Origin of the sequence: Brevibacillus ruminantium (genome assembly GCF_023746555.1) — a bacterium.
Classification (GTDB): domain Bacteria; phylum Bacillota; class Bacilli; order Brevibacillales; family Brevibacillaceae; genus Brevibacillus; species Brevibacillus ruminantium.
The window spans coordinates 3,649,139-3,879,824 of record NZ_CP098755.1 but is presented as its reverse complement, the minus strand read 5'-3'; the positions used below and the strand labels follow the sequence as shown (position 1 = coordinate 3,879,824).

212 protein-coding genes, 1 pseudogene, 2 riboswitches and 3 other annotated features (1 of these 218 only partly in view) are annotated in these 230,686 nt (G+C 51.6%); of the genes and pseudogenes, 173 read left to right on the top strand and 40 right to left on the bottom strand.

Annotated features, from left to right (window positions below; genetic code table 11):
- Both NDK47_RS19270 and NDK47_RS19265 read left to right on the top strand, forming a co-directional pair.
- Positions 1–607, top strand: partial view of a GerAB/ArcD/ProY family transporter gene (locus tag NDK47_RS19270; protein WP_251871396.1) — the 3' portion only. It extends 557 nt beyond the left edge of the window; only the last 607 of its 1,164 coding nucleotides appear in the window; its start codon lies off the left edge, out of view; its stop codon occupies positions 605–607.
- On the top strand, positions 600–1,760 hold the full coding sequence (locus tag NDK47_RS19265; protein WP_251871395.1) for a Ger(x)C family spore germination protein: 1,161 nt from the start codon (positions 600–602) through the stop codon (positions 1,758–1,760). The genes NDK47_RS19270 and NDK47_RS19265 overlap by 8 nt, the downstream gene beginning before the upstream one ends.
- A gap of 43 nt (positions 1,761–1,803) precedes the next feature.
- Here NDK47_RS19265 and sspI read toward each other — a convergent pair whose 3' ends face one another.
- A complete protein-coding gene (sspI, locus tag NDK47_RS19260) occupies positions 1,804–2,040 on the bottom strand; it encodes a small acid-soluble spore protein SspI (protein WP_251871394.1) in 237 nt (78 codons plus the stop codon).
- Positions 2,041–2,218: 178 nt separating this feature from the next.
- On the opposite strand from sspI, the gene NDK47_RS19255 reads away from it, so the two are divergent.
- Together NDK47_RS19255 and rlmB are read left to right on the top strand one after the other, a co-directional pair.
- Positions 2,219–2,872, top strand: coding sequence for a potassium channel family protein (locus NDK47_RS19255; RefSeq protein WP_251871393.1), 654 nt, complete (start codon positions 2,219–2,221; stop codon positions 2,870–2,872).
- The gene (gene rlmB / locus NDK47_RS19250; RefSeq protein WP_251871392.1) at positions 2,872–3,696 is read left to right on the top strand and encodes a 23S rRNA (guanosine(2251)-2'-O)-methyltransferase RlmB; all 825 of its coding nucleotides are present in this window, start codon (positions 2,872–2,874) and stop codon (positions 3,694–3,696) included. Before NDK47_RS19255 ends, rlmB begins: the two co-directional genes overlap by 1 nt.
- Here rlmB and NDK47_RS19245 read toward each other — a convergent pair.
- The gene (locus NDK47_RS19245) at positions 3,689–4,417 is read right to left on the bottom strand and encodes a DUF2225 domain-containing protein (RefSeq protein WP_251871391.1); all 729 of its coding nucleotides are present in this window, start codon (positions 4,415–4,417) and stop codon (positions 3,689–3,691) included. The genes rlmB and NDK47_RS19245 overlap by 8 nt on opposite strands.
- Positions 4,418–4,536: 119 nt before the next feature.
- Positions 4,537–4,780: a binding site (T-box leader), on the top strand.
- A 50-nt stretch (positions 4,781–4,830) separates the two neighbouring features.
- On the opposite strand from NDK47_RS19245, the gene pheS reads away from it, so the two are divergent.
- The 5 genes from pheS (at position 4,831) to larB (ending at position 10,370) form a co-directional block, all read left to right on the top strand.
- Positions 4,831–5,865, top strand: a complete 1,035-nt coding sequence (gene pheS, locus NDK47_RS19240; protein ID WP_251871390.1) for a phenylalanine--tRNA ligase subunit alpha — start codon at positions 4,831–4,833, stop codon at positions 5,863–5,865.
- Between the two features lie 20 nt (positions 5,866–5,885).
- On the top strand, positions 5,886–8,309 hold the full coding sequence (pheT, locus tag NDK47_RS19235; protein ID WP_251871389.1) for a phenylalanine--tRNA ligase subunit beta: 2,424 nt from the start codon (positions 5,886–5,888) through the stop codon (positions 8,307–8,309).
- A 106-nt stretch (positions 8,310–8,415) separates the two neighbouring features.
- The gene (gene zapA / locus NDK47_RS19230; RefSeq protein ID WP_251871388.1) at positions 8,416–8,682 is read left to right on the top strand and encodes a cell division protein ZapA; all 267 of its coding nucleotides are present in this window, start codon (positions 8,416–8,418) and stop codon (positions 8,680–8,682) included.
- A gap of 82 nt (positions 8,683–8,764) precedes the next feature.
- Entirely contained in the window at positions 8,765–9,628 is an 864-nt protein-coding gene (larE, locus tag NDK47_RS19225) for an ATP-dependent sacrificial sulfur transferase LarE (protein WP_251871387.1), read from the top strand.
- A complete protein-coding gene (larB, locus tag NDK47_RS19220; protein ID WP_251871386.1) occupies positions 9,621–10,370 on the top strand; it encodes a nickel pincer cofactor biosynthesis protein LarB in 750 nt (249 codons plus the stop codon). Before larE ends, larB begins: the two co-directional genes overlap by 8 nt.
- A 50-nt stretch (positions 10,371–10,420) precedes the next feature.
- Here larB and NDK47_RS19215 read toward each other — a convergent pair whose 3' ends face one another.
- A complete protein-coding gene (locus NDK47_RS19215; RefSeq protein WP_251871385.1) occupies positions 10,421–10,795 on the bottom strand; it encodes a phage holin family protein in 375 nt (124 codons plus the stop codon).
- 158 nt (positions 10,796–10,953) lie between these two features.
- Between NDK47_RS19215 and NDK47_RS19210 the strand changes: the two genes are divergently transcribed.
- The 3 genes from NDK47_RS19210 (at position 10,954) to NDK47_RS19200 (ending at position 15,271) form a co-directional block, all read left to right on the top strand.
- The gene (locus NDK47_RS19210; protein ID WP_251871384.1) at positions 10,954–13,311 is read left to right on the top strand and encodes an endonuclease MutS2; all 2,358 of its coding nucleotides are present in this window, start codon (positions 10,954–10,956) and stop codon (positions 13,309–13,311) included.
- Positions 13,312–13,334: 23 nt separating this feature from the next.
- Entirely contained in the window at positions 13,335–13,745 is a 411-nt protein-coding gene (locus NDK47_RS19205; protein WP_251871383.1) for a DUF350 domain-containing protein, read from the top strand.
- A 227-nt stretch (positions 13,746–13,972) separates the two neighbouring features.
- Positions 13,973–15,271: a nucleotide sugar dehydrogenase gene (locus NDK47_RS19200; protein ID WP_251871382.1), complete on the top strand. Its 1,299-nt coding sequence runs from the start codon at positions 13,973–13,975 to the stop codon at positions 15,269–15,271.
- A gap of 49 nt (positions 15,272–15,320) precedes the next feature.
- Here NDK47_RS19200 and NDK47_RS19195 read toward each other — a convergent pair whose 3' ends face one another.
- The 4 genes from NDK47_RS19195 to NDK47_RS19180 form a co-directional block, all read right to left on the bottom strand.
- Positions 15,321–15,734, bottom strand: a complete 414-nt coding sequence (locus tag NDK47_RS19195; protein WP_251871381.1) for a VOC family protein — start codon at positions 15,732–15,734, stop codon at positions 15,321–15,323.
- Positions 15,735–16,135: 401 nt separating this feature from the next.
- Entirely contained in the window at positions 16,136–16,357 is a 222-nt protein-coding gene (locus tag NDK47_RS19190) for a hypothetical protein (RefSeq protein ID WP_251871380.1), read from the bottom strand.
- A gap of 185 nt (positions 16,358–16,542) precedes the next feature.
- The gene (locus NDK47_RS19185; RefSeq protein ID WP_251871379.1) at positions 16,543–17,370 is read right to left on the bottom strand and encodes a M55 family metallopeptidase; all 828 of its coding nucleotides are present in this window, start codon (positions 17,368–17,370) and stop codon (positions 16,543–16,545) included.
- A gap of 172 nt (positions 17,371–17,542) precedes the next feature.
- Positions 17,543–18,679, bottom strand: a complete 1,137-nt coding sequence (locus NDK47_RS19180) for a glycosyltransferase (RefSeq protein ID WP_251871378.1) — start codon at positions 18,677–18,679, stop codon at positions 17,543–17,545.
- Positions 18,680–18,817: 138 nt separating this feature from the next.
- Between NDK47_RS19180 and NDK47_RS19175 the strand changes: the two genes are divergently transcribed.
- Together NDK47_RS19175 and NDK47_RS19170 are read left to right on the top strand one after the other, a co-directional pair.
- A complete protein-coding gene (locus tag NDK47_RS19175) occupies positions 18,818–20,170 on the top strand; it encodes a glycosyltransferase family 4 protein (protein WP_251871377.1) in 1,353 nt (450 codons plus the stop codon).
- Positions 20,171–20,183: 13 nt separating this feature from the next.
- The gene (locus tag NDK47_RS19170) at positions 20,184–21,332 is read left to right on the top strand and encodes an MFS transporter (RefSeq protein WP_251871376.1); all 1,149 of its coding nucleotides are present in this window, start codon (positions 20,184–20,186) and stop codon (positions 21,330–21,332) included.
- Positions 21,333–21,409: 77 nt separating this feature from the next.
- Here the strand turns inward: NDK47_RS19170 and NDK47_RS19165 are convergent, their stop codons facing one another.
- Genes NDK47_RS19165 through NDK47_RS19155 form a run of 3 tightly spaced genes read right to left on the bottom strand, consistent with a single transcriptional unit; the run spans position 21,410 to position 25,127 of the window.
- Positions 21,410–22,228 (bottom strand): hypothetical protein, encoded by an 819-nt coding sequence (locus NDK47_RS19165; RefSeq protein WP_251871375.1) that lies wholly within the window; start codon positions 22,226–22,228, stop codon positions 21,410–21,412.
- The gene (locus NDK47_RS19160) at positions 22,221–23,852 is read right to left on the bottom strand and encodes a hypothetical protein (protein ID WP_251871374.1); all 1,632 of its coding nucleotides are present in this window, start codon (positions 23,850–23,852) and stop codon (positions 22,221–22,223) included. Before NDK47_RS19160 ends, NDK47_RS19165 begins: the two co-directional genes overlap by 8 nt.
- A 9-nt stretch (positions 23,853–23,861) precedes the next feature.
- Positions 23,862–25,127 carry an O-antigen ligase family protein gene (locus NDK47_RS19155; RefSeq protein ID WP_251871373.1) on the bottom strand — a complete coding sequence of 422 codons (1,266 nt, stop codon included), beginning with the start codon at positions 25,125–25,127 and terminating at the stop codon, positions 23,862–23,864.
- A gap of 169 nt (positions 25,128–25,296) precedes the next feature.
- Between NDK47_RS19155 and murJ the strand changes: the two genes are divergently transcribed.
- Positions 25,297–26,859 carry a murein biosynthesis integral membrane protein MurJ gene (gene murJ / locus NDK47_RS19150; protein WP_251871372.1) on the top strand — a complete coding sequence of 521 codons (1,563 nt, stop codon included), beginning with the start codon at positions 25,297–25,299 and terminating at the stop codon, positions 26,857–26,859.
- On the opposite strand, the gene NDK47_RS19145 is transcribed toward murJ, so the two are convergent.
- Positions 26,834–28,213 (bottom strand): phenylacetate--CoA ligase family protein, encoded by a 1,380-nt coding sequence (locus NDK47_RS19145; RefSeq protein WP_251871371.1) that lies wholly within the window; start codon positions 28,211–28,213, stop codon positions 26,834–26,836. The two genes, murJ and NDK47_RS19145, sit on opposite strands and share 26 nt — an antisense overlap.
- A 153-nt stretch (positions 28,214–28,366) precedes the next feature.
- Between NDK47_RS19145 and NDK47_RS19140 the strand changes: the two genes are divergently transcribed.
- The gene (locus NDK47_RS19140) at positions 28,367–29,992 is read left to right on the top strand and encodes a putative polysaccharide biosynthesis protein (protein WP_407653317.1); all 1,626 of its coding nucleotides are present in this window, start codon (positions 28,367–28,369) and stop codon (positions 29,990–29,992) included.
- Positions 29,993–30,057: 65 nt separating this feature from the next.
- Here NDK47_RS19140 and NDK47_RS19135 read toward each other — a convergent pair whose 3' ends face one another.
- Together NDK47_RS19135 and csaB are read right to left on the bottom strand one after the other, a co-directional pair.
- Complete coding sequence (locus NDK47_RS19135) at positions 30,058–30,915, bottom strand: class I SAM-dependent methyltransferase (protein WP_251871369.1); 858 nt, start codon at positions 30,913–30,915, stop codon at positions 30,058–30,060.
- 70 nt (positions 30,916–30,985) lie between these two features.
- The gene (gene csaB, locus NDK47_RS19130) at positions 30,986–32,089 is read right to left on the bottom strand and encodes a polysaccharide pyruvyl transferase CsaB (RefSeq protein WP_251871368.1); all 1,104 of its coding nucleotides are present in this window, start codon (positions 32,087–32,089) and stop codon (positions 30,986–30,988) included.
- Between the two features lie 315 nt (positions 32,090–32,404).
- On the opposite strand from csaB, the gene NDK47_RS19125 reads away from it, so the two are divergent.
- The 8 genes from NDK47_RS19125 (at position 32,405) to NDK47_RS19090 (ending at position 41,085) form a co-directional block, all read left to right on the top strand.
- Positions 32,405–33,325: a 50S ribosomal protein L11 methyltransferase gene (locus NDK47_RS19125; RefSeq protein ID WP_251871367.1), complete on the top strand. Its 921-nt coding sequence runs from the start codon at positions 32,405–32,407 to the stop codon at positions 33,323–33,325.
- Positions 33,326–33,427: 102 nt separating this feature from the next.
- Positions 33,428–34,603 carry a thiolase family protein gene (locus NDK47_RS19120; protein ID WP_251871366.1) on the top strand — a complete coding sequence of 392 codons (1,176 nt, stop codon included), beginning with the start codon at positions 33,428–33,430 and terminating at the stop codon, positions 34,601–34,603.
- Between the two features lie 141 nt (positions 34,604–34,744).
- The gene (locus NDK47_RS19115) at positions 34,745–35,737 is read left to right on the top strand and encodes an LCP family protein (RefSeq protein WP_251871365.1); all 993 of its coding nucleotides are present in this window, start codon (positions 34,745–34,747) and stop codon (positions 35,735–35,737) included.
- A gap of 197 nt (positions 35,738–35,934) precedes the next feature.
- On the top strand, positions 35,935–37,635 hold the full coding sequence (locus tag NDK47_RS19110; RefSeq protein ID WP_251871364.1) for an AMP-binding protein: 1,701 nt from the start codon (positions 35,935–35,937) through the stop codon (positions 37,633–37,635).
- A gap of 181 nt (positions 37,636–37,816) precedes the next feature.
- Positions 37,817–38,404, top strand: coding sequence for a fatty acid metabolism transcriptional regulator FadR (locus NDK47_RS19105; protein ID WP_251871363.1), 588 nt, complete (start codon positions 37,817–37,819; stop codon positions 38,402–38,404).
- Positions 38,405–38,521: 117 nt separating this feature from the next.
- Positions 38,522–39,295 carry an enoyl-CoA hydratase gene (locus NDK47_RS19100; RefSeq protein WP_251871362.1) on the top strand — a complete coding sequence of 258 codons (774 nt, stop codon included), beginning with the start codon at positions 38,522–38,524 and terminating at the stop codon, positions 39,293–39,295.
- Positions 39,296–39,337: 42 nt separating this feature from the next.
- Positions 39,338–40,105, top strand: a complete 768-nt coding sequence (locus NDK47_RS19095) for an electron transfer flavoprotein subunit beta/FixA family protein (RefSeq protein ID WP_251871361.1) — start codon at positions 39,338–39,340, stop codon at positions 40,103–40,105.
- 20 nt (positions 40,106–40,125) lie between these two features.
- Positions 40,126–41,085: an electron transfer flavoprotein subunit alpha/FixB family protein gene (locus NDK47_RS19090; protein WP_251871360.1), complete on the top strand. Its 960-nt coding sequence runs from the start codon at positions 40,126–40,128 to the stop codon at positions 41,083–41,085.
- 565 nt (positions 41,086–41,650) lie between these two features.
- Here the strand turns inward: NDK47_RS19090 and NDK47_RS19085 are convergent.
- Positions 41,651–42,841: an ISL3 family transposase gene (locus NDK47_RS19085; protein WP_172920624.1), complete on the bottom strand. Its 1,191-nt coding sequence runs from the start codon at positions 42,839–42,841 to the stop codon at positions 41,651–41,653.
- A 200-nt stretch (positions 42,842–43,041) separates the two neighbouring features.
- On the opposite strand from NDK47_RS19085, the gene NDK47_RS19080 reads away from it, so the two are divergent.
- From NDK47_RS19080 to NDK47_RS19060, 5 genes are all read left to right on the top strand, one after another.
- Positions 43,042–43,701, top strand: coding sequence for a hypothetical protein (locus tag NDK47_RS19080; RefSeq protein ID WP_251871359.1), 660 nt, complete (start codon positions 43,042–43,044; stop codon positions 43,699–43,701).
- A gap of 642 nt (positions 43,702–44,343) precedes the next feature.
- Positions 44,344–44,661, top strand: coding sequence for a thioredoxin (trxA, locus tag NDK47_RS19075; RefSeq protein ID WP_003387752.1), 318 nt, complete (start codon positions 44,344–44,346; stop codon positions 44,659–44,661).
- Positions 44,662–45,037: 376 nt separating this feature from the next.
- Entirely contained in the window at positions 45,038–45,292 is a 255-nt protein-coding gene (locus tag NDK47_RS19070) for a DUF2164 domain-containing protein (protein ID WP_322112067.1), read from the top strand.
- A 124-nt stretch (positions 45,293–45,416) separates the two neighbouring features.
- Positions 45,417–47,198 (top strand): excinuclease ABC subunit UvrC, encoded by a 1,782-nt coding sequence (gene uvrC / locus NDK47_RS19065; RefSeq protein ID WP_251871357.1) that lies wholly within the window; start codon positions 45,417–45,419, stop codon positions 47,196–47,198.
- Positions 47,199–47,283: 85 nt separating this feature from the next.
- Positions 47,284–47,473: riboswitch (Lysine riboswitch) on the top strand.
- 243 nt (positions 47,474–47,716) lie between these two features.
- Complete coding sequence (locus NDK47_RS19060; RefSeq protein WP_251871356.1) at positions 47,717–48,958, top strand: aspartate kinase; 1,242 nt, start codon at positions 47,717–47,719, stop codon at positions 48,956–48,958.
- 109 nt (positions 48,959–49,067) lie between these two features.
- On the opposite strand, the gene NDK47_RS19055 is transcribed toward NDK47_RS19060, so the two are convergent.
- Positions 49,068–49,511, bottom strand: a complete 444-nt coding sequence (locus NDK47_RS19055; protein ID WP_251871355.1) for a DUF2507 domain-containing protein — start codon at positions 49,509–49,511, stop codon at positions 49,068–49,070.
- A 409-nt stretch (positions 49,512–49,920) separates the two neighbouring features.
- Between NDK47_RS19055 and NDK47_RS19050 the strand changes: the two genes are divergently transcribed.
- The 9 genes from NDK47_RS19050 (at position 49,921) to NDK47_RS19005 (ending at position 60,538) form a co-directional block, all read left to right on the top strand.
- Complete coding sequence (locus NDK47_RS19050; RefSeq protein ID WP_251871354.1) at positions 49,921–50,532, top strand: succinate dehydrogenase cytochrome b558 subunit; 612 nt, start codon at positions 49,921–49,923, stop codon at positions 50,530–50,532.
- Positions 50,533–50,550: 18 nt separating this feature from the next.
- On the top strand, positions 50,551–52,311 hold the full coding sequence (gene sdhA, locus NDK47_RS19045) for a succinate dehydrogenase flavoprotein subunit (protein WP_251871353.1): 1,761 nt from the start codon (positions 50,551–50,553) through the stop codon (positions 52,309–52,311).
- Positions 52,312–52,329: 18 nt separating this feature from the next.
- Positions 52,330–53,079, top strand: a complete 750-nt coding sequence (gene sdhB / locus NDK47_RS19040; RefSeq protein ID WP_251871352.1) for a succinate dehydrogenase iron-sulfur subunit — start codon at positions 52,330–52,332, stop codon at positions 53,077–53,079.
- Positions 53,080–53,327: 248 nt separating this feature from the next.
- Complete coding sequence (locus NDK47_RS27690) at positions 53,328–57,077, top strand: S8 family serine peptidase (protein ID WP_305883344.1); 3,750 nt, start codon at positions 53,328–53,330, stop codon at positions 57,075–57,077.
- A gap of 52 nt (positions 57,078–57,129) precedes the next feature.
- Entirely contained in the window at positions 57,130–57,513 is a 384-nt protein-coding gene (locus NDK47_RS19025) for a hypothetical protein (protein WP_251871351.1), read from the top strand.
- A gap of 87 nt (positions 57,514–57,600) precedes the next feature.
- Complete coding sequence (locus tag NDK47_RS19020; protein WP_251871350.1) at positions 57,601–58,059, top strand: chemotaxis protein CheX; 459 nt, start codon at positions 57,601–57,603, stop codon at positions 58,057–58,059.
- A gap of 257 nt (positions 58,060–58,316) precedes the next feature.
- Positions 58,317–59,180: an ABC transporter permease subunit gene (locus tag NDK47_RS19015; protein WP_251871349.1), complete on the top strand. Its 864-nt coding sequence runs from the start codon at positions 58,317–58,319 to the stop codon at positions 59,178–59,180.
- A 36-nt stretch (positions 59,181–59,216) separates the two neighbouring features.
- Positions 59,217–60,140 (top strand): ABC transporter permease, encoded by a 924-nt coding sequence (locus tag NDK47_RS19010; protein ID WP_251871348.1) that lies wholly within the window; start codon positions 59,217–59,219, stop codon positions 60,138–60,140.
- A gap of 176 nt (positions 60,141–60,316) precedes the next feature.
- Complete coding sequence (locus NDK47_RS19005) at positions 60,317–60,538, top strand: helix-turn-helix domain-containing protein (RefSeq protein WP_003387736.1); 222 nt, start codon at positions 60,317–60,319, stop codon at positions 60,536–60,538.
- 61 nt (positions 60,539–60,599) lie between these two features.
- Here NDK47_RS19005 and NDK47_RS19000 read toward each other — a convergent pair whose 3' ends face one another.
- From NDK47_RS19000 to NDK47_RS18960, 9 genes are all read right to left on the bottom strand, one after another.
- Positions 60,600–61,127, bottom strand: coding sequence for a hypothetical protein (locus NDK47_RS19000; RefSeq protein ID WP_251871347.1), 528 nt, complete (start codon positions 61,125–61,127; stop codon positions 60,600–60,602).
- A 266-nt stretch (positions 61,128–61,393) separates the two neighbouring features.
- The gene (locus tag NDK47_RS18995) at positions 61,394–61,561 is read right to left on the bottom strand and encodes a hypothetical protein (RefSeq protein ID WP_251871346.1); all 168 of its coding nucleotides are present in this window, start codon (positions 61,559–61,561) and stop codon (positions 61,394–61,396) included.
- A gap of 129 nt (positions 61,562–61,690) precedes the next feature.
- Positions 61,691–62,701, bottom strand: a complete 1,011-nt coding sequence (locus NDK47_RS18990) for a histidinol phosphate phosphatase domain-containing protein (RefSeq protein ID WP_251871345.1) — start codon at positions 62,699–62,701, stop codon at positions 61,691–61,693.
- Positions 62,702–62,722: 21 nt separating this feature from the next.
- Positions 62,723–63,496, bottom strand: a complete 774-nt coding sequence (locus NDK47_RS18985; protein WP_251871344.1) for a DeoR/GlpR family DNA-binding transcription regulator — start codon at positions 63,494–63,496, stop codon at positions 62,723–62,725.
- Positions 63,480–64,499 carry an ABC transporter ATP-binding protein gene (locus tag NDK47_RS18980; RefSeq protein ID WP_251871343.1) on the bottom strand — a complete coding sequence of 340 codons (1,020 nt, stop codon included), beginning with the start codon at positions 64,497–64,499 and terminating at the stop codon, positions 63,480–63,482. The genes NDK47_RS18985 and NDK47_RS18980 overlap by 17 nt, the downstream gene beginning before the upstream one ends.
- On the bottom strand, positions 64,499–65,287 hold the full coding sequence (locus tag NDK47_RS18975; protein WP_251871342.1) for an ABC transporter permease: 789 nt from the start codon (positions 65,285–65,287) through the stop codon (positions 64,499–64,501). The genes NDK47_RS18980 and NDK47_RS18975 overlap by 1 nt, the downstream gene beginning before the upstream one ends.
- Positions 65,284–66,129, bottom strand: a complete 846-nt coding sequence (locus tag NDK47_RS18970; RefSeq protein ID WP_251871341.1) for an ABC transporter permease — start codon at positions 66,127–66,129, stop codon at positions 65,284–65,286. The genes NDK47_RS18975 and NDK47_RS18970 overlap by 4 nt, the downstream gene beginning before the upstream one ends.
- A gap of 41 nt (positions 66,130–66,170) precedes the next feature.
- Positions 66,171–67,004: an alkaline phosphatase family protein gene (locus NDK47_RS18965; RefSeq protein WP_251871340.1), complete on the bottom strand. Its 834-nt coding sequence runs from the start codon at positions 67,002–67,004 to the stop codon at positions 66,171–66,173.
- Entirely contained in the window at positions 66,994–68,091 is a 1,098-nt protein-coding gene (locus NDK47_RS18960) for an ABC transporter substrate-binding protein (protein WP_251871339.1), read from the bottom strand. The genes NDK47_RS18965 and NDK47_RS18960 overlap by 11 nt, the downstream gene beginning before the upstream one ends.
- A gap of 244 nt (positions 68,092–68,335) precedes the next feature.
- Here NDK47_RS18960 and cysK point away from each other — a divergent pair, with 244 nt between their 5' ends.
- The 23 genes and pseudogenes from cysK (at position 68,336) to NDK47_RS18850 (ending at position 89,010) form a co-directional block, all read left to right on the top strand.
- Positions 68,336–69,250, top strand: coding sequence for a cysteine synthase A (gene cysK / locus NDK47_RS18955; protein ID WP_251871338.1), 915 nt, complete (start codon positions 68,336–68,338; stop codon positions 69,248–69,250).
- 237 nt (positions 69,251–69,487) lie between these two features.
- A complete protein-coding gene (locus NDK47_RS18950; protein WP_251871337.1) occupies positions 69,488–71,434 on the top strand; it encodes a BglG family transcription antiterminator in 1,947 nt (648 codons plus the stop codon).
- A complete protein-coding gene (locus NDK47_RS18945; RefSeq protein ID WP_251871336.1) occupies positions 71,424–72,578 on the top strand; it encodes an amidohydrolase/deacetylase family metallohydrolase in 1,155 nt (384 codons plus the stop codon). The genes NDK47_RS18950 and NDK47_RS18945 overlap by 11 nt, the downstream gene beginning before the upstream one ends.
- A complete protein-coding gene (locus tag NDK47_RS18940) occupies positions 72,569–72,934 on the top strand; it encodes a hypothetical protein (RefSeq protein ID WP_251871335.1) in 366 nt (121 codons plus the stop codon). The genes NDK47_RS18945 and NDK47_RS18940 overlap by 10 nt, the downstream gene beginning before the upstream one ends.
- Positions 72,935–72,974: 40 nt before the next feature.
- A complete protein-coding gene (locus NDK47_RS18935; RefSeq protein ID WP_251871334.1) occupies positions 72,975–73,337 on the top strand; it encodes a glycine-rich SFCGS family protein in 363 nt (120 codons plus the stop codon).
- A 3-nt stretch (positions 73,338–73,340) separates the two neighbouring features.
- Positions 73,341–73,679 (top strand): DUF4312 family protein, encoded by a 339-nt coding sequence (locus tag NDK47_RS18930; protein ID WP_251871333.1) that lies wholly within the window; start codon positions 73,341–73,343, stop codon positions 73,677–73,679.
- A 25-nt stretch (positions 73,680–73,704) separates the two neighbouring features.
- Positions 73,705–74,493: a DUF4311 domain-containing protein gene (locus NDK47_RS18925; protein WP_251871332.1), complete on the top strand. Its 789-nt coding sequence runs from the start codon at positions 73,705–73,707 to the stop codon at positions 74,491–74,493.
- Complete coding sequence (locus tag NDK47_RS18920) at positions 74,493–75,143, top strand: DUF4310 family protein (protein ID WP_251871331.1); 651 nt, start codon at positions 74,493–74,495, stop codon at positions 75,141–75,143. Before NDK47_RS18925 ends, NDK47_RS18920 begins: the two co-directional genes overlap by 1 nt.
- A gap of 43 nt (positions 75,144–75,186) precedes the next feature.
- Positions 75,187–76,308 carry a DgaE family pyridoxal phosphate-dependent ammonia lyase gene (locus NDK47_RS18915; protein WP_251871330.1) on the top strand — a complete coding sequence of 374 codons (1,122 nt, stop codon included), beginning with the start codon at positions 75,187–75,189 and terminating at the stop codon, positions 76,306–76,308.
- A pseudogene (locus NDK47_RS18910) lies at positions 76,305–77,029 on the top strand (KDGP aldolase). Before NDK47_RS18915 ends, NDK47_RS18910 begins: the two are co-directional and overlap by 4 nt.
- A gap of 33 nt (positions 77,030–77,062) precedes the next feature.
- Entirely contained in the window at positions 77,063–77,323 is a 261-nt protein-coding gene (locus NDK47_RS18905) for an HPr family phosphocarrier protein (RefSeq protein WP_251871329.1), read from the top strand.
- Positions 77,324–77,325: 2 nt separating this feature from the next.
- Entirely contained in the window at positions 77,326–79,074 is a 1,749-nt protein-coding gene (gene ptsP, locus NDK47_RS18900; protein WP_251871328.1) for a phosphoenolpyruvate--protein phosphotransferase, read from the top strand.
- A gap of 242 nt (positions 79,075–79,316) precedes the next feature.
- Complete coding sequence (locus NDK47_RS18895; protein ID WP_251871327.1) at positions 79,317–79,982, top strand: TetR/AcrR family transcriptional regulator; 666 nt, start codon at positions 79,317–79,319, stop codon at positions 79,980–79,982.
- Positions 79,957–81,564, top strand: a complete 1,608-nt coding sequence (locus tag NDK47_RS18890) for an AMP-binding protein (RefSeq protein WP_251871326.1) — start codon at positions 79,957–79,959, stop codon at positions 81,562–81,564. Before NDK47_RS18895 ends, NDK47_RS18890 begins: the two co-directional genes overlap by 26 nt.
- Entirely contained in the window at positions 81,524–81,940 is a 417-nt protein-coding gene (locus tag NDK47_RS18885; protein ID WP_251871325.1) for a MaoC family dehydratase, read from the top strand. The genes NDK47_RS18890 and NDK47_RS18885 overlap by 41 nt, the downstream gene beginning before the upstream one ends.
- Positions 81,937–82,959, top strand: a complete 1,023-nt coding sequence (locus tag NDK47_RS18880) for a 3-oxoacyl-ACP synthase (protein WP_251871324.1) — start codon at positions 81,937–81,939, stop codon at positions 82,957–82,959. Before NDK47_RS18885 ends, NDK47_RS18880 begins: the two co-directional genes overlap by 4 nt.
- A 29-nt stretch (positions 82,960–82,988) precedes the next feature.
- Positions 82,989–84,251, top strand: a complete 1,263-nt coding sequence (locus NDK47_RS18875) for a substrate-binding domain-containing protein (protein ID WP_251871323.1) — start codon at positions 82,989–82,991, stop codon at positions 84,249–84,251.
- A gap of 39 nt (positions 84,252–84,290) precedes the next feature.
- Positions 84,291–85,055, top strand: a complete 765-nt coding sequence (locus tag NDK47_RS18870) for an ABC transporter ATP-binding protein (RefSeq protein ID WP_251871322.1) — start codon at positions 84,291–84,293, stop codon at positions 85,053–85,055.
- Positions 85,039–85,746, top strand: coding sequence for an ABC transporter ATP-binding protein (locus tag NDK47_RS18865; protein ID WP_251871321.1), 708 nt, complete (start codon positions 85,039–85,041; stop codon positions 85,744–85,746). The genes NDK47_RS18870 and NDK47_RS18865 overlap by 17 nt, the downstream gene beginning before the upstream one ends.
- Positions 85,747–85,767: 21 nt before the next feature.
- Positions 85,768–86,631, top strand: a complete 864-nt coding sequence (locus NDK47_RS18860; protein ID WP_251871320.1) for a branched-chain amino acid ABC transporter permease — start codon at positions 85,768–85,770, stop codon at positions 86,629–86,631.
- The gene (locus tag NDK47_RS18855; RefSeq protein WP_251871319.1) at positions 86,631–87,614 is read left to right on the top strand and encodes a branched-chain amino acid ABC transporter permease; all 984 of its coding nucleotides are present in this window, start codon (positions 86,631–86,633) and stop codon (positions 87,612–87,614) included. Before NDK47_RS18860 ends, NDK47_RS18855 begins: the two co-directional genes overlap by 1 nt.
- Positions 87,615–87,809: 195 nt before the next feature.
- Complete coding sequence (locus tag NDK47_RS27730) at positions 87,810–88,127, top strand: FAD-dependent oxidoreductase (protein WP_322112066.1); 318 nt, start codon at positions 87,810–87,812, stop codon at positions 88,125–88,127.
- Positions 88,081–89,010, top strand: coding sequence for an FAD-dependent monooxygenase (locus NDK47_RS18850; protein ID WP_322112065.1), 930 nt, complete (start codon positions 88,081–88,083; stop codon positions 89,008–89,010). Before NDK47_RS27730 ends, NDK47_RS18850 begins: the two co-directional genes overlap by 47 nt.
- 62 nt (positions 89,011–89,072) lie before the next feature.
- On the opposite strand, the gene NDK47_RS18845 is transcribed toward NDK47_RS18850, so the two are convergent.
- Positions 89,073–90,257, bottom strand: a complete 1,185-nt coding sequence (locus NDK47_RS18845) for a M20 metallopeptidase family protein (protein ID WP_251871318.1) — start codon at positions 90,255–90,257, stop codon at positions 89,073–89,075.
- Between the two features lie 254 nt (positions 90,258–90,511).
- Here NDK47_RS18845 and NDK47_RS18840 point away from each other — a divergent pair, with 254 nt between their 5' ends.
- Entirely contained in the window at positions 90,512–92,170 is a 1,659-nt protein-coding gene (locus tag NDK47_RS18840) for a M20/M25/M40 family metallo-hydrolase (RefSeq protein WP_251871317.1), read from the top strand.
- Between the two features lie 30 nt (positions 92,171–92,200).
- The gene (locus NDK47_RS18835; RefSeq protein ID WP_251871316.1) at positions 92,201–93,607 is read left to right on the top strand and encodes a sensor histidine kinase; all 1,407 of its coding nucleotides are present in this window, start codon (positions 92,201–92,203) and stop codon (positions 93,605–93,607) included.
- 175 nt (positions 93,608–93,782) lie between these two features.
- Here NDK47_RS18835 and NDK47_RS18830 read toward each other — a convergent pair whose 3' ends face one another.
- On the bottom strand, positions 93,783–94,958 hold the full coding sequence (locus tag NDK47_RS18830; RefSeq protein ID WP_251871315.1) for an MFS transporter: 1,176 nt from the start codon (positions 94,956–94,958) through the stop codon (positions 93,783–93,785).
- A gap of 92 nt (positions 94,959–95,050) precedes the next feature.
- Positions 95,051–95,809 carry a TrmB family transcriptional regulator gene (locus tag NDK47_RS18825; RefSeq protein ID WP_251871314.1) on the bottom strand — a complete coding sequence of 253 codons (759 nt, stop codon included), beginning with the start codon at positions 95,807–95,809 and terminating at the stop codon, positions 95,051–95,053.
- Between the two features lie 249 nt (positions 95,810–96,058).
- Between NDK47_RS18825 and NDK47_RS18820 the strand changes: the two genes are divergently transcribed.
- Both NDK47_RS18820 and NDK47_RS18815 read left to right on the top strand, forming a co-directional pair.
- The gene (locus NDK47_RS18820) at positions 96,059–96,610 is read left to right on the top strand and encodes a bifunctional transcriptional activator/DNA repair enzyme AdaA (RefSeq protein ID WP_251871313.1); all 552 of its coding nucleotides are present in this window, start codon (positions 96,059–96,061) and stop codon (positions 96,608–96,610) included.
- Positions 96,611–96,614: 4 nt separating this feature from the next.
- Positions 96,615–97,220, top strand: a complete 606-nt coding sequence (locus NDK47_RS18815; RefSeq protein WP_251871312.1) for a methylated-DNA--[protein]-cysteine S-methyltransferase — start codon at positions 96,615–96,617, stop codon at positions 97,218–97,220.
- 193 nt (positions 97,221–97,413) lie between these two features.
- Here NDK47_RS18815 and NDK47_RS18810 read toward each other — a convergent pair whose 3' ends face one another.
- Positions 97,414–98,766: an alanine/glycine:cation symporter family protein gene (locus tag NDK47_RS18810; RefSeq protein ID WP_251871311.1), complete on the bottom strand. Its 1,353-nt coding sequence runs from the start codon at positions 98,764–98,766 to the stop codon at positions 97,414–97,416.
- Between the two features lie 169 nt (positions 98,767–98,935).
- A riboswitch (glycine riboswitch) is annotated at positions 98,936–99,045 on the bottom strand.
- A gap of 322 nt (positions 99,046–99,367) precedes the next feature.
- Here NDK47_RS18810 and NDK47_RS18805 point away from each other — a divergent pair.
- From NDK47_RS18805 to NDK47_RS18745, 13 genes are all read left to right on the top strand, one after another.
- On the top strand, positions 99,368–100,198 hold the full coding sequence (locus NDK47_RS18805) for an electron transfer flavoprotein subunit beta/FixA family protein (protein WP_251871310.1): 831 nt from the start codon (positions 99,368–99,370) through the stop codon (positions 100,196–100,198).
- Positions 100,195–101,226: an electron transfer flavoprotein subunit alpha/FixB family protein gene (locus tag NDK47_RS18800; protein ID WP_251871309.1), complete on the top strand. Its 1,032-nt coding sequence runs from the start codon at positions 100,195–100,197 to the stop codon at positions 101,224–101,226. Before NDK47_RS18805 ends, NDK47_RS18800 begins: the two co-directional genes overlap by 4 nt.
- On the top strand, positions 101,210–102,505 hold the full coding sequence (locus NDK47_RS18795; RefSeq protein ID WP_251871308.1) for an FAD-dependent oxidoreductase: 1,296 nt from the start codon (positions 101,210–101,212) through the stop codon (positions 102,503–102,505). Before NDK47_RS18800 ends, NDK47_RS18795 begins: the two co-directional genes overlap by 17 nt.
- Positions 102,487–102,813 (top strand): ferredoxin family protein, encoded by a 327-nt coding sequence (locus NDK47_RS18790; protein WP_251871307.1) that lies wholly within the window; start codon positions 102,487–102,489, stop codon positions 102,811–102,813. Before NDK47_RS18795 ends, NDK47_RS18790 begins: the two co-directional genes overlap by 19 nt.
- Positions 102,814–102,826: 13 nt before the next feature.
- Complete coding sequence (locus NDK47_RS18785) at positions 102,827–102,970, top strand: hypothetical protein (RefSeq protein WP_251871306.1); 144 nt, start codon at positions 102,827–102,829, stop codon at positions 102,968–102,970.
- 300 nt (positions 102,971–103,270) lie between these two features.
- The gene (locus NDK47_RS18780) at positions 103,271–104,296 is read left to right on the top strand and encodes an asparaginase (RefSeq protein WP_251871305.1); all 1,026 of its coding nucleotides are present in this window, start codon (positions 103,271–103,273) and stop codon (positions 104,294–104,296) included.
- Between the two features lie 156 nt (positions 104,297–104,452).
- Positions 104,453–106,111 (top strand): peptide ABC transporter substrate-binding protein, encoded by a 1,659-nt coding sequence (locus tag NDK47_RS18775; protein ID WP_251871304.1) that lies wholly within the window; start codon positions 104,453–104,455, stop codon positions 106,109–106,111.
- Positions 106,112–106,266: 155 nt separating this feature from the next.
- On the top strand, positions 106,267–108,348 hold the full coding sequence (locus tag NDK47_RS18770; RefSeq protein ID WP_251871303.1) for a sigma 54-interacting transcriptional regulator: 2,082 nt from the start codon (positions 106,267–106,269) through the stop codon (positions 108,346–108,348).
- Positions 108,345–109,778: a dipeptidase PepV gene (gene pepV, locus NDK47_RS18765; protein ID WP_251871302.1), complete on the top strand. Its 1,434-nt coding sequence runs from the start codon at positions 108,345–108,347 to the stop codon at positions 109,776–109,778. The genes NDK47_RS18770 and pepV overlap by 4 nt, the downstream gene beginning before the upstream one ends.
- A gap of 18 nt (positions 109,779–109,796) precedes the next feature.
- Entirely contained in the window at positions 109,797–110,729 is a 933-nt protein-coding gene (locus tag NDK47_RS18760; RefSeq protein WP_251871301.1) for an ABC transporter permease, read from the top strand.
- Between the two features lie 9 nt (positions 110,730–110,738).
- Entirely contained in the window at positions 110,739–111,677 is a 939-nt protein-coding gene (locus NDK47_RS18755; protein ID WP_407653453.1) for an ABC transporter permease, read from the top strand.
- A 20-nt stretch (positions 111,678–111,697) separates the two neighbouring features.
- Positions 111,698–112,720: an ABC transporter ATP-binding protein gene (locus NDK47_RS18750; RefSeq protein ID WP_251871299.1), complete on the top strand. Its 1,023-nt coding sequence runs from the start codon at positions 111,698–111,700 to the stop codon at positions 112,718–112,720.
- Entirely contained in the window at positions 112,717–113,664 is a 948-nt protein-coding gene (locus NDK47_RS18745; RefSeq protein ID WP_251871298.1) for an ABC transporter ATP-binding protein, read from the top strand. The genes NDK47_RS18750 and NDK47_RS18745 overlap by 4 nt, the downstream gene beginning before the upstream one ends.
- Here the strand turns inward: NDK47_RS18745 and NDK47_RS18740 are convergent.
- Both NDK47_RS18740 and NDK47_RS18735 read right to left on the bottom strand, forming a co-directional pair.
- Entirely contained in the window at positions 113,655–114,038 is a 384-nt protein-coding gene (locus tag NDK47_RS18740; RefSeq protein ID WP_251871297.1) for a DUF3899 domain-containing protein, read from the bottom strand. The genes NDK47_RS18745 and NDK47_RS18740 overlap by 10 nt on opposite strands.
- A gap of 199 nt (positions 114,039–114,237) precedes the next feature.
- Complete coding sequence (locus NDK47_RS18735; protein ID WP_251871296.1) at positions 114,238–115,203, bottom strand: superoxide dismutase; 966 nt, start codon at positions 115,201–115,203, stop codon at positions 114,238–114,240.
- A 200-nt stretch (positions 115,204–115,403) separates the two neighbouring features.
- On the opposite strand from NDK47_RS18735, the gene racE reads away from it, so the two are divergent.
- From racE to NDK47_RS18675, 12 genes are all read left to right on the top strand, one after another.
- Entirely contained in the window at positions 115,404–116,219 is an 816-nt protein-coding gene (racE, locus tag NDK47_RS18730) for a glutamate racemase (RefSeq protein ID WP_251871295.1), read from the top strand.
- A gap of 135 nt (positions 116,220–116,354) precedes the next feature.
- The gene (locus NDK47_RS18725) at positions 116,355–117,413 is read left to right on the top strand and encodes a GerMN domain-containing protein (RefSeq protein WP_251871294.1); all 1,059 of its coding nucleotides are present in this window, start codon (positions 116,355–116,357) and stop codon (positions 117,411–117,413) included.
- Between the two features lie 151 nt (positions 117,414–117,564).
- On the top strand, positions 117,565–118,338 hold the full coding sequence (gene rph / locus NDK47_RS18720) for a ribonuclease PH (protein ID WP_251871293.1): 774 nt from the start codon (positions 117,565–117,567) through the stop codon (positions 118,336–118,338).
- A complete protein-coding gene (locus NDK47_RS18715; protein WP_251871292.1) occupies positions 118,331–118,933 on the top strand; it encodes an XTP/dITP diphosphatase in 603 nt (200 codons plus the stop codon). The genes rph and NDK47_RS18715 overlap by 8 nt, the downstream gene beginning before the upstream one ends.
- A 28-nt stretch (positions 118,934–118,961) precedes the next feature.
- A complete protein-coding gene (locus tag NDK47_RS18710) occupies positions 118,962–119,486 on the top strand; it encodes a metallophosphoesterase family protein (protein WP_251871291.1) in 525 nt (174 codons plus the stop codon).
- Positions 119,487–119,619: 133 nt separating this feature from the next.
- On the top strand, positions 119,620–120,912 hold the full coding sequence (tig, locus tag NDK47_RS18705) for a trigger factor (RefSeq protein ID WP_251871290.1): 1,293 nt from the start codon (positions 119,620–119,622) through the stop codon (positions 120,910–120,912).
- Between the two features lie 224 nt (positions 120,913–121,136).
- Positions 121,137–121,718 carry an ATP-dependent Clp endopeptidase proteolytic subunit ClpP gene (gene clpP, locus NDK47_RS18700; RefSeq protein ID WP_251871289.1) on the top strand — a complete coding sequence of 194 codons (582 nt, stop codon included), beginning with the start codon at positions 121,137–121,139 and terminating at the stop codon, positions 121,716–121,718.
- Positions 121,719–121,740: 22 nt separating this feature from the next.
- Entirely contained in the window at positions 121,741–123,006 is a 1,266-nt protein-coding gene (clpX, locus tag NDK47_RS18695; protein ID WP_251871288.1) for an ATP-dependent protease ATP-binding subunit ClpX, read from the top strand.
- 228 nt (positions 123,007–123,234) lie between these two features.
- On the top strand, positions 123,235–124,932 hold the full coding sequence (gene lonB, locus NDK47_RS18690) for an ATP-dependent protease LonB (RefSeq protein WP_251871287.1): 1,698 nt from the start codon (positions 123,235–123,237) through the stop codon (positions 124,930–124,932).
- Positions 124,933–125,177: 245 nt separating this feature from the next.
- Positions 125,178–127,514 carry an endopeptidase La gene (gene lon / locus NDK47_RS18685; RefSeq protein WP_251871286.1) on the top strand — a complete coding sequence of 779 codons (2,337 nt, stop codon included), beginning with the start codon at positions 125,178–125,180 and terminating at the stop codon, positions 127,512–127,514.
- Entirely contained in the window at positions 127,514–128,182 is a 669-nt protein-coding gene (gene yihA / locus NDK47_RS18680) for a ribosome biogenesis GTP-binding protein YihA/YsxC (protein ID WP_251871285.1), read from the top strand. The genes lon and yihA overlap by 1 nt, the downstream gene beginning before the upstream one ends.
- Before the next feature lie 36 nt (positions 128,183–128,218).
- The gene (locus tag NDK47_RS18675; protein WP_251871284.1) at positions 128,219–129,571 is read left to right on the top strand and encodes a protein O-GlcNAcase; all 1,353 of its coding nucleotides are present in this window, start codon (positions 128,219–128,221) and stop codon (positions 129,569–129,571) included.
- 67 nt (positions 129,572–129,638) lie between these two features.
- Here NDK47_RS18675 and NDK47_RS18670 read toward each other — a convergent pair whose 3' ends face one another.
- On the bottom strand, positions 129,639–130,577 hold the full coding sequence (locus NDK47_RS18670) for a DMT family transporter (protein ID WP_305883343.1): 939 nt from the start codon (positions 130,575–130,577) through the stop codon (positions 129,639–129,641).
- A 62-nt stretch (positions 130,578–130,639) separates the two neighbouring features.
- Here NDK47_RS18670 and NDK47_RS18665 point away from each other — a divergent pair, with 62 nt between their 5' ends.
- From NDK47_RS18665 to hemL, 8 genes are all read left to right on the top strand, one after another.
- Positions 130,640–130,798: a hypothetical protein gene (locus NDK47_RS18665; RefSeq protein WP_251871283.1), complete on the top strand. Its 159-nt coding sequence runs from the start codon at positions 130,640–130,642 to the stop codon at positions 130,796–130,798.
- Between the two features lie 10 nt (positions 130,799–130,808).
- Positions 130,809–132,428 carry a methyl-accepting chemotaxis protein gene (locus tag NDK47_RS18660; protein ID WP_251871282.1) on the top strand — a complete coding sequence of 540 codons (1,620 nt, stop codon included), beginning with the start codon at positions 130,809–130,811 and terminating at the stop codon, positions 132,426–132,428.
- Positions 132,429–132,586: 158 nt separating this feature from the next.
- Entirely contained in the window at positions 132,587–133,948 is a 1,362-nt protein-coding gene (gene hemA, locus NDK47_RS18655; protein WP_251871281.1) for a glutamyl-tRNA reductase, read from the top strand.
- 30 nt (positions 133,949–133,978) lie between these two features.
- Positions 133,979–134,797: a cytochrome C assembly family protein gene (locus tag NDK47_RS18650; RefSeq protein ID WP_251871280.1), complete on the top strand. Its 819-nt coding sequence runs from the start codon at positions 133,979–133,981 to the stop codon at positions 134,795–134,797.
- A gap of 29 nt (positions 134,798–134,826) precedes the next feature.
- Positions 134,827–135,771: a hydroxymethylbilane synthase gene (hemC, locus tag NDK47_RS18645; RefSeq protein WP_251871279.1), complete on the top strand. Its 945-nt coding sequence runs from the start codon at positions 134,827–134,829 to the stop codon at positions 135,769–135,771.
- Positions 135,768–136,589 (top strand): uroporphyrinogen-III synthase, encoded by an 822-nt coding sequence (locus NDK47_RS18640; RefSeq protein WP_251871278.1) that lies wholly within the window; start codon positions 135,768–135,770, stop codon positions 136,587–136,589. The genes hemC and NDK47_RS18640 overlap by 4 nt, the downstream gene beginning before the upstream one ends.
- Complete coding sequence (gene hemB / locus NDK47_RS18635; RefSeq protein WP_251871277.1) at positions 136,573–137,547, top strand: porphobilinogen synthase; 975 nt, start codon at positions 136,573–136,575, stop codon at positions 137,545–137,547. Before NDK47_RS18640 ends, hemB begins: the two co-directional genes overlap by 17 nt.
- A gap of 7 nt (positions 137,548–137,554) precedes the next feature.
- Positions 137,555–138,838 (top strand): glutamate-1-semialdehyde 2,1-aminomutase, encoded by a 1,284-nt coding sequence (gene hemL, locus NDK47_RS18630; RefSeq protein ID WP_251871276.1) that lies wholly within the window; start codon positions 137,555–137,557, stop codon positions 138,836–138,838.
- A gap of 157 nt (positions 138,839–138,995) precedes the next feature.
- Here hemL and NDK47_RS18625 read toward each other — a convergent pair whose 3' ends face one another.
- Positions 138,996–139,916 (bottom strand): DMT family transporter, encoded by a 921-nt coding sequence (locus NDK47_RS18625; protein ID WP_251871275.1) that lies wholly within the window; start codon positions 139,914–139,916, stop codon positions 138,996–138,998.
- A 109-nt stretch (positions 139,917–140,025) separates the two neighbouring features.
- Between NDK47_RS18625 and NDK47_RS18620 the strand changes: the two genes are divergently transcribed.
- On the top strand, positions 140,026–141,462 hold the full coding sequence (locus NDK47_RS18620; RefSeq protein WP_251876242.1) for an aminotransferase-like domain-containing protein: 1,437 nt from the start codon (positions 140,026–140,028) through the stop codon (positions 141,460–141,462).
- A gap of 67 nt (positions 141,463–141,529) precedes the next feature.
- On the opposite strand, the gene NDK47_RS18615 is transcribed toward NDK47_RS18620, so the two are convergent.
- A complete protein-coding gene (locus NDK47_RS18615; RefSeq protein ID WP_251871274.1) occupies positions 141,530–142,411 on the bottom strand; it encodes a hypothetical protein in 882 nt (293 codons plus the stop codon).
- Positions 142,412–142,693: 282 nt separating this feature from the next.
- On the opposite strand from NDK47_RS18615, the gene NDK47_RS18610 reads away from it, so the two are divergent.
- From NDK47_RS18610 to NDK47_RS18560, 11 genes are all read left to right on the top strand, one after another.
- Complete coding sequence (locus NDK47_RS18610; RefSeq protein WP_251871273.1) at positions 142,694–143,482, top strand: alpha/beta fold hydrolase; 789 nt, start codon at positions 142,694–142,696, stop codon at positions 143,480–143,482.
- Positions 143,483–143,571: 89 nt separating this feature from the next.
- Positions 143,572–145,449, top strand: a complete 1,878-nt coding sequence (locus NDK47_RS18605) for a bifunctional metallophosphatase/5'-nucleotidase (RefSeq protein ID WP_251871272.1) — start codon at positions 143,572–143,574, stop codon at positions 145,447–145,449.
- Between the two features lie 161 nt (positions 145,450–145,610).
- Entirely contained in the window at positions 145,611–145,931 is a 321-nt protein-coding gene (locus tag NDK47_RS18600) for a PadR family transcriptional regulator (RefSeq protein ID WP_251871271.1), read from the top strand.
- Positions 145,928–146,479 (top strand): HAAS signaling domain-containing protein, encoded by a 552-nt coding sequence (locus NDK47_RS18595; RefSeq protein ID WP_251871270.1) that lies wholly within the window; start codon positions 145,928–145,930, stop codon positions 146,477–146,479. Before NDK47_RS18600 ends, NDK47_RS18595 begins: the two co-directional genes overlap by 4 nt.
- A gap of 1 nt (position 146,480) precedes the next feature.
- Positions 146,481–147,338 carry a DUF4097 family beta strand repeat-containing protein gene (locus tag NDK47_RS18590; RefSeq protein ID WP_251871269.1) on the top strand — a complete coding sequence of 286 codons (858 nt, stop codon included), beginning with the start codon at positions 146,481–146,483 and terminating at the stop codon, positions 147,336–147,338.
- 136 nt (positions 147,339–147,474) lie between these two features.
- Positions 147,475–148,512: a uroporphyrinogen decarboxylase gene (gene hemE / locus NDK47_RS18585; RefSeq protein WP_251871268.1), complete on the top strand. Its 1,038-nt coding sequence runs from the start codon at positions 147,475–147,477 to the stop codon at positions 148,510–148,512.
- Between the two features lie 15 nt (positions 148,513–148,527).
- The gene (hemH, locus tag NDK47_RS18580) at positions 148,528–149,469 is read left to right on the top strand and encodes a ferrochelatase (RefSeq protein ID WP_251871267.1); all 942 of its coding nucleotides are present in this window, start codon (positions 148,528–148,530) and stop codon (positions 149,467–149,469) included.
- Positions 149,470–149,471: 2 nt separating this feature from the next.
- Entirely contained in the window at positions 149,472–150,896 is a 1,425-nt protein-coding gene (gene hemY / locus NDK47_RS18575; RefSeq protein ID WP_251871266.1) for a protoporphyrinogen oxidase, read from the top strand.
- 209 nt (positions 150,897–151,105) lie between these two features.
- On the top strand, positions 151,106–153,067 hold the full coding sequence (locus tag NDK47_RS18570; protein ID WP_251871265.1) for a LysM peptidoglycan-binding domain-containing protein: 1,962 nt from the start codon (positions 151,106–151,108) through the stop codon (positions 153,065–153,067).
- 12 nt (positions 153,068–153,079) lie between these two features.
- Entirely contained in the window at positions 153,080–154,069 is a 990-nt protein-coding gene (locus tag NDK47_RS18565; protein WP_251871264.1) for a phosphotransferase, read from the top strand.
- Complete coding sequence (locus tag NDK47_RS18560; RefSeq protein ID WP_251871263.1) at positions 154,066–155,064, top strand: protein kinase family protein; 999 nt, start codon at positions 154,066–154,068, stop codon at positions 155,062–155,064. The genes NDK47_RS18565 and NDK47_RS18560 overlap by 4 nt, the downstream gene beginning before the upstream one ends.
- A gap of 53 nt (positions 155,065–155,117) precedes the next feature.
- Here the strand turns inward: NDK47_RS18560 and NDK47_RS18555 are convergent, their stop codons facing one another.
- The gene (locus tag NDK47_RS18555; RefSeq protein ID WP_251871262.1) at positions 155,118–155,297 is read right to left on the bottom strand and encodes a hypothetical protein; all 180 of its coding nucleotides are present in this window, start codon (positions 155,295–155,297) and stop codon (positions 155,118–155,120) included.
- A 181-nt stretch (positions 155,298–155,478) separates the two neighbouring features.
- Between NDK47_RS18555 and NDK47_RS18550 the strand changes: the two genes are divergently transcribed.
- From NDK47_RS18550 to NDK47_RS18450, 21 genes are all read left to right on the top strand, one after another.
- Entirely contained in the window at positions 155,479–157,596 is a 2,118-nt protein-coding gene (locus NDK47_RS18550) for a SpoIIE family protein phosphatase (protein WP_251871261.1), read from the top strand.
- Positions 157,583–158,812 carry an ATP-binding protein gene (locus NDK47_RS18545; protein ID WP_251871260.1) on the top strand — a complete coding sequence of 410 codons (1,230 nt, stop codon included), beginning with the start codon at positions 157,583–157,585 and terminating at the stop codon, positions 158,810–158,812. Before NDK47_RS18550 ends, NDK47_RS18545 begins: the two co-directional genes overlap by 14 nt.
- 92 nt (positions 158,813–158,904) lie before the next feature.
- Positions 158,905–159,216 (top strand): STAS domain-containing protein, encoded by a 312-nt coding sequence (locus NDK47_RS18540; RefSeq protein ID WP_251871259.1) that lies wholly within the window; start codon positions 158,905–158,907, stop codon positions 159,214–159,216.
- A gap of 70 nt (positions 159,217–159,286) precedes the next feature.
- Positions 159,287–159,531 (top strand) — a binding site (T-box leader).
- 38 nt (positions 159,532–159,569) lie between these two features.
- Positions 159,570–162,245 (top strand): valine--tRNA ligase, encoded by a 2,676-nt coding sequence (locus NDK47_RS18535; protein ID WP_251871258.1) that lies wholly within the window; start codon positions 159,570–159,572, stop codon positions 162,243–162,245.
- A 42-nt stretch (positions 162,246–162,287) separates the two neighbouring features.
- The gene (locus NDK47_RS18530) at positions 162,288–163,658 is read left to right on the top strand and encodes a bifunctional folylpolyglutamate synthase/dihydrofolate synthase (RefSeq protein ID WP_251871257.1); all 1,371 of its coding nucleotides are present in this window, start codon (positions 162,288–162,290) and stop codon (positions 163,656–163,658) included.
- 1 nt (position 163,659) lies between these two features.
- The gene (gene murC / locus NDK47_RS18525; RefSeq protein ID WP_251871256.1) at positions 163,660–165,042 is read left to right on the top strand and encodes a UDP-N-acetylmuramate--L-alanine ligase; all 1,383 of its coding nucleotides are present in this window, start codon (positions 163,660–163,662) and stop codon (positions 165,040–165,042) included.
- 195 nt (positions 165,043–165,237) lie between these two features.
- Positions 165,238–166,236, top strand: coding sequence for a ketoacyl-ACP synthase III (locus NDK47_RS18520; protein WP_305883342.1), 999 nt, complete (start codon positions 165,238–165,240; stop codon positions 166,234–166,236).
- 81 nt (positions 166,237–166,317) lie between these two features.
- Positions 166,318–167,532, top strand: a complete 1,215-nt coding sequence (locus NDK47_RS18515; RefSeq protein WP_251871255.1) for a hypothetical protein — start codon at positions 166,318–166,320, stop codon at positions 167,530–167,532.
- Positions 167,533–167,694: 162 nt separating this feature from the next.
- The gene (locus NDK47_RS18510) at positions 167,695–167,937 is read left to right on the top strand and encodes a DUF4321 domain-containing protein (RefSeq protein ID WP_251871254.1); all 243 of its coding nucleotides are present in this window, start codon (positions 167,695–167,697) and stop codon (positions 167,935–167,937) included.
- Between the two features lie 10 nt (positions 167,938–167,947).
- Positions 167,948–168,532, top strand: a complete 585-nt coding sequence (locus NDK47_RS18505) for a Maf family protein (protein WP_251871253.1) — start codon at positions 167,948–167,950, stop codon at positions 168,530–168,532.
- Between the two features lie 104 nt (positions 168,533–168,636).
- The gene (gene radC / locus NDK47_RS18500) at positions 168,637–169,335 is read left to right on the top strand and encodes a RadC family protein (protein WP_251871252.1); all 699 of its coding nucleotides are present in this window, start codon (positions 168,637–168,639) and stop codon (positions 169,333–169,335) included.
- A gap of 68 nt (positions 169,336–169,403) precedes the next feature.
- On the top strand, positions 169,404–170,447 hold the full coding sequence (locus tag NDK47_RS18495; protein ID WP_251871251.1) for a rod shape-determining protein: 1,044 nt from the start codon (positions 169,404–169,406) through the stop codon (positions 170,445–170,447).
- Between the two features lie 14 nt (positions 170,448–170,461).
- Positions 170,462–171,394, top strand: a complete 933-nt coding sequence (mreC, locus tag NDK47_RS18490; protein ID WP_251871250.1) for a rod shape-determining protein MreC — start codon at positions 170,462–170,464, stop codon at positions 171,392–171,394.
- Complete coding sequence (mreD, locus tag NDK47_RS18485; RefSeq protein ID WP_251871249.1) at positions 171,394–171,918, top strand: rod shape-determining protein MreD; 525 nt, start codon at positions 171,394–171,396, stop codon at positions 171,916–171,918. The genes mreC and mreD overlap by 1 nt, the downstream gene beginning before the upstream one ends.
- A gap of 42 nt (positions 171,919–171,960) precedes the next feature.
- Positions 171,961–174,468: a peptidoglycan D,D-transpeptidase FtsI family protein gene (locus NDK47_RS18480; protein WP_251871248.1), complete on the top strand. Its 2,508-nt coding sequence runs from the start codon at positions 171,961–171,963 to the stop codon at positions 174,466–174,468.
- Positions 174,469–174,537: 69 nt separating this feature from the next.
- Complete coding sequence (gene minC / locus NDK47_RS18475; RefSeq protein ID WP_251876238.1) at positions 174,538–175,245, top strand: septum site-determining protein MinC; 708 nt, start codon at positions 174,538–174,540, stop codon at positions 175,243–175,245.
- Between the two features lie 48 nt (positions 175,246–175,293).
- On the top strand, positions 175,294–176,088 hold the full coding sequence (minD, locus tag NDK47_RS18470; RefSeq protein ID WP_251871247.1) for a septum site-determining protein MinD: 795 nt from the start codon (positions 175,294–175,296) through the stop codon (positions 176,086–176,088).
- Positions 176,089–176,208: 120 nt separating this feature from the next.
- The gene (gene rodA, locus NDK47_RS18465) at positions 176,209–177,339 is read left to right on the top strand and encodes a rod shape-determining protein RodA (RefSeq protein WP_251871246.1); all 1,131 of its coding nucleotides are present in this window, start codon (positions 176,209–176,211) and stop codon (positions 177,337–177,339) included.
- Between the two features lie 262 nt (positions 177,340–177,601).
- Positions 177,602–177,802, top strand: coding sequence for a cold-shock protein (locus NDK47_RS18460; protein ID WP_251871245.1), 201 nt, complete (start codon positions 177,602–177,604; stop codon positions 177,800–177,802).
- A 140-nt stretch (positions 177,803–177,942) separates the two neighbouring features.
- A complete protein-coding gene (locus tag NDK47_RS18455) occupies positions 177,943–178,722 on the top strand; it encodes a M23 family metallopeptidase (RefSeq protein ID WP_251871244.1) in 780 nt (259 codons plus the stop codon).
- Positions 178,715–179,557, top strand: a complete 843-nt coding sequence (locus tag NDK47_RS18450; RefSeq protein ID WP_251871243.1) for a M50 family metallopeptidase — start codon at positions 178,715–178,717, stop codon at positions 179,555–179,557. Before NDK47_RS18455 ends, NDK47_RS18450 begins: the two co-directional genes overlap by 8 nt.
- Here NDK47_RS18450 and NDK47_RS18445 read toward each other — a convergent pair.
- Complete coding sequence (locus NDK47_RS18445) at positions 179,554–179,973, bottom strand: GNAT family N-acetyltransferase (protein ID WP_322112064.1); 420 nt, start codon at positions 179,971–179,973, stop codon at positions 179,554–179,556. The two genes, NDK47_RS18450 and NDK47_RS18445, sit on opposite strands and share 4 nt — an antisense overlap.
- 411 nt (positions 179,974–180,384) lie before the next feature.
- On the opposite strand from NDK47_RS18445, the gene NDK47_RS18440 reads away from it, so the two are divergent.
- From NDK47_RS18440 to NDK47_RS18370, 15 genes are all read left to right on the top strand, one after another.
- Complete coding sequence (locus NDK47_RS18440) at positions 180,385–181,887, top strand: Rne/Rng family ribonuclease (RefSeq protein WP_251871242.1); 1,503 nt, start codon at positions 180,385–180,387, stop codon at positions 181,885–181,887.
- A 52-nt stretch (positions 181,888–181,939) separates the two neighbouring features.
- Positions 181,940–182,016, top strand: a sequence feature (ribosomal protein L21 leader region).
- 10 nt (positions 182,017–182,026) lie between these two features.
- Entirely contained in the window at positions 182,027–182,338 is a 312-nt protein-coding gene (rplU, locus tag NDK47_RS18435) for a 50S ribosomal protein L21 (RefSeq protein ID WP_251871241.1), read from the top strand.
- Between the two features lie 15 nt (positions 182,339–182,353).
- Entirely contained in the window at positions 182,354–182,707 is a 354-nt protein-coding gene (locus tag NDK47_RS18430; protein WP_251871240.1) for a ribosomal-processing cysteine protease Prp, read from the top strand.
- 5 nt (positions 182,708–182,712) lie between these two features.
- A complete protein-coding gene (rpmA, locus tag NDK47_RS18425) occupies positions 182,713–183,006 on the top strand; it encodes a 50S ribosomal protein L27 (protein WP_305883393.1) in 294 nt (97 codons plus the stop codon).
- Between the two features lie 107 nt (positions 183,007–183,113).
- Positions 183,114–183,701 (top strand): Spo0B domain-containing protein, encoded by a 588-nt coding sequence (locus NDK47_RS18420; protein ID WP_251871239.1) that lies wholly within the window; start codon positions 183,114–183,116, stop codon positions 183,699–183,701.
- Positions 183,702–183,711: 10 nt separating this feature from the next.
- Positions 183,712–184,989, top strand: a complete 1,278-nt coding sequence (obgE, locus tag NDK47_RS18415) for a GTPase ObgE (RefSeq protein ID WP_251871238.1) — start codon at positions 183,712–183,714, stop codon at positions 184,987–184,989.
- 8 nt (positions 184,990–184,997) lie between these two features.
- Positions 184,998–185,654 (top strand): PilZ domain-containing protein, encoded by a 657-nt coding sequence (locus tag NDK47_RS18410; protein ID WP_251871237.1) that lies wholly within the window; start codon positions 184,998–185,000, stop codon positions 185,652–185,654.
- 462 nt (positions 185,655–186,116) lie between these two features.
- Entirely contained in the window at positions 186,117–186,560 is a 444-nt protein-coding gene (locus NDK47_RS18405; protein WP_251871236.1) for an ACT domain-containing protein, read from the top strand.
- A gap of 24 nt (positions 186,561–186,584) precedes the next feature.
- Positions 186,585–187,883, top strand: a complete 1,299-nt coding sequence (locus tag NDK47_RS18400; RefSeq protein ID WP_251871235.1) for a homoserine dehydrogenase — start codon at positions 186,585–186,587, stop codon at positions 187,881–187,883.
- A gap of 3 nt (positions 187,884–187,886) precedes the next feature.
- Positions 187,887–188,984 carry a threonine synthase gene (gene thrC / locus NDK47_RS18395; protein ID WP_251871234.1) on the top strand — a complete coding sequence of 366 codons (1,098 nt, stop codon included), beginning with the start codon at positions 187,887–187,889 and terminating at the stop codon, positions 188,982–188,984.
- On the top strand, positions 188,984–189,919 hold the full coding sequence (thrB, locus tag NDK47_RS18390; protein WP_251871233.1) for a homoserine kinase: 936 nt from the start codon (positions 188,984–188,986) through the stop codon (positions 189,917–189,919). The genes thrC and thrB overlap by 1 nt, the downstream gene beginning before the upstream one ends.
- Positions 189,920–189,939: 20 nt before the next feature.
- Positions 189,940–190,800 carry a prephenate dehydratase gene (gene pheA, locus NDK47_RS18385; protein ID WP_251871232.1) on the top strand — a complete coding sequence of 287 codons (861 nt, stop codon included), beginning with the start codon at positions 189,940–189,942 and terminating at the stop codon, positions 190,798–190,800.
- 265 nt (positions 190,801–191,065) lie between these two features.
- Positions 191,066–192,688: a SafA/ExsA family spore coat assembly protein gene (gene safA / locus NDK47_RS18380; protein ID WP_251871231.1), complete on the top strand. Its 1,623-nt coding sequence runs from the start codon at positions 191,066–191,068 to the stop codon at positions 192,686–192,688.
- 10 nt (positions 192,689–192,698) lie between these two features.
- Positions 192,699–193,727 carry a phosphotransferase gene (locus NDK47_RS18375; RefSeq protein ID WP_251876235.1) on the top strand — a complete coding sequence of 343 codons (1,029 nt, stop codon included), beginning with the start codon at positions 192,699–192,701 and terminating at the stop codon, positions 193,725–193,727.
- Positions 193,728–193,883: 156 nt separating this feature from the next.
- Positions 193,884–195,232 (top strand): IS3 family transposase gene (locus tag NDK47_RS18370; RefSeq protein WP_251870391.1). Its coding sequence is split into 2 segments (ribosomal slippage): positions 193,884–194,328 and positions 194,328–195,232, totalling 1,350 coding nucleotides; the frame shifts between segments, so codons are not numbered across the junction.
- 76 nt (positions 195,233–195,308) lie between these two features.
- Here NDK47_RS18370 and NDK47_RS18365 read toward each other — a convergent pair.
- Positions 195,309–197,294 carry a bifunctional 2',3'-cyclic-nucleotide 2'-phosphodiesterase/3'-nucleotidase gene (locus NDK47_RS18365; protein WP_251871230.1) on the bottom strand — a complete coding sequence of 662 codons (1,986 nt, stop codon included), beginning with the start codon at positions 197,292–197,294 and terminating at the stop codon, positions 195,309–195,311.
- Positions 197,295–197,482: 188 nt separating this feature from the next.
- Between NDK47_RS18365 and NDK47_RS18360 the strand changes: the two genes are divergently transcribed.
- Complete coding sequence (locus NDK47_RS18360; protein WP_251871229.1) at positions 197,483–198,085, top strand: BofC C-terminal domain-containing protein; 603 nt, start codon at positions 197,483–197,485, stop codon at positions 198,083–198,085.
- Positions 198,086–198,133: 48 nt separating this feature from the next.
- On the opposite strand, the gene NDK47_RS18355 is transcribed toward NDK47_RS18360, so the two are convergent.
- Positions 198,134–199,267, bottom strand: a complete 1,134-nt coding sequence (locus NDK47_RS18355) for a hypothetical protein (protein WP_251871228.1) — start codon at positions 199,265–199,267, stop codon at positions 198,134–198,136.
- Positions 199,268–199,437: 170 nt separating this feature from the next.
- Here NDK47_RS18355 and NDK47_RS18350 point away from each other — a divergent pair, with 170 nt between their 5' ends.
- The 12 genes from NDK47_RS18350 to yajC all read left to right on the top strand — a co-directional run bounded on the left by NDK47_RS18350 (position 199,438) and on the right by yajC (position 210,451).
- The gene (locus NDK47_RS18350) at positions 199,438–199,629 is read left to right on the top strand and encodes a hypothetical protein (protein ID WP_251871227.1); all 192 of its coding nucleotides are present in this window, start codon (positions 199,438–199,440) and stop codon (positions 199,627–199,629) included.
- A gap of 600 nt (positions 199,630–200,229) precedes the next feature.
- A complete protein-coding gene (gene ltrA, locus NDK47_RS18345; RefSeq protein WP_251871226.1) occupies positions 200,230–201,486 on the top strand; it encodes a group II intron reverse transcriptase/maturase in 1,257 nt (418 codons plus the stop codon).
- Between the two features lie 165 nt (positions 201,487–201,651).
- Complete coding sequence (gene ruvC / locus NDK47_RS18340) at positions 201,652–202,152, top strand: crossover junction endodeoxyribonuclease RuvC (RefSeq protein WP_251871225.1); 501 nt, start codon at positions 201,652–201,654, stop codon at positions 202,150–202,152.
- On the top strand, positions 202,149–202,766 hold the full coding sequence (gene ruvA, locus NDK47_RS18335) for a Holliday junction branch migration protein RuvA (RefSeq protein ID WP_251871224.1): 618 nt from the start codon (positions 202,149–202,151) through the stop codon (positions 202,764–202,766). Before ruvC ends, ruvA begins: the two co-directional genes overlap by 4 nt.
- A 4-nt stretch (positions 202,767–202,770) precedes the next feature.
- On the top strand, positions 202,771–203,772 hold the full coding sequence (ruvB, locus tag NDK47_RS18330; RefSeq protein ID WP_251871223.1) for a Holliday junction branch migration DNA helicase RuvB: 1,002 nt from the start codon (positions 202,771–202,773) through the stop codon (positions 203,770–203,772).
- Entirely contained in the window at positions 203,769–203,987 is a 219-nt protein-coding gene (locus NDK47_RS18325) for a DUF2905 domain-containing protein (RefSeq protein ID WP_251871222.1), read from the top strand. The genes ruvB and NDK47_RS18325 overlap by 4 nt, the downstream gene beginning before the upstream one ends.
- A 130-nt stretch (positions 203,988–204,117) precedes the next feature.
- Positions 204,118–205,395 carry a helix-turn-helix domain-containing protein gene (locus tag NDK47_RS18320; protein WP_251871221.1) on the top strand — a complete coding sequence of 426 codons (1,278 nt, stop codon included), beginning with the start codon at positions 204,118–204,120 and terminating at the stop codon, positions 205,393–205,395.
- Positions 205,392–205,538: a hypothetical protein gene (locus tag NDK47_RS18315; protein ID WP_251871220.1), complete on the top strand. Its 147-nt coding sequence runs from the start codon at positions 205,392–205,394 to the stop codon at positions 205,536–205,538. The genes NDK47_RS18320 and NDK47_RS18315 overlap by 4 nt, the downstream gene beginning before the upstream one ends.
- 211 nt (positions 205,539–205,749) lie before the next feature.
- Positions 205,750–207,834 carry a SpoIID/LytB domain-containing protein gene (locus NDK47_RS18310; protein ID WP_251871219.1) on the top strand — a complete coding sequence of 695 codons (2,085 nt, stop codon included), beginning with the start codon at positions 205,750–205,752 and terminating at the stop codon, positions 207,832–207,834.
- Between the two features lie 46 nt (positions 207,835–207,880).
- Complete coding sequence (queA, locus tag NDK47_RS18305; RefSeq protein ID WP_251871218.1) at positions 207,881–208,909, top strand: tRNA preQ1(34) S-adenosylmethionine ribosyltransferase-isomerase QueA; 1,029 nt, start codon at positions 207,881–207,883, stop codon at positions 208,907–208,909.
- A gap of 85 nt (positions 208,910–208,994) precedes the next feature.
- Complete coding sequence (tgt, locus tag NDK47_RS18300) at positions 208,995–210,125, top strand: tRNA guanosine(34) transglycosylase Tgt (RefSeq protein WP_251871217.1); 1,131 nt, start codon at positions 208,995–208,997, stop codon at positions 210,123–210,125.
- 11 nt (positions 210,126–210,136) lie between these two features.
- Positions 210,137–210,451 carry a preprotein translocase subunit YajC gene (yajC, locus tag NDK47_RS18295; protein WP_251871216.1) on the top strand — a complete coding sequence of 105 codons (315 nt, stop codon included), beginning with the start codon at positions 210,137–210,139 and terminating at the stop codon, positions 210,449–210,451.
- A gap of 104 nt (positions 210,452–210,555) precedes the next feature.
- Here yajC and NDK47_RS18290 read toward each other — a convergent pair whose 3' ends face one another.
- Positions 210,556–210,930, bottom strand: a complete 375-nt coding sequence (locus NDK47_RS18290; RefSeq protein WP_251871214.1) for a TIGR04086 family membrane protein — start codon at positions 210,928–210,930, stop codon at positions 210,556–210,558.
- A gap of 130 nt (positions 210,931–211,060) precedes the next feature.
- Here NDK47_RS18290 and corA point away from each other — a divergent pair, with 130 nt between their 5' ends.
- Together corA and NDK47_RS18280 are read left to right on the top strand one after the other, a co-directional pair.
- Positions 211,061–212,038 (top strand): magnesium/cobalt transporter CorA, encoded by a 978-nt coding sequence (gene corA, locus NDK47_RS18285; protein WP_251871213.1) that lies wholly within the window; start codon positions 211,061–211,063, stop codon positions 212,036–212,038.
- A gap of 93 nt (positions 212,039–212,131) precedes the next feature.
- Complete coding sequence (locus tag NDK47_RS18280; RefSeq protein ID WP_251871211.1) at positions 212,132–212,848, top strand: DUF421 domain-containing protein; 717 nt, start codon at positions 212,132–212,134, stop codon at positions 212,846–212,848.
- An 8-nt stretch (positions 212,849–212,856) separates the two neighbouring features.
- Here NDK47_RS18280 and spoVB read toward each other — a convergent pair whose 3' ends face one another.
- Positions 212,857–214,437 (bottom strand): stage V sporulation protein B, encoded by a 1,581-nt coding sequence (spoVB, locus tag NDK47_RS18275; RefSeq protein WP_251871209.1) that lies wholly within the window; start codon positions 214,435–214,437, stop codon positions 212,857–212,859.
- A gap of 183 nt (positions 214,438–214,620) precedes the next feature.
- On the opposite strand from spoVB, the gene NDK47_RS18270 reads away from it, so the two are divergent.
- From NDK47_RS18270 to NDK47_RS18225, 10 genes are all read left to right on the top strand, one after another.
- The gene (locus tag NDK47_RS18270) at positions 214,621–214,857 is read left to right on the top strand and encodes a post-transcriptional regulator (RefSeq protein WP_251871207.1); all 237 of its coding nucleotides are present in this window, start codon (positions 214,621–214,623) and stop codon (positions 214,855–214,857) included.
- A 209-nt stretch (positions 214,858–215,066) separates the two neighbouring features.
- Positions 215,067–216,305, top strand: coding sequence for a protein translocase subunit SecD (secD, locus tag NDK47_RS18265; protein ID WP_251871205.1), 1,239 nt, complete (start codon positions 215,067–215,069; stop codon positions 216,303–216,305).
- Positions 216,295–217,233, top strand: a complete 939-nt coding sequence (gene secF, locus NDK47_RS18260) for a protein translocase subunit SecF (RefSeq protein WP_251871204.1) — start codon at positions 216,295–216,297, stop codon at positions 217,231–217,233. The genes secD and secF overlap by 11 nt, the downstream gene beginning before the upstream one ends.
- 74 nt (positions 217,234–217,307) lie before the next feature.
- Positions 217,308–218,228: a cation diffusion facilitator family transporter gene (locus NDK47_RS18255; RefSeq protein ID WP_251871202.1), complete on the top strand. Its 921-nt coding sequence runs from the start codon at positions 217,308–217,310 to the stop codon at positions 218,226–218,228.
- 67 nt (positions 218,229–218,295) lie between these two features.
- Positions 218,296–220,656: a single-stranded-DNA-specific exonuclease RecJ gene (recJ, locus tag NDK47_RS18250; RefSeq protein WP_251871201.1), complete on the top strand. Its 2,361-nt coding sequence runs from the start codon at positions 218,296–218,298 to the stop codon at positions 220,654–220,656.
- A gap of 13 nt (positions 220,657–220,669) precedes the next feature.
- Positions 220,670–221,182 carry an adenine phosphoribosyltransferase gene (locus tag NDK47_RS18245; protein WP_251871199.1) on the top strand — a complete coding sequence of 171 codons (513 nt, stop codon included), beginning with the start codon at positions 220,670–220,672 and terminating at the stop codon, positions 221,180–221,182.
- A 243-nt stretch (positions 221,183–221,425) separates the two neighbouring features.
- Complete coding sequence (locus NDK47_RS18240) at positions 221,426–223,600, top strand: RelA/SpoT family protein (RefSeq protein ID WP_251871197.1); 2,175 nt, start codon at positions 221,426–221,428, stop codon at positions 223,598–223,600.
- A 52-nt stretch (positions 223,601–223,652) separates the two neighbouring features.
- Entirely contained in the window at positions 223,653–224,090 is a 438-nt protein-coding gene (dtd, locus tag NDK47_RS18235) for a D-aminoacyl-tRNA deacylase (protein ID WP_251871196.1), read from the top strand.
- Between the two features lie 399 nt (positions 224,091–224,489).
- Complete coding sequence (locus NDK47_RS18230; protein ID WP_251871194.1) at positions 224,490–225,356, top strand: MurR/RpiR family transcriptional regulator; 867 nt, start codon at positions 224,490–224,492, stop codon at positions 225,354–225,356.
- An 84-nt stretch (positions 225,357–225,440) separates the two neighbouring features.
- Positions 225,441–226,442 carry a dipeptidase gene (locus NDK47_RS18225; RefSeq protein ID WP_251871192.1) on the top strand — a complete coding sequence of 334 codons (1,002 nt, stop codon included), beginning with the start codon at positions 225,441–225,443 and terminating at the stop codon, positions 226,440–226,442.
- Positions 226,443–226,505: 63 nt separating this feature from the next.
- On the opposite strand, the gene NDK47_RS18220 is transcribed toward NDK47_RS18225, so the two are convergent.
- A complete protein-coding gene (locus tag NDK47_RS18220) occupies positions 226,506–228,404 on the bottom strand; it encodes an N-acetylmuramoyl-L-alanine amidase family protein (RefSeq protein WP_251871191.1) in 1,899 nt (632 codons plus the stop codon).
- 230 nt (positions 228,405–228,634) lie between these two features.
- On the opposite strand from NDK47_RS18220, the gene NDK47_RS18215 reads away from it, so the two are divergent.
- Together NDK47_RS18215 and NDK47_RS18210 are read left to right on the top strand one after the other, a co-directional pair.
- The gene (locus tag NDK47_RS18215; protein ID WP_251871189.1) at positions 228,635–228,808 is read left to right on the top strand and encodes a hypothetical protein; all 174 of its coding nucleotides are present in this window, start codon (positions 228,635–228,637) and stop codon (positions 228,806–228,808) included.
- A 110-nt stretch (positions 228,809–228,918) separates the two neighbouring features.
- Positions 228,919–230,442: a coproporphyrinogen III oxidase gene (locus NDK47_RS18210; RefSeq protein ID WP_251871187.1), complete on the top strand. Its 1,524-nt coding sequence runs from the start codon at positions 228,919–228,921 to the stop codon at positions 230,440–230,442.
- The last annotated feature ends 244 nt before the right edge of the window (positions 230,443–230,686 follow it).

The following is a 230,686-nucleotide window of genomic DNA, read 5'->3' as shown; positions in this document are numbered from 1 at the left end:
GATGCCACTGATAAGAGTACCAATGCATACGCTGCTTAAGGGCTCGTTCGAAGCCAATTTTTCCTATCAGGGTTATGAGATTATGCTCATCTTTTTTGCTTTTGCCCATGAAAACACGAGTAAAATCCGGTCGGGGATCTATGGGATCGGCATCGCTGTCTTTGTCTACCTGTTAATTGTGGTAGCGGGAATCGCCGTCTTTGGATACGAAGAGCTGCAGCGTGTAACCTGGCCCACACTAGAATTGGTCAAGACGACACAGGTGCCCGGACTGATCCTGGAGAGGCTCGAGTCTGCTTTTCTGGCTGTTTGGGTGGCTGCGGTTTTTACCACGGTGGCCAACGGGTATTACGCCATGATCTACAGTTTGCGCCAGTTGTTTCACAGAGGGATCAGGTTCCAGAGAATCCTGGCGATTGTTCTGATGATCCCCCTGTTCTTCCTTGTACTTCGGCCCCAAAATATTATCGAAATATTTAAAGTTACAACTGTCGTTGGATATACGACAGTATGGGTGTCTTTTTTTTCTCCGTTGATACATTTAGTGGTGCTGTTCTTTCAAGACCGGAGAAATAAGCTCAACAAGGAGGGGACGGCTGGTGGGTAAGGTCTGGTCCCGCATCTGTTGTCTGCTTCTTTGTCTGCTGTTGCTAGCTGGTTGCTGGGATCGACGTGAGCTGGAGGAAAGAATATCGGTCGTCGGCATTGCCATTGATTTTGCCAAGGGAAACGAGGATTTGTACAAGATCACGATCCAGGTTCCGATCCCGTTAAAGATTGCCGGCAGCACGGGCAAGGGAGGAGGGGGCAGTGCAGATGCTGTACGGATCATGAGCGTGACAGGACGAACCATTAAAGAGGCGACCAACAATATCCAGCAACGGCTGAATCAGCGGATATTCTTTGGACATACGAGGGTACTGGCGATAAGTGAAAGTGTCGCGAGGAGAGGAACAAAGGAAATTATTGACAGCTTTCGGCGGGACCCGCAGATTCGCCGACTATTGTGGCCGATTGTAGTGAAGGGTGAGGCGGCGGCACTGCTCGAAATCAAGCCGAGGCTGGTGCAGATCCCGGTCGTCTACATCATGGAGATGATTGAGAACGGCAGACGAATCGGCCTGATACCCAATCAGACGATGGGTGATTTCTATATCCAGACGACCAGTGATGCCATGGAAGCGATGCTGAATTATGTAGAAGTGAAGGATGATGAAGCGAGCTGGAAGGGAGTGGCGATCTTTCGGGGATACAAAATGGTGGGGAATCTAAACGAGATCCAGACCTGGTCACTGCTGCAGCTGCGGGATCGAAAACGCGGGGGAGACGTCGTGATTCGGCTTCCCGGAACAAAGCATGGCTACGTGACCTTTCGTCCGCATTTCGTCAGAACCAAACTGGATATGCAGGGAGGCCTTCTCGGCGAAACAGATAAGTATCGTGGTCATGCCGCCTCCTATCATTGTGTCGTACAGGGAGACATTATCGAGATGACGTCAAAACCCGATGTCCCCAAGGAAAAAATGATCGCGATGCTGCAGGACTTGATTAAAAAGGAAATGGAAAACCGTGCGAAAAAATTGTTTCATCAGTTACAGGATGAGCATAATAGCGATGTCCTTAAACTAGGTCTCGCTCTCCATGCCCATCATTATTTCGATTACTGGGTAGAACACAAGTGGCTGGAGGACTTTAAAGACTTTCCGATAAAAGCTACATATACGATCAAGCTGCGCCGGTTGGGCATGGAAATGTACTGAAAGCGAAAGGGAGAGACCCGAGGTCCCTCCCTTTTGAGCATGCTTACACGGGGCGGTCTGTTTGCGCAGGAAGATGCTCTGCAATAGTTTGCACCATTTCTTTCCGGCTGGAGGCATCGCTGTTTTGCCATAGCACTTCAAAAAGGACACCTAGCCCGGGAAGCGTTTTTTCCTGACCGCTTGTGATCGCATCCTTGATGGTGTCTTCCACGGCACCGGCGTCAGAGCCCTGCATCTTGTACATGATCGCCTGGCGGAGGTTCAGCGCAGCAATGTTCATGACGGGAGATCACCTCGTTTTTCATATGGATTGCACCCCTAGTATTCGTCTTTCCAGGCTGGCTCATACCTGTTTTTGAAGCCAGCCCATGATGTGTTATAATGCTTGGTATTCATCAGTCTGTCATGCAGGAAATTTGGTCAATTTTAAGCGGCCCAAAAAAGAAGGAGTGGAAGAGATGTCCAAGCAGTTTGCCATTATCGGCATGGGCAGGTTTGGTTCCAGTGTCGCCCGGACTTTGTACGAAATGGATTACGAGGTCATGGGAATCGATGAGGACGAAGAGCGAATCAATGAAAATATCCAGTTTGTCACACATGCGGTTGCGGCTGATTCAACCGATGAACGGGCACTGAGAGAGATTGGTATCCGCAATTTCGACGTCGTTGTCGTTGCGATTGGCGCCGATATCCAGGCGAGTATTTTGACTGTCTTGATCCTAAAGGAGATGGGTGTAAAAAAGATCGTCGCCAAAGCTCAAAACGAGCGGCATGGACAGGTTCTCTATAAAGTCGGCGCCGATCGTGTCGTATTCCCTGAGCGGGATATGGGGGTTCGTGTGGCTCACAATCTGATTTCGGCCAATGTCCTTGACTTTATCGAGCTGGCGGAAGATTACAGTGTGGCAGAGGTCGTGGCTTCTTCGAAAATGCTCGGCAAAAACCTGCGTCAACTGGACCTGCGGGCTCGCTATGAGGTGAACGTCATTGCGATCAAGAGCGGGGATAAATTTAACATCGCCCCCAGCCCGGATGAGGTCATCCAGAGCGGGGATGTACTCGTTGTGATTGGCAACAACAAGCATCTAAAAACGTTTGAGGAGCAGGATTAATGCGTCATGAGCTGATTACCTCCGTCCAAAATCCGCTGGTCAAGCGCTTGCACCAGCTCTTGGACCGCAAAGGCAGGGAGGAGCAAAATCGCTTTTTGGTAGAAGGTGCGCATTTGGTGGAGGAAGCGCTAAACAGCGGGGCCGGGGTAGTTACGGTGCTGTATGATGAACAGCGCGAAATCGATCCGGCCTGTCTGCGCGCTATCGAAAAGCGGCAAACGGAAATCGAAGTGGTGGCGGTATCTGCTGCTGTGCTGGCCAAGCTGACAGAAACCAAAAATCCGCAGGGAATTGTTGCGGAAGTGAAAAAAAATACACGCGATTGGCAAGAATGGATGGAAAGCGCGGCGAACCGGGATTATATGCTTCTTTTGCTCGATGAAATCCAGGACCCGGGCAATCTCGGCACGATTCTGCGAACGGCGGAAGCTGCTGGCGTGGATGGTGTTGTTCTCGGGGCAGGCAGCGTGGATTTGTACAACGGAAAAGTAATCCGGTCGACAATGGGCGCCTTGTTTCGCCTGGCTGTTTTTGTACGGCCGCTTCCCGAGGCGATTCAGAAAGTACGTCAGCAGGGGGGCCGCATCCTGGTCTCCTCGCTCAAAGAAAACAGCCTCGCTTATCACGAGGCTGCATATGGCGGAAAAGTGGCACTGGTGATCGGCAACGAAGGACGAGGAGTCTCCACGCAGGTCGCTGATCTTGCCGACAGTTATGTACATATTCCGTTGTATGGTCGGGCAGAATCATTAAACGCGGCAGTCGCAGCCGGTATCCTCGTTTACGAAGCCCAGCGACACCGCACCTTCCCTCCAGCTAACTGATCATGGCCACTTGCGGCTGCTTTTTCTTTTCCTTATATTCTTCGCGCGCCTGGGCCCATTGATCTTGCGCCATTTGTAAAATGCCGGTTTCAATGGTGCGGTTTCTGAATTCCAAAGCGTGGGAGAAGTACTGGATCGCTTTGTCGTATTGCTCGATCCGGCGCATCAAATCGCCGATCAGATACAAAATGCGAACTTCTGACATTTCCTTCTCGCCGCGGGTATAATCGGAATGGATATAGGACTGTTCATATTCATGGACCGCAATTTGAAGAAAGCGTCTTTCCTCGGCGGCATTGGCAGTGAATCTGTAAAGCCAGGCCAGGCGCAGATAGAGTCCCGCTTTGACGGAATGGACCTGGTCGGTCAGCTCTGCTGCGTAAATCGCCAGCTTGTAAGCTGCTACGGCTGCTGGCAGGCTGCGAATCCCGCCCAGTTCTTTTGGGGTCCATTTTGCGGAAATCAGTTCACTTACCAGCTTTTTTTGTCCGGGAGCCAATCGCTCATCAAACAGATCCGTAAAGGCAAAACCGCAGGATGGGCAAACATTGACTGTATACAAAATCGGGTTAAGTGCCTGCTCCTTGAAGTAGGTGCAAAAATCACTGTCCCGCTTCAACATGGAAAGTGATCCGCTGCGTACCCGCTTGCTTGAAAAGGCGGCTTGACAGTGAGGACAACTTAGATTTTTGTCATAGAGAGCTGTAATTTGTTCGATCATGCCAAAAGTCCCCTTTCAAAGAGGGTGTTTCGTAGGAGAAATTCCGAACCATATACAACATTTGTAGAATTGAAAGTTCCCTCTGGTTGCGCTATAATTTTCCTACAACTTCATTATAACGGAAAGCGATGACAGAGACTAGTACGCAGGACCTATGGATTTACAGGGAGGAGATGCCGCTGACTGAAAGCATCCCAAGCCAAGTCTGCCGAATTCACTCTGGAGCTGTTCCCTGAACCGTTTCTGAACTAGGAACATAGTAGGGGGAAACCGGGGCAACCCGTTATCATGATCGAGTGAAGCAAAGCTTTTTTCGGCTCTGCTTAACAAGGGTGGTACCGCGAGTAATGACTCGTCCCTTAGGGGGCGGGTTTTTTCTTTTTTTCAAAAACATGTAGAAGGAGCGATCAAACGTGCAAACGCGGTTACAGGAAATGAAGCAATCCGCCTTGGCCCAGCTCGGCCAGGTCGCGGAGGCAGCGCAGCTGCAAGAGCTGCGTGTGAAATATCTAGGAAAAAAAGGAGAGCTGACAGAGCTGCTGCGTGGCATGGGCAGTCTCATCCCGGAAGAAAGGCCAGTGGTAGGGCAACTGGTCAATGAAGTACGAACTGCACTAGAGGACGCCTTCGCAAACAAACAAGCCTCCCTGGAGGAAGCGGCGCTCACGGCCAAGCTGACGTCCCAATCCATTGACGTGACCTTGCCGGGCCGCCCTGTGCAGGCAGGAACGATGCACCCTCTCTCCCGCATCATTGAGGAGATCGAGGATATTTTCATCGGGCTGGGCTTTGATATCGCTGAAGGGCCAGAGGTAGAGCTGGATCATTTCAACTTTGAAATGCTCAATCTGCCCAAGGATCACCCGGCTCGCGACATGCAGGATTCTTTTTACATCACCGAGGAAATCTTGATGCGTACCCATACGTCACCCGTACAGGCGCGCACCATGCTGAAAAAAGAAGGCAAAGCGCCGGTGAAAATCATCTGTCCGGGAAAAGTGTATCGCCGCGATGATGACGATGCGACTCACTCCCACCAGTTCACGCAGATCGAGGGACTTGTCGTAGACAAAGGCATTCGCATGAGCGATCTCAAAGGGACGCTGCTTACTTTCGCCCGTCAGATGTTCGGAGCCAATCAGCAGGTCCGCCTACGTCCGAGCTTCTTCCCTTTCACGGAGCCGAGTGCAGAGGTTGACCTGCAGTGCTTCAAATGCGGCGGAGAAGGCTGCCGCGTCTGCAAACAGACAGGCTGGATCGAAATTCTCGGGTCGGGCATGGTGCACCCGCGCGTACTGCAAATGGCTGGCTACGATCCGCAGGAGGTCAGCGGCTTTGCCTTTGGTATGGGCGTAGAGCGAATCGCCATGCTGAAATACGGCGTAGAAGACATTCGCCATTTCTATACAAATGATGTCCGGTTCTTGAACCAATTTAACCGATCCTAGAAAGGAGAGTCGTATCAGAGATGAAGGTATCATATCAATGGTTGTCGGAATACGTGGATTTACACGATATCACCCCCCACGAGCTGGCGGAAAAGCTGACCCGCAGCGGGATTGAGGTAGATGCGGTGGAATCCCGCAACGCTGGTGTTTCCAAAGTCGTGGTCGGCTATGTAAAGGAAAAAAGCAAGCATCCTGATGCAGACCGGCTCAATGTGTGCATCGTCGATGCAGGGCAGGGAGAAGACTTGCAAATCGTCTGCGGAGCAGCCAACGTTGACCGGGGACAAAAGGTGCCGGTAGCCTTGGTCGGAGCAAAATTGCCAGGCGACCTCCAGATCAAGCGCTCCAAACTGCGCGGAGTGGAGTCGCAAGGGATGATCTGCTCGGCGAAGGAACTGGGACTCAACGACAAGCTGCTGGCCAAAGATCAGCAAGAAGGCATCATGGTGCTGCCGGAGGATGCAGAGGTAGGCATGGACGCGGTTTCTTACCTGGGCATGGATGACCATGTGCTGGAGCTGGGACTTACTCCAAACCGCTCCGATTGCCTCAGCATGCTGGGTGTCGCATATGAGGTCGCGGCGATTCTCGGCCGGGATGTCATTTTCCCGGAGATTGCAATCGTGGAAAACGGCGGGCAAAATCCGGTTCAGGTGGAGATCGAGGCAAAAGACGAATGCTATCGATACGAGGGGCGTCATTTTACGGATGCCAAAATCACCAGCTCGCCGCAGTGGATGAAAAACCGCCTGATGGCTGCCGGTGTTCGTCCGATCAACAACGTGGTGGACGTGACCAACTATGTCATGCTGGAATACGGACAGCCGTTGCACGCCTTTGACGCAAACATGGTCAAAGACCGCTCTATCGTGGTAAGGCTGGCAGAAGAAGGCGAGAAGCTGGTCACGCTGGACGATCAAGAGCGCTTGCTGGACAGCCAGACTCTGCTGATTGCCGATCGGCAAAAAGGCCTGGCAATCGCCGGTGTCATGGGCGGTGCCAACTCCGAAATTACACCGGAGACCAAGGAGATTATCCTGGAGGCAGCCTGGTTCACGCCACAGACTGTTCGGAGCACGTCCAAGAAGCTCGGTATGCGCACAGAAGGATGCGTACGTTGGGAAAAAGGTGTCGACCAGGCGCGCGTGGTGGAAGCTGGCGAGCGGGCAGCTTACCTGATTCAGCAGCTTTCCGGAGCCAAGGTTTCCAAGGGGATTGCAGAAGCCGTGGTTCAAGAGCCGACACCAGCAGTAGTGACGATCACGCTGGAAAAAATCAACCAACATTTGGGTACCTCCCTGACAGCTGATGAGGTAACGCCGATTTTCCAACGTCTCCAGTTCGCATATGAACAAAACGGCAATCAATGGGTAGTGACCGTGCCGACTCGCCGTGGAGATATCACATTGCCGGAAGATCTGGTCGAAGAGGTAGCTCGTCTTCACGGCTACGACAATATCCCGACCACTCTTCCAGAGGGAATGACAACGCAAGGACAATTGACGCATGATCAAAAGATTCGCCGAACTATTCGCCATCACCTCATTGGCGCGGGGCTGAATGAAGCGATTTCGTATGCGCTGGTCCATCCGGAAAAAGCAGAAGAGGTGGCCGGCTTGCATCGTACAACGGTCAAGCCGATCGCACTGGCCATGCCGATGAGCGAAGAGCACAGCGTTCTGCGCACCAGTCTGATTCCGAGTCTGCTGGCAACCGTCTCTTACAACAAGAACCGGCAAAACCATAATGTCGCCATCTTCGAGCTGGGAAGAGTCTTCCTGAGTGAGGAAGCCAACCTGTCCCAACTCCCTGAGGAGCGCCTTTACCTGGCGGGTGCATTGACTGGGCAATGGTTCAAAACCAACTGGATGGCGCAGTCGCAAGTCGTTGACTTTTATTTGGTAAAGGGTCTGATTGAATCCCTGCTTACCCGTCTCGGCATTGCGGGAGCAGAGTACCGGGCAGTCTCCACACTGGCGGGCATGCACCCGGGCCGTACCGCCGAAATCTGGGTGGGTGACAAACATCTGGGCTATCTGGGGCAGGTCCATCCGGCTACCGAAAAAGCATACGATCTGTCGGAAACCTACGTCTTCCAGTTTGATGCAGAAGAGTTGATCCGTGCAGCCGCTCCGGTTGGCCATTACCACCCGCTTCCGAAGCATCCTGCCGTGACCCGCGACCTGGCACTCGTAGCAAACCGCGACCTGCCAGCCCATACACTGGAAGCTGTGATACGCAAAGCAGCGGGTGACCTGCTGGAATCCCTGACGCTGTTCGATGTGTATACAGGCGACCGGATTGCTTCCGACAAAAAGAGCATGGCCTTCTCCCTCGTTTTCCGTCACCCCGAGCGGACCTTGCAGGACGAAGAGGTGCAGGAGCTGACACAGGCTGTCGTAGAGGCGCTGAAGAACGAAGCGGGCGCCGAGCTCAGAATGTAAGCAGAACTTGACGAAACCTGACATTTTCAGTAACCTAAATTGGGATGCATTGGTACGGAAAATAGGTACGGAAGTCTCACAGTAGGGTTTGAAGGAGGAAGCCTTCGTGCAGGGTGACGGGAAGAATCGGTTGACGGTTGACATATACGGGCAGCAGTATCGCTTGAGTGGAAAGGCAAGCGTGAACCACATTCGCATGGTGGCCGGGTTCGTTGATGATAAAATGAATGAGATTGGAACAGGCAACCATCGTCTGGATACGGCCAAAATCGCTGTACTTGCCGCAGTTAACATCGCAGACGAATACTTCCGGTTGCGAACCGAGTACGAAGCGTTGCTGAAGATGCTTCAGGAAGATGCAAACGAAACCTGATCGGTAGTGAAAAGAGGGGCTCTGGCCTCTCTTTTCCCTATTGTCAGCCGCCGTGCAAACAGGCCGGAGAGGAGAGCGACTGATGAACAAAGAAGCGCTGGTTGAGGCAGCAAAAAAGCTGTCTCTGACAGAAAAGAATGAAAAACTAGGCACGATTCTTCAAGAAATGGGCAGCGCCTTGGTTGCCTTTTCAGGAGGTGTGGACAGCACCTTTTTGCTTGCACGCGCCGTCGAGGTGTTGGGGGATTCGGCGATTGCGGTGACGGCCGCTTCGGAGACATTTCCGACCAGGGAATTCGAAGCCGCCAAGCAACTCGCCAAGCAGTTAGGTGCCAGATTTGTCACGACGGAGGTTCGTGAACTGGAAAATCCGAATTTTGTTTCGAATCCGGTCAACCGCTGCTTCTACTGCAAAGACGGCTTGTATGAACACTTAGGTGAGTTGGCTTTGCAAAATGAATGGAATGCAGTGATTTGTGATGGCGCCAATATGGATGATTTGGGGGATTACCGCCCAGGCCGCGTAGCCGCTGTTCAACGCGGTGTACGCAGTCCGCTTCAGGAGGCTGGATTTTACAAGGATGAGATCAGGCAACTGTCCAAAGAAATGGGGCTTTCGACCTGGAACAAACCTTCCTTTGCCTGCCTTTCCTCGCGAGTACCCTACGGCTCCACGATCACCTTGGAAAAGATCGACCAGATCGATCGGGCAGAGGGCTATCTGATGAGCCTGGGCTTTCATCAGGTGCGTGTCCGGCATCATGATACCATTGCGCGGATTGAAATCAGTCCGAATGAGTTTGAACTATTGCTCCAGCATCGTGACCAGATTGACCGCACGCTGCGGGAGATTGGATTTAAATATGTGACGCTTGACCTCTTTGGTTACCAAACGGGCAGTATGAACGCAGTACTGCAGACGGATGTGAAACAGACACATGGATAATCTGAAAACGATTCTTCAAGATCTCCAGGCGGGCAAACTTGATCTTGACCAGGCTGCCGAACTGATTCAGGGAAGTAGTCGGTTGGACTACGCTACACTTGATCTGGATCGAAAGCGCAGGACCGGTTTTCCAGAGGTTGTATACGGAGCAGGGAAAAGCGCGGAACAGTTAGTGGGCATATTTTCCAGGCTGCGAGAGCATCAGGAGCTGGTACTGGCCACGCGGGTCAGCGAAGAACAGGCGGAAGCGGTACAAAGCTGCTGGGCGGATGTACAGTATGTCAAAGAGGCACGGATGCTGATCAGCGCAAAAACACCCTTGGAACCAGTACGTGAAGGCTATGTGGCGGTTGTCGCCGCAGGAACTTCAGATTGGCCGGTGGCGCAGGAGGCTGCCTGGACTGTCCGCTGCTTTGGCAGCGAGGCCAGAGTGATTGCGGATGTAGGCGTGGCAGGAATCCATCGACTGTTTCAGCGTTTGGATGAGATACGGGGAGCCTCCGTCATCATCTGTATCGCAGGTATGGAAGGAGCGTTGGCCAGTGTATTGGCTGGTCTGGTGGATAAGCCTGTGATTGCGGTTCCTACCAGCGTGGGATATGGAGCCAATTTAGGCGGAATAGCCGCCCTTCTGACTATGCTCAACTCATGCGCGAATGGTGTATCCGTAGTCAATATCGACAATGGCTTTGGTGCCGGGTATTTGGCTGGAATGATCCACAGACAGAGTGCATCTTCATAAAGAAAACAAGAGCCAACCGATCTGGTTGGCTCTTGATCTATCCGCTTGATTTAAGTTTCTTGCCTTTTGCCGGCATCTCCGTCACGCAAATCCATGTGCGTTTTGATCGGGATAAACAGGTCGATAATCCCGATGACCAATGAGGCAAGCAGTGCTCCCAGAATCGTCACGTAAAATCCGGAGACGATGAATTGGGTGAGATAAATCACTACTGCGCTGACAAGAAAACCAACAATTCCGCGGTTAAATGGAGAGATGCGATCACCGAAGAACGCTTCCACGACCCACCCTAGCAGTGCAATCACCACTGCCGCAAATAGTGCGGTCCAGAAGCTGTTTACAGAAAAACCGGGCACCAAGAAACCGACGAACATCAGTACGACAGCAGCAACCACAAAACGGATAACGTGGCGCAATATCGTCATGTGTATGATCCTCCTTTGCAGATGTTGATTCCTTATCATTTTGGCTTTTTTTTAGGAGAACTATGCTGAGGGAAAGGCGTTAAATTATTCATGTGCCCATCCCCGTGATATAATAGTTGGTAATTGCTTGTTTCAGGGCAGAAAAAGGAGGCACATTCGTGGAACAGCGGGTTTTAAAAACCTTGGAATACGAGAAAATCATCGCGTTGCTGATGGATAAAGCGACGTCCATATACGGAAAAGAATTAGCCGAAAACCTGGTCCCGTTTTTGCGGCTTGAGGAAGTGAAAGCTGCTCAGCAGGCCACTCAGGAGGCAGTGACGGCTCTCCGCTTAAAGGGGAGTGTTCCGCTCGGGGGCATCAGGGACATTCGCGGAGCCATTCAAAGGGCTCGTTTAAATGCCATGCTCGCTCCCATGGAATTGCTGGATATCGCCGGTACAGTAGGGGCGGGACGCCGTCTTCGCCAGTTCTTGCTCGATCTTTGTGAAGACGAGGCTTTGCCCATGCTGCAGTTTCAGGCAGAGCGCATCGAGGGGCTGCGTGACCTGGAGACAGAAATCCGCCGATGTGTCGATGAGAATGGCGAGATTGTCGACGGGGCCAGCCAGGAATTGCGCCTGGTCAGACAGGAAATCCGTCAGCTGGAGGCGCGGGTCAGAGAAAAGCTGGACCAGATGACGCGTTCATCCTCCTATCAAAAAATGTTGATGGAAAATATTGTCACGATTCGCGGAGATCGCTTTGTGATTCCCGTCAAGCAAGAGTACCGCCACGTTTTTGGAGGAATCGTTCACGATCAGTCTGCCTCGGGTGCGACCTTGTTTATCGAGCCAGAGGCGGTAGTGGCGATGAACAACAAGCTCCGCGAGCTTCGTCTGCGCGAGGAAAGAGAAGTGGAGCGTATTCTTTACGTCCTCACTGAGCTGGTCGCAGTGTCCATCGATCCGTTGAAAGAAAATATCGAAGCGCTTGCCGAACTGGATTTCATGTTTGCCAAAGCTCAGCTTTCCGGTGCCATGAAAGCGGTTTGTCCGCGCGTCAATGACGAAGGCTACATGCGGCTGCGAAAAGCTCGCCATCCGTTGATTCCCATGCAAACCGTCGTTCCGGTTGACGTAGAGCTGGGAGGCGCATACAGTGCAATTGTCGTCACGGGACCAAATACAGGGGGGAAAACCGTATCCCTGAAAACAGTAGGTCTCCTCTCTTTGATGGCGATGGCGGGTTTGCAGATTCCGGCAGAGGAAGAGAGTGAGGTTACGGTCTTCTCCTCTATTTTTGCCGATATTGGGGATGAACAATCGATTGAGCAGAGCCTGTCAACGTTTTCCAGTCATATGACCAATATTATCCACATCCTCGCGTCCATGGATGACCGCAGTCTTGTCCTGTTTGATGAATTGGGGGCAGGAACTGACCCGACTGAGGGCGCCGCGCTGGCCATGTCAATTATTGATCATGTGATTCGCAGCGGAGCGAGACTGATTGCGACAACACACTACAGCGAGCTGAAGGCATACGCTTATGACCGATCCGGTGTCATAAATGCCAGTGTCGAATTTGATGTGGAAACACTGCGCCCGACGTATCGTTTGCTGATCGGTGTCCCAGGACGGTCCAACGCGTTTGCCATTGCCAAACGGCTGGGACTCCCGGAAGCAATTATTGAGGACGCCAGAAGCTCGATCAGCGAGGAAGACAATCAGGTGGAAAGCATGATTGCTTCTTTGGAGCGCAACCGAAAAACAGCGGAAGCGGAACGCAAGACGGCTGAGGATTTGCGTCGTGAAGCAGAGCGTCTGCGTGAGCAGCTGGAAGAGGAACGGGCACGTTTTGCCCAGGAGAAAAATAAACTTTTGGAAGAAGCCGAAGAAGAGGCGCGCATTGCTGTCCAACTAGCCAAAGAAGAGGCTGAAGCGGTGATCCGCGAGCTTCGGAGCATGATGAAAGAAGGCGTGGAGATCAAAGAACATCGTTTAATCGATGCTAAAAAGCGCCTGGGCAATGCCGTCATGGAGCTGGAGAAGGAAAAGGTGAAAAAGCCGGCAAAAGCGGTGAGAGCCACCCAGATCAAGGCGGGAGACGAGGTAATGGTCAACAGCTTCGGCCAGAAGGGTACTGTTCTGGAGAAGGTTGGCGGCGACGAGTTCCTGGTCCAGATCGGGATTATGAAAATGAAAGTAAAGCGGGATGACATGAATGTGCTTAGCTCCTTTAAGGCGCCGCAACAGAATGTAGAATATACAGCTGTCAAACGGAGCCGGAGCACGGTAAAAATGGAGCTGGATTTGCGCGGCTACAATGTGGAAGACGGAATTCGCGAGATTGACCAGTATTTGGACGAAGCATTGCTTGCCGGTTTTCATTCGGTGTCGATTATCCACGGTCATGGCACGGGGATGCTGCGCAAAGGTGTGCATGAGTATTTGCGTCAGCATCGCAGCGTTAAATCGTTTCGCCTTGGTGGACAGGGCGAAGGGGGCGTAGGTGCCACCATCGTCGAGCTGAGATAAGTCTTGTTGGACGGGGGTACAGAATGGAGCATTTGCTGCACAATCCTTATTTTGGGACATTTGCTTATTATACGGTAACCGGTTTGGCCATGATTGTCTTTCTCTCCGTATTTGAACTGGTTACAAAATATCATGTGTGGCAGGAATTAAAGCGAGGCAATCTCGCCGTCGCCATGGCGACCGGCGGCAAGCTGTTCGGGATCGCCAATATCTTTAGTTATTCCATCCAGCACCATGATTCCATCGGTCAGGCACTGGCCTGGGGAACATTTGGGTTTTTCCTCTTGCTCGGCAGTTATTTCATCTTTGAATTTATGACACCCAGCTTCCGGGTTGATGAGGAGATCGGCAACGATAACCGGGCGATCGGTCTGATCTCCATGGTGCTCTCCATCGGATTTTCATTTGTCATCGGCGCCAGCCTTACGCGGTAGCGCGGGGCTGGGGCTCCGTTTTCTTGCCGTTGAAGCATTTTCAATTGGGGAGTATAATTAGAGCTTGGTAGCATGTATCGAGCAGGAAATGAGGAGGCGTGGCCTTGGAGACGTTGTACAAGGTCCTCATCGTTTTATGTGTAGTCTTTATCGCGGCGGGGATATATTATCTGTCGTAGGGGCTACGGATTGACTCATAAACAGAGACGTGAAAGAGGAGATACAAAATGACTCAGCCAATACGCGTTGCTGTTGTCGGTTTAGGGTTTGTCGGATTGCCACTCGCACTGACCTATGCCCTGAAAGGGGCCCACGTGGTTGGAGTGGACGTCATGCCCCATGTCGTCGATGAAATCAACAAAGGGCATTCTCACCATCTGGAATCCTATCAAGGCAAGACTCTCGCGGAGATTCTGCGTGAGCAAATCGACGCAGGCCGGTTCCGGGCGACCACTTCGTATGAAGAGGCAGCAGCAGAGGTTTCGCATTACATCGTAACCGTCGGACTGCCTGTCTTCAACGGCGATCCCGATCTCGGTCCTTTGAAAAGCTGTGCGGAGACACTGGGGAAAGTGCTGAAAAAAGGCGATACCGTCATGATTCGCAGCACTGTTGTCCCGGGTACGACAGAAGAAGTGATTCAGCCGATTTTGGAAGAAGCAAGCGGTCTTCGGGCGGGCACAGATTTTTATCTCACCTACTGTTCGGAGCGCATTGCAGAGGGACGAGCGTTTGAGGAGTTTATTCACATGCCGCTGGTCCTCGGTGGAATCAACGAGGAGAGCGCGAACCACGGAAAAAATCTGCTTTCCTTTATCAGTGAAACAGAGATCACCATTTCCGACATTCGAGTGATTGAAGCGGCGAAGGTGATTGAAAATATCCAGCGCGACGTCAATATCGCGATGGTGCAGGAATTTGCCCGCTTTGCTGAATCCTTTGGCATTGACACCTTTGAAATGATCCGGATTGCGAATACACATAAACGTGTAAACCTTTTGACACCGGGACCGGGTGTAGGCGGTTTCTGTCTGCCCAACGCCCTGTATTACCTGCAGCCAAAAGCGAGGGAACTGGGTGTTCCGCTCCCACTGCTGCAGATGGCCCGTACCACAAATGACAGCGTGCCTTCTGTTCTGGTCAACATGCTGGAAAAAGCATTGCAGGAAAAAGGAAAATCGCTGGCTGGCAGCCGTGTCACTATTTTCGGTCTGGCGATGAAGGATTACTCCAATGATGATCGAGTCAGTCCTGTCCAAGATCTGATCCGGGTGCTGCAAACCAAGGGTGTAGAGGTTCGTTCCTATGATCCGGCGGTGCCAACCCACTACGACCACAAAGCGGCTACGCTGGAAGATGCGGTCAAGGGAGCAGATGCTGTCATGCTGACAGCCGTTCAAAAGGAATTTGAAGAGCTGGATTGGACAAGCGTCATCAATCAAATGAGTCCGGAACCAATCCTCTTTGATGCCAAAAACCGCATCCCGCGTTCGCTGGATGAGAAGGTTTCCGTCGTGCGCATCTAACAAGAACAGGCCCCACCGGTTGAAAAATGCCGGCAGGGCCTGTTTGTTTTTATTGATCGGTTACCCTTTGATCCATGTACATAAACTCCCAAAGATGACCGTCGATATCTTGAAAACTCCATGCGTACATAAATCCGTGATCCATCGGGTCATTGGAGGCAAGTCCGCCTGCCGCTAACGCCTTATTGACGATCTCGTCCACTTTCTCTTTGCTTTCAGCGGATAAGGCCAAAATCACTTCTGTGCCTTTCGTTGCATCGACCATTTCTTTTTTGGTAAATGTCTTGAAGAAATCTTCCACCAGCAGCATGACAAAAATGTCTTCACTGACGACCATACAGGCTGCGTTGTCATCAGTAAATTGCGGGTTAAAAGTAAAGCCAATCGCTGAAAAAAAGTCCATGGATCTTTTCAGATCCTTCACAGGCAGGTTGACAAAAATTTTCTCTGCTTGCAGTCCCATTTTCCATCACCTCATCATTAGCATGTCGTGCTATTAACCGATTCTATACCTTTCACAAGCGTCAGATGCTAGTGTATGAAAGACTCCCTTCATGTCTGGTTTTCTGAATAATTGCTATTCTAGCACATGGTGAAGGCAATGATTTCTTACAGATTGCGAATTTGGTGCTTACTTGCCTAAACATGCGAAAGAGGTTCGAAAAGAGGCTCCACCGGTGGTGGAAGAAGCGCACCCCTTATAATGGACATTGGAAAACCCACTGGGCTTCCGATTACATTGTAGGGAGGTGTATTTTTTAGCGATTAAAGGGTAAAAGTTCAAGGTCTTACACAAATGATGTGAAAAAGAGGCAGTTCTGTTTCATATAAGGCGAAGTGAACTTGCCGTCATAAATTATCTACTCAGCGGTTATTTTCCTTGCCAAAGATGGCCATTGGTACGCCCAACACGAAAAAAGCAATTCCCAAATACAAAGGCAATTTACCAACATCCTCTATTGATGATTCAAAAGAAAAATAACGCCAATTTGGCCCTAAACTGAGAATGGCGACCGTAATATATTGTGCAACTACGAGAAAGGCACCAATAAAACAAAAACAAATTCCTGTTGTAATTCTCCCCATTGTAAATCCCTCCCTTTTTTTATATTGTAATTTTACCATAAATATAATAATATTGTATGTAATTTCCAAAATATAAGCCTAATCAAATAAACCTCCAGTTCTATTAAGGTTTTCCCTAGAACTGGAGGTTTATTTTTTGCCACAGAAAAGGAAGCGTTAGTCTTCATACTTTCGAAAAGATAAACTTAGAAAAACACCGCGTTGTGAGCAAGGTTGATCATGGCCCGCATCGTTTTGTACAGATCGTGCTGATCAACAGGATTGTAGCGGACGATGCCTGTTTCCGTTTCGTAGCGTGTTCCCGGCACGTTGGCAGCCATTTCCGCTTGTCCGGCATGAGAAAATTCGATGGCGAGCTCCAGCGGCTGTGAAAAGGTGAGCGGTTTGATATCAGCCAAACGGGAAAGCGCGTGCTTCGTCTGATGCTTTAATTCGGCGGTAGCCTGCTCTCTTGACAGGCAAATGGCAGAGGTGCGGGAAACGGCCGTTTTGACGATGGCTGTACTGATTTCGGGAATGAGCGCACGCGCTTCTTCCGCGATCAGATTATCACCGGAGACGAGGCAAACAGGCACGCCATACAAGCCGGCATAGGCTGCATTGAAGCCAAACTCGCCCACGACTTGTCCGTTGATGTACATGTTGCGAACCACGCCGGACATCGTATGGCTGAGAACTCCGGGAACGCCTTGGCGCGTGTGGTAGCCGATGAAAAAAGCAGCGTCAAAGCTTTCGTCCAGCCCCTGCATCATGGAGTAATCACGGGGGGAACCGGCGAGCAGCTTGGCTTTGGGATGGAGGGACTCCCAGAGAATATTGTTCATGGTGTTGTGGCTGTCGGCGACGACGATCTCTGTTGCGCCCATTTCCAAAGCAGCTTCGATGACGGCGTTGGCATCTTCCGTCATGAACACTCGTCCCCGTCCATAGTTCATGCCGGTATCGGGATTGATGTACGTGGGATCGACGATGCCGGAGATTCCTTCCATATCGACAGAAAGAAATAATTTCATGGGATACCTACCATCCTTTCATTTCTGATAATTGGCAATCATTCCTTTTAATCAAACCAGATTGTTTCGATGCAGGCAACAGAAAAATCAAGAGAGACGCCAGACATGAAAAAAGCACAGGGGGCAGTGGAACCCGCTGTGCTTGCTGCAAAATTTTATGGGGACGATGCTCCTAAGAGAGAAGCTGCCGATACAGGCGCATCGTCTCTTTTGTCATGTGTTGAATCGTAAAGGTTTGTTCCACCAGCGCAAGAGCGTTTTGAGTCAGGCTCTCACGCAGCTCCGGTCGATCCAGCATTTCTTTCATGGCCTTTGTCAAACCGGCTGGATCTCCCGGCTGCACGGCCAGACCCGTCTGGTGATCATTCACAAATTCTTTTACGCCGCCGACATGGCTGGCTACGACAGGAACCTCAGAAGCCATGGCTTCGATGATCGTATACCCCAGACCTTCGTACAGCGAGGAGTGAACAAAAGCATCACAGGCATGCAGGCAGGCCGGTATATCTTGCCGGAAGCCTCCGAACGAGACTTTCTCCTGCAGCCCCAGCTCTCGTACCTTTTCCTCCAGAATCGGCCGCTCCGGTCCATCTCCAACCATCACCAGATGCGGAGCAGGTCCGTCATATTCACGAAGGAGTCCCGCAAAGGCTTCCACCAACAGAGGCAGCCCTTTGACTGGCACAAATCTGGCTACGGTTCCAAACAGAAAGGCATCCTCGGGAACGCCCCATTCTTTGCGCAGACGCGTGCGGTCCGCCTCTCGCAAATGCGTTTGCCTGTACGGAGTAAGGTCCGTTCCGTTGTAAATAATGCTGATGTCATTCTGTGGCACGCCATTCTGCTGCAAAAGCTCGGCAATGGCCCCGCTGATCGCGATATAATGCCGATTCCACCTGCGGGTGCTTCGTTCCATAAAGGAAACGATGGCGTAGGCCAGGGGATGAGCATAGTCGTAGCGCAGGTAGCTGTGAACGGTTGTCAGCAGTCTGGCCTGGCTCCCTCTGGCGGCCAGTCGGGAAAAGAAATTGGCTTTTACCCCGTGTGTATGTATAAGATGCGGTCCAAAAGAACGAAATACCCCTCGCAATGCCTGCAGCAGCCGCAGGTCAAAACGCCCAAAACGATTGAGTGCGATGACAGGAACGCCCGCTTTTCGCAACTCGCTTGCAAACAGAGAGTCATAAAAGCAAACGACCGTCGTCTCCACTTCGTCTTTTGGGAGAGAGGTTACCAAATTTAGGATATGTTGTTCCGCGCCGCCGAACTCTCCTCCGCCGATAACATGGAGGATGTGTATTTTGTCCATGACACTCCACCCGAACCTTCGTAAGAAAAAAAGCAAAACCATTCTCACTATAGCAGATGGCTGGTATATTCGCAATAAGACGGGACTTATGGTATCTTGGTGAAGGAGAAAAACACGATATATAAGGAAGGTCACCTGATGAAAACACGCAACGTGCTACTCATATGCTATTACTTTCCGCCCATCGGCGGGGGAGGGGTTCCCCGTGCTTTGAAAATGGCGAAATATCTTGGCGATTTTGGCTGGAACGTTCATGTATTGACTGTAGATCCGGTTTATCACGCGACGCTAGACCCTACCTTGCTGGCGCAGTTGCCAGAGGGTGTTGCCATTCATCGGGCAAAAGAACGCCAACTGATACCGCGCAGAGGGAAAGCGGCTGCGGGGGAAGCTGCCGCAGCACCACAGACTGCGCCCCAAACGAGTTTCAAAAGCCGAATAAAGCAGCAGGTCATTGGCCTGTTGAAAAAAGTAAAACCGTACATCCTGATACCGGATGATCAGATTCTGTGGCTTCCCCAGGCGCTCAAGGTTGGACGAGAGATCATGCACCAGGAAAAAATCGACGTGATCTTCTCCACCTCCGGGCCGGTTACCAATCACTTGATTGCCCAGCGCCTGGCCAAGGAATTCGGCTGCAAGTGGGTCGCTGATTTCCGCGATCCCTGGACGCAAAATATGCATACCTCCGGGATCGGCTGGCGGGAGAGGCTGGAAGAGCGCATGGAAATGCGGGTCATGGCCGATGCCGATGCGATCACCACGGTAACGGCCACTTTTGCGGAAAATTTCCGTCAGAAGCATGGTGAGCGGATTCGCCGCATGGAACTCATCTACAACGGATTCGACCAGGAAGACTTCATCGGCCTGACACCGGCGTATACGGCACCAGACAAATTTCACGCTGTCTACGCGGGCATTCTCTACCAGAAACGGAATCCACGTCTGTTGCTTCAGGCCATTCACGAGCTGATTGATGAGCAAAAGGTAAACCGCGAAGATCTTTTGCTCAGCTTTGCCGGTGTATTTGATTATCCAGGCTACACCGAGAATCAAGACTGCGTGGAAGCGCTGGGGCTTGGGGATATCGTCCGGGTGCTTGGCAACCTCCCGCACAAGCAGGCGCTCAGTCTGATGAAGGGCGCTGATGCCTTGCTCCTGATCGGCGATGTTTCCCCGGACGCGGGAGCTTATATTCCAGGCAAGCTCTACGAGTATATGGGGATTGGCAAGCCCATCCTTTCACTGAATAAGCCAGGGGAGGCTACCGGGATTATCGAAACCTTCCGTTTGGGCCAAGTCGCTGATCCAGAGGACAAGGAAGCGATGAAGCGGGCCTATTTGCAACTGTACCGGGAGTGGAAAGAGCAAGGAGCCACAGGGAACACAGATCGCGGTGACGAGTTCGCAGAACGGGTCAAGCCTTACGAAAGGCGGGAACAAGCCCGTCAATTGGCTGAATTGATGAACGAACTGACCATGCAAGCGTGAGAGAGGGAAATCGATGATGGCGATTCAGGCACTGCGAGCCTATAACTTTTTTTATTTTTCACTGCTCTCCGTATTTATCTCGTTTCTACCTGTGTATCTGTCCTCACAGGGCGTGACACCGGCCGACATCGGGATGCTGGTGGGGCTGGGCTCGTTTATCGGAATTTTGTCCCAACCGTTTTGGGGAATGATCAGCGACAGACGCAAGACGATTAAAAAGGTGCTCCTGTTTACACTGGGATTTTCGCTGCTCGTAGGCTTCATCCTGTTTCAATCGAGCGAGCTGGGGATGTTGTTTTTGCTCGTCGGGGGAATGTATTTCTTCATGCTGCCGACAGACCCGCTGACCGAAAGTTTAAACTATCGGGTGGCAGAGCAGCACGGCGTACACTTTGGATCGGTCAGGACCTTTGGCGCGATCGGGTATGCTTCGGCTTCTCTGGTGATTGGCTTTTCGGTTGATCAGATCGGGATGGATCGGCTGTATCTGGTCTATGCAGGGTACGGCGTCCTTGCCTTTCTATTGTGCACGGTGATACCGGATGCCCCTGTTAGTGGAAAACGGCTCTCCCTGGACGATCTCCGCCGCTTTCTGGCGTATCCGGCCACGCTTCGCTTTTTCCTGCTGATTCTGCTGGCTGCGATTCCCCACAGGACCAATGACAGCTTTCTCGGCGTGTACGTACAAAGTCTTGGCGGGACTACCGGGATGATCGGACTCGCCTGGTTTGTGGCGGCGATTAGCGAGGTAGCTTTCTTTGCGTGGCTTCCGCGTTTGCTTCGCAGCGGCAGCGAAATCAAGATGATCACCTTGGCATCGGTGATTTACGCGGTTCGTTTTTTTCTCTGCGCGGCCGTTTCAGACCCGCTGCTTGTCGTAATTTTGCAGCTCATGCAAGGAGTCACCTTCGTCATCTTTTACACAGCCAGCATCCAGCATTTGTACAGCATCATCCCCGAGGAATGGAAGGCCACGGGACAAACAGTACTGGCCGTCATTTTTTTCGGAATTTCCGGGATCATCGGTTCCTTTGCGGGCGGTTGGGTCTTTGAGCAGTGGGGGGGAGCTGCCCTGTACCAGGTGATGGCGGTTTGTTCCCTGGTTGCCTGTCTTTACAGTACCCTGCTTTGGAGGAAGGAAAAGAAAGCGGCTGGCATTTGAAAACAGAGAGACTGTTTCCGAGGTAGCGCATACTACCTGGGAAACAGTCTCTTTTTGCGTGCCACGAGATTTTCTTTTTAGTACAACAGGTATTTTTCCACTTCTTCCGGGTTTTTGATATGGATGCCCGGATCGTCGTACTTGTACATCTGGAATTGGACTTGCTGGTCCATGGTGCCGCCTCCCGGCATGGGCAGGATGATCCAGGTTTCGTACTGATGAATCAGACGATCGTCCTTGCCGATCCAGAAAGTTGTTTTAATGGTGGAATCCTTCAGCAGGTATTCGATGTCAGACCGCTCTGCCAGTTGCTGCTTCAGCGGCTCAAACAGCGGACTGCTGCTTTTCGCCAGCCAGTCGGTGCCGGTCATCTTCAACTGGAACGGAACACAGACCGTGCCGTATACTTTGTCATCCTTGAGCTGGACGGCTTGATCCATAAAAGGCAGCCAATCCTCAAAGCCGGCCCATACGTCAAAATCCAGCGGTGTTTCCCGCGCTGTCATCCAGGCATCCTTGACGCGGACATAACGCTTGTCACCGATTCGGTAGTACTGGTAATCCTGCCGGGCAATTCTGGCATCGACATTGTACCCGTCCGGATTGCGAACGGCGCCGTCGAACATGCTGGTTGTGGTACGGTTGAGAATGTAGTTTTTAACAAATCCCTTGTACCAGAACTGCTGGGCATGTTCATCGGTTTTTGCATTTTCCAGAGCGGTGCGCAACCACTCGGCCGCGGATTCCGTCTGCTGGGGCGCAGTCATGTCAGTGGATGTGCCGTAATTCGTGCTGGCAAATGCTTTTGGCCCAGACTCATACGTACCGCACCCGCTCAACAGAGAGGCGCCAAGCAGAGCAGACAGGGCGAAAAGTACAGTAGCTCGTTTACGCATGGCGAACCCTCCTTACGATCCCGTATCCAATCAATCCGACGAACAGCAGGCTGACAAGAGGTACGACCGGCACGTTATGACGCTTGAAGATGAGGACCCGGTGCTGATCGTAGACGGTGGCAATAATTTCATTGGTTTGGTCACCGTCGATGTCCCCCACCTGAACATTGAGCAGCGGCATGTAGATTCGCCAGTTTTGCTTCAGGCCATCTGATGTGTACGTGTATCCGGTTAGATAACGGGTTTCATTCATGCTAACCCAGCTTTTTGCTTTGGCCACTATCTCTGGTTGAGCTTCGCTCCCGACAGCAGCGAAATTGGAGAAACGGAAGCTCTTGTCTCCTTCTTCACTTGACCAGAGAACGTCCCATGTCCCGTCTGGCTTGGCTTTGAGGATGTAGGACGGAGTGTTGGCGATCAACAGCTCATCTGCTCCGTCGTTGTCCAGATCAGCCGGTATAAATTCAGCAGTCGCCAACGACATCTCTTTGCGAGTCAACGTATAGGCTTCGACAGTCGAGCCATCCGGTTCAACGGCGAGAACACTCAGATGTTCACCCATGATCATCAGGCCTTCCCGCCCATCCGGCAGATTCATCGTGGTGAGAATTTTCGTGGCTTTGGTCGTAGCGGCAAAAGGTCTGCCTTCATACGTTCCGGTCAAAAGGCCCTCATGGATGCTGAGATCCTTGTATTTGCTTCCCAAAGTCATGCGTACATCCATGCTTCCTTTATTTTCCGCCAGCGTATCTCCGATGTGCTGCAAATCCAGCAGAAGTGCCCGATACGGCGCTGTGCCCATTTGCAGCATGCCTTCCGCATAGGATTGGCGCTGTACATTCGGTACAAGCTGGTTGTCTTTCATCGTGTAGTACGGGAAACCAGGGAAATCGGTCGGCAGCTGTTCCTTGACCGTCGCCAATTTCTCGGCGGGAATCTGGTCATTTGGGATGCGAACCAGCTTTCCATTCTGCCATTTCATGACGTACAGCGAAATGGGTTCGGCTTGCAGATGGAGCAGCTTGTCGGCCAAGGCTTTCTTTTCTTCCTCGGTTTCCGGTTTTGTCAATTCTTCACTCGGGAGAGGAAGCTCCTCAGAATTGCCGTAAGTGATGATTTCCTGCTGGCCGTCGCCATCCACGTCGTAGAGCGCGATCGGGAAATAGTCAACCCAGGTGCCGTTGTAAAGTCGGTCAGACTCATACTTTACGGTGAAGTGGCTGAGGGCGTACAGATTATCCCGGTAAAAAGTCGTGTTCATCACGACAGCAACCAACACCAGCGCACAGACGGCCATCCAGCTGAGACGTCCGTACCATTTCGCCAAAAGCGCGATCACGATGATGGCCACTGCACCGCCAATGATGACAGCGACGATCGATTTCACGTCAAGCTGACTCAATGCCCGGTCCAGAAGTAAAAAGCCGAGTGAAAAGACAATGATCTGTCGCCGCTCCCTCGGGTGGGGCAGATAATAACAAAGGGCGAGCAGCAACAAAAAGATCACCAGCGCGATCCAGGAAAAATCAAGAAACGCAGGCTTTACCAGTAATTGGTAAATGAGGAACAAGGCGATGGCGTACAAGGCCCAGTTCACAAAAGGTAAGAATCGATTCTGTTTCATGGGCTTGGTTCACCCCCTTTTTTCATTTGTTAGATCGGCGTAAAGGGCTGCGAAAATGCCGCCGAACAGCCAAAACTGGAGCGACATGAACGGAACTTCAAAGATGTTTTCCGCGACGTTGTGAAGTGCCACAGCGATCATCCCGCCCAGGAGCCCGAGCGTGAGGAAAAATTCGGGCTTGCCAGTCAGAGAGCGGGCCACTTTAACCCCATAGCGGAAGGTCATCAGGATCAAACCGATGAACATACTAAGCCCAATCAGCCCCAGCTCGGCGAGACTTTTGAACAAATAGCTGTCCGTATAAATCGTTCCGAAGCGGCGGGAGGCTACGGCTCCTCCGTGATGACCCAGACCGACTCCAAACAGAGGCTCTACTCTCATGCGATCATAGGCCGTCAGCCAGCGCTGGAGACGCCCGGCTTTACTGCTTGCTTCCATGTAATCGGCCGTAAACAGCGTGAAGATCCGGTTTTTAATGGTTCCGACAATTGGAACGGTATCAGGCACGAGAAAATAGAGACCGAGCACTCCGATAATTCCGGCGAGGACCAGGTAGCCCGCCCAGCGCTTCTTCCAAAGATAGAAGCAGGCAAACAAGGCTGCGGCCAAAGCGAACCATGCCCCGCGCGATCCGGTCAAGAGCAAGGCCAAAAGCGTCGTCAAGGCGACGAGTATCCAAAGCAGCCGCTCTTTTTTGTTGCTCGTATACAGAGCGAGGCCCACCGACACAGGAGCAACCAGGGCCATGTAGCTGCCGAGTACGTTGGGACTGGTAACGAACGAAAACGCCCGGGTCGTTGTCGCTTCTCCCTCTTGTACCCAGCCCATCGGGGTTTCCACTCCCAACACGACCTGGGCCACACCGTACAAACCGGTGATGAACCCGACGAGTGAAAGCATCTTCAAAAGGTTAGCCAGCTGCTTATGGTCAGCCAGCAGATAGAAGCCGATGAAGAAGGCACTCATGTACTGATAGACGGAACGAAAGCCTTCAAAACTGGCAGCCCAGTTCGTCATGTCGATAACCATCAGCCCGATTCCATAGACGATAAACGCCAGAAACGGATGCTTGATGGAGGGCAGCTTGCGTGCGGTCTGGAGATAGGCGAAGAACGTAAACAACAGGAGGACCACAAGCAAAGCTTTATCCCATAGAGATGGCAAAACAGGTATCGGCAAGAACTTTCGCAAGACGTAATCGATAATTGGAAAGGCAATCAGTATAGACAGCCACGTGCTAGACCGGCTTCCCCACTTCAACACAGTCTCTCTCATTTGAATTTGAATCCTCCTAGATTGGATTAACTCATACATTATAATGAATTAGCGCTCGTTGTCGCAAGGGATGGGGAAAGTAGTTGGTAGGATCAAAAGAAATGCGTTATGATAACAGGTGTATTTTTAATAGGAAGTACTTGCTCGAAAGAGATGGGAGATTCGATGTATGAGCTTACTAAAAACAGCCTCGATGATCGTCGTGCTGACGCTCGTCGGAAGGCTTCTGGGCTTCTTTCGCACGATTTATTTGTCAAATATTTACGGAACCAACGGGGTGACAGACGCCTTTAATACGGCTGCTCAAATTCCCCTTACCCTATACCTGATCGTTCCGGGGGCGATCAATGCCGTGCTGATCCCCACGATGCGGGGGATGCTGGAAAAAAATGAACAGACAGGTCCGCTTTATCAGCGAATGTTTACCATTGTCCTGGTGATTTTTACAATCATCGCTGCACTTGGCATCGTCTTTGCCAGACCGATCGCAATGCTGCTGGGAGCAAAGGATGAAGTGGTCGCTTTTGGGCCGGGCGAGTTGGGGAATGTTCTGGATCTGACGACGGAAATGCTGCGCTTGATGTGGCCTTCCGTGGTCTTTATCGGGCTGGCTGGCTTGTGGTCCAGTGTCAGCAATGCCAATCAACACTTTTTCACACCGACACTCTCCACCGTCGCCAATGGAGCCGTTGTCATCGTCAGTATGTATCTGCTGGTGCCGGTCTATGGGTCAACGGGTCTCGCGATTGCGACCACCCTCGGATATCTGGCAGCGATTGTCCCGATGATGTTCACCATGAAACAGTTTGACTACCAGCATCGATTGGCCTTTCACTGGCGGGAGGATCAGGCTTTGCGGGAGATGGGAGAGCGGGTCGTGCCGATCCTGATCGGGGCTGTTGTAGCTCAGGCTACCTCGCTCTTGGAGAAAAGCTTCGCCAATGGCTTGGGCGAGGGAAAAGTAACAGCGCTGGCCAATGCCAATCAGCTTGTGCAAATGCCGATGGCGATCTTTGTGGGCGCCTTTACGCTGCCGCTGTTTCCGCTGCTTGCCAGTTTCGTGAAGCGGGGAGAGATGGATCGTATGAAGGAGACGCTGCAAAAAGGCCTCTCCTATCTGCTGATTTTACTATTGCCCGTCACAGTGGGCTTCATCGTGTACGCAGAGCCGATTATCAGGCTGGTATTTGAGCGGGGAGCTTTTGATGAGCATTCCGTCATGCTGACGGCCTGGGCGCTTCCTTTCTACGGCTTGGCGCTATACGGTCTGGCTGCCCGCGATTTGATCACGAGGGCCTTCTATGCACTGGAAAATACCCGGACCCCCGTAATCGTTGGCGCTTTCGGGGTCATCGTCTATGCCGCGGCTAATCTCCTGTTGATTCCGGTCTTTGATCATGGGGGAATTGCGCTGGGTGCGGCGATTTCCGCAGGCAGTCAGGCACTGCTGCTGTTTATCCTGCTGTGGCGAAATGTCGGCTCGCTGATCCAACGCAGCTTTTTGCTGACCACAGCGAAAACCCTGCTTGGCTGCGCGGTCATGGCAGCAGCGTTGATTGTCGTTGACCCATGGCTTTCCGCCCTTCCGCTTTGGCTCTACGTGCTTGTGGGAGTGGGCGGCGCTGCCATCGTCTACTTCGCGGTTTTGGCTGTTTTCAAAGAGCAGCTGGTATCAGAATTACTGGTGAGAGTCCTGAAAAGACGCTCTACTCCTGCGGACAGCTCCCCGTAAGCGGACATTCGCGGATGGCATATCGGGTTTTTCCAGAGGCTGTCGGCGGGATTTGCTCCACGTAGTGCACTGCAATGCTCACGTCGCCGCCCAAAGCCGAGCGAATGCCGGCAAGGACCGTAAGCTCATCCTCCGGTTGAAACTTCTCGTCATGCTTGACCAGACGGAGTGTCAAACGGTCTGGAGCGTGCTGGACGAGTTGAAACGTCCGGAAGCCGTCCAGGCTGCGAATGATGTGATTGATAAAATGCCCGTGAACGAAGGTGCCGTTCGTAGAGACGAACATGTCGTCCACGCGCCCGTCAATTTCTTTGAGCACAGGGTAGTTGATCCCGCAAGAGCAGTTTTCCGCAGAGAGGGCAAGCATGTCTCCCAGCTGATACCGCAGTCGGGGCATGACCCGGTTGTACAGGTCCGTGACGAGCAGGGCGCCAGCTTCTCCGATGGGGACTTGTTTTCCCGATACTGGATCTACTACTTCGAGAAAGCAATTTTCACTAAACGCATGCATGCGTCCCGCCGGGCACTGATAGGCGATGATGCCGCCGTCTCTGGCTCCGTATTCATTGACGACCGGAGCTCCAAATGCTTCCGTGATTACTTTGCGCTGATGTTCGTGCAATGTTTCTGCGGTTGAGATGACGGCTTTCAGAGGTATATCGAGGGAGAGGCCTTTTTGCAGCATCAACTCCGCAAAAAGAGCAAACGCCGAGGCATAGCCGTACAGATACGCCGGACGAAAGCGGCGAATTGTGCGCAAATGCTCGGCGATCCGTTTCTCTTCCAGCTCGTAGGCAGAGATGATCAACCTGTTTTTCAACCATCTTTCTTTCAACTGATAGCGCAAAGCCTCTCTTTGGTTCAGCTCGATGGGGGAGCCCCAGATCATGACGGAAGGGTCGCCGATCTGAATACCATACCAGGACAAGCCCAGCCAGCGAGCAGCTTCATAGCGCTCAACCGTTGGCCGGTCGAGAAAAAAACGTGTGGGCTCACCCGTCGACCCGCCGGTCCGATTGGCAATCAGCTCGGCGGGATTGGCTCCCGCACTCAGATAGCGGTCGGCTGACTCGCGAAAATGACGTTTGTCGAGCAGGGGCATGCGCTGCATAAATTGTTCAGGCTCCTCTGCGGTCGTCCTCCATTCATCGGCGAATTCGGTATAGGCGGGGACGTTTTGCACAGCGTGATCCAAGAGCTGTTTTAACTTGGCAGATTGACGTTTTTGCAAGTCAGCCGGTGACAAATATTGGGCTTCGAGAAGTTGTTGGATATACGTTCTTGTTTGATTCTGTTTAAAACGCTCCATCAGTGGCCATTGTACGTTGCGTATGAGGGAAGCGGTCAGGGGCATAGAAGCTCCTCCTTTTGCCGTTTTCCTCATTATTCCAGCCAAAATGGGCCCCTATACCTGTTTGCCAGTAGGCTCGATTGATAGTAGGATAGAGAGTGGATTTACGCATGTTTTTGAGACTTTTTACCACGTTTGTACAAGGAGCTTCTCATGGTGAAAAATAGTTTTCTCGCAGGCGCCTTTATCCTGGCGTTTGCAGGGATTTTATCAAAAGTGATCGGCATGTTTTACCGCATCCCGCTGCAGGAGATCGTGGGAGATAATGGACTGGGCCTGTACCAGGAGGTCTATCCGCTCTATCTGACCTTTTTGATCCTGGCTACTGCGGGTGTTCCGGTTGCCCTTTCACGCGTGATCGCAGAAGCATTGGCCGAGGGCAAACAAGGTACGGTCAGTCAAATTCTCGCCCGCAGCATGGTGCTGATGGGGGGAATCGGGCTTGTCCTGTTTGCGCTCCTCTATGCGAGCTCTCCGCTGATTGCCAAGCTGATGGGAAATCCACATCTAATCGAGCCGATTCGCGCGATTTCACTGTCGCTCTTGTTTGTTCCGCTGATTGCGGTGATTCGCGGATTTTTTTACGGACACCAAAAAATGTTGTATGTCGGGTTGTCCCAGATTGTTGAGCAATCTCTTCGTGTAGCCTTTATCCTGGTCGCCTCGCTGTATCTCGTTTCGCTTGGTGAGGATACGGATACCGTCATTACGGGCGTTAATTTCGGGACGATGATCAGCACGATGCTCAGCCTGGGCTTCCTCGCATTTTTACTCTGGCTGCACAGACGAAAGCAGCCCATTACACTCGGCAGCGAGTGGAAGAGGCTGGACTGGTGGTACGATCGGCAGTTCTTCCTTTCGATGTGGCGCATCGCCTGGCCGATTTGCATAAGTGCGCTGGTCATCCCGATCTTCAGCCTGGTCGACTCCTTTTTGGCGATCAATATTTTTCGCTATGTATGGCAAGTAGACGGGCTGACGGCAGATACCTGGTTTGGCATTTACAGCAGGGGAGGTCCTTTGCTGCAGTTAGCCAGTCTGTTCGGTTCGTCGATCGCCCTCTCGATCGTTCCGGCGATTGCAGAGGCAAAACGACAGGGGGATGAAGAGCGCGTCCAGACGCTGACAAAGCTGTCGATGCGCTTTGCCTGGCTGATCGGTTTGCCGGCGGGTCTGGGGCTTACGGCGGTGGCAGAAGGAGCAAACCTGGCCTTGTATGGAGATATCGAGGGGACGCGGGCCATGGCGATCCTTGGCGTCAGTGCGATTCCGCTTTCGCTCTTGCTGGCGACAAATGGTATCCTGCAAGGATTGGGGAAAGAAAAATGGCCGGCTTTGAACCTCTTGTGGGGGGTTTTGATCAAGATCGCCAGTACGCTGTTGTTTACCTCTCTGATGGGGATTGAAGGCCTGGCTGTCTCCTGGCTGGTTGCGACCACTATCGTGTGCTTGCTAAACCTGCGTCTGATCAGGCGACTGGTTCGCGTCGAGATCAATTGGAAATTCGACACACTGTACCCGCTCTTGGTGTCCAATCTGATGCTGCTGCTGGCATGGGGCACGACAGAGGCAGTGGGGTACCTGCTTCACTGGAAAGCACGCATGCTGGGGGCAGCCGAAACTGTGGCGGGTGTCGGTGTAGGGCTGATCGTCTACCTGGGACTCTTCCTTATCATTCCGCTGATTCACGACAAGGAATTGGAATGGCTTCCTGGTGGCGGCAAGCTGCGGTTGCTGATGAATGCGCTGCGGAAAAAACAATCTTCGTCGGACCCGCGCTAAACAAAAAGAAAGGCTCCTATTCCAATGGGAATGGGGGCCTTTCTTTCTTTCGGCGATCTTCTTGATCAGTTCGTTTCATGCTTTTGATAGACACACACAACCATTTTCACGAAAAATTCCCGGAAGATCGGCAGCTTGGCCAGCCCGGCCGTCACTTCCCGGAGCGGCACTTCTCTCTGGTAGACAGCCGGATGTGCGACACCTTCCTGAATGCGGCGGAAACGTTTAATCGTCATTTGATTGATGTAGGCGATCGTATCGCTGCCATCCGGTTTTTTGCCAAAACGGAAGGAAATCCGGTCCTTCCCGTCTGGCAGGTCGCGGACCAGCTCTTTATACGCGTCGATCAAGGCCTGCTCAGAGAAAAACGCGTGAACCCAGGGAATCCCGATCGCATCGGAGAGATGGGCGCCATACGGGTGATAGTAAGGCGGAAAATTGATGTAGAGATGACCGCCGGGCTTGAGGACACGGAAGCACTCTTCTAACGTGAGCTCTGGTCTGTCCACATGCTCCATGGCATCGTTCATGATGATCGTGTCAAAGGTGTTCTCGGCAAAGGGAAGCTCTGCCGAGTCTGCCGTCATGAAACGAACGCGATCAGCCAGCCCTTTTTCCCGGGCAAAGGCATTGCCTTCCTCAGCGTAGTGAGGCACGATGTCGATCCCGATCATCTCTTTTGGGCCAAACGTGCCGTAGTAGCAGGTCTTTCCGCCACCGCCGCAGCCGATATCCAGTACGGTCTTGTCGCGGAACATCTGCTCCTGGGTATGGTAGTCGAGAAAGAACTGAATCGTTTGCTCCCCTTTTTGAAACTGCCATTCGGTGTAGCTCATTTGTCCGTCGTTGGCCAGGTTGAACGGATGAACAGGCAGCGGAAACATTTTATTGACGCGGAGCAACAGCTGCGAGGATAGGGACATCAGAAATTCCTCCTTTCAAATCACACGGAAAAAGAGCCCTGCGAAGACGATTGATCCCTGCAGGGCCCGCTTATTTCTTTTGACGCAGTGCCTGTAGCACCAGCTCGCTGCTTTTGGCAGCTTCACGGGAGAGGATCTCAGAGTGTTCCCGGATGATCGCTTTTTCCCGGTCAAGCTGTGAGATGCGTTCCTCCAGCAAAGAGAGCAGCTCGGCATCCTGCAATTGGGTAATATGTCCGGCACACGGCATGCCGGCCCGCTCGACAAAGCGATCAATTTTCGGGTCGTAGGAGATGCCGGTAAACGGTGTCTGCAGCATACAAGCCAAGATTAACGAATGGAGACGCATCCCGACGACGTAGTCACACTGCTTCAGCACGGACATGATATCGTGAAAGGTGACCGCTTCATCCAAAAGCTTTGCACCCGGTCTGTTCATCATGCCGATGATCTCTCGCGAAGGAGCGAGATCGCTGGGATAATGCATCGGCAAAAACAGGACGTTCCACCCCTTGTCCAGAAACAGGTCGGAAGCGCGGGCGATCACCTCTTTAAAGGCTTGCTCCTGTTTCCAATCACGGACGGAAATGGCGACGAGCGGTTTGCTTAAATCCGCAAACAACGCCTGCAGCAGCTCGCGTCCCCGATCACTGGATATATCGTCAGGGGAGATGGTCATGGCCGGATCGGCGGTAACATAGATCGGAGCTTTGGTTACGCCGCAGGCCTGAAAATCATCACCCGACTCATAGTCCCTGACAGTGATGACATCGACGCGATTGACGACCTGTTTGATCAGTCTGCGGCTGATCGGTTTCAGTATGGGGCCAAATCCCTGTGCGTAAAAAACCACAGGCTTGCCAAGCATTTTGGCAATGGAGACGATGCCCAGGTAGTAGAGAACGCTGCGCGGACTGGTGACGTCCTGCATCAAGGTTCCACCGCCCATGACCAGCATGTCGCTTTTCATCAGCTCACGCAAGATAACGGGGAGGCTCCAGCGATTATACGCCGGAATACCAAACAGGGAGGTTGTCCGTTCGGGTTGGTTGGACAACACGGCCAGTGACATATTCGGTTGTTCCCGCCTGAGCGCGCTGATAATGCCGTACAGGACTACATCGTCTCCGGCGTTATTAAAACCGTAATACCCGGAGATGAGTATACGCGACATGGAGTGAACCTTCTTTCTATATCAAACGTACAGGAAAAACACATTCTCAAGTATAATCGAGTAAACAAGGGTAAGTAAAGCTACCTAGAACAGATAGAGAAAGCCTGCTGCAAACATGCCGATGCCCAGTACGATCAGGGCGATCATTACGACCAGCATGGCCTTGTTTTTGCGGCGCCGATAGAAAAATTCATCAAACATGTGATACCCCCTGCGTGGAAATGAGTCCATTATTGTATCATATCATTAAACGACCGTTTCTGCTATTTATAGAGAGGGACGGAAAACGAGAGAAAAAGGAGTAGGCTTCTAGGGATGGAACTGACTTGGTTGAAGTACACATTGCTGGTAGACAGAAAAATAGAAGACCTTTTCGTAGGAGAATTGCTGGACAGCCCCTATACGCTAGGCTGGGTAGAGCCGCAGATTGAAATCCTGACGACGGAAAACGGCTACGACTATGCGGAAAACACAGAGGGGCCGGTCATTGTATACCTGTTTGAAAAGATTGAGGATAGCGAGGAGGAACATGTGGCGAGACTTCATTCGTATATCAGTCATTGGGCGGATGCCGTCTCCGTGAACCAGGTAGAACGAGTGGCAGAAGAGCATGATTCCTGGCAGGAAGAGTTTCGCGAGGTCCGCATCGGGGAGTGGTGGATTGCCCCGTCCTGGACGACAACCGAGGAAGTGCTGGCTGCCCAGAACGTTCTATGGATTGATCCAGGCGCTGCATTTGGCACCGGCTATCACGGCACGACGCAAGATATCCTGAAGCTGCTGCAGGAGCGCTCCCCAGCGGGCAAACGCGTAATGGACATCGGTGCAGGTTCGGGTATTCTCTCGCTTTTCTGTGTAAAGAGCGGTGCGGCAAAGCCGGTCTGGGCCGTCGACATCAATCCGCAGAGTGATTACCAAATCCGGGTGAACGGAGCCAATAATCACGTGGATGAGCAGGATGTCGAGATTTTGATTGGCGATGCAGCCGAGCCGTCGCTTCAGGCCGAGCTTCCGGAACAGGTGGATTTGATCCTGGTGAATATCGGCGGAGACGAAGACGTGGAGATGCTGCCGGTTGTAGAAGAACGGCTCGTTCAGGGGGGACAAGTGATCCTCTCGGGAATCGTGACCTGGAATCGAGATCATGTGGTAGATGCCTATCAGCAAGCAGGCTTTTCGTTGATCACCGAAAGAGCAAGTGAGGAATGGGTCACGATTTTAATGGAAAAAGCATAGGGAAGAGGCGTCCGTTTTTTGGAAACGAACTTGCGCATTTGTAACTCATCTGTGTCAAAATAGGGAGAAAGAAGATATTTTTTCCAGAGGAGGAGAAAGCGGATGGAGCAGGTAGTGATTGTATCCGCCGGGCGTACACCAATCGGTACGTTTGGTGGCGCGTTAAAAGATGTAAGCGCTCGCAAGCTGGCTGAGACGGTCATCAAGGGTGTGATCAACCAGACAAACCTCGATCCGGCGCAAGTAAACGAAGTCATTCTGGGGAATTGCATTCAGCGATCGGATGAACCCAATATTGCCCGTGTTGCCGCTCTGGACGCCGGTCTGGAGAAAGAGGTGACAGGGTTTACCGTCCAGCGCCAATGCGCATCCGGGATGCAGGCAATCGCGAGTGGAGCGTCGCAAATCATGCTGGGAGAAAGCGACGTGGTGATCGCGGGCGGCGTGGAGAGCATGAGCAACGCTCCATACGTCCTGAAGCATGCCCGTTGGGGAAAGCGGCTCACACACGGAGAGATGACCGATTCCATGTGGGAGCTGTTGACCGACCCGCATCACGGCATCCTGATGGGGGAGACAGCGGAGCGGCTCGTCGACCGCTACGGCATCACCCGCGAAGAGCAGGATCAGATCGCCCTGCGCAGCCAGCAAAATGCGATCCAAGCAATAGACGATGGCCGTTTCCAGGAAGAGATCATCTCTGTACCCGTGAAAAAACGGGGTGAAACCGTGTACGTGGATACCGATGAGCATCCGCGGCGGGGAGTGACTTTGGAGAGCCTTGCGAAATTAAAACCGGGTTTCCGGGAGCAGGGGACGGTCACTGCCGGTAATGCCTCGGGTTTAAATGACGGAGCATCTGCGGTCATTTTGATGAGCGAGCGAAAGGCGCGCGAAGCCGGTTTCACACCGCTAGGGCGCATCATCTCATATGCGTGGGCGGGAGTAGAGCCTGACATGATGGGGTACGGACCGGTGCCGGCTGTGAAAAAAGCGCTGGCGCGTGCAGGATTGACTTTGGCCGACATGGATTTGATCGAGGTAAACGAGGCCTTTGCAGCTCAATACGCCGTCGTGGAAAAGCTGCTGGAATTGCCCCGGGAGATCACCAATGTAAACGGAAGCGGGATAGCCCTCGGTCACCCGGTCGGCTCCACCGGCTGCCGGATCGTCGTAACACTGCTCCATGAAATGAAGCGGAGGCAATCGCGGTATGGTCTGGCAGCACTCTGCGTCGGCGGAGGAATGGGCATGGCGATGATCGTGGAAAGAAGCTGAGCGAAAAAAGAGAAAAGTGGTTTAAAAGTAGCGTCCCCTGTTAAAAATGAGAGCTAGACCCCATCTACGTGCAGCAGAGATGGGGTTTTTTCGTACACGACATCTGTCGTGGCCTGTTTACTTCAAAGGGGGAACGCATTTATGAATCTCTTTTCCTGGTTCCGCAAGCGTGGCAAGCGGGTGATCTGGTACGGACTGATGGGAGTGGCCCTCTCACTTTTGGTGTCCATCGGTTATGGCATCTATCAGTACAAGCAAATGACGAGTGAATGGTATGCACCGCTTGAAGCAAAGCCGGGCGTCACCGTTGAGAGGCCCGCATCAGCCGCAGCCCCTCTGGAGCTGATTGCCGGCACGAAACCACTGAAGCCATTTGTGCTGCTCGTTCTGGGAATCGACAGCCGGGACGGGGAAAGAGCCCGATCGGACACGATCATGCTGGCTTCCATCCATCCGGAAAAGCAGCGTGTCTATTTATTATCGATCCCGCGCGATACTTACCTGGAGATCCCCGGCAAAGGGCATGACAAGCTGAATCACGCCATGGCGCACGGCGGTCCCAAGCTGGTGAAGCAATCGCTACAGAGCTACCTGGATGTTCGCATCGACCGCTATGTCACAATTGATTTTGATGGATTCCGGAAGGTCGTGGACACGCTTGGCGGAGTGCCGATCGAAGTAAAAAAGAAAATGAAATATACGGACCCGACTGACGATACCCATATCGACCTGAACCCGGGGCTGCAGACGTTGAACGGTGCCCAGGCACTCGACTATGCACGCTATCGGAAAAGCGACCTCGGCAAGGAGGACAGTGACTACGAACGAATCAACCGCCAGCAAGAAATCGTGAAAGCATTGGCAGAGAAAGGTACCTCGGCGGAGGCATTTGCCAAGGCCTTTACCCTGATGGAAATTTTAGGCGAGCATGTGAAAACCGATCTGACCGACAGGGAAATTGCTTCCTTGCTGCTTTCTTACAGCGATCCGACGCCCAATACCATCCTCTCCGATACGCTTACCGGGGCAGACGAGCGAATCTGGCATCATAACGTGCTCGGCTGGTATCACCTCGTTTCCAAGCAAGAACGGCAAAGAGCGAAACAGAGCCTCTTGTCGGAGTTGGCTCCCTGATAAGGAAACGGAGAGCGGGAGATGTATCGTCGCATGAAGCGAAGGTACATCTTTTTTATTTACAACGATAATATGGACAAGTTTTGTAATTTTTGTTGGAAAATTGATTATCTTTCGAATAGAATGGAGATGGAAGAGGTTATGAATGTGGATCGTACGGGAGAGGTAAGGTCAATATGGGATTGGAGGGATTGCCCATGTCTATTGCCAAGCCTTGGATTGCCAGTTACCCGCCCGAAACCGCACCGTCACTGGAATACCCCCGTGTTCCTTTGACTCATTTTCTGGAAGAAGCGGCGGCAGAGTTTCCCGAGCGCCATGCGCTTTATTTTATGGGAAAACGATTGACCTACCGTGAGCTACTGACCATGTCGTACCAGTTTGCCAACGCCCTGATCAAACGGGGTGTGAAAAAAGGAGACCGGGTCGCGATCATGCTGCCCAATTGCCCCCAGGCAGTCATTTCCTATTACGGCGCTCTGTTCGCCGGGGCTACTGTCGTCATGACCAACCCGCTTTATACGGAGCGGGAGCTGATTCACCAGTTGCATGATTCCGGTGCTGAAACGATCATTGCTTTGGACCTGTTGTACAAGCGCGTCACAAGTGTCAAGCATTCTACTCCGTTAAAACGTCTGATTATTACGAGTATTGGTGATTTTCTCCCGTTGCTCAAAAGCTGGATCTATCCCTTCGTCCAAAGAAGACAAGGCCAAAATCCGCAAGTCGTCTATGGAGGCGAAGTGGAGGCCTTTCTTTCCGTTTTAAAAGAAAGCGCTGCCAAGCCTGTGGTCCCTGATGTAGACCCGGAAAATGATCTGGCTCTGCTGCAGTATACCGGAGGCACGACCGGAGTGGCCAAGGGCGTCATGCTCACCCACAAAAACCTGATCGCCAATGCAATCCAGTGCCGTGCCGTGCTGTACAAATGCGAGCGGGGCAAGGAACGGATTTTGGGAGTGCTTCCGCTGTTTCACGTATACGGCATGACGACGGTCATGAATCAGGGGATATCGATTGCAGCCGAATTGGTTTTGGTTCCCAAATTCAATGTGAAAGAGATTCTGAGCCTGATAGACAAAACCAAACCGACGTTGTTTCCCGGCGCGCCGACGATGTATATCGGCTTGATCAATCATCCCGATCTGGGGAGGTACGATTTGAAGTCGATAGAAGCATGTGTCAGCGGTTCTGCGCCGTTGCCGGTTGAGGTACAGAACCGGTTTGAAGAGCTGACGGGAGGAAAGCTGGTGGAAGGCTACGGGTTGACCGAGGCATCCCCTGTCACCCATTCCAATCCGGTCTGGGGCAAACGGGTAAACGGCAGCATTGGCCTGCCCTGGCCCGATACGGATTGCCGGGTAGTCGATCCCGCCACGGGTGAAGCGCTTCCGCAAGGCGAGATTGGCGAACTGGCTGTCAAAGGTCCGCAGGTGATGCGCGGCTACTGGAACCGGCCGGAAGAGACGGCGGCGGTTCTCCAGGACGGCTGGCTGCTCACAGGTGATATGGCGTATATGGATGAGCAGGGATATTTCTACATTGTGGACCGGAAGAAAGATATGATTATTGCCGGCGGTTTTAATATCTATCCCCGCGAAGTAGAGGAAGTGCTGTTCGAGCATCCGGCCATACAGGAAGCGGCGGTGATCGGCGTTCCCGATCCTTACCGGGGGGAAACGGTAAAGGCGTATGTCGTCTTCAAGCCGGGACAGCAGATCGGTGACAGCGAACTCGACGAGCATTGCCGGAAACGGCTGGCCGCCTATAAAATTCCGAGGTTTTACGAAGTGCGTGAAGAACTTCCCAAAACCATGGTGGGCAAAGTGCTCCGCCGCCAGCTCCAAGAGGAGGAAAAGGCGCGGCATCATAGGGAAGAACAAGAGAAAACGAGCTGAAACAGCGACGAGGCCCATCTATTTCCAGGGCCTCTTTTTTGCGGGGAAAGGTCCCCCTTTACGCTTGCTGCAAAGTGAAACGGCAGGGATTGACAGGACAGAGGAACTGTCTTACACTGAATATGAATGAATAGTCATTCATTTCAGTTTTCAAGACTTGCAGATCAACGTGGAGGGAATCATGGCGAAAAAAACGGGGGAAAAGTATCAAGCCATTATTGATGCGGCAGTTCGCGTCATCGCTCGACAGGGCTATCACAGCGCCCAGGTATCCAGAATTGCAAAAGAGGCGAAGGTAGCGGACGGCACCATCTACCTCTACTTTGAGAACAAGGACGACATCCTCATCTCGCTTTTCAACGAGAAGATGGGTGCTTTTATTGAGGAAGGCCGAGGACGCCTGGAACAGGCAGAATCCATCGAACAAAAATTGTACATCCTTGTTCACACTCATCTGGGCCAATTGTCTCGCGATCCCGAGCTGGCCAAGGTGACGCAGATTGAATTGCGTCAATCCAATCCTGAAATCAGTGAAGGCATCGGTACGGTCATGAAACAGTACTTCAACCTGATTGAGGAATTGGTCAAGGAAGGTATCGAAAAGGGCGTATTTCGTCCCGATATCGATGTACGCTTGGCGCGAAAAATGATTTTTGGCACGCTGGATGAAGTGACGACGTCCTGGGTCATGAAAGAGTGCAAATACGACCTGCTCTCTCATGTTGATCCCATTCATAACCTCTTCCAATTTGGTATGAAGGGCAAATGAGAAAAGAAAACGCTTTTTTTGAAAGAGTCCGTTTGTTACAATGGGAAGAGCAAGACTGAGCGTTCGCTCAGAAAAATGAGTAACCCTTCCGTTGGGAAAAGGTAGAGGGGGAGAAGCATGTATTCTCATTGGACTATTCATAGGGAAGACCGGGTCGCGGTGGTGAGCGTGAACCGACCTCCGGCCAACGCTTTGAGCCAGGAGACCTTAAAGGAACTGAACGCACTTTTGGATGAACTGGAGAGCGACGCTGTAGTCAAAGCGATTGTTCTCACCGGAGAAGGGCGCTTTTTCATCGCGGGCGCTGACATCAAGGAGTTTACAGAGCTGCAGCCTTCCGATGCCGAAGCGATGGCCCGCAGCGGGCAACAGACATTTGACCGTCTGGAGACTTTTCCCAAGCCGATTATTGCGGCCATCAATGGAGCTTGCTTGGGCGGAGGCTTGGAGCTTGCATTGGCCTGCCACATTCGGTTGGTTGCACCCGAGGCGAAGCTGGGTTTGCCTGAGCTGAATCTTGGGCTGATCCCTGGATATGGCGGCACACAGAGGCTGCCCCGGCTGGTGGGACGCGGACGCGCTACGAAAATGATCCTGACCTCGGAGATGATCGGAGGAGAGGAAGCGCAGCGCATCGGTCTCGCGGAGGCTGTATATCCTCTCGACCAGCTCCTGGAAAAGGCAAAAGAACTGGCTGCCGTGATCGCCGAAAAGGGTGCCGTTTCCTTGCGTCTGGCCCTGAATGCGATCCATACGGGCGTAACTGAAGGGCAAACCGCTGGCCTTCTTGAAGAAGCGAAGCTGTTCGGTCAGTCATTTGACACGGAAGACATGAAAGAAGGGGTTACCGCTTTTTTGGAAAAACGGAAGCCGCAATTCTCGGACCGCTAAGACGGACCCATGGCTGAATCGTCACTATGAGGAGGTATTCTTGTGAATATTCTGGTTGTCATGAAGTCAACATTTGATACAGAAGAAAAGATCGTCATCCAGGATGGAAAGATTCAGGATGACGGAGTGGAATTTATCATCAACCCCTATGACGAATATGCGATTGAAGAAGCCATCAAGCTGAAGGAAGAGCACGGCGGTGAGGTAACCGTAGTCTCCATCGGCGCAGATCGCGTTGAAAAGGAACTGCGCACCGCGCTTGCGATGGGTGCTGACAAAGCCGTTCTGGTGGATGACGAGTCGCTATTTGGCGATGAATTCACAACGGCCAAGGTGTTGGCCGCCGTCGCAAACAAGGTGGGCTACGACATCATTCTGGGCGGACAGATGGCTGTCGATTCCGGTGCAGGACAAGGCGGTCCTCGTCTGGCTGAAGAGCTGGGAATCAACCACGTATCAACAGCAGTAAAGCTGGAGGTAAACGGGACTTCTGTCCGTGTCGAGCGCGACGTGGAGGGAGACATGGAGGTTGTGGAAACCAGCCTGCCTGTCCTGATTACCGCGCAGCAGGGATTGAACGAACCGCGCTATCCTTCCTTGCCGGGTATCATGAAAGCGAAGAAAAAGCCGCTGGATCGTTATGCTGCAGATGATCTCGGGCTGTCTGCCGCAGATGTAGCTGCCAAGACGGAAGTGGTCGACCAGACCCTGCCGCCGAAAAAAGAAGCAGGCCGCATCCTTTCCGGAGAGATACCTGCACAGGTTTCCGAATTGGTGCAATTGCTGCGAAATGAAGCGAAGGTAATCTAAGCGAGAGGGAGAGAAGAACGATGAAAAAAGTACTGGTAATCGCTGAAGTACGTGACGGACAATTGCGCAATGTCTCTCTGGAAGCACTCGCAGCAGCAGGGACACTGGCAGCAGGCGGCGAAGTGGTAGCTGCCCTGCTCGGACCTGATACAGGGAAACATGCCGAAGCACTGGGGCATCACGGAGCTGGCACCGTTTACGTCGCTGACCATGCTGACCTTGCCCAATATACGCCAGATGCCTATGCGCAGACTATCAAGCAACTGATTGAGTTTGTCAATCCGGATGCAGTCGTGCTGGGTCATACCGCTATTGGCCGTGACGTGGCTCCGCGCGTAGCGGCTCGTCTCGGACTTGGCCTCATCTCCGATGTAACCGGACTGGAGGATGGCCCGGTATTTGTCCGCCCGATCTATGCAGGAAAAGCGTTTCAGAAGCGCCGTTTCCAAGATGGGAAAATCATGGTCACCATCCGTCCGAACAACATCGCTGCAGGTTCGGCAGATACGGCCAAAACGGCGACTGTCGTGCCGTTTGAAGCAGAGATCAAGGACCTGCGCTCGATCGTGCGCGAGGTCGTTCGCAAAACCAGCGGCAAAGTAGACCTCTCCGAAGCGAAGGTGATCATTGCGGGAGGTCGCGGAGTGAAAAGCGCTGAAGGCTTCCAGCCGCTCAACGAGCTGGCTGAGGTGCTGGGCGCTGCAGTCGGCGCTTCCCGCGGTGCGTGCGATGCCGATTACTGCGATTATTCCATGCAGATCGGGCAGACCGGTAAAGTGGTTACACCTGATCTGTATATCGCCTGCGGAATCTCGGGAGCGATTCAGCATCTGGCCGGAATGTCCAACTCCAAAGTAATCGTCGCGATCAACAAAGATCCGGAAGCACCGATTTTCCAGGTGGCGGATTACGGCATCGTGGGCGATCTGTTTGAGGTGGTTCCACTGCTGACTGCTGAATTCAAAAAGGTTTTGGTGTAGAGTACGTCTTCTGTTGTATCTGGTGACGAAGGATACTTGTCTTTGAAAAACATGTCTTTGAATAGAAATGCAGCCTTGCTTTTGCGGAAGCAGGGCTGTTTTTTTCATCCATACTTTTCAGATAATAATTACGCTGGAACGGGGCTGTGGTGAGAAGAAGCATGTTTCCCTGCTCAGCTCCGTATTCCGCCCCCGGGGAAGTGTTTACTGTCCGCTCCAGGGCGATTCGCGGGGGAGACGCAAAAGCAGCAATGCTTCGAGGTCATCCCAAGGTTGCGCTCCTTTTTCCCGCGAATCGCCCCTTCGCTGGGTCAGGGCTCCACAGTCGCACCGCAGGGAAACATGCTTCTTCATGAGTCCGCTGCTTTTAAAAAAATACTCTGTTACAGATAAAATGTTGATATTTGATGCTTGTACGAATTCTTGATTTAATTCATACGAGAACGAACATTCGGGGGAGATGTTTGAAATGGACAAAGCGTTCAGCAATGTGTAGTCCATATTCAACAAACGAGCTCTTCACCGTAAAACGTGCTTGATCTCCCTCTATCGCAGTTTTTCGTAGTTATGTAGCCGGTTTACACTCCAGTCTAATGCGAATCTTGAATCTCTCTAGATTGCGGTAGCCGTAGGCTCTTCGTTTGATCACCTTCACTTTGTTGTGTGTCCCTTCAATCTTGGCATTCGTTACCCGAAAGGAGAAATAATTCTGAATGGGCTCTCGCCACTGGACAATCGTTTTGGCAATGGAACGAACCGCAGGAGTCGGAGAATAGAGATGGTCGTCAATCCATTTCTGAAGTGCTTCCTCGCCTGCCTCTTGGGTTTGAACGGCATACACGGTTCTTATGTCTTGAAGCGCAAAGTAGAGTCGTTTGAGGTGTGGATCTTCTGCTAACCAATTCTTCAGTTCCTGAAGCTCTTCGGGCTTCAGCTTGTCAGGGATCGTATGGAGCAGGCGTTGCTCATGTCTGCCCCGACGATGTGTTCCACGAGCATGAGTGCGTTTTCGGGTAGCTTCCAACGCTTTCGAGAAAAGCTGGATCACGTGAAATTTATCTGCTACCACAAGGGTATGCTTCCAGACTTGGCGTACTGTTTCAGCCATTCCTGGAGCCAAATCCGTGACAACTACATGGGGAGCCTTACGAAAGGGCCATTGCTGCAGGGCGTTTCGTACCTGTTCACGTGAACGTCCTTCTGTGACTTGCCAGATATGACCGGTTTGAGCATCCATGAGGTTCACGCCGTACTTATGTCCTTTTTGCAACGCAAACTCATCCAGACAGACCACTTCAGGAGCTTCATGTTCTTTTGGTTGAGCAAGGCGTTGGGGGGCCAGTTGGTAGTACCAGCGTTCGAGTGTCGAGTAGGCCACACTCAATTGCTTGGCAACCGAGAGCAAATCCCGGCCGCGGCACATATCCACCGCCATCTCTTGAAAAGCAGAGGTGACCAATCCTCGAGGCGGGATACCGTTCCATTCCACTGTCCATGTAAGCCCACAACTCGCACAGCGCTGGCGATACACGGGAACGGATACCCAGACGGTCCCCCAAGAAGGAACGAAACGATGACGAAGAATACGCCGTCCAGGACGGGCATGGTTGGTACTGGCTCGGAGACAGATCGGACAAAGATAACAAGCAGAATTCGGTTCCAGAACAGCGATCCAATCCGTTTCCGTTGTTTTTTCCCAATGAGTGAGATGGAATGATGGAAGTCTGACAAAGTCTGTGCTAAAATCAAGGCACAACGCAGATTTCCTCCTTTTCAGTGGTTGTCTCGACAACTCCCACGATAGAGGAACATCTGCGTTTTTTCAATGTCTAGCACGGGTTATGGTGATGAATCAACAAACGGGTGAATAGTTAAATTTAGTATGAAACCTTTTATGTGAAAACACGTCTATTCTATAAGGTTACAGAAAAGTCAGAATAACAAATAGAGGTATAAATGAGAAGCTTACTTTTGATCACTTCCATCATTTCAATCATCTTTTTAGTTTCTTGTGTTAAGGATACTACTAATGTTGACGAGAAAAACACGCATGTAGTCACGGAAGATAGCGGGAAAGATAGTGTGTTAAACACAGAAATTTCGCCCAGCACGGAACAGAATGAACGACAAAATTCCCCCGATTATTTAGCCAAAAATGAAAGTGTACTATCTGAGTCTGATATTGAAACAGCTTATGAGATGTGTGTGAATGCATTGACTGACTATTATAAAGCTGTCTGGAATGGCACGAATATTGAACTGGATGCGTTTATCGAAAACGATAACCTGAAACAGTATACGCTAAAGAAGATTCTATCCCAATATGACGTGTATAAAAATGTAACTGAAAATTCGGTGCAGGATATTGTTATTGGCGCTTGGGAAGCGGAGTTTACTAATAATGAGGATGGAGGGTTTCTCTATTTAAAATTACCTGTGGAAATTATTAAAAGTGTAGGTAGTTATGGTGAAGTCACTGAATTTCTCGTACGTAATGTAAACGGTAAGTTAGTCATTGTTGATTGGTATACTGGTGCAAAGGATAGTTATGATTTCCTAACGCGCGGAGAGAATTTGACGATTGATAATCCCAAGGTTTGGGATAAAAGTGAATAAGAAAGTAAAAACTGGATTCGACATAAGACGGAACCTCGTGATGAACAATCACAAACGTTTCCCCTGATGCTTATCTTAAAATCAGTTACCTTCAAATTCACTGAATCACTGACTTTTTTATCTTTTCTTTTAAACCTGTAAACACCAAAACGGATCAAGAAGAAGCATGTTCCCCTGCGGAGCGACTTGCGGAGCCCGGCTTAGCGGAGCAGCGGATGGCGGGAAAGAGGGGCGCAACCTTGGGATGACCGCGAAGCAGTGCTGCTTTTGCGGACCCCCGCCAGCCGCTGTGGAGCGGACAGTGAAACATCCTATGCAGGGCGGAGAACGGAGCCGAGCAGGGGAACATGCTTCTTCTCACTGCAGCCCCGCAGAAACGTTCCTATATTCGTAACTAAGTACTAAGCAGAAACATAAAATATTGCCCCGAACAACACCAAATCAAGAATAGGCTTTACAAAGCACGAATAGGTCACAAGCAGATCGGAACAAAAAAACTGCAAATAGGAACAGCCTATTCGGACACAATATACGTTGACATGGCATAAAGTGTCGCCGAGCGTAGTCAATTTTTTCAGAGGATGGTATACTGAGTGGCGTGTGGAACCTTTTTCCGTAACGAATATAAGGAGGTTTTTTTCCATGGCTATCGTAAATGCAACCGATCAGACCTTTTCCCAGGAAGTTGAGCAAGGCGGAACTGTCCTGGTTGACTTCTGGGCTCCTTGGTGCGGCCCTTGCAAAATGATCGCACCTGTACTGGAACAAATCGACAGTGAAGTGGGCAGCAAGCTCAAAATCGTCAAAGTAAACGTCGATGACAATCCGGAATCTGCAGGACGTTTTGGCGTCATGTCCATCCCTACCCTGATCGTATTCAAAGACGGTCAACCTGTGGATAAAGTGATCGGCTTCCAACCAAAAGAAGCGCTCATGGGCACAGTCGGCAAACACCTGTAAGACTAAAAGCCAGATTCGAAGGACGAAGGCAGCATTCGCTTTATGCGGGTGCTGCTTTTTTTACGCACTTTTTTCTCTTTCCGGCTTCGTTTCGGGCCTGCACCGTGAAGCCCTTTTTAGACAGCTAACCATGCTTCCTTCCGACGCGGGAGCTTAACAAATGGAGACAGATTCCGTCGAGTTTTTTCCTAAAACATGTTAACATGAAGGATAGAACGTATATTCTCGCGACTGTCTGATCAGGTCAGGAGAAGCGATAAAGAACGGTACGAATTCTCGATCAAACCAGTCACCGCAGGTCTGTGCCGGAAAACGTGAGAGGCTTGTACAAACCATTCGTTTACGGACAATCGGGAAGGGGTTAGGAGAAATGAAAATGAAAAAATTTCCACGCGAACAACGTGAGTACGTCATCAGTCAAATCCAGCAATATTTTCAGGAGGAGCGGGGCGAAGAATTGGGACATTTGGCCTCGGAGCAAATACTCGATTTCTTTTTAAAGACAATCGGTCCCATCGTGTACAATCAGGCGGTGGATGATTGCCGCGTGCTTGTCATGGATCGTGTAAACGCCCTGGAGGATGAGCTTTATACGCTGGAACAGCCGCTCACGACCGAAAGAGGACGATAATGCAACGAACTCGGCCGGATGATCCAAGCGATTGAAGACAAGGGACCATCCCTGCAGTTGAAAGACAGGGAACCGTCACCACAGAGCAAGAGAAAGAACAGTCATCAAGAAGGGGGGAGCAGCCTTGCACAGCTCCTTGAAAGACAAGCTAGCCGTCCTGCCGGAAAAACCGGGCTGCTACCTGATGAAAAACAAAGAGGGCGAAATTATTTACGTGGGCAAGGCCAAAGTGCTGAAGAACCGTGTTCGCTCCTATTTTACAGGCAGTCATGACGGGAAAACGCAGCTTTTGGTCAGTGAAATTGCCGACTTTGAATATATTGTCGTTTCTTCGGCGATCGAAGCGCTGATTCTGGAGTGCAATCTGATCAAAAAGCACAACCCGCGCTACAACGTCCGGCTGATGGACGACAAGACCTATCCCTACATTAAAATTACCAACGAAAAGCAGCCGCGTCTGGAGATCACGCGAAAGGTGCTGAAGGACAAAGCCCGTTACTTTGGTCCCTATCCCAACTCAGGTGCAGCCTCCGAGGTAAAAAAACTGCTCGATAGGCTCTATCCGCTGCGCAAATGCAAAACCATGCCCAAACAGGTTTGCCTGTACTACCATTTGGGACAGTGCCTGGCTCCCTGTGTCTACGAGGTAGAGGCGGAAGAGAACCAGCGGATCGTGGAAGAGATCGCCCGTTTTCTCGACGGCGGACACGAAGAGATGAAAAAGCAGCTGACAGAAAAGATGCAGCTCGCAGCCGAAAACATGGAGTTTGAGCGGGCCAAGGAATACCGTGATCAGATTCGCAGTATCGAGGCGGTCATGGAAAAGCAAAAGATCACTTTGACCGATACAGTGGATCGGGATATCATCGGCTACTCGGTGGAAAAAGGCTGGATGTGCGTACAGGTCTTTTACATGAGACAGGGCAAAATGATCGAACGTGATACGACCTCCTTCCCCTATTACGGCGGCGAGAAAGAGGATTTCATGTCCTATGTCAGCCAGTTCTACTACGATAAGCAAAGTGTGCTACCGCGGGAAATTCTTCTGCCGGAGGAAAGCGATCCGGAGCTGTTGGCCGAATGGCTCGGCATCAAGGTGCATGCGCCCAAACGGGGCAAGAAGCGCGAACTGGTGCAAATGGCCAATGAAAATGCGCGGATTGCCCTAGAGGAGAAATTTGCGCTCATGTCCAAGGACGATGCCCGGACAATCCAGGCTGTTCACAATCTGGGCCATATTCTCGGCATTGGCACCCCGCACCGGATCGAAGCGTTTGACAACTCCAACATCCAGGGAACAGAGCCAGTTTCGGCGATGGTTGTCTTTACGGATGGTCGGCCGGACAAAAAAGAGTATCGGAAATTCAAGATCAAGAGCGTCGAGGGGCCGGATGATTACGGATCGATGCGCGAAGTCGTGCGCCGCCGGTACACCCGCCTGTTGAAAGAAGACCAGCCACTCCCCGACCTGATTGTCATCGACGGCGGAAAAGGGCAGATCAGTGCGGCCATGGACGTGCTGGAAAATGAGCTGGGGCTCTATATCCCGGTATGCGGTCTGGCGAAAGATGACAAGCACAAGACGGCCCAGCTTCTTTATGGAAATCCTCCTGAGCCGGTTGAGCTTAGGCGGGACAGCTACGAATTTTACCTGCTCCAGCGCGTGCAGGATGAGGTGCACCGCTTTGCCATCACCTTTCACCGGCAATCCCGCACCAAGACACTCCTCTCTTCCCAACTGGACGAGATTCCCGGCATCGGAGAGAAACGGCGCAAGCTTCTGTTCCAGCATTTTGGCTCTCTGAAAAAAATGAAGGAGGCCACTGTGGAGGATTTCCGTCAGGTGGGGATTGGAGACAAGCTGGCCCGGGAGATACTTGCTCACCTCAGGGGTCTGGATACGTAGCGAATCTTCAAAATACTATTTGAACACCAGGAGCATGCGTGTTATAATCCCTTTCAAACAGAATAGTAGCCTCACTTCCCTTATGGAGTGAGGTAGAGGCGCGAAAACCATGAGTACCTCCCTGAGATCGGGCATCGCTGACGGGCAGTGGAAAGGGGGATTCGCCGAAGTACAAAGAGAGACCCGCTCTCTTTCGTGCTGGGCCTGTGTTGAACAAATACAGGACTGTCATCTGTGCAGTATCCCCTACTGTCAGATGGAGAGCTATCTCACGAGCCTGCAGCGTGCTTTTGAGACAGGGTATGTCCTGTCATGTCCAAGCCAGCTTCGGCTCGCGTAGTCCAGGGAAGGAGGAACCGATATTGTCTACGGATGAATAGGCAACGGCAGGTTATATCCTCGTCGTTGCTTTTTTAATAGGAAAACTGATACATGAATGGCGTTTGTTCGATGGACGCATTATCGGACACATTATCGAAGAGAGACAACCGTCTTTTAGGAAAAGGGAGAGAAGCCGCATGGGGTTGGTCGTGCAAAAATACGGAGGCACCTCCGTTGGAACTGTTGAGCGTATTTTTAAAGTGGCAGATCGGATTGTTGAATATAAAGAAGCGGGTCATGATATGGTGATCGTCGTCTCCGCGATGGGCAAATCGACAGATGTTCTGGTAGACATGGCGAAACAGATATCTCCGTATCCATCAGAGCGCGAGATGGATATGCTGCTGGCAACCGGAGAACAGGTGTCAATTTCCCTCCTGGCGATGGCGCTGCATCAGCGCGGGTATGACGCCATTTCTCTGACGGGCTGGCAGGCAGGAGTTGTGACAGAATCGATCCATGGCCGGGCGCGGATCAAAGAGGTTCAGGCGGAGCGCATCCAGAAAGAACTGGCGAGGGGCCGGGTTGTGATCGTAGCCGGGTTCCAAGGGATCAGTGACGAAGGGGAAGTGACAACACTGGGACGCGGTGGCTCGGACACCTCAGCCGTTGCACTGGCCGCGGGACTGCAAGCAGATTGGTGCGAAATCTGCACCGATGTGGCTGGGGTCTATACGGCTGACCCGCGCGTCGTTCCGGCGGCGCAAAAGCTGGACAGCATCTCATATGATGAAATGCTTGAACTGGCTAATCTGGGGGCGGGTGTCCTGCATCCCCGCTCCGTGGAAGCAGCCAAAAAATATAAAGTGCGGCTTGTCGTCCGCTCCAGCTTTTCGACAGAAGAAGGTACGTACGTAGAGGAGGTAGCCAACATGGAAACAGGAAGAGTAGTTAGCGGGGTTGCCCATGATGAAGATGTGGCAAAAGTGACGGTTGTAGGCATGCCGGCACGCGTAGGAACCTTGTCACGCCTCTTCAATACGCTGGCAGACAATCAGGTAAACGTGGATATTATTATCCAAAGCTCCTATGACGCTGACGTGACGAACATCTCGTTCACCGTCGCCGGAAGCGACCTGCAAAAAGCTTTGAACACTTTGGCGGCCAATCAGACTGAGCTTGGCTTTGACAAAGTGGACTACGAGGAAGGACTGACCAAGGTATCTATCGTGGGAGCGGGCATGGTGAACAACCCAGGGGTTGCCGCCGAGATGTTCCGCGTGCTGGCCGAACAGGAGATCACGATCAAAATGGTCTCGACATCAGATATTAAGGTGTCGTGCGTCGTTCCTGCCGCGCTGGCTGATCTGGCAGTACGCAGCCTGCATACCGCGTACGGACTGGATACGAGCACTTTGGCTGTTGTTCATAAAGCCTGATTTGGGCTGCTCTCCCCCCTTTTCATTATGGAAGAGGGGGGTATCCATGTGCAGTGAGAGTTGCTTTTGCCAACTGCTGCTCATATAGATGGATAGATGGAACGCCAGGTCAGGGGGTCAATGTGATCAGGACACTCCCCTTTTCCTCTACTTCCATCCGCACCTCCGCCTCTTTGCCCAGCCAGTTTTCAAAAGCGCCCGCAAGTATCCCGCATTCGAGCGCCAGCGATCTCAGTTTTCGCTCCGTCGACATATAACGAAAAATCGAGTGGGTCAAGCGGTAGCGATACTGCCGGGCTCCCTCTTCCAAGACATCCAGCTGGCCCAATCCCAGCCTGATAAAGGGCATCACCATACCGGTTGCCGATTGAATCGGTATTTTCCGCCCGATGTCCTTCCCCAGCCAGTGCAGGATGGCCTGCTCACTTTCGCCCAGCATGGTTTGCGTCAGGCGTTCGCGGAAGAGATGATAGCCCAGATAGGGCATGTGAATCCGCTCGATATCAGATATCACGGGAACGGAAAGCAGGGCTTCCAGTTGTTCTTGTTTCATGCGGATGCCTCCTTTGTCCTGCAGAGAGCGGAGAGCTTGTCCAGTGACCACGGCCAAATATTTACGCATGCGCGCCGCTCTGCTGGGACTGCTGTCTGATTGGTTGATTTGTTAAAAGATTATGAGAAAGAAAGACTACTTATGACAGAATGATAGAAAAATAGTGTTTTTTTTAGTCCATTCCAAAAATAGAATAAGTCTATTCACTGGCTTGACGCTCCATACGTACAGGAGTACAATTGGTTTTGGTCAAAGTTTTGCCCAACTTTTTTCCGTTTTCCGACACAATCTGCCACGCAATGGGAGTAGTCACCTTCGCTTATGTGTAACCCTGCTGGCAATGGGTTAGGATAGTGGGGAAAAGCTCTAAGAAAAGGACGCGACATATAATTGAAAGGGGGACCATTGTATGGCGAAAGGCCATAGCTTTTTGAGTCACAAGCTGCATTCTTTACTCGGTTTGTTCCCAGTCGGGCTGTTTCTACTGTTTCACCTAACAGCAAACTATCAGGCAACCCGAGGCCCGGAAGCGTTCAATGAAGTCGTAGGCTTGATTGAAAATGTTCCGTTTTTGCTCGTCTTGGAATTTGTCTTCATCTACATTCCCATCCTGTTTCACGCTGTGTACGGGATCTACATCGCTTTTCAAGCAAAGCACAATGTAGGAAACTTCGGTTACTTCCGGAATCAGATGTTCCTGTGGCAGCGACTGACAGGTATTATCACACTTATTTTTATCGCTTGGCACGTATTTGAAACTCGCATTCCCAAGGCGATGGGTGCCGAAGTCAACTATGACATGATGGCTAACATCCTGAGCAGCCCGGTGATGGTCATATTTTATGCAATCGGGATTCTCAGCACCGTTTTCCACTTTTCCAACGGAATCTGGTCATTCCTCGTTCACTGGGGAATTACGGTTGGCCCGCGTTCCCAGCGCATTGCCACTTACGTAACGATGGGGATTTTTGTAATCGTTTCGTTTATTGGCCTGAGTGCGATGGCAGCGTTCATTCAATAGGGATAGGGGGACTCATACATGGCAAAAGGTAAACTGATCATTGTCGGTGGTGGCTTGGCCGGCTTGATGGCTACCATTAAAGCAGCAGAAAAAGGCGTTCCCGTCGAGCTGTTCTCCCTGGTTCCGGTGAAGCGATCCCACTCCGTTTGTGCACAGGGTGGAATCAATGGTGCCGTTAATACCAAAGGGGAAGGCGACTCCACTTGGGAGCACTTTGACGATACAGTATACGGCGGAGACTTTTTGGCAAACCAACCGCCAGTAAAAGCAATGTGTGACGCAGCGCCGGGCATTATTTACATGCTGGACCGCATGGGCGTCATGTTTAACCGTACACCGGAGGGACTCTTGGACTTCCGCCGTTTCGGGGGAACCAAGCACCACCGTACCGCTTTCGCCGGTGCAACCACAGGACAACAGCTTCTCTATGCGCTGGACGAGCAAGTCCGCCGCTTTGAGGCAGAAGGTCTTGTAACCAAATATGAATACTGGGATTTCCTGGGTGCCGTTCTTGATGACAAAGGGACCTGTAAAGGGATTACCGCGCAAAATATGCGTACGTCCGAGATCAAATCCTTCCGTGCTGATGCCGTAATCATGGCGACAGGCGGTCCTGGTATCATCTTCGGTAAATCGACCAACTCGATCATCAACACCGGTACCGCTGCTTCTGCTGCTTACCAGCAGGGTGTGGTCTACGCAAACGGTGAAATGATCCAGATTCACCCGACGGCAATCCCTGGTGATGACAAGCTGCGTCTGATGTCCGAATCTGCCCGCGGTGAGGGTGGACGCGTCTGGACATACAAAGACGGGAAACCATGGTACTTCCTCGAAGAAAAATATCCGGCATACGGAAACCTGGTTCCGCGTGACATCGCGACTCGTGAAATCTTCCACGTGTGCGTAGACATGAAGCTGGGTATCAATGGCGAGAACATGGTTTATCTTGACCTGTCCCATAAAGATCCAAAAGAGCTGGATGTAAAACTGGGCGGTATCATCGAGATTTACGAGAAGTTCGTCGGCGATGACCCGCGCAAAGTACCGATGAAAATCTTCCCGGCTGTTCACTATTCCATGGGCGGCATGTGGGTAGACTATAACCAAATGACCAACATCCCTGGCCTGTTCGCTGCCGGTGAGTGCGATTACTCCCAGCACGGTGCAAACCGCCTTGGTGCCAACTCCCTCCTGTCCGCGATTTTCGGCGGTATGGTAGCTGGACCGAAAGCGATTGAGTACATTAACGGTCTGGATGAATCGGCAGATGACCTGTCTTCTACACTGTTCGATGGCTATACCACGCAGCATCAAGAAAAATACGACAACATCCTGAAAATGGATGGCACAGAAAACGCATACATCCTCCACAAGGAACTGGGCGAGTGGATGACGGATAACGTAACCGTTGTTCGTTACAATGACCGTCTGCAAAAAACAGACGAGAAGATCCAGGAACTGATGGAGCGTTACAAAAACATCAACATCAACGATACGAGCAAATGGAGCAATTCTGGAGCTTCCTTTACGCGTCATCTGTGGAACATGCTGGTGCTCTCCCGCGTGATTACGCTTGGCGCTTTGAAGCGTGACGAGAGCCGCGGCGCGCACTACAAGCCTGAATTCCCAGAGCGCGATGACGAGAACTTCATGAAGACTACGATGGCGAAATACAATCCAGACACGACTGCACCGGAAATTTACTACGAAGATATCGATGTTTCTCTGATAGCTCCGCGTAAACGTGACTATACGTCTGACAAGAAGAAGAAGTAAGAGGGGAGGGAACTGATCATGGCCGAAAAGCTCATTCATCTGAAAATCACTCGTCAAGACAGCCCTGACAGCGCTCCGTACGTAGAAGAGTTCAAAATTCCGTACCGCCCGAACATGAACGTGATCGGTGCGTTGATGGAGATTCAGCGCAACCCTGTAAACGCTCAAGGACAAAAGACAACGCCGGTAAACTGGGAGTCCAATTGTCTGGAGGAAGTGTGCGGCGCTTGTTCCATGGTGATTAACGGCAAGCCTCGCCAAGCGTGCTCCGCTCTGATCGACAAGCTGGAGCAGCCGATTCGCCTGGAGCCGATGAGCACTTTCCCGGTTCAGCGTGACCTTTCTATTGACCGCAGCCGCATGTTTGATGCCCTGAAACGCGTCAAAGCATGGGTTCCGATCGACGGTACGCATGATCTGGGACCAGGTCCGCGTATGCCGGAAGTCGAGCGCCAATGGGCGTATGAACTGTCCAAGTGCATGACTTGCGGTGTTTGTCTGGAAGCCTGCCCGAACGTCAACCAAAAATCGGACTTTATCGGTCCGTTTGCAATCTCGCAGGTTCGTCTGTTCAACCAGCATCCGACAGGTGCGATGAACAAGCACGAGCGTCTGGAAGCGCTGATGGAGGACGGCGGTATCGGTGATTGCGGCAACTCGCAAAACTGCGTACAGGCTTGTCCAAAAGGCATTCCGCTGACAACGTCCATCGCCCATATGAACAAAGAAACAACCAAATACGCCGTGAAGCGTTTCTTCTTCTCGTAAGAAAGAGCGGCTGTTTTAAAGCGTGTCACCACGATAAGGGTGGCACGCTTTTTTTTTACGGATATGAATTTAAAAAATTCTTATCTGCATATGTGCAACGAAGTCTTCGCCAAAAGCTTGACGAAGCCAAGTTTTTTAGATGGCGAAACTTTGAAATCCATCTGCCGGAGCCCAGTTTAGAAGAATACCTGCCTGCCTTCTTTGGAAGACTGATGGTATGGGGATGTTTTTCTAGAAGGAGGCAAACAATGAAAAAACAGCTATTGTCTATCGGGTTATCGCTTGTTTTGCTTCCGTCATCAATGGCGGGTACATGGAGTCCACGGGGAGATGCCTCAGGCACCATTCCTGCAATTACGAAGCAGCAGGTCTGGGCAGATTTGCACGCAGACCAGGAAAAAACAAATGCGGGGAGCTCTGCGACGGGCGGAGTACAGTCAGCCTCTGCAGATGAATGGACCCGAGCCGACCATGTGCTTCTGGGTGAGCAGGTAGCCGGCACGCCTTCCTCGACGCTTGATATGATTGAAGCAGCGAAAGCATGGCAGGAGGGGGGAGTGAAGGGAGAAGGGATGCTCGTCTCTGTCATCGATACCGGGATCAACGGAAAGCACCCGGACCTTCCCACTCCCAAAGACAAACGTGCGGCTCAACAAAAGTCGGGATCAACGCAAAAAGTGATCCCGGGATATAACTGGGCCGATCGCAACCAGGTGACGGAGGATGTCGGTGAATCCCAGCATGGCATGCACGTGGCAGGCATCGTCGCAGCCAATGGCAACATGAAGGGAGTAGCCCCGGAAGCCCAACTGCTCAGCCAAAAGGTATTCAGCAATTATCAGGGCGAAGTGCCGGGACTAAGCGAATCCATCTTGTTTGCCATCAATGACTCCATCGCGAAAAAAGCTGATGTGATTAATCTGAGTCTGGGTTCATCTGCCGGATATGTGGATGAAACCAATACGGAGCAATACGCAGTCAAGCGTGCGGTAGACAACGGCGTAATCGTTGTAGCCGCTGCAGGGAATGATGCCTATTTTGGCAGCGACAAGGTAAAGGCGCAAAATACGGATGTCGCGATGATCGGCTCACCCGGGCTTGCTCCTGACGCCCTTTCCGTGGCCTCGGTCAATGCGACAACACTGGCTGGCTACAGCTTTAAAGTAGAGGGCGTTTCCGGGTTGGAGCGAGTGGTTTACCTGCACGGTCACGCCGGAAACGGCCAAGCACTCAATCCCGTCCAAACCCTGATGAAGAGCTACGATCTGATCTACATGGGGAAAGGAAAAAAGGAGGACTACAACGTCTCGGTCAAGGGAAAGGTGGTACTTCTGGAGCGGGGCGAGATCTCTTTCGATGAAAAACTGAAGCTGGCCAAAGAAGAGGGGGCTTCTGGCGCGATCATCTTCAACAACCAGCCAGGACCGCTCATGATCTCCGCGGAAACCACCGCGACATTGCCAGCCGTGTCCATTCTCAAGCAGATGGGCGAGCAGCTGACCCAGGCTTTGAAGAAGGGGAAAAAGGTAAAGGTGAACTTTGATGGGCAATACGGACAAAATGCCATGCCCTACCCCGAGGGAGGAACGGTGTCTGCGTTTTCATCCTGGGGACCTACCCCTGATTTGCAGTTCAAGCCGGAAATCGCGGGTCCAGGCGGGGGGATACTCTCGCTGGTTCGAAACAGTGATTACGCCGTAAAAAGCGGAACATCCATGGCAACGCCGCATGTAGCCGGGGGGATGGCGCTTTTGAAACAAGCCTACCAAAAGCAGGGCTACAAGCTGGCTGGAAGAGAGCTGGTAGAGACGCTGAAGGCGGCCGCCATGAACACCGCGCAGCCGGTTCTGGAGCCGCTGGAGGTGACGGCTGGTTCAGGAGGCAGGAAGGCTGGAAAAATACCCTACAGCCCGCGCGTGCAGGGTGCAGGCATGATACAAATTGCTAAAGCGATGAAAACCCCCACGATTGTCACAGACGCAAAAGGAAAAGCAGGTGTCTCCCTTGGCGAAATTGGGGAAAGTGTTACCTTTTCGCTATTCGTCCAAAACAAATTTGGCAAAAAACCGATTACCTACCGCATCTCCGATGAGTTTGGAGTGTTGACAGACAAGCGGCAGAACGGGATCAATACGCTTAAGGAAACGGTGCTGGAAGGAGCATCGCTGCGTTTTTCCGCGCAGCAGCTAACCGTGCAGCCCGGGCAGCGTGCAGAAGTGAAAGTTACTCTGCAAATACCGAAGAGTGTGCCGCGCAATATTTTTGCCGAAGGCTTTGTGGCCTTTCAGCCGGATGACAGCGAGCTGCCTGCGCTGCGCGTGCCGTATTACGGATTTTACGGCAACTGGGACGAGCCGCGGGTTATGGATCAACCCATGTGGGAGGCGGGCAATCAGGAGCATCGGACAGGCGTGAAAACGACATGGTACCACGACAAGGAAAACGATAAGTGGAAATTCCGCGATTACCTGGGCGTCACGGGTGTGACCGAGGATGGAAAGGTTCAGGTCGATCCGGATAAAATTGCGTTTTCTCCCAATGGAGATGGACACTACGATGTTGCCGCTCCCTCGATCACCTTTTTGCGCAATGCCCGCCAGGTAACCGTAGATGTGGTGGATCAAAACGGTAGTCTGATCCGCTCGCTGTCCCGGGATGAGAAGATCAGCAAATTTGACCAATCCAAGCTGGGAACGGCTTACTACTATACGGAGCGAGAAGAGTGGAGCTGGGACGGCAAGCGTTTCATTCCAGAAAAAGGGGTGTATGAAACGGTTCCTGACGGCAACTACCGCTTTGTGATCCGGGCCCGTATCGACAATCGTCAGGCAAGCTGGCACACGCTGACTCTGCCTGTCAAAGTGGATACGAAACCGCCTGTAGTCACGGCGTCACTGTCCGGAAATAAAGTAGAGTGGAGCAGCCGGGACAAGGATATTCAGGGGTACCTGTTGTATGTCGGCGGCAAAAAAGTAGGCGGTCCGTACTCATCAACCGTCAACAGTACGTTTGTCAGCCAGCCGGACAAACCAATCTCGCTGGTCGCTTACGATTTTGCTGGCAACATGAGTGTCACCCACATCAACGGAAAAAGTGATACGGTGCCGCCTTACGTCAAGTTTCCCGGAGATCTGTATACTGCGGTGATGATCTCATCTGCTCCTGATGTGGCCATAAACGGGCGAATTGCGGGCGAAGATATGCTGGACAGAGTACGGCTGCTGATCAATCAAAAACCGGTAAAAGTCGAGACGGACGGTTCGTTTGAAACGATACTGAAGCTGCCGGAAGGTCTCAACTATGTCGCCTACCAGGCCCAGGACATGTACGGAAACACGAGACAGTTTACCCAGCGAGTCATTGTCGATACGACTCCGCCGCTCCTGCAGTTCTTGAATGACGGTACTGAGGAAATCTGGTTTGATTCTGGAACCAAGCGCATGCTGGTGCCACTCCGCTTTGCATACCGGGACCAGAACTACAAAGGGCAGGTCAGTGTCAATGGGCAGATTGTATCGAGCTGGGAGGAAGATCAGCTGGAGAAGGCCGTCTATAAGACATTTTCACAGCGTCTGACTCTCAAGCACGGTGAAAACCGGATTTTACTGGAAGGGAAGGACGGAGCGGGAAATGCGTCTTCGATAGTGGTTTACGCCTATGTAGACGCACTGGCAGGTTCTATCGTGATGAATCATGGTGAGCAACGCTTGACGTATCAGGCAAAAGGAGTTCCGGCGCCTGTCCTCAAATTTCACAAGCCAAACAATGAGGCGCCTGCTGGAGAAAGCTACGTCATCTCCGGGAGAGTAACAGCGCCAGGAACAGTCATGATGCACCTCGATTATGCGGAACAGCACGTGCCAGTTGATGTGAATGATCAGGGCGAATTTCGCGTACGTCTCGACAGTGTCAAGCAGGGTAAGCAAAAGCTGTCTGTCGTTGCAGTAGATGCTTTGGGACGAGAAGCAAAAGCAGAGATGTTTTTGGTAGGCAAATAATCAGGAGAGGGTGCCAGCAGGCATCCTCTTCCCTGTTACAGGAGGCGGCTGCATGTTTTATCACGGGATTGACTGGGAATATGTAGAAAAAGAGTATCCCCTGCTATCACCGCGAAGAAATGTATCTCGCAAACATGCCGGGCAATTGGCTGACCGTGTCCATCTGTTGGAACAATTTGGGGTAGAACCGGTTCATTTGCTGGAAGAGGGGCCGGATTTCTCAGCAGAACGCTGTATAACCGAATGCCTTGTCTTTGGAAATACGGTCTTTGCTTTTGAAAGGATTGGAGAGCCATACTGGCAGCTCAGCAACCACGAAGTGGGCATTGAGACACTTGATCTTCGAAAGTGTAGTCTAATTATCACAAGTGAGTCCAGTTCGAAGGTACAGGTTTTGTTTCGGGATATCCCTATCTTTTCTATCAAAAGTCCTTGATTTTTTTCTGCAACGTCTTGTATCTGCCATTTTTCGACATTATAATGAGCCCATGGGGGAAATCTGCACGGGAAGGAAGGAACGAAAATGAAAGTCCAGTACCTCAATCCGTTTCTGGATTCCGCTTCCTTGGTTATCGAACAGCTCTGCAACGTTTCGATTAGACGGGGAGAAATGGAAATGACCGAGTGGTACTATCGGGACGACCATACCTGGATTCGGATCGGAATGACCGGACAGCTAGAGGGAGATGTCTTCTTCGGTCTGCAGAACGAGCTTGCGCTGCGGATTGTCTCGGCGATGATGGGAGGCTTTCCGGTCAACGAGCTTGACGAGATCGGAAAAAGCGCCATTTCCGAACTGGGAAATATGATTTCTGGGAATGCCAGCACCTTATTGTTCAATCAAGGAATTGTGATTGATATTACACCGCCGCAATTTGTCCAGACAAAAGACAATCTCTGGGTCGCACGTCCTGCCTTCACGGTTCCGCTTGATCTGAGTGATATGGGCCGCATGGAAATTCAAGTCGTTGTTGGAAAGTAACCGATATGGCGCTCTGCACAGGCAGAACGCTTTTTTTCTTTTTCCATTTAAAAGGTTGTGGCAACTGCCGGCTAACAATAGGTCAAAATTTGTATGTTCATCTTGCCTCGAAAGTGGTGGGCGGAGCAAGTTTTCCCCGAAAGGTTGACGAAACCACATAAGAGTTGGAATAATAAAAAAAGATAAAATATTTTTGATTGTCTAGCTGATTTTTTCCAGATCGTGTATTGTTTGAGATAGTAAGGGGGAATGAATGTTTGTCCTATATCAAGCAGCTCTTCGGGATGTTTTTCCTAGTCGTGTTCGTCTGCGGCGGTCCGTATATGCTCTATTCAATAAAAGATGAAGTGCATTTTTCTCCAGAAAATATCGTGGCCCGCACCGTCTTTTTGCTCCAGCAATTTTCAGAGGGATCACTTGGGACTTATTATTCAGGAGTCAACGAACGAAGCATTGCCGAGGATATCGTTCCCTTTGCCATTACCTCTTTTGAATTGATGTTTTACAGTGTGCTCATCGCTGTATCAGCAAGTCTTTTGTTTGGACTGTTCTTGCAGCGCTTTGCTGCAGTGCGCCACTTTCAAAGGATTCTGAATATGCTTTCAACAATACCCGATTTTGTCCTCATCATGTTATCGATTACGCTTGCAATCCAGTTTTATAAATGGACAGATATCCGGATTATTACGCTTTCGCCCAATAGCGACTCCAGCACGATGTGGTTTCCGTTGACCATGCTGGCGATCGGTCCGACGATTTTTTTAATGAAGGTCGTCAGTTTGAAATATCAACAGATTGGCGGAGAAGATTATATCAAGACCGTCCTGGCGAAAGGCATGGGGATCTGGCATATTCTCGTCCATCACGTCTTTAAAAATGTAAAACCGTTCCTGATCTCGGATCTGAAAAAGACGATTGCCATCACGGTTGCCAATCTATTTGTGGTTGAATATCTTCTCAATGTCGTCGGCCTGACCCGGTTTATCTTTTCCAAAACGGGGGGCTATCAGTTCAACACTGCAGTAATTGGCCTGATGAGTATCATCTTGCTTTCCATTTTTGTCTATACGTTGATGCGCCTCATTTTGTATCTCTTTGAGCGGATCGTCGTCTATAAATAATCAGTGAAGTATGTAAAAAAAGAGTGAGGTTCTTCCATGAGAAATCGAGCAAATCCGGCCCTGTGGATTGGGGCAGTTTTGGTGATGTTCCTGATCGTTATCGGGATCGTCGGGCCCTATATCGCGCCCTACGACCTCGATTTCCAAGAAAAATTAAAAAATGTGGAAGTGAACGGAAAAACGGTGATCCTCGCGCCGCCGCTCCCGCCTTCCGAGGAGCACTGGCTGGGAACGGACAAATGGGGCTATGATCTGTTGACGAAGCTGCTGTATGGGGCGCCGTATACCATCTTCGTGACCATGGCGGCGGCTGTTGCCCGGCTTCTGATCGGCACCTTGATCGGGTTATATATCGGCATGCAGGACAAGCCTCAAAGCTGGTGGCTGTCTATTGAAAACGCGTGGGGCTATTTGCCTATATTTATCCCCACCTACTTTTTGCTCGTAGGGGTCAGTATCAATTCCGATCTTTCCGTTGCCAGGCTCGTCACGCTGTTTATCTTCCTGGTGGCCGTATTAGGGGCGCCCAGTGTGGCCTCTTCCATCCGACAAAAAACAGAGCAAATCAAAGAGACACAGTACGTCTTGGCGGCCACTTCACTGGGAGCCGGTCGTGAGCAGATCATTTTTCGCCATATCCTGCCGCAGTTAAAAGAACAGCTCATTCTGATTGCTGTGACGGAGATGGTGGCGATCATGACCTTGATGGGGCTTCTCGGCATGTTTGATCTGTTCGTGGGCGGCACAAAAAGGACCTTCGACCCGGTGATCAACTACTCGATCACACAGGAGTGGGCTGGTTTGCTCGGCTCGTACAGAGGCTTCCTCTATGGGAATAATTCCTGGATCTTCATGATCCCGCTCGCTGCCTTCATCTTTGCCATCAGCTCTTTTTCCCTGCTGGCGAAAGGGCTGCGCGACCGTTTTCAGGAGACTTATCAGCGCAAGCCGTTTATTTAAATTGGCATTTGCCAGACATTGACGGAACCTCTCGCCCATTTTTTGAATAGGATGTATGGCAAAAGCCTAAAATCCCCATAATTCCGGCACCACCACCCACACCCCTACATAGGATAAGGTGACTCTGTAATCCCTCAACCTTGTTCCTGTAGAGCCCACAAGGAGGGGTGGCACGATTGAAGGGTAGCGACCAAACCAAGCCGTTGTTGACAAACCGAGAAAGAGAAGTGTTTGAACTCTTGGTCCAGGATAAGACAACAAAAGAGATTGCCGGACAACTCTTCATCAGTGAAAAAACCGTACGCAATCACATTAGCAACGTCATGCAAAAACTAGGTGTAAAAGGTCGATCTCAAGCAGTAGTCGAACTTGTTCGACTTGGTGAGTTAGAGATTTGAACCCAGTCCACACAACCCTCCCTTTTCTTCCCTTGCGTTGGGAGGGAGGATTTTTTTTTGCCTAACATTTATATTCAGCATTAAATTGCTGTAAATTTTTGTACGTTACTTTCTCCATCTTTTTGCCCTTTTGCACATCTTCTTTTATTAAAGTCCATTCTTTTCCATCGCGAGTGAATACATATAAGTGGTTATCTCCACTCTCCAATGATTTATATACAACAATTGCCTCCGATAAATCATTTTTTAGGAGCAACCCTGGTACAAAGTCACCTTGCTTCTGATTTACCAAGACGCTGTTAAACACTGAAATGAACAAGCGATTCGAGTCGTCTTTCCCTAATCCTTGAAACTCTTTGTCGTACAAACTTTGGTAGGTGTATTGGGACTCATCGATTTGAAAGTCTTGTATCGCATCCTCGTGTGTTTCTGATAATTTCTTACTTATCTCATTTTGAGCATAGATTTCCCACTTATTTTGAATATCAGTTGAAATTGGAACATCGCTTGCTTCCGTATTTGAAAAACCGCTAAATAACACGGCAGCCCCTAGAATTGTTACGGTGAGAGTACCTATTACTTTTTTCATCAGCTTATAATCCTCCTTTTCGATACACCAGGATGGGTTTTTGAATGATAATCTCTGTCAGTAATTCCGCTTACCCCATGAATGTATATGAAAAATGTCTTGAACGAATAAGTATTCAATTATCAGCGAACTCAAAGTCCTCTGGAGAACATGTTCAAAAGAGGAACTATTTTGAAACACAACCAAGTACATAAAAAGAGCCGCGAAGTTCAAGCGGCTCATCAGAAGGCGATAACGTGAGTTTGGTCACGCTTTCCTCATCGTTATCAAAAATGATGATGTTGTTGATGGATCTGATTCAGTGTCTGATGTGCAATCGCATCGTCCATCGACTGTTTGGCTCCAAATTCATCCTTCTTGCTCAGGCTGATGGAGCCAGTGAGGCACCAGGCGAGGCCAGCCAGCAGAGCAATGCCGCCGAGCAGGTAGAGCATAGGGATCACACCTTTCCGTGGGTGATACCTTCATTATAGCATATCTGGTAAAAAAAGTAACGATACTCGAAACGAAATGCGGCTACAAGCCAATGGAACGCAAACAGCGAAAACGCAATACAACGGCATCTACGGCAACAACGGCATCAACGGCTTCATGATGCGCTGTCGGCCGCGAAACGTGGCGATTTCTGTTACGCCTTTGCTCCGCAGCGTTTGCAAGTTTTCCGCGACATAGCTGCCGATGTCGTCGGGGAAATGGGAGTCGGACGACAGGGTAATCGGTACACCGCAGGCCAGCAGGACGTCCAGGAAAGCAGGGCTGGGGCACATCTCCCGCACTGGATAGCGATAGTACAGCCCGGCGTTGATTTCGGTGGCGGTGTCCGTCTCGGCCAAGGCCGCGGCGATCTGTCGGTAATGCGGCACAAGCTCTGCCTCACTTGGACGGTAGGAGAACACCTTCAGGTTGTCCAGATGAGCGACGAAATCAAACAGCTCGCTTCTGATCATGGACTCCACGACCTGAAAAAAATCACCGTACAGCGAAGACAGATCGAATTCCCTAAAGCGCTCTGCCGTATCGGGGTTATCAAATCCCCAGCCGCGGAGAAAATGGACGGAACCGATCACGTAATCCCAAGGTCCAAGCGTCAGCAGCTTCTCAAGTTCTTGCTCTCCTCCGGGAAAATAATCCGCTTCCAGCCCTAGCCGAAGCTGCACTCCCTGGTCTGCCCAGCGTGGCTTGGCTTCCTGAATGGCATCGCAAAAATCGCGGATGCTCTCCGTGCAAACCTGGTCAAGCCAGGTGCGTTGCAGGCGGCCGAGCGGAGTGTCGCTCAGATCCATATGCCTTTCAAAATAGGGGCGTGCTTCCCGGAAGCGGTATAAATGGTCGACGATGCCTACCTCTTGCAAGCCTTTTTGCTTGGCCTCCCGCAGGTACAGATCGATCCAGTCTGCGTGGTATGCCCCTTGCGTCAGGCGTGTATTTAATCGGGCATGGCTGGCAGCCAGCCAAGCGCGGGTATGTCGCGGTTCATCTAGCGGGAAAAAATGGCCGAGCGCCCGATTGGTGCGGTCGAGCCAGCGGAATGAATAGGGTCCTTCCTCCAAATGGAGATGGTAGTCTACCAGCATGTTGTCTTCTCTCCTTCGCGATCATGGGTGCATCCAGTTGATGGACAAAGAGGACGTGCGCCATTCATCAGGCATGGGCTGGTCACAAATGACAGCAGTGACTTCCTCCCAGCCGCAGATTCGGAAAAATTGGGTTTGGCCCAGCTTTGTTTCGTCGGCGAGCATATAGACCTGTTCCGCCCGTTTCGCCATCATGGCTGAGCACAGGGTTTCCTCCATGTCGTAGTCGGTAAAGCCATCCAGGGCGATACCCCCGCACGAGAGGAAGGCTTTGTCAAAGCGGAAGCGGGAAAGCTGTTCACAGGTAAAGGTTCCGGCAACGGATTTCTGCGCAGGGTGGGTGACACCGCCCAGCATGATTACTTGGCCGTCAAAAACCTTCGCTTCCAGCAGATCATTGAGCAGGGAAGCAGCGGGAAGCGAGTTGGTGACGATCGTGAGCTGGCTGATCCCTTTGATCGCACGGGCCATTTCCAGGGTAGTCGTGCCGACATCGAGTACGATGGTATCTCCATCGCATAGCAGCCGGGCGGCGATGCCTCCGATCAGGGCTTTGGCCTCCTGCTGGATCGCCTGTTTCTTTTCAAAATGCGGCTCTCGCTTGGCATAGGAATAGGGAATGGCACCGCCATAAACCCGTTTGAGCAGGCGCTGTTGTTCCAGATCATCGAGATCGCGGCGGATCGTCTCCGGTGTGACGACAAGCTGCTTGGCCAGGTTGATCACCTGGATTTTTCCGTTTCGCAGCAGTTCATCCATAATCACTTGCTTTCGTTCTTCAGGCAAAAGTGTCATGAAGCGGAATCACATCCTCTGGGCAGATATACAGCGTCTTCGCTTTTCCGGCATGCTCTGGCTGATAGGAGAGGTGCAGGTGATCGGCGAGCAGCTGGACATTGTCGACGGCGATTTCGTAGCGGGTAAAGTTGCCCAGCATGGTGATGTTGTCGATGGTTCCGGTCAAAGGGATGCCGCCTTCCGCCGCGGGCGCCTCACGCAGAGTCTCTGGCCGGATGGCATAGCGCTCTGCTGCAGGAAGAGGCAAGCCGGGTGCAATGCGGCCAAGCTGTTCCGCCGTGAGAACGTTGTAATTGCCAATAAAGCGGGCCACGAATTCAGAACGCGGCTGGGTGTATATTTCGTGCGGATTGCCGTGTTGAACGATGCGACCGCCGTTCATGATGTAAATGCGGTCACTGACGGCCATCGCTTCCTCCTGATCATGCGTGACCAGCACCGTGGTCATGTTCAGCTCGCGTTGGATCGTTCGCAACTGCTTTTGCAGATTTTTACGGATTTGCGCATCCAATGCGCTTAGCGGCTCATCGAGCAGCAGCACCTTCGGCCGGGTTACAAGAGAGCGGGCAAGTGCGACACGCTGCTGCTGCCCGCCGGACAACTCCCGGGGATAGGCCCTTTCCTTTCCCGTCAGACCCACCAGCTCAATCATTTCCTGGACGCGGCGCTGCATCTCCGCTTTGGCCACTTTTTTCATTTCCAGCCCGAATCCGATATTTTCACTGACGTTCAGGTTGGGAAACAGTGCGTACGACTGGAACACCATGCCGATTTCCCGTTCCTTCGGCTGTACCGCGGTGACGTCTTTTCCATCGATGTGAATCGAACCGCTATCCGATGCGGTCAATCCGGAGAGAATGCGGAGCAGCGTGCTCTTTCCGCAGCCGCTCGGGCCCAAGAGCGTGACCAGCTCGCCTTTTTGGATCGCAAGCGACAACTGATTCAAGACGGGCTGGCCGTGAAACGTCTTGGTCAAATTTTCTATCTGCACGTAACTCATCAGGATACCTCCTTTTGGGCGGAGCCGCCGCGGGTAAATTTTACGATCAGGCCGGTGATGACGGCCATCAGGATAAAGTAAGTGACGGTAATCGCGCTGGCGATGTGTCCGCTTTTGGACAGCTTGTTATACAGATAAATCTGCAGGGTTTCATAGCGGCCGCCGACCAAGATGTTGATCAGCACAAATTCGCCGAACAGGATAGAGAAAGAGAGCAGCGCAGACACGAGAATGCCGGGCATGATGTTGGGGACAATCACCCGCAGAAAAGCACGCCAGCGACCGGCCCCCAAAAGCTCGGCTGCTTCCATCAGCGAATGGGCCTGCACAGTATGAAGGCTGTTGCGTATTCCCTGGTACAGAAACGGCAGCAACCCGACGAGGTAGGCGCCTGCAGCAATCAAAATCATCGGAATGCCCAAACCGGCATAGGTGCGGATCAGTCCGACGGCCAGGATAACACCCGGCAAGGCGTAGGTCAGCATCACCAGCAATTGGACCAGCCGCTCCAGCTTCGGTGCATAGACGACGATAGAGAAGATGGCGGGAACCATGATGAGAATCCCGGCGATGGTCGTCAGGCCGCTGAGCAGAAACGAACGGGCAAAGGCCTGCAAGAAGCGGGAGTCGCTGTACAGCTCCGCGAACCATTTGACGGTCAGACCTTCGGGCAGCACCGTGCTGTTCCACTCAGTCGCCAGGGAATAGAGCGCAGTGGCAGCTACTGGCAAAAACAGGTAGATCATCACCAGGGCAAAAGAAAGAGTAGGCAGGTTCAAGCGCTTCACGATAAATCCCTCCGAATCCGTCTCGTCAGCCATTCATTGAGCGTCAGAGCGATGGCAAGCGTCAGACCAAGCAGGACAGCCAGGGCGCTGCCCAGCTCGGGGCGGGCAAAAATATCGCCGGACACCAGTGCGCCGATGCGGATCGGCACGAGATTGTAGTTGCTTGTCGTCAGCGCGTAGGCTGAGGCGTAGGCCCCCATCGCATTGGCAAACAGGATGCTGAACGTTCCGGCGATCCCCGGCAGCAGCACAGGCAGGCCAATTTTCAGCCAAAACTTTAGAGGGGAGGCGCCAAGCAGTTCGGCAGCTTCCATCCATTGCTTCTGGACGCCGCGGTAGAGCGGAAAAAGGAGCATGACCGCAAGCGGAAGTTGAAAGTAGATATACACCAGCGTCAGACCGCTCCATGAGTAGAGACTGAAGGATTGGCTCAGATCCAAGCCCAGCTTTCGAGCCAGCAGAATAAACAGTCCGCTGTTGCCAAGCATTACGATAAAGGCAAAGGCGAGCGGGATACCGGCAAAATTGGAGGTCAGGTTGGTAATGACGAGTATTCGCTGCTGCAGGCGATCGGGAAAGCGGGTAATCGCATACGTGGCAAAGACAGCCGCCACAATCCCGACCAGACTGGACAGAAACGAAATCAGCACACTGTTTTGAAAGGCTTGCCAATAGTAAGGATTTGTAAAAATTTCACGGTATTGATTGAGTGTGTAGGCTCCTCCTCCGTCTGTCTGGAAGCTCCCGTTGATCATGGACAGAAGCGGGACGATGAGGAAGAGGATGACCAGCAAAAAGAAGGGCATCGTTGTCAAAAAAAGCATACTGGTGAACCTTTTCATACGCGGACTCCTTTCCTGAATGAGGAGAAAAAGGCGCCCCCTCAGGGAGACGCCGGACTCCGATCACATACGGTTAGGGGCTGCATCGCCTCCGAGGCAGGGATGCCCAGCAGATGGCAGGCGAGCGGCGCCACCTGCAATTGGGAAATCGTCTCTTCGAGGATACCGGGAGCGATGCGATCACTGATGATAAATAACGGAACTTCTCTGTCGGCCGAAGTCGTGCCTCCGTGATTTCCATCAGCGGTCATGCCGTGATCGGCTGTGATCATAATCTGATAGCCTTTTTCCATCCAGACAGGCAGGACGGTTGCCAAAATGGCATCTGCTGCCAGCACGCGATTGCGGTACTGGATCGAATCAGCCGTATACTTGTGCCCGTCGTCGTCGATATTCATGGAATGCACGTAAAGAAAATCAGGACCATGGGTATTCAGCAGGTAGTGGGCATCCGCAAACAGATGTGTGTCGGGATAATGATCTTCGAAATAAAAGATACCGTGCTGGATCGGCTTGTCCGTATTTTGTTGGATGCGGTCTCTCAGCGGATCAAAGGGGGCCTCGTTATACAGCTCACTCACCCAGTAGTAGGATGCCGTGGCGTTGGTCAGCCCCTGTTTTCTCGTCAGGTGAAACAGGCTTTCTTGATGAGACAAGCGAACCGTCCGGTTTCCGGTGACGCCATTTGTCCACACCGGCGTTCCGGTCAGCAGCACCTCGTATAAAGGGCGGGAGAGGCTGGGAAGCTCAGATTGGACACGGAAGCGGGAAGCTTTTCCGTATTCAACCAGATGATGGAGATAGCCCATATGCGATACGGCTGTATCATAGCGCAGGCCATCGAGCATGATCATTGCCAGTTTGTTATTGGACATGGATCAATACCTGCTCTTGCCACAGCTGCGGCAATTTCTTGGTGGTTTCTTCCCAGGACTTCAGATCGCCGACAGGACGGGCATTTTTGTACATGTTATCGGGAAGCAGCATAGCTTTTGCATTTTCATCCAGCTTCGCGTTGGTCCGGATCGGACGGGCATAGCCGCGGGCGAGATTGGAATGGCCTTCATCAGACAGGATATATTCGCGAGCCAGCATGGCAGCATGCGGATGCTTCGCGTATTTGTTAATGACAGTAGCGTAGCCGCTGATGACAGAGGCTTCCTCTGGAATCACCACATCAAAGCGGTTTTTATCGATCTGGTCGCGATAGCCCAGTGCATTGAAGTCCCAGAGGATTGCGACTTCGATTTCACCCTTTTCCAGATTAGCTACGCTTGGATCGCTGGCGTTCAAGCGTTTTTTCTTGGCCAAATCCGCGTAAAAATCAATGCCGGGCTGGATGTTATTCTCATCGCCGCCGGAGGCATAAGCGGCCGCCAATACGGCAAATTGCGCTTGGTTTGCTTTCATGACGTCGCCTACGGAGACCTTGTAGTTCCCATTTTTCAGATCAGCCCAGGATTTTGGCGGATTTTTTACCTTGGTTTTATCAGTGATAAATGCCAGGGTACCTGTGTAGCCGAGCAGCCAATGTCCTTGGTCGTCCTTCGCCCAGTCGGGGATGTCATTCCAATAGGAGGTTTTGTAGGGAAGAGTGAGATCCTTTTGCTTCGCCAGCGGCCCAAAAGCGATGCCGACGTCGCCAATATCTGCGGTGGCGTCATTCTTCTCCGCTTCAAACTTGGCCAGTTCCTCGGCGCTGGACATGTCCGTATCGGTATGTTTCAGGCCGTATTGCTTTGAGAGGTTTTGCCAGGTCTCTCCCCAGTTGGCCCAGGTATCGGGCATCCCGACCGAGTTTACTGCTCCTTCTTGCTTGGCTTTCTCGACGATCTGCTCAAGTGTGAGCTCGGAAGTGTCTGCAGGAGCTGTCGTCTTCGTTTCAGAAGCACAGCCCGCAAGCAAAAAAACAGATGTCATAATCGCAGCGGTTCGTTTCCATCTCAACTGGTTTCCCTTCATCACCATGGCTCCTTTTTGTTTTTGTTTCTGTTTGATTGTGTGATTGTTCTGTCACCTATCGTAAACAAACAAAATGAAAACCATATGAATCGGTTGTAAAAAACGTGTTAATGCTGTGTGAATGGAAATAGGAGGATGGATGATCGCTTAGAGAAAAAGATCCCTCGAGAAATCTGATAAAGTGTAGTATCCTTAGTGTATTACTCTACTTTCAATCCTCTCTCTTTTACATAAGGAGGCCGTCATGAACGTCTACCAGCATATTACGGACTGTATAGGCAACACACCGCTCGTTCGCCTCAACCGGATGGTTCCCAAGGACGCTGCGGAAGTATACGTGAAACTGGAAATGTACAATCCCTCGCGCAGTGTCAAGGATCGGGCCGCCTACAATATGATCGCGGCCGCAGAGGCGGAGGGGCTGATCAACCCGGGGGATACGATCATCGAGCCGACGAGCGGCAACACGGGTATCGGGCTGGCCATGAATGCGGCGGCGAAAGGATACAAAGCGATTCTTGTCATGCCGGACAATATGTCCAAAGAAAGGATCAACCTGCTCAAGGCATACGGGGCAGAAGTCGTACTCACCCCGAGCGAGCAGCGGATGCCTGGAGCGATCGCCAAAGCCATGGAGCTGCAAAAAGAGATTCCCGGCAGCTTCATTCCCCATCAATTTGAAAACAAAGCGAATCCCGATATTCATCGCGTAACCACTGCCCGCGAGATCTACGAGCAGATGGAGGGGCGGCTGGATGCATTCATCGCCACAGCGGGAACAGGGGGCACAATCACGGGGACGGGGGAGGCGCTCAAAGAAAAGCTCCCAGAGCTGTACATCGGGGTAGTGGAACCAAAAGGCTCGCCTGTTTTGTCTGGTGGAAAGCCCGGTCCGCACAAGCTCGTCGGAACAAGTCCAGGCTTTGTGCCCAAAATCCTGAATACCAGGATCTACGACGAAATCATGCAGATAGCCGATGAGGACGCGCTGGACAGCATGCGAGCGCTCGCTTCCAAGGAAGGGATTCTGGTAGGTCCGTCTTCAGGTGCTTCGGTCTTTGCGGCGATCCGCGTGGCTGTTCGGCTCGGAGCGGGCAAACGGGTGGTTTGCATCGCGCCGGATACGGGTGAACGCTATTTGAGCATGAATTTTTTCTGAACAGAGTCATAGCCGCTGGATGCCAAGGCGTTCAGCGGCTTTTCTCTGTTCGAGGGCTTCAATTTGAAATCTTGTGTCCCACTCAAAAAAGTGTTGGCAGTCCTCCTTTTGGCTGATTATTGCAAAAATTGCACGAATCATAGGGAAAGGAATCGTTCTTTACCGAATGAAAACGGTTTCATATAATGAACTCGGGTCCAGTCAAAGGCGACTTTAACGGGGGTGAGAAGAAAAAGAATGCTGTTGACATCGCGTTCCCAAGCACTTTTGAAGGTGATCCTGGACAGTGCCCACCCGCTGAAAATCAGAGAGGTTGCAAACGGTTTTCAGGTGAGCGAGCGGACGATCAAATACGATCTGGAGAACATCAGACAATGGCTGAAAGAGCGCAACATCATTCTCCATTCCCAACCGAATAAAGGGATCTGGATTAGTGAAGCAGACGAGGTCCTTCAAGGTCTCCGGCACAGCCTCAATGCGCACGGCGGCAGGGATGTCATCCTTCATCAAAAAGAGCGGGCCAAACATCTTGCGTTTATCCTGCTGCTTTCAGATGGCTACCAGCGTCTGCACGACCTGGCTGATCACGTGGGGGTGAGCCGCAATACCGTTGTCGTCGATGTGAAAGAGACGGAGAAATTGCTCAATGGATTGCACCTGGAACTGGTTTCCAAGCAGAGATACGGTATCCGGGTGGAAGGAAGCGAACGACAGAAGCGTTACGCCCTCGAGTGTTTGACACATGATTCTCTGGATGGCAGCGTCATGTATCGTCTGGTACAGGGTGTCCTGCCGGAGAACGGTCCAGGCACGGAAGCCGGATCGCTTTTGGAAAAGTGGCTCATCAGTCAGCCGGAACTGGACGAAATCATCCGGTTGACCAAGAGGTTTGTCGGTAAGCTGGACAAAAGCCTGCCGGATCGGACGCTGATCAGTATCATGATCCGACTTTGTATTGTCGTCAACCGCGTCAAGAGAGGGCATGTCGTCTCTGTGGATGAGGCAGATTTGGCGGAAGCGGCTGAGTGGGGCAGCTACTCTCTTTTCGTGCGGAAGGTGCATGAGATGTGCGAGCGTTTGCACATGAAAATACCCGAGCATGAGATCGCCTATTCCTCCTTGCCGCTGCTGGAAGCTGAACAGGTTCACATGAAGAGACGTGCCAGCAGGCAGTCGATGGACATCTTCCAGGCGGCTAGGGAGCTGATTCAAAAGGTGGGGGAGATTGTACGGACGCCGCTGTGGGATGATCCGGAGCTCGGTGAGCACCTTTTCGCCCATCTAAATGACCGGATGACGAAGTATATGCAAGGTGTCCTTTATCCCAACCCGTTGACCGAGGAGATTCGCCGCTCCTATGCACGTATGTTTGATGCAGTGAAACGTTCCTGTGAAGAAGTGTTTTGGCCATACGGGATTTATCTCATGGATGCTGACATCGCCTACCTCGTTCTTCATTTTCAAGCCGGTTATGACCGCTGGCAAGACAAGAAAAAAGCATGCGCGCTTGTCGTCTGCGGTACAGGGCGAGGGACGGCCCGCTTTTTGAAAAACCATTTGGAGAGTGAAGTGCGTTCCCTCCGGGTCGTGGGTCTTTGTTCCACGCTGGAGGTAGAGAAGTATCTGGCTACTCGCGAGGTAGATGTGATTATCAGCGTGCTGCCCGTGAAAACAGAGGTACCCGTAGTCATCGTGAATCCGCTGCCGACGCGTCAGGACATCGGCCGCATTCTTGCTTGTCTGGAAGCGCTCCAGCTGGAGCCAGAGCTGGAATCAGACGGAGTGCGGAAGCATTCAGCGAAGTCTCCAAACGCCTGGATGCCTGTGCAGACAGCGGAGCTAAGCCTGAGGGATTTGCCTCTGGTGGAGCGGCTTTCCCAGGATGTGATTGTAAAAGGATACGAGATCAGCTGCAAGCTGATGGAGGCTTTCCGCGGCCAACTGACGGAGCAGACGGCAAGCGGGCTGGCGCTGCATGTGCAGCTGATGGTAAACAGGCTTGCATTCGGCTCCTCCTATGACGAATGGGATAGACATAGCGGAGAGGAGACCGCTGCGCATTCCTCCTGGCGTACTCGCGTCAACCAAATTATGCAGGAAGCCGGAGTCAACGTCCCGCAAAGTGAAGTAACGGCCATCCTGCGGTATTTTTCCGAAAAGGAGGGGGGAGCAAATGAGTGCTGATTTGCTGATTCGAAACAGGTGGGTGATCGATCCTTCCCAGAAGCTGAATGGAGGATATGATCTCGTCATTTCAGATGGACGCATCATGGACATCGTGACGACCGATGACGGGAAGACCAATGACGGGAAGACCAATGAACCTGTGCAGGCGAGAGAAACGATAGATGCTGCCGGATGTATCGTAACGCCAGGGCTGATCGACTTGCACGCTCATGTCATTTCCGAAAGCACTCAGTTGGGAGTAAGGGCTGATTCTGTTGGCATTGAGCAAGGGGTGACGACTCTGGTCGACGCGGGAAGCGCAGGAGCATGGACATTTGACGCTTTCCTGAAGGAAGGGGTGGAGCCATCGATCACACGTGTTTTGGCGTTTCTCAATATCTCAGGGGACGGCTTGTGCAGGGGAGGAGCCGAACTGTCCGACATGTCCAGACTGGCAGCGAAGGACGCGGTCACGCTCATTCGTGAGCAGCCGTCGATCCGGGGGATCAAGGCGAGGATGAGTGCGTCTGTAGTCAAAAATAATGGTCTTGCTCCCTTGCTAGTGGCAAAGCAGGCTGCCCGAGAGGCTGGGGTTCCGCTGATGGTCCACATCGGCAATGCCCCCCCGACCCTTTCCGAGGTGCTCAGTCTGCTCGACGAGGGAGACGTGGTAACGCACGCGTTCCACGGTAAACAAGGAGGCATTCTGGATGTACGGGGGCAGCTTCTCCCGGAAGCGGAGTCCGCCTTGGCCAGAGGAGTGCTGTTTGATGTCGGGCACGGCGAATCCAGCTTCAGCTTCCGCACCATGCAGCAAGCGAAAGCGCTGGGGATCGCCCCTTACTCCATCAGCACGGACGTCCATGCACGCAATCTGAACGGTCCTGTGCACAGCCTGACTCACACGATGAGCAAGTTTCTCGCACTAGGCTTCACGATGTACGAGATTGTGGCGGCCTGCACATCCGCACCGGCCAAGGTGCTGGGGCTTGAGCGGGAGATTGGGACGCTTGCGCCCGGAGCATATGCGGATGTCACGATCTTGCGGAGGGAGACGATGCCCATCGCTTTGACCGATTCGGAACAGGAAACGATCCTTGCCAAAGAGGCAGTGTTCGCCCAACAGGTCATTACATCAGGAAAGGTTTTGACATGCACATGATTGAAGAAATTGTGAGAGAAGTAGCGGGAGCAACAGATGAAGAAATGACGGAATATTCGGAATGTAAGCGACTCATGCAAATGATCGAGGCGGAAATGCGGGAGAGAAGGTACGAGATACCGCGTTACCGTTGGTTGGCCATTTGCGCTCATCTGCTCGCTTTCGTCCGCCGCATGGCGAGCGGTGAAAAGCTGCCGGAGGTCGAAGCAGAACTGTTCGAGGAGATTCACCCGAATATGTTGGCGCTGTCTCGTCGCATCCTGTTTGGACAGGAAACGGGCTGGCAGGAAGACCGAACGGAAGTGTTTCTGCTTGCTGTTCATTTTGAGGCGATACGAGCGGACCAGGGGAAATGAATGCGAGCCGTTCAAAGAATGTATAGGGGAGGCCGAAGTGATGACAAAAGTAAAGATCGTGATCGGAGATCGTCTGGGAAAGGGGCAGAACATCGCCAAAGGAGTGGAGGCTGCCGGAGGTATCCCCGTCGTCATTCAGGGAGTCGGGGCTGATATGAAAGTAGGAGATGTCGTGAAGCAGGAGGGGGCTGATCTCGGCTTGTCGTTTTGCGGCAGCGGGGGAGCAGGCGCCTTGACGGCCAAGACAAAGTACGGCTATCCCGTTGAATACGGTCTGCGATCTGTAGACGCGGGAATTACGGCCTTGCGCAACGGCAATAAAGTGATCGGTTTTGGCTTTATGGATACGGAGGAGCTGGGCAGAAGAATGACCGAAGAATGCATCAAGCTGAGGGGGAGGTAAGCCATGTACAAAGAAAGGATCGAGACCTTGCGGTTGTCGGGCAGTGCGGATACGAAGGAAGGAGCGTTTAACAAGATATTCGGACAGATCAAGCAGGTCGTGGCCAGACAGACAAGTGATCTCGTCGTGCGGATTGAGCCGGTTCACATGGAGCTCGTGTCAGCGACAGAGAGCATTCACAAGGAGCGCTTGTTCGGCCTGTTTTTCCCGCGTACGCGAGCGAAGTACGACATCACTGTGGATATCCAGGTGCGGCTGGGTGTCGTGGACGTGGCAAGCATCCCGTTTCAAAAGCAGGCAGAGCAGGCTGCACGGCTGGGACAGGTGCTGAGTCAGAAATAGAAAAAAATAAAAGGGGGGAAGGTTCATGATAACGATCATCATCATTTTGAAGTCGATTGTCATTGGGGCATTGGTTGGCTTCGGTGTGGGGGCGGGTGCCGCTCGCATGTTTCACGCGCCGAATGTCCAGGGGATGGGAGCATTTCGCACGTTTGGAGAGTTGAATGCCTGTGCCGGAGATCCCATTTCTCATTTTTCCTTCGGGCTTGGCTTTTTGTTCAACTCATGGGCTTCCGTGGTGGGGGCCGGGGCTCTGACGCAGGACGTCGATCACCGGGTTATCCCGAACTGGTCGGCAGCCATCCTTCTTTGGAAAAACAAAAACGTTGAAGAAACGCTGCACAATCCGAAGCGGATGGCGTTCGCCGGAGCGCTGGTTGGTGTCGTCGTCGTGACGCTGCTCAACTCGACGGCAACCGCCATTCCCGAATCGATGCAGCTGGTGGCGACAAAAGTGCTGGTTCCTGCCGCCAACTGGTTGATCAACCCGATCATGCCGATTGTCTTCTGGATGGCGGCGTTGGATGCTGGCAAGCGGACAGGGATCTGGGGCACCGTACTCGGCGGCTTGTCACACCTGGTCATGGGCAATGCCGTGCCTGGCATCGTGCTCGGTATCCTGATCGGAAAAGGGCTGGACGACAGCGGCTGGAACCGGATTACAAAAACGATGGTCGTGGCCGTCGCACTCTTGTTTATCTTGAGCGGTTTCTTCCGTGCCTTTGATGTCGCGCTGTTAAAGAGCCTGCAAGTAGAGATTCCAGAATGGCTGGTACAGCTTCACGAAACATTTGGATCGGCGGTGAAGAAATAATGAATGAACTGCAAGCAAAAGGATTTTGGTATTCGGAATGGGCGTTTGCCCTCTTTGTCGCGTGCCTCTCTTCGGGAATCTTTGCCGGTACTCATCTGTATTATGTCTATCACGTAGGCGCTTTTAACGACATCGCGATTGTTGCCATGCTCGAAGCGGGGATCAAGGGAGGCGGATACGGAGCAGCTGCCGCGTTTGGCGCAAGCTTTCTGTTTGCCCGGATTTTGGAGGGGCCGCTGGTCGGCATCCTCGACATCGGCGGTTCTCTGCAAACAGGTATCGGAATTGGCGTTCCAGCCTTGATGCTGGGTGCCGGGTTTACCGCGCCATTGACCTCCTTCCCGCTGGCATTGGCGACGGGGGCGGTCTTGGGACTGGCGATTGGTGCCGTTATTATTTTGATTCGCAAATTTACGATCAATTCGGTCAATTCCACATTTGGTGCCGATGTCATGATGGGTGCAGGGAATGCCGCGGGACGCTATCTCGGTCCGCTCATCGTCATCTCCGCCATCATGGCCTCCATTCCGGTTGGAATCGGCGCAACAGCGGGAGCGGCCATCTTTTACCACTACAACAAGCCAATCGCCGGAGGAGCGATCATCGGAGCCATGGTTCTCGGGGCCATTTTTCCCATCCCCACACAGTAAACAAGGCGTCGGAAACAGAATCAGGAAGGACGGGATATGAGATATGGGCATCTATCAGCAGCTAGGGCTGAAGCAAGTGATCAATGCAAGCGGAAAAATGACGGCGCTGGGCGGAAGCGCCGTCCACCCGGAAGTAGCCCGAGCAATGGGTGAGGCAGCGATGGATTACGTAGAGATCAGCGAGCTCATCAAAAAGGCAGGTAAGCTGATCGCCGAGGCTACCGGCGGCGAGGACGGCTGTCCCACGGCGGGAGCGGGAGCAGGGGTAGCCATCAGCGTGGCGGCTGTTATCGCCGGTACCGATCTGCGTCTGATCGAACGATTGCCCGACTCGGCAGGACTGAAAAACAAGATTATTTTGCAAAAAGGACACGCCGTGCATTTTGGAGCGCCGCTGCGGCAAATGATTGCCCTCGGAGGGGGGCAAGCCATCGAGGCAGGTCATGCCAATCATGTGGAGGAAGCGCATTTGCGTGCGGAGATAGACGATCAGACGGCCGCGCTTTTGTACGTGCAATCCCATCACGCGGTGCAAAAAGGCATGCAGTCGCTTGAGAAGATGATTCAGCTCGGGCGCGAATACAAGGTTCCGGTGATCGTCGATGCTGCTGCGGAAGAGGATTTGCGCCGCTATGTGGCGATGGGATCTGATCTGGTCGTGTACAGCGGGGCAAAAGCAATCGGCGGCCCCACATCGGGTTTTATCACCGGCCGCAAAGACCTGATTGAGGCGTGCCAGGCTCAGTATAAAGGCGTGGGGCGTGCGATGAAAACGGGCAAGGAGGCGATCATCGGATTGCTGACAGCGTTGGGCCGGTACGGTCGGGAGGAAGGCCACACCGGAGTTTTGCGGGGGCGAGTGGAATGGCTCGCCCGAGAATTGAACCAATTGTCCGGACTTTCAGCCAGTGTAGTCAAGGACGAGGCGGGACGGGACATTTACCGGACACATGTACGGATTGATGAACGCGAGTCGGGATTTTCGGCAAAGGAAGTGATCCGGCTTCTCGAGAATGGAGATCCCGCCATTTTTACGCGAAACCATTACGCCAATACAGGAGTGATTTTCATCGATCCCCGTCCGCTCCATGAGGGCCAGGAAAAAGTCATTGCCGCACGCTTCAAAGAGATATGGGGACAACAGAAAGTGAGTGATAAGTCATGACGAAAAGCCCAGCCATACGATTAAACGTCCTGGCCAGAGATGTGGACAATGCCAGACAGATTGCAGATACGGCAGAGGGGCGCGTCTTGATCGGCATTATGGTAAAAGGCTTCCCTTCCGTGGAGGCCGCTGTGGAAACGATCAGAGCGTACCAGGAGGCAAGCATTCCCGTGTCAGTAGGGCTGGTGCAGGCGATCCAAGCCAGTGGAGAAAGGTCGCCGAGACCGCCGTACTCACAAAGCCTGATCACGTCAATCAGGTTTTTCCTGCCGCCGGCTATACGTTGGGTGCCTTGCAGGCAGTGGACAGCCGGCACACGCTGGTCAATGCCCTGATTGCGCCGAGCGGCACGCCGGGAAAGGTCATTGTCGCAACAGGTCCGCTCAGCGGGCAGTTGCAGGAACTGGTGTCCTGTGATGCTGCCGCCGCCATGCTTGCCGAGATCGGCGTTCATTCCGTCAAATTTTATCCAGTCGGCGGAACCGAAAAGCTGGAGGAAGTCAAAATGATGGCAAAAGCAGCCGCCCGTTACGGCATTCCCGTGTTCGAGCCGACAGGCGGGATCGATGCAAAATCCATCCGACCCATCGTGGAAACCTGCCTGGAGCAAGGCGTACAAGAGGTCATTCCACACGTCTATACATCCATTATGGATAGGGAGACGGGGCTGACACGGCTCGATCAGGTGGAAGATTTGCTCGCTGCCCTGCCTGCCGTATAGCCTTTCAACGAATCGAGATAGGAGTGAAATGAGATGAGAGAGAAGCAAGTCGTTGTTCACCTTCCCCAGGGGCTGCATGCCCGGCCGGCGACGCTGTTTGTAAAAACGGCCACCTCCTTTTCCAGTGAGATCGGTTTGATCAAGGGGGACAAAAGCGTAAACGCCAAAAGCATCATTGGGGTGATGTCGCTTGCCGTGGCAAACGGAGAGAGCGTAAAGCTGACCGCCGACGGTTCCGATGAGGAAGAGGCGCTGGTTGCGCTGGCCGCCTTTCTGGGACAAGGAGCCGAGTAGGCATGGGAACCGTACGCGTAAAAGGGATAGGCGCATCTGCCGGAGTCGCGATTGCCAGGGCACAGGTGTGGAAAAAACAGGTTCAAAAAATCGGTCAGGAGGTGAAATCGCCTGAAGAGGAGCTGGCTCGTTTCAAAACAGCCTGCGAGCAGGGATTGAGCGGGCTGGCGACATTGTATGAACAGACCAGAAAGCGTCTGGGACAGAAGGAAGCAGATATTTTTCAGGCCCATATGATGCTGCTGCAAGACCCGGAGCTGATCGGTCCGATCGAGATGCTGCTGGCAGCAGGAAACATAAACGCGGAAGCGGCTGTGCAGCAGGTGACGGGCGAGCTGGCGAGTTTATTTGCATCGCTGGATGGCGAGTACATGCGGGAACGCGCGGCAGATATTCGGGATGTGGGGCAGCGTCTCCTGTTCTGTCTGCAAGGTACTGGTACTGTATGGGGAAATCTGCAAGGATCTGCACGGGAAGAGAAGAAAACCGCGCCTGATTCGCTTATCGTTGTCGCACATGACTTGTCTCCATCGGATACGGCCCAGCTTGATACCGGCCTGATCAAGGGTTTTGCCACACAAATCGGAGGCGGCACCTCGCATTCCGCGATTATGGCCCGTGCTCTTGGAATCCCGGCAATAGTCGGCCTCGGGCGGGCTTTGGAGCAGGTAGAGGATGGGGACCTGATCGTGCTGGATGGGACAGAAGGACTATTCTGCCTGCGACCAGACGAGAAGGAGCTTGCGTTCTACGAGCAAAAGCGAGCCGACTGGTTGCGCGAGAAAACGAGACAAGCACGCTGGGCAGAGCTTCCCACCGTGACCCGGGATGGGCATCGTATCGAATTGGGCGCAAACATCGGCCATCCGGATGAATGTCAGGCTGTCCTACGGGTTGGCGGAGAGGGTATTGGTCTGTTTCGCTCCGAGTTTTTGTTTATGAACCGGGACAGTATGCCAGATGAAGAAGAGCAGTTCCAGGCGTATCGGCAAGTCGCACATGACATGAATGGAAAGCCTGTCGTCATCCGGACGCTGGATATCGGGGGCGACAAAGAGCTGCCGCTTTTGAACCTGCAAAAAGAGCTGAACCCTTTTCTCGGCTATCGTGCGATCCGGCTTTGTCTGGATCGGGAGGAAATGTTTCTCACTCAGCTGCGGGCCATTCTCCGCGCTTCTCACTACGGCTCTGTCAAGCTGATGTACCCGATGATCGCTACGCTCGAAGAATGGCGGGCAGCGAACCGCTTTTTGGCCGAGGCAAAATCGACGCTTACACGAGCGGGGATTCCGTTTGACCCTGCCATTCAGGTAGGACTGATGATCGAAGTGCCGGCAGCGGCCCTGGTCAGCGATCTGTTTGCCCGGGAGGCCGACTTTTTGTCGATCGGGACCAATGATTTGATCCAGTACACGCTCGCCTGCGACCGGATGAACGAGCAAATATCCGGCTTGTATCAGCCGTTTCATCCAGCTGTTCTGCGCTTGATCCAGCTGGTGATCGAAGCCGCTCACCGACATGACCGCCGTGTCAGCATGTGCGGTGAGATGGCTGCCGATCCGTTGGCCATCCCGCTGCTCGTAGGCATGGGACTTGACGGGTTTAGCATGAACGCATCGTCTGTGCTGGCTGCACGAGAGCTGATCAATCAGCTGTCCTTCAATGAGATGAAGGACCTGGCGGAAGCAGCCCTTCAGCTGGAGGGGCAAGAGCAAGTAAAGGCGCTGCTCTTAGAAAGAACCCGGAACTAGATAAACTCGGACGAATAAACACTAGACCGAATAAACGCCTGACGAGGCTGTTATCCAGCCGCTCCCGATTTTTGATGTCCTCTCTTTTTTGGAAAAGAGAGGATTTTTTTCTTGTCAAAATCAGGGAGTCAGGGTATCATGATTTCAAAAGTGACAACTGATTCAGTTTTCAGTTTTTTCATTCTTCTTTGTTTATTTTAAGGCAGGTGCTTCTTATGTCTAGCAAAAGGGTGAGCTCAATCATGTCTGAAAATTCAGTAGAGTCAAAAGCACAAACCAAGGTTCCCGTTACCAGCAAAGGGGCGAAGACGCGGCAAAAGCTGCTGGACGTAGCAGAGGAGGTGTTTGGAACAAAAGGGTATTTCGCAGCCTCTATTGTAGACATCACCCAACAAGCCAAGGTCGCCCAGGGTACGTTCTACAACTACTTTGAATCCAAGTACGAAATTTTTGCCGAGCTTTTGACCCAGCTGAGCCGGGATTTCCGCGGCCAGATACGGCAGGGGCTCGCTCAGGCAAAAAGCTATGAGGAGGCGCAGCGAATCGGCTTCCGCGTCTTCTTCACCTGGGTTCAGTCACACCGCAACTTATACAGCATCGTCCAGCAGGCTGTGCTCGTGGACGAATCATTGTACCGCGCCTACTACGAGCGTCTGGCCAAGGGGTATGTCAAAGGACTGGAAGAAGCGATGGGAGCAGGCGAGTTTAAGAGCCTGCACGCCGAAACCATTGCGTATTGCCTGATGGGAATCAGCCAGTTCATCGGGATGCGGTGGGTGTACTGGGAAGGCAAGGATGTGCCGGGAGAAGTTTTTGACGATGCGATGACGATGATTTTTCAAGGTTTATCCAATTCCTCATCAGAAGGAAAGGTGGGTACGAATGGAAGGAATCGTGAAGTGGATTGAAAAGCGGGCGGAGACAGCACCGGAGAGGACCGCGCTCATCGGGGAGCGGAGGGAGCTCAATTATCGGGATATGAGCCGGGAGATTAACCAGACGGCCCGGCTTCTATCCGATCAGCATGCGGTAAAAAAGGGGGAGCGGATCGCAATCCTCGCGGGGAACGGCGTGGAGTACATGGTCCTGTTATTTGCCATCGCCAAGCTGGGTGCGATTGCGGTCGTTCTCAACACCCGGCTGACAGCACCCGAGCTGACGTTTCAGCTCAATGACAGCGGAGCCGGTTTGTTGGTGGCGGAAGGATGCTACAGGGAGCTCGGGACACAGCTCGTCGCTGGGAGCGGGCTCGCGGATGTTCTCTGGTTTGACCCCCATGGTCTCACTGCTGAACGGCTTGAGGACCGTATCAGCGAGTGTGAGGGGACATTCGGCGAAACCGGCGCAGACGCCTCGCTGCCGTTTATCATCTGCTACACCTCGGGCACGACGGGTCGGCCGAAGGGAGCCGTCCTGACCCAGGAAAACATGTTTTGGAACGCTGTCAACAACTGCCTCGGCCTGGACATAACTTCCGCAGATCGGATTATGGCCTTATTGCCGCTGTTCCATATCGGCGGGATCGGCCTGTTCTCCCTTCCCGCACTGTTTGCCGGCGGGTGCGTCATCTTGCCCGACAGATTTGAGCCGGAGCGAGTCCTGAAGATGATCGAGGAGCACCGGGTGACCATCGCGCTGGGGGTTCCGACGATGCATGATTTGCTCAGGAAAAGTCCCGCTTTCGAGGGAACCGACCTCAGCTCTCTTCGGTGGCTGTACAATGGAGGCGCACCTTGCCCGCATGAGCTGATAACCTACTATCTCGACAGGGGCATCCCATTTGGCCAGGGGTACGGAATGACGGAAACCTCGCCGACGGTCTTTTTGCTCTCGAAAGAGGATTACACGAAAAAAGTCGGTTCCATCGGAAAGCCGGTTCTCTATTGCGACATTCGGATTGTAGACGATGAAGGGCGAGATGTGAAGGCCGGTGAGATTGGAGAACTGCTCGTCCGGGGACCGCACGTGATGCAGGGCTATTGGAATTTACCGGAGGAGACGAACAAAGCCCTCCGCGATGGATGGCTATCCACCGGAGATTTGGTCCGAGCGGATGAAAATGGCTTTGTGTATGTGGCAGGCCGCAAGAAAGAGATGATTATCTCGGGCGGTGAGAATGTGTATCCACTGGAAATCGAGCAAGTGATACGCGAGCTTCCATCGGTAGATGAGGCAGCTGTGGTAGGAGTAGTCGACCTCAAATGGGGGGAAGTTCCGGCAGCAGCAGTTGTGCTTAAAGAAAGGAGCCCGGAAGACGAGGGGGAAGCAGAGACTTCCCAAGAGCAATCCCGGTTGGAAGAGGTACAATCGCATTGCATGCGCCGTTTGGCGAAGTACAAGGTTCCCGCGACAATTGTTTTTGTAAGCGCTTTACCGAAGAACGCCACAGGCAAAGTTGACAAAAATCAGATAAAAATCATGTTGGAGAAGAGGATGGAGGAGAACAGACATGGCGACATTTGCAATCGGCCAGAAGGCCAGCTTCAGTAAGACGATTACGGAGAGCGACATCGTTCAGTTTGCCGGACTGAGCGGCGATTTCAACCCGATCCACATTGACAGGGAATATGCCAAAGAGACTCGATTTGGCCAGCGGATTGCGCATGGACTATTGACGACAAGCTTGCTGTCCGGTTTGCTCGGGATGCATCTGCCTGGGAAAGGCTCGGTCTATTTAAGTCAGACGCTGCGTTTCGTGAAGCCGGTACTGATCGGCGATACAATCACGGCACATGCGGAAGTCCTGTCTTTTTCCGAAGAGAAGCGTGTGCTGACGTTAAAAACAGATTGCTTTAATCAAAACGGCGTCCTGGTTTTGGAAGGAGAAGCTGCGATGCTAGTGCCCCGAGAGGAGGCGTCTGCATGACACTAGCGAAGAACGTGGGGATCGTCGACACAGGCATGTTCTTTCCGCCGCAAGTGCAGACAGCCAGTCAGATGGCGGAGCAGACAGGAATTCCTGAGGAAGCCATTATCGAAAAATTTGGTCTAGTGAAAAAACATGTATCGGACCATGACTTGCATGCCTCCGATATGGCTGTCCGGGCTGCACTGCCGATTCTGGAAAAGGTCGACCGGAATGACATCGATGTCGTGATCTACTTCGGGAGCCCCTACAAGGACTATCAGGTATGGTCGTGCGCTCCCAAGATTCAGCATGAGCTGGGGCTGAACAATGCCTATGCGTTTGAAATGATGAATGTCAGCTCCTGTTTTCCCATTGCGCTCAAGGTGGCGAAGGATATGCTGGTGTCTGACGACTTTATCCGAAATGTTTTGCTTGTGGGCGGCTGCAAGGAATCCCATCTGATCGACTACGAAAACACCCGCTCCAGGTTCATGTTCAACTTCGCTGACGGAGGAGCAGCGGCGCTCGTTCAGCGGGGAGCGCAAACAAGCAGGATTTTGGCCTCTGCCATCATGACAGACGGATCTTTTCACGATGACGTCAAGGTGCCTGCAGGCGGCTCCAGGATGCCGGCAAGCACATTGACATTGCAGGAGCGCCTTCATTCGATCGATGTAAAAGACCCGGCAAGCATGAAAAGCAGGCTCGATCCGGTTTCGGTGCCCAATTTTGTTCAGGTCGTCAAAACGGCCGTCGCCAGGAGCGGGTACACGCTGGCAGATATCGATTGCCTCCTGCCGCTTCACACAAAACGGTCGATGTTTGAAGAATTGCTCGCCCAACTCGGCTTGCAGGAGGAGCAGGCAATTTATCTCGATGAGTACGGTCATATGTCGGCACTCGATCCATGTATCGGCCTTCACCTGGCCCGGGAGCGGGGAATGTTGCAAGACGGCAGCCTCGCCGTGGCACTCAGTGCCGGGACAGGATACACCTGGGCAGCAACGGTGATCGAATGGGGCAGTGGAGCAAAGTAATAACAACGAATCGAAGAGAGGGATCGGAAATGGTTCGTATAAAAGGCTGGGCAAGAATAGGGCTGGCAGCGTCACTGGCCGGGGTCATGATGCTTGCGGCGGCGTGCGGAAACGGTGCCGCCACGTCGCCTTCCGGGCAGGGGGATGCGCAAGGGCAGACAGGGAGTGCAGCAGGGCAGAAGGAGCCGATCAAAATCGGCGTTCTGGCGTCAATGACAGGCGCTTTGGAGGACTACGGCAAGCAAACGGTGCGCGGCTTTGAATTGGGACTGGATTACGCGACTGAAGGCAGCTTGATGTTAGACGGCAGACCGCTTCAATTCATAGTCGAGGATACCGAGACAAAAGCGGACGTGGCGGTAAAAAAGGCAACGAAGCTGATCGAAGACGAAAAAGTAGATTTTCTCGTCGGTTCTTCCAGCTCGGCAGACACGCTGGCGGTCGTGCCTCTCGCTGAAGAATACAAAAAAGTTATGATTGTCGAGCCTGCCGCCGCAGACAGCATCACCGGAGCCAACTGGAACAAGTATATTTTCCGCACGCAGCGCAATTCCTCGCAGGATGCGATCGCAGCTGCACTCGCGATTGCCAAAAACGGGACGCGGATCGCCACCCTCGCTCAGGACTACGCGTTCGGACGGGATGGAGTGGAGGCATTTAAGGAAACGGCCGTCAAGCTGGGAGCCGATATTATCCTGGAGGAGTACACCGATCCGAAAGCTACAGATGTCACAGCCAATTTGCAAAAAATCATCCAAGCGAAGCCGGATTACCTTTACGTCGTCTGGGCAGGGGCAAATACCCCGTGGAACCAGATCGCCGACATGAAGCTGCAAGAGCAGGGCATCAAGCTGTCGACGGGTACGGCCAATTTTGCTGCCTTGAAAACGATGAAGTCGCTGGTTGGGATGGAGGGCTTCACGCTCTATTACTACGATTTGCCGAAAAACAAGGTAAATGACTGGCTGGTAGAGCAGCACAAGAAGCGGTTCAACGGAGAAGCCCCCGATCTGTTCGTGCCGGGCGGGATGTCGGCTGCCATCTCTATTGTCGAAGCGCTGAAAAAGACAGGCGGAGACACGGACGCAGAAAATCTGATCAAGGCGATGGAGGGCATGACGTTTGAATCGCCCAAAGGTCCGATGACGTTCCGTCCGGAAGATCATCAGGCCCTCCAGTCGATGTATGTCATTACGCTGAAAGACAAAGAGGGCTTCGATTATCCGGTGCCGGTCCTGATGACAGAGCTCGACCCGGACGAGACTGCCCCGCCGATCCGCAACAAGAAATAAAGCCGCGGTAATTTCATGCAGAAAGGACGAGAAAACAAGATGGAACCGATCCTGGAGACCCGCGATCTGACGGTTGCATTTGGCGGGCACACAGCTGTAGGCGGCGTCAGCGTCAAAGTGATGCCCCGTACCTTTACATCGATCATCGGCCCGAACGGTGCCGGCAAGACCACTTTTTTCAATCTGTTGAGCGGTCAGCTGCGTCCGACGGGAGGTCAAGTGCTTCTCGGGGGAAAGGACATCACAAGCCTTTCCCCCGCCAGGAGAACGCGCATGGGCATAGGACGCTCCTTTCAGATCACCAACGTGTTTCCCTCGCTTACCGTACTGGAAAATGTTCGCCTCGCCGTGCAAGCGCAGGCAGGAATCTACTACAAACTGTTCGCAAGCCCCGCCAAATATGCAGCCTTTGAGGAAAAAGCCCATGCATTGCTGGAAACCGTGCTGTTGAAAGGGAAAAACGCTTCGCTTGCAAAGCACTTGGCTCACGGGGAGAAGCGCAAGCTGGAAATTGCCATGCTGCTTGCCTTGGAAACGGAGCTCCTCCTTTTGGATGAGCCAACGGCGGGCATGTCGCTAGAGGAAGTCCCGGCGATTCTTGAGGTGATACGGAAGATCAAGGCGGAAGGAAATCGGACGATCCTGCTGATCGAGCACAAGATGGACATGGTGCTGGACTTGTCTGACCGACTGATGGTGCTGTTTCACGGAAAGCTTCTGGCAGAGGATACCCCTGAGACGATCATGCAGGATGAACGAGTCCAATCCGCCTATCTGGGAGGTATGTATGACGACGCTTCTTAGTGTACAGCAAATCGAGACGTACATCGGGCAATACCACATTCTCCAGGGCATCTCGTTTGAGATCAGGAAGGGAGAGGTTACGGTACTGCTTGGCCGCAACGGCGCAGGAAAAACCACCACGCTCCGTTCCTTGATGGGATTGACGCCGCCAGCGAAGGGAAAAGTCGTGTTCAACGGGGACGAAATTCAGCGGTTGCCCGTACACGAAATCGCCCGCCGCGGAATCGGCTACGTACCGGAGGACCAGGGCCTGTTTTCGGGGTTGACGGTTGGGGAAACCTTGCAATTGGCCATGCAGAAAAAGGACGAGGCGACTCGGCAGCGTCTGGAGTGGATGCTTCAGTTATTTCCTGATTTGAAAACGTATTGGAAAAAACAGTCGGGCGTGCTGAGCGGAGGCCAAAAGCAGATGCTGGCTATTGCCAAGGCGTATCTCAATGACAATCAGCTGCTTTTGATCGATGAGCCAAGCAAGGGATTGGCTCCAATCATGGTGGAAAAAGTCATACATTCTTTGCGCGAAATGAAGGACTCGGTGACAGTCGTACTTGTGGAACAAAATTTCATGATGGCAAGTGCCATCGGTGACCGATATTACATCATCGATGACGGTCGGACTGTTCATTCAGGCATAATGAATGATTTAAAACACAATGAACAAATAAAACGGAAGTATTTGGGGATCGCCTGAGAGAACGGGGAGGGGTGACGGTTGGACGTACTGTTGAACCTGACGATCAATGGACTAGCCACAGGCTGCCTGATCTTTTTGTTAGCTGCGGGACTAAGCCTCATTTTTGGCTTAATGGATGTGCTGAATTTCGCTCACGGTGCCATTTTTGCCTGGGGGGCTTATGCAGGGGGCTGGTTCTATATGGAGACGGGCAGCTTTGTCCTTGGCATCGCTGGTGCTGTCGTGGTAGGGGTATTGCTTGGTCTTGCCCTGGAGCGGTGGATCATCAAGCCGGTCTATGGAAATCACGTATCACAAATTTTAATTACGCTCGGGGTGCTGCTTGTGTTGAACGAGTGCATCAAGGTCTTATTCGGCCCTAATCAAATCAGCGTGGAGCCACCTGCACTGCTCCGCGACAGCTGGATGGTTGGCGGCGTCATTTTGATCAAATACCGTCTGTTCGTGATCGCTGCCGGTGTGCTTGTCTTTATGGGACTTCATTACGTGTTGAAACACACCAGACTGGGCCTGATCGTGCGAGCGGGCGTCATGAACAGGGAAATGGTCGAAGCGCTGGGCATCAATATCAAACGTGTGTTTCTGTTCGTCTTTTTACTCGGGTCCGGGATGGCAGCATTAGGCGGCATGCTGTTTGCTCCGTACTCCGGTGTGATTCACGCCGAAATCGGGATGGATTATGGCATTCTTGCATTTATTGTGGTCGTCATTGGGGGAATGGGAAGTTTGGGCGGATCGGCGCTGGCAGCAGTGCTGGTCGGCCTTCTGGGAGCGTTCATGGCGTACTATGTGCCGAGTGCGGCTCTGGCGGTAAATATGCTCCTGATGCTGGTGATCTTGATGTTCCGGCCGACGGGGCTTGCGGGAGGGAAGGGAGCTTGATGAACCGGGGGAAAACATCTACAAGGGTTCTTTTCGGGTTGGCGGCTCTGCTTGCACTGCTCCCGCTGGGGATTGAATCGAAGAGCATGTTGATCCTGTTGACGCAAATTTTTCTTTACGCTGTGTTCGCCATGAGCTATGACATCCTGCTTGGTTATACCGGAATTATCTCTTTTGGACACGCGATGTTTTTTGGGATCGGTGCTTATACGACCGGGATCTGGATGAGTAAGTGGGAGGCGTCTCTTCTCTCGCTGTGGTTGGCACTGGTCACCTCGGTTATTTTGACGGGCTTGGTCAGCTATGTGATCGGTGCGCTGTCCCTGCGGTTAAAAAGCCATTATTATGCGATGCTGACGCTGGCGTTTGCCGGGCTGTTTTTCGTCCTCGCGGAAAAATGGCGAAGCCTTACAAAAGGGAATGATGGCTTTACCTTTCCCATCCCAGATGTACTTAGGGACCGGACAGCGCTCTATTGGCTTGCTCTCGTTTTTTTGCTCGTCTCCTTTTGGCTGCTGAGACGATTTACCGAGTCTCCGGTCGGCAAGGTACTGCAGGCCATTCGCGAAAATGAGCAGCGCACCGAGTCGCTTGGCTATGACGTGCTCCGCTACAAGATCATCGCTAGTATTGTCGCTGGAGTGATGGCAGGGATGAGCGGCGTCATGTATGCGCTCACGTTGCGGTTCGTCAATACGGCAGTATTTTCCACCAATGTGACGCTCGATGCCTTGCTGATGACGATTATCGGTGGAGTAGGCACGTTGTACGGCGGGTTTATCGGTGCCGCCTTGATATTGCTGGCGCACACATTGTTAACGGATCTGGCTGGCGTTCACTGGATTTTTGAGCGTTGGATGATCTTTTTTGGAGGTGTTTATATTCTTGCGGTGATGTTTTTCCCGCAGGGGATTATGGGGACCATCCGCCAGTGGCGCCAGAAAAAGAAACAAGCGACAAAGCTTGCGGGTCAGCCTGAATAAGTGGTTTCCACAAATCCAGGCCTCCTTTTCGTCCTACGGGCAAAAGGAGGCTTTTTGCCATCCTGCGAAAAAAGGGCGAAGTTTTTTCGACAGGTGAAGAGTTTTCCGACGGGCGAAGAAGCTGGACGCCGATGCAGAAAGCCCGTAGACTAAGGGCAAAGAAACACGAATGCAACGGGAAGCGGAGGAGCCAGAATGCAGCAGAACCGTTTTGGCGAACAAGGAAAAGCTATCGTCATCGGCGCGGGAATCAGCGGTTTGTGTACAGCCATTGCCCTGCAGAAGATAGGCTGGAAGGTGGAAGTGTATGAGCGCGCCCGTGAATTGAAGGGGATTGGGGCGGGCATTGTTTTGGCGGCCAATGCGATGAAGGCGCTCGTGAAGCTGGGAGCGGCAGAGCGGGTTCGCAGCTTCACGAGCGCCCGTCAAGCGGGCGGAGATACGCGAGTGGAACGGTCGTCTGCTGGTGAGTCTGCCAGTAGAAGAGCAGGCAAAACGGTACGGCGCCGATAGCTACATGATCCACCGTGCCGATCTGCAGGAGGCCCTTGTGGAGGCGGTCAATCAAGAGACCATTTGCGTGGGTCATCGGTTGCTTGGCTTTACTCAGGGAGAGCATGGGGTGCGGGTCTGCTTCGAGAATGGTGCCGAGGCGCACGGCGATATCCTGATCGGAGCGGACGGGATTCACTCGCAAGTACGACGCCAGCTTTTCGGAGAGGAACCGCTGCGGTACTCCGGCTACACGGCTGTCAGGGGCATTACCACCTATGACCATGAGCGCTATCCGGTGGAGACGGGCGGCGGTTTTGAGGCCTGGGGAAAAGGAGTTCGCTTTGGCCTCTCTCACATTGGCAAGGGGCGGGTACACTGGTTTGCTGCCATCAATGCCGCGGCAGGAGCGGAAAAGCTGATGGCGGGCGATAAAGAGTCGGTGCTGAGTCGTTTTTTCGACTGGTACGCGCCGGTTCGTGAGTGCATCGCCCAAACGGATTCTGTAAACATGCTGTGGAATGACATTTACGACCGAAAGCCGCTGCGACGCTGGAGTGTCGGCAGGGTGACACTGGCCGGTGATGCGGCGCATCCGATGCTTCCCAATCTGGGGCAAGGGGCGGGACAAGGAATGGAGGATGCTCTGGTTTTGGCCCGTTGCCTCCAACAAGAAACCGTATGTGAAGATGGGGAGGAAGACGGGTTGGAGACGGCACTCAGGAAGTATGAGACAGAGCGGATGAGCCGTACCGCGGCCATTACTCGCGGATCACGGCTGATGGGCAGAATGGTTCAACTGGAAAATCCATTCGCGACAGCTTCCCGAAACCTGATGCTCAGGCTGATTCCGCCAACCGTACAAAGCAGAAGACTGGACTGGATCGTTGGTCATGAAGTATAAAGCAAAGAAGGGACCGGCATAAGGCGCGGTCCCTGAGCAGCCCGTTCATCTGAGCAGGTCGTTTATCGCTTGTGTTTTTCCTGATAATCCAGAAGTGCAGCGAGAAACACCTGACCGATCCTTACCATGGATCGCTCGTCGACATCAAATTTGGGGTGATGATGCGGATATGTGGCCTGAATTTCGGGATTTTGGCCGCCAACCATGAAAAAGGTGCCGGGACGTTCTCGGACGAAATAGGCGAAGTCTTCACCGCCCATCGCTGGCGGGAGGCGGATCACTTCTTCTTCTCCCCAGATTTGTCTGGCGACAGCAAACAGGGCCTCCGACTCTTCAGGATGGTTGTACGTGGCCGGGTAGCCGTGATTGTAAATGACCTCGCAGCGTGCCCCTGAAGCCTGGCAGGTAGCTTCCACGATCTGCTGGATCGATACCCTGGCTGCTTCCCGAACAGACTCGCTGTAGGTACGGATCGTTCCCTTCAACACGATGGAATCCGGGATGACATTGAACGCGTCTCCGCCCTGGAATGTGCAGACGGAAACGACCACCTTCTCCAATGGATCGATACGGCGGCTGGCAATCATCTGCAGATTCATTACGATCTGACTGCCAATCACAATCGGGTCGATGGCTTGATGGGGATAGGCCGCGTGTCCGCCTTTTCCGGAGACATGAATCTCAAACTGGTCGGATGCGGCCGAGACGAATCCGCTGTTGATCCCAACGACCTCGCAGGGTAATTCCGAAGCGACATGCGCCCCGAAGACCACGTCCACTCCGTCCAGACAGCCGTCTTTTACCATCGCGATGGCTCCGCCCGGGGGAAGCTCTTCGGCAAACTGGTGGATAAACACGACGTTGCCGGGCAGTTCCTCTCTCACCTCGCTCAATACCTGGGCAACACCCAGCAGAGCAGCGGTATGAATGTCGTGACCGCATGCGTGCATGACACCGGGGACGCGTGATTTATAGGCGACCTCCTTCTCATCCTGTATCGGCAGGGCGTCAAAGTCGGCGCGCAGGGCGACCGTTTTCCCCGGCTTTCCGCCTTTGAGCAGGCCGACGACACCCATCCCGCCGACACCTGTTCGCACCTCCAGACCAAGCGCTGTAAGCCGGTCTGCCACTTTTTTCGCCGTATTCACTTCTTGAAAAGAAAGCTCAGGATACATATGCAGATCGCGCCGGATGCTCGTCATATCCGGAAACAGCTCCTGCAAACGCGAAAACAATTGGTCACGCATCGCCAATCACTCCTGTTTTGAATTTGGTTTGAAGGATCAAAAAAGGACATACACTATCATCTATGCCTGTAAGTATAGAGTCATTTATTGAATTTTCCAACACTTTATTCGGAAGCATATGCATAAGAGGTACCAAATAGCTGTTAGACCCGGAAAGAATGAATCCAACTTTGTCCCATTTGCAGGATGCAGAAGGGAATTGACGAATTGGGTTTATGAGAGAGTAGATTAGTCTGCTGGAAGGAGAATACAGAATGTTGTCCTGTCGAGATGAAGTGCTGCAATTAACGGATGAGCTTGTACGAGTTGAGAGTGTTGTCAATACACCGGGGGAGATCGATGTTGCGAGGGCTCTGCATCAAAAGCTGGCTTCGCTCCCTTATTTTCAGAAAAATCCGGAAAGACTGCTTCTTTCCCGGACGGTCAATGACGAACGGGAGCGTTACAACGTTCTCGCTTTTGTCGAGGGAACCAAAGCGCCAGCGAGCAACCGGACGGTTATTCTCATGGGGCATATCGATACAGTTGGTATAGAAGATTACGGTCATTTAAAGGAGAGAGCGTGTAGTCCTTCCGCATTAATGAAAGCGCTTCATCAGGAAACGCTGCCGCCATTGGTCAAACAGCAGCTTGAGTCTGGGGATTGGCATTTTGGTCGCGGCGTGCTCGATATGAAAAGCGGCGTCGCCAGTCATGTCTACCTGCTGAGCTATTACGCCGAACATCCGGACGAGCTGACCGGAAATCTGGTCCTGCTTGCCGAGTGTGACGAGGAGGACAGCTCGCACGGTGTGTTGTCCGGTTTAAAGGATCTGAAGCATTGGAAAGAAACATACGGTTTGGAGTATATCGCCCTGATCAACTCCGACTTTGTGGCGCCGCTCTATGAAGGGGATGAAAACCGTTACATCTACAAAGGAACCATCGGGAAGCTGCTGCCGTCCTTTTTCATTACGGGTGCAGAGACACATGTAGGCTCCTGTTTTGAGGGGCTTGACCCCAATTTTCTCGCTGCCGAGCTGACACGGCAGATCAGCTATAATCCAGAGCTTTGCGATGAAGCGCTGGGCGAGATACCGGTGCCTCCTGTATCTTTAAAACAGACAGACCTCAAGCCCTCCTACACGGTGCAAACAGCGTTGTCCGCGTATGTGTACTACAATTTCTTTACGGTTTCCTGGTCACCGAAAGAAGTGCTGGACATGCTGAAAAAACAGGCAGAGATTGCGTTTGCCAATGCGCTGGCCTGTCTCGACAGCCGCTACCGGCAATACCGGGAACGCTGTGGGGAATCCTATCATCCGCTGCCGTGGAAGCCGCGTGTCATGATTTACGAAGAGATGAACCGGCAGTTGCGCGAGGAGCATGGGGATCGTTTTGAACAGCATATGAAAGCTTTCAAAGCGCAACTGTTGCTGGATGAAAGTCTGGATACGCGCATGTTCGCTGCCAGAGTGGTGGAAGAAGAATGGAGCTGGATGAAAGACAAGAGTCCGGCCATCATTCTGTTTTATTCCTCACTCTACTCTCCAGCCATCGACCTGGCCGGAAAAGACGAACGGGAAAGGGAACTGCTGCAAGCTCTGGAGGAAGCAGTGGCTGCAGTCCAGCCGCATTACGCATACCCCATCGTAACCAAAAACTTCTTTCCCTATATTTGCGATATGAGTATGGTCTCGCTGCGCGATGATGAAGCAGGCATTCGGGCTGTGAGCGACAATAATCCGGGCTGGGGAACCAAGCATTACGTTCACTACCAGGATATCCGCGATCTGAATGTGCCTGCGATCAATGTAGGTCCCTACGGCTATGACGCCCATAAAAAATATGAGCGGATGGAGATTGCGTTTTCCACCGAAATCGTCCCGGAAGTAACCAATCTCGTGATCCGCAAACTGATTGGAGAGAAGTAAACCTAGACACGTCCTGCCGGGTGTACTAGAATGAACGAGACCATGACCCGGTACGATTGGCTTAGAAAAGAGCAATCGCTGGGTGGCAGTATTGGGGTAAAAAGTATGATAATGACAATGACCAAGAAGCCTCGTGTGATGCTGGTAGTATGGATAGCAACCGCCATTTTGCTGGTACTGACGGCGATAAATGTGGCTGTCTCCTATCGAAACACGATGAAATCCGTATACATCGCGCTTGCGTCAAAGAGCATGCAGGAAGCTGAGAACATTGCCAGAGGTCTGGATGTCCCTACATACAAGGAGCTGGCAGCGAACCCTTCACGTGAACATGAGGCGTACAGACGGCTTCAGCAGCAATTGGAAGAAGCACGTCTGCAGATGGGGGCATTATATGTCTACACCTTGCAAATAGAGGAAAACCCGAAGGTTGGCAAAACGCTGCTCACGGCACATCCGCCAGATTTTTCCCAGCCATTTGACATAGGAAAGATTTGCAATGTGACAGCGGGGCAGATTGAACAGGTTCAAAGAGGAAGCAGTTATTATTCTGATGTGATTCACGACCCGCTTTATGGCGAATACGTATCAGCAGGGGCTCCGATCCGTGATCATACCGGAGAAGTAATTGGAATTCTTGGAATCGATGTCAGTACAGATACAATGCACAGCATAGGCAGCGAAGTCGTCCGCAGCAGTATGTTCACGTTTTTGTTCAATGTGATGTTTGTCGCTTTGCTGTTGCTCGTATTTTTTCTGTTGCAAGGTTGGTACAGGCGGGAACTGAAGCTGGCTGTTGGCGATGCGGAACGGACGTATCAGGACGAAATACGGTCCGTCATCGCTTCCATGCGCTCGGTGCGCCATGATTTTGTCAATCACATGCAGGTCCTGTACGGCTTGATTGAGTGTGGCTACCATGACAAAGCGCGAGACTATATCGGCACCCTGATCCGTGACGCCAAAATTCTCGACCTCTCTGTGCGTGTGCAAAATCCGGCCCTGATGGTCTTGTTCCATACGAAGTGGGAACAAGCGCAATCAAGGCGGATTTTGATGCAATTTGAGGTGGAGCAGCATCCATTTGACCGGATTCCTTCTGTGGATTTGATCAAAATTTTGTCTAATCTGCTGGATAATGCGATCGAGGCTTCGGAAGAGGCTGACGGACAAAAATACATTCGGATCAGTTGTCAGGCAAAAGAGTCAGCGTACTGGTTTACTGTGGAAAATTCGGGAAAAGAGATACGGGCCGAACATTTGAAGAGCATCTTTCAAGAGGGCGTCACCACCAAGCAAGGAGATGATGATTTGCCGCGTGGCGTTGGACTGACGATCGTCAAAGAGGTCGTCAGGAAATACCACGGGGACATTGATGTTCGGTCTGAGCGGGGAACGACGCAATTCTGTGTCCGTTTGCAAATTCCCGGCAATTGAAGAATCCCCCACTTAGGCTAACGCCTTGAAGTGGGGGATTCTTCCGATAAAAAAGAAGGCTGCCTTGGAAAGTGACAGGCTCCCCTTAGAGTAGAAGGTTGAAAATAAGCCGCTGCTCGAAGGGGGCTATCAAGTTCCGGACAGTCTTCTTTCTTCTAGGAAGCGCTCTGCGGGTTTAGGACTCTATAGGCAATCTGGCAACCGATTTCTCCCTGACGGGTCGAGTGATAGAGAAGATGGCAAACCCGAGTGAAAACAAGACAAATATGGCACCAACCCAAGGATTGTACAGCACGGAAGCCCGCTCGACAACGATTCCGCCAATGGCTGAGCCAAGTGCGATACCTGCGTGGAGAACAGAGGTGTTTAGTCCAAGCTGAATGTCAGAGGTTCCAGGTGCGGCGTGAATCAGGTAGTTTTGCTGTGCAGGGGAAATGGCCCAGCTCAGTGCACTCCATAAGATCATGACGATCAGGAAGATGTACAGAGATTTTGTCGCAAAAGGCAAGGAGGCCATGACCAGGGCAAAGCTGGAAATAATGAACAGCATGGATTTGGTTGGTCCCCATTTGTCTGCAATCCAGCCGCCGACACCCCCGCCTGTTACAGCGGCCAAGCCAAACACCAGGTAAATGATGCTGAGCCACCCAGCTTCCAGATGCATCGTCGTTTCCAGGTATGGTGTAAAGTAAGCGTACAGCGTCAAATGTCCGGTCAGCATAAACATGGAAATCAACTGAGCACTGACGATCTTCGAGTCTTTCAACGAGGCGAGCTGTACCCGCAACGGAACACTCGGAGATATCTGTACTTGCGGCAACTGCCGACTCAGGATCAGCATCGCAAGCAGACTCAAGGCGGCGATGAACCAGAACGGTGCCCGCCAGCCAAAAGCATTGCCCAAGGTCATGCCGAGCGGTACACCAAGAACCAGTGATCCGCTGATCCCCATAAAAATAATGCCCAACGCTCTGCCCCGATAAGCCGGTTCAACCAGCTGGGTAGCGATCGAGATGGACAGCACGGTCAGCAAGGCACCGCAGGCCGCTGAGAGAATGCGGGCCACTAACAGCAATGCATAGATGGGACTCAACGCCGCGAGAACATTGCTGAGGAAAAAACCAAAAAGGGCCGTGAGATACAAAGGTTTGCGCGGCATGCTGCGGGTTGCGTGCATCAGGATGGGTGCTGAGATGGCAAACGACAGGGAAAAGACCGTAATCAATTGTCCGGCCGCACTGAGAGGAATATTCAGATCTTCTGTGATCAGATTCATGGTGCCCCCGATAATCAGCTCCACCGTTCCGACCACGAAGGTTGCAATAGCAAGGATAAAGACGCGCGGATTCACAAAGATGCTCTCCTCTCGGTAAAATTAAATAAGGTTACCACTACGATGGTAACCTTTCTTGCGCGAGCACACAAGAGAAAATCCTGACAATATTAATAGCGCAGACGAATCAGCATTTTTCGGACTTCCTCATCTCCCATGAACAGATCATAATGCTTCTGGGTGATACTTGCCAAAGCCACATCATGATAGAAAAAGTCGGCAAAAAATTTGACGAAAGGCTGCGCTCGTGTCTGAATGGCCTGCCAGGCACCGTTCTCTTCACCGGCAAGGAGAATTTCTTCCTGGTCGACCACCACCAGTTGATACCGTTCGAGTCCCTCATGCTCCTCTGTTGGAACCAGCTCATGGACACGAGACAGCTTCCACTGGTTCCGGCCGACAACCAGCACTTCCACATCAATGCCTTCCCGCTCCCTTTCTTCAAGTAGCGCTGCATAAGCTGCAAAATCATCGCTCCAGGCTGAGAAGCGAATGGATTTGGTCGCGTTTTGAATCAAGTGTCTGCTTTCTGCGCGGATCGACGAAGCCGCTTTGAGATTCCAGATGCGGTCATCCCTGAGTGTTTTCTTTGTCAAAGAAGTTTTGAGCGCATCGATATCTTGTTCAAATTGTGTGGTCAGTTTATCAATCAGACTGCTGGGGGGAAGTGCCGTATACCATTTTTTCTTCTCAGAAAGAGAGTCCAGAACCAGTCCTTTCTCTACTAGCCGCTGGAGCACTTCATATATTTTTGCTTTCGGAACGCCTGAATGCTTGACAACCATAGTCGCGTCCATAGGTGTGTCGCCTGCGGCAAGGGCTTCGTATACCCTGCTTTCATAATGGGAGAACCCAAATGTTTCCAACATTGTCCTGTACCCTCCGAGTGAGTTGTTGCGAAAGATCCGTTCCGTCCTTCTGATCGGTACCATTATTATACTCCCTTTTTCCTTGGGGCTAAAGAAACGGTTGGGAAGTACGACGTATAGGGATTTTTTTTGTGAGATTGCACTCTCATCTGGTAAGCCTTACGTATCATCCTGATTTGGCGTTATACTACGGGAGAAGAATTAAACGACGACCATCAGATACAGGAGAGAAGAGGGAGGGGTCAGTCGATGAACGAGGAGATCTGGCGGGCGGTAGTCGAATGCGATCCCGCATATGATGGAAAATTTTATTACGGTGTGCTGACCACCGGTATCTTTTGCAAGCCATCCTGTAAATCAAGAACACCGAAACGAGAGCATGTCCGTATCTTTGCTACGCTCGATGAGGCACAAAGGACGGGTTTGCGCCCGTGCAAACGATGTCAGCCGCACAAGACAGGGTGGCAGTCTGCTGACGAGGAGCTGACACAGCGGGCGGAACAGCTGATCAGCGAGTGCTATACAGAGCCGTTGACGCTGCGGGAGATGGCAGCCCGGTTGTTTATCAGTCCGTACTACCTGCTTCGCTGCTTTCGCAGATTGCGAGACTGCTCACCCGGACAGTACCTGATCCGCAAACGACTGGAAGCTGCCCGGGAGCTGCTTCGCGGCACCAGCCTGTCGGTTGCTCAGGTCGCCCATCAAGTCGGATTTCGGAACAGCGCCCATTTTTCCCATGTTTTTCACCAAGAGATGAAGCAGACCCCGACTGAGTTCAGGCGGTCGACGAAGGAGGAATAACCACTTGGAAAGACGGTATTATACATCCCCGCTGGGAAAGCTGGAAATTGCCGGTGATCGGAAAAGTATTGCCTCGATTCGCTTTGTCGGGGAGGGAACCGGGCGGCATGAGGTAGAAGCCCCGGATACCGAAGCACTGCATGTAGAAACACAGAAGATAGAAGCACCGAATTCTGAGACACTGAAGGTTGATTCCCCTGATGCAGACCTCCCTGTGACCGATAGTGTGGCCACAGATGCGCTCCAACTCTGCCTGCAGCAGTTGGCCGAATACTTTGAAGGCAAGCGGATGAGCTTTGAGCTTCCGCTTCGCCATACGGGAACTGAATTTCAACAAGAGGTGTGGCAACAGGTACAGGCTATCCCGTACGGACAGACAGCTTCCTATCAGGATATTGCAGCTGCTGTCAACCGGGAGAAAGCCGTCCGGGCAGTGGGAACGGCGAACGGCAAAAACGCATGGGCAATCGTCGTTCCTTGCCACCGGGTGATTGGCAGGGATGGAGAGCTTCGCGGGTATGCGTGGGAACTGTGGAGAAAGGAATGGCTGCTGGCCCATGAACAAAAATATCGGCAGCCTCAGAACGTTACCCTTTCTCTTCCTGGATAAGAAAAAATGGACGCTAGCATCAAACCGCTCATGACTGTTTTCTCCCTCCATCGGTGACAAGAGTGTTGATAGTAAGTAGTGACATCCAATTAATGGGAATTCGGGAGTTTTTCAATCCCTGTAAAAAGGGATGTTCTTCAAAGGAAAATGGCGCGAGAAAGAAGTCTCCTTCTCTGCGCCATTTTTTTGTCTGCTACTGCCGATAAACTTCAACACGTCCGTCCAAAAAACGCTTGGTTTCCGCCACGACTACACCAGAGAGACCAATCAAGCCGATCAGGTTGGGGATCGCCATCATGCCGTTCATGATATCAGAGAGCGTCCAGACCAGATCCAGCTTGAGTGTCGCACCGATTGCCACCATGATCACCCAGACAGTCCGGTAGTACCGGGCGGAGCCAGTTCCGAACAGGTAGGCAAAGCATTTTTCGCCGTAGTAGGCCCAGCCCAAAATGGTAGAGTAGGCAAAGAGGATGATCGCGACAGCAAGCACATAGCTGCCGGCATGCCCGAAGACGTTCTGAAATGCGTAGGTAGTCGCTTCCACACCGGACATCCCCGTCGACCAAGCTCCCGTGGTAACAAGCGAAAGTCCGGTGATCGTACAGACGATAATGGTATCAATAAAGGTCCCTGTCATGGAAACAAGCGCCTGTTTGGCAGGCTCATCCGTTTTGGCTGCAGCCGCGGCAATCGGGGCGCTGCCCAGACCAGCTTCATTGGAGAAGACACCGCGAGCGACCCCTTTTTGAATCGCCATGGCTACGGTCGCCCCGAGGAATCCGCCTGCTGCGGAGGTTCCGTTGAACGCGCCTGTAATGATCTGAGCCAGGGCCTGCGGTACCTGATCGATATGCACCGCAACAATAATCAGCCCGGCCACGATGTAAAAGAGAGCCATGAACGGCACCATCACCCCTGTCACCTGTCCAATCTTTTTCACGCCGCCCAAAATGACAAAGGCCGTAAATGCAGCCAAAATGATGCCTGTTACCCACGGAGGGATGGAAAAGTTCAGTTGCACGGCTTCCGCTACAGAGTGGGATTGCACCATGTTGCCGATTCCAAACGAGGCCATCGTGCCAAACAGGGCAAACAGGACAGCGAGCCATTTTTGTTTCAGCCCCAGCTCCAGATAGTACATGGGTCCCCCGGAAAAGCTGCCATCCTCCTGGCGGATACGGTATTTAACGGCCAAAATCGCTTCTGCGTACTTGGTTGCCATACCGAAGAGGGCTGTAATCCACATCCAGAAGAGAGCACCTGGTCCCCCGACGGCGACGGCCGTTGCCACCCCCGCAATATTCCCCATTCCGATCGTCGCCGCCAGCGCAGTCATCAGTGCTTGAAAATGGTTGATGTCACCCGCTGCCGAATGCTCCTGCTTTTTGCCAAAAGCGAGACGCAGCGCATACCACAGCTTGCGAAACTGCAGTCCGCGCAGGCGGATGGTCAGCATCACGCCCGTACCGACAAGCAGAATCAGGGTAGGAAGTCCCCAGACAACATCATTAACCGTGTCCAACAGTTTCATCAGCCAGTCCATTCTCTCGTTCCCCCTCGTCGTTCTGTAAAAAAGAAAAACACTTCATCGAGGATGAAATGTTCTCTGGAGATCGTCATGGGAAATGAAGCATATGGGACATTGAGCAAACAAAGACTGATGATTTGAATTTGTTGATCAACAAATAAACTGCAGTCTCTGCATGTGAAAATTCGTCCACTCTGTCCTTTTACCTGAGAGATTATTCGCCGCCGCGAATTTGCTCCTTCGGTGCCCGTTCCTCTTTTGGATAAAAGAGGGAGTCTCTCCAGAGGCTCGTCCCCATGCAGTTTTACTTGTTTCCAAGACCTGAGAGTTTCGGGATTTTCGCCCCTTGCCCCGTCGGTAGACAACTGTCTTCTCCTGAATGGTTCATCCGAACGTTATCTAATTTATAAATCAATTATAGGGACGATCCTCAACTTGTCAATGCTGAAATATCTCCCGCGGAAAACGTGCTGCTCTTTATGGTCTATTCGACAATCGGACGCAATACGTTATATCAATGATGAACATGTTGCCCGCAAGTGTCGTGCCAAAAGGAGACAACCTGTGTGAGCCCAGTCTGAACGATACCGCGTCGGGCTGTAAGGAGGGAGATTACATGCTGCACATCGTCGCCTGTATCAAACAGGTGCCGGACACGAAAATCATCAAGATGAACCCGAGAACAAATACAATGGATCGCTCTAGTGCTCCCGCGATTTTGAACCCCTATGATGCCCATGCGGTGGAGGAAGCGGTCCGTATCAAGAAAAGGTATGGAGGAACGGTATCCGTCCTGACGATGGGGCCGCCGCCTGCAGTCAAAGCGATCCGCAAATGCATCGAAATCGGAGCGGACGAAGGGTATATGATCACGGATCGCGCGTTTGCTGGAGCCGATACGCTCGCCACCAGCTACGCCCTGACGAAAGCACTGGAGAAAATCGGGAAAGACAATCCGATTGATCTGGTGATTTGCGGAAAGATGACGATTGACGGGGACACGGGTCAGGTCGGGCCGGGTATCGCCAGACGTCTGGATATTCCTCCGTTGACCAGTGTAAAGAAAGTGGTCGAGGTGAACAAAGAGCAGGGCTATGCCGTCGTTCACCGCAAATTGGAAGACGGTTACGAAGTGATTCAGTCCAGCTTGCCGTGCCTGTTTTCGGTGGAAAAGGAAATCAACGAAGTGCCTTACTCCCCTCTGCCCAATATGATTCGCGCGGCCCGCTATCAGCCTGTCATCTGGTCTGTCGCCGATTTGGAGGACGTCGACCGCACGTTGCTCGGTCTCAAGGGCTCGCCGACGATTGTCGCCAAGGTGTGGCCTCCGGAAAAACCAAAGGGCGGCGAGCTTCTGCAGGGTTCGGCTGGGGAACAGGTCAGCCGTCTGATGGACATCTTGCTGCAGAGACAGGAGCTTTTTGCAGGGAAGGAGGCACGGACATGAGTTTGGATGCGTACAAAGGAGTATGGGTTTTTTTGGAGCACCGGGATGGACAAATTGTGCCTGTCTCCCTTGAGCTTTTGGGCGCTGGCCGTAAGCTTGCGGATAAACGGGGAGTGCCGCTGGCAGGCATTCTCATTGGCGAGCAGGTCAGCGGCTTGTGTGAGACAGCGTTTCACTTTGGAGCGGATCAGGTCTATCTCTACGACGATCCGATCTTTTGCGATTACCGTACGGAATCCTACATGAGAGCTGTCATTCATTGTGTAGAAAAGCACAAGCCGGAAATCATCCTGTACGGGGCAACCTCGACAGGAAAGGATCTGGCCAGTGCGGTGGCAACGGATCTGGAAACGGGATTGACCGCAGACACCACGATGCTTGACGTTGATCAGGAGACAGGACTTTTGGAAGCCAGCCGCCCGGCATTCGGGGGGAACATCATGGCGACGATTCTCTGCAAAAAGCATCGGCCGCAGATGGCAACGGTCCGACCAAAAGTGATGAAAGCGCTTCCCCCGGTCCCATCCCGATCAGGTGAGATCATAAAAGAAACCCTGCCTTTGCAGGAGATAGACATTCGGACCAAGGTGCTGAAAATCGTCAGGGAAGCCCAAACCAAAGTGCGGCTGGACGAAGCAGATATCATCGTCGCCGGCGGCAAAGGTCTCGGCAGCAAAGAGGGCTTCCAGCTTCTGCACCGCTTTGCCGAAGTGATCGGCGCCACAGTCGGTGCCAGTCGCGATGCCGTGGAAGCCGGGTGGATTGATCATGCGCACCAGGTAGGACAGACTGGGGTAACTGTCACGCCAAAATTGTATTTCGCGATTGGCATTTCAGGTGCCATCCAGCATCTCGTCGGCATGCAAAACTCCGGCCTGATCATTGCGATCAACAAAGACCCGCAGGCACCTATTTTCCAATCCTGCCACTATGGGATTGTCGGAGATGCTTTTGAAATCGTCCCGATGCTGATCGAGGCATTTCAGACGGCAGCGGGCAAGGAGGTACAGTATGGCGGAAAAGTTTGATGTGATCGTCGTCGGCGCCGGACCCGCCGGCACGTCTTGCGCGTACACGCTGGCAAAAGCAGGTGTAAATGTCCTGTTGCTGGAGCGGGGCGAGTATCCCGGCTCCAAGAATGTCATGGGCGGGGTGCTCTATCGCAAAATGATGGAGGACATTATCCCCGGCTTTTACAAAGAGGCCCCTGTAGAGCGCCCCATTGTCGAGCAGCGATTTATGATGCTGGATGGGCAATCGGCTGTCACGATGAGCTACAAGGGCCTGGAATGGGGAGAAGAACCCTATAACAATTTCACCGTGCTGCGGGCCAAGTTCGACCAGTGGTTTGCCGACAAAGCGGTTCAGCAGGGAGCCCTCCTCATCAACGAAACGGTCGTTACGGAATGTTTGGTAGAAAACGGGAAGGTGGTCGGAGTCCGCACGGATCGTCCCGATGGCGATCTATTCGCCGACGTGGTGGTTCTCGCAGATGGGGTAAACTCTCTTTTGGCAAAATCTCTGGGCTTTCACAAAGAGTTTCGCCCCGATGAAGTCGCACTGGCCGTGATGGAAGTTCTGAAGCTGGACCGGAAGATTATCGAGGATCGGTTCAGTCTCGAGGGGGATCAGGGCTGCACCTTTGAAATTTTCGGCGATGCAACCAAAGGGATTCTCGGTACGGCATGGCTCTACACCAACAAGGACAGCTTGAATATCGGGGTAGGGGCCATGCTGTCCGGACTGATCAAGAACAAGATCAGGCCGCATCAACTGCTCGATTACGTGAAAAATCATCCGATTATCCGTCCCTATATTCAGGGAACCGAGCAGCAGGAATACCTGGCCCATCTGATTCCTGAGGGCGGGTACCGCTCTATGCCAAAAGTGGTCGGGGACGGCGTGATCGTCGTAGGAGACGCCGCCCAGCTGGTCAACGCCATCCACCGAGAAGGCTCCAATATGGCGATGGCCTCAGGAGTGCTGGCTGCAGAAGCGATTCTGGAAGCGAGGGAAGCGGAGGATTTCTCGGCAGCCAAGCTGGATACCTACCGGAAAAAGCTGTTGGACGGTTTTGTCGGCCAGGATTTGAAAAAATACAAGGATGCCACGCATCATTTTGAAAAATACCCGCATTATTTTGAAAAGTACATTCCCCTGATGAACCGGGCAGCCAGCCAGATGTTTACAGTAGATGGCAGCTCCAAGTGGGAGAAACAGCAAAAAATCTGGAAAGAATTGGGCTCAGCCAAAGACAAATGGAGAATGGCCCGCGATCTGATGCAGGCATGGAGGGTGATGAAGTGATGAAGGAGTTGCCCAAAGATCTGCCCAAAGGTCAGTCTATTGAAGAAAAGCAGTACCTGGTCCGCTTCAAGGCGGATACACAGTCTCACCTGCACGTATTGGATGCCGATGTCTGCGCGACAAAATGTCCCGACAAGCTGTGTACGATTTTTTGCCCGGCCGAAGTGTATAAGTGGGAAGAGGTGCGTATGCATGTGGGATACGAGGGATGTCACGAATGCGGAAGCTGCCGGATCGGTTGTCCGTACGAAAACATCAAATGGGAGTACCCGAAAGGTGGACACGGGATCATCTTCAGACTGGGGTAATGGGCGATGGGGCATGTATAGTGTCGGGGAGACGGTGATTTACGTGCGAGACGGGGCAAAAGGCATCATTTTGGAAGTGAAGGATGAAAGATATCTGGTGATGTGGGAAGATACCTTTGTCAGTTGGGAAACGGCAGAACAGTTGCAAAAAGCCTAAAGCGTGGGAATAAAAATCAGGACCGGTGCCAAATAGGTGCCCCCTTTTCTTGTTTGAGCAGAAAAGGGGGTATTTTTAATTTGAATTGGAAAAGTTTAGGGTAATTTAAAATAAATGCTGACCTATTCCGAGAAATAGGATAACCTAAAAGGGAAATAGGACACAAGCGGATAAAGAGACAAAACCCTTGTAATATAGCGAAAATTCGCGTTTTCCCCAATTTCGGGAACGTTGGCACGGTATTTGCTAATACAAAATAACATAGCAAGTCCATACTTCATACATCAAAGGAGATTATTTATGAACCTGGTAGCCAACGTATACCGGGGGGAAGCTGTTGAAAGCACGCACCTCGGTCATGTAGCTGTCGTCGATGCAAACGGAAACTTGCTCTATTCCTATGGCGACCCTCTTCGCCAGACCTTTGCTCGTTCCAGCATGAAGCCGCTTCAGGCTATTCCCGTCATCGAGACAGGAACCGCAGACCATTATGGTCTGGAGCCGGCAGACCTTTCACTCTGCTGTGCTTCTCATAGCGGCGAGCCGCGCCACCGTTCCAGAGCCATGAAGATGCTCGACTGTGCCGGACAGCCGGAGGAAGTGCTGCAGTGCGGAACCCATGTTCCTCGCGATGAGGAAAGCTACAAAGAACTGATTCGGGCTGGCAAACCATTGACGCCCATCTACAGCAACTGCTCCGGCAAACACTCGGGCATGATTGCCACGGCTGTACATATGGGGGAGGAAGTAGCGACCTACCATTTGCCGGAACACCCTGTACAGCAGCGCATTCTGGATGTCGTCAGTGATCTGACTTCCTATCCAAAAGAAGAGATCGCGCTGGGGACAGACGGTTGCGGAGTTCCGGTGCATCGGCTTCCACTCGCCCATTACGCCTGGGCGTATGCAAAAATGGCCAAACCCGAAGTCATTTCCAACCATGAGCGCCGTCAGGCAGTCATCCGCATCACAGACGCCATGATTGCCCATCCCGAGATGGTTGGCGGCAACAACCGGTACTGCACCGATTTGATGACAGCCTTTGCCGGGCGCATCTTTGGCAAAGCGGGTGCGGAATCGGTCTACTGTTTGGGCGATCGCCAGACAGGCATTGGTGTGGCTGTCAAAATCGAAGACGGCGGACCGCGTGCCATCTACGCGGCTGTCAATGAGGTGCTTCGTCAACTGGGAATCGGGACAGATGGACCGCTGGAAAAACTGGCCGAATACACCAACCCGCCCGTGAAAAATATGAGTGGTCATGTCGTGGGAAGAATCGAAACCACATTTACGCTCCAGTCAGCAAACACTTCTCTTGGCGTGTAAAGGCTCGTTACATTGTGACAAGCCATTTACCCATACAAAACGGTCATGACCGTTTTCCCCTCTGATCGGGGGACAAAAGTGTTGACCGCAAGCAGTCACATCCTATTTTATGGAAAACGCCAAGGCGTTTTTCACAGAAAAAAGGGGGAAATTTCAATGAATTTGCGCAAAGGATGGAAGGTGCTCAGCACATCCGCGCTGCTGCTCACACTGGCAGTAACAGGATGCAGCCAATCTTCTGCACCGGCACAGCCAGGACAGCAGCAGCAAACAGGTGACACAGGAGGACAGGCGGATGTAGCAGCCAAGCTTCGTTTGAATTTGAAGACAGAGCCGCCTTCGCTTGATCCGCCAAAAGGGTTTGACAGTACTTCCAATGAAGTGTTGAATGCGACAATGGAGGGTCTCGCGCGGTTGGACGAAAATCACAAACCACAGCCGGCGATGGCGGAAAAATGGGACGTTAGTGAAGACGGCAAAACGTATACGTTCCACCTGCGTGACAGCAAATGGTCCAACGGCGACCCTGTGACCGCCCACGACTTTGAATATGCATTCAAGCGGATTGTCGATCCGAAAAATGCCTTCCCGTCTGCTTTTCTGGCCTATTATATCGATGGTGCCGAGAAATTCAACAAAGGCGAGGGAAGCGCTGACGATGTACAGGTAAAAGCACTCGATGACAAAACACTGGAAGTGAAGCTGACCTCTCCAGCCGGCTTTTTCCTGCACATCCTGACACAGGCGACGTTCTTCCCGGTCAACAAAAAGGTCGTGGAAGAAAACCCGAATTTTGCAGCCGAGGCTTCCACTCTGGTCAGCAACGGGCCATTCAAAATGAGCGAATGGGTGCATGATCAATCGGTTAAAGTGGAGAAAAATGATGGCTACTGGGATAAGGATTCCGTCAAATACGCGGGTATTGATTGGGTGATGGTAAACGATGAAAACACCCAATACCAGATGTATAAAACGGGTCAGCTGGATATGATCCAGACCGTTCCCAATGACATGAAAAAGCAACTGATTGATGCGGGCGAAGCAAAAGTAGAGCCGGAGGCATCGATCTATTACTACCGAATGAACGTGAAGATGGAGCCGTTCCAAAACGCAAACATCCGCAAGGCATTTGCGCTGGCTATTGACCGTCAGGCCTTGATTGACAACGTGGCACAAGGAAACCAGCTTCCGGCACTCGCACATATCCCGGTTGGCTTCCCGGAACCAGACGGCCGAGATTTCCGTGAAGTTGGCGGTGATTTCATCAAGGACAACGATATCGAACAAGCAAAAGCCCTGCTGAAGAAGGGGATGGAGGAAGAGGGATATACCACGCTTCCGCCAGTCACACTCACCTACAACACCAGCGATGCTCACAAACAGATTGCTCAGGTGCTGCAAGAAATGTACAAGAAGAATCTTGGTGTAGATGTCAAACTGGAAAACAAGGAATGGAAAGTTTTCCTAGCTGAACAACGCGCACGTCAATTGCAAATTTCCCGCTCTACCATCCCTGCGGATTATGGCGATCCGCTCAACTACCTGGAGCTGTTCGTAACCGACCACCCAGGAAACCGCATCAATTACAGCAACAAGGAGTATGACGCTCTCGTTGAAAAAATTCGCAATACCGCGGATGAAAAAGAACGCTTCCAGTTGATGCACGATGCAGAAAAAATGTTTATGGATGAAATGCCGCTCGTACCGATTTACTTTAACACCAAGGTGTTTATGGACCAGCCAAACGTAAAAGGCATTTTGCGTCACCCGGTTGGCACCCTTGATTACAAATGGGCAGAAGTTCAGAAAAAATAGGAAAATAGCGAAAGACAAGGGTTTCTACGGATGCCCTTGTCTTTACGCACTCACTCGTGGAAGAATAGCAGGTTTGCTTGTGGAAACTCAAACGGAGGCTTCGCCTGTAGGCATGGCGGTGCTGCGTTTTTGAATACATCATGGAGCGGGTTCGTATGGAAAAAAAGACAGTAACCTTCGTTGCAAAGATGGATGAATTTTTACAATCGGTGGTCAGTCAGTGCAATGAACTGGGGATCTCGCAAGATTTTCATATTGAGGGGCGGCGACTGGATCAGTTGCCGTACAGGCCGATTGCGGAAAATTCGCTCGTGGTTCTCTCTACAGACCGGATCTGCGACCAGGTAGAGCCGTATTTGCCGCTCGGTTCCCAGGCGATTATCGCCAAGCGGATGCTGCCGTATCACAGTCTTCGGGAGATGCTGGAGATTCCGCCCGGGGTCAAGGTCTTGCTCGTCAGTGACACAGCCGAAACGGCGTCCGATACGATTCGCCTGCTGGTCGAATCCGGAATGGATTTCGAACTCCACCCGTATTACCCGGGAGCCGAATTGCCGCCTGATATTGATATTGCCGTCACGCCCGGAGAATCCGAGCATGTTCCTCCCAGCATACGCAAGGTGGTTGATATCGGCTTTCGCGTCATCGATCTGTCCACCTGGCTGGAGATTTACGCCCACTTTGACAACGCCAATTTCCATAAAGTAACAGCCCGTGCGATGCAGTCCCTTATCTATATCACAAAGGAATTGAACAATGAAATCATTCACGCTCGTCTGCTGCAAATGTATCTGGAGGGCATCGTCAATGGAATCGAGGATGCAGTCATTGCGCTGGATGAGCAAGAGGTCATTCGGTTTATCAATCAGAAAGCGGTAGATACGCTTCATCTCCCCGGGCCGAGGGTGCAGGGAGAGAAAGCAGCCCTTTGTCTACCGGATGATTTTATGGAAACCGTGCGTGACTGCGGCGAAAATGAGGAGCTGTTGGTGGACTGGGCTGGCCGCACCTATTTTTTTCGTAAAATGCATATTGTCATGGAAGGCCGTTTTCTCGGAAGTCTGCTTTTGTTTCGGAAGGCCGCCGAAATTGAAAAAATGGAGCATGACTACCGATTGCGTTTGTACAGCAAGGGCCTGGTCGCCAAATACAGCTTCGATGACATTCATGGCAGAAGTCTCTCTTTTCAAAAGGTCGTCCAGATTGCGAAAAAGATGGCTCGCAGCAACTCCACGATCCTGCTACTCGGAGAAACAGGAACGGGGAAGGAACTATTGGCACAGGCGATTCACAATGCCTCGCCGCGCAAGCGTGAGCCGTTTGTCGGAGTGAACTTTGCCGCCATCTCCGAATCGCTTCTGGAGAGCGAGCTGTTCGGGTATGAAGAAGGGGCCTTTACCGGAGCGCGAAAAGGAGGCCATATCGGCTGGTTTGAATTGGCCCACAAAGGAACAATTTTTCTGGATGAAATCGGAGATGCGAGTGGCGCCATTCAGAACAGGCTGCTTCGTGTCCTGCAAGAGCGACAGATCATGCGCGTTGGAGGGAACAAGGTGATCCCCGTCGACATCCGGGTCATTGCCGCCACCAATCAGGATTTGCAGCAAATGATCAAAGAGGGAAGATTTCGCGCGGATCTGTACTACCGGCTCAACATATTGCCGATCCATTTGCCGCCGCTTCGCAAGCGTGGAGAAGATATCCCCTGGCTGGTGGAGGCGTTTGTTCGGCATTACTGTCTCGATTTGCGCCGCCCTCCCTTCACGCTTTCCAGAGAAGCATTGAAAGCGATGCAGGAATACCATTGGCCGGGAAATATCCGCGAATTGGAGAATGTGGTCGAGTATTTGGCCCATGTGGTCGAGGATGAAGTGTATGCGCATCATCTGCCTTTTTTGCAGACGTACAACACCGAGCTCTCCCTGGACACGGCGATGCTCCAAGACCAGGAGCTCGCTGCCTATCAGGAATACGAGAAAAGAGGCTTTTTGCCGGAAATGATGGCAATCCTCCAGGAACTCTCAGAGACGGGCGGCGGAAGATATGCGCTTCAGGAGCAGATGCGGGAGCATGGCTATGAACTGACTACGCAGCAGCTTCGTTACCGACTCAAGCTGCTGCAGCAGGATGAACTGATCTTCGTCGGCAAAGGGCGTCAAGGCAGTACCATTTCTCCCAAGGGAGAGGCGTTTTTGGCTTTTTATAAGCACGCTATGGCCAAGGAGGGAATGAAATGAGCAGAGACTGGAAAGAGAAAGCGTTCGCTCGGCAGGAAGAGTATCTGAACAAGCTCGTGCCGCTGCTCGCGATCAACAGTATCGAGGATCTGACGACCGCAGCGGAGGGGAAACCGTTTGGTGAGGGAGTCGCCCAAGCGCTTGAGTATTTTCTGAAGCTGGGAGAGGCGGACGGTTTTCGGACAAAAAATCTGGACGGGTACGCGGGCTATGTGGAGTACGGCGAGGGTGAGGAAGAGGTCGGAGTCCTGGTTCACGTCGATGTCGTAACTGTGGGAGAGGGCTGGACGACGCCTCCATTTGAGCCGAGCATTCGCGACGGGAAAATCTATGCGCGGGGGGCGATTGACGACAAGGGGCCGGCGCTTGCTGCCTATTATGCGCTCAAGCTGGTAAAGGAGTCGGGTCTGCCCCTCTCCAAACGGATTCGGTTTATTATCGGCACCGATGAAGAGAGCGGCTGGCTGTGCATGAAGCATTATGCGGAAGTGGAAAAGCTGCCGGAAATCGGTTTTTCTCCAGACGCATCCTTCCCCATGATTCATGCTGAAAAGGGGCAGATTAATCCGACGCTGGCAGTAGCTCCATACCAATCGCAAGCAGACAGCACCGCCTGGGTCCTTCACTCGTTTGCATCCGGTGATCAGGGAAACAGCGTTCCGGAAAAAGTGAAAGCGATCGTTTCGATGCCACTTGCTGCAGAAGCAAGGTCGACGATTCAAGAAATTCGCGAAAGCTGGCAGGCTCATCTCGCTCGCCACGGGGTCACAGGAGAAATCCAGCAGCAATCCGATGGAACTCTCTGTTTTGAAGCGAAAGGGAAACCAGCGCATGGGATGGAGCCGCATCTGGGCAAAAATGCCGGAACCATCGCCGCCCATTTTCTCCACCAGTTTTCCTTCCAGGGATCCGATCAAGCATTTCTCGGCTTCCTTTCAGAGGTCTTGCATGAGGATCATTGGGGAGAAAAGCTGGGACTGGCTGTTGAGGACGAGGTGACGGGCCGATTGACGGTAAATGCCGGCATTTTCTCCTATGACCGCGCAGAGGGCGGATCGATCCGGCTGAATATTCGCTATCCCGCGACCATTGAGCCGGAGGAGTATGTAGAAAAGCTGAAAAAGCGGGCAGACGAATTGAATCTGGGCATCTCCAGCCTGCGGACATCCCGCGCTCACTATGTGCCAAAGGATCACCCTGTCGTGCAAACGCTGTCCCGTGTCTATTCCAAACATACGGGAGAGGAAGCCGTACTGCTCTCATCCGGGGGTGCAACCTACGCAAAATCACTGAAAGCAGGCGTCGCTTTTGGCCCTCTTTTTCCCGGGAAGAAATCAATGGCCCATCTCACAGATGAGTATGCCGAGATTGATGATTTGCTCCGGGCAATTGCTATCTATGCAGAGGCCATGTACGAACTTGCGAAATAACATCATGGAGGTTGAGCCATGTCCAATTACCTCATAAAACGCGTTCTGATGATGCTGCTGACGCTTTGGATCATCGTAACGCTGACATTTTCCCTGATGCATGCGATTCCGGGCGATCCGTTTGCCTCGGAATCGGATCAGCTGCCTGAGCAGATCCTGGCCAATCTGCGTGCCAAATACAATCTGGACGAGCCTCTGCCGATTCAATACGTGCTTTATCTGAAAAACTTGATCACGCTCGACCTCGGACCCTCGATCAAATCAGATACCCGCGGGGTCAATGACATGATCGCTGACGGTTTTTCAGCTTCGGCAACGCTGGGATTGCAGGCGATTGTCATCGCGCTTTTCTTTGGTATCCTGTTCGGGATTATTGCCGCGCTGAACCGCAACAAATGGCTTGACTATCTGGCAATGGCCCTGGCCGTTCTCGGGGTGGCGATCCCCAGCTTTATCATGGCGCCGCTCTTGATCAACCTGTTTGCGATCAAACTGCCGCTGTTCCCGGTTGCGACATGGGGCACCTGGATGCATACCGTGCTTCCGTCCCTTGCGCTCGCATTTGGTCCGCTGGCGATTATCACCCGCTATATGCGCGCCAGCATGATTGAAGTGATGAATCAGAACTACATCCGCACGGCAGAGGCAAAAGGTGTTCCCACCGTTTCCCTTGTGGTCAGACATGGCATACGCAATGCGATTTTGCCCGTCGTCACATTCTTGGGGCCGCTGATTGCATCCTTGATCACCGGTACATTTGTGGTGGAAAAGATCTTTGCGGTGCCGGGCATTGGGAAGTACTTCGTTGATGGAATCTTTAATCGCGATTATCCGGTCATTTTAGGAACCACTATTTTTTACAGTTCCATTCTGATCGTCACTATTTTCCTGATTGATATCGCCTACACCCTGATTGACCCGAGAATCAAGCTGACGAACAAGGAGGGATAAGCAGTGGCGATGGAACAGCAAATCGATCATCTCTTCCGGCCGTTGCAAAAAAACGCGGAAGCGCGTGATCTTTCGACGCGGCCCAGTCTGACCAATGCACAACTGGTCTTGCGAAAGCTGATCAAAAACAAGCTGGCGATGCTCGGCTTCGCCATTATCGTAGGTCTGATCCTGATGGCCATCATCGGCCCCCATCTGGTGCCGTACAGCGCCTCTGACCAAAGCCTGCTCACCAAAAATAAACCGCTGTCTGCCGAGCATTGGTTCGGTACAGATGAATTGGGGCGTGACATGTTTGCCCGTACGTGGGCAGGTGCCCGCATCTCGCTGACGATCGGCGTGGTTGCTGCATTGATCGACCTGGTCGTAGGCGTGACAGTAGGGGGTATCTCCGGTTACATGGCTGGCAGAGGAAAGCGCGGTGATCGGATTGACACGATCATCATGCGTATCATCGAAGTGCTCTACGGACTGCCTTATCTGCTCGTGGTGATTTTGCTGATGGTCGTGATGGAGCCGGGGATGCTGACGATTATCATTGCCCTCTCGGCAACCGGGTGGACAGGCATGGCGCGACTGGTGCGAGGGCAGATTCTCCAGTTGAAGAACCAGGAATTTATTCTCGCATCGCAAGTGCTCGGGGCCAAATTTTCCCGGATTCTGCTCAAACATCTGATACCGAATACCATTGGCGTCATTATCGTCAACCTTACCTTTACCATTCCATCGGCGATTTTTGCCGAATCCTTCCTCAGCTTTCTGGGATTAGGGGTCCAAGCTCCTGACGCGAGCTGGGGAACGATGACCAATGACGCGCTGGGGGTTATTTTGACGGGGGACTGGTGGCGTCTCTTCTTCCCGGGACTGATGATTTCCTTGACGATGTTTGCTTTTAACGTATTTGGAGACGGCTTGCAGGATGCACTCGATCCGCGCCTGCGCGAATAGGACTGGAAGGAGGAACCGCAATGGAAAAACATCTGCTCAAGATAGACAACCTGAAAGTAAACTTTAAGACGTACGGCGGTGAGGTACAAGCTGTGCGCGGCGTATCCTTCCATGTGGACAAAGGGGAGACAGTGGCGATCGTCGGCGAGAGCGGCTGCGGAAAAAGCGTAACCGCTCAGGCGATCATGGGCTTGATCCCCAATCCTCCGGGCCGGATCGTGGACGGCAAGATTCTCTTTGAAGAGAAAGAGATCACCCATCTGAGCAAAAAGGAGTGGAGGCAAATCCGCGGGTCCAAGATCGGCATGGTATTTCAGGACCCGATGACCGCTTTGAATCCGACGATGAAGGTGGGAACCCAGATCGTTGAAGGATTCGTCCGCAACCAGCAGGTATCGCGGGAGGAAGCCGAGAAGCGGGCGATTGAAATGCTGCGCCTCGTCGGAATTCCCGACCCGGAAAAACGCGTGAATCAGTATCCGCACCAATTCAGCGGCGGGATGCGTCAGCGCGTAGTAATTGCGATTGCGCTGGCGTGTCAGCCGCAATTGGTGATTGCCGACGAGCCGACGACAGCGCTCGACGTAACCATTCAGGCGCAAATTCTTGATCTTTTGAAACGGCTGCAGGAAGAGCAGGAGCTCTCCGTCGTGATTATCACGCATGATCTGGGTGTCGTAGCGGAAATTGCGCATCGCATGGTCGTCATGTACGCCGGAATCGTCGTCGAAACTGGCACCGTTGAGGATGTCTTTGCTTCCCCTCGCCACCCGTATACCTGGGGGCTGATGCGTTCGCTGCCCCGGATTGACGGCGAAGAAAAACAGCGGCTGGTGCCGATTGACGGAACGCCGCCAGATCTGTTTGATCCGCCAAAAGGCTGCCCGTTTGCCGCACGCTGTGACTATGCCATGGAAATCTGCAATCAGCAAATGCCGGCAAACACCAGCTTCGAGGAGGGGCATCATGCTGCATGCTGGCTGCATGATCCGCGTGCTCCGCGCATCGAGGACTTGGTAGCGGCAGGGAGGCAAGGGAAATGAAAGAGGCATTGATCGAAGTCGATAACCTGAAAAAGCATTTTCATATCGGGAACGATGTGATTTTAAAAGCGGTTGACGGTGTGAGTTTTGCCATTCAAAAGGGAGAAACGCTGGGACTTGTCGGCGAAAGCGGGTGCGGGAAATCAACATTGGGTCGGACCGTCATTCGCCTGTATGAGAATACGGATGGGGAAGTGCGATACAAAGGGAAAAATGTTCACCGGTTGAAGGGTAAAGAGTCCGCTCAGTTTCACCGTGACGTCCAGATGATTTTCCAGGACCCGCAAGCGAGTCTGAATCCGCGGTTGACGGTGGAGGACATCATCGCAGAAGGCTTGGATATTCACGGACTCAGCAGGGGAAGCCGCAAAGAGCGGGTTGCCGAGCTTTTGGACCTGGTCGGCCTGAGAAAAGAGCACGCACAGCGTTTTCCTCATGAATTCAGCGGAGGCCAGCGCCAGCGGATTGGCATCGCCCGCGCCCTCGCGGTAGAGCCGGAATTCATCATCGCGGACGAGCCGATCTCCGCTCTGGACGTCTCCATTCAGGCCCAGGTAGTCAATCTGCTGGAGGACTTGCAGGCAGAGCGTGGGCTTACCTATTTGTTTATTGCCCACGACCTGTCGATGGTGAAGCATATCTCCACCCGGATCGGGGTGATGTACCTGGGCAAGCTGGTAGAATTGGCGCCCAGCAGTGAGCTTTATCGTCACCCGCTCCACCCGTATACACAGGCCTTGCTCTCATCCGTACCAGTGCCGGACCCGACGGTACAGCGTGAACGGATCATCCTTCAGGGAGACCTGCCGAGCCCTGCCAACAGACCAAGCGGCTGCGGCTTTCGTACACGCTGCCCGAAGGCTTCGGAGCGTTGCGCTCTGGAAGAACCCGTCTGGAAAGAGGCAGAGGCAGGCCACTGGGTAGCCTGCCACCTTTACGATTGATAGAGATAGAAACAAGTAAGGACTATGGAGAGAAATAAGAGGGTGCCGCCCGCCCACAAAGACAGAGACGTGCAGATTTTGAGCAGCGTCTCTGTTTTTTTTGCCAGCACAGGGTCCTTCTCCTGAAACCAGTCGCTTTCCATGACGCGCGGCCGTTTGAACAACATGGATTTCAATTGCTTGAAGCCCTTTAGAAAAACGGTGAAAAAACCGGATCGAAGAACCAGGGCAATACTGCCGATCAGGGTGAGGAACAGCCCGATTAAAAAGCTTTGATTGATCAGGAGGAGAAGCGTAGAAGGGGAGAAGAGAAACCGGGCGGCGATGGCCAGCAGAAGAACCGTCGTCAGTAGATATCCGAGTCGTTTGCCCATGGTGTGTTGCACATCCTTTGTTCCAAGTCATCGATAAGAAAATCATAACACGTCCACCATCCAGATGTGCTTACGAAAACAAAGCTTTCTCAAAAATACGGCTTCGTTCCACAAAAATCCCCTGCCGATAAACTGTGGCAGGGGATAATTACGTCACCGTATGGAGGGGCTTTCTTGAACGACGGGAGGTCTAGCGTTTCTAAAACGGCTGCCAGCGCAATTTTCTGGCCTGCTGATACCGTTCCTCTACATAGGGCCAGTTGACCAAATTCCACCAGTTTTGCACGTAGGAAGCCCGGTCGTTTTTATAGGAGAGAAAATAGGAGTGCTCCCAGACATCCAGCACCAGAAGGGGGACAACATCCCATTGAGACAAATTTTGATGCTTCTCGGCCTGCAGGATCTCCAGACGCTGCGCGCGAGGTGACCAGACGAGGATGGCCCAGCCCGGTCCTTCTACCTTTTCCGCAGCTTGGGAGAACTGCGCTCGAAACGCTGCCAGTGAACCAAAGTCACGGGTGATTTGTCTGGACAGATCACCAGGTGGCTCCCCGCCGCCATCAGGACTCATCACGTTCCAGAAAATGGTATGCAAGTAGTGGCCCGCGCCGTTAAAAGCCAGCTCTCGCTCCCAGTGACGGACCAGGTCAAAATCATGATTTGCCCGGGCTTCGGCCAGTTTTTTCTCTGCGTGATTCAGATCGTCGACGTATTTTTGGTGCAGCTTGTCATGGTGAATGCGCATCGTTTCCTCGTCGATGTAGGGCATCAGCGCATCGTAGTCGTAGGGAAGCGGTGGCAGTGAATGCTTGCCGATCGGAACGGGCCGGGAAACGGGCACCGGGGTTGGCTGACGAGCAGGCACAGGTGTATTCGTCATCTGTTGGATTTCCTGTGTTTCGTGGTTTCCGTGCTGGATCAGACGCAATAACTGATGGAATTGCTCCTGGACGGCTTCCGCTTTTTTCACGAGTGCAGGGATGGCTGCCTCATCCCGCGATTTTTTGAGAGAATACGCCTTGCGTCCAATCTGGGTAAATTCCTCCTCAAATTTATGCATATGCCTTTCCAGCTCGCGATTGAAGCGATGCTCTCGGCGAAGGTGTTCGATCCATTGGATACCCCATTGGCTCCAGTTTGATAAGTGGCGAGTGTAATCCTGCAATGAAATTCCTCCTTGCCTGCAATTTCCACTACATCTTATGAAAGCAGCCCAAGGGATGTGCGGCATTCGCGGAGTACGTGACGAATCTGCGTTGCATATCGTAGTAGCACATTTACGTTTGATGAAAAATAGTTTCCGTTGATCGCTGGAAAAAGTGGTATGCTGTAACTTATGGAGATTACAACAGGGGAGAAGCAGCGATGAGCAACCATAATCCAATTGCCATCATTGATTCCGGAGTGGGAGGATTAACTGTCGCAAGGGAAGTGATGCGGCAATTGCCGGAAGAATCGATTCTGTATTTCGGGGACAACGCACGCTGTCCGTACGGCTCCAAAACGCCAGAAGAGATACGGACCAACACCTTTCAAATGATTGAGTTTGTTTCCGCATTTCCCATCAAGGCATTGGTGGTGGCCTGCAATACAGCTACAGCCGTCGTATTGGAAGAGGCAAAATCGATTTTGTCTTATCCTGTGATCGGTGTCATCGAGCCGGGAGCGCGGGCAGCGCATGGACAGACAAAAAGCGGGCGGATTGGCGTTATCGGTACGGAGACGACGATACGCTCCGGCGCGTATGAAAACGCGATCAAGCGCATCAATCCGGGCGCATTTGTGTTTGGGCTGGCTTGTCCCGGCTTTGTTCCGCTTGTAGAGAGCAACCAGCTCGGCTCGGACGAAGCCAGGGAAGAGGTGCGGCGTACATTGGCGCCTTTGCTATCCTACCGTCTGGATACGTTAATTTTGGGATGTACCCATTATCCTCTGCTCGCACCGCTCATTCAGGAAACGCTTGGACCTACGATCACGCTGATCAGCTCGGCAGAGGAAACTGCGCGAGAATTAGCGGCATTGAGCAAAAAACAGGCAGGCCGGAAATTCCCTTCAGCTCCTGAGCATCTGTTCTTTACCAGCGGAGATGCCGTCACTTTTCAACGCATTGCCGAGGATTGGCTCCGTTTCCCGGTGAGAGTAGAGCGTCAGTCACTGGAGGTTCTTACCCACTTCAAATAGAAGAACGACAAAAGGTTCTTTTTCCGTCTGGATTTCATGGCGGGAAAGAACCTTTCTTTTCGGACAAACAACGCATAAACCCAAGCCATGCTCGTATACATGTTAGTACAAAGTGTCTGGAGGAGGCTGGATAACATGAAAATGCGAAGCATCGGCAAAATGACGGCAGCGGTCGGAGTGAGCGCCTTGCTGCTGTCAGGGTGCGGATTGTTCGGACCTGAGAAGGAAGCGACCAGTATCGATCCGCCGCCGCAGTCAGAAGTAGCAGTAGAGACACCTGGCGCCCATTCCCCCGCAGACGCAGCAGCCGGAGAGCCGGTAGCGGCAACGCAAGGATCGGCAGAGAGAACCGTCTATCTTCTCGATGCCAATGGATATGTGGTACCTGTATCGTTGACCCTGCCCAAAGAAGAAGGGGTCGCCAAGCAGGTATTAACCTACATGGTTCAGGATGGTCCAGTGCAAAGCATGCTGCCAAGCGGCTTCTCGGCTGTCTTGCCAAAAGGGACCCAGGTAAAAGGGCTGGTGATCAAGGACGGCGTGGCAACAGTCGATTTTTCCAAGGAATTTCGCAAATACGACGACAAACAGGAAAAGAAAATCGTGGATGCCGTGACGCGGGCGCTTACCGAATTCAGCAATGTCAAATCCGTTCAGATTTGGATAAACGGCACGCCGCTCGCAGAAATGCCGGCAAACAACACGCCGCTCTCCCTGCTTGACCGGAACCAAGGGCTGAACCTGGAGCTAGCCGAGGGAGCCGTGCCTGGGAAAACGACGTCGGTAACCATCTATTTTCAGGGACAACTCGATGACAAACGGACTTATTTCGTCCCGGTCACTCGCTTAGTGCCGGAGACAGAAAATGTCGCCAAGGCTACGGTAGAAGAACTGATCAAAGGACCGAAAGAGGGCTCCCAACTGTTTAGTTCGCTCCTGCGAACGACCCGCATTCTCGATGTCAGGCAGGAAAACAGTTTGGTCACTGTCAATCTGAGTGATGATATCTTGAAGTACGATGAAGGCCGTGAAGCCAGTCCGGATGCGCTAGAATCGCTGGTGTTGTCGATCTCCGACAGCACGGGGGCCAAAAATGTGCAACTCCTGGTTGAAGGCAAGCCGCTGACGAGTGGAAATTTTGATTTTACCAAGCCGGTAAGCAGGCCGATTCAGATCAACTCGATGCAGTACTGATAGAGATCATCTACCACGCCCCTGTTTCGGCGTGGCTTTATTTTTTCAGGGAAAGCTTTAATGCACACGACTCCCCCCGAGGGTGGCAACGCCTTTCCCGTCTCTGCTATAATGGGCGGAGTTGATGAAAGCAAACTAGGAGGAACATGGAATGAGACATGATGGCCGTTCCCATGACCAATTGCGTCCGGTCAAGATTACGCGCAACTACATCAAGCACGCAGAAGGGTCTTGCCTGATCGAGGTAGGGGATACCAAAGTAATCTGCACGGCGACATTGGAGGATCGTGTGCCGCCCTTTATGCGTGGCGGCGGCAAGGGATGGATTACAGCCGAGTATGCCATGCTTCCTCGCGCGACCGAAACACGCAACCCGCGGGAATCTTCCAAGGGAAAAGTAGCAGGCAGAACCATGGAAATTCAGCGGCTGATCGGGCGTGCCTTGCGTTCAGTCGTCCATCTGGAAGCGATGGGAGAGCGGACAATCTGGATCGACTGTGACGTAATTCAGGCAGATGGCGGCACCCGAACGGCATCGATTACCGGTGCCTATGTCGCGATGGTGGAAGCGATGGATAAACTGGTGAAAAACGGTACGTGGAAGCAATTGCCGCTGCATGATCTGCTCGCAGCCACCTCGGTGGGTATCATTGAGGGAGAAACGATGCTCGACTTAAATTACAAAGAAGATTCGTCCGCCACGGTAGACATGAATGTCGTCATGACGGGACAGGGGAAATTCGTCGAGCTGCAGGGAACAGGGGAGGAAGCGCCTTTTTCCGTCGACCAACTACAGGAAATGCTGACACTGGCGAAAAAAGGTATCGATCAACTGTTTGTCGCCCAAAAAGAATCCCTGCATGATGTGACGCTCTCCTTTGAAAAAAGCGAGCAGGCAACTGTAACGGAGGAAAAACATGTCTGAACCGAGAAAAGTGGTACTGGCCACGAGAAACAAAGGAAAAGTAAAAGAGTTTAACAAGTTGTTTGCCGAACTGGGCTGGGAAGGGATCAGCCTCGATGACTTTGAAGGGGTCCCGGAGGTTATCGAAGACGGCGACACATTTGAAGCCAATGCACTGAAAAAAGCAAGGGTCATCTCTACATACTTGGGAATGCCGGCAGTCGGTGATGACTCCGGTTTAGAGGTAGATGCTCTGGATGGCCGTCCGGGCGTTTACTCTGCAGGCTTCGCTGGAGAGGACGCAACCGATGAGGCGAACTGGCGCAAACTTTTGGCTGAGCTGTCTGCCGTTCCCGCAGATGAGCGAACGGCAAGATTTCGCTGCGTTCTTGCGCTGGTGGAGCCAGGCCGGGAGCCTGTTATCTCCTCAGGCTACTGCGCAGGCATCATCGTCGACGAACCGGCGGGAACAAACGGTTTTGGATACGATCCAGTCTTTTACCTGCCTGAGCAGAATAAAACCATGGCACAGCTGGCTCCGGAGGAGAAAAACCGGATCAGTCACCGTGCCATGGCGATGCAAAATCTGCTCTCAGCGTTAAAGGAAAAGGAATAGACGGCTCTTCTGAGGAGAGTGAGGAGAAATGGGCATTCTCATCCTGAGTGACACGCACGGACTGGTTGGCGAAGTAAAGGAAGTAGTCGAAAGGCACAAGGCGGAGGCGGTATTTCACTGCGGAGATTACTGTGTTGACCATACCCGGGAGCCGTTTTCACAAATGCTGCTCGTGAAGGGAAACTGCGATTTTTCCTCGGATGTGCCGACGGAGCGGCAGACGGCCTGGAAGGGACTGAACATCCTGCAGACACACGGTCATTTGTACAACGTCAAAAACTCGCTTCTGCGCCTGCATTACCGGGCAGAGGAGACGGGGGCCAACGTCGTGCTGTTTGGTCATTCCCATATGCCAGGATGTGCGGTAGAGCGCGACATTCTCTTCCTGAATCCAGGCAGTCTGCAGCTGCCGCGGGGCTATGATTTACCGACGTATGTCTGCCTCGAGCATTTGGGAGAAAAGGAAGGGAAAATCTCGCTTCAGGTCACCTATTACGACCACCGGGGAGAACCAGCTCCGAAGCTCGGAGGAACTTTTTCCGTGCGGAGTTGACTTCTTGAAAATCGATGAATATATGCTATACTTAAATGGTTATAATGGCTAGAATTGCATCGCTCTGTCGCTAGTTCCTGCTAGAAAGGACAGACGATGTTTCTGTGGATCCAATCTAGGAGGGGAAGTTTACGTGGCAGTAAAATGGGAAAAGTTAGAGAATAACCAGGGAGTCCTGACGGTTGAAGTAGATGCTTCACAGGTAGATACAGCACTGGATCAGGCGTTCAAAAAAGTATCCAAAAAGGTTAACGTACCGGGCTTCCGTAAAGGGAAAGTACCGCGCAAAATGTTTGAAGCGCGTTTTGGTGTAGAATCTCTCTATCAGGATGCATTGGATATCATCCTTCCAACTGCATACGGACAAGCCGTTCGCGAAGCAGGGATTGAGCCTGTCGATCGCCCGGATGTAGACGTGGAACAGATGGAACAAGGCAAAACCCTGATCTTCAAGGCGACTGTAACAGTCAAGCCGGAAGTAAAACTGGGTGACTACAAAAACCTGACGATTGAACCAAAAGAGTTCACTGTATCTGATGAAGACGTAGATGCAGAACTGAAGCGCATGCAAGAGCGCCACGCTGAGCTGGTAGCAGTAGAAGAAGGCGCGGCTCAAAACAGCGATACTGCGATCATCGACTTCGAAGGCTTCCAGGATGGTGTAGCATTCGAAGGTGGTAAGGCTGAGGACTACTCTTTGGAGCTGGGTTCCGGTACTTTCATCGCCGGTTTTGAAGAGCAAGTCGTAGGAATGAACATCGGTGAAGAAAAAGAAATCCAAGTAACATTCCCAGAAGAGTACCACTCTCCGAATCTCGCAGGAAAAGAAGCTGTTTTCAAAGTGAAGCTGAACAGCTTGAAGCGCAAAAACCTGCCTGAACTGGACGATGAGTTCGCAAAAGATGTGAGCGAGTTCGACACGCTGGATGAACTGAAAGCTGACCTCAAGAAAAAGCTGGAAGAAAAAGCAGCGCAAGACAAAGAACAATACGTTCGCGAGCAATTGGTTCTGAAAGCAGCAGAGAACGCTGAAATCGATATCCCGGCCGTCATGATCGAACACGAGCTGGATCAAATGGTGCAAGAGTTTGGACAACGCCTGCAATTCCAAGGCCTGACGCTGGATCTCTACTACCAGTTCTCCGGCATGGACGAAAGCCAGCTCCGTGACCAACTGCGCGCCGATGCGACTTCCCGTGTACGCACCTCCCTGGTATTGGAAGCGGTCGGAAAAGCAGAAAACATCGAAGTTGTAGAAGAAGATGTAACCGCTGAGCTGGAAAAGCTGGCTGGCGTATACGGCCGTCCGGCTGATGAACTGCGCAAGATCTTCTCTGCACAAGACGGTATGGCTGCTCTTTACCGCGATGTGCAAACTCGCAAAACAGTCGATTTCCTGGTTGCAGAAAGCAAAGTTAGCGCATAATCTTAGGAAGACCGTATGATTGTTCAGAAGCGAGTATTGCTTGTGGACTTGTGAAGGCAAGGCACGATTTTTTGATCGTGCCTTGTTTTTCAACACGCGTCTTTCAATGTTTTGACGGATGTGATGGCAATCCCATTCAATAGGCTTTGCCTGCAGCCGTCTGGGCAGCCCAGGACCCTCGCTGCCATTACCTCTTGAGCGCAGAGCAGAGGAGGAGAATACATATGGTAATACCAATGGTGATTGAACAAACAAACCGGGGAGAACGCGCGTACGATATCTACTCGCGGCTCCTGAAAGACCGGATCATTTTTCTGGGCAGTGAAATTGACGATGATGTGGCCAATGTCGTGGTCGCGCAATTGCTTTTCCTGCAAGCAGAAGACCCGGAGAAGGACATCCATCTGTACATAAACTCGCCAGGCGGCTCGGTCACGGCCGGACTTGCCATTTATGACACGATGCAATTTATCAAACCGGATGTGTCCACGATTTGCATAGGCATGGCTGCCAGTATGGGAGCCGTATTGCTGTCAGCGGGAGCCAAAGGGAAGCGCTTTGCCCTGCCTAACAGCGAGGTGATGATTCACCAACCGCTGGGTGGTGTTCGCGGCCAGGCGGAGGATATTCGCATTCACACCGAATGGATTTTGAAAACCAAGCGTCAGTTAAACGAAATTTTAGCAGATCGCTCTGGTCAGCCATACGAGACAGTGGCAAAAGACACCGATCGGGACAATTTTATGAGCGCAGAGGAAGCTAAAGCGTACGGATTGATCGACGCCATTATTGAGCGGAAAAACTGACTCGTAGTGAGGTGATACGTGCATGTTTAAATTTAACGATGATAAAGGCCAGTTGAAATGCTCGTTCTGCGGCAAATCACAGGAACAGGTAAGAAAGCTGGTTGCCGGACCGGGCGTGTACATCTGTGATGAGTGCATCGAACTGTGCAACGAGATTGTACAGGAAGAGCTGGGAACGGAAGAAGAAATCGACATGAAAGAGATCCCGAAACCGATGGAGATCCGGAACATCCTGGACGATTACGTGATTGGGCAGGATATGGCGAAAAAATCACTGGCGGTAGCGGTTTACAACCACTATAAACGGATTAACTCCGGAGCCAAGATTGAGGACGTCGAGCTCCAAAAATCCAACATTCTTTTGATCGGTCCTACCGGCAGCGGGAAAACTTTGCTGGCACAAACGCTCGCGCGAATTCTGAACGTGCCGTTTGCAATTGCAGATGCTACTTCCCTGACCGAAGCAGGTTATGTAGGGGAAGACGTAGAAAACATCTTGCTGAAACTGATTCAGGCAGCCGATTACGACGTGGAAAAAGCCGAAAAGGGCATTATTTACATCGATGAGATTGACAAGGTTGCCCGCAAATCGGAAAACCCGTCCATTACTCGTGATGTTTCCGGTGAGGGCGTTCAGCAGGCTTTGCTGAAAATCCTGGAGGGAACCGTAGCCAGCGTGCCGCCCCAAGGGGGCCGCAAGCATCCGCATCAGGAATTTATCCAGATCGATACGTCCAATATCCTCTTCATCTGCGGCGGAGCCTTTGATGGAGTGGAACAGATCATCAAGCGCCGTTTGGGTAAAAAAGTGATCGGTTTCGGGACAGAAGTGGGCGAAGGAGTAAAAGGCGACCTGAAACAGGGCGAGTACCTGAAATACGTGTTGCCGGAAGACCTGCTCAAGTTTGGATTGATTCCAGAGTTTGTCGGTCGTTTGCCAGTTCTGGCCACACTGGAGCCGCTAGATGAAGCGACGCTGATCCAAATTCTCACCGAACCGAAAAATGCGCTGGTGAAACAATTCCAGAAAATGATGAGTCTCGATGATGTCGAGCTGGAGTTTGATCCTGGAGCCTTGAGTCAGATTGCCAAGGAAGCGATCAAGCGAAATACCGGGGCCCGCGGTCTGCGTGCCATTATTGAGCAGATCATGCTGGATATGATGTACGAACTGCCATCCCGTGATGACGTCAGCAAATGTGTCATCACCGAGGAGACCGTCAAGGATAAAGCGAAGCCCAAGCTGTTGACAAAAGAAGGCCAGGAGCGGAAACACGAAAGCGCCTGATCCAATATGTGAAATGAGAAACCCACCTCTTTTTGGAGGTGGGTTTTTTGTCATATGGCACAGAGTGGCAGGGGTGGGTTCACTGGTTTTTAAGTTTACACCCAGGATTGGCAGGCAATACTACTCATTATAGTTCAAGAGACGCGAACGAAAGGCTTGTTTGTTGGCGAATAAAGAACGACAAACAGTCTGCGAAATAGCTGCCAGTGAGCATGGGAGGGACTGCGGATGAACTATACAACACTTGTGATTGCCTGTGTAGAAGTGGTTGTGGCAATCATTATTGGTACCTATTTTTGGAAATTGCTGCGTGCCCAGCGGACAAATAAAACCTCAAGTGAGAAGGAATCGCGCAAAGATATGGACCAACTGCGCCGGATGCGAATGATCGCATTGACGGAGCCGTTATCGGAAAAAACCCGTCCTGCCGCCATGGATGAAATTGTCGGACAAGAGGATGGCCTGCGGGCGCTGCGAGCTGCATTATGCGGTCCCAATCCACAGCATGTCATTATTTACGGACCGCCGGGTGTGGGCAAGACAGCGGCTGCCCGCGTTGTATTGGAAGAGGCGAAGAAAAACAGTCTGTCTCCCTTTTCAGGTGACGCCAAGTTTATTGAAATCGACGCCACGATCGCCCGCTTTGACGAACGGGGAATTGCCGATCCTTTGATCGGGTCCGTTCACGATCCGATTTACCAGGGAGCGGGAGCGCTTGGCCAGGCCGGGGTGCCGCAACCGAAACCAGGAGCCGTGACCAAAGCCCATGGGGGTGTCTTGTTCCTCGATGAGATCGGTGAGCTTCACCCTGTCCAGATGAACAAGCTGTTAAAAGTTCTGGAAGATCGCAAAGTGATCCTCGAGAGTGCTTATTACAGTGAAGAAAATACGCAGATTCCTGCGCATATCCATGAAATATTCAAGTACGGCCTGCCGGCAGATTTTCGCTTGGTGGGAGCCACGACGCGCATGCCGGAAGAGCTGCCTCCCGCACTGCGTTCCCGCTGTCTGGAGATTTTTTTCCGTCCGTTGAAACCGGCGGAGATTGGCAGCATCGTCCGTACCGCTGGCGGAAAAATGGAGCTTGCGATGGAGGATGAAGCTGTGCAAGTGATCGAACGCTACGCAACCAATGGGCGTGAAGCGATCAACACCGTGCAAATTGCGGCCGGGATCGCTTTGACCGAGAAGCGCAACGTGATCAAATCCTGCGATGTGGAATGGGTTGTGCACAGCAGTCAAAAATCCCCGCGTCAAGAGAAACAGGTTCATGCGACCCCTCAGGTGGGACTGGTAAACGGGTTGGCCGTTTACGGGCCAAACATGGGGAGTGTCATGGAGCTGGAAGTGACTGCGACTCTGGCTGCCGTCCCGGGAAATGGGCGGATCACCACGACGGGTCTTGCCGAGCAGGAGGAAATTGGTGGGCGGGGCCGGACCATCCGGCGAAAGTCCATGGCCATGGGTTCCATCGACAACGTGTTGACCGTGCTTCATCACTTGGGTATCCGCCCCTTTGATTACGATATCCACGTCAACTTTCCAGGGGGAGTTCCCGTAGATGGCCCATCAGCGGGAATCGCCATTGCAACAGCCATTTATTCAGCGATCAAGGAAATCCCCGTGGATAATTTGTTGGCGATGACGGGAGAGGTCAGTATCCACGGAAAAGTAAAACCGGTAGGCGGTGTGGTTGCCAAGGTGGAGGCTGCCAAAGCGGCAGGGGCCACTCGTGTGCTCGTACCGGAAGAGAACTGGCAGACCATCTTCGAAGAGCTGGAGAGCATCGAGGTGATCCCGGTATCCACCGTATCGCAGGTATTGGAAGCAGCGCTCATAAAAGCCGCAGAGCCGGAAGTAGAAAGCACCGGTTTTACACTGCAACTGCCCGCGGAAGATCTGGCTTCTTCCCCTCTCTCCTTGTAAGTGTGGAACAGCACGCTGAAATTAGACATCGGATTCTGTTTACGCTACAATGATAAGAAGCTTCGACTACTCTCCCAAAAGAAGGGAGAAGAAGCGTGTCAGGACGATCAAAAACGGCTGTTCACGGGCCGTTTTTGCTTGTAAAAAAAAGTTGGATTCCCGCGTGAGCAAGCGGAAAAAGAGATGGGTCCACTTTTGAAAAAATGACTGCAAAGACTGTTCAGATCAAGGAGAGGTGCATAAGCTTGGGCGATCGTTCCGGAAAACGAGAGATTCCACTCCTCCCGTTGCGCGGGTTGCTGGTGTATCCGTCCATGGTGCTGCATCTTGATGTGGGACGGGATAAATCCGTTCGCGCACTGGAGCAAGCCATGGTGGATGACAATAAGATTTTGTTGGCCACGCAGGAGGAAGTCCATATAGAAGAACCAGAGGCCGATCAGATTTATTCTGTCGGCACTGTAGCACGGGTCAAACAAATGCTGAAGCTGCCCAACGGAACCATCCGGGTTCTGGTGGAAGGTCTGCAGCGGGCCAGAATTGAAGAGTATGTGAAGCAGGACGAATATTTTCAGGTAGTCATCACCTACCTGGAGGAAGAAAATACAGATCAAAACGAAGCAGAAGCATTGATGCGAGCTGTGCTCACTCATTTTGAGCAGTTCATCAAGCTATCCAAGAAAGTATCCCCGGAGACACTTACCTCCGTCAGTGACATTGAGGAGCCAGGACGTCTTGCCGATGTCATTGCCTCTCATCTGCCGCTGAAAATGCGCGACAAACAGGAGATTCTGGAGACCACCAACATCAAAGAGCGCTTGGATATTCTCTTGGATATCCTGAATAACGAGCGCGAGGTTCTGGAGCTGGAGCGCAAAATCAGCGGTCGGGTCAAAAAGCAGATGGAACGGACGCAAAAAGAGTACTATCTGCGCGAACAGATGAAAGCGATCCAAAAGGAATTGGGCGACCGGGACGGACGACAGGGCGAAGTTGACGAGCTGCGCTCCCAACTGGAAAAATCGGACGCTCCGGAACGGATCAAAAACAAGATTGAGAAAGAGCTGGAACGCCTGGAGAAAATGCCGTCAACTTCTGCGGAAGGTTCCGTGATTCGAACCTACATTGACACTCTTTTGGCCCTGCCCTGGACGAAGAAAACGATAGATAATCTGGACATACAGCATGCCGAAGATGTTTTGAACGAAGATCACTACGGCCTGGAAAAACCAAAAGAGCGGGTGCTGGAATACCTGGCTGTCCAAAAGCTGGTCAATTCCATGCGTGGCCCGATTCTCTGTCTGGTTGGTCCTCCGGGCGTGGGGAAAACTTCATTGGCCCGTTCTATTGCGCGTGCACTGGAGCGCGAATTCGTCCGGATTTCCCTGGGAGGGGTGCGTGACGAAGCAGAGATTCGCGGACATCGCCGTACCTATGTCGGCGCTCTCCCTGGACGGATTATTCAAGGAATGAAACAGGCGGGTACTGTCAATCCCGTATTCCTTCTGGATGAGATTGATAAACTGGCCTCTGATTTCCGCGGCGACCCTGCGTCTGCTTTGCTGGAAGTGCTCGATCCGAACCAGAATGACAAGTTCAGTGATCACTATATTGAAGAGACGTATGACTTGACCAATGTCATGTTCATCACGACGGCCAACAGCCTGCACACCATTCCGCGACCGCTGCTCGACCGGATGGAGGTCATCTCCATTTCTGGGTACACCGAGCTGGAAAAACTGAACATCCTGCGTGGCTATCTGTTGCCAAAACAAATGGAAGACCACGGACTGGGCAAGGATAAGCTGCAGATTCAGGAAGAAGCGATGCTCAAGGTGATTCGCCAGTACACGCGTGAAGCGGGTGTGCGCAACCTGAACCGCGAGGCAGCCAACATCTGTCGGAAGGCGGCCAAGCTGATTGTCAGCGGCGAGAAAAAGCGCGTTGTCGTCACGGCCAAAACGATTGAAGGTCTGCTGGGCAAGCCGCGTTTCCGCTATGGCTTGGCAGAGAAGGAAGACCAGATCGGCTCGGTCACTGGGCTTGCCTGGACGGAAGCTGGCGGTGATACGCTGAATGTAGAGGTTTCCATCCTGCCAGGCAAAGGAAAGCTTACCCTTACCGGACAATTGGGCGACGTGATGAAGGAGTCTGCGCAGGCAGCCTTTAGCTACATCCGTTCCCGCGCAGCCGAGTGGGAGATCGATCCCCATTTCCATGAGAAGAACGATATCCATATTCACGTTCCCGAAGGTGCCATACCCAAAGACGGACCTTCCGCAGGGATCACGATGGCGACGGCCTTGATCTCAGCACTCACGGGAATCCCGGTGCGCAAAGAAGTGGGGATGACGGGGGAAATCACCCTGCGCGGCCGCGTCCTGCCAATCGGCGGACTTAAGGAGAAATCCCTTTCCGCTCATCGCGCTGGTTTGACGACGGTCATCTTGCCCAAAGACAATGAAAAAGACATTGACGATATACCGGAGAGCGTGCGGAATGACCTGAAGTTCATTCCAGTGGAGCATCTGGATGAAGTCCTTCGTCATGCGTTAGTCAAGAAAACGGCTGGTGAATCCTGATGAAGATTACCTCCGCTGAATTTATCATTAGTGCTGTCGGACCCGCTCAATACCCGACGGACGGCCTGCCGGAAATCGCTTTGGTAGGCCGCTCTAACGTCGGCAAGTCCTCGCTGCTAAACAAGATGATGAACCGCAAAGGACTTGCCCGCACCAGTCAAAAGCCGGGAAAAACTCAGACGCTTAACTATTTTCAAGTAAATAAAATGCTCTATTTTGTGGACTTCCCTGGATATGGCTACGCCAAGGTATCGAAATCGATCAAGGGACAGTGGGGAAAAATGATCGAATCGTATCTGAGCAAGCGGGAAGAGCTGCGTTTTATTATCCAATTGGTCGATATCCGCCATGCGCCCAGCAAAGATGATATTGCCATGTACGAATGGTGCAAGGAAATTGGAATTCCCACCGTTGTCGTCGCAACCAAAGGGGATAAAATTGCGCGTGGCCGCTGGCTGCAGCATACCAAAATCATTCGCGAGCAGCTAAAGCTGCGTCCGACTGATACGCTTCTGATCTTTTCGTCAGAAACAGGCCAAGGGCGGGATGAACTTTGGGCGGAAATCAAACGACGCCTCTATGAAGAGAAAGAGATGGCAAGCGCCGACGTAGCCCCTGCAACGCAAAATACGTCTGCCCAAGCAGAAACACCTGCAGAGAAAAAATAGAGACGTCAATCAGCGAACGGGAAAGGAGGCCCCTGTGTGACAAGGCACGAACGCTTTCCCATACGCGGTGTCATCGAGGGGTTCTACGGCAAGCCCTGGACGCATGAAGAAAGACTGGACATGATTCAGTTTTTGGGAAGGCATCAGTTCAATGCGTACTTTTACGCTCCCAAGGATGACCCCTATCTGCGGGAAAGATGGCAGGAGAAGCATCCGGAAGAGAGGCTACGTCAGCTCGATGAACTCATCCATGCGTGCCAGTCTGCAAGTCTCGCATTCTATTACTGCTTAAGTCCCGGATTAAACATGGAGTATTCAAACCGGGACCACACCGAGACTCTGCTGGGGAAGTACCGCAACATGTATGAGCGGGGAGTCAGGCATTTTGCTCTTCAGTTTGACGATATCCCGCAGAACCTCCTGCATGCGGCAGATGTTGAGCAGTATGGTACACTGGCTGATGCACACGCTGACACGACGCTGCGGATTTGGGATGAGATCACGGGCTGGACGGAGGAAGTAGAGCTGGTGATCTGTCCGACGCAGTATCACGGGCTGGGCAACGAACCGTATATCTCCCGGCTGGGACAGCGTTTGCCCCAGGACGTTCACCTCTTTTGGACGGGCAGATTTGTCTGTTCTCCGTTTCTGACCGAGGGCGATGCGATCCGCTTTCAGGAGTACACCGGACATCAACCGCTCTTTTGGGACAATTATCCCGTAAATGACTTGGCGATGGCCAACGAGCTTCATATTGGCCCGCTCAGAAACCGAGATCCGGAGTTGGGACAGTTGGCTGCCGGATACGTCGCCAATGCCATGGAACGGGTAGAGAGCTCCAAAATTCCGCTGATCACGATTGCCGATTATCTGCGCGATCCCGCCGGGTATGATCCGATACGCTCCTGGCGGCGGGCAGTGGAGGAAGTAGCAGGTCCAGAGGACGCGCAAGCCCTTCTGCGTTTTGCGGATAACGTACAAAGCTCATTTTTGCATGAAACGGAATCGCCAGCGCTTTTGGAGTCGTTTATGCAATTCCGCTTTCAATTTCAGCATGGGAACAAAGAGCTGGCCATCCGCAAGCTGGGATTGATGTTTTCGGAAATGGAGGAAACTGCCCATCACTTGCTGTCGAGAATGAAAAACCAAAAGCTTTCTCAGGAAATCAGCAAATGGGTGGAAAAATATCGGCACTGGGCCAAGGTGGGACAGACGGCGACAGCCCTGATTGATGCCGGAACGAACGGACGCATTCCACAAGCAGCGTACCATATGCTGCGGCTCAGGCAGTGGGTAAAACGCACGGAGCGTCTGCCGCAGAAGGTTTGTGGTCAGGTCATGAGCCTGTTTGTGGAAGCGCTCTTGCTAGAGGTTCGGAAATCAACGTGAAATCGAAAAAGGAGCAGACACTCGAGAGAGGTCCGCTCCTTTTTTGTGTGTGAGGGGGATATCGTCTTCAGGCCGATTTTCGGCTGTTGGCGTTTTGCCGTTTGCTTTGCCAGAGCTTGAGCCACTCGGTAATAGGCAGCTCCCCCAAGATCATGCCGAAGAAAATGAGAAAGCCGCCAAAAATTTGCCGCGCTGTCAATACTTCGTGTATCCATAGATAAGAGGTAACGGCCGCAAAGACAGGTTCGAGTGCAAAAATCAGAGCCACTCGGGTCGAGCTGGTCTGTTTCTGCAAAGCGGTCTGAGCCAGAAAGGCAAGGGCTGTCGCAAAAATGGATGTGATCAAAAGTCCCCTCGCGACCTCCGGAATCAGCAGGACCTCCGGATTTAGTGCCAAACGCCAGTCTTCAAACAAGAAGGCATAACCCCAGCTTAGGACAGCCACGGTACCTAATTGCACGATCGCCAGCGGCAAGGCAGGGAATTTGGGCGAATACTTGCCCGTAATCACGATTTGCAGGGCGAAGCAGATCGCACAGCCAAATACGAGCATATCACCAGTATTCAGGCTGAGTGACTGATTCAGTGTCAACAGGTACAGGCCGATGGCGGCCAGGATGACACCCACGGTCGCGGTTGTCTTTACACGTTCACGCAAGATCAGAAAGGAAAAAAGCGGCACGAGGACAACAGAAAGCCCGGTAATAAAACCGGCCTTTGAAGGTGTCGTGTACAGCAGGCCGACAGTTTGCAGGGCATAACCGAGGCAGAGCCAAAAGCCGATTAGCGCACCTGCTTTGAACAGCGGAATACTCCACTCGCGCCACTGCTGTCGAAAAAACAGAAGCTGGATCACGAGCAGAAAAAGCACGGCGATGGAAAAACGGACAGCGTTAAAAGCATTTGGCGGAAGTGCGGTGATTGCTTGTTGAACCACGAGGAAGGTAGCTCCCCAGATTATTGCAATCAAGAGTAAAGTCGTATCCGCCATCCACTGCTTTTTCAAGGTTTTCTCTCTCCCTCCAGGACAAATCAGACGATTCCAAACGTTCAGGTGATCATGCAAGCATGATAAGGGAAACAGTCGATGAAAGCAAGGAAAATAACCGAAACGAAAGAGGAATAGAAGTGAAGGCTTGGCTTTTTGTAGGAAATATCGGAAAATATAGAAAATACATTCCTGGTCTGACAAACATGTCCAAAAAAGATGAGCGATATGAGAAATGAGGGACTCTATATGAAGCAAATATTGCCAGGGTCGGGAAAAACCAGACGGGCAGAAAACAAGGGAAAACGGATGGCAGAGCAGCTTTCCGATCTGTTACGGAAGGAAGGAGAACTGGAGGCCGCGCGTGAAGCCATACGCAGGGTGCTCGATCAGAATTTGAGCAATCGGGAGTACTTTGTGATTGTCGATGAAACGGGGTATGCCCACATACATACCAATCGCCTGCGAGAGGGAATTGTCTTTGCGGATGAGGTAGGCAGGAATGCGGCGGCTGCTCGCGAGACCATCTCCCAGTTATACCTGCGTGATACAGGGGAGTGGCTGTTGGACACAGCCATACCGATCGGAGCATTTCACGGCAGGCGCTATGTCCTGCGCATGGGGACGATCCTGCATCGCCCCTTCCTCGGCCCGATTTTGTTCGGACTTAGCACCGTACCCAGCATCGCAGGCTTGATGATCGGATACCTCATGGAGCTGCCGTTACCAAGCGTGCTTGCCTGGGCCGGGGTATCGCTGTTCGTCGGCATGACTGGAGGCTTTTTCATCCATCGGGGCATGCGTGCAAGCATTCGTCAATGGCGAGAGTTTATGCGAGCGGTCTCAGCCGGAGATTTGACCGGGAAAATTGAAACGACAGCGCGAAACGAATTTCATCAGATGGGTTTAGAGTTGAACAAAATGGCCTTGGGGATTCAGCATATGATCAAAGAGATTTCCGCAACGGCGCAGGCGACAGGTGCAATCAGCCGGAAACAGGCCTCCCAGTCGAAGGAATTGGCTGATACCTTTGATGAGCTGGGGGGAATGATGGGACAGTTCCAAACAGGCAGCGCCCAGCAGGGAGAAGCTTTGTCGATGGCAGTGGCAAAGCTGTCCGATATGATGATCATGCTGGACGGCATGAAATATGCCCTGCAGCGTGCAAAAGAGATCAGTAACAGCGCTGCAGCGACAACGGAACAGGGCACATCCTCAGTAGACGCAGCTTCGCGGCAGGTCAGCCTGGCTGAAGCCGGGATGGTTCGATCAGCGGAAGCGATTCGCAGACTGACAGCAGAGATGGAGAGAATCAGCGAGCAAGTGTCAGCGATTACGAAAATTGCGCGTCAGACCAACACACTTGCACTCAACGCCTCCATCGAAGCGGCGCGAGCAGGAGAGCACGGCAGGGGCTTTTCCGTCGTCGCCGCTGAAATCAGGCATCTGGCTGAAGAGACAGGACGATTTGCAGAACGTATTTTGGCGACCACAGAGACTGTCCAACAAGACGTGATGATCGCAGCCAGCGAGGTAGAAGGTCAGCTGGAAGAGCTGCAATCCTCAACACGCTTTGTCAAGGAAGCAGGTGCGGCCATTCGTCATCTGCAGGTAGTAGTGGATGAAAATCAAAGCATGTCGCTGGAAAACGCAGAGCTGGCTGAGATTCTGGTCCAGGACTGCGAAAAGATCAGCCAGACGCTTCGGGGAGTAGAAGGGATTGCCGTTCAGTTTGCGGCAAGTGTGTCGGAAGCAGCCGTTGCGGTAGAAACACAGACACAAAGTGTGCATCTGCTGGCCGGAGAGGCAGAGGAACTGGCAGAGAAAACCCATGCGCTTGAGAGAATCACGAGTCGCTTTCGCATCTGAGTTGACCCTGAAAAAACAGGCGAACCTCTCATATTTCCCGGAAGTGTCATCCGTTAATAAACTTTTCACAATTACATCTGACCCATTTCGGACATAATGATATAATGATAGTGAATTTTAAGCAGAGCCGGCTGGCATTGTATTACCGGGAGGACGTTATGGATATCCTTTTAGTGGGTCTAAACTACAAAACAGCACCTGTCGAGATTCGCGAGAAATTTACTTTCAGCGATGACGGCACATCTCGGGCTCTTTATCTTCTCTCCCAGACAAAGAGCATTGCAGAATGCGTTATCCTTGGAACCTGCAACCGTACAGAAATCTATGTCGTCTGTGATCAGTTGAACGTAGGACGTGACTACACGCTCAGATTTTTGGCGGAGTGGTTTGGTGTCAGCAAAGAGACATTCAAAGAACATCTTTATATAAAAGGAAACGAACAGGCAATCGAGCATCTTTTCCGTGTATCCTGCGGAATGGATTCGATGGTCATGGGGGAAACACAGATTCTCGGCCAAGTGCGGGATGCATTTACGCTTTCCCAGCAGTTGAAAACGACAGGAACCGTCTTCAACACCTTGTTCAAACAAGCGATTACGTTTGCCAAACGTGCCCATACGGAAACAGCTATTGGGCAAAATGCGGTCTCCGTCAGCTATGCTGCAATCGAGCTGGGGAAAAAGATTTTCGGTTCCTTTGCCGGAAAAGAAGTGCTGATTGTCGGTGCCGGAAAAATGAGCGAGCTGACAGCCAAGCATTTGCATGCCAATGGTTCCGGTCATGTTCGTGTCGCCAACCGCACACTGGAGAGAGCACAGCTGTTGGCCGAAAAATTTCAAGGGGACGCCTGTACGATGGAGCAGCTGCCTGAGGCGCTGCTGACCGCAGACATCGTCATCAGCTCGACCGGTGCATCCGGCTATGTCATCACCAAGCAACAGCTGCAGCCGATCATGAAGCAGCGCAAGCATCGTCCGCTGTTCATGATTGACATCGCCGTTCCCCGCGACTTGGACCCGAGTCTGCATGATCTGGAGAACGTCTATCTCTACGATATTGACGATCTGGAAGGAATTGTGGCCAGCAACCTGGAAGAAAGATCGAGAGAAGCAGAGCGCTTGGAAGGAATGATTGGCGAAGAACTCGTTGCGTTTACTACCTGGTACCAGACGCTGGGGGTGGCTCCGCTGATAGCAGCACTGCGTGAAAAAGCGCTGGACATCCACACGGAAGGTATGCGCAAGATTGAAAACAAATTACAGCATCTGACCGAAAAAGAGCGGCACATCATCAGAAAAACGACCAAAGGAATGATTAATCAATTATTGCATGATCCGGTCGTGCGCCTAAAAGAGATGGCTGCCAAACAAGATGGTCCCGATGCGTTGGACATGTTCTCCACTATTTTTGCACTGGAAGAGATTCTGGAGCGGGCCGAGCGTGAAGCGGATTGGGAAAAAGAAAAAGCGAAGCAAAATGCTTTCCGTGAACAGGTCCTGGCCTCCCGAGTCCCGAAATAGATTCCGATAGAGAAAGAGAGGAGAGAGTACATGGCCGATGTGAGATGGATCTATGATGTCACGATCTTTCTCTACGCTGCAAGTGTTCTCTTCTATTTCAACGACTTCTTGCAAAGCAACCGGAAAGTCAATCGTTTGGCTTTCGGGTTGCTTGCTGTCGTTTGGGCCTTGCAATCCGTATTTTTTGTGACGCAGCTGATGGCAAAGTCCTACTTTCCGGTCATCACGCTGTTTGAGACCCTTTTTTTCTATTCATGGGTGCTGGTTACGTTATCGCTGGTGATCAACTATTTTTTTCGCATAGATTTACTGGTATTTTTTACCAATATTATTGGCTTTATCGTCCTGGTCCTGTCTATGTTTTTACCGGAAACACCGCTTCACGCCGTTTCTGGACCGCTGACGTCGGAATTGCTGCTGGTCCATATCACTCTGGCCATGTTCAGCTATGGCGCCTTTTCTCTGTCGATGATTTTCTCAGCGATGTATCTGCTTCAGCATCACATGCTCAAAGCAAAGCGCTGGACGCCAATGCTGCGGCGACTTCCCAGTCTGGATCGGTTGGAGTCGTATGCGTACCGGATGAATATGATGGGCGTGCCGATGCTTTTGTTGGCGATACTGGTGGGGATCATCTGGGGGAAGCTGGTGCTCCCCGACAAGTTCTGGCTGGATGCGAAGGTACTGTTATCCACCTTGGTTCTGGCCGCCTATTCTTTCTGGTTGTACAAGAGATATAGCGACACCTGGCAAATGCGCACTTTGGCCCTGCTGAACCTCGTTAGCTTTGGGCTGGTGCTGATCAATTTTTTGGCGACCGATGTTTCAAACTTTCACAATTGGCTGTAAGGAAAAAGCAGCTTGGTTAGGAGGCTACCATGAAAAAATGGATGGTGGGGACACGCCGCAGCAATCTGGCGCTCACCCAAACAAACTGGGTTATTGGACAATTGAAGCAGCTTGAACAAGAGGCAACTTTTGAATTGCACGAGATCGTAACCAAAGGGGATCGCATTCTCGATGTGACTTTGTCCAAGGTGGGAGGAAAAGGACTGTTTGTCAAAGAGATCGAGCAGTCCCTGTTTGATGGGGAGACAGATTTTGCCGTGCACAGTCTGAAGGATATGCCTGCAGAACTGCCTGAGGGTCTGGTTATCGGCGCGATTCCGAAGCGCGTTGATCCGCGCGACGTGTTGCTCTCTAAAAACGGACTTACCCTTGATCAATTGCCGCAAGGGGCGTTGATTGGAACCAGCAGCTTGCGCCGTTCCGCACAGCTTTTAGCCTACCGGCCTGACCTGCAGATTGAATCGATTCGCGGGAATATAGATACGCGCATCCGCAAACTGCAAGAAGGCAATTTTGATGCGATCGTGCTGGCAGCCGCAGGGCTGGAGCGGGTAAATTGGGAGGGAGAGATCAGTCAGTTTCTCCCGGTAGAGATCAGTCTTCCGGCGGTCGGACAGGGAGCATTGGCGATTGAGTGCCGTTCGGATGATGAAGAGACGCTCCGCCTGCTCGCCAAGTTCGACCATCTCCCGACTCGTTTGGCCGTCACGGCGGAGCGCAGCTTTTTGCATCGCCTAGAGGGAGGCTGTCAGGTGCCGATCGGTGCCTACGCCACTCTGGACGAAGCGGCTGCAGATGAACAGCCGGTTATTACGCTGACGGGATTGGTCGCTTCTCCAGACGGGAAGCAAGTCTTCAAGAAAACAGCGCAGGGGACTGACCCCGTTGCATTGGGGCTAGAAGTTGCCGAGGCCATTGCTGCAGAAGGAGCCGCAGATGTACTGGCACAGGTGAAAAAGGAGAATCAGGCATGAACTACCCGCATGAAAGCGGGCAATCACGGCCGTTGACCGGCATCCGCTTGATGGTGACCAGATCGCGACAACAAGCGAGGGAATTGATCGATCAGTTTGAGTCTTTCGGGGGAGAAGCCTACGCATTTCCACTGTTGAAAATGGTTCCGCCGGCAGACTGCAGCTCTTTGGATGAGGCGATTCATCGCCTGAACCGCTTCGATTGGGTCATGTTCACCAGCGTAAACGGGGTTCGCTTTTTTCTGGAGCGCATGCATCAACTGGGTGTTTCTCCGGAAAAGTTGACGGGCAGGCTGGCGGCGGTTGGTCCCAAGACCGCTGCCGAGCTGGTCAAACACGGCTGGGAAGCAGACGTGATTCCCGCTGACTATGTAGCCGAGGGAATGCTTGTCAGCTTGCGGGATCAGCTTCACCCTGGGGAGCATGTACTATTGCCCAGGGCAGACATTGCCCGCAAGATTTTGCCGCAGGAGCTTGGCCGAATGGGCATGCATGTCACCGAGGTGGATGTGTACCAAACGGTAATTGACGGGGAACAGGCACCGGAGGCAGCGGCTCGTCTACGGCAGGGCCAAATTGATGTCATCGCGTTTACCAGTTCTTCCACCGTCACTTATTTTATGGAAGCAATGGCCCCCTATGGGGGGAAAGAGCTTTTGCAGGGAGTACGCATCGCCTGTATCGGTCCCATCACGGCTCAGACCGCAAAAGCTCACGGAATAGATGCCGATATCGTTGCCGAGGAGTATACGGTAGAGGGCTTAATCGAAGCTTTGATTGCATATTGGGGAGGGAATCATTATGACCAGCAATTTTGACCGCCATCGCCGTTTGCGTTCCAGTGCAGGGATGCGCAATCTGGTGCGAGAAAACCACGTACGAATCGAAGATTTGATTTATCCGTTGTTTGTCGTAGAAGGGTCAAACATCAAGGAAGAGATCCCGTCCATGCCAGGAGTTTACCATTTTTCCCTGGATCGTCTGGAAGAGGAAATGAAAGAGATCGCTGCAGCCGGCATTCAGTCTGTCCTGATGTTCGGCGTGCCGGAGCACAAGGACTACTGCGGTACTGAGGCCTACAACGATGAAGCGATCACACAGCGGGCGATTCGCCAGATCAAGGAAGCCTATCCGGAGATGATCGTCATTGCGGACACCTGTCTTTGTCAATATACCGATCATGGTCACTGCGGCGTTTTGCATGACGGCGAGGTGGACAACGATGAATCCCTCCGGCTGCTGGTAGCCACTGCGGTCTCCCAGGCCAAGGCAGGTGCCGATATCATCGCTCCTTCCAACATGATGGATGGCTTTGTCGCGGCGATTCGCGAAGGATTGGATGAAGCGGGCTTTGTCCATGTCCCGATCATGTCCTATGCGGTCAAATACGCCTCTTCTTACTATGGTCCGTTCCGGGAAGCTGCCCACTCTACTCCGCAATCGGGCGACCGGAAAACCTACCAGATGGACCCGGCCAATGCACGCGAGGGACTGAGGGAAGCAGCGTCTGACGTCGCCGAAGGTGCAGACTTTTTGATGGTGAAGCCGGGGCTGGCATTCATGGATATGGTGCTCAGACTGCGGGAGAGCTTTGATCTGCCTGTCGTAGTATACAACGTCAGCGCTGAATATTCTATGGTAAAAGCAGCAGCGGCAAACGGTTGGATCGACGAGGAACGGATCGTCATGGAAACACTGGTCGGCTTCAAACGCGCTGGTGCCGATCTGATTATTACCTATCATGCCAAAGACGTGGCAAAATGGCTGGCGAGGTGAGCGGATCATGAAAATGGACAATTCATTGCGGATGTTTCAAGAGGCGCAGCAGTACATACCGGGCGGCGTAAACAGCCCGGTGCGGGCATTCAAAAGCGTCGGCGGCAATCCGATCTACATGGCTAAGGGAGCAGGCTCTCAGATTACCGACGTAGACGGCAATCACTACATTGATTACATCGGTTCCTGGGGACCGCTGATTCTGGGGCATGCCCATCCAAAAGTGCTGGCGGCGATCCAGGAGGCAGCCGCACTGGGAACGAGCTTCGGTGCGCCGACAGAAAGAGAAACTGAAATGGCCAAGCTGGTTTGCGAAATTGTGCCGTCTGTTGAAGTGGTGCGGATGGTCAACTCGGGAACAGAGGCGACGATGAGCGCTTTGCGCCTGGCCCGTGGCTACACCAAACGGAATAAAATCATGAAGTTTGAAGGCTGCTACCACGGTCATGCGGACAGCTTGCTGATCAAGGCAGGATCTGGCGTGGCGACCCTTGGACTGCCTGACAGCCCGGGTGTTCCGGAAGCGACCGCGATCAATACCATCACGGTGCCGTACAATGATCTGGAAAGCGTCAAACTCGCATTTGAATCCTACGGTTCCGATCTGGCCGCAGTGATTGTGGAGCCAATTGCAGGAAATATGGGTGTTGTGCCGCCAGCGCCAGGCTTTTTGGAAGCGCTGCGCGAGATTACCGAGCTGAGCGGCACGCTGCTGATTTTTGATGAAGTGATGACCGGTTTCCGCGTATCCCGCGGCGGGGCGCAAGAGCTGTACGGTATCACCCCGGACCTTACAACGATGGGCAAGGTGATCGGCGGTGGTCTGCCGGTAGGTGCCTACGGCGGTAAACGAGAAATTATGCAACAAATTGCTCCGGCGGGTCCCATCTATCAAGCGGGTACGCTGTCAGGCAATCCGCTGGCGATGGCAGCGGGTCTTACGACTCTGCAGGAACTGGGGCAGCCGTGTGCCTATGAAAAATTGGAGACGCTGTCTGCACGTCTGGCTGAAGGGCTGGCAGACAACGCCCGCAAATTGGGCATCCCGCATACCCTGAATCGTGTGGGATCAATGGTTTGCCTGTTCTTTACCGAGACGCCTGTCATTAATTACGAGACAGCCAAAACCTCTGATCTGGATAAATTCTCGGCATACTTCCGCAATCTGCTGGAGGAAGGCATCATGATTCCGCCATCTCAGTTTGAAGGCATGTTTGTCTCTTTGGCTCATACAGAAGCGGATATTGAACGGACGATTGATGCCAGCTACAAGGCGATGAAAAAGCTGTAGGCAAAGAAAAGCAGCGAATCAAAAGAAATGAAGACGAAAGTCCCCTCCGAAAAGGGGACTTTTTTGATTGCCGATCAGCATCTACGTTGTGCGTTGGCATGGTCGCCTGGGAAGTCTGGAAATAGCCGTCCTTCCATGCTAGTCCTTCCATGTTATGTCATGCCAGGTCCAGTTCTTTTCGCTGCTGTCGTTTGATCAGATTGCGCAGGGAGTCGAAATTAACGATGACAATTCCCGCAATGGTCGTGACAGCTCCCAGTGCCATGAACCAGGTAACCGTTTCATGATATAGAAGGGCGCCCAGCCCCATGGCGATTACGGGAGACAGATAAAGCCAGGTAGAGGGGAAGACGGGATTGGTTTTGGCTACCAGCCAGTAAAAAATGGTATGTCCCACCATGGAACCGATGATGATCAGATAGAGCAGCGAGCCGATCGCTTTGGGTGTAAGCATGGATGACAGATGAAGCGGTTCGGTAAAAAATGAGAGAATCATCAGCATCGCTCCACCGTACATCATCTGGACAGCATTCAGGGCGACGGGTGAAGAATCGGCAAAGCGGCGAATGACCTGCTTGGAATACAAAGCACCTGACGAGTAAAAAAGCTGGCCAATCAGGATTGCTCCACTGCCGAGCAGCCAAAACAGGCTGGCGGTCATGGTTACTTGAGGGAAGACCAGAAGAATCACACCGAGAAAACCAATCAGACAACCGATCAATGCTTTCCTGGCGACTTGTTCGCGCATTACTATCATCTGGAGCAGCAAGATCATCATCGGTGCTGTCGCCGAAAGGATGGCTGCCGCTCCCGAGGTAACGTATTGCTCCGCCCAGTACAGGGTGGAAAACGTACCGAAGGTCAGGCAGAGTCCCGTAATCATCATTTCCTTTTGGATCAGCAGGTTGACGCGGGCACGTTTTTTCAAGATCATCCAGACAAAGAGCAAAAGTCCCGCCAGAAAAAAACGGATTCCGGCCGAGAAAAAGGGTGGAGCTCCTGCATCAATGCCGATTTTAATCGTCAAAAAGGTGGTTCCAAACACGAGACACATGATTGCGTAGTTGATGATTACCATAGTAACGCCTCCTTGGTATCATCATAAGAAGAAGAGAATAGAACAGATGCGATCAAATAGAACAGATGCAGACCAGTTCGTCTATGATAAGGAAAAGGGGGGCATCAAGATGGAAAGAGTAAACGGGGGAGGAACACAGGTCAAGGCATTATCCGAGCACGTATATGACTACATCTGGACCAGGATCCAGCGGGGAGAGTGGAGGGAGCATGAAAAGATTCCGTCGATCCGCTTGCTCGCATCCGAGCTGAATGTTCACCGGTTGACCGTTTTCAAGGCCTACCAACGGCTAAAAGAAGATAAAAAGGTGTATGTCAAAGATAAATCCGGCTATTACGTCCATCCCGGCGGACTTTTGCCATTTGATGACCTGGATTCTCCGATTGTCTCCTCCTATGTGCAGAAAAGTCATTTGTCAGAAATCCATCGCGTGCCGGCAACCTATCAGTTTTCTTATGCGCTGATCGACCCCAATTTGCTGCCGAACCGCTATTTTTCAGAGTATGTGAAAGAGATTTTTGATTTGTACCCCAAGGTTTTGAGCACTTATTCCACCGTGCAGGGGGACGAAGAGCTTCGGCATGTCTTGGCCCGCCACTTTGCCCATCAGCATCATTTTCACGTGGGAGCAGATGACATCCTCATCACCTCAGGCTCGCAGCAGGCGATTGATTTACTGGCTCGCCTGCTGATTCAGCCGATGGATGCGGTGCTGATAGAGAGACCCACATACAGTGCAGCCATAGACATTTTCAGGCAGCAGGGTGCAAAGCTGCTGCCCGTAGATATTCATCCGAATGGCTACGATTTGGAGCAGGTAGAGTCGTACATGATCCAACACAAGCCGCGTTTATTTTACCTCAATCCCACCTTTCACAATCCGACAGGCTACACCATTCCGGCAAAACAGCGAAAGCAGCTGGTCGAGCTGGCGGAGCGTCATCGCTGCTTCTTGCTTGAAGACGATACGTTTCATGATATCTACTTTGATCGGGAGCCGCCTCTGCCGCTGTTTTCGTACAGTACAGAAGGCTACGTCGTATATATCCGCAGCTTCAGCAAATACGTGGCCCCAGGTTTGCGAATCGCGGCTGTTTGTCTGCGGCCCGCGTTGATGAAGCATCTGTTTACCCTGAAAGCTTTATCGGATAACGGCAGTCCTCTGCTCAATCAAAAGATATTTCTGCATTACTTTTCCTCTGCTCGGCTTCAGCAGCATCTGGAAAAACTGCGGATCGCGTTGAATGTAAGAAAATCCATCATGGAAGAGGAGCTATCGCTTACAGATTGGACCTGGAGCAGTCCTGCAGGCGGATTAAATCTCTGGGTCAAGCTCCCGCCGTCCGTCCCGATGGATGAGCTGCTGGCCAAAAGCATCGAGAAATCGATTTCATTCGTTCCTGGCTCCATCTGTGACCCATTGAAAGAAAAGAAGGCGTGGATGCGTCTGAGCTATTCCTATATTAATGAAAAACAGCTTCGCGAAGGGGTGAGGCAGTTGATCCAGTTGTCCCGCGAATTGAATCATGCCCACACCCATTTCTGAAGAAAAAACGACTCCGCCAGTGCTTTGGCGGGGTCGTTCACTTGCTGGAAGCGAAAGGGTGATGCTTTTATTCCTTCAACAAAGTCCAATACTCATAGGAATGGATGGCTACTCCGGCGAATGAAGTTCGCTTGGAAAAAAGCTGATGCAGTTTGCTCAGTTCTTCTTCCATCCTGGCGCGGCCTTCTTCGTAAAAGGTGACGAAATCACCTTCATTGCTCGCTTTGGTCTCCACTGCGATCACGACCTGTTTGCCCAGCCGCTCAGCAAAGTCCAGCTCTTCCGGGACGAGCGCCGAGATGCTGTTTGGCCCTTCTGCACGGTCTCGATAGGCCATCACTGTGACGTGACCATGCCGGGAGATCAGCCGCTCGGTAACGGAGACAGCGGAATCGTCCGGAAGAGGGTACTTGTCCAGCCAGAATGGAATATCACATCCGATATGAAGCGAGGGTTGCTGTTCTTGAATCAGGTTCACGTAGGCATCTACGTTGTCCATCCACTGGCGGATCACGGCAGCCTGATCCGTCTTCCATTCGGGCAACGTATAGGGTTCGATGTCAAAATGGATACCCGTAATGGCCGCATCCGTATCCACCGTTTGATTGTAGCGGATCACCCAGTTTGCAAAGTCCAGCATTTCTGCGCGGTTTTGCGACAAACCCCAGCTTGATTTGCCCGACAATGCGTGGACTTCAATCCCTGCCGCGCGGGCTTTTTTGATAAAGGATTGGTAATAGGCCGGTCGCAGCGAGGTATCAATTTTCAGATAGAGAAGATTGACCTTTTGTTCAGCGGCAAACGCGAGAATTTGCTCGGGCTGCGAGGCGGTCTGGTAGGTTTGCCACAGCCAGGTGGCTCGGATCGGCTTTTCTGCAGAAGAGAAGCCGGTCAACAAAAAAGCAGGTAAGATCAGCAAAAAAAGGACAGTACGCGGAAAAAGCTTCATGTTGAATTCCTCCTGATGTCATTGAGCTATGCTCCCAAAAGCACTCAATAATGGTATTCCTTACTCATATCGGCAGGCTGGAGAAACTTGATAAGCAGGGATCACGCGAGTTTGCAAAAAGGGGTAAAAGTGTCTAGGTCCAAGCGGAATGCCATAGGGAACCATGGGGCGAACTGTGATTCCTTTTCAGGTGAGTAGGATTTCCGTATCATTGTTTTGATGAGCAAAGGAAACACTAACCAGTAAGCTAACGCTGCCATAAAAGAATGGGAGGTACATTCGATGAAGACGAAAACCGTCGCAAATGATGTAGAAATCGCTTATCTGGACAGCGGTGCAGGGGAAGCTGTCTGCTTGGTCCACGGATTCTGCGGAAGCTCTGCTTATTGGCAGAAAATTCTTCCGCAGTTGGAGAAAAGCCATCGTGTCATTGCTCCCGATCTGCGTGGTCACGGAAATAGCTCGGTCCCGTCCGAATCATTTACCGTTGAAAAAATGGCGGGGGATCTGGCGCATTTGCTCGACCAAACGGGAATAGAAAAAATCACGCTGCTGGGACACTCTCTGGGCGGTTACGTAGCGCTTGCCTTTGCTGAGCTTTTCCCGGAAAGAGTAAAAGCGATTGGACTCATCCACTCCACTGCCTATCCCGATGACGAGCAGGCGAAGGCAAACCGGACAAAAGGAATGGACAACATCCAGCGCAACGGGGTGGAGCCGTTTATCAAAGCATTGATCCCCAAGCTTTTTGCTCCCGAGAGTGCAACTCTTATCCCGGCTGAGTGGAACCTGGCCAGAGAGATTGGACTACAGACGCCGGCGGAAGGGGCTATCCGAACCCTGGAGGCGATGAGAGACAGACCGGATCGCAGGGAGATTCTCGCCTCGCTTCCCTGCCCGCTGCTGCTCGTAGCAGGAAAAAATGATCAGATCATCGCCCCTGAGAAAACCTTTACTGTGAAAGGGCCACGCGTCCACCAGGTATTGCTGGAGGGAGCCGGGCACATGGGTATGCTGGAGACCCCGGATGAACTAGCGCAAGAGATGCTGTCTTTCCTCTCCAAAATCTAGCAGGATATCGCCCCATTCCACAGAAATATTTGCTATAATTGGAGAGGCATTGTTCATATCTATATACATAATGGGAGGAGAAACGTGAAATGAAAAAAACACGTCGTATTACCCTGTCCGCTTTGGCAGCCGCAATCTGTTCGGCGCTGATGGCCGGATCCGTCTTTGCAGCCCCGCTGCATCCTGTTCAGCATGTAGACTGGATGGTAAAGAAGTCGATCGTAACCCCGGGTGCAAACGGTGATCTCGCTCTGGATCGCAATGTGACCTTGGCTGAAGCCGTCGTTGTATTTGCCAAATTGAGCGACACCAAAATTGCTGCACCGACAGACAAAGGTTCGCACTGGTCCGCTCCATACCTGGCATGGGCAAAAACCAAGGATGCGGTGACCCAGGATGACTTTAAAAACCCGACACAAACGCTCTCTTCGGCAAAACTGACCGAACTGGCAAAAAAACTGGGCTTTGAAGTGAAGCTGGAAAACAAAGCGCAGGTAACCCGTGGAGATTTCTTCCAGGCTCTTGGAGATGCTGCGACGACGCATGTCACGATCGCCCATACCAATGATACGCACGGCCATATTACCGAAGATAAAAACCAGAAGGAGTTTGGCTTTGCCAAAATCGCTAGCTTGCTGAAAGAGTGGCGTGAGGAGAACGAGAACTTCCTTTTGCTGGATGCAGGCGATACCTTCCAGGGCACAGTCTATGTCAACCAATTCCAGGGAGAATCGATTGTTCCGATTCTGAACTACTTCAACTATAACGTAATGGCTGCGGGCAACCACGAGTTTGACTTCGGCTATGAGCAGCTCTTGAAGCTGCGCGACATGCTGAAGCATCCGGTCATCTCGGCAAACGTTTTCAAAGCGGACGGCAAAGAATTGCTGGTGCCTACCTTTGAAGCAGAAATCGGAGGCAAAAAGTTCGCTTTCGTCGGGTTTGTAGCTGAAGATACACCGATTCTGACTCACCCGAACAATGTAAAAGGACTTACTTTTAAGAATCCGGTTGAAGTGGCTAAGGTTGTTGTTCCTGAGCTGAAGAAAAAAGCGGATCATGTCATTGTCGTTTCCCACATCGGTGTAGAGGTAGACCGTGAAATCGCCAAAAACGTACCGGGTATCGACCTGATCGTCGGCGGTCACTCCCACACGCCACTAAAAGAACCTGAGCTGGTGAACGGCACGTACATCGTTCAAGACTGGGAGTACGGAAAGTCCCTGGGGCGTGCTGATCTCTATTACCTGGGCAAAGAACTGGTTGCTTTCAGCGGCGGTCTGAAAGAGTACGATGAATCCGTACAAGCTGATCCTGAAGTAGAAAAAATGGTTCAGGAAATCGTGGCCAAAATTGATGAAGTGATGAATGTCGTTATCGCCAAGTCCGAAGTAGACCTGGACGGCGACAGAACGCTGGTTCGCAAAAAGGAGACCAATGTAGGGAACCTGATTGCCGACATCATGCTGGAGCGCACCAAATCGATCAAAGGTCATGAAGCGGACGTAGCCTTGACCAATGCGGGCGGAATTCGCACTCAGCTCAAAGCAGGCGACATTACGAAAAAGGATCTGTACACCCTGCTTCCGTTCCCGAACACCTTGGTTGTGATTGAAGTGACAGGAGAAGAACTGCGTCAGGCACTGGAAGATGGCGTAAGCAAAGTGGAAAGCGGCGAGGGACGCTTCCCGCAAATCAGCGGTATGTCTTTTACGTACAATCCGAGCAAACCTGCTGGTGAGCGCGTAGTCGAAGTAAAAGTAGGCGGCCAAGCTCTTGATCTGAAGAAAACCTACAAAGTGGCAACCAACGACTTCCTGGCAACAGGCGGCGACGGCTACGTAACCTTCCAAAAACCTGCATTCAATACAGGTCTGACCTTCTACAGCCTCGTTGAAGAGGAACTGATCAAACGGAAAACGATCAATCCAAAAGTAGAGGGACGCATTGTCGAAGTGAACGAATAGAAACAATCGGAATACAATAGCAGCGAGCCCTTTTCCCGAAGGTTGGGAAAAGGGCTTTTTTCACGGTAAGCGGCCTAATTCAGACGAAGAATTATAATTTTTTGTAAAGTACCTTGCATTGTATAATAGCTATTTGGTAATATCACACAAGGTGATGCTCAGTGAACGTTCAATTTAAAAAGGGCGTATTGGAACTTTGTGTACTGGTGCTTGTTGCCCAGGAAGACAGATATGGTTACGAACTGGTGGCCATCATCTCAGAGAAATTCCACATCGCAGAAGGAACCGTTTATCCCCTGCTTCGCAGGTTGACCATCGAAGGCTTTTTTACCACCTATTTGGCTGAGTCGCCTGAAGGTCCACCGCGCAAGTACTACCAACTCACGGAAAAAGGGCGCACGTATATGAATGATCTCGTGATGGAATGGCGAATTTTTACCCGCGGGGTCAACCAGATCATTGAGGAGGGAATCGGTCTATGAATAGACGCGAGTTTATAGATGAACTAAACGCGCTTCTTCGTGACTTGCCTGACAAGGAACGCTTGGATATTGTCGCAGATTATACCGAGCATTTTTTGATCGGGGTGGAAAGGGGAAAGAGTGAAGAGGAGATCGCAGAAAGTCTGGGCAGCCCCAAAGCACTCGCGCGTGAGATATTGGCAGGTTACCGCATCCATCAAGCACAATCCAACGCATCAGTAGGCAATATAACCCGAGCGGTGTTGGCAACCGTCAGTTTGGGCTTTTTTAACCTTGTGTTTGTCCTCGGCCCGTTTATTGGAATGATTGGCGCGCTCTTTGCTTTTTTTGTGGCGGCCATTACGTTGTTTTTCGCACCGCTTGTCTTTTTCCTGCAGTACGGTATTCCGAATGTGTCGCATGATCGGATGATGATGTTATTCGCCTCAATGGCCTCCTGCGGTCTGGGCGGCATGCTTGCGATTGGTCTGGCTCGTCTCAGCAGGTGGCTCTATCGTCAATTTTTGCGTTATTTGCAATTTAATGTACGCATGATTAGGGGGAAGTAACATGAAACGTCTGGTAAACGGCGTATTTGGTTTTTTCGCTCTTCTCTTTCTGATTGGAGTGATCGGACTCATCTGGCAATACAATCAAACTCATGATATGAAGCTGCTGACAGAAAGTGTCGATGAAAAACGTACGATCGAAAAACCAATTACCGGGCTAGAGGTAGATACGGACACGGCAGATGTCGTTTTGTCGACGGGCAATCAGCCAGAGGCAAGCATTCGCCTGATCGGCGATATTAATACGAAACAAAAAGACAGGCTGGAATTTTTGACGGAAGTGACACCTGAGGGCATCCTGCAAGTGAAGCTGCGGGAACACAATGGCGTCCAAATCGGGTTCTTCCTGCCTGTTTCGAGAAAACTGGAGCTGCAGGTGATGGTCCCAGAAGCGGTCTACGAAAAAATCATGGTGACAAGTGCGACAGGCGATTTTCGCATCAGCAGTCTGCAAGCAAAAGAGGCAAGGATGCGGACGAGTACCGGCGATATTGTACTGGCTGGTTTCGTTGGGGATAGCCTGGAAATAAAAACAGATACGGGAAACATGGATATCGCGTCCGCACAGGGGAAGATCGACATTACCAGCGTGACGGGTGATATCAAGCGATTGGTGCTTGAAGAAATGAAACAGGATGTGAATGTCAGCACGAATACGGGCGACATCAAATTGACGATTCGGAATCTTCCTTCTGAGGCTCAAGTCAGTCTTTTTTCCGATACCGGCGATTTGGAAGTGGATTGGCCGCAGTTGACCATTACGGATAAAGGAAAGCACAAACTGACCGGGGCAGCAGGGACGGGCGGACCCAACCTGAAGGTTCGCAGCACTACCGGTGATATCAGGATTCGTCAATGAATTTTTTGGAAAGACTGGTACGAGAAGCTGGCAGGCAGAAACCATAACGATTTTGACACAATCATAGCATTTTTTGTCGATTGCCGGGTGGTATCATAGGGTTAATGATTATTATCGTGTAAAGCGAGGTTTATTCATGACTGTAAAATCGTTTAACGATACGTTTTTGAAAGCTTGTCGAAAGGAGCCCACGGACCACGTGCCTGTATGGTACATGCGTCAGGCTGGACGCTACCAGCCAGAATACCGTGCTATCCGTGCCAAGCACACGTTTTTTGAAATGAACTACATACCGGAAGTATGCGCAGAGGTGACCCGTCTTCCTGTGGAGCAGCTGGGTGTGGACGCGGCTATTCTTTTTGCTGATATTATGACTCCGCTAAAGCCCATTGGTGTAGATGTCAACATCGAATCTGGCATCGGACCTGTGATCGCAAACCCGGTCCAATCCATGGATGATGTCAATCGTCTAGGGGATTTGGACCCGGACGCACATGTTCCTTACATTATGGAAGCGATTAAAATCTTGCGTCAGCAGCTGTCTGTGCCGCTGATCGGCTTTGCAGGAGCACCGTTTACATTGGCCAGCTATATCATTGAAGGCGGTCCGTCCAAGCACTACCACAAGACCAAAGCGTTCATGTACACGCAGCCAGAAGCCTGGAACAAGCTGATGGAGAAGCTGGGTACGCTAACGATCACCTATCTCAAGGCGCAAATCGCGGCAGGGGCGCAAGCCGTTCAAGTCTTTGACTCCTGGGTAGGCGCACTGAATGACGAAGACTATCGGACTTATATCACTCCTGTCATGGAGCGGATTTTGCTGGCTCTGCGCGATACCGATGTCCCCACAATCTACTTTGGTGTAGGCTGCGGCCATCTGCTGGAAGAGTGGAACAAGCTCCCTGTCGATGTCGTTGGACTCGACTGGCGCACGTCCATCACCTCGGCTCGCGAGCAGGGCGTAACGAAGACGCTGCAGGGCAATCTGGACCCAACCCTGCTTTTGGCCCCATGGGAAAAACTGGAGAGCAAAGCGAAAGAAATTCTCGATGAAGGTACCAAGCAGCCAGGCTTCATTTTCAACCTGGGTCATGGCGTATTCCCGGATGCCAAGGTGGAAACTCTGCAAAAACTGACCAGCTATATCCACAGCTATCGTCGAGACGCGTAACGCGGAGGTGCGATTATGTCCAAGCAAAAAATCGGTTTGCTTTTGATGGCGTATGGAACGCCGCGCAGCAAAGAGGAGATCGAACCCTACTATACTCATATTCGTCGCGGTCGAAAGCCCTCGCAGGAGCTGCTGGATGACCTGACTGCCCGTTATGAGGCAGTGGGTGGCGTGAACCGCTTCGCAGAAATTACGGACGAGCAGGTTAGTCAGCTCGTTCAGGAAATGAACCGGCGCCACCCCGATAAAGAATTCGTCGGTTATCTCGGGCTCAAGCATATCGCCCCATTTGTGGAGGATGCTGTCGAAGCGATGCATCGCGACGGGATCAAAGAGGCCATCAGCCTCGTGCTCGCGCCCCACTACTCCAGCTTCAGCGTCAAGGAATACAACGGACGGGCAAGGGAGCATGCCGAGAGCATCGGCGGACCGGTGATTCATTCTGTGGAAAGCTGGTACAAAGAGCCCGGTTTTATCTCCTACTGGAGTGATGCGCTGCAAACAACCTTTGCTTCTATGCCAGAATCACAGCGCGAGAAAGCAGTGGTGATCTTTTCTGCTCACAGCTTGCCTGAAAAAATTCTCATATCCGGCGATCCGTACCCTGAGCAGTTGGAAGAGACAGCCAGACTGATAGCGGATCAAGCGAGGATTGCTCATTATGCGATCGGCTGGCAAAGTGCAGGCAACACGCCCGAGCCGTGGCTTGGGCCGGATGTTCAGGACTTGACTAGAGAGTTGCATGAGAAGCATGGCTACGAGACCTTTGTCTACTGCCCGGTGGGCTTTGTGGCAGAACATCTGGAAGTTTTGTATGACAATGATTTTGAATGCAAAGTAGTGACGGATGAACTGAGAGCCAATTACTACCGGCCGCCGATGCCGAACGCCAAACCGGCCTTTATTTCCTGTCTGGCGGATGTCGTCGGAAACAAATTGCCGAATTTGGGGAAATAACTATGAGCGACATACAACCGCATGTAACGATTGTGGGCGGTGGCATGACCGGACTGACCGCTGCCTATTACCTGCAAAAATGGTCGAAAGAGAAGGGGCAGCAGTTCCGCTTCACCTTGCTGGAAGCAAGCGACAAAATCGGAGGCAAGGTACAGACCTGGCGGCATGAAGGGTTTACGATTGAGCTGGGAGCAGACTCCTTTTTGGAACGCAAAACCAGCGCTGTCGAGCTGATCAAGGATGTCGGCTTAGGGGATCGGTTGGTCAACAACGAGGCAGGACAGGCTTACATTATGCATAAAGACCGCTTGTACTCCGTGCCAGAGGGCGCAGTGATGGGAGTCCCCACACAATTGATGCCCTTTGTGAAGACACCGCTCATCTCTCCGATGGGTAAGCTGCGTGCAGCCGCAGATCTGTTCCTACCAGGTGCACAGGGCGGAGAAGATGAGTCTGTCGGAAACTTCTTCCGCAGACGGCTCGGGGATGAAGTGATCGAAAATATTATCGAGCCCTTGATCTCCGGCGTCTATGGGGGCAACATTGATAAATTGAGCCTCTTGTCCACGTTTCCGCAGTACGCCCAAATGGAGAAGCAAAGCCGCAGTTTGATCCTGGCCATGAAGAATTCACGCCAGCAGCAAAGGAAGCAGCCAGCCGAACCGCAAAAGAAAAAGGGCATGTTCATGACGTTGACGAGCGGCCTGCAGTCATTGGCTGAGCGGCTGGAGGAATTGCTACCCGCAGATGCTGTGCGCAAAAATACTTCTGTGAACCGACTGATCAAGAAAACCGATGGGTACACCCTGGAATTGGCGAATGGGGAAAAGCTGGAAACAGACGCCGTTATTTTGGCGATTCCTCACCACCTTGCTCAGGAGGTTGTCAAGGATCAGGTAGCGATTCCGCCACTAAGCGGCGCCAAACCGACAATCATGGCGACAGTCGCGCTTGCCTATCCGGAAGAAGGGGTTCGCTTGGACCGGGAAGGGACGGGATTTGTCGTCCCTCGCAAGGAGAACTGCACGATCACGGCATGCACCTGGACGCAGCGCAAATGGCCGCATACCACTCCAAAAGGGAAGGCTTTGGTGCGCTGTTATGTGGGCAAGCCAGGGCATGAGGAAATTGTGGAGCGGTCAGATGAAGAGATCGTTCGCATCGTGATCCGTGATCTTCAGAAAGTGATGAAAATTGATGATCAACCGGAGTTTTATCGCGTAACCCGCTGGAATCGCGGTTTGCCGTACCTGGTTGGTCACCGGCAATGGCTGAAGGATACCACAGCCCGGATGAAGGAACAGCTTCCAGGGGTGTGGCTGACAGGCGGCTCCTACGGTGGAGTCGGTGTGCCTGACTGTATCGACCAAGCAAAAGAAACGATTCAGGAATTATTTGACTTTTGGATGAAAAAGTCAGGGAGCTAATCCCTGGCTTTTTTTGTACTTTCAGAAAGTATAATTTCGCTAACGCGATAGAGGGTGAAAGGATAAGTGCAACTAAGGTCACGCCAAAAGCTTGGCGTTGCCAAGTTTTCTAATACTGCTGAAGACCTGGCGGGAACTTCTGGTGCTAAAAGGCTCGTCAAACCCATATAGTGTAGGGAAATGTCCTGCACTTGAAAGGGGGATCACGCATGACGATACAAGATGGACAGCTTTCGTTTGCCATCAAGGAAACCATTTTCCTCTCATCCGATAAAGCGGGTATTGATGAATGGAAGGAGCTGGAATTGGTTCCTGACGTCGAGGTGCTGGAGACAGATTCAGCGATCTCGATCACGGGTTGCCTGCAGCTTTTGGGAAAATACAAACCGGTCAAGGAGGTCTCAGATTCTTCGGAGACCAGCTCGGAAACCTTGGTCGAAGCGGTCACGTTTTCACCCTTTCGTCCAGGAGGCAGTGAAGAGCACCTCTACCAGCAGGAGGAAGAGCTCAGTCATCGGATACCGCTCAATATCACGATTCCGCTCAACCGAATCGCGGACATCGAAGATATTTACGCAGTGATCGACAGCCTGGATTATCAGCTTCAATCTAGCCACCAACTGCTCATCGAAGCAGACTTGATTATCGCCGGGATTAGAATTGCGGACAACCACCATACCGCTGATGCAGAACCAGCGAGCTTCAGTGAGCAAGCGGAAAATGAGGGGGCCAATAAACAGGAATCCGATCCGGACGAGTGGGAATTTGCTCATGAAGCACAAACACAGACGGAAGCGCTGGTTCAGCCAATTTCCTTGGAAGAAATTGAGAAGAAGCTGGCTGAGCTGGAGAGCGAGATGACACGCCAAATCCAGCAAGAACCAGATCAGAAGCCGGCACAGGAGGCTGCGCAGCTATTGCGCGAAGGGTCGGAAAGTCCGTCGGGGTTTGCGGCCATGTTTGACACTTTTGGCTCCAAGCCAATAGCCAGCCAGCCAGCCCACCATGATTACAGTGGCTTCGGGGATGTAACAGATGAGGTCTATCTGGAAGAGCAGCCAGTCATCTCTCATGATGAATCAGAGCAGATGATGGAAGAAGTATCGTGGAAAGAAGAACAGCATTCGCTGTTTGAAGGCTACTTCCCGGAAAGTGAAGCGAAGGCGAAGCTCGATGTCGAAAAGAATTTGGCTGCTTCGAATCAGGAACAGCCAGCGTCTGCCAAAGTGGGAGAGTCATCCCAATGGGAACAGCCGGAGTCTTCCAAAGGGGAAGAGTCTCCCCAATGGGAACAGCCAGTATCTGCCAGAGTGGAAGAGTCTCCTCAATGGGAACAGCCAGTGTCTGGCAAAGGGGAAGAGTCTTCGCAATCGGAGCAACCAGTGTCTGCCAAAGTGGAAGAGTCTCCTCAATCGGAACAACCCGTGTTTTCCCCAGTAAAAGTGTCTTCCCAAGTCAAGGAATCAGCATCTGTCAAAGCGGAAGAACTGCGTGATGTGGCAGTCGTCGAGTCATCCGCTGCGGGAAATGCTACACGAGAAGAAGATCAGCTAGAGGCTGTCCATGCGGATACCTCACCTGAGCCAGCAGCCTCGTCATCTGAACAGCAGGCAGCGGAACCTGTAAGTGAACCTGCGGTTGATTTGGCCGCGGTAGAAGCCACTGCAGAGGTGACGGAGTCAGCCTCTGTACAAACAGAGGAAGTTTCCGAGCAAACAGAAGCCACCGATGAAGCAGAAACTGGTGAGGTGGACCAAGAAGTCCTGGCAGAAGGGACAATCGAAGAGGCGGCAGAAGAGAAAGAAGTGCGCGTGGCGATTTCTGGAAAAGCTTCTCGTCAGGAAGAAGAAAAAGTCAATCTTACCTCGATTTTCTCACAAGCAACCCGGGTGAAAAAGGAAGAAAAGACCGAAGCGGAATCCTCCTCTGCATCACGAAAAGGAGGATTTGAGGCCGATAACGCCTCGATCGAGACGATGCAAAATCTCACCTCCTTTGTCCAAAGCAAAGAGGAAAAGAAAAGCCGTCTCAAGCTTTGTATTATTCAAAGGGATGAAACCCTGGAAACGATCTCGCAGCGCTATTCCTTGTCGCCGTCGCGAATCTTGGAAGTAAACAATCTGCGGTCGGATCAAATTGTTCCGGGTCAAATCATTTATATTCCACAGTAAGGAGCGGGGGCCGTGGAGAGAATCAATCTGTCCGATTTGTGTCAACGGTTTCGGGCAAGGGTAATCCACATCACTCCGCTGGACGATTGTTATCTGTTGGAGACAAACCGCGGCTCGAAAGAATTGCATGTATGGCCACGTATCGACGTGATGCGCTGGTCATTTCATTGGCGAGAGAGTATGGTTCGGCAAGGCTTTCGCGAGCTTGATCGATTTATTCGTACACGCGACTCCAAACCGTATGTGATTCTCGGCCAGCGAGGGTTTACCCTGACGGATCATCAGCGTCACATCGAGTCGGTCATTCCTTCTGTAGAAACTTCGTACGAGAGTGGTCGAATCATCTCGTTGATGCATGCCACACACCGTGACAGCGCGCTGTTCCACGCCTCTGATTACTGGGAGAGGGAGCAAACAAAAGCGGCGGGAGAACTGAAGAAGGCGCAGGATTTGCTGGGAACGCTGCGCTACCGGGGCCGCCAGTCTGTACAAATGCAAGAGACGTATCGTTGGCTGTTCCCTCCGCTTTTGGAAAGAATGGAACGTCGGGCTGAACTGTTAGGAAGCACCAGAGTCGATGAAACCAAGTTGTTTGTCACTCACGCACGATTAAGCCAAGAAAACTGGGTAACGGTTCAAAATAAACTGTACCTGCGCGGTTTGTTCAAACCGACATTATCGATCGCCCTGCGGGATGTGGCTACGTATCTGCGTGAGCTTTACCTGCGTCACGAGGATCTTGCGCAAGTCGATGCGTTTCTGGACGGATATGAAGAGAGAAGCCCTCTTGATCAAAGCGATTACACGCTAGTGCTCGCCTTTATGGCCGAACCCAAAGAGGTTTGGAATGAGATCAGATCGCATTTCAGGGAAAACGGCAAGCCGGAAGAGGAGCGATTGGCTGGAATCCAGCAGGCTGTTCAGGCACAGCAAGCCGTGGATGTCCTGATGAAGCAGATTGCCGAGCGGGCCGAGGGGATAAGGGGTGAGTCAAAATCATGAAACGCTTTGACGATATCTATCCGGTGTTTCAGGAATATGACATGTTTGCCCAGACAGTTGAGGTCATTAAAGCCCCCAATCTTTACAAAGCGATTACCCCCTACGGATCATTTGCCTGCAAAAAGACAAAAGTACCTCCTCAACGCTTGCAATTAGTCAGCGGGGTGATGCGTCACCTGGAACGAAAAGGCTGGGAGGGGGCTATTCCTTTTATTTACACCAAATACGATGAACCCTATGTATATCGCGATCAATCCACTTACTATCTGACTCCCTGGCATCAGACAGCAAGTCGAAGAGAACAACAAAAACCGATGGCGTGGGCGCAACCCGTTGTTGAGCGTTTGGCGGAGCTGCATCACTTGACACAGAATTTTCGTTTTGACGATCCGCGACAGGTTGAGCCCTTGATCGACACCATGCTAAACAGATGGCAAACGTCTCTTTCGTATGTGGATAAAGCGGCGGAGACGGCAGCCCAGCGACTCTATCCTTCCCCGTTTGATGTCGTCTTTCTGGCCAATCATGCTTTTGTCAAAGAAACGGCGGAGTCTGCGATCAAGCTCTTGCGTGATTGGCGTGAGCGGCATCGGACACACGCCCACTTTCGCCTTTCGCTGATTCATGGGGCACCCCAGCCCGCACATGTTCTGACGGACCGGAATGGCAAAGCCCGCTTGATCAATTTTGACCGTGCCGTCTTTGATACGCCTACTCGCGATTTGACCCAGTTTTACCGCACCTATTTTCACTTGGCCGGTGATGAAGCCGGGGCTAGTCAACTGTATCGGCGTTATGTGGAAATATTCCCGTTACGCTCAGAGGAGACCAACTTGCTCATCGCCTTTTTAAGCTACCCTGAGCGAATCGTGCGGGATGTGGGGCTGTATTACGGGGAAAAGAAAGAGTGGAGTGAATTGTACGCAGTCAAACGGCTGGAGAAAGATATGGATCGGCTGCTTCGCTTGAACCGCTGGATACAGCGCGCCTTTTAGACAAAAAACGTCTCACCGAGTGGGGCGTTTTTTGTTTTGGAAAAGAGGGATGCTCAGATCCAGTCCAAAGTAATGGAAACGTACAAGAGAGCCAGGAGTCCGAGCAAAATCACATCAAACGAAGTGGGGAAGATAATGGTCCGGAAGAACTGGAAAGCAATCAGCGGCAGTAGAATCTGCTTGCAGCCGTATTTAAGTCGCAAAAAAGTAGGGTGGTATTTCCACCGGGACATCACAATCACCTCATTGCAGTATATGCCATCACCTAAGGGACAGTGTCAGGATTGTGCAGAAACGCTCTGCTCGAAATCAGGGAGTTACGGTATAATGAGAAACAACGTTTGACGGCATGCTGATTTGGGAAAAAACTATAGAGGCGGGAAAGACATACGAGTACAAAAAAGGTGATCCCTAATGGTCTGGTACACAGTTCTTCACGCATGTGGGATTGGCGCGGGTGTATATATCTTGCTGCTCTCCCGTCAATTGGTATCCATCAAACGATGGTACGATATATCCTTTTTACAAGGCGCTGGATTGATTGCCTGGAGTTTTGCCCATTTGATGGGAAATCAACCGGAGTCGCTGATGCGGATTGTCAGTTCGCCATTTGATATTTTGTTTTACCTCTTTTTTCTGATGTCCTTGCATGTATTTCCACTGGCTCCACATATCTACTATGATCAGTGGAAAAGCATCCTGGACTCTTTGACGTTCCTGGCGATCTATGCAGCCACAGCTCACACGATCGTGTTGTCTCCTGAGCATAGGGTACTGATGCTTACTTTCCTTCATGTATTAACGGGAATGCTGCTGCTAGTCCCGTGGACAACCGTTTTTCTGGCCACCAGGCAGATTGCCGGAAAACAGATGGAAAATAAGACTGAGATGCTGGTATCTACGCTGCTGATCATTTTACTCGCGACGCTGGAGCCTTTTTTGCCGCCAGCTTTCCTTGCGATTGCGGGAATACCGGCGCTCATCGTGCTGATTCGCGCCCATCTCCGTTTCCCGCGCCTGCGGACAAAAGGGGAGGTCATGAACGAGCACAGCTATTTGCATGAACAGCTCCAATTCAGTATCCTGGATTCCAACGCCATGCAGGTGCTGCTCTTATTGGAAGTAGTAGCCATGTTGACCTGGACCGATTCCTTGGTCTATCTCAGTGGTATCGGAATTGCAACTGCGATTACGGTACTGAGACTGTATCTGACCAAACAAAGGAACCAGTCTCTGATACGACAGACCCTTGGAACAGCAGGCAGTCTGGAGAAAAAATTTTCGGAACAAATGGAACAGATTCAAAAAAAGAACTATCAACTCTCGCACATGCTGGGAGTGAAGCAAACCTATGAAAAGCTGTTGTTGGCAAGCAATGAACAGAGTTTGCGAGAAGTCAGTTACGAAAATTTGCAGCAAGTCATTGAAGAATTGATAGATGTCTGGTTTGCCAACATGGACAACCTGGTCTATTTGAGTCTCTCGCTGGAATCTAGGGATGGTGTCGTATACTACGAGGTGGTTCGGGGGGATGAGGAGCATTCCTATGCCAAGCGTGTTATTTCAGAGAGAATCGTAATAGATGAGCAGCAGGATTCACCGTTGGTCCCTCGCTATGTTGTGTTGATGGCCAAAAGCACAACAGAGGATGGGGAAGAATTGTTGCTGGAGCAATCCTTTTTTCAGTTGCTGACGGTCAATGTCCGGGGCTTGATCCTTCGCTGTTTACAGGAAAATCAACTGATTGAGCTGCGATTGATGGAACAGGAAATGGAGTTGGCACAGCGTATCCAGCGAATGCTGACGCCCAGTGCCAGACTTGAACTTCCGAAGCTTCAGGCGGAAGCCATTTTCCTGCCGTACACCTATATTGGGGGCGATTATGTCGATTATTTGACGCTGAATGATCGCTACACCTGTTTTGTCGTCGCCGATGTTTCTGGGCATGGTCTGCCAGCCAGTCTGATGACCACAGGCATTCGCAGTGCGCTGCGAGCCGTAATCCAGACCTGCTGGGAGCCGGATGTCATTTTGCACAGATTGAATGCGCTGCTCTATGAAGATCTGATTAAAACGAGATCCTTCATCACGATGCTCGTTGCCGTGTACGATGCCAGAGAGCATTGCTTGATGCTCAGCCGTGCCGGACATCCACAGCCCATGTATCTCACAGAGGCAGGTGCAAGTCTGTTGCCGTGCTGCGGGGGGGTGGGACTCGGACTGCTTCCGGACAGCCAGTACGAGAGAGAGACCGTTTCGTTAGTTGAAAACGGGATGTTGATTGCCTATACAGACGGTCTACTGGATATGGACAGGAAAGATTCGAATCGATACCTGCAGACATGGCTGGATTATTATTCACAGTTGATCGACTCAGGTCTCATGTCAAATGAGCATGACAGTATTGCCATCGTAGAAAACTTTATCTGGACGAAAACCAGAGAAGTCATGCAGTCCGATGATATTTCCCTGTTAATCCTGAGGTTTCAAACAGGTACGGAACAGGAGGCTGTAATCGATGATGTTGTGTGAGGAGTGTCCACAAAATCCTGCTTGCCAAAACTGCGTACATGCATTGCGGGCAGGAGTTGTCGAAAAAGTGATCCCGGCGCGAAAAGTACGTGTAAAGCTGTCTTCGGGTCAGACAGTTGTGGCAGAAATGAGAGCGATCAGTCGAACTGCGGTTGGTCTTTACTGCGCAGACCACACACTCGCTGACTCGGTTGAGGTCGAGCTGGCCAGCGATTTTCGCATCCTCGGCAGTGCTTTTCAAGGGATCCGGGATGTGCATTATTACGTTGTGGATATCACGAAAGTATTCCGCAGGGATGAGGTGCTGCAGCGATTGCTCATGGAGGAATTCCTCCAATGGCATCACAGCGGCGAGAATCTTCCCAACGAATGGCTGACTGAACTTAAAGACGTAGAAGACGAACGCCACCGCTTGATACGGGAGGAACTGCAGAAGCTTTCCATTCTAAGGCAGGTTCAATCCATTTATCTATATGTGATGGAAAATGGTGTGATCCGACCGATTGGCGCAAAGCGAACAGAGGAACCGCTGGAAGGTGATCTTGAGCGTGTAGCCTGGGAAGCAGTGAAAAAGGGCGCTTCCGTTCGCGAGCAGTTGATCTCAGGGGATGGAAGCAAGATGTACGAGCTGTACGCCTCCCCCTTGCCAGATCAGACCTGTGGACTCGCCTTGATTGACGTAACAGAAGCGATCGCTGAGGAGCGAGCACGGCAGCGTAAGGAATGGGAGCTTTACAAGCAGGTGCTGATGGCCGTTACACAAGACAAGCTCGTCTTGCTGACAGATGCAGAAATGGTGGAACTGGCCACGAGCGGGCAAAAAGTGGCGACGTTGAAAATCCGCTCAGCAGGTGAACTTTCCGGGCTGCGGTCCGTGTGCAAGCAATTCTTGTCTGATCTCGGGATCGTTGAAAGGCGAAGTCTGCAATTCCTCGTAGCCGTCAACGAAGCAGCTACCAACACCATCAAGCATGGAGCAGGGGGAACGGTTACGATTCATATCTCCCCGGAGGAAAAGGTGCTGCGCGTCATCGTACATGATCAAGGGCAGGGCATCCTTTTGGAAGAGCTTCCGCGGGCAACACTTAGACATGGTTATTCGAGCAAGCATTCTCTGGGGGCGGGATTTCATGTCATGCTGCAGTTCTCTGACCGCTTGTGCATCGGTACCTCGACTACGGGTAACAAGTTCGTACTGGAAACCGCTATTATATAATGCCGATGTTTGGAAAAAGCGGCGAGCGGGTACTTGAAAAAATGTGATCGTTGTGGATAAGGTAAGATATGAAGCATGAGAGGAGTATGTACATGGACTTCCGGGCAATAGAAAACAACGACCAGGCCACTCTGTATTTTACCGGTGAATTGGATATGGCTGTCGGGGATAAAGTCGGAGATCTGCTGAGAGAATACGGAGAACGGAACGGTTCTGTCGTCGTTGATTTTCACGGTGTGACTTTCGTGGATTCTTCCGGGATCGGCCAACTCTTTTTCACGACAAAAGAATTGATTTCCCTGGGAAAACAAGTTGAGATTATCAATGTACGGGAAGAAATCCTGGATATTCTGCACGTGTTGGGTTTTGCGGAAGCACTTGGCATCTCGTTGAAACAAGCATAAGAAAGCGGGTTTGACGGGCTGAGCCTCGATTGTATATAATATGTACGATGAAATGACCACTTCTAAAAAGCAATGAACCATGAACGGGAAGAGTAGATCAAGACGCCTTGGCAGAGAGGGAGAATCAAAAGCTGCGAGATTCTCTAAGGACGGGACTGATCGAAGGTCGCCCGGGAGTTGTTTCGGTGAGAGCGAAAAGCTGTAGCCGCGACCGGTTTACAACCGTTATCCTGTCTAAGTGAGCGCTGCTCGGTACTTTTACACAAAACAGCGCTAACAAAGGTGGTACCGCGAAACAATCCTTTCGTCCTTTGAGATGAAAGGTTTTTTTATTTTCCGAAGGAGGCTACGTTATGTCAAACCAACAAGCAACCAATGACATTGACCAACTGCTGCCGAAGAACTACGATCCCAAAGCAGCCGAATCCAAGTGGTATAAGTACTGGATGGATCGCCAGTTTTTCAAGGCGGAGAGAGACCCGGAAAAACGTCCGTTCACGATTGTGATTCCGCCCCCGAATGTAACGGGCAAGCTGCATCTGGGTCATGCACTGGACACAACGCTGCAGGATATCATCACCCGGACGAAGCGGATGCAGGGCTACAGTACATTGTTTTTACCGGGAATGGACCATGCAGGAATCGCAACACAGGCCCGTGTAGAGGCAACACTGCGTGAAGAAGGCATCTCCCGTCACGAGCTGGGGCGTGAAAAGTTTCTGGAAAAGGTATGGGAATGGAAGCATATCTATGCCGAGCATATCCGGGAGCAATGGGAAAAACTTGGTCTGGCTCTGGACTATTCCCGCGAGCGTTTTACGATGGATGAGGGACTTTCCCGCGCTGTGCGTGAAGTGTTTGTCCGTCTCTATGAAAAAGGGCTGATCTACCGCGGAAACCGGATCATCAACTGGGACCCTGCTGCTCGCACAGCTCTCTCGGATATTGAAGTCATTTACAAAGAAGTAAAAGGTGCCCTGCACCATATGCGCTACCCGCTGTCTGACGGAACCGGCTATATCGAAGTAGCAACCACTCGTCCGGAAACCATGCTGGGTGACACGGCCGTAGCTGTTCATCCGGAGGACGAGCGCTACAAGCACCTCGTCGGCAAGACCGTTATCCTGCCCATCGTCGGACGCGAGATTCCGATCGTCGCAGATGATTATGTCGATCCGGAGTTTGGTTCGGGTGCAGTAAAAATCACACCGGCGCACGATCCCAACGACTTTGAGCTGGGGCAAAGACATAACCTCCCGCAAATTGTCGTGATGGACGAATCCGGAACCATGAACGAAAATGCAGCCGGATACAAAGGGCTCGACCGCTTTGCATGCCGCAAGCAGATTATTGGGGATCTGACAGAGCAAGGTGTCATGTTCAAAATCGAAGAGCATATTCACCAGGTTGGCCACAGTGAGCGCAGTGATGCGGTCGTAGAGCCGTATCTGTCGACACAATGGTTTGTAAAAATGCAGCCGCTGGCCGATGCAGCGCTAGCCAACGCATACAGCGAAGAGAGTGTCAAATTTGTTCCGGAGCGTTTTAAAACCAACTACCTGCGCTGGATCGAAAACATTCGCGATTGGTGTATCTCTCGTCAGCTTTGGTGGGGACATCGGATTCCGGCCTGGTATTGCCAGGACTGCGGGGAAACCATCGTCTCCCGCGAGGACGTAGGCGAGTGCCCGCATTGTCATAGCCACAAGCTGGAGCAGGATACCGATGTGCTGGATACGTGGTTCTCATCCGGTCTCTGGCCGTTTTCAACCCTGGGCTGGCCGGAAGAGACAGAGGACATGAAGTATTTCTATCCGACCAATGTACTCGTGACCGGATATGACATTATCTTCTTCTGGGTAGCGCGGATGATTTTCAGCGGACTGGAGTTTACCGGAAAAAATCCGTTTGAAACCGTACTGATCCACGGAATTATTCGGGATTCCGAGGGACGGAAAATGTCCAAATCACTGGGCAACGGCGTAGACCCGATGGAGGTCATTGAAAAATACGGAGCGGACGCACTGCGCTTTACGCTCGCTACGGGCAATTCACCGGGGAATGACCAGCGTTTCTACTGGGAAAAGGTTGAGTCCAACCGCAACTTTGCCAATAAAATCTGGAATGCTTCCCGTTTTGCGTTGATGAACATGGCGAATTTCCGTTATGAAGACATTGATCTGAGCGGCAATCTTTCCACACCTGACAAATGGATTCTCTCCCGCCTCCAGAACACGATCAAAGATGTGACCCGTTTGATGGATCTGTTTGAATTTGGCGAAGCGGGACGTGTGCTCTACAACTTCATTTGGGATGATCTGTGCGACTGGTACATTGAGATGGCGAAGATCCCATTGTATGGTGCCGACGATGCTGCGAAGAAGACAACCCAATCGGTTCTGGTAACCGTTCTGGATCAAACGCTCCGTCTCTTGCATCCGTTTATGCCGTTCATGACCGAAGAAATCTGGCATGCGCTTCCGCATGAAGGGGAGAGCATTACGATTGCAAAGTGGCCAACGGCGAATGAACAGTGGATCTTCCCTGATGCCGAAGCAGAAATGGATCTGCTCGTCGAGGTGATCCGCAATGTGCGCAATATCCGTGCGGAAGTGAACGTGCCGATGTCCAAGAAAATTGAGCTGTTGATCAAGCCGGGCGACGAGGCTACACTGGCGCGTCTGAAGCGCGGCGAAGAGTACCTGATTCGTTTCTGCAACCCGGAGAGATTGGAGATCAGTGAACAGCTGCAAACACCGGATAAGGCCATGTCAGCAGTCGTTTCGGGAGCTGAGCTGTTCTTGCCGCTGGCGGGTCTGATCGATTTGGAGCAAGAAGTGAAGCGTCTTGAAAAAGAGCTGGCAACTCTTCACAGTGAAGTGGAACGAATCGAGAAGAAGCTGAACAATCCGGGCTTCATGGCTAAGGCTCCGGAAAAAGTAGTTGCAGAGGAACGCGCCAAAATGGCTGGATACATGGAAAAACGGGATAAAGTTAAGGCTCGTTTATCAGAGTTAAAAGGCGAATGATTTGTCGTCCCCCTGCATAATTTGAGAATGGAGCAATGCGGCATGAAAACTGAAGGTATGGGTGCGTACAAAGAAGCATTAGACTGGCTCCACGGATTGCTTCGGTTCGGACAAAGACCAGGACTGGAGCGGATAAAGTGGATGCTGCAGCAGGTAGGCCATCCTGAGCGCCGACTGGCTTTTGTTCACGTTGCTGGCACGAACGGGAAAGGGTCAACCTGTTCCTATATCAGTCAGATGCTGTTAGAGGCGGGGTACAGCGTGGGTACGTTTACTTCTCCTTATCTGATCGATTTCCGGGAAAGAATCCGCTACAACGGAGCGATGATACCAGAAGATCACCTGGTAGATTTGGTCAGGGAGGCAAAGCAGTTGGTTGAGCGCTGTGAGTCAGAAACGGCTTACGGCTCTCCAACTGAATTTGAAGTGATCACGTTGATCGCTATCCTGTATTTTGCCAATGTCACGAGACCGGCAGTTGTGGTCTGGGAAACGGGATTGGGAGGACGGCTTGACTCGACCAACGTCGTTATCCCGATTGCCACGGTCATCACGAACATAGGAATGGATCACATGGACGTGTTGGGAGGAAGTTTGGCAGAGATTGCCCGGGAAAAGGCGGGGATCATCAAACCGGGTGTTCCTGTGATTACCGGTGAAAAACGGGAAGAGGTACTTGCCGTCCTTCAGGAGGCGGCTGACCGGTCGCGCAGTACTGTGTACCGCATAGGTTCACAATTTGAAGTGGAGCAGCTTCAGGAGCATGTGGGAGAGCAGGTCATTCGCTACCGCAGCCTGTTCAGGCGTGGGGAAACAGATTACCGTCTTTCCCTGAACGGCCCGCATCAGGCAGAAAATGCAGCTCTTGCTCTAATGACTATCGACGTACTGCGAGAGTTCTTCTCTTATCTCCTGGAGGAAAAAGAAATTGCGAGAGGCTTGCAACAAACTCGCTGGCCGGGACGTCTAGAGGTAGTCTCAGAGCGGCCAATGGTCTTGCTGGATGGGGCACATAATCAGGAAGGAATTGAAGCGCTGGTTGCCAGCTTGAACAGCTTGGCATCGCCCGGCACACGCCTACATGTGCTGTTTTCCGGGCTGGCTGACAAACCGCTGTCGAGCATGGCACAAGCGCTGAGAGGATTGCAGACAAAAGTAGAAACCGTTCGACTGACATCGTTTGACTTCCCTCGCGCAGCGGAAACCAGTCATCTGTATGACGCATTCTTGACGGGTGGCTGGGACGAGGAGCAAATGGAACTTGTCTCCGACTGGCGGCAGTTTATTGCTTCTTGGGTGGAGGACAACCGAACAGCAAACGGCGACGACTGGTTGGTTGTCTGCGGTTCGCTCTATTTCATCGCCCAAGTGCGTACATTCTTTCCCACTACTGTAGAAGAGGCAGGTGAATAGGGTGGATCAGGCCCAACACGTCCACTTTGTGGGTATAGGCGGTTATGGTATGAGTGCCATTGCCCGCGTCTTGATCGACCTTGGATACAAGGTAACCGGCTCCGATGTCGCCATGAACGACCTTGCGAGAAAACTGGAACAGCGAGGAGCCATCGTGCATATAGGGCATGACGCATCACATGTCAGAGGGTGCGATAAATTAGTGTATTCCACGAGTATTTCACCGGATAATCCCGAAGTGATAGCAGCAATGGAATTAGGGATTCCGGTGATGCATCGCTCCAAGATGTTGGCCAGTATTTTAAATGAGCGGACAGGGGTAGCTGTTGCGGGCGCCCATGGGAAAACTACGACAACGTCTATGATTGCACATGTGCTGGAAGTCTGCGGTGTTGATCCCACGTTTATTATCGGCGGTGAGCTGATGAGTGCAGGGACCAATGCAAAAGCGGGAAAAAGTGACTTTGTCATCGCGGAAGCAGACGAAAGCGACGGCTCGTTTCTGGAATACCAGCCCGTCTATGAAGTGGTAACCAATATCGAGCCCGATCATCTGGAGCATTTTGACGGGAATTTTGCCAACCTGAAGCGAGCGTATGCCAAATTCCTCAGTCATTTGAAGCCGGGGGGGAAAGCGATTCTCTCTCTGGATGATGAACATATTCGTGAATTGATGGAAGGCGTTTCGGAGGGCGTAGTAACCTATGCGATTCAACCCGCGTACATCGACAACGCTGATTTCTGCGCCAGGGATATCGTTTGCGGTGACCGGCAGACCCGATGCCAGGTCTATCATCAAGATGTACGGTTGGGGGAACTGACCCTCTATGTGCCGGGGACTCATAATATTTCCAACGCTCTGGCTGCGATTGTCGTTTGCCTGGAGGCTGGCCTCAGCTTTAATCAGATTGCTGCCGCCTTTCTCACATTTAGCGGAGCAAAACGCCGTTTCCAGATAATTGGCGAAGCGCGCGACATATTGGTAGTCGATGACTACGCGCACCACCCAACGGAAATCATGGCGACCCTGAACGGAGCGAGAGCATCAGGACGTCGCGTTATCGCGGTTTTCCAGCCCCAACGCTACACACGTACCTTCTTCCTCATGGACGAGTTTAGCAGAGCCTTCGGGGAAGCAGACGAGGTCATTATTACAGATATCTATTCGCCAGCAGGCGAAGCGCGGATTGAAGGTGTGACAGCAGAAGTTCTGGTGGAGAAAATCCGTACGAACAGTCATCCCCGCGCGCAGTATATCCCCACAAAGGAACTGGTGCAGGATCATCTTGTCCAGTCTCTGAAGCCGGGGGATCTCGTGCTGACAATGGGTGCAGGAGATATTTGGAAATCAGCGCGCTGGTTAGCAGATCAACTGGAGAAATAACGAATACGACTGGATGAAGAAAGCCCGGATGCGATGTCCGGGCTTTTTTGCTGTGCAAAGATGCCCACTTTTGGAGATTCTAAGAAAAACGGGATCACCACGCAGTGGATTTTGTATTGTCAAAGCGAGGACAAATCCTTATAATTAGTACCAGGTACTAATATCTAGTAATAAAAAGGGAAGGGGCTCAGCCTGATGAAGCGAATATCAACGGCGCGGATTACAGCGATCGGTACGTATGTACCCGAGCGCATTTTAACCAATACGGATTTGGAAAAGCTCGTAGATACGTCAGATGAATGGATTGTCCAGCGAACGGGGATGCACGAGAGAAGAATCGCAGCCGAGGACCAATACAGCAGTGACTTGGCCATTGAAGCTGTAGAAAACCTGCGGCAGGATTGGCAAAAAGAGCTGGCAGACGTCGATCTGATCTTGGTGGCGACGACGACTCCCGACTATCCCTTTCCCAGTGTGGCGAGCAAGCTGCAAGCTCATTTTGAAATGACCCATGCGGGAGCTCTTGATCTCAATGCCACTTGTGCCGGCTTTGCTTATGCCCTGCATGTGGCAGACGGGATGATCAGCGCAGGTCTGCATCGCAAAGTCCTGGTCGTCGCCACAGAGACGATGTCAAAGGTAACCGATTATACAGATCGCAGCACGTGCATTCTTTTTGGTGATGGAGCTGGCGCTGTCCTGGTGGAAGCGGATGCAGACCAGCCATCCTTTCTCTCTGCACATTTGGGAACGAAGGGTGAGGGGGGCATTCACGTCTATCGTTCCGGCCTGTCCCAAAAAATGGGCGAACACGTGTTGACCGGAGGCGGGTGTATCGTACAAAACGGACGTGAGGTTTACAAATGGGCGGCAACCACGATCCCGAAAGGAATGAAAGCAGTCGTCGAGAAAGCGGGTTATACGCTTGACGATGTAGACTGGTTTATCCCACACAGTGCGAATCTGCGAATGATCGAATCGATTTGTGAGAAAAGCGGCTTCCCATTGGAAAAAACACTGTACAGCATGGAGTACTTCGGAAATACATCGGCAGCGTCAATCCCGCTGGCATGGAACAAGGGCATCAAAGAGGGCAAGCTGAAGCCGGGGGATACGATCCTGGTATACGGCTTTGGAGGCGGACTGGTTCACGCCGGACTCCTGCTTGACTGGAATCCGTCGAAACCTTTGTAATACCCTTCACGCCCAAGTCATAACCTGTCCCTCTCAGGCGTATGCTTGTAGAAAGTAGCCTGGGTAGAGGAGGCGTTTGGGGTGAACGGGGAAAGAAAGAGCAGCAAAGTGAAGGTGAAGCTGAACGGAGAGCACTGGAATCAGCAGCGAGCTGAGAGAGAAAAGAGCGTGTCTCAGCCGATTCGCTGGAATACAGTGGCCAAGCAAACTCCGGTAACCAAACAGGCGAGGGAAGGGGATGCTTGGTCGAGGCTCGCTCAACTGCGGAGCAAGGCTGAGATCGATACGCCGGAGCCGTGGATGGATCAGATTCTGCCCGCAGAGGAAAACCGGGACACTATTGGTGGTCCCCGTAGCAGAGCACGCCTGGTCGTGCCTGATTGGGTCCACAGCCAGGGCTGGGTCAAAACGCTGCTGACAACCGGAGGAGCGGTGGCCATCGGTCTGTTTTTTGGCTTTGTGGTGCTGGCCGTCTTCAACCAGGAGCAGCTTAACCAATCCTATCAAACGGTTTTGAGCGATACGGTAAACACCCTGACAGCACAATCGAGCGAAGTGAAAACACCGTCAACAGCAAAAGAAGGAGAGAACAAGCCGGTGTCAGGGCAGATCCAAGCGTCTGTCGCAGCGGTGAAGGTAAATCTGCCTGAGGAGCGTTTGTTTGTCGCTCAGGCTGGCGCATTTCAGCTGGAGGTGCCTAGGGAGGCGGCTGTAGCTCCACTGAAGGACGCTGGTTTTCCTCACCTGTTGTACAAAGAGAGCGGCAAGCAATTCCTCATCGCGGCCGGCACCCCTGATCGGAATGCTGTTCTTGGCTTTGCCAGCAGTCTGAAACAAAAAGGGATAGACGTCTATGTGAAAGAAATGACGATCCCCGGACTGAACAAGGAAATCGCAGTAAACGGGGGAGCTGCTGGTGAAAAAGCACCTGATTTGAACAGCTTTTTGCAAAACGGATGGAAAATCACTAAAGCGCTCTCCCTGCAATCGGGCATGGTTGCAAGCTCGGGCCAGCCTTCTGTTTCAAAGGTGTCGGATGCTGATCTAAAAGAGCAGCACCGCCGTTTCCTGGAGGAAAGCCGCACACTCCAGACACCAGAAAAATGGCAACCGCTGTTTACGGGGATGATGAACGGAATCAACCAGGGGATGGCCGCGCATGACAAGATGCAGGAATCGATGGCTGGACAAAAGCAAAACAGTGCGGAATCATATGCGTGGCAAGTTCAGGCTGGTGTGCTTCAGTTTTGGGAATCCTACTCGGATTGGGTGGCGCAGATTGAAAACGAAGGATAAAACAGAGGATGTGTCAGAACTCCGGTTAATTTCTTGCTGGAGTTCTATTCTTTTTGTACAGTTATTACCAAGGGCATTACAGGGATTGTTTCGCGAGGTTTCATTTGCTACACTTATGGTTGGCAAAAATAGAATCCCTTACAACAGGGAGTGGAGCTTTTCATGAAGGGGAAAGAAACGCTTACGCTATTGTTTCTTTTAATCTCCGGTTTGCTGTGTGGAAGCATTTTGGGAGAGATATTAGGGCCGTGGGTCCCTTTTCTGACGAAGAGTAAACTGATAACATGGTCACCTGCAGCCGATTTAGAGATTTTGAAGTACGACCTGACCTTTCAGGTAAAACTAAATCTGGCTAGTATTGGAGGGCTCGCCCTCGCATTTTGGATATATCGCAGAATGAAGTAGGGAGAACGACATGAAATCAAGTACAACTCTTATTTTGGCCTCCTCATCTCCGCGTCGACGCGAGCTCCTGCAGACAATCGGACTTAGCTTCACCGTGATCACGAGTGATGTAGATGAGTCTACAGAACCTGATCTTTCTCCACAAGAAGTAGTAGAACAGCTTGCTTATCGAAAAGCAAAGACAGTAGCTGAAAAGGTGGAGGAAGGAGTCGTTCTCGGCTCTGATACGGTGGTGGTTTTGGACGGCGTCATTTTGGGCAAGCCCACTGACGAAGAGCATGCATTTCAGATGCTCACCTCCCTCCAGGGAAGGGAACACGTCGTATACAGTGGAGTAGCCCTGATTGATGCGAAAACAGGGCGTGTCGAACTGAATCACAGCAAGACACAGGTTAGGATTCGGTCGTTGACCGAGCGGGAGATCCTCGCTTATATCCGGACTGGAGAGCCGATGGACAAGGCTGGCTCTTACGCCATTCAAGGGATTGGTGCCACCTTGGTTGAAAGCATCGCCGGCGATTATTTTACCGTTGTCGGTTTGCCACTTCGGCTGACGGCAGATATGCTTTCTCGTTTCGGAATTTCCCTGCTGTAACGAGCATATAAAAAAAGCGGCGACGGCCGTACATCTTCGGGGACCCATCGCTGCCAGCCGTTTCTGCTATCATCCTATCCGATGAGAGATGGAGGCGGTAAAAAATGGCGCATGAAAAGTGTAACAAAATACACATGAAAAACGTCCCTTATTATGACCGTCCAAGGGAAAGACTGCTTCGGGAGGGAGCAGCTTACCTATCGGATGCAGAACTGATCGCCATTATGCTTCGTACGGGAAGAGAAAAAGAGACAGCTTTTCAACTGGCGCAGCGCTTGTTAGCCACCTTCGGCGATATCGGCGGATTGGCACAAGCCTCTCATGCTGAGCTGACAGATATCAAAGGGATCGGTCCAGTAAAGGCGATTGAATTACAGGCATCGTTTGAACTGGGACGGCGGGTTTTGGAGTTTTCTCGAAATCAGCGGACGACGATCCGACTGCCTCGAGATGTTGCAAACCTGATGCAGCACGAGCTCAGGCATCTGACACAGGAGCATTTTGTCTGCCTGTTTCTGAACACGAAAAATCAGGTGATCGGAAAGCAGACGATTTTTGTCGGCAGTCTCGATGCATCCATCGTCCACCCGCGGGAAGTATTCAAAGAGGCGATCAAACGCAGCAGTGCTTCGGTCATCTGCTTACATAATCATCCCAGCGGCGATCCGACGCCTAGCAGGGAGGATATTGCAGTGACGCGGACTCTGAAAGAGGCTGGCGAGCTGATCGGTATCTCCTTGCTGGATCATGTCATTATTGGCGATGGCAGCTATGTCAGCCTGAAGGAGCAGGGATATCTCTAATCCCCGCTGTTTCGCTAACTACTCACACTACTTACGAGCAATTGGAACTTAGCGGAAGGAGTTTTTCTATGTTTGGTGGATTTTCTCGTGACATGGGGATTGACCTTGGCACTGCCAATACACTTGTTTATGCAAAAGGAAAAGGAATTGTTGTTCGCGAACCGTCCGTTGTGGCGATCCGTACAGATACGAATACAATCGAAGCAGTCGGTAATGCTGCAAAGAATATGATCGGCCGTACGCCGGGGAATATCGTTGCCGTTCGTCCAATGAAGGACGGCGTGATTGCGGACTTTGAAACGACTGCTACGATGATGAGATACTTTATTAATCAGGCGCAAAAGAATCAAGGCTTGTTCAGTCGCCGGCCTAATGTGATGGTCTGTGTTCCTTCAGGGATCACTGCTGTAGAAAAGCGGGCTGTAGAAGATGCGACCAAACAAGCAGGAGCCAAAGAAGCCTTTACGATCGAAGAGCCGTTTGCGGCCGCGATCGGAGCAGACCTGCCTGTATGGGAACCGACTGGCAGCATGGTCGTTGATATCGGCGGAGGTACGACTGAAGTCGCGATTATCTCGCTCGGCGGGATTGTTACGGCTCGTTCTATTCGCGTAGCCGGTGATGAGATGGACGAAGCAATCGTTCAATACATCAAACGAAAGTACAATCTCATGATCGGTGAACGAAGCTCGGAGACGCTCAAGCTGGAAATTGGCTCTGCCATTGCCCCGGATGAGCCCGAGTCTGTGGAGATTCGCGGCCGCGACCTTGTGACCGGCTTGCCGAAAACAATCAGTGTGAGCAGTACAGAGGTTGCAGAAGCATTGGCTGAGACCGTAACTGCCATTGTCGAAGCCGTGAAAGTAACATTGGAAAAAAGTCCGCCTGAACTGGCAGCGGACATCATGGATAGAGGAATCGTACTGACCGGTGGCGGGGCTTTGCTGCGCAATATGGATCGTCTCTTGAGCAAGGAAACCGGCATGCCCGTTCACGTTGCTGAAAACGCTCTGGATTGTGTAGCAGTCGGAACCGGCCGTGCCCTGGAGAACCTTCATTTGTTCAAATCAAAGCACGGTATCACCTCTTCCCGGCAAAAACGCGGTAGATAAACGGAGGTTGCGTCATGTCGTTTTTCGGGAATAAGCGACTGATTATTGTCCTTGTGGGCCTGGTTTTGCTCATTACTATTGTGGGCTTCACGTCCCGGGAACGGTCTAAACTCAGCTGGCCGGAGATGTTCTTAAAGGATACATTCAGCGTGGTGCAGGGTATTTTTTATCGCCCTGCCCAGGCTGTTTCCGGCTTTTTTCAGGGAGTTGGCGATGCTTACAATGTTTACGAAGAAAATCGGACGCTGAAAGCAAGTCTTGATCAATATACAAGAACAACAGCGGAAATTCACGAACTGAAAGCAGAAAATGACCGTTTGCGGGAGCTTTTGAATACACGGGATAGCCTGGTTAAATCGTTTCAGCTTCGAGTCGCCGAAACAGTCGCTCGAAATCCGGATACATGGAATAACACGATTACAATCGACAAGGGATTAAAACAGGGTATTAAAAAAGATATGGCCGTGATGACTGCCAAGGGCTTGATCGGACGGATACAGAGCGTCTCGAACTTTTCTTCTACCGTCGAGCTGTTGACTAGCTATGAGCGGCGGAATCACATCTCTGCTTATATTCAAGTGAAAGTCCCTACTGCCAATGGCGGAACGACCTATCAGAATATCAGCGGAGTGATTGAAGAATACAATGCACAGGAACGGCTTTTAGTCATGCGAAAAATTGCGTGGGGACAGAAGATTGAAGCAAATCAGCAGGTTGTCTCTTCGGGTCTTGGCGGTGTGATTCCCCCCAACCTGCCGATTGGTTACGTCGTGCGAACAGAGCCGGATGACTACGGCTTGACCCAGACTGCTTACATTCAGCCGAGCGCAGACTTTTCCCAATTAAACGAAGTGATGGTGGTTGAGAGGGACTTTACGTTTTCACCCTCCGGAGAGATGGTACCAACCCAGCCGGAACAGCCCCCAGCTTCTCAGGGAGGGAAATAATGTCACGCTTCCTGTTGACGCTGACGCTGCTGCTGTTATTTATACTTGAAGGTACAGTGATTCAGTTCGTATCACCTTCCTCTTGGGGTCTGTCCTGGATGGCAGTACCCCGCTTTGCACTTGTGGGAACGCTTCTGATTTCCATGTTCCTGGGCAGGAGGGAAGGGCTGTACTACGGTCTGGCCATCGGGCTTCTTCACGATGTGCTGTACGGACAGGTCGTCGGTCTGTACTTGGTAACGATGATGGTCGCCAGTTATTTTGCAGGGCTGATCGTGCTTTTGTTCCAACGCGGTTTTGCGATGATCATGGTCACCTGTTGCTTGATTCTGTTCGGCCATGAATGGCTGCTGTACAGCATTCATCGGCTTTTCGCAACGGCGCCGTATGACGTTCATTGGATGCTCAATCGGCAAATTTTGCCAACGGTTGCTCTCAATGTGTTTTTTGCCCTGTTGATTTACGTTCCTATGAAAAATTTATGCCAAGCAGTGAATGCAAAACGAGATGTTCCGTTGGAGTAAAAAGCCAAATGGACGCATTATCCGGGAAGGAGGAGAGCAGTCGTGGATGAAAAAAAGGAACTGAAATCTCATATTCCGGTGCGATTAAACATTCTGTTTGTCGTTGTGTTTCTTTTTTTTGTGGCGATTATTCTTCGACTGGCCTATGTCCAGTTGGTTGAAGGAGAACAATATCGGCATCAATTGGAAAAATACAGTATTCGCGAGCTTCCGATATCTGCTCCCCGCGGCCGGATACTGGATTCGAACGGGGTCGTGCTGGTTTCAAACAAACCGGTTTATACGATCACGTACGTGGAAGAGCAGGGGCAAGACATCGACGAAGAGCAAGTGGCTGACCGCTTAGCCAGAATTCTGTCCATGGACGTCGATAAAATGGGCACGGACGAAGAATTATTGAAAACAACGATTGAACTGAACTCTACCTTGCCGGTCTCCTTTAACCGCCAGGAAACACAAGCGTTGATCGGCAGGCTGGTACCCAAGCTGCATAAGCTGCCCAAACCATCCCAGTTGGACAGCATGACAGATTACGAGCTGGTCAAAACAGCCTTGTACGTGGGCCTTCGTGTCCGCAATCCCTTCGACAACATCGAGCGGGAAAAAGTAATGAGCATGTTGAAGACGAAGCTGAATGCTCCCGGGCAGTCTTTAGCGTTTGACGGAATGTCCGATACCGAGCTCTTGAAAAATGCGATTTCTGCCAATATGGAATTGAACCTGACGTTGGACAAAGACGACCGCACGGATTTAACCAAAGAGGTCAAGTTCCAGCTCGCCAAGCTGCCTTCTCCAGATGAATTGCAGAAGAAGTCGGATATGGATTTACTGCGTTATGCATCTCTGTTCGGTCTGGAAGTCAATTTGAATTTGACAGAGCAGCAACGACAGTTTCAATGGCATAAACTCTCTTTGCTCAAAGAAATGCGCTCCGCTCATCTACCCAGCTATATCCCGCGCCGGGTGAAGGTGAACATCAGCGAGAACGAGCGATTCCAGATTGAGGAGCGGCTGTCGGATTTGCCAGGGATCGCGGTGGTGCTGGAGCCCGTCCGGGAGATCTTCAGGGACCCCGACAAATCGGCTTTCGGCACACATATTTTGGGCTATACCAACGCGATTCGCCCAGAAAACCTGAAGGAATACCTGGCTCAAGGCTATAACCCTGTTGATCGCGTCGGCGTATCCGGCTTGGAGAGCTACTATGAGCGTTACCTGAGAGGGAAAGACGGAATCGAGGAAGTGCACGTCAATAAAAACTCCGAGACACTGGAGCGGAACCTGCGACGTCCCGCTGAGCCGGGCAATGATCTGGTACTCTCGCTGGATTGGCGATTCCAGAGCAAGGTAGAAGCGATCTTGAAAGAAGAAGTAGAAGCATTCAAGAAACTGCCGAGTACGCCCAAAGAGTTCAAAGACGCACATGTGCTTGTACTGAATCCCAAAACAGGCGAAATTCTGGCGATGGCCAGCTACCCTGACTACGATTTGAACCTGTATTATGACCGAAAAGAGTTTAACAAAAGATACTCAACAGAGATTCTGCCAAATGAATTAAACCACTTTATCAATGCAGCATACCCTCCGGCTTCCACGTTCAAGCCGCTGTCGGTCATGATTGCCCTTCAAGAAGGGCTGACCAATCCCAACGAAACGGTGTATGACCGAGGCGGACTGGATATAGGAACCTCTTACAAGAGGAACTGGAAGCCGGGCGGTCATGGTCCGGTGAACGCGCGGACAGCTTTGAAGGTGTCCAATAACACCTATATGTACGAAATGGCGGTGCGGTTGGCGAAACGTCCGGGGAAGGATTGGATTTCCAAACTGCCGGAGCAGTTCTCTCTACTCCGCTATTACAGTTCCCAGTTTGGTTTGGGCGTCAAGACAGGTGTCGACTTGTCGGGTGAGAGAACAGGCATGCCCAACCCTTATAAGCAATACGGAAACCTGGCGGACGCCCTGATCGGGCAGTACGACAGCTATACTCCGATGCAGCTCGGGCAGTACGTTTCCACGATTGCCAACGGCGGCTACCGGATGCGGCCGCATCTGGTCAAAGAAATCCGCAGCGGCACCACTGATCCCAAGCAAGCAGGGAAAACCCTTTCTGTGATTGAACCGCAGGTATTGAACCGGGTAGATATCGATCCCAAATATATCAAGGTAGTTCAGGAAGGGATGCGACTTGTTACCCAGCCGGGCGGTACGGCTTCCCGGATGTTTACCGGTCTGCCGTTCACGGTCGCAGCCAAAACAGGTACGGCTCAAACCGGGAGAAAGGCGGAGAATGCGGTACTGATGGGGTATGCTCCCTATGAAAATCCGCAGATCGCTTTCGTGGTCGTCGCCCCGAATAGCTTGCGGGACGGCACCTCCAGCTCCGATGCGACCGGTCATGTGGCTCGCCGCTTGCTGCAAACTTACAATGAATTATTCCCGGGTGTCCTCTCTCCAGCTCCTCCTGCGGGTGCAACATCTACATCTGAGACTGAACAACCGGCTACCTCCGTTTCTTCTACTGTATCTCACGGGTCTTCAGGACAATAATAGGCCTGAAGACCGACCTGTTTCGGCAATTTTTTCACGCAGAGCAGGAATCTTTTGTCATCATGGCGAATGGTATCGGTCGAGGTGAAACAGGTGACGACTGTCAAAAGCAAGGTCACAATCAAGGGAACCAAAGAAGGACTCGTCTTTTTCATGGATGATACCTGCACCTTTGAAGAGCTGTTGACCGACTTGCGCGAAAAAATAGAGCATAGCCATCAAAAAATTCTGTCAGGCCCGCTGATCCGCGTGTCTCTGAAACTGGGAAAACGATATTGTTCGGCAGAACAGCAGGAGCAAATGACCCAGATTATCCGGCAAAAAGGGAATCTTGTCATCCATACGATCGAATCTGATGTGATTACGAAGGAAGAGGCTTTTGCCGAGCGCCTGAAATCTACGTTTTCCTTGCAAGTGGTTACAGTTCGCTCTGGTCAGGTACTGGAGTTCGATGGTGACCTGCTGCTTTTGGGAGATGTAAATCCGGGCGGGACGATACGGACCACAGGGAGTATTTATGTGTTGGGAAATTTGCGCGGATATGCACATGCAGGGATCAAGGGCGATACGCAGGTCATTATCGCTGCCGCTGTCATGTCGCCAACACAGCTGCGGATCGCAGAAGTGATCAGCAAACCGGGTGAAGAATGGGCCAGCTCCACAGGTGGCACCGAGTTTGCTTATCTGGAAGATGGCACGATGCTGGTAGCCAAAATGAACTACTTGTCCCGGATACGCCCGGAACTAGGTGAAAACAAAAATGAGATACAGATGTAAATAGTGGTGCTTGGGCGACTGGGTCGCCACTACGAGGGAGGAACGGATGTGGGTATTGGAATTGTCGTAACATCAGGAAAAGGCGGCGTGGGAAAGACGACCACCTCCGCCAATCTGGGAACAGCGCTTGCGCTTTTGGGACAAAAAGTGTGCATGGTCGATACGGATATCGGGCTTCGCAATCTGGATGTCGTGATGGGGTTGGAAAACCGCATTATCTACGACCTGGTCGATGTAGCGGAAGGCTCCTGCCGTTTGCAGCAGGCTTTGATCAAGGACAAGCGTTTTGAAAACCTGTCATTGTTGCCAGCTGCACAGACCAAAGATAAATCAGCAGTCCTGCCGGAGCAGATGGAAGAGATCATCACGCAGCTTAAGCGTGAATTTGATTATGTCGTCATTGACTGTCCAGCAGGAATTGAGCAAGGCTTCCGCAATGCGGTTGCAGGTGCTGATCAGGCGATTGTGGTTACCACTCCGGAAAAAGCGGCAGTTCGTGATGCAGATCGCATTATCGGGCTGTTGGAGCGCGAAAAAATGGGGATGCCCAAGCTGGTGATCAACCGAGTTCGACCGCATATGGTAAAAAATGGCGATATGCTGGACGTGGAAGATATTCTGGATTTGTTAGCCATTGACTTAATCGGTGTTGTACCGGATGATGATCATGTTATCAAAGCGGCCAACCAAGGGGAGCCGGCTGTTATGAATCACGAATCAAGGGCAGCCATTTCCTATCGAAACATCGCACGCAGACTTCTCGGGGAGGCAGTGCCACTCCAGCCGCTGGAGCAGAAAACGGGAGTACTGCAGAAAGTGCGCAAGTTTTTTGGTTTTAAATAAACCGTTGATTGCACATAGTGAAAAGAACAGGAGGTATCCTGTTCTTTCCTTACGTCTGTGCAATATTTCGTCGAAATGCTATTTTGACTAAAGGCAACAGGTTTTCTAGGAGGAGGAATCATGGACCTGGAAAAACGGCATTTGAAGCTCATTGACTGGCCGATTTTGTTGATCCTAGTGGGATTGTGCATCTATAGCTATCTGGGCATCAGCGGATCCGCAAAAGGTATGGATGGGGCCATGAAACAGGTGCTTTGGTATGTCATCGGGTTCGGCGTGATGGCTGTCACACTGTTGTTTGATTACCGGATCTACAGTTCGTTGTCCTATGTTTTCTATGCGATCGGGATTATATTGTTGATCGGTGTTTTCAAGACAGAGCCCATCAATAATACAACTAGTTGGTATAATCTGGGGCCTGTGCTGCTTCAGCCTGCGGAGCCAATGAAGCTGTTTACAATTTTGGCAGTTGCCAGGCTATTGTCCAAGCAAGCTGAAAACCCCAACAGGTACTATTACTTCTATCAGCTGCTGCCAATCATGGTGATGGTCGGGGTCCCCACTTTGCTGATTCTCATGCAGCCTGACTTGGGAAGCTCGCTTGTATTCTGCTCGATCCTCGCGACGATGCTGATTGTGGGCGGAATCCGGATGAAACATGTACTTTATCTGGGGACGCTGATTGGCGGCTTTTTTGGCGGCATGACGTATCTGTACATGTATAATCAGAACATCTTCTTTAAAATCGTGAAACCATACCAGTGGGATCGTGTCATCTTCTGGTTAAACCCTGATCTGGAAGCGATGGGAAAAGGCTTCCAATTAAAGCAGTCCTTGATTGCCATTGGCTCGGGTCAACTGTTTGGAAAAGGGATCAATACGCCAACGCAGGCCAGCTTTGGCTGGGTACCTGTTGGGGAAAGCGACTTTATTTTTACAGTCATTGCGGAGAAGCTGGGCTTTATCGGAGCCGGCTTGCTGATGATCCTGTTCTTCTTTCTCATCTACCGCATGATTCGGATCGCCATGGAGGTCAAAGATCCATTTGGCTCTTACGTGGTAGCCGGAGTTGTCGGGATGCTGACCTTTCAGGTGTTTGAAAACATCGGCATGACGATCCAACTGATGCCCATTACGGGAATTCCGCTGCCCTTTATCAGCTACGGGGGAAGTTCGCTGGTGACCAATTTCCTGATTATGGGAGTTGTTTTGAACGTCGGCATGCGAAAAGATAACCTCCGGTTTGACTGAAAAGAGCAACTTACACAGATTGTAAAATGCGTGACAAATAAAATCGATTGTGATACACTCAACCTAAGTTAACCATTTTTACTAGCTGTAGTGATTTGATGGATTGGTTGTGGGTCGTACCTTCGGTGAGAAACCGCCACCATGTGGTCAAGTCTCCTAAGGGTATGACTTTTTTCCATACCAGAAAAAGCTTCTCTGTAAAAAAGGGTTAACGGTACACTTTCTCGCCTCATAGAGGCGCAATGTTTAGGAGGTTTGTTTCATGCAACAAGGTATCGTGAAATGGTTCAATGCGGAGAAAGGATACGGCTTCATCCAAGTTGAAGGTGGAGACGACGTATTCGTACACTACAGCGCAATCCAGACAGATGGCTTCAAAACCCTGGAAGAAGGCCAAAAAGTAGAATTCGAAATCGTTCAAGGTAGCCGCGGTCCGCAAGCTGCCAACGTTGCAAAAGTGTAAATTTTGGCAGATAAGAAAAGCAGTCTCCTATAAGGGGGACTGCTTTTTTGCATCTAATCCCTCCATAGGCCGAGCAGCGCATATTGCAGCGAGACAAGTCATATGATGTACCATAGCTTGGCCTTGCGGAGGGATGGAACATGTTTGAAGAGGTAAATCGAGTCAAAGAAAGAAGAAGGGAACGAATGGATCGGCTCCGCACCCAGCCGCGGGACAGTTTTGCTCCCTTTGTGGATGACTGGAAAGATCCCATCGATGATGATCTCGATGTGTTCCCGCTGTCTTCCCAAGCGAACCGAGAACGCATGTCTCCCTCTCCTCCACAAGAGAAATGGAGCATGCAGATCGCAGCGTCGTTGCTCCTGATCGGTCTGGCTTATCTGCTTTTCCAATCCTCCCTGCTGCCCTCCTCCTGGCAAATCCAAGCGCGAGAGGTCATGACACGCGATTTTAATTTTTCGGGTGCGGCCAACTGGTATACAGCCCGATTTGGCTCATTGCCCACGTTGTTGCCCTCCATGACAGGGTCAAATGCGGTTCCGGCCGCGACCCCGAAGGTAGCCAACGCGTGGAAATGGCCGACTGCCTGGAGGGTAGTGAAACCCTTCGACCCCCAAAACACCAAGGTCGTATTAAGCACGGAAGGAGAGGGAGCAGTAGTCATGGGAGAACCGGGATGGGTGACGTATATTGGAGATAAGCCGGGCTATGGAAAGACCGTGGTCGTTCGGTTGACCAAAGGAAGAGAGCTCTGGTTTGGAAATATGGATCAGGTCAAAGTAACTGTGGACGAATTTCTCGCACAGGGGCAGGTGATCGGGGTCCCAAGATTGTTCCAGGAAAATTCCCGCCATTTGTACCTGGGAATGTTCGTGCAAGAAAAACCAGACAATCCGCTGGAAGTGATCTCCTTTGAGTGAGTGGCGTCTCTATGGTGTCCGTATTCGCATCCATCTGCTCTTTTGGGCTGTGATTGGTCTATCGCTCCTCATGGGCATGTTCACGGAGATGCTGACTTTGTTTATCATCGTCTGCATTCATGAATTGGGGCATGTCGCCGTGGCCCGGGAGCTGGGCTGGACCGTTACGGAAGTGCAGTTGTTGCCTTTTGGCGGAGTGGCAACCATGGAAGAGGCGTATGCTACCGACCCCCTGGATGAAATTGTCGTGGCACTGGCCGGGCCGTTTCTCAATGTGTTGATGATGGCGTTTTCGTGGTTTTGCTGGTATACCGGTTTCTGGACTGAGGAATGGGCCGTGTTTTTTCTGAAAAGCAACCTGATCATTGCGGGTTTTAACCTCTTGCCAATCTGGCCGCTGGATGGGGGACGTATTGTACAGGCAGTGCTATGCTGGTACCTCCCTTATCGGAGTGCGGCTGTTTCTTCGCTGGCCACAAGTACACTGCTCGCGGCACTGATGCTGGGAGTGGCCAGTCTTTCCCTTCACTTGAATATCGCACTCGTGGCCTTGTATTTGCTGGCAATCAATATCGAGACCTTTTTGCGCTTTCCCTACCAATTTATCCGCTTCTTGATGGAAAAGTACAGGCGCCACCATCACGGAGAGAAGCAGGAAGTCCGGGCGCTGACCGTTTCTCCGACGGCCAAGGCGATCGAGGTTTCTCATTTGCTTTGTCGCGGTTGCACCCATCTGGTCTATGTCAAGGGGACGGGAGTGTTGCCGGAGGAACAGCTCCTCCATGCCGTGCTTTTTGAGAAAAAGCACGACACGAATGTCAATCAACTGTTTTAATCGACTGCTGCTGGGGGAGAGGTGCACTCCATTAACCAGCAATCCCTTTTCTGTCCCTCATGCCATTCATGCTGAGGGAGCAGCTTTACTTTGTGAAAACCGCATTTCTCATAGCAGCGAATCGCACGTTCATTCCAGGCTTGGGGGTCCATGATCACCCGAGTTGCACGTTTGTCTGTGAAAAGAATCCGAAGCACAAGAGTGACCATTCGACTGCCAATCCCTTGATTCCAGAGAGCAGGCTCGCCGATAAATTGGTCCATGCCATAGACAGCTTCCGTCTGATCATAGCCGTAGTTCAGCTTGTCCTCTTCGGAGAGCGGATAGTACTGAACATACCCGATCGGGCTGGAATTCACTTCGACTAGACAGCGAGTGCATTCTTCCTCGTCCTCCGGAAAAAAGTGCTCCCGCACCATCTCCCCATCATGAGGCCGATCCCTTCCTTCATAATATGTCAGGACCCGTTCATCCGTCAGCTAGGCTACAAGCTGTCCGGTATCTGCGGGGGATAGAGGCCGTATGGTAATGACAGATTTCCTACTTGCAGTCATGTGTAAATCCACTCCTTATCTATGGGCTTTTCCGGGCATGCGCTTTATTTACATAACGCACCTTGCCCTGCTCCTCTCTACTGTGCTTTCCGCTTTCTTTTCCTTTGTCGCTATGCTAGATTACACTTGGAGGAATCCGGATGTTTCAAACATTATATGGACTCCCGCAAAAATCCTTCCTGGCTGTAGAAACAACAGTTTGAAGACAAGCAGGCAGATCAGGAAAAAAGGGACAGCACAGGGCTGCAAGAAAGGAAGCAAGGGGTGGACCAGGTGAGGAAAATCGGAATCACAACTGTTGACGGACAAGTCCGCATCGCCCTGATGAACCAAAGAGAGCTGGTAGAGTTGCGTCTACAGCCGGCAGAAAGTCAACCAGAGGCGGGGGCCATTTATTATGGAAAAGTAGCAAAAGTCGTACCCGGAATCCAGTCTGCCTTTCTGGACATCGGCTCGGGGACGCAGGCCTATCTCTATGTGGAGGAAGCCGTCACGATGAAGAGCAGAGAAACACTCCCGCCCATCAATAGCCTGGTACGACAGGGGGAGTCTCTCCTTGTTCAAGTCATAAAAGAAGCGACCGAGACAAAGGCGCCGCGCCTGACTACCCGGGTCAGTCTGCAGGGGCGCTTGCTCGTCTATTTTCCGCCAGAAGGGAACGGCACTGGTGAAGAGCCCATCTCGCTTTCGCGAAAACTAAAAAATGACGAACAGCGAAAGCGCCTGTACACAGTGATGCAAAGGCTGCTCAAACCGGGCGAGTCTTGTATCGTGCGCACAGAGGCCGCAGAAGCGGACGAAGCACTGCTGGAGCGGGAGTGGCTGTTCTTGCGGGAGCGCTGGCAAAATGCTTGGCAGGCTGTTCAAGGGAAAAAGTCCCCTTTTCCAGTATGGCAGGGAGAGGACCCAATAGAGGGCGCCCTGCGTGACTTTCTGCAAGGTGGCGCCCACGCCATCGTGGTAGAAGGAGCTGAGCTGTATCAGCATATTCGCAAGCTGATGGCCGTGCTGTTTCCGGAGGAACTTGACAAGCTCCAATGGTATCACCAAAAAGAACGGCTATGGGAGGCATGGGTTGTCAACTCGCAGCTTTCTACGGCCCTCCGGCGGGAGGTGCCGCTGCCTTCTGGGGGAAATCTTGTCATTGAACGGACAGAAGCTCTCACGGTGATCGATGTGAACACGGGAGCATTTCTGGGCAAAGGTGGGCAGCAGCGGGAGCAGGCCGTCACCCAGGCCAATCTCGAAGCCGCCAAGGAAATCGCTCGGCAGCTTCGCCTGCGCGGCATTGGCGGCATGATCGTGATTGATTTTGTCAATATGCAGGATACTGGCAATCGAGAACGTGTGCTGGAGGCTTTGCGGACAGCGCTGGCTGATGATCCGGCTCCCACTGCAGTGCTTGGGATGACCGCGCTCGGACTGGTAGAGATGACAAGAAAACGAACGAAAGCAAGTCTCGCTGAGCTCTTGACGGAAGAATGCGATTGCTGTCAAGGAAGCGGACGTAGACGAAAAGCGGACGAGTATTTGTTGGATCTGCGGGACGACCTGGCCGCTTTGGCACGCAACCAGGAGGCGGAGGCTGCTGTGGTGGAGCTCTCCCCGAGGTTGTATCGGCACTGGCAACGGTGGCAGGCTCGTGGTACTGCTCTGCCGCTGCAGCTTCATGTGTATCTGAGCATGGATTGGGCGGAAGACAAATATCGAATCGTGTATGTGGGAAACAGGGAGGAAGCAGAGCGGCTCAGTCTGCTCAGATCAAAAGATTCTTGACTGGGCGTTTCCTGCTGTGGTATCCTAATGGTTGTTATACAGCTATGCCTCGCGCATACTGTAACCGCACGAACCAGGTAGGAAAGACGCCCGCGCGGCGCACCTGCACAGGCGAGTCTGAGTATAGGAGGTGCACACAATGTACGCTATTATCGAAACCGGTGGAAAACAGTACAAAGTAGAAGAAGGAGCAGTTCTCTTTATCGAGAAGCTGACTGCAACTGAAGGTGACGTTGTTACTTTCGACAAAGTTCTCTTTGTAAGCAAAGACGGCAAGGTTACAGCAGGAGCTCCTACTGTAGCTGGCGCAACGGTAACGGGTAAAGTAGAAAAACACGGTAAAGGCCAAAAAATTATCGTGTACAAATACAAATCCAAGAAAAACTACCGTCGCAAGCAAGGTCACCGTCAACCGTTCACTAAAGTAGTGATCGAAAAGATCAACGCTTAATTGCGGTGAGCGGCCATGATTGAAGTGATCGTGAATCGAGCGCCGTACGGAATCAAAGAGGTGTGCATTTCCGGACATGCCAATGCCGCTGCCTATGGCTCGGACATTGTATGTTCTGCCGTTTCAGCGATTAGCTTCGGCATTTTGAATGCAATTCACCCTCTGCTCGGCACCATGCCGCAAGTCACACAGGCCCCGCAGGGCGGCGGGTTTCTCCGCTGGAGCATTCCCTCCCTGGAGGATGAACAGCTTCATGAGAAACAGCAATTGCTGGCGGAGAGCATGGTTATAGCCTTGCTCGCGGTTGCTGAGCAGTACGGATCATACGTTTCGGTACAAGATGACAAATGGCAAGGAGGTGCCTCATAATGAAAATGCTGTTTACTGTAGACCTTCAGTTCTTCGCCTCCAAAAAAGGGGTAGGTTCTACGAAGAACGGTCGCGACTCGATCGCCAAACGTCTTGGTGTGAAACGCGGCGATGGTCAATTCGTAAAAGCCGGTAACATCCTCGTTCGCCAACGCGGTACGAAAATTTACCCAGGTGAAAACGTGATGAAAGGCGGAGACGACACTCTGTTTGCAACTGCAGACGGTGTTGTTCGCTTCAAGCGTCTGGGCCGCGATCGCAAACAAGTGGTGATCGAGCCGGTCGCTTCTCAAGCGTAAATACGGAAACGAAAAACCCAGCCTTGTTGCTGGGTTTTCTTTATGTCCGGGGGTTCCTGTGTTACAATGAATGAAGAAAGAAATTCTTATCGGTTTGGGTGGGAAAGATGATAGACGAGCGGAAGCTGTTTACACAGCAAACAGACGAACTGCTGACCGTATTGAATCGGCAGCGTCATGACTGGTTGAATCATGTTCAGGTATTGCTTGGCTATCTCCGTTTGGGTCGTCCTGAGGAAGGAGAGGCTTACCTGAAACGCGTATCTGAGCTTGCCATGCAGGAGAGTTTGCTGGCCCGGCTAAACTGCTCGATGTTATCCGTCTTCTTTTTAACTTTCAATGCACTACATAAGGACATGCTCATGGAAGTAGACGTGTGCACCGAAGTAGATCTTGCACGGGCTGTATTGGATCAGGAAGCGTTGTTCCATATGGTTTCAGGGATTGTCTGCACACTGAATGAGCATCTCGAAAGAAACCAGTTTGAACCAGCCAGCATACAAATCACCCTGTTTCAGGGCGACGGCGGCATACATTTCCGCTTTGATCTCGCGGGAAAAATTCATGCATCCGGTGCGGCTGTCATGGAAAAACTGGTACGTGACGGGATGGCAAGCACGGTGTCCGTCGCTGAGTGGTTACATACAGATGAGGAATGGATACTGGAATTGGTGGTTCCAGTTGTCGAAGGATAGAGGTGACACCATGTTTGTTGATCAAGCTAAAGTGTATGTAAAGGGAGGGGACGGAGGAAACGGCGCCGTCTCGTTCCGCAGAGAAAAATATGTGCCGCTGGGCGGACCAGCTGGCGGAGACGGCGGCAGAGGCGGAGACGTCGTCTTTGTGGTAGACGAAGGTCTGCGCACACTGGTTGATTTTAAATATCAGCGCCATTTCAAAGCGCCGCGCGGAGAGCATGGCCGGAATAAAGCACAGCACGGTGCGGGCGCAGAGGATATGGTGGTTCGCGTGCCACCGGGGACAACCGTGGTAGACGATGATACCGGCGAGGTGATTGCTGATCTGGTGGAGCATGGACAACGTGCCGTGATCGCCAAAGGTGGTCGCGGAGGTCGAGGAAACATGCGTTTTTCCACGCCCGCCAACCCAGCGCCGCATATCTCCGAAAATGGAGAGCCCGGACAGGAGCGGTATATCACGCTGGAGCTGAAAGTGATGGCAGATGTAGGGCTGGTCGGATACCCGAGCGTGGGGAAATCCACCCTGCTTTCCTCTGTTACTGCGGCAAAACCCAAAATTGCCGAGTACCATTTTACCACGCTGACCCCCAACCTGGGTGTGGTAGACCTGGGCGAACGCAGCTTTGTGATCGCTGACCTTCCCGGCCTGATCGAAGGTGCGCATGAAGGAGTGGGCTTGGGTCACCAGTTCCTGCGGCATATCGAGCGCACCCGTTTGATCGTACATGTGATCGACATGGCGGCAGTGGATGGAAGAGATCCTTATGAAGATTTCATGCAGATCAACAAAGAACTGAAGATGTATAACATGAGGCTGGAAGAAAGGCATCAGGTGGTCGCTGCCAACAAGATGGATCTGCCGCAGGCGAAGGAAAACCTGGAGATTTTCAAACAGAAGGTGCCGGGCGTGACGGTGTATGAAATATCAGCCGCGACCAGACAAGGTCTGCAGGAGTTGATGTATGCCGTAGCGGATCTCTTGGAGACGTTGCCGGAAAAGCTTACTGTCGAGGAAGTGGCAGAAGTGGAAGAACGTGTTGTGTTCCGAGCTGAGAAGGAACCCGATCCTTTCTTCATCACACGGGATGGCGATACGTTTGTGGTCAGTGGCGATAAGATCGAAAAACTGGTGCGCATGACCAATTTGAACAGCTATGATTCGGTACAGCGCTTTGCACGGATGATGCGAAGCATGGGTGTTGACGATGCCTTGCGTAAACATGGGGCACGAGACAAAGATACCGTTCGGATAGGCGACTTTGAGTTTGAATTTGTGGAGTGATGAATGGTATGGCTGAAGTAATTTCTCTGGCTCCTTTTCTTGCCGACAAGAGATTACATCGCGGCGCAGTCTTGCATATGATGCTGGCCGCCAAAGTGAAGCAATCTCTGCAGGTGTCGGTCGAACACGCACAACACGGCTATATGATTGTCTCGTATGTACAGGAGAAGGATGCTAGACAGTCACTTCTCGGTTCTACGGCGCGTTTTCGTTGGGAAACAGATTCGATGGTTACCTCGCTGGATTTGCAAGTGATCCAGGAGGAGACGATCTGGCCGGTCGTGATGATTCGTCTGTTGCCAGTCGGGATCGAGATATCGACCAAAGGTGAATTAAAGTTACTGCAGCCAGATATAAACATCCAGATTCCCTACAAGGTGATGGGAGCACGTCCTATTGAGGAAAAAGGGGAAGGGACGATGCTCAGCTTTTCTCCGACTAGACTGATTCTGAGTACGGAAGGATTCGTCTCGGTCGGTGAATTTCTCCAGCTCTCTTTCCATGTTCCAGCTGCCTCCAATGAAATTGTGGCGATGGCCAAAGTGGTAGAAAAAAACTTTGAAGGCGGCAAGTCCATCATCAAATTGATCTATACAGATATCGCGGAAAAGCATTTGCAAGCGATTCGCGAATACTACCGCAAAGTGGCGCAATCTGTATCGTGAAGAGACATTCTCACCGCGGACCAATCCTAAAGCAGAAACGTCAAGCGAATAAATGGAAAAGTATGCCCGTTTTTCAGGCATACTTTTTTTGTTTTACGGAAAAACAACGGCATGCATTTATCCGTTTCCGCTTGGATTCTCCGAGATATTTGGGGACTGTGCCATCCTTTTGCCACGGGTGTTATCCCCAAACTGATCCAAATCACTTGGCTTGCCCGCAGGGTAATTGTTTCGGCGCTGAGACTTGTCAGATTTGCCGCGTCCGCCCATTGTCATTCACCTCGATTCATCGCATGATCAGCTATAGTCTGTGCGAAGGAAGGAGCTCTCATGTGAAGAACGAGGAAGGGAAGCTTGTCGAAAAAGGGAAAAAAATCACAGAAAGGATTGTCAGACGGAGCGTAATGGTCTATAATGTCCCCTATATAAGTACAACTGTTTTTCTCAGGAGGACAATAGAGGGTGAACAGGGAAGAAAACTTTTATCTGATAAGAGCAGACATCTTGCCTGAATCGATTTCAAAGACGATTGAGGCAAAAAAACTGCTTGAATCCGGCCAGGTGGATACGGTAAACGAGGCAGTGGAACGCGTCGGACTGAGCAGGAGTGCTTTTTACAAGTACAAGGACAGTATCTTTCCCTTTAATGCGATGATGAGTGAGAAAATCATGACGATTACCTTCGCATTGGAGCACCGTTCTGGGTTGCTGTCGCGGGTTCTGCAATATGTCGCTGACCTGGGAGGCAACGTACTGACAATCAACCAGACCATCCCGTTGCAGGGAATTGCCAATATTACCTTGTCGGTTGACATGGCCAATCTGAGGGTTTCGAGCACGGAGTTTCTGGAAGGCTTGCAAGAGATAAACGGCGTTCGCAAAGCGATGATTGTCGGACGCGGGTAAAGGGCAACTAGAGGAGGAAATCATATGGAGAAGAAGAATGTACGTGTGGGACTGATGGGGTTCGGGACGGTTGGAACCGGAGTAGTGCGTATTGTGCAAGCTCATCAGGAGGATTTGCAAAAGCAAACGGGTTTGGGTATCGAGATAGCCAGGATACTCGTGCAAAACGCTGATAAGTCCCGCAACATCGCGGCAATGAACGAGTTGGTTACGACGAATGCAGATGAACTGCTGAATGATGAGAACATCGATGTTGTCGTCGAGGTAATCGGCGGCATCTCACCGGCCAAAGAGTACATTCTGGCGGCTCTGGAACGAGGCAAGCATGTGGTGACTGCCAATAAAGACCTGATGGCCCTGCATGGTGCTGAAATTTTGCAAAAAGCAGAGGAAAAAGGCTGTGATGTCTTTTATGAAGCAAGTGTAGCAGGGGGGATCCCGATCCTTCGCGCTCTGGTGGAAGGCTTTGCTTCGGACCGCATCACCAAAATGATGGGAATCGTCAATGGGACGACGAACTATATTTTGACCAAAATGAGCCAAGAGGGCGCGGATTACGCAGAAGTTCTGAAGGAAGCGCAAGCGCTGGGCTACGCAGAAGCTGATCCGACCTCTGATGTGGAAGGATTTGACGCGGCCCGGAAAATGGCAATCCTTGCCACGCTGGGTTTCCGGGTCCCGATGAAGCTGGAGGACGTGGATGTGAAAGGCATCAGCGGCGTCTCCAAAGCGGATATCGCTTACGGCAAAAAGCTGGGCTACGAAGTGAAATTGCTTGGACTGGCGCGCCGTGACGGGGATGCAATCGAGGTGAGCGTACAGCCGACTATGGTGGTAAAAAACCACCCGTTGGCATCAGTGAATGGTGTATTCAACGCTGTTTACGTTCACGGGGAAGCAGTCGGGGAAACCATGTTTTACGGACCGGGTGCAGGAGAGCTGCCGACGGCTACCGCAGTTGTTTCGGATCTGGTCACCGTGGTGAAAAACATGAAACTGGGTGTAAACGGACGCGGTGTCGTCGCTCCTTATAAAGAAAAAGTCCTGAAAGAAGACAGTCAGAAGCTATCGAAATATTTTCTGCGCATGATTGTGGCCGACAAGCGAGGCGTATTGGCACAGATTACCCAGCATCTGGCGGAGAAAAATATCTCCTTGGAGCAGGTGCTTCAGCAGCCGTATAACCAAGGCAAACAAGCAGAGATCATCCTGGTGTCTCACCTGGCTGCCAAGAGCGATATGGAAAGCGTCCTCTCCTATCTGCAAGGTATGGAGATCGTTGAGGAAATTAAAAGCTGCTATCGGGTAGAGGGAGGAGAATAACCCATGAGTCAAGCACCATCACAGTTAACCATTAGCCGCCACACTGGCATTCTGGAAAGATACCGCAACTTTTTGCCAATTACGGATAAAACGCCGTTGATCAGCCTCCACGAAGGAAGCACCCCACTGATCCATGCGCCCAACCTCAGTGAAAAGCTGGGTGTCGAGCTGTATGTCAAGTACGAGGGGCTGAACCCTACGGGCTCCTTTAAAGACAGGGGTATGGTCATGGCGGTAGCCAAGGCAGTCGAAGAAGGAAGTCAAACGATTATGTGTGCTTCTACCGGAAATACTTCGGCTGCTGCCGCTGCGTATGCTGCGAGGGCAGGACTTCGCTGCATCGTTCTGATTCCAAGCGGCAACATCGCCTTGGGTAAATTGGCGCAAGCGATTGCGTACGGGGCCGAGGTGATTGCCATCGATGGAAATTTTGATGAAGCACTGCGAATTGTCCGTGATATTACAGCATCTGAACCCATTACCCTAGTAAACTCCGTCAACCCGTATCGAATCGAGGGACAAAAAACATCTGCATTCGAGATTTGCGATGCTTTGGGGCAGGCTCCGGATATTCTGGCCATCCCGGTAGGGAACGCAGGCAATATTACGGCCTACTGGAAAGGATTTACCGAGTACCATGAAAAAGGACTGATTAAAAGCTTGCCTAAAATGTACGGCTTTCAGGCAGCTGGCGCGGCGCCTCTGGTGCTTGGCGAGACCGTGGAAAACCCGGAAACGATCGCAACGGCGATCCGTATCGGTAACCCGGCCAGCAAAGAAGGAGCGCTGCGGGCTGTTTCTGAGTCAGCAGGACTGGTCGACAGCGTGACGGATGAAGAGATTCTAGAGGCGTATCAGATGTTGGCCAAATATGAGGGGATTTTCTGTGAACCAGCCTCTGCCGCTTCCGTAGCAGGTGTGATCAAAGCACGTAAACAAGGAAAAATACCGGCGGATGTAAAAGTTGCCTGTGTATTGACAGGAAACGGCTTGAAAGACCCCAATATAGCCTTGAAGCTGGTAGGAGAAGAGCCACGCTCTGTTCCGGCGACTCGCGATGCGGTAATGTCTCTGATCGGTGAGAAAGCAGGGGAGGCCTGATGGTTGCACGCCCTGCAGTACGCGTACGAATACCGGCAAGTACAGCCAATCTCGGCCCTGGATTTGACACGCTCGGCATGGCATTTGAATTGTATTCCGTCATCGAAATGTCGATCGCAGAGCTGACAACTATTGTGGTGGAAGGCCCTGAACTCCAGGGCGTTCCTCTCGACAAAAGCAATTTGCTCTATGAAGTGGCTGCCGATCTGTTCCAGAAAGCAGGGCAGCCTGCTCCTGAGCTGTTGATCCGTGCCAGCAGTGAGGCGCCGCTGACCCGGGGACTTGGGAGTAGTGCAGCGGCTATTGTCGGTGCACTCGTGGCAGCCAATCACTTGGCGGGTGAACCGTTTACGCGTGAAGAGTTGTTCCGGATGGCAACCTGGAGAGAAGGACATCCTGACAATGTAGGCGCGTCCCTGTTCGGCGGTGTAGTGGTCGCAAGCATGCCAGAGCATGAGCACGAAGAGATACCGTTCGTCCGCTTTGATCCTCCAGCAGGTTTGAAGACGCTGGCGATCATTCCCGATTTTCCGCTGTCGACGGAAAAGGCTAGAAATGTCCTGCCGACGATGTACAGCAAGCACGATGTGATTTATAATGTTGGTCATAGCAGTCTGCTGGTGGCCGCCTTGGCACATAGCAGGCTTGACCTGTTGAGCCAGGCGATGAAGGATCGAATGCATCAGCCGTATCGTGCCGAGCTCGTACCCGGGCTGTCGGAGATTTTACAGGAAGCAACAGAGAATGGAGCCTTGGGGGCGACGCTCAGCGGAGCCGGACCGACAATCCTCTGCTTTTATCAAACAGATGAGAATTGCAACCAGATACGCAGCTTTGTCGAGCGTGTGATGAACGGACAAGGCGTTTCCTATCGCGCGATGCAACTAAATCCAGATCAACTTGGCGCACAGGTAGTATTCGAAGAGAGAGAGTAAAAATGGATAGGAGTACTACCATGGAGAAGAAGCTAGCATTCTTAGGACCGCACGGAACCTTCAGTGAGGAAGCAGCGCGTGCTTTGACCGCCGAACAGCGGTTTCAACACTTGCCGTATCCGAGCATCATTGATGTGATCACAGCCGTAGCCAATCATGAAGTGAACTACGGGGTTGTTCCGATCGAAAATACAATTGAGGGTACCGTAAACTCCGCACTGGATTGGCTGATACATGAAGTCGATTTGCCGATTTTGGGAGAGCTGGCGTTGCCGATATCCCAGCATTTGCTGGTTGCTCGCCGTGAGGTGCCGCTTGAATTGTCGGCAATCGAGCGAATTCTGTCTCATCCACATGCCATTGCCCAATGCCATAATTTTATTCGCGAGCAATTGCCCAACGCTGTGATTGAGTACACGAACAGTACAGCAAAAGCCGCACAAATTGTCAGCGAGCATCCAGAAGAACTTTGGGCGGCCATCGGTACTCGGTTAAATCCCGAGATTTACCCGCTTTCTTTCGCTTGGCAGGAGATTCAAGACTATTCCAATAACTACACCCGATTTTGGTTGATCGGTACGGAACCACTGGTGTTGCCCGTTTCACCCAAGGAAAAGACAACCATTTTATTAAGCATGCCAGAGGATTTTCCCGGGGCTCTCTACCAGGTGTTGGCTGCTTTTGCATGGCGCAAGATCAACCTGTCCAAAATCGAGTCCCGACCCACGAAAAAAGGGCTGGGCAGTTATTATTTTGTCATCGATATTGAGCAAAAAGTGGATGAGATTCTGCTTCCCGGAGCATTTGCGGAGATTGAAGCACTGGGCTGTCAGGTTAGACAGCTTGGCACGTATCCGTCTTACATTTATAAAGCAAACTAGGCTGGTTCATATTTGGCTGTCCGCGTTCAGGCGGGCGGCTTTTTTTGTACCTGCGGAAAGTTTAATTTCGCTAACGCGTTTTCGCTATTTGACTTGTCGATAAGCCAAGTTCTTCTAATGATGAGCTCAGCTGTCCACGTAGCCAGTTCAAATGGGAACGTGACAACTTTTATGCGAAGATGGGCGCAGCTTGATTTCGAGAGGGGGAGCAAAAAGCCCATGGGTGCATATCATGGTAGGGAGTTTTCCAGAGGGAGGAGAAACAGTGAGAATCCATGTAGTGCAAAAAGGCGATACCATGTGGAAAATCGCAAAAAGATATGGAGTCGACTTTAAAGAGCTGCTTCGCCTGAACAGTCAAATAAAAAATCCTGATCTCATCTATCCTGGATTGCGGGTAAAGATTCCAGCGAAGGGTACACCTGTGCGGCCAAGACCGACGCCCCCTTCCCCTTCCAGTGAATCTCCACAAATGAATGAAAGTCCAAATCGGATGGAAAATCTGTCGCCTGAAGTGAAGGAGCGACCGATTGTACCTGTACCGGAAGTGCCCGAGCGAATTGAGGGCAGACCTATGGAAACACCGGAAGAAGAACGGGAAATGGAAGAACTGGGAGTAGAGGAGATGGAAAAAGAAGAAGAGCTGGAGCCAGAGATGGAAGAAAACGTGAAGATTGAGGCGGAAATGGAAACGCCGATGGCACTGCCACCCATGCCTCAAGCCCTGCCACCAACACCGCCAGCACTTCCGCGTCCGCAGCAGCGGGTCTCGCCGGAAGCGATTTCACCGCCTATTCCGAGGCCCATCATGCCACCGACCCCGCCGAAGATTGTTCCATTGCCTCCACAACCGCCTGCCAAAGAGAAGCCATTTGAGCCGCTGGCACCGGCGCCAATGCCACGTACGCAGGTCAGTCCGCTGGAGACGACTCCGCAAAAGCCCACTTTGCCAATGCCACCTATGCAGCCGCCAACACCGGCACCGTTGCCACGTACGCAGGTCAGTCCGTTTGAGATGACTCCACAAGTGCCTCAAAAGCCAACTCGACCAATGCCGCCGCTGCAGCCGCCAACACCGGTGCCATTCCCACGTACGCAGGTCAGCCCGCTGGAGACGATTCCGCAGGTGCCGCAAAGTCCAACTCGGCCAATGCCGCCCATGATGCCGCCGGCACATGTGAGCCCAGCGCAACCGCTGCCTTATCCGCCCGTGCCGTCCTATCCGCAAGTACTGCCGCAGCAAACCTATCTGCCAAATCTGCGTCCATGCCCGCCATGTGGACGTCCACCGTTTTTGGTACATCCACTGCCGCGTGTTGAGGCTGAGACCTTGCCGGAAATGCTGCCAAACTATCCTCCCATGGGGTATCCAGAGATGATGCCGCATCACGGCATGATGCCTCATGTCATGCCGGAATCTTTGTCGCCCATGGTGCCGCATCCTAACATCATGCCCTATGTCATGCCGGAGACGATGCCGAACATGATGCCGAACATGATGCCGCATCCCAACATCGTACCCTATGTCATGCCGGAAACAATGCCGAATATGATGCCGTACTCCAACATCATGCCCCATGTCATGCCAGAGACTATGCCAAACATGCCGTTCGTGCATCCGTACTACGAAGAGCGGGAGCATTCGTCAGCGAGACCATCACGCAGAAGAAGGCGTAGAAAACATGAGGATTCTTCCTCCTGCTCATCTGATGATAGACAGATCACGCCGTATGATTATGAATCAATCCCCTGCTCCGAAGACCAGGTAAGCATGTATCAGCAGCACTCCTATCAAACGGCATATCCTTCCTCACCCGGCTCGGCAACGGCTCCGGCACCGGAAATGTGGCCGGATTGGGAAACGGGATATGACGAATCTCCGTCTTGATCCTCAGAATATGAATAAATCCATTGTTCCGTCTCTCGAACATGCATTCCGCTGCCGGGTTTACGGGGTAAAGCCCCGTCGGAACGTGAATTACCTGAAAACGGATCGGGGCCATTGGATTATTAAAGGGTATAAGGAACGAGAAAAAGCTGAGTGGGTGACGCAACTCTCTGAAGCTTTGCGAGAGAAAGGGTTTGTGCATACGGTTCAGTACATCCCAGATCGAGAAGGGAAGACCATCTTCCCTTTTCAGGGCAAATACTACACGATCATGAAAATGATCGACGGTCGAGAGTCAGATAATGCTTCTTTACCGGATGTAAAGAAAGCGGCGGAGACACTGGCCCGATTTCATCTGGCTGCGCGGCATTTTCCCGTCATCGGCCCGTTTCCACTTGACGGAAAACCGGCCTTGCTGGATAAATGGGAGAGCCGGCTGGAGCACTTTGAGCGGATTACCTGGCAAATCGAACACAAAGGCCCGCAAAATCGGCTGGAGCAACTCATTGCGGAAATGGCAGAAGAAACGATCCGCGATGGAAACAGCATTCTTCAAGCAGCGTACAAAATGCCGCTGACAGCAGAACTCTACACGAGCTTTGAACAGGGGACGTTGGCTCACAGGGATGTCGCCAGTCATAATTTTTTGCTTACGCCCCGAGGAAATTGTTATCTGATCGATCTTGATACGGTCGGTCAGGATATGCAGTTGGTTGATCTTGTGCAGTTCATGGGGAGAATGCTGCTTTTGCAAGAGTACCAGATGTCATCATTTGTTGAAGCAATTGAGGCTTACAGCAGTATCCACTACTTGAGTGACACGCAAATCTGGATGATTCACCAGCTTCTGCGCTATCCAGATAACCTTTTGCGCGAAATAACAGGTATTTATGGCAACCGTCCCGGATACCATATGCGAGGAGTATTGCAGCTTTGCCAAATGGAAGAGAGATTGCGGGATGATCGGCAGCGCTTTTTGCGCTCCGGGGAGCATCTTTTTCGCGGGTCGCCTTGGGGAGAGTATCATTTCGTCGGATAAATCCAGAAAGGCTGATGTAGAACGAATCGTTGCGTGAAAAGAATACGATCCAGCTTCAAAGAGAGAGAAGCGGAGAAATAGAAAAAAACGCGGATGTCGTTATGAACTGCACCCCATTTGTTAGACATATCTAACATTTGGAGGTGCAGTTTTTCTATGGCCAAATTTACAGCTGACGATAAATTGTCGGCGGCTCTACGCTATTTAGATGGTACAGAGAGTTATGAATCGATTGCTACGACCCTGGGTACAACAGAAAGCGTCGTTCGAAATTGGGTGAAGCAATACGAGCACAATGGTGTAGAAGCATTTAGAAAATCCTATACAAGCTACTCCGCCCAATTTAAACTAGACGTACTCAATTATATGAATCATTTTGGGACGTCTCCGAATGAAACTGCTGCCATTTTCCAAATCACCTCTCCTGCTTTAATCCGGAAATGGAGAATACAATTTCATTCACTCGGAATAGACGCCCTACAATCGAAGAAAAAGGGGCGTCCAACCATGAAAAAAGAAACTAAAAAGGGGATACCTGTTGAGGGCTCAGTCGAGGCATTACGGGAAGAAGTAGAGCGTTTACGCATGGAGAATGCTTACCTAAAAAAGTTGAATGCCTTAGTTCAAAGCAAGGAAAAATTACAAAGCAAGACAAAGCGCAAGTAGTATTTGAGCTAAGGACAGAATTCCCTGTAAAAGCTTTACTGAAATTCGCTGGCATTCCACGCAGTACCTACTATTACTATGTGAAAATGAACAATCGTCCAGATAAACATGCTGAATTAAAAGCAGTGATTCAGGTCATTTACCATGAACATAAAGGGCGCTACGGGTACCGCCGTATTACGCATGAACTGAGGATTCTGGGGTATCTGGTAAATCATAAAAAAGTTCAGAGATTAATGAACAAGTTAGGTTTAAAAAGCATAGTTCGGATGAAAAAATATCGCTCGTATAAAGGGAAAGTTGGCAAGACAGCACCGAATCTATTGAACCGAGATTTCCATGCAGAAAAGCCAAACGAGAAGTGGGTAACAGATATAACTGAGTTTAAGTTATTTGGTGAAAAGCTCTATTTATCACCAATGTTAGATTTGTATAACGGAGAAATTATCGCTTATACCGTTGATACAAGACCAAGATATTCTCTTGTGTCTAAAATGTTGGAACAAGCATGTCGACGATTAACCGCTACAGACAGATTGATGATTCACTCGGATCAAGGTTGGCATTACCAGATGAACCAATACCGACAGGTATTGAAAGACAATAACATCACCCAGAGCATGTCGCGAAAAGGAAACTGTTATGACAACGCTGTGATGGAGAGTTTCTTTGGAACTTTAAAATCGGAATTCTTATATACGCAAGAGTTTGAAAGTGTGGAACAATTTAAACGAGAGTTAGCAAAATACATCGATTACTATAACAACAAGCGAATCAAGACAAAATTAAAAGGTCTGAGTCCAGTGCAATACCGAACTCAAACCTTGCGCACTGCTTAATAAAAACTGTCTAACTTTTTGGGGTCACTTCATTATCCGCGTTTTTTTGTGTCCAGGAAAGAATCTTTCCTACTGTTTATTTGGAAGCTGGCTTGGAAAGATCGATGCTGAACTTCGCAAACCCGCTCTCCAGGGTTTTGATGTATTTCATGTGAGACATTTTTTCTGCAAACGGAATGGCATCAGGAGAAGTCGTAAACGTCACATTTACTTTCTCTGCAATCGGAGCAAAGGACCAGTTATTGTCCGCTGCCGGATTAATGGTTTTTTGATCCAGGATGTAATCGATCACGACTTGACGGTTTTCGTCTGGAGAGTCAATGACGATAGTGGTTCCATCTGCTCCCGGGAAGTTTCCGCCGTTGCTCGCACGGTAGTTGTTGGTTACGATCAGGAATTTGTCTTCCGGTTTTACGTCTTTTCCGTTGTACTGCAGATTTTTAATGCGGTTTGCATTCGGGTTTTCCAGCTTGCCATCAATGGCAAATTTGGATGGCTGGGTTACGTCGATTTGATAAGTAACGCCGTCGATCACATCGTAGTTGTAGGTTGGGAAGGCTTCGTTGATCAGCTCTTGTTCTTCTGTTTTCTTCACATCAATCTGGTTGAACTGACCGGCAGAACGCTCCAGCCAATCTTTCAATTGCGTACCATTTACCAGAACAGCCTTCAGTGTGTTCGGATAGATGTACAGGTCAGAAACGTTTTTGATCGCGATGGTGCCTGCCGGGATATTGGTGTAGTAAGAAGCGCCATTGCGTCCGCCTGCTTTGAACGGAGCACCCGCGGAGAGAACAGGAATGTTTTCGTATTCGGTTCCCTTGATGTACTTCTCTACGAACCATTTTTGCGCGTTGGTCACGATCTGGATGGACGGGTCGTCCTGAACCAGTGCGAAGTAGCTGTAGATCGGAGAGCTTGTGGTTCCCACTGCGGAACGAACCCATTCAACTGTGTGATCGTGATCCTCTTTTACAGCTTCCACAATCTTAGGATCTGCGTCTGCAAGAGATTTTTTCTCGTTCTTGTCAAAGATCGGCAATGCCTTGGTGTTGGCATCGGCTACCGTCCATTTACCGTTGTCTTTTTTCAAAGTGAGGTCGACAACGCCCAGATGGTTGCCCCAGAATCCTGGCATGACGGCTGGTTTGCCGTTGATCAGGCCCTTTTTATTGTCCACATTCGGGATGTCGTCAAATCCGGCTCCTGGGAATACGGAGTGGGAGTGACCAAACAATACAGCGTCAATTCCTTCTACTTTGGTCAGTTGGTAGCTGGCGTTCTCCAGATTAGCACCTGGTTCAACTGGTCCGAGACCAGAGTGAGGGATCGCTACAATCAGGTCAGCGCCTTTTTTCTTCATCTCAGGAACGTATTTTTTCGCTGTTTCCACGATGTCCTTGGCGATCACTTTTCCTTCCAGGTTCGCCTTGTCCCAGTTCATGATTTGCGGAGGGACGAAACCGATCACGCCAACTTTCAACTGTACGTCTTTGCCGCTCTCATCCTTGAACGTGCGGTCCAGGATCAGATATGGCGTGAAGTAGTTTTTGTCGTTGGCAGGGTTGTTATCTTTGTCGTCCACGTAAACGTTTGCATTTACGTACGGAAATTTAGAACCTTTCAGGCTGCGATCAAGATGCTCCAAGCCGAAGTTGAATTCGTGGTTTCCGATATTTCCCGCATCGTAGTTCAACAGATTCATGGCTTTGTAAACAGGGTGTGTATCGCCATCTTTAAGCGGGTTGATTTTGGCTACATAATCGCCGAGCGGATTGCCCTGAATCAGGTCGCCGTTGTCAAACAGCATCGAGTTGGTTACTTCCGCGCGCGCTTGCTTGATCAAAGTCGCGGTTTTGGCCAGACCAAATTCGTCTGTCGCTTTGTCTTGATAGTAATCGTAGTTGACGATGTTCGTATGAATGTCGGTCGTCTCAAGCAGACGCAATTTCAGGATGGCTTCGTTCGCGCTTACCGTGTTGAAAGGAAATGAAAGGACACCTACGGCCAATGTTGCGGTTAGCAAACAGCCGACAAGCTTATTAATGCTCCCTTTTTTCATAATCTAGCATTCCTCCAATAGAAAGAAAAATATAACAACCAAAATCAGTTTATCACTTATTTCTTGTAATTGGTATAAATTCCTTGGAAGTCATTTGTCATAAAGGTATGAATCTTGCCGATTGCGGGTATGTTATTCTTTCCAGTTGGCAAAACTGATAGAAAAAGGAGAGAAGGGTACGTCGGCAAATGAAACGGGAATGGAAAAAGGAATGGAATTGGAACGGGAAGCGTCGGTGGATGGTTCACACGGTATGGAGTGCAGCTTTGGCAGCAGGAGTGGTGGGCGGCTTCGCCATGGGCAAAAGCATGGACAGTCAACCGGACAGTTTTTATCGCGGAGCGTCTGTTGACGCATTGGCGACGAGCAACGCTTATCAGGTGGTATTTGCAAAAACCTATCTGTGCGGGGTGAAAACCGAAGAGGTGACCCGCGTTCCGAAAAGCGAGGTGGCGAATACCCTGGCAAACCATAAGGGCTGGGAAGTTTTATCGGCCGATCCGGAAAAACTCATCTTGTTTAAAAGGGAAAACGATATCGCACCGGAGTGCAAGGAAAACGGGTATATCGGGATTTCAACCGATGGCATGCTGACACTGTTTCATGGTTTACCGGAGGAAGCTGAAGTCGTCCAAACCTTTTATCGCATCAACACGGAAAAAATGGAGGCGAGAATGTCAAAAGAAGACATTGAATCGCTGAAAAAAGGCATCCGCATTCGCGATCTGGCTGAGTACAACAGTGTTTTGTCCACCTATGGTGAGTTTCAGATCGGTGCAGGAAACGAGTGAAGAGCTGTCCCGAGTGTTCAAGGGACAGCTCTTTTTCTATGAAATACGTCATGACCGTTTTGTTCTGCTCTTCTTCTTTTTCTTTGTACTTTTTTTCTCGATATGGATATCGGCGATTCTCCATGGGTCAAGCGGTGTGTAGCGGGCCACTGAAAAAATCCACGTGCCTCCTCGTGCAGGGCCAGTTTTGTAGGCGTATTCCACCTGAACGGGAATGCTTACCGCCAGCAAACCATCCGTTTCCAGCTTTGCAAAAGGACTTTGGCGCTTGATGGACTCAATATTTTTTAACGGATCAGGCAGCGGAAAGTTGTCTGCCGCAAGCCGCAGTGAATAGCGGTCATGTTCATGCAGAGAAGTCAGGAAATAGTCAACCAACTTCTGGGGATCGGCAGAAAGAATGGCAGCATAAAGCTTCCCAGAGGCCTTCAGGATCATGAAACTGTGGCTTGGATCTGGCTCCTTTTTTCGATGCGTAGAGCTTCCTGTGAAATGGATGCAAAAATGTCCCGGAAACTGATTTCCTTTGATTGCTCCCGCACCGTGCGGCATCCCGTGCATGGAGGCGGCGTAGTGTTTTCCATCTACATCAACCAGGATGGCACGGCGTTTCCAGCTCCATTTTCCCTGGTAAATCTGCTTCATAATCTTTGTATCCTGACGCGTCACCGGCTGTACATCGGCATGTCTGCTGCCAGCTCGGCGCTGAACGCGAAATTGTTTCCCTGTTTCCAAATCGATCACGGTTGCGTAGCTCATCCTCCTGAAATGCTGCCGCACCTCGCTCCAGGGAATCGGTTTTCCGTAATGACGCTGCTCCAGCACGGTGACGTATCCATCCAGTTCACGAAAAGACTCTGGAGGCAGGCGCACCAGCTTTTTTCTGCTACGGTCATACAGTGCGCCGTCAAAGCCCAAAAGAAAGGTGCGTCCCTTTACTTGTATCGTTGCCCGAACAGGGCGAGGCTCTCGCTTCTCGTCGAGGCCGGGACCTTTTGTCAGCATGCGCGCCAAAGTGCTTGAGGAATGAACCGTCTGTTTGGAGACAAGTGTCGAGTCAGGGGACACACTGACTTGGATGAGCATCTCTTCACGCCCGCGAAGCTTGGCTGCTTCCACGGGAATGGCAGTGACAAACAGCAGGATGAATGACAGCAGATATGCATAGGGGGAAAACCTCAATGATATCACCTCCGGCACGGCCGTCCTTTTTGCTTCCTCCTAGTTTGTACGAGAAGGAAAAAGAGTCTGCATGCGAAGGGGTGAAAACGTAGGACAAATGTTGCCATCATAAGGAGCCAAATTTTATCCCATACTGAGGACATGCGGCGGGCAAGGAGGAGTCTTTCAGCATGTCTTCGATGCCAAGAGGAAGCTACAAAGACCAGTTCCATCAGCGTTTGTACGTTCAATTGAACCAGGGGCACAACAAGCTGAACTATCGTCAGATCAACCGGATTCAGGAAGAGATGCAAAGTGGCGTGGATGAGTACGCACACATGCAGCATGACGAAGCAGACGCACTGGGGATGAACAAACACTAGCTGCCGCCGACAAAATCCGTCCCGCTGATGGGGCGGATTTTTTCATGTGCGCCCAGCATGGTCGTTATCTATAGGGTTAAAGTCCCGAATGGCGAAGGCAGTAGTAGCCATTAGCTTAAGACAAGGGTGTCCACCGTGAGGTGGAATCTGAAGGAAGTCGGCGGCAAACCTCCGGTCTGAGGAACACGAACCTCATATGAGGCTAGCATTCGCTGGATGAGTCTGCATGTCAAGGCGAAGTCCCTACTGCCAAAGGCGAATGAGAGTAAATGAGGCAGATAGATGGAGGGGAAGATAACGCTCTTACCTGGGGAGACCTGATCGGAACGCCATGCCCACATGGTAACCTTCTTCAAGAGGAGAAGCTGAACGGTCAGGGGTCAGCAGAGGTCATAGTACCGTAGTAAGGGGCACCTGAACAGGGAAGGACCGAACATCTAGGAAGAACGAGAAGCTAGGCGTTCATTCTTGCTGATGAAGCAGACAATCCGCAAGGACCTGCTCAGGGGAGGAAGTGGTGAATCCCACGGGGGACTCTGAGAGGGCTGAAGTAAGAATGGCACAAATAGAAAGAACGTTCACGCGAAAGGAATACTTCAAATGATGAAGCAGCTTCTGTCACGGGAAAACCTTCTGACAGCATTAAAGAGAGTGGAAAAGAATAAAGGAAGCCACGGTGTGGATGGTATGTCAGTAAAATCCCTACGTGAACATATCATGACCAACTGGGACTCCATCCGCCAGCAGGTAGAGGCAGGTACCTATCAACCGCAACCAGTCCGAAGGATCGAAATCCCGAAACCGAACGGTGGCGTGCGCTTGTTAGGGATACCTACCGTAACAGACCGCTTTATCCAACAGGCAATCGCTCAGATTCTTACCCCGATCTTCGATCCGATGTTTTCCGAACACAGTTATGGTTTCCGACCAAATAGACGAGGACACGATGCAGTCCGAAGGGCGAAGGGATTTATGAAAGACGGGAAACGATGGGTTGTTGACTTAGACTTAGAGAAATTCTTCGATAAAGTGAACCATGACAAGTTAATGGGCCTAATCGCTAAACATGTCAAGGACAAGACACTTCTTAAGCTCATCAGAAGCTATTTAGAATCTGGCGTCATGATTAACGGACTAGAAACAGCCAACGAGGAAGGGGTACCGCAAGGTGGCCCTCTAAGTCCGCTCTTATCCAACATTATGCTGCATGAATTGGATATGGAGCTTGAAAAACGTGGGCTTAGCTTCGTCCGTTATGCGGACGACTGCAACGTATATATTTCCTCAAAGAAGGCTGGCAAACGGGTGATGACATCCATTACCGCGTTTATTGAAGGAAAGCTAAAACTCAAAGTCAACCAAGAGAAAAGCGCGGTAGACAGACCGTGGAAGCGTAAATTTCTTGGGTTTAGCTTTACCTATCAGTCTGATCCAAAGGTTCGAATTGCGAAAGAAAGCATGAAGAAGGTAAAACAACGAATTCGGGAACTTACCTCAAGATCTAAAGCGCTTCCCATGGAGTATCGGATTGAACAGCTAAATCAATACCTGATTGGCTGGGCGGGATACTTCTCACTTGCAGACACACCTTCGGTATTTACCAGTCTAGACGAATGGATAAGAAGAAGGCTCCGCATGTGCCTCTGGAAACAGTGGAAGAACCCCAAAACAAAAGTAAAAAGGCTCATTACCTTGGGAGTACCCAAAGCAAAAGCCTACGAATGGGGTAATTCACGTAAGAAATACTGGCGTATTGCATGCAGTCCTATACTTCACAGAACTTTGAATAACGCCTACTGGCAGACCGAAGGTCTGAAAAGTCTTACGGATAGGTATTTTCTTTTACGTCATACCTAGATGAACCGCCGTATACCGAACGGTACGTACGGTGGTGTGAGAGGTCGGGGGTCAGCCACCCCCTCCTACTCGATTTCCTGTGCAAACATGGAAATGCACGTTCGCTTTTTTCCAGCTTTGTGGTACAGTAATAGACAGTAAACCTTCCAAATGGAGTTGTGGGCCATGAAGATCATCGGGATTGACCCGGGAATCGCCATCGTCGGTTTCGGTGTGATCGACAAACAGGGGAGTCAGCTTAAGCCCGTTCAATACGGAAGTATCCAAACCGAGGCAGGGTTGCCGGTGCCGCTTCGTTTAAAGCAAATATTTGAAGCGATGCAAACCTTGCTCGATACATATAAACCGGATGAGATGGCTGTGGAAAAGCTGTTTTTCAATAAAAACGTCACGACCGCCTTCACCGTAGGTCAGGCGCGTGGTGTGATCCTGCTGGCCGCTGAGCTGGCAGGGATTCCTGTCTATGAGTATACGCCCATGCAAGTGAAGCAAGCGGTTACCGGATACGGCGGGGCAGAGAAAAAACAAATTCAGGAAATGACGAAGATGCTGCTGAAGTTAAAGGAAGTGCCCAAGCCGGATGACGTGGCCGACGCATTGGGGATTGCCATAACTCACGCGCAAACTCGAACATTCATTTCCCTGGCGGAAGGAGCACAGAAATGATTGATTTTGTGGAAGGGACACTGGTCTACCTGGATTCCGAGTATGTGGTTGTGGAGACGGGAGGGATCGGGTATCGGCTGTTCTGTCCCAATCCGTATCATTTCGTCAGGTACGAAGGAATGAAGACCAAGCTTTATACGCATCATCATGTGCGGGAAGACGCCATTTTGCTGTACGGCTTTCCGACGCGGGACGAGCGCGACCTGTTTCGCAAATTGCTTGACGTTTCCGGCATCGGTCCAAAAGGCGGCTTGGCGATCCTTTCCGCTGCGACGCCGGAGCAGATCGTCATGGCCGTTCAACAGGAGAACGTCACCTATTTGACGAAGTTCCCTGGAATCGGGAAAAAGACGGCCCAACGGATCATTCTCGATCTGAAGGATAAGCTGTCCGGCTTTACACCTTCTGCGTTCCAGACCGTGGCGGCAACTGAATTGACCGCAGGCGCCTCCGCTGCGACAACCCTGCAGGAGGCAGTAGATGCACTGCAATCGCTGGGCTATTCCGATCTGGAAGTGCAAAAAATACGCGGAGAGCTGTCCAAAGAAGCGAAAAATGGCGCCGGTATCGAACAATTGATCAAGCAGGGTCTCGCCTTGTTTATGAGGGGGTAACGTAGTGGACGATCGCATCATCACGACACATATGAACTGGGAAGAGGATGCGGCAGAGCTAAGTCTTCGCCCTCGTTATCTTCATGAATATATTGGACAGCAGCAGGCAAAAGATAATCTGAAGGTCTTTATCGAGGCGGCCAAGATGCGCAAAGAAGCGCTTGACCACGTCTTGCTTTATGGACCGCCGGGTCTTGGCAAAACGACGCTGTCGCAGATAATTGCCAATGAATTGGGCGTCAGCATCCGCACGACCTCCGGGCCCGCCATTGAACGTCCGGGTGATCTGGCAGCCATCCTGACGAATCTCCAGGAAGGCGATGTCCTGTTTATCGATGAGATTCACCGTCTGAACCGGAGTGTCGAAGAGGTGCTCTATCCGGCGATGGAAGACTTTGCGCTTGACATCATTATTGGAAAAGGGCCCAGCGCTCGAAGCGTCCGGCTTGATCTTCCTCCGTTTACGCTGGTGGGAGCGACGACCCGCGCAGGGATGCTTTCCTCTCCGCTTCGCGACCGTTTTGGGGTCGTCAATCGCCTGGAGTTCTATACAGTACCGGAATTGACCTTCATTGTCAGTCGAGCCGCTGATATTTTGCAGATTGGCATGCGTGAGGACGGGGCTGTCGAAATTGCCAAACGATCGCGAGGGACACCGCGCGTGGCGAATCGCCTGTTAAAACGTGTTCGTGACTTTGCGCAGGTACAGGGAGAAGGCGTCGTAACGGCAGAAATCGCCCGGGAAGCATTGGAGCGTCTGCAGGTAGATGCCTGCGGACTGGATCACATCGATCACAAGCTGCTCCTCGCCATTATTGATCGGTTCGACGGCGGACCAGTCGGTTTGGATACGATTTCCGCCACGATTGGAGAAGAGAGCCAGACGATTGAGGATGTCTGTGAGCCTTATCTGCTGCAGATCGGCTTTATTCAGCGCACTCCAAGGGGACGGGTCGCTACCCCTGATGCCTATGAACATTTTGGTCGGGAGATGAAAAAAGCATGAATCCGGTAGCCAAACTTTTGATTATTGGTGGTGCCGTGCTGATTGTCATCGGTCTTTTGTGGCAGGTTGGGGGCAGATTTTTGCCTTTGGGACGCCTTCCCGGTGATATCGTTGTGGAAAAGGAAAACGTCAAGTTTTACTTTCCAGTGGTCACCTGCATTGTCATCAGTATTGTGCTTTCCCTGGCTTCTTATCTGTTTCGACTTTTTAAATAAGCGATATGGAGCGTCATGCCCGCAAGTTTTTTGGCGGGCTGTTTTCTTGTTGAATTGTTAAAATTGTGATATGATTCACATGAATTTTACATATTATGGGGATGGAAAAAGAGAAGTAGGGGGCGTAGCGATGTCGTTTTCGGAAATCATGAAAGCGCACCGTTATCGGGCAAATATGACCTTGCAAGAATTGTCCGAACGAACAGGGATCAACCGCAGTGTACTTGGACGAATCGAATCGGGCGAAACAAAAAGACCGGGCTTTGCCACTTGGAACAAGATCGCCTCCGTACTCAACATTCCTTATGAACGTGTAATTTCTTTATATGTAGACATTTCGGAGCGCGCAGACATCTTGAAATTTCTTTTAGCCGAGGCTATCGCTCATACGGATCGGCACATCGTCCGAAAGGCCGCCAGAAAACTGTTGGAATCAACGAGAATCAACACGTTTTTCGCGCTTGATTACCTCCTTCAAGTCACCAGAGAGACAGAAGATGAGGAAATCAAAATCACGATTTACGATATGATCATCGATAGTACCAAGAAACAGGGCATACCGTTTTATCTGGCAAAGGCTTTATTAGAGCGGTATTTGATCGAGCGGTACGATTTTTCCCGCATGGAGGAGACATACCGGAGAGGGAAAGAAATACTCTCCTACATTGAGTACCTGACCGTTAGTGAGCGAATGAACGCCTATTACAGGCTTGGCCTGCAGGCTTATGCGTTGAAGTATTTCGACGATTGCATCCATTTGTGCAGACAGGGGATCGCCGGCGATACGGATGAGAGTGAACTGATGGCATCGGCACTACTCGCCATTACCAACTCGTACATCAATTTGGGTGATTCCATTTTGGCCGAGCTGTACTTGAAAAAGTATGAAAAAAGTGACTACGTAAACGCCAACAACGCCCGCTACCTGCGTGCTCAACTGTACGCACAGAAAGGTGAATTCGACGAGGCGATCGCTGAATTTGAAATCTGTCTGGATGAAGCAGAGCGTGAGACGCGCATTGCCATTGCGACCGATTTGCTGGAATGCTATGCCAGTGCGGAGGATAACCAGGCCATTCAATCCCTTTTGGAAAGAGAAACCTATTTCCTGCCGCTTCAGATGAATACACCCAAAAAAGTAGAGCATGTCGCCATGTACCTGAAGCGAAAAGGAGTCTATCTCCTCGAGCATGGGTACTTTCCATTCGGGATCGAAAGCTTGTTTGAGAGCCTCGATTACTATCGGCAAATCAGTGCTTTCCAGTCTGTTACGGAGTGCGTAGGAATCATTATGGAAGCGTATGTGAAGGAATCCGAAATTTTGCCTCGTGAATATATGGAAAAACTTTCAATTTTATGTCATAGTAATAATAGCCCAAAAACAATCCAAAGGAGGCAGATGGTATGAAAAAGTTTCTGACCGGAATGTTGGTTTTGCTGATGGCGATTACAATGGTAACGCCTGTTTTAGGAGCAGAGAAAGCAACAGTGGTATCCAAGCCGAAGTCAACGACAGCAATCGGGACATTTGACATCGACCCTGGATACTAAGGAACACGGTACTGAACGAGAAGAAAATCTTGAAAACGATTGGAAAGTCGACGCCTGAGGGCGTCTTTTTTTGTGTTTTCAAAATGACTGCGACCCAAGTCCCGAATTCTCCGTCTGAAGCAGGAGAAACGCCAGATTTGTCGAAAAATATGGGAGTTCATGCCAATATTCGACTTTCAAACAAATCAGGTGAAAGGTAGGACGAGACGTCATGTGGAAGCGGAAGATAGGGAAAGTCCTCTCAGCCGGCTTGTTATCGTTATCGCTATTGGCGGTGCAAGTCCCTGCACTGGCAGCAGGTGACATGATACGGGTTGCGCTGTTTATTGATAATAGTGTGGGCTATCGCGGAGTAGTCCCTTCGGTCACTCTGTCAGCAGACGGCGGATTGGAAGTGACGATGCGAACCGGGGACGGAGCAACGAAACTCCCAAATCTGGGCGGAGAAAGCGCGAGAGCACGCGTAGACCGATATTATCTGCAGGCTTTGGAAACAAGTGATTTAACTCGGGCCCAGCAGGTGGCGCAGCAGTTGAGCCAACGAAAAATAGATGCGTCCATACAAATCGCCGAGTACAGCGGCCAGCGGAGCTACCAGGTTGTCAGCGGGGCCTATAACACGTCTCAGGCCGCTTCTGCCCAGGCAGCAGCCGTTGCCAATGCAACGGGCCAACAGCCTGTCGTAAAAGGGCCGCTGCGCTTGGAAGCCGGCCGTTTTAACAGCGTAAAGGAAGCCCAGGAGTGGCAACAGGCTTTCGTTTCATCCGGTATCCCGGCCTATCCGGTGATGTTGCTCGACCGCGGCAAGCTTTCCTATGCCTTGTGGATCGGGGATGAAGTAAGCAAGGATGCGGTTCAAAGGCTGTCGCAAAAAGCCAGAGCTGCGTACCCCGGATTTTCCTACCAGGAAGCGAACAGCTCCTCGTATGTGGTCCTGAAAAAGGACTTGATCGGTACAGGTGCAGTGTGGAAATACGTCTTTTCTCCGAACACGACCCTGCATGTCGAACCGGAAAAAGGCGGCTCGCGGTCACCGATCAGCGTGGAAGAACGGGAAGGCCGAAAATATCGGGGCAGCATTGAGCTGTCGGAATACAAGGGAAACATGGCCGTGATCAATGAATTGCCAATGGAAGAGTATCTCTACAGTGTTGTAGGGTCAGAGATGGCGCCTGGATGGCCGATCGAAGCTCTAAAAACACAGGCGGTTCTGGCTCGCACACGAGCGTTGGCTCAGGGGAATAAATACGGGATCGCCAATCTTTCCGACACCGTTTTTGAACAGGCGTATTACGGCTACGAGAAAGAGTCGAAAGACACGCGCAAAGCCGTGGATGATACCGAAGGAGAAGTCATCTATTACAAAGGAAAACTGGCAGAAGCCCTGTATTATTCCAATGCGGGCGGTATGACGGCGGATGGCACGGAAGTTTGGGGCAACGAGGTGCCCTATCTGCGCCCGGTGATGAGCGATGACGCCGAGCCTTTGGAAAAAGCCCCGCTATGGTATCAGGTTTCACTTGGCGACGGTACGTTTGGCTTCATCCGAAGTGATCTGGTGCAGCTTGGCTCGGGGAAAAATGCGCTGGGTCTGAGGGAAGCGGTCGTCAATACGGAGAATACCAATATGCGCTCCGGTCCCAGTACAGCGTTCCATCGCGTTTTAACCAGTTTGTCACAGGGAACTGTGGTGACGATTATTCGTGACGTGGCCGAAGAAAATGCATATAGCTGGACGCGGGGGCCTTATACCGGCGAAGAGGTAGCGGCCATGATCAACGCGAGCCAGGACAAAAACAATGGGAAACGGATCAGTGGAGTGGTCCAGACCCTTCGCGTAACAGATCGAGGCGAGTCTGGTCGCGTGCTGGAGATGGAGGCGAACGGACAGGTAATAAAAGTTTCTTCACCGGATGCGCATCGTTCCATCTTTCAGCAAGGGGGATCAGCGCTGCGCAGCACCAAGTTTGATGTGGAAGAGACAGGCAGCATCACTGTGCTGGGCGCTGGCGGGAAGAGTACCAACTACCCTAAATCCGGCGGAGTCATGGCGATTGGAGCGGGCGGTTACGGAGCGATGCCTGCAAACGGGTACAACGACCAGTTCCTGATCTTAAGTGAAGGCAGTAAGCTGCGCGTAGCTTCCAAGCAGCAGTCGTTCCTGTTTGTGGGAACCGGATTTGGCCACGGATTGGGTGTCTCTCAATACGGTGCCAAGGCCATGGCTCAGAACGGGTATGACTATCGGGAAATCTTGCAACACTACTACCAGAACGTGTCTATAGAGCGATACTAAAGCCAGTTTTCAGACGCGAGAACTGATTGATGAGGAGTCAACATTTGTGGATGTCAAACAATTTGATTTTGAATTGCCGGAAAAACTGATTGCACAGCACCCGCTTGCAGACCGTACCTCTTCACGCCTGCTGGTGATGGACAAAAAGACGGGGGAGCTGGCGCATCGCAAATTTACAGATCTGATCGATTTTCTAAGACCGGGAGATGTCCTCGTGTTGAATGACAGCCGGGTTTTGCCAGCTCGGTTGATCGGCGAAAAGGCGGATACCGGTGCGAAAATCGAGGTGTTGTTACTAAAATCACTGGGCGACGATCGGTGGGAGACACTGGTCAAGCCGGGGAAAAGAGTAAAGCCCGGAACTGAAGTTGTCTTTGGTGGCGGTCTTCTGCGGTGTATCTGTGAAGAAGTCACGGAAACAGGCGGCAGGATCGTCCGCTTTCAATACGAGGGAATCTTCTACGAGATTCTCGATCAGCTCGGCTCCATGCCGCTGCCGCCTTATATTCATGAGCAGCTGGAGGACCAGGAGCGCTATCAGACCGTATACGCACGAGAGCGAGGGTCTGCTGCGGCACCGACAGCGGGGCTTCATTTTACAGAAGCGTACCTCAGGCAGATCGCCGAAAAAGGGGTTCAGCTTGCATACATTACCCTTCACGTCGGCTTGGGAACGTTTCGCCCCGTCACAGCTGATGTTGTAGAAGAACATGTCATGCACAGCGAGTATTTTGAAATTTCACCGGAAACGGCACAGCTAGTCAATGCCGCCAAGGCAGAAGGAAGACGAGTGATCGCAGTGGGAACAACCTCCTGCCGAACGCTGGAGACAGCCGGAAAACGGCATACCGGCAAACTGGAAGCAGAGTCGGGCTGGACGGATATCTTCATTTTTCCGGGATATGAATTCAGCATCATTGATGGACTTCTGACCAATTTTCATCTGCCCAAATCGAGTCTGGTCATGCTGGTCAGTGCGCTGGCCGGCCAAGAGAATATCATGAATGCCTACCGGACGGCTGTCCGGGAAGAGTACCGTTTTTTTAGCTTCGGTGACGCGATGCTCTTGATCTAACCGGGAGAACCCGGTTTTTTCTTGTGCAATCCAGACGGTTTCTATATAATAGGAAGGAATTACATTCTTGAGGAGTGTACATAATTTGGCTGTCCGCTATGAATTGATCAAAACATGCAAGCAGACCGGCGCTCGTCTCGGGAAGCTGCATACCCCGCATGGGACTATCGACACTCCTGTATTTATGCCGGTAGGTACCCAGGCGACGGTAAAAACCATGAGTCCCGAAGAGCTGAAAGAGATCGGGGCCGGCATTATTTTAAGCAATACATACCATCTTTTTTTGCGTCCTGGTCACGAAATTGTCCGGGAAGCAGGCGGCTTGCACGGGTTTATGAATTGGGACCGCGCTATCTTAACCGATTCGGGCGGATTTCAGGTCTTTAGCCTTAGCAATCTGCGCAAAATTACGGAAGAAGGCGTCTCTTTCCGCTCGCATCTGAATGGCGAAAAGCTGTTTATCGGCCCGGAAGAAGCCACCCAGATTCAGAACGCACTGGGGGCAGATATCTTCATGGCTTTCGATGAATGCGCTCCCTATCCAGCGGAGTACGATTACGTCAAACAATCCATGGAGCGAACCACCAGATGGGCAGAGAGATGTCTGCAAGCGCATACCAGGCCGAATGAGCAGGCGCTATTCGGGATTGTGCAGGGAGGCATGTACAAAGATTTGCGCGAGCAAAGTGCGCGCGATCTGGTATCCATGGATTTCCCGGGGTACGCAATCGGCGGCTTGAGTGTGGGGGAACCATTCCCTTTGATGTATGAGATTTTGGAGCATACGGTTCCGCTCTTGCCTTCGGGTAAGGCTCGTTATTTGATGGGAGTAGGTTCACCAGACGCCCTGATCGAAGGCTCCATACGCGGAATTGATATGTTTGATTGCGTGCTGCCTACGCGAATTGCGCGAAATGGGACATGCATGACCAGCCAGGGAAGGGTCGTTATTCGCAACGCCAAGTACGCCCGTGATTTTGGGCCGCTTGACCCGCAGTGCGATTGCTATACCTGCAAGAATTACTCTCGCGCATACATCAGGCACCTGATGAAGGCAGAAGAGACATTTGGCATCAGACTTACCACGTATCACAACCTGTACTTCTTGGTTACTCTGATGAAAGAAGTACGGAAGGCGATTGCAGAAGACCGCCTCGGAGATTTTCGCGACCAGTTTTTCGCTCAATATGGTTTGAGTGAAGATAGATCTTTTTAAGGAGGATTCCCATGGAAGGTTTACAGAGCTTTTTACCGATTATTATCATGTTTGCGATTTTCTATTTTCTCTTGATTCGTCCACAACAGAAGCGGCAGAAACAGCGCAATGCCATGCTGGCCTCTGTAAAAAAGGGAGATAAAATTGTTACGATTGGCGGCGTTCACGGAACCATCCAGGAACTCGCGGACGATACGGTAACGCTGCGTATCGCGCATAACGTTCATGTTACTTTTGACCGTGGCGCGATCAACAGTGTGGTGACCAGCAGCAATGAACCAGCGGCTGCTGCCAAAACCGAAGAGACAAAAGAAGAAAGCAAATAAGAGAGAAAACAGGAAAAGGGGTCCTTTTGTCTGGCAAAGACAGCAGGAAGCCCCTTTTTTTCTTGCAGGGCGAACTTTTGTCCGGTTTTGCCGGAGCACCCGTCCTAACGACTGTGAGAAGCCGCGTTTACGCCGAAGATCCCCCCGATTGATGCCATGGCAAAAGCACCGATCAGGTAAAGAAACGTCCCCCACTGCATTGGTGCATCGAAGCCGAGAAAGCCAATCAAGATAATCAGCAAGAAATAAAAGATACCGGTCAAGCCGCCATAGTACCATCCCTTGCCGCCGCAGCGCCGGCCTGTGACATAACCGCCAACAAGCAGAGCGATAGTGTTGATCACATAAGTAAAATAGGGCAGCGAGCTTTCTCGGATCGAGGTAAATGAGAGAAGCACGGCCACGAGCAGGGCGCCAATCAAAACCAAGCCAAGTGTGTATAGAAGTCCGGCAAAGACTGAGGTGGTTGTACTCCGCAAGGAAAACCCTCCTTACACGTCAAGTTTGTACCATCTATATGAAAGGCTTGGTCCAGGTATTCATCTTCGCGTTGAACATCAACAAGATTTTTCGTAGAATGGATGAGGAACCAGACGGGGGTGAGAAAACTTGATTAAAACTTACTTTTACAACCACTCGGAACAAAAGATGATTCATGATGTCGACCTCAGCAGAAAAGATGAATTTCTAAAGTCTCCGGAGGATTTGCTCTGGATCGATCTATACGATGTGGGTAACAACGAATTGCAATACATCGCTAAAATTTTTGATTTTCACCCGCTCGCCATCGAGGACTGCCTGCATGTCAGCCCTCGCGCCAAGGTGGATAAATATGACGACTACTATTTCTTCGTCATTCACGCGCTGCGGTACAACGAAGAAAGTGACGACGAGATTACGACGGTAGAACTGAACGTGTTTCTCGGGCCCAATTACATTGTTACGATCCACAAGTCGCCGATGAGTACCATCGGGCGCATTGCTTCGATTTGTCATCGAAACATATCATATCTGAATCGCGGTCCTGATTATCTGCTTTACGCCATTGTTGACGGGATTACTGATGAATATTTTCCGATTATGGACCGCATCAGCATGCGGATTGACGAGTTGGAGGACGAAATTTTTGAGCATCGCATGGAAGAGATCACCGAGGAGTTCCTTGCTTTGAAGCGGACGATCATTTTGATTCGACGCGTGATTCTCCCTCAGAAACGCATCTTTGCCAATGTGAGTGGGCGTTATTCCTTTGATATCTCCGAGGAAAACGTTCCGTTCTACACTGACTTGTCCGACCACCTGGAGCGGATTGCAGACTCGGCGGAGACATTCCGCGACCTGGTAAACGGCGCGCTGGATACCTACTTCACGATCATCAGCGGCAAGAACCACGATGCCATGCGGGTGCTGACCATTATCTCCACCATCGCTTTGCCTTTGACCTTCGTAACCGGCTTGTTCGGGATGAATACGTTTGGCTGGCTTGGCGAGGCTGCAGAGCCTTACATGTTGATCATTTCCTTGTCTGTCATGATTATCATGACTTTCCTCATGCTGTATATCTTCCGAAAACGAAATTGGCTATGAGTGCCAAGCGCTTTTAGCCAAAATTGGAGCTTATAGTTGTACCCCCTTACGCGGACACTAACTTCGAAATTCTGCGTGAGGGGGTCGACGTGTATGGAAGACTTAACAACTGCCGTCATGCGCACCATCTTCTCGTTCTTTTTCATTCTGGTGCTGCTCCGTTTGATGGGAAAAAGGGAGCTGGGGAAGCTCTCTGTGTTTGACGTCGTCATCTCCATCATGCTGGCTGAGATGGCTGTCATGTCCATTGAACAGATTGATAAAAAAGCGAGCCTCTTTTACCTGCCGATGCTGCTGATCTGCCTCATGGAAATTACGATGTCCTGGATTTTCTTGAAAAGCAAAAAAATGAGGGATGTCGTAGAAGGCTCCGGTGACATGATCATTGAAAAGGGTGAAATTCGCGAGGATGCAATGCGCCGAAACCGACTGAACTTCGACGATTTGATGGTTCACTTGCGCAAAAAAAACATAAAAAATATAGCGGATGTCGAATTTGCCATGATCGAGCACACCGGAGAGGTGAGCGTTTTTCCCAAACCGTCCAAGCTCCCGGTGACAAGAGAGGATCTGAATCTGCCGGATATTCCCCAGGAGAAAGGCGAAATCGCTTACAACGGGTTGCCGATTCCACTCATACTGGACGGAAAGGTCAGACCGAAAGCCCTGCAAAAAATCGGTCAAAATGAGCTGTGGTTAAAGCGGGAAATACGCAAGCACGGCATCAAGGACATACGTGACGTTTCTTTTTGCAGCCTTGACGAGCGCGGCAATCTGTATGTCGATAAAAAAGACAAGCCGCCGCACTAATAAACGAGTCAGCGGCGTGGGAAAAAGAGTGCCAACTGCTCCCCGATCCAGGGGATGCGTTTGACGTCCTGCTTGCCTAAAATCCTTAGGGCCACGAGCATTAGCAAGTAAAGAAGCAAAGACAGTATGGAGCAAGTGATCAGCAGCTTGATCATCGGCAGGTCGGCAAAGATGTGGGAAGAGAGGTATGAACCGGAGTAGCCCATGGCAAACATGGCTGCAACAATTTTGCCCATTTCGACGAGATCTACCGTAAACCCGATTTCCTTGATCAGCCCGGCAATGTGCAGAAGCGTAACGAGGGTAATGCCGATGTTGTTTGCGATGACAGCACCGTGTATGCCGAACTCAGGTCGCGCTGTAAAAACGAACATCGCAACTGTTTTCACAATCGCCCCGATCAGGGTGTTGCGAAAAACCACATGGGCAAAATCAAGACCTTGCAATGCTGCTGCCAGCGGGGCTTGGAAAAACAGGAAGACGGAGAAGGGAGCCATTTCCCGCAAAAGTATGCCGACCTCTGCGTTGCCGTACAGGAGCTGACAAAGAGGCTCCGCAAAGATAAACAACAAGACGGTACAAGGAGCACCGATCACAAGCGTAATACGCATCGCTTGATAGATGCGCCTGTGAACCAGCGGAGCATTTTTTTGATAAGCCGCTTCTGCTACAGCAGGAACGAGCGATACAGACAGGGAATAGGTAAGAAAAGTAGGAAAAAGTAATAGGGGCACAGCCATCCCTGCGAATTGGCCGTACAAGCCGGTGGAGGCAGCGGTCGAGAACCCTGCAAGCATCAGCGCAAAAGGAACAATCATCGGCTCCAGAACGTAAGCGATCGAACCGATCAACTTGCTCATGGTAACAGGAAGTGATACTTGAAACAGCTTCCGTAAACTGTTACGGCTTTTGTACATGGCTGCCAGGAGAGGGCGTTCCCATACCTGTGCGGCCGTTTTCTGTGTAGCCCGTCGATACTGCCAGAGAATGTACAAAAAGCCTGCCGCTTCTCCAAAAATGATGCTTCCGACGGCTCCCGCCGCTGCGTATTCAATGCCAAGGGGCATGAAGGTAATCGTCATGACGACGACCAGTGCCATCCGGATGATTTGCTCAACGATCTGGGAGATCGCGGTGGGTGTCATGTTGTGTTTTCCCTGAAAATAGCCGCGCAATACCAGTGAAATACTTGAGATGGGGATGACTGGTATAGCAGCCAGCAAGACCACATGTGCACGCGGGTCGGTGAAAAACAGGCGGGAAAGCGGCCCAGAGAGCGTGAACAGCGTGGTGCAGATTACCAGGCTGATGCCGCCGGTTACTCCCAGAGCAAGAAGCAGAAAGCGCCGTGCCTGTCGAGCATCGCTGGCTGCTTCGGTTTCCGCGACGTGTTTGGCAATCGCAAGCGGCATGCCAAACGAGGCCAAGGTAATCAGAAAGTACAGCAGCGGCACGACCATTTGATACAGACCGATTCCTTCCGAGCCGAGGATGCGGGAAAGTATGATCCGATTGGCGAAACCAAGCAATTTGGTTACGCCGCCCGCGATGATCAGAATGATGGTTCCATAAAAGAAAGACTGTCTCATGGCAGGCTCCTTTACCGCCGAAATTTCGTGAACGATGTGTACGGATGCTTGAACATCTTCTTTAAGAGAATATGGACGTGCTGCTGAGTGCATGACACTTTTTATCTCGATCAATCCATACCGGAGACAGCAGCTGCTGATTGCGGAAGGGGTTCTATAGAGGTTGTAAAGGGAGGATAACAGATGGAGGAGAAAGAGAAGGATCTGTGGTACGCGCAAGTAGCCAGTCTATGTGAAAGCAAGGCAGAGGAGTTTGGCTTGCTCGGCTATGAAAATGTCGGGCCAAAGGATATCTGGGAGTGTGTGACAAGCTCTTATAAACAGATGCCTCCGCTTCACCAAATGGTCAATGACATCTTGTCCTTAAAGCCGAATAAATACATGAATTATCTGATGCTGCAAATGTACAAAAATTCTTAACGAAACTTTTTGAGTGGACATTCGTAAAGAGAAAGCAAATGGTAGATAGGGTCTAACCAATCAAGGAACCTATTTACTAAACGAGGGGTTGGTTACCATGGTTCCGCTTTCCTACAAAAATTGACACGTTTTTTCTTACTTCGTTATAATGGGCATATTGGTTTCGCGTAAACCGACGGAACCCTGGAAGGAAAGAGGGGTATTACTACATGATTAAATGGGGAAGAGTCCTCCTGTTTCTGGTGGTCGTGGCCATGCTGGCAACTTTGATGACCACGACGACTACACAGGTGGCAGGCAAGATCACACTTGGTTTGGACTTGCAGGGCGGTTTTGAAATCCTGTACGTAGTAGAGCCGCTAGAGCCAAATCAAAAGGTGGATATTGAGCTGTTGAAAGCGACGGCTCGGATGGTAGAGAAGCGGATCAACATTGGTGGGGTAGCGGAGCCTGTCATCGAGACAGAACTTCCCAACCGACTCCGCGTCAAGATCGCTTCGAACGAAGCTGATCAGGACAAGCTCCGGGATTTGATCGGAAAACCGGCTGTGCTGACATTCCGGGACGAGGGCGGCAAAACGATCCTGAAAGGAAGCGACCTGGCGCCGGGTGGTGCAGCAGTTGGTTATGATGAATTGAGACGTCCTGTCGTGACTCTGAAAATCTCCGATCCGAAAAAGCTGGAAAACGTAACGCGGGAGAATCTCGGTAAACATATGGCCATCTACCTGGATGAGACGATGATGACCAATCCGGTCATTCAGAACATCATTACGGGGGGAAATGCACAAATTTCAGGTGATTACACCCAAGAATCCGCACAGGAATTGGCAGACCTGCTGAATTCCGGTGCGATGCCAGCGAAGCTGATTGAAAAGCAGGTTACCTCTGTAGGGGCATCGCTTGGAAAGTTGGCCTTGCAAAAAACGATTAATGCGGGCTATGTCGGTGCTGCCCTGATCTTTATTTTCATGCTATTGGTGTACCGTTTGCCTGGTTTGATCGCCAATATTATGCTGGCTACCTTTACCTATCTAAGTATTGTGGTTCTCCACTGGATGGACGCGACCCTGACGCTGCCGGGTATTGCTGGTTTCATTCTCTCCGTGGGTATGGCCGTCGATGCCAACATCATTACCTACGAACGGATTCAGGAAGAGATTCGCACGGGCAAGACCATTTTGTCAGCCTTCCGTGCTGGTGAACGCCGTTCCTTGATTACGATCCTTGACGGGCATATCACGACCTTGATTGCCACGGGTGTTCTTTTCTACTTTGGTACAAGCTCCATTCAAGGCTTTGCCATCGTTCTTGCGATGACGATTGTCGTCAGCTTGCTGACGAATGTACTGGGTTCCCGTTTGCTTCTGGGACTGCTCGTCCGAGCCAATCTGATCAAGAAGCCGTTCTGGTTCGGAGTAAAGGAGAGTGAAATCGGTGAGCTCTAAAAAACAACAACACGAAGATGTCATCAAATTTGATATCGTAAAGAACAGACGAAAATTCTACACCTTCTCGCTGACTATTTTGATTGTGGGTCTGATCTGTACCCTGATCATGGGTCTCAATCTCGGGGTAGACTTTAAAGCAGGTACACGCCTGGATATTTACATCGGCAAGGAGTTTCAGGTAGCCGATATCGATCAAATCATCAAAGAGACGATTCCCAACACCGTCTTCACACCAACGACGACCTACGGGGAAAATCAAGCGCAAACCAGGTTTGACCATACCATTCCCGCAGATCAGTTGACTGCGCTGGAAACAGCCCTGAAGGCCAAGTATGGGGACCAAGTCTCCAAACAGGAAGCTACGGTTGATCCCAGCATCGCCAAAGAGCTGGTGAAAAAAGCAGCGATTGCCGTTGCTGTAGCCGGTATCGGAATTGTCATCTACATCGCTTTCCGATTTCAGTTTCTGTTCGGGATTGCCTGCATTATCGGTTTGATCCATGACGTGTTCATCCCGATCGCGCTGTTTTCCGTTTTCCGTTTGGAAGTGGATTTGACCTTTATTGCAGCGATTTTGACCATCGTCGGTTATTCGATCAACGATACGATTGTAATTTTTGACCGGATTCGGGAAAACCTAAGAACGATGAAGTCCAAAACAGTAGAGGATCTGGAGCATCTGGTCAACGTCTCGCTGTGGCAAACCATGCGCCGCTCCGTCTTTACGGTAGGGACGGTATTTTTGACAGCTGTTGCGATTGCCGTTTTGGGCAGCGAAGGCATCCGCACATTCTCTCTGGCCTTGATCTTTGGTCTGGTGAGCGGTACCTATTCTTCGATCTTCGTCTCTGCACAGATTTGGGTTACCTTGAAAAAACGGGAAATGGCTAAAAAACGTCTTTCTCCGGCTCCAACTGAGGGCTGATTGACAATACCGCGGGGGAATTTTCCCGCGGTATTTTTACTCTGCAATGCATATACCGAGAGGAGGAAGGGCTTATGGACAATCGTTTGGCAAAGGCGCAGTTTGGTGCCTGGGTCGGGATTGTCGGTAACATCGCCTTGGCAGCTGCCAAGCTGATCATCGGACTCGTCGCCAAATCCCAGGCACTTATCGCAGACGCTGTTCACTCTGCATCTGATGTCGTGGGATCGGTTGCTGTTCTGATCGGACTGAAAGCGGCAGAGCGCCCGCCAGACGAGGATCATCCGTACGGACACGGAAAAGCCGAATCTGTTGCTGCCATCATCGTCTCTGTCTTGCTCGCGGTTGTCGGATTTGAGATTGGTTCATCTTCCGTCAAATCGCTTTTTACTCCACTTGTCGCGCCATCTTTTATCGCGGTTTGGGCAGCGGTCGGCTCCATGATCGTCAAAGAATGGATGTTTCGTTATAAATACAAGCTGGGGAAAGAATTGAACAGCCCTTCACTGATTGCCAATGCATGGGAACACCGTTCGGATGTCTTTTCCTCCTTTTCCGCTTTGCTTGGTATCGGCGGAGCCATTCTGGGCGGCCGGCTGGATATTCCCTGGCTGCTGTACCTCGATCCGCTTGCCGGTATCTTCGTCTCGATCCTTGTCTTGAAAATGGCCTACAGCCTGCTGAAGGAATCGATTCACAACACGCTGGATCATGTGCTGCATGAAGATCAGACGCTTGGTTTGCGCAGGGCAATCGAGGCAGTCGAAGGGGTCATGAGAATTGACTCCCTGCGAGCTCGGGAGCACGGCCATTACCAAATCGTCGATGTGAAAATTGGCGTACATCCCCTTATCACGGTGGAAGAGGGGCACCGAATCGGAAAACAGGTAAAGCAAACGCTGATGAACCAGTTTTCCGATGTCCGCGATGTTTTTATCCATGTAAATCCGTATGATGAGACGAATGAAGCGCCGGTGACACGATTGCACGAATAAAGCGCTTTCGCCAGTTGTCAGTCTCCCTCCCTATCCTCTATAATGAATGAGGATTGGAGGAAGGCCTATGCTGAAAGCGAAAACACGCTGGCAACTGGCTGCGTACGATAATGAGCTGGCGGAGATGATCGCCCGGGAGTGCGGATTGGCGCCTTTAGTTGCCAAGCTGCTTGTGATTCGCGGGATTGATACCGTGCAGCGTGCGAAAGAATTCATGGATGCGGGGCCGGAGCTTTTTCACGATCCATATGCTTTGCACGGTATGAAAGAAAGTGTGAAGCGGATCCGTGAGGCGATCGAACGGCAAGAAATGATCTGTATATACGGCGATTACGATGCCGACGGTGTCAGCTCCACCTCTTTGATGGTGCAAGTCATGAGGAAGCTGGGAGCTGCTTTTGATACCTACATTCCCAACCGCTTTACAGAAGGATACGGGCTACATAAGGACGCTCTCTCTTCGTTGAAAGAGAGGGGCTTTACGCTGATCATCACGGTTGACACGGGAATCAGTGCGGTTGAGCAGGTTGCTTTTGCCAAGGAATTGGGGCTGGACGTCATTGTGACGGATCACCACGAACCTCCGGAGGTTATCCCGGAGGCATTTGCTGTGATCAATCCCAAACAGCCGGCATGCTCTTATCCGTTTGACATGCTGGCGGGAGTCGGGGTGGCGTTTAAACTCGCTCATGCCTTGCTGGATGAGCCGCCTCTCGATCTGGTTGATCTCGCCGCTCTGGGAACGATTGCCGACCTGGTTCCGCTGGTAGACGAGAACCGGATTTTGGCCAAATTAGGGCTGAAGAGGTTGAACCACACCCGCAATATTGGCCTGCAGGCGTTGATCAAGGTTTGCGGCTTGTCTGATACAGAGATGTTGACGGCCGGACATGTGGGATTTGCGCTCGGGCCGCGTCTCAATGCAGGCGGGCGTCTGGAAACCGCGGCCGTAGCCGTCAAGCTGTTGACCACGGAGGATATCCAGGAGGCAGAGGAGGCCGCACAGCAGCTCGACGATTTGAACTGTGAGCGGCAAGAGCTGGTTCAGACCATCACGGATGAAGCGATTCAGATGGTTCTGGAGGATTATCCTTTGGATGAAAACCGGGTGCTCGTTCTGGCGAAGGAAGGCTGGAATGTCGGCGTTGTCGGCATCGTCGCATCCCGTTTAGTCGAAAAATTTTATCGTCCCACGATCGTCCTGGGAATTGACCCTGAAAAGGGAACGGCTAAAGGCTCAGCCAGAAGCATCAACGGCTTTGACATGTATGAGGCATTAACGGCTTGCCGCGAGTGGCTTCCCCATTACGGCGGGCATACCATGGCAGCAGGGATGACTCTGCCTGTGGATAACCTTGAGCCTTTCCGCAAACAGCTAAATCAACTTGCCCATGAGTGGCTGACCGAGAAAGATTTTGTTCCGTTGACGAAAGTAGATGTCGCGATGGAATTGGCCGATGTCACTTTGCAGACCGCCGAGCAATTGGAGCAGCTTGCACCGTTTGGGATGGGGAATCCGACTCCTCTGGTGATGATACAAGACGTTGAGACGGCGGGTATGAGGACGATTGGACGTGATCAGACCCATCTGAAATGCTCGCTGGTAAAGGATGCGGGTCAAATCGATGCGATTGGCTTTAACTGGGCTCATATCGTCCCGGAGGTAACGCCAAAAGCTCGATATCAGGTGATTGGCGAGCTGTCAGTTAACGAATGGAATGGCAATCGAAAGCCGCAGTTAACCATACGCGATCTGACCATCCCGCATCGTCAGGTATACGACTGGAGAGGCTGCCGGGACAAAAGAGAGCGGTGGAGAAATCTCCAGGACTCAGGTGATGTGCTGACTATCCTGTTTCGCCAGGAAAGCTATGAGGAACTTCTGCCGATGGCTGCTTTGGCCGGTCTCGAGGACGGATTGCTGTCCCTCTCACAGGAGGATGTGAAAGCGGGCGACCTGAAACCTTCGCGCGTCATTTTGTACGATTTGCCCAGATCGCGAAGAGATCTGATGCAGGTGGTCACGTACCTGGAGAGCGCCGAGCGCATCTATTGCCTGTTTGGTGACCCTGATCTGGGACTGGAGCGGCTTTCCTGCCCCGGTAGAGAGCAGTTTAAACTGGTTTATCAATTTTTCATGCAGGTTCCCCTGGTGCAGCGCATTCATCTGGATGCCATGGCGCGCAGGTTGAAGCTGAAGCGGGATCTGTTGGAGGGCATGCTCGCCGTGCTCGCAGAGCTTGATTTTATCAAGGTGGAGGCGGATGCCTTCAGGCTGAATCCGGAAGCGGCTAAACAACCGCTGGAAGGCTCCCGCTTGTATATAGAATGGAGAGAAGAGAGTGAGCTGGCAACCGAACTTTTGCTTTCTTCATATGATTCTCTGGTAACTCATTTTCAGCAGCAGGTGGCAGCGGCCACCTCGTAGGAGGAATTGTTTCATGGATTTCAAATCGTATATTCGCGTCATTCCTGATTTTCCACAACCAGGTATTCGTTTCAAGGACATTACCACTTTGCTCAAAGACGGGCCGGCGTATAAAGCTGCGATCGAAGAGTTGACCACGTTTGCCAAAGAAGTGCAGGCCGATGTGATTGCAGGTCCCGAAGCGAGGGGATTCGTCGTCGGAGCACCGCTGTCGTATGCACTCGGCGTTGGCTTTATTCCGATTCGCAAATCTGGAAAATTGCCCTATGAATCGATTAAGGCGGAGTACAATCTGGAATACGGAAAAGATGCTCTCGCTGTCCATGTGGATGCGATTCAACCGGGACAGCGGGTTCTGATTGCAGACGATCTGCTTGCGACAGGGGGAACCATTACATCTACGATCAAACTGATTGAACAGCTTGGCGGGATCGTGGTAGGCGCTGCCTTCTTCATCGAGCTTTCCTACCTGGAAGGACGCCAAAAAATGGGCGATATTCCAGTCAAATCCCTCGTGGTATATTAATCATGCAAAAACGGGCGCAGATGCCCGTTTTTTTTGTTTGTGACGGAGGCTTCATACTTTCCCTGGAGAATCACCTTTACAATACAGGGGACTTACAAGATAATAGGATAAATAGACATCATTCATCATATCCTCCCTTACGCGTAGGAAAGGGAAGAAGCAGCAGCCTTAGGAAAGAAAGCATCAGTAACTCCGAGAAGGCTTCGGACGAAGCTTTTTTATGAGAGGATAAGGGAAGGAACTATGAGCACCGGCATTAATGAAGTACTCACAAAAGCAGGCAGTTACTTGTCCAAAGCGGATCTGGATCTGATCACGCGCGCTTACCAGTTGGCAGAGAAGGCACATGAAGGTCAGGTGCGGAAATCGGGCGTTCCCTACATCATGCATCCGATCGCCGTCGCGGGCATTTTGGCCGGTTTGCATATGGATGCGGTAACAATCGCTGCCGGTTTTTTACATGATGTGGTGGAAGATACCGAGATTTCGCTGGAAGATCTGCAAAGCGAGTTTGGCGGAGAAGTAGCTTTGTTGGTCGACGGCGTGACAAAGCTCGATAAAATCAAATACAAGTCGAAGGAAGAGCAGCTTGCCGAGAATCACCGCAAGATGCTGGTGGCCATGGCCCAGGATATCCGGGTAATCATGATCAAGCTGGCTGACCGTCTGCACAATATGCGGACCCTTCGCCATATGTCCGAGGAAAAGCAGCGGGAAATCTCCGACGAGACACTGGAGATTTTCGCACCGCTGGCACATCGCCTGGGGATTGCCTCTGTAAAATGGGAGCTGGAGGATACCTCACTGCGCTACCTTAATCCCCAGCAGTACTACCGCATCGTCAATCTCATGCAGAAAAAACGGACGGAGCGGGAAGCCTACATCAACGAAGCAGCCGACACGATCAAGGACAAGCTAAAAGAGCTGAACATCGAAGCGGAAATCTCCGGGCGACCCAAGCATATTTACAGCATCTATAAAAAGATGACCAGGCAAAACAAGCAGTTTAATGAAATCTACGATCTGCTGGCACTCCGCATTATCGTGAATGACATCCGCGATTGTTATGCCGTACTCGGGATTGTGCATACGTTGTGGAAGCCGATGCCTGGGAGATTCAAGGATTACATCGCAATGCCCAAGGCCAACATGTATCAGTCGCTTCATACGACGGTGATTGGGCCGAAAGGAGAGCCGTTGGAAGTGCAGATTCGGACGTGGGATATGCACCAGACAGCGGAGATCGGGATTGCTGCCCACTGGGCTTACAAAGAAGGCCGGAGCATCGTACAGGGATCGTTTGCGGAAAAGCTGGGAAACCTGCGGGAGATCATTCAGGGGGGCTCCGAAGAAGCGCCGAACGCGCAGGAGTTTATGGAGTCCCTGAAACAGGATCTCTTTTCCGATACGGTCTTTGTCTTTACCCCAAAAGGCGATGTCGTCGAGCTGCCAAAAGGCTCCGTGCCGCTTGATTTCGCATACCGGATACACTCGGCTGTCGGCAACCGGACCATCGGCGCTAAAGTAAACGGAAAGATTGTGCCGCTGGATTACGCGCTCAAAACAGGCGATATCGTAGAGATTTTGACCTCCAAGCATTCCTATGGTCCGAGCCAGGACTGGCTGAAGATCGCCAAATCGGCACATGCCCGCAATAAAATCAAGCAGTGGTTCAAAAAGGAAAAGCGTGAAGAAAATGTCGCCAAGGGTCAGCAGATGGTCGAATCGGAGATCAAATCCAGAGGCTTCGAAATCAAGGATGCGATGACCGAGACCAATCTGAAGGAAGCGGCTGCCCGCTTTAATTTCCAGGGACAAGAGGATATGTTCGCCGCCGTCGGTTATGGCGGGATAACGGCATCCCAGATTGTCACCCGGCTGATCGACAAACTGAAAAAAGAGCGGGAAGAGCTGAATCCGCCTCCGGTGCCTGAATTCAAGCCTTCGCCAACCCAGACCGTGGTGCGGAGTGAATCAGGTGTCAAAGTAAAAGGAGTAGACAATCTGCTCGTGCGCATTTCGCGTTGCTGTACGCCTGTCCCTGGTGACCAGATCATTGGATTTATCACCAGGGGCAGAGGGGTTTCAGTTCATCGGAAGGACTGCCCCAACGTCTTGACAGACGAATGCATGGAGCGATTGATCGACGTTGAGTGGGACACCGATTTCAAACATAATTACCATGTGGATATCGAGATCACGGGTCAGGATCGCAGCGGCCTGCTGAATGATGTTCTACAGGTAGTGGCAGAAACCAAAACCAATATTTCTGCTGTCAGCGGCAAAGCGGACAAAAATCGTGTCGCGACCATTCACATGACGATCTCCATCAGCAATATAGACCACCTGCAAAAAGTGGTCGAGCGTATCAAGCGAATCAAGGATATCTATTCCGTACGACGGATTTTAAGCACCTGATCGCAAGAGATCGGGTGTTCTTTTTTCTGATGAAGCAAGGAGGTTTGTTGCTGTGCGAGTGGTAGTCCAACGTGCCCGGGAAGCAAGCGTAACGGTGGCAGGTGAAGTAGTGGGAGAAATTGACCACGGTCTGGTCCTGCTTGTCGGGATGACTCATGAGGATACAGAAAAAAACGTGGAATTCGCTGCCGAGAAAATAGCCAATCTGCGAATTTTTGAAGACAGCGAGGAGAAAATGAATCTTTCTGTCCTGGATACGGGGGGGCAAATCCTGTCCGTTTCCCAGTTCACATTATACGGTGATTGCCGCAAAGGAAGACGGCCCAATTTCATGGCTGCCGCTCGTCCTGAGCATGCAGAGCCGCTCTATGAGCTGTTTAACGCCAAGCTGCGTGAAAAAGGCTTGCGCGTAGAAACGGGACGGTTTGGGGCGTCGATGGAGGTTCGGCTCTTAAATGATGGGCCGGTTACGCTGATTGTAGAGACTTAAAGAAATGGTCGACAAAACAAGGCGGGGTATCTATTGCAGCGAATTCGCATAAATTAGAATGTAGACAACGTCCCGCAGCTATATTGAAGCAAAAGGGTATCAGTGAACGGCAACTGATACTCTTTTTCATGCGAACGTTCGGATTTCAATTTTTGAAAATTCTTTCAAAATATATCATTTTCAACTTCTCTGTGATATAAATCTAATAGAAGTATATCCTTCAAATATATGGAAATGGGAAGGATAAGATGCTTTTGTGTGTGGGAAGAGGTTAAAGTCGAAATGGGGAGGTGTGTCCTGATACGGGCGCTGGAAGCGATGCTGCTGCTCGCCGTTACGGGAGCGAAGCCGTAAGAATGTTAGAATCGCCGAAGGAAATCATTTTTGAAGGAGAGCCTTATGCAGACATCAACTACATTTGAAGAACTCGTAAAAGAAAAATTTAGCGGATTATCTACAGCACAGAAAAAAGTAGCAGAACATGTGATCAGTCATCTGGAAAAGGCAGCCTTCAGTACAGCCGTACAGCTTGGCCGTGAAGTAGAGGTGAGTGAGACGACTGTGATCCGTTTGTCATACGCACTGGGATTCAGCAGCTTCTCCGAAATGCAAGACAGAATCCAGCAGCAGTTTCTGCAAAGCACCAGTCATTCTTATGCCAAAAACCTTCCAGAGAACACCACGACGTCTGAAGAAACGAATCCCTTTGCCCAGGTTTTTGAGAATGACATCTTTATTCTGCAGCAAACCTTGAAGCAGATGAACGTAGAGGATATCTGGAAAACGGCAGAGGCCATGATCAAAGCAGACCATGTCTTGGTAGTTGGCAACCGGGCATCTTTTTCCGCAGCCCACTGGTTTGCTTTTACGCTGGGCAACTTGCGAAAGAACGTTCATCTCTGTCCTTTTAGCGGCGACAACTATGAGAAGCTGTTCAATTTAGGGGAACAATCTGTGACACTGGCCATTTCGTTTCCCCGTTATTCCAAAGGAACCTTGCAAATTGCGGAAAGCGCCAAAAAGAGAGGGGCCACGCTGATTTCCGTTACAGATCGCGTTCTGTCCCCGGTTGGTCTGATCTCTGACATAACCCTGACAACAGAAGCCAAATTCGTTCTTCATACGGGCATTGATACGATGTCATCTGTCATCAGTCTGCTTCATGCTGTGATCCTGGGCGTTATGATGAAGGACCCGGATGGAGTGCGTGCTCGTCTGCATGGGCTGGAACAATTCTATGCCAATCACGATGTGTTCGTCGAATAACGAAAAGACTGCAGGAATCGAAGCAAATACATTTTTTCAGAGCAGCGGCTTTGAGCCGGCAACTCTGAAAGGGGGAGGATTCACATGACGCTTGTAATTGACGGTCATTTTGATCTTCTAATGGACGTTGCCATTCAGCGGCAACACGGCAGACGGAAAGTGATTGAGTCCTTGTATTTACCTCAGTTTCGTGACGGTGGAGTTGATTCCGTCGTCTCGGCGATCTTTGTTGACAGCGCTTTTTTGCCGGAAATGGGTCTGCGAAAGGCACTACAGCAAATTAGTGCCCTGTACGCAGAAATGGACGAATCCCCCGATAAAATTCTCGTCTGCAAAACGACAGATGACCTGATCAAGGCGAAGCAGGAGGGCAAGGTGGGGTTTGTCCTCTCGCTCGAAGGGGTAGAGCCGCTGTTTAACGATCTAAGCATGCTTCGTATTTTTTACGAGCTGGGTGTAAGGCTGATCGGACTTGTGTGGAGCAGGCGCAATTTTGCCGGGGATGGCAGCCACTTTTCTCCTGTCCGCGAGGGTCAAAAGGGCGGGATTACCGATTTTGGCATTCAGCTTGTTGAAGAAGCAGAAGCATTGGGGATGGTCGTCGATGTCAGCCACCTGAATGACGAGGGCTTCTGGGATGTTATGAAAATCGCGAAAAAGCCTGTGATTGCCTCCCATTCCAACTGTAGAGCTCTGGCAGCTTCGATGCGCAATCTGTCCAATGAACAGATAAGGGCTCTCGCAGAAAGAAATGGCGTGATCGGCATGAACGCGGTCAATTTCTTTGTATCCGAGAAAGATGAGGAGGCCGATCTGGAGCATCTTTTGGATCATGTGGATCATATCGTCAAGCTGGTAGGGCTGGAGCATGTCAGTCTCGGACTTGACATAACGGACGAGTTTTTGAAGTACGTCTCCCCGGAAAGTTTGGCGGCCTTTCCTCGCAAGCCTTTTGACGTCATCAAAGGACATGAACAAGTGCCGAATATTGCTATCGGCTTGATGAAGCGGGGATATAAAGACGATGCAATCGAGCGCATCATGGGCAACAATCTTCTACGAGTCTTTCGCGAGGTGTGGAGATAAAAAAAGATGATAAATAAAAAAGTCCCTCGTCCACTCTGAAGAGTAAGACGAGGGATCGGTTGGTCAACCGCCGTTGGTATTCAAAGAAGAGAAGTACTGAAGGATTCCTTTGAACAAACCCTCAGCAGCAAGCTCTTGCTGTTTTTCGGACCGGAGCTTGATTTCCTCATTGTAGTTGGAGAGGAAGCCGATCTCAGCCAGTATAGAGGTTACCGTGTTTTCCCGCAGTACGTAATAGTCCCCAAAACGGGCCTGCAAGTCTTTGTAGCTCGTCGCTTTTACAACCTCATTTTGCACAAGCGAGGCCAGTTTTCCTGAATTCCCCCGGTTGTAGTGGAAAATGATCGTTCCATTTGTGGCCGAATTGGGATGGGTGTTGTGGTGAATGCTGACAAAAATGTCGGCATTATTTTGTATCGCTACATCCACACGCTGTTGCAGGGTCAGCTTCCGGTCGTCACTTCGCGTCATGATGACTTTTGCCCCAGCAGCCTCCAGCTTGTGCCGCAGAATCATCCCAACCTGCAGGTTCACCGTTTTTTCCAGAGTGGAAAAGCTGGAACCGGTTGCTCCGTTGTCACTGCCCCCATGGCCCGGGTCTACGACAATCACTTTGCCGACCAGCTCATTTGACTTTACAATTGCCGGAACACCGACCGCAGAGACGAGCCACCCTGCTACATAACCGGTTGAACCGTCTGTGAAGGTGAGCTGGAACCAATCACCCTCGCGTTTGGCGATGGGGTATTTTTCACCTGGCTGCATCTGTTTGATGATTTCATGTTCAGTCCCGGGACCTGAACGTACGTTGGTATCGGGATTCACCACAGCGATGTGGGGTCCCGGCGGTGCTGGCATTTCGGGTTGTTTGACCGTGACCAGCCAGCCAGCGACCCAGCCCGTTTTTCCGTCTGGCGTCTGGACCTTGTACCAATCTGTCTGTTTTTCCAGGATATTCAATGTAGTACCGGCTTTCAACGTCCCCAGTACCGCACTGGCTGTATTTGACTCCGCACGAAGGTTCAAATCGTCTGTCTGAACGATAGCGGTCGGCTTTTCAGGCTGCGCCGGGGCAGCAGGCGATATCGGCGAATCGCCACTGTTGCCATGTCCATCGATGATATCCGGGGCAGGAGTGCCAGGATTATTGCCTGAAGATGGAGCTGAACCTGTTCCCGGCTGCGGGATCCATGCCTGGATGCCTTCGTAGGGAAATTGAATCCAGCCGTTTTGTTTGCTGGTCACGGTGATATTCATGCCGGAGTGAAGCTGACCGATGGCAGGCAAAGAAAGGTCCGGTGCCGGATAAACATATGGATTGTCTTCCAGTGTCAGTAAATTGCCGGCATTGCCAGCTTGTCCGGTAGCGGACGATCCCCCAGGTGCTGTCGGCACGGCTGGTGGTGTTGCTGAAGGCGGTGCAGCAGGTGTTCCAGTGGAGGGTGCCTGATGACCGGCAGCATTTCCAGCGTTGTGCTCCGTAACGAGCCATCCTGCTACCCAACCTTTTGTACTCGCCGATAATTGAATGGAAATCCATTCGCCATTACGCTCCAGCACCGTGAATTTGGTCCCGGGGTTGATGGTCTGAACCACCGGGAAGTTTTGACCAGGACCTGAGCGGACATTGAGATTATCTGTTTTGCTCTCAATTTGCGGCTTGGGAGCTTGCGCGGGGGTGGGTTGCGCTGCTGTTTTGGTAACCAGCCAGCCGGCGACCCAGCCTGTTTTGCCATTGGGCAGTTTTACGTTGATCCAATCCCCTTTTTCGGAAATCACGGGCAACACTGTATTGACAGGCAATGTCGTTACGACCTGATCCTGTGTGCTGGGACCGGATCGTACGTTCATATCGTCTACTTTTACTTGAACAGAGCCGGCAGCCCAAACGGTTGCAGCCGGAATGCTGAAGGCAAATGCCACAGCAAGGAGTGTCCGCAGGAGCTGTTTACGAAAAATCACGAGATGACACCCTTTCCACCTTGTATTGATCACACGTTGAGTTTACATGAAATTACCAAAAGTCTTCTTTCGCCTTCGCTCTCTCATTTTCCTGCATCTTCCGACAAACTTCTTTTTTATTTTCCAATTTTTTAGCGTTTCCCGATCTCTGTCCCAATAAGCCTCCCTTATTCTTTCGTGATCAGCGGGTCATACTAGAGAACAGCGTGATCGAAAAAGGAGGAGAACGGGTGCGACAATCCAGAAAGGAAGCATTTGCTCAGGAAACAAACAGACGACTGTTTTCCGTTGATTTTCATGATTTTCTGGAGAAGGAAGCGACATTAAATGACGTGGAGATGTCAAGGGAGTTTCACATCAGCGTGAGAGATGTTCAGGAGCTGAGAAAAAGGATTCGCCGATAAGTTCAGCCTGCAGGTTCAGCTCGCAAGGTTTCGCCTCAGGTTCTGCCTTGTTGACCCTGCCACTTCGGTCAGATAAGATGAAAGGGCAAACGTAAAAAGCAGGTGAACCCATGATTCAGGTGAAAAGTCAAGGACATCAATTTGAGCGGGAAATCGGTTTGATTCTCGCCTTGTTTTATGAAGAGCCACAGATTGCCTACGTATCCGAGTGGAAAGCGGCAGAGGGCCTGTGCATCAGTCTCGTCCTGGAGGAGCGTGAAAGCGGTGTTTACGCGCGGGGAGAGCTTCTGACAGGGGAGAGACGCATCCAGAAGGAGACGGAGCGTATCTATACCGTTTTTGAGGAAAAGGAGCAACGAAAGGTTGCCAAGCGGGCCGTCAGCTATGTTTTGTTGCTGCTTCTCGAAGAGCTGACCGGGATGGAGCAGGGCTGGGGAGTATTGACCGGCATCCGCCCCACCAAGCTGATGCACCAGCTTCTGTCTTCAGGAGAACCTCGGGAAGCGGTTCATCGCCGCCTCCAGCAGGATTACATGGTGCGCCCCTATAAAATTGAATTGCTTCAGCAAATCATCGACAGACAACTGCGTGTGGTTCCCGATTTCTATGAAATTGATCGGGAGCTCTCCGTTTATATCGGCATCCCTTTTTGTCCGACCAAATGCGCGTATTGCACCTTTCCGGCGTACGCCATCCGCAGCCATACGGCATCAGTGAACCCCTTTCTGGAGGGGCTTCATTATGAAATCGAACGCCTGGGCGAGTGGTTGACGGAGCGGGATATGCGGATCACTTCGATCTACTTTGGCGGGGGAACGCCCACCAGTATCACCGCTGACGATATGGATCAGTTGTTTCAAACCATGAACCGCACCTTTCCGCATATGGATCGTGTTCGTGAACTGACTGTGGAGGCTGGCAGACCCGACACCATCACCCCGGAAAAACTGGATGTGATGAAACGCTGGGAAGTGGACCGGATCAGCATCAATCCACAATCCTTTACTCAGGAAACGCTGCAGGCCATCGGACGTCATCACACGGTGGAGGAAACAATTGAAAAATATCACCTGGCAATGGAGATGGGTCTGACCAATATCAATATGGACTTGATCATCGGATTGCCAAACGAAGGGATGCGCGAATGGGAGCACAGCCTGCGGGAAGTGGAAAAGCTGATGCCGGCTTCCCTGACAGTTCATACCCTCTCGTTCAAGCGCGCTTCCGAGATGACGCAAAATAAGGAGCGCTATCAGGTGGCGAGCAGGGAAGAGGTCAGTCAGATGATGGAACTGGCGACAACGTGGACCCGGGCCCATGGCTATGATCCCTATTACCTCTACCGCCAGAAAAATATCCTGGGCAACTTGGAAAATGTGGGCTACGCACGAACCGGACAGGAAAGCATCTACAACATCATGATTATGGAGGAGGCGCAGACGATTTTGGGGCTGGGCTGCGGTGCTGTCTCCAAGCTGATGGCACCCGGAAGCGGCAAGCTTACCCGCTGGCCAAATCCAAAAGACCCGCGGACGTACAACGAGACCTACCGTAAGCTGACAGAGGAGAAGATTCGCGATCTGGATCAGGTGTACGGGTTTGCAGCACAGGAATCGAGCGGGGCACGCGTGTAACCTGATTTTTTCGATGAAAAAAGTTTTACCGAGGGCCTGTTGACGCGTGTATCTTCGTTTGTTATGATTTGCATTAAGATTTTACGTGAGCTTTTGAATCAATCATTGATCTGATGACGGGAACAAGTAACCAGGAAACGGATAGTCAGAGAGGAATTGCCGCGGCTGAGAGCATTTCCCTAACACGACTTGGCGAATGACATCCCTGAAGACCGCAGTGAACGACTGTTTGATTGGAAAACAA

Excerpts from the sequence above, each read along its gene's own strand:
- NDK47_RS18625 (WP_251871275.1), bottom strand. The coding sequence starts at position 139,916 with ATGGTAATCATCAACTACGCAATCATGTGTCTCGTGTTTGGAACCACC.
- NDK47_RS18640 (WP_251871278.1), top strand. The coding sequence starts at position 135,768 with ATGAACTACCCGCATGAAAGCGGGCAATCACGGCCGTTGACCGGCATC.
- NDK47_RS19000 (WP_251871347.1), bottom strand. The coding sequence starts at position 61,127 with ATGAAAAAAGTAATAGGTACTCTCACCGTAACAATTCTAGGGGCTGCC.
- rph (WP_251871293.1), top strand. The coding sequence starts at position 117,565 with ATGAGACATGATGGCCGTTCCCATGACCAATTGCGTCCGGTCAAGATT.
- pheA (WP_251871232.1), top strand. The coding sequence starts at position 189,940 with ATGGAGAAGAAGCTAGCATTCTTAGGACCGCACGGAACCTTCAGTGAG.
- NDK47_RS18890 (WP_251871326.1), top strand. The coding sequence starts at position 79,957 with ATGGAAGGAATCGTGAAGTGGATTGAAAAGCGGGCGGAGACAGCACCG.
- pheT (WP_251871389.1), top strand. The coding sequence starts at position 5,886 with ATGAAGGTATCATATCAATGGTTGTCGGAATACGTGGATTTACACGAT.
- thrB (WP_251871233.1), top strand. The coding sequence starts at position 188,984 with ATGGTTGCACGCCCTGCAGTACGCGTACGAATACCGGCAAGTACAGCC.
- NDK47_RS19125 (WP_251871367.1), top strand. The coding sequence starts at position 32,405 with ATGGAACTGACTTGGTTGAAGTACACATTGCTGGTAGACAGAAAAATA.
- NDK47_RS18980 (WP_251871343.1), bottom strand. The coding sequence starts at position 64,499 with ATGAGTTACGTGCAGATAGAAAATTTGACCAAGACGTTTCACGGCCAG.
- NDK47_RS18270 (WP_251871207.1), top strand. The coding sequence starts at position 214,621 with ATGGAGGAGAAAGAGAAGGATCTGTGGTACGCGCAAGTAGCCAGTCTA.
- NDK47_RS19205 (WP_251871383.1), top strand. The coding sequence starts at position 13,335 with ATGGAGCATTTGCTGCACAATCCTTATTTTGGGACATTTGCTTATTAT.
- NDK47_RS18225 (WP_251871192.1), top strand. The coding sequence starts at position 225,441 with ATGACGCTTGTAATTGACGGTCATTTTGATCTTCTAATGGACGTTGCC.
- NDK47_RS18310 (WP_251871219.1), top strand. The coding sequence starts at position 205,750 with ATGTGGAAGCGGAAGATAGGGAAAGTCCTCTCAGCCGGCTTGTTATCG.
- NDK47_RS18745 (WP_251871298.1), top strand. The coding sequence starts at position 112,717 with ATGAAAGAGGCATTGATCGAAGTCGATAACCTGAAAAAGCATTTTCAT.
- NDK47_RS18350 (WP_251871227.1), top strand. The coding sequence starts at position 199,438 with ATGTCTTCGATGCCAAGAGGAAGCTACAAAGACCAGTTCCATCAGCGT.
- NDK47_RS18245 (WP_251871199.1), top strand. The coding sequence starts at position 220,670 with ATGGATTTCAAATCGTATATTCGCGTCATTCCTGATTTTCCACAACCA.
- NDK47_RS18535 (WP_251871258.1), top strand. The coding sequence starts at position 159,570 with ATGTCAAACCAACAAGCAACCAATGACATTGACCAACTGCTGCCGAAG.
- NDK47_RS18240 (WP_251871197.1), top strand. The coding sequence starts at position 221,426 with ATGAGCACCGGCATTAATGAAGTACTCACAAAAGCAGGCAGTTACTTG.
- NDK47_RS18865 (WP_251871321.1), top strand. The coding sequence starts at position 85,039 with ATGACGACGCTTCTTAGTGTACAGCAAATCGAGACGTACATCGGGCAA.
- NDK47_RS19020 (WP_251871350.1), top strand. The coding sequence starts at position 57,601 with ATGAAAGTCCAGTACCTCAATCCGTTTCTGGATTCCGCTTCCTTGGTT.
- NDK47_RS18960 (WP_251871339.1), bottom strand. The coding sequence starts at position 68,091 with ATGAAGGGAAACCAGTTGAGATGGAAACGAACCGCTGCGATTATGACA.
- NDK47_RS18320 (WP_251871221.1), top strand. The coding sequence starts at position 204,118 with ATGTCGTTTTCGGAAATCATGAAAGCGCACCGTTATCGGGCAAATATG.
- NDK47_RS27730 (WP_322112066.1), top strand. The coding sequence starts at position 87,810 with ATGCAGCAGAACCGTTTTGGCGAACAAGGAAAAGCTATCGTCATCGGC.
- NDK47_RS18325 (WP_251871222.1), top strand. The coding sequence starts at position 203,769 with ATGAATCCGGTAGCCAAACTTTTGATTATTGGTGGTGCCGTGCTGATT.
- NDK47_RS18795 (WP_251871308.1), top strand. The coding sequence starts at position 101,210 with ATGGCGGAAAAGTTTGATGTGATCGTCGTCGGCGCCGGACCCGCCGGC.
- NDK47_RS19185 (WP_251871379.1), bottom strand. The coding sequence starts at position 17,370 with ATGAAATTATTTCTTTCTGTCGATATGGAAGGAATCTCCGGCATCGTC.
- recJ (WP_251871201.1), top strand. The coding sequence starts at position 218,296 with ATGCTGAAAGCGAAAACACGCTGGCAACTGGCTGCGTACGATAATGAG.
- NDK47_RS18410 (WP_251871237.1), top strand. The coding sequence starts at position 184,998 with ATGGCTGAAGTAATTTCTCTGGCTCCTTTTCTTGCCGACAAGAGATTA.
- NDK47_RS18520 (WP_305883342.1), top strand. The coding sequence starts at position 165,238 with ATGAAGCGAATATCAACGGCGCGGATTACAGCGATCGGTACGTATGTA.
- NDK47_RS19010 (WP_251871348.1), top strand. The coding sequence starts at position 59,217 with ATGAGAAATCGAGCAAATCCGGCCCTGTGGATTGGGGCAGTTTTGGTG.
- NDK47_RS18740 (WP_251871297.1), bottom strand. The coding sequence starts at position 114,038 with ATGGGCAAACGACTCGGATATCTACTGACGACGGTTCTTCTGCTGGCC.
- NDK47_RS19160 (WP_251871374.1), bottom strand. The coding sequence starts at position 23,852 with ATGAAACAGAATCGATTCTTACCTTTTGTGAACTGGGCCTTGTACGCC.
- NDK47_RS18365 (WP_251871230.1), bottom strand. The coding sequence starts at position 197,294 with ATGAAAAAAGGGAGCATTAATAAGCTTGTCGGCTGTTTGCTAACCGCA.
- NDK47_RS18570 (WP_251871265.1), top strand. The coding sequence starts at position 151,106 with ATGACGATACAAGATGGACAGCTTTCGTTTGCCATCAAGGAAACCATT.
- rpmA (WP_305883393.1), top strand. The coding sequence starts at position 182,713 with ATGCTGTTTACTGTAGACCTTCAGTTCTTCGCCTCCAAAAAAGGGGTA.
- NDK47_RS18715 (WP_251871292.1), top strand. The coding sequence starts at position 118,331 with ATGTCTGAACCGAGAAAAGTGGTACTGGCCACGAGAAACAAAGGAAAA.
- NDK47_RS18615 (WP_251871274.1), bottom strand. The coding sequence starts at position 142,411 with ATGAAGCTTTTTCCGCGTACTGTCCTTTTTTTGCTGATCTTACCTGCT.
- NDK47_RS19100 (WP_251871362.1), top strand. The coding sequence starts at position 38,522 with ATGTATTCTCATTGGACTATTCATAGGGAAGACCGGGTCGCGGTGGTG.
- hemL (WP_251871276.1), top strand. The coding sequence starts at position 137,555 with ATGAAAATGGACAATTCATTGCGGATGTTTCAAGAGGCGCAGCAGTAC.
- NDK47_RS19080 (WP_251871359.1), top strand. The coding sequence starts at position 43,042 with ATGAGAAGCTTACTTTTGATCACTTCCATCATTTCAATCATCTTTTTA.
- NDK47_RS19180 (WP_251871378.1), bottom strand. The coding sequence starts at position 18,679 with ATGGACAAAATACACATCCTCCATGTTATCGGCGGAGGAGAGTTCGGC.
- spoVB (WP_251871209.1), bottom strand. The coding sequence starts at position 214,437 with ATGAGACAGTCTTTCTTTTATGGAACCATCATTCTGATCATCGCGGGC.
- thrC (WP_251871234.1), top strand. The coding sequence starts at position 187,887 with ATGAGTCAAGCACCATCACAGTTAACCATTAGCCGCCACACTGGCATT.
- NDK47_RS18775 (WP_251871304.1), top strand. The coding sequence starts at position 104,453 with ATGAATTTGCGCAAAGGATGGAAGGTGCTCAGCACATCCGCGCTGCTG.
- NDK47_RS18810 (WP_251871311.1), bottom strand. The coding sequence starts at position 98,766 with ATGGACTGGCTGATGAAACTGTTGGACACGGTTAATGATGTTGTCTGG.
- NDK47_RS18375 (WP_251876235.1), top strand. The coding sequence starts at position 192,699 with ATGAATAAATCCATTGTTCCGTCTCTCGAACATGCATTCCGCTGCCGG.
- NDK47_RS19090 (WP_251871360.1), top strand. The coding sequence starts at position 40,126 with ATGAAAAAAGTACTGGTAATCGCTGAAGTACGTGACGGACAATTGCGC.
- NDK47_RS18770 (WP_251871303.1), top strand. The coding sequence starts at position 106,267 with ATGGAAAAAAAGACAGTAACCTTCGTTGCAAAGATGGATGAATTTTTA.
- NDK47_RS18855 (WP_251871319.1), top strand. The coding sequence starts at position 86,631 with ATGAACCGGGGGAAAACATCTACAAGGGTTCTTTTCGGGTTGGCGGCT.
- NDK47_RS18510 (WP_251871254.1), top strand. The coding sequence starts at position 167,695 with ATGAAGGGGAAAGAAACGCTTACGCTATTGTTTCTTTTAATCTCCGGT.
- NDK47_RS18875 (WP_251871323.1), top strand. The coding sequence starts at position 82,989 with ATGGTTCGTATAAAAGGCTGGGCAAGAATAGGGCTGGCAGCGTCACTG.
- NDK47_RS18885 (WP_251871325.1), top strand. The coding sequence starts at position 81,524 with ATGGCGACATTTGCAATCGGCCAGAAGGCCAGCTTCAGTAAGACGATT.
- NDK47_RS18755 (WP_407653453.1), top strand. The coding sequence starts at position 110,739 with ATGGAACAGCAAATCGATCATCTCTTCCGGCCGTTGCAAAAAAACGCG.
- NDK47_RS19155 (WP_251871373.1), bottom strand. The coding sequence starts at position 25,127 with ATGAGAGAGACTGTGTTGAAGTGGGGAAGCCGGTCTAGCACGTGGCTG.
- NDK47_RS18455 (WP_251871244.1), top strand. The coding sequence starts at position 177,943 with ATGTTTGAAGAGGTAAATCGAGTCAAAGAAAGAAGAAGGGAACGAATG.
- NDK47_RS18255 (WP_251871202.1), top strand. The coding sequence starts at position 217,308 with ATGGACAATCGTTTGGCAAAGGCGCAGTTTGGTGCCTGGGTCGGGATT.
- rlmB (WP_251871392.1), top strand. The coding sequence starts at position 2,872 with ATGCGTCATGAGCTGATTACCTCCGTCCAAAATCCGCTGGTCAAGCGC.
- NDK47_RS18400 (WP_251871235.1), top strand. The coding sequence starts at position 186,585 with ATGGAGAAGAAGAATGTACGTGTGGGACTGATGGGGTTCGGGACGGTT.
- NDK47_RS18880 (WP_251871324.1), top strand. The coding sequence starts at position 81,937 with ATGACACTAGCGAAGAACGTGGGGATCGTCGACACAGGCATGTTCTTT.
- NDK47_RS18835 (WP_251871316.1), top strand. The coding sequence starts at position 92,201 with ATGAACGAGACCATGACCCGGTACGATTGGCTTAGAAAAGAGCAATCG.
- NDK47_RS19175 (WP_251871377.1), top strand. The coding sequence starts at position 18,818 with ATGAAAACACGCAACGTGCTACTCATATGCTATTACTTTCCGCCCATC.
- NDK47_RS18230 (WP_251871194.1), top strand. The coding sequence starts at position 224,490 with ATGCAGACATCAACTACATTTGAAGAACTCGTAAAAGAAAAATTTAGC.
- NDK47_RS18550 (WP_251871261.1), top strand. The coding sequence starts at position 155,479 with ATGGTCTGGTACACAGTTCTTCACGCATGTGGGATTGGCGCGGGTGTA.
- csaB (WP_251871368.1), bottom strand. The coding sequence starts at position 32,089 with ATGTCGCGTATACTCATCTCCGGGTATTACGGTTTTAATAACGCCGGA.
- NDK47_RS18710 (WP_251871291.1), top strand. The coding sequence starts at position 118,962 with ATGGGCATTCTCATCCTGAGTGACACGCACGGACTGGTTGGCGAAGTA.
- NDK47_RS18920 (WP_251871331.1), top strand. The coding sequence starts at position 74,493 with ATGAATGAACTGCAAGCAAAAGGATTTTGGTATTCGGAATGGGCGTTT.
- NDK47_RS18505 (WP_251871253.1), top strand. The coding sequence starts at position 167,948 with ATGAAATCAAGTACAACTCTTATTTTGGCCTCCTCATCTCCGCGTCGA.
- NDK47_RS18555 (WP_251871262.1), bottom strand. The coding sequence starts at position 155,297 with ATGTCCCGGTGGAAATACCACCCTACTTTTTTGCGACTTAAATACGGC.
- larE (WP_251871387.1), top strand. The coding sequence starts at position 8,765 with ATGAACAAAGAAGCGCTGGTTGAGGCAGCAAAAAAGCTGTCTCTGACA.
- NDK47_RS18560 (WP_251871263.1), top strand. The coding sequence starts at position 154,066 with ATGAAACGCTTTGACGATATCTATCCGGTGTTTCAGGAATATGACATG.
- hemC (WP_251871279.1), top strand. The coding sequence starts at position 134,827 with ATGAAAAAATGGATGGTGGGGACACGCCGCAGCAATCTGGCGCTCACC.
- NDK47_RS18725 (WP_251871294.1), top strand. The coding sequence starts at position 116,355 with ATGAAAATGCGAAGCATCGGCAAAATGACGGCAGCGGTCGGAGTGAGC.
- sspI (WP_251871394.1), bottom strand. The coding sequence starts at position 2,040 with ATGAACATTGCTGCGCTGAACCTCCGCCAGGCGATCATGTACAAGATG.
- clpX (WP_251871288.1), top strand. The coding sequence starts at position 121,741 with ATGTTTAAATTTAACGATGATAAAGGCCAGTTGAAATGCTCGTTCTGC.
- NDK47_RS18530 (WP_251871257.1), top strand. The coding sequence starts at position 162,288 with ATGAAAACTGAAGGTATGGGTGCGTACAAAGAAGCATTAGACTGGCTC.
- hemH (WP_251871267.1), top strand. The coding sequence starts at position 148,528 with ATGTCCAAGCAAAAAATCGGTTTGCTTTTGATGGCGTATGGAACGCCG.
- NDK47_RS18540 (WP_251871259.1), top strand. The coding sequence starts at position 158,905 with ATGGACTTCCGGGCAATAGAAAACAACGACCAGGCCACTCTGTATTTT.
- NDK47_RS18820 (WP_251871313.1), top strand. The coding sequence starts at position 96,059 with ATGAACGAGGAGATCTGGCGGGCGGTAGTCGAATGCGATCCCGCATAT.
- trxA (WP_003387752.1), top strand. The coding sequence starts at position 44,344 with ATGGCTATCGTAAATGCAACCGATCAGACCTTTTCCCAGGAAGTTGAG.
- NDK47_RS19070 (WP_322112067.1), top strand. The coding sequence starts at position 45,038 with ATGAAAAAATTTCCACGCGAACAACGTGAGTACGTCATCAGTCAAATC.
- NDK47_RS18895 (WP_251871327.1), top strand. The coding sequence starts at position 79,317 with ATGTCTGAAAATTCAGTAGAGTCAAAAGCACAAACCAAGGTTCCCGTT.
- NDK47_RS18985 (WP_251871344.1), bottom strand. The coding sequence starts at position 63,496 with ATGACACTTTTGCCTGAAGAACGAAAGCAAGTGATTATGGATGAACTG.
- NDK47_RS27690 (WP_305883344.1), top strand. The coding sequence starts at position 53,328 with ATGAAAAAACAGCTATTGTCTATCGGGTTATCGCTTGTTTTGCTTCCG.
- NDK47_RS19215 (WP_251871385.1), bottom strand. The coding sequence starts at position 10,795 with ATGACGATATTGCGCCACGTTATCCGTTTTGTGGTTGCTGCTGTCGTA.
- NDK47_RS18940 (WP_251871335.1), top strand. The coding sequence starts at position 72,569 with ATGCACATGATTGAAGAAATTGTGAGAGAAGTAGCGGGAGCAACAGAT.
- sdhA (WP_251871353.1), top strand. The coding sequence starts at position 50,551 with ATGGCAAAAGGTAAACTGATCATTGTCGGTGGTGGCTTGGCCGGCTTG.
- mreD (WP_251871249.1), top strand. The coding sequence starts at position 171,394 with ATGTCACGCTTCCTGTTGACGCTGACGCTGCTGCTGTTATTTATACTT.
- hemB (WP_251871277.1), top strand. The coding sequence starts at position 136,573 with ATGACCAGCAATTTTGACCGCCATCGCCGTTTGCGTTCCAGTGCAGGG.
- yihA (WP_251871285.1), top strand. The coding sequence starts at position 127,514 with ATGAAGATTACCTCCGCTGAATTTATCATTAGTGCTGTCGGACCCGCT.
- NDK47_RS19050 (WP_251871354.1), top strand. The coding sequence starts at position 49,921 with ATGGCGAAAGGCCATAGCTTTTTGAGTCACAAGCTGCATTCTTTACTC.
- NDK47_RS18845 (WP_251871318.1), bottom strand. The coding sequence starts at position 90,257 with ATGCGTGACCAATTGTTTTCGCGTTTGCAGGAGCTGTTTCCGGATATG.
- NDK47_RS19195 (WP_251871381.1), bottom strand. The coding sequence starts at position 15,734 with ATGGGACTGCAAGCAGAGAAAATTTTTGTCAACCTGCCTGTGAAGGAT.
- hemE (WP_251871268.1), top strand. The coding sequence starts at position 147,475 with ATGACTGTAAAATCGTTTAACGATACGTTTTTGAAAGCTTGTCGAAAG.
- ptsP (WP_251871328.1), top strand. The coding sequence starts at position 77,326 with ATGGGAACCGTACGCGTAAAAGGGATAGGCGCATCTGCCGGAGTCGCG.
- obgE (WP_251871238.1), top strand. The coding sequence starts at position 183,712 with ATGTTTGTTGATCAAGCTAAAGTGTATGTAAAGGGAGGGGACGGAGGA.
- NDK47_RS18605 (WP_251871272.1), top strand. The coding sequence starts at position 143,572 with ATGAAAAAAACACGTCGTATTACCCTGTCCGCTTTGGCAGCCGCAATC.
- NDK47_RS18420 (WP_251871239.1), top strand. The coding sequence starts at position 183,114 with ATGATAGACGAGCGGAAGCTGTTTACACAGCAAACAGACGAACTGCTG.
- hemY (WP_251871266.1), top strand. The coding sequence starts at position 149,472 with ATGAGCGACATACAACCGCATGTAACGATTGTGGGCGGTGGCATGACC.
- NDK47_RS18930 (WP_251871333.1), top strand. The coding sequence starts at position 73,341 with ATGTACAAAGAAAGGATCGAGACCTTGCGGTTGTCGGGCAGTGCGGAT.
- NDK47_RS19190 (WP_251871380.1), bottom strand. The coding sequence starts at position 16,357 with ATGGGGAGAATTACAACAGGAATTTGTTTTTGTTTTATTGGTGCCTTT.
- NDK47_RS18610 (WP_251871273.1), top strand. The coding sequence starts at position 142,694 with ATGAAGACGAAAACCGTCGCAAATGATGTAGAAATCGCTTATCTGGAC.
- NDK47_RS18915 (WP_251871330.1), top strand. The coding sequence starts at position 75,187 with ATGGGCATCTATCAGCAGCTAGGGCTGAAGCAAGTGATCAATGCAAGC.
- NDK47_RS18460 (WP_251871245.1), top strand. The coding sequence starts at position 177,602 with ATGCAACAAGGTATCGTGAAATGGTTCAATGCGGAGAAAGGATACGGC.
- NDK47_RS18650 (WP_251871280.1), top strand. The coding sequence starts at position 133,979 with ATGGCCGATGTGAGATGGATCTATGATGTCACGATCTTTCTCTACGCT.
- NDK47_RS18905 (WP_251871329.1), top strand. The coding sequence starts at position 77,063 with ATGAGAGAGAAGCAAGTCGTTGTTCACCTTCCCCAGGGGCTGCATGCC.
- NDK47_RS18210 (WP_251871187.1), top strand. The coding sequence starts at position 228,919 with ATGATTCAGGTGAAAAGTCAAGGACATCAATTTGAGCGGGAAATCGGT.
- NDK47_RS18990 (WP_251871345.1), bottom strand. The coding sequence starts at position 62,701 with ATGCTGGTAGACTACCATCTCCATTTGGAGGAAGGACCCTATTCATTC.
- secD (WP_251871205.1), top strand. The coding sequence starts at position 215,067 with ATGATTAAATGGGGAAGAGTCCTCCTGTTTCTGGTGGTCGTGGCCATG.
- NDK47_RS18800 (WP_251871309.1), top strand. The coding sequence starts at position 100,195 with ATGAGTTTGGATGCGTACAAAGGAGTATGGGTTTTTTTGGAGCACCGG.
- ruvA (WP_251871224.1), top strand. The coding sequence starts at position 202,149 with ATGATTGATTTTGTGGAAGGGACACTGGTCTACCTGGATTCCGAGTAT.
- NDK47_RS18360 (WP_251871229.1), top strand. The coding sequence starts at position 197,483 with ATGAAACGGGAATGGAAAAAGGAATGGAATTGGAACGGGAAGCGTCGG.
- yajC (WP_251871216.1), top strand. The coding sequence starts at position 210,137 with ATGGAAGGTTTACAGAGCTTTTTACCGATTATTATCATGTTTGCGATT.
- NDK47_RS18760 (WP_251871301.1), top strand. The coding sequence starts at position 109,797 with ATGTCCAATTACCTCATAAAACGCGTTCTGATGATGCTGCTGACGCTT.
- NDK47_RS18545 (WP_251871260.1), top strand. The coding sequence starts at position 157,583 with ATGATGTTGTGTGAGGAGTGTCCACAAAATCCTGCTTGCCAAAACTGC.
- NDK47_RS19200 (WP_251871382.1), top strand. The coding sequence starts at position 13,973 with ATGACTCAGCCAATACGCGTTGCTGTTGTCGGTTTAGGGTTTGTCGGA.
- NDK47_RS18665 (WP_251871283.1), top strand. The coding sequence starts at position 130,640 with ATGATAAGGGAAACAGTCGATGAAAGCAAGGAAAATAACCGAAACGAA.
- NDK47_RS18280 (WP_251871211.1), top strand. The coding sequence starts at position 212,132 with ATGGAAGACTTAACAACTGCCGTCATGCGCACCATCTTCTCGTTCTTT.
- NDK47_RS18805 (WP_251871310.1), top strand. The coding sequence starts at position 99,368 with ATGCTGCACATCGTCGCCTGTATCAAACAGGTGCCGGACACGAAAATC.
- pepV (WP_251871302.1), top strand. The coding sequence starts at position 108,345 with ATGAGCAGAGACTGGAAAGAGAAAGCGTTCGCTCGGCAGGAAGAGTAT.
- NDK47_RS19110 (WP_251871364.1), top strand. The coding sequence starts at position 35,935 with ATGTCTATTGCCAAGCCTTGGATTGCCAGTTACCCGCCCGAAACCGCA.
- NDK47_RS18620 (WP_251876242.1), top strand. The coding sequence starts at position 140,026 with ATGGAAAGAGTAAACGGGGGAGGAACACAGGTCAAGGCATTATCCGAG.
- rplU (WP_251871241.1), top strand. The coding sequence starts at position 182,027 with ATGTACGCTATTATCGAAACCGGTGGAAAACAGTACAAAGTAGAAGAA.
- ruvC (WP_251871225.1), top strand. The coding sequence starts at position 201,652 with ATGAAGATCATCGGGATTGACCCGGGAATCGCCATCGTCGGTTTCGGT.
- minC (WP_251876238.1), top strand. The coding sequence starts at position 174,538 with ATGGTATCGGTCGAGGTGAAACAGGTGACGACTGTCAAAAGCAAGGTC.
- NDK47_RS19115 (WP_251871365.1), top strand. The coding sequence starts at position 34,745 with ATGAATCTCTTTTCCTGGTTCCGCAAGCGTGGCAAGCGGGTGATCTGG.
- NDK47_RS19055 (WP_251871355.1), bottom strand. The coding sequence starts at position 49,511 with ATGAAACAAGAACAACTGGAAGCCCTGCTTTCCGTTCCCGTGATATCT.
- NDK47_RS18595 (WP_251871270.1), top strand. The coding sequence starts at position 145,928 with ATGAATAGACGCGAGTTTATAGATGAACTAAACGCGCTTCTTCGTGAC.
- NDK47_RS19025 (WP_251871351.1), top strand. The coding sequence starts at position 57,130 with ATGTTTTATCACGGGATTGACTGGGAATATGTAGAAAAAGAGTATCCC.
- NDK47_RS19165 (WP_251871375.1), bottom strand. The coding sequence starts at position 22,228 with ATGCGTAAACGAGCTACTGTACTTTTCGCCCTGTCTGCTCTGCTTGGC.
- NDK47_RS18825 (WP_251871314.1), bottom strand. The coding sequence starts at position 95,809 with ATGTTGGAAACATTTGGGTTCTCCCATTATGAAAGCAGGGTATACGAA.
- NDK47_RS18590 (WP_251871269.1), top strand. The coding sequence starts at position 146,481 with ATGAAACGTCTGGTAAACGGCGTATTTGGTTTTTTCGCTCTTCTCTTT.
- racE (WP_251871295.1), top strand. The coding sequence starts at position 115,404 with ATGAGCAACCATAATCCAATTGCCATCATTGATTCCGGAGTGGGAGGA.
- NDK47_RS18950 (WP_251871337.1), top strand. The coding sequence starts at position 69,488 with ATGCTGTTGACATCGCGTTCCCAAGCACTTTTGAAGGTGATCCTGGAC.
- NDK47_RS18965 (WP_251871340.1), bottom strand. The coding sequence starts at position 67,004 with ATGTCCAATAACAAACTGGCAATGATCATGCTCGATGGCCTGCGCTAT.
- NDK47_RS19120 (WP_251871366.1), top strand. The coding sequence starts at position 33,428 with ATGGAGCAGGTAGTGATTGTATCCGCCGGGCGTACACCAATCGGTACG.
- radC (WP_251871252.1), top strand. The coding sequence starts at position 168,637 with ATGGCGCATGAAAAGTGTAACAAAATACACATGAAAAACGTCCCTTAT.
- clpP (WP_251871289.1), top strand. The coding sequence starts at position 121,137 with ATGGTAATACCAATGGTGATTGAACAAACAAACCGGGGAGAACGCGCG.
- NDK47_RS18925 (WP_251871332.1), top strand. The coding sequence starts at position 73,705 with ATGATAACGATCATCATCATTTTGAAGTCGATTGTCATTGGGGCATTG.
- NDK47_RS18750 (WP_251871299.1), top strand. The coding sequence starts at position 111,698 with ATGGAAAAACATCTGCTCAAGATAGACAACCTGAAAGTAAACTTTAAG.
- NDK47_RS18315 (WP_251871220.1), top strand. The coding sequence starts at position 205,392 with ATGAAAAAGTTTCTGACCGGAATGTTGGTTTTGCTGATGGCGATTACA.
- NDK47_RS18970 (WP_251871341.1), bottom strand. The coding sequence starts at position 66,129 with ATGAAAAGGTTCACCAGTATGCTTTTTTTGACAACGATGCCCTTCTTT.
- larB (WP_251871386.1), top strand. The coding sequence starts at position 9,621 with ATGGATAATCTGAAAACGATTCTTCAAGATCTCCAGGCGGGCAAACTT.
- NDK47_RS18430 (WP_251871240.1), top strand. The coding sequence starts at position 182,354 with ATGATTGAAGTGATCGTGAATCGAGCGCCGTACGGAATCAAAGAGGTG.
- NDK47_RS19105 (WP_251871363.1), top strand. The coding sequence starts at position 37,817 with ATGGCGAAAAAAACGGGGGAAAAGTATCAAGCCATTATTGATGCGGCA.
- lonB (WP_251871287.1), top strand. The coding sequence starts at position 123,235 with ATGAACTATACAACACTTGTGATTGCCTGTGTAGAAGTGGTTGTGGCA.
- mreC (WP_251871250.1), top strand. The coding sequence starts at position 170,462 with ATGTCGTTTTTCGGGAATAAGCGACTGATTATTGTCCTTGTGGGCCTG.
- hemA (WP_251871281.1), top strand. The coding sequence starts at position 132,587 with ATGGATATCCTTTTAGTGGGTCTAAACTACAAAACAGCACCTGTCGAG.
- NDK47_RS18780 (WP_251871305.1), top strand. The coding sequence starts at position 103,271 with ATGAACCTGGTAGCCAACGTATACCGGGGGGAAGCTGTTGAAAGCACG.
- NDK47_RS19145 (WP_251871371.1), bottom strand. The coding sequence starts at position 28,213 with ATGCCCCTGACCGCTTCCCTCATACGCAACGTACAATGGCCACTGATG.
- NDK47_RS18995 (WP_251871346.1), bottom strand. The coding sequence starts at position 61,561 with ATGCTCTACCTGCTCGGCGGCATTGCTCTGCTGGCTGGCCTCGCCTGG.
- ltrA (WP_251871226.1), top strand. The coding sequence starts at position 200,230 with ATGATGAAGCAGCTTCTGTCACGGGAAAACCTTCTGACAGCATTAAAG.
- NDK47_RS18870 (WP_251871322.1), top strand. The coding sequence starts at position 84,291 with ATGGAACCGATCCTGGAGACCCGCGATCTGACGGTTGCATTTGGCGGG.
- NDK47_RS19245 (WP_251871391.1), bottom strand. The coding sequence starts at position 4,417 with ATGATCGAACAAATTACAGCTCTCTATGACAAAAATCTAAGTTGTCCT.
- NDK47_RS19135 (WP_251871369.1), bottom strand. The coding sequence starts at position 30,915 with ATGTCCCTATCCTCGCAGCTGTTGCTCCGCGTCAATAAAATGTTTCCG.
- sdhB (WP_251871352.1), top strand. The coding sequence starts at position 52,330 with ATGGCCGAAAAGCTCATTCATCTGAAAATCACTCGTCAAGACAGCCCT.
- NDK47_RS18790 (WP_251871307.1), top strand. The coding sequence starts at position 102,487 with ATGGAGGGTGATGAAGTGATGAAGGAGTTGCCCAAAGATCTGCCCAAA.
- NDK47_RS19170 (WP_251871376.1), top strand. The coding sequence starts at position 20,184 with ATGATGGCGATTCAGGCACTGCGAGCCTATAACTTTTTTTATTTTTCA.
- rodA (WP_251871246.1), top strand. The coding sequence starts at position 176,209 with ATGGACCTGGAAAAACGGCATTTGAAGCTCATTGACTGGCCGATTTTG.
- NDK47_RS18945 (WP_251871336.1), top strand. The coding sequence starts at position 71,424 with ATGAGTGCTGATTTGCTGATTCGAAACAGGTGGGTGATCGATCCTTCC.
- NDK47_RS18495 (WP_251871251.1), top strand. The coding sequence starts at position 169,404 with ATGTTTGGTGGATTTTCTCGTGACATGGGGATTGACCTTGGCACTGCC.
- cysK (WP_251871338.1), top strand. The coding sequence starts at position 68,336 with ATGAACGTCTACCAGCATATTACGGACTGTATAGGCAACACACCGCTC.
- NDK47_RS19060 (WP_251871356.1), top strand. The coding sequence starts at position 47,717 with ATGGGGTTGGTCGTGCAAAAATACGGAGGCACCTCCGTTGGAACTGTT.
- NDK47_RS18785 (WP_251871306.1), top strand. The coding sequence starts at position 102,827 with ATGTATAGTGTCGGGGAGACGGTGATTTACGTGCGAGACGGGGCAAAA.
- murJ (WP_251871372.1), top strand. The coding sequence starts at position 25,297 with ATGAGCTTACTAAAAACAGCCTCGATGATCGTCGTGCTGACGCTCGTC.
- NDK47_RS18935 (WP_251871334.1), top strand. The coding sequence starts at position 72,975 with ATGACAAAAGTAAAGATCGTGATCGGAGATCGTCTGGGAAAGGGGCAG.
- NDK47_RS18840 (WP_251871317.1), top strand. The coding sequence starts at position 90,512 with ATGTTGTCCTGTCGAGATGAAGTGCTGCAATTAACGGATGAGCTTGTA.
- NDK47_RS18660 (WP_251871282.1), top strand. The coding sequence starts at position 130,809 with ATGAAGCAAATATTGCCAGGGTCGGGAAAAACCAGACGGGCAGAAAAC.
- NDK47_RS19255 (WP_251871393.1), top strand. The coding sequence starts at position 2,219 with ATGTCCAAGCAGTTTGCCATTATCGGCATGGGCAGGTTTGGTTCCAGT.